The 225,449-nt window shown below is 70.9% G+C and carries 218 protein-coding genes, 8 tRNA genes and 4 pseudogenes (2 of these 230 only partly in view); 126 read left to right on the top strand and 104 right to left on the bottom strand.

The annotated features are described in order from the left end of the window. Positions 1-257, bottom strand: the beginning of a protein-coding gene (locus HGB54_RS12090) for a DedA family protein (RefSeq protein ID WP_228545838.1). 358 nt of this gene lie to the left of the window's left edge; 257 of the gene's 615 nt are visible here — the first part of the coding sequence; its start codon is at positions 255-257; its stop codon lies beyond the left edge, outside the window. Between the two features lie 65 nt (positions 258-322). Here HGB54_RS12090 and HGB54_RS12085 point away from each other — a divergent pair, with 65 nt between their 5' ends. Continuing rightward, a complete protein-coding gene (locus tag HGB54_RS12085; protein ID WP_168916630.1) occupies positions 323-1,117 on the top strand; it encodes a transglutaminase-like domain-containing protein in 795 nt (264 codons plus the stop codon). Between the two features lie 55 nt (positions 1,118-1,172). On the opposite strand, the gene HGB54_RS12080 is transcribed toward HGB54_RS12085, so the two are convergent. Next, a complete protein-coding gene (locus tag HGB54_RS12080) occupies positions 1,173-2,009 on the bottom strand; it encodes an exodeoxyribonuclease III (RefSeq protein ID WP_168916629.1) in 837 nt (278 codons plus the stop codon). Between the two features lie 84 nt (positions 2,010-2,093). On the opposite strand from HGB54_RS12080, the gene pyrE reads away from it, so the two are divergent. Both pyrE and HGB54_RS12070 read left to right on the top strand, forming a co-directional pair. Beyond that, on the top strand, positions 2,094-2,642 hold the full coding sequence (gene pyrE / locus HGB54_RS12075; protein ID WP_168916628.1) for an orotate phosphoribosyltransferase: 549 nt from the start codon (positions 2,094-2,096) through the stop codon (positions 2,640-2,642). 10 nt (positions 2,643-2,652) lie between these two features. Further along, positions 2,653-3,795, top strand: coding sequence for a septum formation family protein (locus tag HGB54_RS12070; RefSeq protein ID WP_168916627.1), 1,143 nt, complete (start codon positions 2,653-2,655; stop codon positions 3,793-3,795). Between the two features lie 65 nt (positions 3,796-3,860). Here HGB54_RS12070 and HGB54_RS12065 read toward each other — a convergent pair whose 3' ends face one another. Together HGB54_RS12065 and HGB54_RS12060 are read right to left on the bottom strand one after the other, a co-directional pair. Continuing rightward, positions 3,861-4,658, bottom strand: a complete 798-nt coding sequence (locus HGB54_RS12065) for an HAD-IIA family hydrolase (protein ID WP_168916626.1) — start codon at positions 4,656-4,658, stop codon at positions 3,861-3,863. A gap of 42 nt (positions 4,659-4,700) precedes the next feature. Then, positions 4,701-5,588: a DNA-methyltransferase gene (locus HGB54_RS12060; RefSeq protein ID WP_168916625.1), complete on the bottom strand. Its 888-nt coding sequence runs from the start codon at positions 5,586-5,588 to the stop codon at positions 4,701-4,703. A 171-nt stretch (positions 5,589-5,759) separates the two neighbouring features. Here HGB54_RS12060 and HGB54_RS12055 point away from each other — a divergent pair, with 171 nt between their 5' ends. Next, the gene (locus HGB54_RS12055) at positions 5,760-6,446 is read left to right on the top strand and encodes a TrmH family RNA methyltransferase (protein WP_407663491.1); all 687 of its coding nucleotides are present in this window, start codon (positions 5,760-5,762) and stop codon (positions 6,444-6,446) included. 72 nt (positions 6,447-6,518) lie between these two features. Then, positions 6,519-6,887, top strand: coding sequence for a nuclear transport factor 2 family protein (locus tag HGB54_RS12050; protein WP_168916624.1), 369 nt, complete (start codon positions 6,519-6,521; stop codon positions 6,885-6,887). A gap of 15 nt (positions 6,888-6,902) precedes the next feature. On the opposite strand, the gene HGB54_RS12045 is transcribed toward HGB54_RS12050, so the two are convergent. After that, positions 6,903-7,352, bottom strand: a complete 450-nt coding sequence (locus HGB54_RS12045) for a DUF2256 and DUF3253 domain-containing protein (protein WP_168916623.1) — start codon at positions 7,350-7,352, stop codon at positions 6,903-6,905. A gap of 110 nt (positions 7,353-7,462) precedes the next feature. Here HGB54_RS12045 and HGB54_RS12040 point away from each other — a divergent pair, with 110 nt between their 5' ends. After that, on the top strand, positions 7,463-8,194 hold the full coding sequence (locus HGB54_RS12040) for a TetR/AcrR family transcriptional regulator (protein WP_168916622.1): 732 nt from the start codon (positions 7,463-7,465) through the stop codon (positions 8,192-8,194). Positions 8,195-8,240: 46 nt separating this feature from the next. On the opposite strand, the gene HGB54_RS12035 is transcribed toward HGB54_RS12040, so the two are convergent. Genes HGB54_RS12035 through HGB54_RS12025 form a run of 3 tightly spaced genes read right to left on the bottom strand, consistent with a single transcriptional unit; the run spans position 8,241 to position 10,890 of the window. Further along, positions 8,241-9,413, bottom strand: a complete 1,173-nt coding sequence (locus HGB54_RS12035) for a thiolase family protein (RefSeq protein ID WP_168916621.1) — start codon at positions 9,411-9,413, stop codon at positions 8,241-8,243. Then, a complete protein-coding gene (locus tag HGB54_RS12030; RefSeq protein ID WP_168916620.1) occupies positions 9,410-10,144 on the bottom strand; it encodes a 3-oxoacid CoA-transferase subunit B in 735 nt (244 codons plus the stop codon). The genes HGB54_RS12035 and HGB54_RS12030 overlap by 4 nt, the downstream gene beginning before the upstream one ends. Then, the gene (locus HGB54_RS12025) at positions 10,141-10,890 is read right to left on the bottom strand and encodes a 3-oxoacid CoA-transferase subunit A (protein ID WP_168916619.1); all 750 of its coding nucleotides are present in this window, start codon (positions 10,888-10,890) and stop codon (positions 10,141-10,143) included. The genes HGB54_RS12030 and HGB54_RS12025 overlap by 4 nt, the downstream gene beginning before the upstream one ends. 168 nt (positions 10,891-11,058) lie before the next feature. On the opposite strand from HGB54_RS12025, the gene HGB54_RS12020 reads away from it, so the two are divergent. The 6 genes from HGB54_RS12020 to HGB54_RS11995 all read left to right on the top strand — a co-directional run bounded on the left by HGB54_RS12020 (position 11,059) and on the right by HGB54_RS11995 (position 16,476). Further along, entirely contained in the window at positions 11,059-12,345 is a 1,287-nt protein-coding gene (locus HGB54_RS12020) for an adenylosuccinate synthase (RefSeq protein ID WP_168916618.1), read from the top strand. A gap of 6 nt (positions 12,346-12,351) precedes the next feature. Beyond that, positions 12,352-12,978 (top strand): GNAT family N-acetyltransferase, encoded by a 627-nt coding sequence (locus tag HGB54_RS12015; RefSeq protein WP_168916617.1) that lies wholly within the window; start codon positions 12,352-12,354, stop codon positions 12,976-12,978. 80 nt (positions 12,979-13,058) lie between these two features. Continuing rightward, positions 13,059-14,255: a hypothetical protein gene (locus HGB54_RS12010; protein ID WP_168916616.1), complete on the top strand. Its 1,197-nt coding sequence runs from the start codon at positions 13,059-13,061 to the stop codon at positions 14,253-14,255. Next, positions 14,252-15,166: a glycosyltransferase family 2 protein gene (locus HGB54_RS12005; RefSeq protein WP_168916615.1), complete on the top strand. Its 915-nt coding sequence runs from the start codon at positions 14,252-14,254 to the stop codon at positions 15,164-15,166. The genes HGB54_RS12010 and HGB54_RS12005 overlap by 4 nt, the downstream gene beginning before the upstream one ends. Before the next feature lie 51 nt (positions 15,167-15,217). Next, positions 15,218-15,529, top strand: a complete 312-nt coding sequence (locus HGB54_RS12000; protein WP_168916614.1) for a chorismate mutase — start codon at positions 15,218-15,220, stop codon at positions 15,527-15,529. Next, the gene (locus tag HGB54_RS11995; protein WP_168916613.1) at positions 15,526-16,476 is read left to right on the top strand and encodes a DMT family transporter; all 951 of its coding nucleotides are present in this window, start codon (positions 15,526-15,528) and stop codon (positions 16,474-16,476) included. Before HGB54_RS12000 ends, HGB54_RS11995 begins: the two co-directional genes overlap by 4 nt. A gap of 391 nt (positions 16,477-16,867) precedes the next feature. Here the strand turns inward: HGB54_RS11995 and HGB54_RS11990 are convergent, their stop codons facing one another. The 4 genes from HGB54_RS11990 to HGB54_RS11975 are packed head-to-tail and all read right to left on the bottom strand — an operon-like array spanning position 16,868 to position 20,698. Then, positions 16,868-18,340: a sodium/solute symporter gene (locus HGB54_RS11990; RefSeq protein ID WP_168916612.1), complete on the bottom strand. Its 1,473-nt coding sequence runs from the start codon at positions 18,338-18,340 to the stop codon at positions 16,868-16,870. After that, complete coding sequence (locus HGB54_RS11985; protein ID WP_168916611.1) at positions 18,337-18,726, bottom strand: hypothetical protein; 390 nt, start codon at positions 18,724-18,726, stop codon at positions 18,337-18,339. Before HGB54_RS11985 ends, HGB54_RS11990 begins: the two co-directional genes overlap by 4 nt. Then, on the bottom strand, positions 18,723-19,481 hold the full coding sequence (locus HGB54_RS11980) for a LytR/AlgR family response regulator transcription factor (RefSeq protein ID WP_168916610.1): 759 nt from the start codon (positions 19,479-19,481) through the stop codon (positions 18,723-18,725). Before HGB54_RS11980 ends, HGB54_RS11985 begins: the two co-directional genes overlap by 4 nt. A gap of 5 nt (positions 19,482-19,486) precedes the next feature. Further along, on the bottom strand, positions 19,487-20,698 hold the full coding sequence (locus tag HGB54_RS11975) for a sensor histidine kinase (RefSeq protein WP_228545837.1): 1,212 nt from the start codon (positions 20,696-20,698) through the stop codon (positions 19,487-19,489). A 244-nt stretch (positions 20,699-20,942) separates the two neighbouring features. Between HGB54_RS11975 and HGB54_RS11970 the strand changes: the two genes are divergently transcribed. Then, the gene (locus HGB54_RS11970) at positions 20,943-21,302 is read left to right on the top strand and encodes a DUF485 domain-containing protein (RefSeq protein WP_168916608.1); all 360 of its coding nucleotides are present in this window, start codon (positions 20,943-20,945) and stop codon (positions 21,300-21,302) included. After that, complete coding sequence (locus HGB54_RS11965; RefSeq protein WP_168916607.1) at positions 21,302-22,915, top strand: solute symporter family protein; 1,614 nt, start codon at positions 21,302-21,304, stop codon at positions 22,913-22,915. Before HGB54_RS11970 ends, HGB54_RS11965 begins: the two co-directional genes overlap by 1 nt. Before the next feature lie 144 nt (positions 22,916-23,059). Here the strand turns inward: HGB54_RS11965 and HGB54_RS11960 are convergent, their stop codons facing one another. From HGB54_RS11960 to HGB54_RS11920, 9 genes and pseudogenes are all read right to left on the bottom strand, one after another. Next, the gene (locus tag HGB54_RS11960) at positions 23,060-24,718 is read right to left on the bottom strand and encodes an ABC1 kinase family protein (protein ID WP_228545836.1); all 1,659 of its coding nucleotides are present in this window, start codon (positions 24,716-24,718) and stop codon (positions 23,060-23,062) included. Between the two features lie 75 nt (positions 24,719-24,793). Further along, positions 24,794-25,843: a type II glyceraldehyde-3-phosphate dehydrogenase gene (locus HGB54_RS11955; protein ID WP_168916606.1), complete on the bottom strand. Its 1,050-nt coding sequence runs from the start codon at positions 25,841-25,843 to the stop codon at positions 24,794-24,796. Beyond that, a complete protein-coding gene (locus HGB54_RS11950; protein WP_267237834.1) occupies positions 25,840-28,983 on the bottom strand; it encodes an HAD-IA family hydrolase in 3,144 nt (1,047 codons plus the stop codon). The genes HGB54_RS11955 and HGB54_RS11950 overlap by 4 nt, the downstream gene beginning before the upstream one ends. A gap of 56 nt (positions 28,984-29,039) precedes the next feature. Beyond that, positions 29,040-31,454 (bottom strand): phosphoketolase family protein, encoded by a 2,415-nt coding sequence (locus HGB54_RS11945; RefSeq protein WP_228545835.1) that lies wholly within the window; start codon positions 31,452-31,454, stop codon positions 29,040-29,042. 40 nt (positions 31,455-31,494) lie between these two features. Then, a complete protein-coding gene (locus tag HGB54_RS11940; protein WP_168916603.1) occupies positions 31,495-34,041 on the bottom strand; it encodes a heavy metal translocating P-type ATPase in 2,547 nt (848 codons plus the stop codon). A 28-nt stretch (positions 34,042-34,069) separates the two neighbouring features. Beyond that, positions 34,070-35,563 carry a multicopper oxidase family protein gene (locus HGB54_RS11935; protein WP_168916986.1) on the bottom strand — a complete coding sequence of 498 codons (1,494 nt, stop codon included), beginning with the start codon at positions 35,561-35,563 and terminating at the stop codon, positions 34,070-34,072. Positions 35,564-36,031: 468 nt separating this feature from the next. Next, positions 36,032-36,154: pseudogene (locus tag HGB54_RS11930) on the bottom strand (helix-turn-helix domain-containing protein); the annotation flags it as partial. Between the two features lie 12 nt (positions 36,155-36,166). Continuing rightward, the gene (gene purL / locus HGB54_RS11925) at positions 36,167-38,476 is read right to left on the bottom strand and encodes a phosphoribosylformylglycinamidine synthase subunit PurL (protein WP_168916985.1); all 2,310 of its coding nucleotides are present in this window, start codon (positions 38,474-38,476) and stop codon (positions 36,167-36,169) included. Positions 38,477-38,768: 292 nt separating this feature from the next. Beyond that, positions 38,769-40,055 carry an APC family permease gene (locus HGB54_RS11920; RefSeq protein ID WP_168916602.1) on the bottom strand — a complete coding sequence of 429 codons (1,287 nt, stop codon included), beginning with the start codon at positions 40,053-40,055 and terminating at the stop codon, positions 38,769-38,771. 155 nt (positions 40,056-40,210) lie between these two features. Here HGB54_RS11920 and HGB54_RS12715 point away from each other — a divergent pair, with 155 nt between their 5' ends. Both HGB54_RS12715 and HGB54_RS12710 read left to right on the top strand, forming a co-directional pair. Beyond that, on the top strand, positions 40,211-40,459 hold the full coding sequence (locus HGB54_RS12715; RefSeq protein WP_228545834.1) for a hypothetical protein: 249 nt from the start codon (positions 40,211-40,213) through the stop codon (positions 40,457-40,459). Then, on the top strand, positions 40,456-40,623 hold the full coding sequence (locus HGB54_RS12710) for a cytochrome c biogenesis protein ResB (protein ID WP_228545833.1): 168 nt from the start codon (positions 40,456-40,458) through the stop codon (positions 40,621-40,623). Before HGB54_RS12715 ends, HGB54_RS12710 begins: the two co-directional genes overlap by 4 nt. Positions 40,624-40,790: 167 nt before the next feature. Here the strand turns inward: HGB54_RS12710 and HGB54_RS11910 are convergent, their stop codons facing one another. From HGB54_RS11910 to HGB54_RS11885, 6 genes are all read right to left on the bottom strand, one after another. After that, the gene (locus HGB54_RS11910) at positions 40,791-41,408 is read right to left on the bottom strand and encodes a DUF305 domain-containing protein (protein WP_228545832.1); all 618 of its coding nucleotides are present in this window, start codon (positions 41,406-41,408) and stop codon (positions 40,791-40,793) included. A 177-nt stretch (positions 41,409-41,585) separates the two neighbouring features. Then, positions 41,586-42,869 (bottom strand): M23 family metallopeptidase, encoded by a 1,284-nt coding sequence (locus HGB54_RS11905; RefSeq protein WP_168916600.1) that lies wholly within the window; start codon positions 42,867-42,869, stop codon positions 41,586-41,588. A 302-nt stretch (positions 42,870-43,171) separates the two neighbouring features. Then, positions 43,172-43,903, bottom strand: coding sequence for a M23 family metallopeptidase (locus tag HGB54_RS11900; RefSeq protein ID WP_228546035.1), 732 nt, complete (start codon positions 43,901-43,903; stop codon positions 43,172-43,174). A 708-nt stretch (positions 43,904-44,611) separates the two neighbouring features. Further along, positions 44,612-45,418 carry a class E sortase gene (locus HGB54_RS11895; RefSeq protein WP_228545831.1) on the bottom strand — a complete coding sequence of 269 codons (807 nt, stop codon included), beginning with the start codon at positions 45,416-45,418 and terminating at the stop codon, positions 44,612-44,614. Between the two features lie 102 nt (positions 45,419-45,520). Beyond that, positions 45,521-45,940: a hypothetical protein gene (locus tag HGB54_RS11890; protein WP_168916598.1), complete on the bottom strand. Its 420-nt coding sequence runs from the start codon at positions 45,938-45,940 to the stop codon at positions 45,521-45,523. A 53-nt stretch (positions 45,941-45,993) separates the two neighbouring features. Continuing rightward, the gene (locus HGB54_RS11885; protein ID WP_168916597.1) at positions 45,994-46,521 is read right to left on the bottom strand and encodes a hypothetical protein; all 528 of its coding nucleotides are present in this window, start codon (positions 46,519-46,521) and stop codon (positions 45,994-45,996) included. Between the two features lie 103 nt (positions 46,522-46,624). Between HGB54_RS11885 and HGB54_RS11880 the strand changes: the two genes are divergently transcribed. The 4 genes from HGB54_RS11880 (at position 46,625) to HGB54_RS11865 (ending at position 49,563) form a co-directional block, all read left to right on the top strand. After that, positions 46,625-47,581 carry an alpha/beta fold hydrolase gene (locus HGB54_RS11880; protein WP_168916596.1) on the top strand — a complete coding sequence of 319 codons (957 nt, stop codon included), beginning with the start codon at positions 46,625-46,627 and terminating at the stop codon, positions 47,579-47,581. 36 nt (positions 47,582-47,617) lie between these two features. Continuing rightward, the gene (locus HGB54_RS11875; protein WP_168916595.1) at positions 47,618-48,010 is read left to right on the top strand and encodes a hypothetical protein; all 393 of its coding nucleotides are present in this window, start codon (positions 47,618-47,620) and stop codon (positions 48,008-48,010) included. Positions 48,011-48,085: 75 nt separating this feature from the next. Next, positions 48,086-48,673, top strand: a complete 588-nt coding sequence (locus tag HGB54_RS11870; RefSeq protein ID WP_168916594.1) for a DUF305 domain-containing protein — start codon at positions 48,086-48,088, stop codon at positions 48,671-48,673. Then, positions 48,673-49,563 (top strand): WD40/YVTN/BNR-like repeat-containing protein, encoded by an 891-nt coding sequence (locus HGB54_RS11865; protein ID WP_168916593.1) that lies wholly within the window; start codon positions 48,673-48,675, stop codon positions 49,561-49,563. Before HGB54_RS11870 ends, HGB54_RS11865 begins: the two co-directional genes overlap by 1 nt. Positions 49,564-49,870: 307 nt before the next feature. Here HGB54_RS11865 and HGB54_RS11860 read toward each other — a convergent pair whose 3' ends face one another. The 3 genes and pseudogenes from HGB54_RS11860 to cmtR all read right to left on the bottom strand — a co-directional run bounded on the left by HGB54_RS11860 (position 49,871) and on the right by cmtR (position 51,633). After that, complete coding sequence (locus tag HGB54_RS11860) at positions 49,871-50,446, bottom strand: recombinase family protein (RefSeq protein WP_168916592.1); 576 nt, start codon at positions 50,444-50,446, stop codon at positions 49,871-49,873. 229 nt (positions 50,447-50,675) lie between these two features. After that, positions 50,676-51,277: pseudogene (locus HGB54_RS11855) on the bottom strand (cadmium resistance transporter). Next, entirely contained in the window at positions 51,274-51,633 is a 360-nt protein-coding gene (cmtR, locus tag HGB54_RS11850; protein WP_006590980.1) for a Cd(II)/Pb(II)-sensing metalloregulatory transcriptional regulator CmtR, read from the bottom strand. The pseudogene HGB54_RS11855 and the gene cmtR overlap by 4 nt, the downstream one beginning before the upstream one ends. A gap of 193 nt (positions 51,634-51,826) precedes the next feature. On the opposite strand from cmtR, the gene HGB54_RS11845 reads away from it, so the two are divergent. The 3 genes and pseudogenes from HGB54_RS11845 to HGB54_RS11835 all read left to right on the top strand — a co-directional run bounded on the left by HGB54_RS11845 (position 51,827) and on the right by HGB54_RS11835 (position 54,642). Beyond that, positions 51,827-52,423 (top strand): recombinase family protein, encoded by a 597-nt coding sequence (locus HGB54_RS11845; RefSeq protein ID WP_010534181.1) that lies wholly within the window; start codon positions 51,827-51,829, stop codon positions 52,421-52,423. Positions 52,424-52,430: 7 nt separating this feature from the next. Beyond that, positions 52,431-53,828, top strand: coding sequence for a Mu transposase C-terminal domain-containing protein (locus HGB54_RS11840; protein WP_168916591.1), 1,398 nt, complete (start codon positions 52,431-52,433; stop codon positions 53,826-53,828). Further along, a pseudogene (locus tag HGB54_RS11835) lies at positions 53,825-54,642 on the top strand (AAA family ATPase). The gene HGB54_RS11840 and the pseudogene HGB54_RS11835 overlap by 4 nt, the downstream one beginning before the upstream one ends. Positions 54,643-54,953: 311 nt before the next feature. On the opposite strand, the gene HGB54_RS11830 reads toward HGB54_RS11835, so the two are convergent. From HGB54_RS11830 to purS, 3 genes are read right to left on the bottom strand one after another with little or no spacing between them, the layout of a single operon-like run. Continuing rightward, positions 54,954-55,487 (bottom strand): DUF3817 domain-containing protein, encoded by a 534-nt coding sequence (locus tag HGB54_RS11830; protein WP_168916590.1) that lies wholly within the window; start codon positions 55,485-55,487, stop codon positions 54,954-54,956. Continuing rightward, positions 55,484-56,179, bottom strand: coding sequence for a phosphoribosylformylglycinamidine synthase subunit PurQ (purQ, locus tag HGB54_RS11825; protein WP_168916589.1), 696 nt, complete (start codon positions 56,177-56,179; stop codon positions 55,484-55,486). The genes HGB54_RS11830 and purQ overlap by 4 nt, the downstream gene beginning before the upstream one ends. Further along, a complete protein-coding gene (purS, locus tag HGB54_RS11820) occupies positions 56,179-56,451 on the bottom strand; it encodes a phosphoribosylformylglycinamidine synthase subunit PurS (protein ID WP_168916588.1) in 273 nt (90 codons plus the stop codon). Before purS ends, purQ begins: the two co-directional genes overlap by 1 nt. Before the next feature lie 145 nt (positions 56,452-56,596). Between purS and HGB54_RS11815 the strand changes: the two genes are divergently transcribed. After that, positions 56,597-57,712: a mechanosensitive ion channel family protein gene (locus HGB54_RS11815; protein WP_168916587.1), complete on the top strand. Its 1,116-nt coding sequence runs from the start codon at positions 56,597-56,599 to the stop codon at positions 57,710-57,712. Here HGB54_RS11815 and HGB54_RS11810 read toward each other — a convergent pair. The 6 genes from HGB54_RS11810 to purD all read right to left on the bottom strand — a co-directional run bounded on the left by HGB54_RS11810 (position 57,694) and on the right by purD (position 63,107). After that, positions 57,694-58,338: a nucleoside/nucleotide kinase family protein gene (locus HGB54_RS11810; RefSeq protein ID WP_228545830.1), complete on the bottom strand. Its 645-nt coding sequence runs from the start codon at positions 58,336-58,338 to the stop codon at positions 57,694-57,696. The two genes, HGB54_RS11815 and HGB54_RS11810, sit on opposite strands and share 19 nt — an antisense overlap. Then, positions 58,335-59,180, bottom strand: coding sequence for an alpha/beta fold hydrolase (locus tag HGB54_RS11805; protein ID WP_168916586.1), 846 nt, complete (start codon positions 59,178-59,180; stop codon positions 58,335-58,337). Before HGB54_RS11805 ends, HGB54_RS11810 begins: the two co-directional genes overlap by 4 nt. Further along, entirely contained in the window at positions 59,177-59,959 is a 783-nt protein-coding gene (locus tag HGB54_RS11800; RefSeq protein ID WP_168916585.1) for an SGNH/GDSL hydrolase family protein, read from the bottom strand. The genes HGB54_RS11805 and HGB54_RS11800 overlap by 4 nt, the downstream gene beginning before the upstream one ends. A gap of 49 nt (positions 59,960-60,008) precedes the next feature. Further along, positions 60,009-60,893, bottom strand: coding sequence for a VOC family protein (locus tag HGB54_RS11795; protein WP_168916584.1), 885 nt, complete (start codon positions 60,891-60,893; stop codon positions 60,009-60,011). Between the two features lie 79 nt (positions 60,894-60,972). After that, positions 60,973-61,860, bottom strand: coding sequence for a phosphoribosylaminoimidazolesuccinocarboxamide synthase (locus HGB54_RS11790; RefSeq protein ID WP_168916583.1), 888 nt, complete (start codon positions 61,858-61,860; stop codon positions 60,973-60,975). Next, on the bottom strand, positions 61,857-63,107 hold the full coding sequence (gene purD, locus HGB54_RS11785; protein WP_168916582.1) for a phosphoribosylamine--glycine ligase: 1,251 nt from the start codon (positions 63,105-63,107) through the stop codon (positions 61,857-61,859). Before purD ends, HGB54_RS11790 begins: the two co-directional genes overlap by 4 nt. 69 nt (positions 63,108-63,176) lie before the next feature. Here purD and HGB54_RS11780 point away from each other — a divergent pair, with 69 nt between their 5' ends. Further along, positions 63,177-63,557, top strand: a complete 381-nt coding sequence (locus tag HGB54_RS11780; RefSeq protein WP_168916581.1) for a sterol carrier family protein — start codon at positions 63,177-63,179, stop codon at positions 63,555-63,557. Positions 63,558-63,675: 118 nt separating this feature from the next. Continuing rightward, positions 63,676-64,020, top strand: coding sequence for a hypothetical protein (locus HGB54_RS11775; protein ID WP_168916580.1), 345 nt, complete (start codon positions 63,676-63,678; stop codon positions 64,018-64,020). A 40-nt stretch (positions 64,021-64,060) separates the two neighbouring features. On the opposite strand, the gene purF is transcribed toward HGB54_RS11775, so the two are convergent. Continuing rightward, the gene (gene purF, locus HGB54_RS11770) at positions 64,061-65,518 is read right to left on the bottom strand and encodes an amidophosphoribosyltransferase (RefSeq protein WP_168916579.1); all 1,458 of its coding nucleotides are present in this window, start codon (positions 65,516-65,518) and stop codon (positions 64,061-64,063) included. Between the two features lie 111 nt (positions 65,519-65,629). Between purF and purM the strand changes: the two genes are divergently transcribed. Beyond that, complete coding sequence (gene purM, locus HGB54_RS11765) at positions 65,630-66,736, top strand: phosphoribosylformylglycinamidine cyclo-ligase (RefSeq protein ID WP_228545829.1); 1,107 nt, start codon at positions 65,630-65,632, stop codon at positions 66,734-66,736. Positions 66,737-66,977: 241 nt separating this feature from the next. Here purM and HGB54_RS11760 read toward each other — a convergent pair whose 3' ends face one another. Next, positions 66,978-68,204 (bottom strand): amidohydrolase, encoded by a 1,227-nt coding sequence (locus HGB54_RS11760; protein ID WP_168916577.1) that lies wholly within the window; start codon positions 68,202-68,204, stop codon positions 66,978-66,980. Between the two features lie 135 nt (positions 68,205-68,339). Continuing rightward, the gene (locus HGB54_RS11755; protein ID WP_168916576.1) at positions 68,340-68,546 is read right to left on the bottom strand and encodes a DUF3073 domain-containing protein; all 207 of its coding nucleotides are present in this window, start codon (positions 68,544-68,546) and stop codon (positions 68,340-68,342) included. A gap of 222 nt (positions 68,547-68,768) precedes the next feature. Here HGB54_RS11755 and HGB54_RS11750 point away from each other — a divergent pair, with 222 nt between their 5' ends. The 3 genes from HGB54_RS11750 (at position 68,769) to HGB54_RS11740 (ending at position 70,600) form a co-directional block, all read left to right on the top strand. Continuing rightward, positions 68,769-69,869: an NAD(P)-binding domain-containing protein gene (locus HGB54_RS11750; RefSeq protein ID WP_228545828.1), complete on the top strand. Its 1,101-nt coding sequence runs from the start codon at positions 68,769-68,771 to the stop codon at positions 69,867-69,869. A gap of 68 nt (positions 69,870-69,937) precedes the next feature. Continuing rightward, positions 69,938-70,252 carry a hypothetical protein gene (locus HGB54_RS11745; protein WP_168916574.1) on the top strand — a complete coding sequence of 105 codons (315 nt, stop codon included), beginning with the start codon at positions 69,938-69,940 and terminating at the stop codon, positions 70,250-70,252. Between the two features lie 30 nt (positions 70,253-70,282). Beyond that, complete coding sequence (locus tag HGB54_RS11740; protein WP_168916573.1) at positions 70,283-70,600, top strand: hypothetical protein; 318 nt, start codon at positions 70,283-70,285, stop codon at positions 70,598-70,600. Between the two features lie 235 nt (positions 70,601-70,835). Here the strand turns inward: HGB54_RS11740 and HGB54_RS12770 are convergent, their stop codons facing one another. From HGB54_RS12770 to yczE, 6 genes are all read right to left on the bottom strand, one after another. After that, positions 70,836-71,894: a glycoside hydrolase family 16 protein gene (locus tag HGB54_RS12770; protein ID WP_407663504.1), complete on the bottom strand. Its 1,059-nt coding sequence runs from the start codon at positions 71,892-71,894 to the stop codon at positions 70,836-70,838. A gap of 126 nt (positions 71,895-72,020) precedes the next feature. Then, entirely contained in the window at positions 72,021-72,395 is a 375-nt protein-coding gene (locus HGB54_RS11730) for a fluoride efflux transporter FluC (protein WP_168916572.1), read from the bottom strand. Next, a complete protein-coding gene (locus HGB54_RS11725) occupies positions 72,392-72,889 on the bottom strand; it encodes a fluoride efflux transporter FluC (protein WP_228545827.1) in 498 nt (165 codons plus the stop codon). The genes HGB54_RS11730 and HGB54_RS11725 overlap by 4 nt, the downstream gene beginning before the upstream one ends. A gap of 161 nt (positions 72,890-73,050) precedes the next feature. Further along, on the bottom strand, positions 73,051-73,620 hold the full coding sequence (locus HGB54_RS11720; protein WP_168916571.1) for a PadR family transcriptional regulator: 570 nt from the start codon (positions 73,618-73,620) through the stop codon (positions 73,051-73,053). After that, positions 73,617-74,468 (bottom strand): DUF4097 family beta strand repeat-containing protein, encoded by an 852-nt coding sequence (locus HGB54_RS11715; protein ID WP_168916570.1) that lies wholly within the window; start codon positions 74,466-74,468, stop codon positions 73,617-73,619. Before HGB54_RS11715 ends, HGB54_RS11720 begins: the two co-directional genes overlap by 4 nt. 75 nt (positions 74,469-74,543) lie before the next feature. Next, entirely contained in the window at positions 74,544-75,212 is a 669-nt protein-coding gene (yczE, locus tag HGB54_RS11710) for a membrane protein YczE (protein WP_168916569.1), read from the bottom strand. A 61-nt stretch (positions 75,213-75,273) separates the two neighbouring features. Between yczE and yczR the strand changes: the two genes are divergently transcribed. Then, on the top strand, positions 75,274-76,716 hold the full coding sequence (yczR, locus tag HGB54_RS11705; RefSeq protein ID WP_168916568.1) for a MocR-like transcription factor YczR: 1,443 nt from the start codon (positions 75,274-75,276) through the stop codon (positions 76,714-76,716). A gap of 159 nt (positions 76,717-76,875) precedes the next feature. Next, positions 76,876-79,974 (top strand): efflux RND transporter permease subunit, encoded by a 3,099-nt coding sequence (locus HGB54_RS11700; protein WP_168916567.1) that lies wholly within the window; start codon positions 76,876-76,878, stop codon positions 79,972-79,974. Here HGB54_RS11700 and HGB54_RS11695 read toward each other — a convergent pair. After that, on the bottom strand, positions 79,971-80,441 hold the full coding sequence (locus HGB54_RS11695; protein ID WP_168916566.1) for a hypothetical protein: 471 nt from the start codon (positions 80,439-80,441) through the stop codon (positions 79,971-79,973). The genes HGB54_RS11700 and HGB54_RS11695 overlap by 4 nt on opposite strands. A gap of 95 nt (positions 80,442-80,536) precedes the next feature. Next, a complete protein-coding gene (locus tag HGB54_RS11690) occupies positions 80,537-81,580 on the bottom strand; it encodes an alpha/beta hydrolase (RefSeq protein WP_168916565.1) in 1,044 nt (347 codons plus the stop codon). A gap of 287 nt (positions 81,581-81,867) precedes the next feature. On the opposite strand from HGB54_RS11690, the gene HGB54_RS11685 reads away from it, so the two are divergent. The 12 genes from HGB54_RS11685 to HGB54_RS11630 all read left to right on the top strand — a co-directional run bounded on the left by HGB54_RS11685 (position 81,868) and on the right by HGB54_RS11630 (position 102,560). After that, the gene (locus HGB54_RS11685) at positions 81,868-83,922 is read left to right on the top strand and encodes a DEAD/DEAH box helicase (RefSeq protein WP_168916564.1); all 2,055 of its coding nucleotides are present in this window, start codon (positions 81,868-81,870) and stop codon (positions 83,920-83,922) included. A gap of 342 nt (positions 83,923-84,264) precedes the next feature. Beyond that, positions 84,265-88,257 carry an ExeM/NucH family extracellular endonuclease gene (locus tag HGB54_RS11680; protein WP_168916563.1) on the top strand — a complete coding sequence of 1,331 codons (3,993 nt, stop codon included), beginning with the start codon at positions 84,265-84,267 and terminating at the stop codon, positions 88,255-88,257. Positions 88,258-88,396: 139 nt separating this feature from the next. Then, positions 88,397-89,278 (top strand): KPN_02809 family neutral zinc metallopeptidase, encoded by an 882-nt coding sequence (gene ypfJ, locus HGB54_RS11675; RefSeq protein WP_168916562.1) that lies wholly within the window; start codon positions 88,397-88,399, stop codon positions 89,276-89,278. Positions 89,279-89,456: 178 nt separating this feature from the next. Further along, a complete protein-coding gene (cysK, locus tag HGB54_RS11670; RefSeq protein ID WP_168916980.1) occupies positions 89,457-90,392 on the top strand; it encodes a cysteine synthase A in 936 nt (311 codons plus the stop codon). Then, the gene (epsC, locus tag HGB54_RS11665) at positions 90,393-90,956 is read left to right on the top strand and encodes a serine O-acetyltransferase EpsC (RefSeq protein ID WP_168916561.1); all 564 of its coding nucleotides are present in this window, start codon (positions 90,393-90,395) and stop codon (positions 90,954-90,956) included. 73 nt (positions 90,957-91,029) lie between these two features. Beyond that, positions 91,030-93,114 (top strand): DNA helicase RecQ, encoded by a 2,085-nt coding sequence (gene recQ / locus HGB54_RS11660; RefSeq protein WP_168916560.1) that lies wholly within the window; start codon positions 91,030-91,032, stop codon positions 93,112-93,114. Between the two features lie 88 nt (positions 93,115-93,202). Then, positions 93,203-94,801 (top strand): peptide chain release factor 3, encoded by a 1,599-nt coding sequence (locus tag HGB54_RS11655; protein ID WP_168916559.1) that lies wholly within the window; start codon positions 93,203-93,205, stop codon positions 94,799-94,801. A gap of 711 nt (positions 94,802-95,512) precedes the next feature. After that, positions 95,513-96,739 carry a glycosyltransferase gene (locus HGB54_RS11650; protein WP_168916558.1) on the top strand — a complete coding sequence of 409 codons (1,227 nt, stop codon included), beginning with the start codon at positions 95,513-95,515 and terminating at the stop codon, positions 96,737-96,739. Next, entirely contained in the window at positions 96,729-98,042 is a 1,314-nt protein-coding gene (locus tag HGB54_RS11645; protein ID WP_168916557.1) for a glycosyltransferase, read from the top strand. The genes HGB54_RS11650 and HGB54_RS11645 overlap by 11 nt, the downstream gene beginning before the upstream one ends. Further along, on the top strand, positions 98,042-100,681 hold the full coding sequence (locus HGB54_RS11640) for a glycosyl hydrolase family 8 (protein ID WP_168916556.1): 2,640 nt from the start codon (positions 98,042-98,044) through the stop codon (positions 100,679-100,681). The genes HGB54_RS11645 and HGB54_RS11640 overlap by 1 nt, the downstream gene beginning before the upstream one ends. 2 nt (positions 100,682-100,683) lie before the next feature. Next, positions 100,684-101,166, top strand: coding sequence for a GtrA family protein (locus HGB54_RS11635; protein ID WP_168916555.1), 483 nt, complete (start codon positions 100,684-100,686; stop codon positions 101,164-101,166). Further along, positions 101,163-102,560, top strand: a complete 1,398-nt coding sequence (locus HGB54_RS11630) for an NAD(P)/FAD-dependent oxidoreductase (protein WP_168916554.1) — start codon at positions 101,163-101,165, stop codon at positions 102,558-102,560. The genes HGB54_RS11635 and HGB54_RS11630 overlap by 4 nt, the downstream gene beginning before the upstream one ends. Here the strand turns inward: HGB54_RS11630 and HGB54_RS11625 are convergent. Continuing rightward, positions 102,550-103,788 (bottom strand): glycoside hydrolase family 5 protein, encoded by a 1,239-nt coding sequence (locus HGB54_RS11625; protein ID WP_168916553.1) that lies wholly within the window; start codon positions 103,786-103,788, stop codon positions 102,550-102,552. The genes HGB54_RS11630 and HGB54_RS11625 overlap by 11 nt on opposite strands. A 221-nt stretch (positions 103,789-104,009) precedes the next feature. Here HGB54_RS11625 and HGB54_RS11620 point away from each other — a divergent pair, with 221 nt between their 5' ends. Beyond that, entirely contained in the window at positions 104,010-104,720 is a 711-nt protein-coding gene (locus tag HGB54_RS11620; RefSeq protein ID WP_228545826.1) for a lysophospholipid acyltransferase family protein, read from the top strand. Here the strand turns inward: HGB54_RS11620 and trxA are convergent. Then, positions 104,717-105,124: a thioredoxin gene (gene trxA, locus HGB54_RS11615; protein WP_168916552.1), complete on the bottom strand. Its 408-nt coding sequence runs from the start codon at positions 105,122-105,124 to the stop codon at positions 104,717-104,719. The genes HGB54_RS11620 and trxA overlap by 4 nt on opposite strands. Positions 105,125-105,427: 303 nt before the next feature. Here trxA and HGB54_RS11610 point away from each other — a divergent pair, with 303 nt between their 5' ends. Next, positions 105,428-107,560 carry an acyl-CoA dehydrogenase family protein gene (locus HGB54_RS11610; RefSeq protein ID WP_168916551.1) on the top strand — a complete coding sequence of 711 codons (2,133 nt, stop codon included), beginning with the start codon at positions 105,428-105,430 and terminating at the stop codon, positions 107,558-107,560. Here HGB54_RS11610 and HGB54_RS11605 read toward each other — a convergent pair. Beyond that, positions 107,557-108,072: a GNAT family N-acetyltransferase gene (locus HGB54_RS11605; protein ID WP_168916550.1), complete on the bottom strand. Its 516-nt coding sequence runs from the start codon at positions 108,070-108,072 to the stop codon at positions 107,557-107,559. The two genes, HGB54_RS11610 and HGB54_RS11605, sit on opposite strands and share 4 nt — an antisense overlap. Before the next feature lie 49 nt (positions 108,073-108,121). Between HGB54_RS11605 and HGB54_RS11600 the strand changes: the two genes are divergently transcribed. Further along, positions 108,122-108,850 (top strand): dienelactone hydrolase family protein, encoded by a 729-nt coding sequence (locus HGB54_RS11600; protein WP_168916549.1) that lies wholly within the window; start codon positions 108,122-108,124, stop codon positions 108,848-108,850. A gap of 51 nt (positions 108,851-108,901) precedes the next feature. On the opposite strand, the gene HGB54_RS11595 is transcribed toward HGB54_RS11600, so the two are convergent. The 5 genes from HGB54_RS11595 to HGB54_RS11575 all read right to left on the bottom strand — a co-directional run bounded on the left by HGB54_RS11595 (position 108,902) and on the right by HGB54_RS11575 (position 111,857). Continuing rightward, positions 108,902-109,051 carry a hypothetical protein gene (locus HGB54_RS11595; RefSeq protein ID WP_168916548.1) on the bottom strand — a complete coding sequence of 50 codons (150 nt, stop codon included), beginning with the start codon at positions 109,049-109,051 and terminating at the stop codon, positions 108,902-108,904. 121 nt (positions 109,052-109,172) lie between these two features. Beyond that, entirely contained in the window at positions 109,173-109,427 is a 255-nt protein-coding gene (locus HGB54_RS11590) for a glutaredoxin family protein (RefSeq protein ID WP_168916547.1), read from the bottom strand. Positions 109,428-109,488: 61 nt separating this feature from the next. Then, positions 109,489-110,301 carry a DUF554 domain-containing protein gene (locus HGB54_RS11585; protein WP_168916546.1) on the bottom strand — a complete coding sequence of 271 codons (813 nt, stop codon included), beginning with the start codon at positions 110,299-110,301 and terminating at the stop codon, positions 109,489-109,491. Positions 110,302-110,379: 78 nt separating this feature from the next. After that, a complete protein-coding gene (locus HGB54_RS11580; RefSeq protein WP_168916545.1) occupies positions 110,380-110,841 on the bottom strand; it encodes an iron chaperone in 462 nt (153 codons plus the stop codon). Positions 110,842-111,350: 509 nt separating this feature from the next. Further along, the gene (locus HGB54_RS11575; RefSeq protein ID WP_168916544.1) at positions 111,351-111,857 is read right to left on the bottom strand and encodes a hypothetical protein; all 507 of its coding nucleotides are present in this window, start codon (positions 111,855-111,857) and stop codon (positions 111,351-111,353) included. A 132-nt stretch (positions 111,858-111,989) separates the two neighbouring features. On the opposite strand from HGB54_RS11575, the gene HGB54_RS11570 reads away from it, so the two are divergent. After that, on the top strand, positions 111,990-113,465 hold the full coding sequence (locus tag HGB54_RS11570) for an ATP-binding protein (RefSeq protein ID WP_168916543.1): 1,476 nt from the start codon (positions 111,990-111,992) through the stop codon (positions 113,463-113,465). On the opposite strand, the gene HGB54_RS11565 is transcribed toward HGB54_RS11570, so the two are convergent. The 3 genes from HGB54_RS11565 to HGB54_RS11555 are packed head-to-tail and all read right to left on the bottom strand — an operon-like array spanning position 113,466 to position 115,363. Then, the gene (locus HGB54_RS11565; protein ID WP_168916542.1) at positions 113,466-113,798 is read right to left on the bottom strand and encodes a DUF3024 domain-containing protein; all 333 of its coding nucleotides are present in this window, start codon (positions 113,796-113,798) and stop codon (positions 113,466-113,468) included. 24 nt (positions 113,799-113,822) lie between these two features. After that, the gene (locus HGB54_RS11560; protein WP_168916541.1) at positions 113,823-114,074 is read right to left on the bottom strand and encodes a hypothetical protein; all 252 of its coding nucleotides are present in this window, start codon (positions 114,072-114,074) and stop codon (positions 113,823-113,825) included. Positions 114,075-114,115: 41 nt separating this feature from the next. Then, complete coding sequence (locus HGB54_RS11555) at positions 114,116-115,363, bottom strand: IS256 family transposase (protein ID WP_168916540.1); 1,248 nt, start codon at positions 115,361-115,363, stop codon at positions 114,116-114,118. A 361-nt stretch (positions 115,364-115,724) separates the two neighbouring features. Here HGB54_RS11555 and HGB54_RS11550 point away from each other — a divergent pair, with 361 nt between their 5' ends. Together HGB54_RS11550 and HGB54_RS11545 are read left to right on the top strand one after the other, a co-directional pair. After that, a complete protein-coding gene (locus HGB54_RS11550) occupies positions 115,725-116,858 on the top strand; it encodes a hypothetical protein (protein ID WP_168916539.1) in 1,134 nt (377 codons plus the stop codon). After that, on the top strand, positions 116,839-117,735 hold the full coding sequence (locus HGB54_RS11545; RefSeq protein WP_168916538.1) for a restriction endonuclease: 897 nt from the start codon (positions 116,839-116,841) through the stop codon (positions 117,733-117,735). Before HGB54_RS11550 ends, HGB54_RS11545 begins: the two co-directional genes overlap by 20 nt. Here the strand turns inward: HGB54_RS11545 and HGB54_RS11540 are convergent. The 3 genes from HGB54_RS11540 to HGB54_RS11530 form a co-directional block, all read right to left on the bottom strand. Beyond that, the gene (locus HGB54_RS11540; protein ID WP_228545825.1) at positions 117,732-118,568 is read right to left on the bottom strand and encodes a PDDEXK family nuclease; all 837 of its coding nucleotides are present in this window, start codon (positions 118,566-118,568) and stop codon (positions 117,732-117,734) included. The genes HGB54_RS11545 and HGB54_RS11540 overlap by 4 nt on opposite strands. Before the next feature lie 280 nt (positions 118,569-118,848). After that, entirely contained in the window at positions 118,849-119,781 is a 933-nt protein-coding gene (locus tag HGB54_RS11535; protein WP_168916536.1) for a DNA-methyltransferase, read from the bottom strand. 128 nt (positions 119,782-119,909) lie between these two features. Further along, positions 119,910-121,090, bottom strand: a protein-coding gene (locus HGB54_RS11530; protein ID WP_407663490.1) for an IS3 family transposase whose coding sequence is annotated in 2 segments (ribosomal slippage) — positions 119,910-120,821 and positions 120,824-121,090 — 1,179 coding nt in all. Because the reading frame shifts where the segments join, the coding sequence is not laid out codon by codon here. Between the two features lie 197 nt (positions 121,091-121,287). Between HGB54_RS11530 and HGB54_RS11525 the strand changes: the two genes are divergently transcribed. Continuing rightward, complete coding sequence (locus HGB54_RS11525; protein ID WP_168916535.1) at positions 121,288-121,653, top strand: hypothetical protein; 366 nt, start codon at positions 121,288-121,290, stop codon at positions 121,651-121,653. Between the two features lie 443 nt (positions 121,654-122,096). On the opposite strand, the gene HGB54_RS11520 is transcribed toward HGB54_RS11525, so the two are convergent. From HGB54_RS11520 to HGB54_RS11510, 3 genes are all read right to left on the bottom strand, one after another. Next, positions 122,097-122,169: transfer RNA gene (locus tag HGB54_RS11520), tRNA-Phe, on the bottom strand. Between the two features lie 62 nt (positions 122,170-122,231). Next, positions 122,232-122,308: transfer RNA gene (locus tag HGB54_RS11515), tRNA-Asp, on the bottom strand. 42 nt (positions 122,309-122,350) lie between these two features. Next, a tRNA-Glu gene (locus tag HGB54_RS11510) sits at positions 122,351-122,423 on the bottom strand. Between the two features lie 295 nt (positions 122,424-122,718). On the opposite strand from HGB54_RS11510, the gene HGB54_RS11505 reads away from it, so the two are divergent. Continuing rightward, positions 122,719-124,089 (top strand): M23 family metallopeptidase, encoded by a 1,371-nt coding sequence (locus tag HGB54_RS11505; protein WP_168916534.1) that lies wholly within the window; start codon positions 122,719-122,721, stop codon positions 124,087-124,089. A gap of 65 nt (positions 124,090-124,154) precedes the next feature. Here HGB54_RS11505 and HGB54_RS11500 read toward each other — a convergent pair whose 3' ends face one another. Then, positions 124,155-124,649: an inorganic diphosphatase gene (locus HGB54_RS11500; RefSeq protein WP_168916533.1), complete on the bottom strand. Its 495-nt coding sequence runs from the start codon at positions 124,647-124,649 to the stop codon at positions 124,155-124,157. 69 nt (positions 124,650-124,718) lie between these two features. Here HGB54_RS11500 and tilS point away from each other — a divergent pair, with 69 nt between their 5' ends. Both tilS and hpt read left to right on the top strand, forming a co-directional pair. Next, a complete protein-coding gene (gene tilS / locus HGB54_RS11495) occupies positions 124,719-125,783 on the top strand; it encodes a tRNA lysidine(34) synthetase TilS (RefSeq protein ID WP_168916532.1) in 1,065 nt (354 codons plus the stop codon). Further along, entirely contained in the window at positions 125,783-126,334 is a 552-nt protein-coding gene (gene hpt, locus HGB54_RS11490) for a hypoxanthine phosphoribosyltransferase (protein WP_168916531.1), read from the top strand. The genes tilS and hpt overlap by 1 nt, the downstream gene beginning before the upstream one ends. 24 nt (positions 126,335-126,358) lie before the next feature. Here the strand turns inward: hpt and HGB54_RS11485 are convergent, their stop codons facing one another. After that, positions 126,359-127,156 (bottom strand): flavodoxin family protein, encoded by a 798-nt coding sequence (locus HGB54_RS11485; RefSeq protein WP_168916530.1) that lies wholly within the window; start codon positions 127,154-127,156, stop codon positions 126,359-126,361. A gap of 133 nt (positions 127,157-127,289) precedes the next feature. On the opposite strand from HGB54_RS11485, the gene ftsH reads away from it, so the two are divergent. The 15 genes from ftsH (at position 127,290) to HGB54_RS11410 (ending at position 139,530) form a co-directional block, all read left to right on the top strand. Next, positions 127,290-129,320, top strand: a complete 2,031-nt coding sequence (ftsH, locus tag HGB54_RS11480; protein WP_168916529.1) for an ATP-dependent zinc metalloprotease FtsH — start codon at positions 127,290-127,292, stop codon at positions 129,318-129,320. 7 nt (positions 129,321-129,327) lie between these two features. Continuing rightward, positions 129,328-129,912, top strand: coding sequence for a GTP cyclohydrolase I FolE (folE, locus tag HGB54_RS11475; RefSeq protein WP_168916528.1), 585 nt, complete (start codon positions 129,328-129,330; stop codon positions 129,910-129,912). Continuing rightward, positions 129,909-130,718: a dihydropteroate synthase gene (gene folP, locus HGB54_RS11470; RefSeq protein WP_168916527.1), complete on the top strand. Its 810-nt coding sequence runs from the start codon at positions 129,909-129,911 to the stop codon at positions 130,716-130,718. Before folE ends, folP begins: the two co-directional genes overlap by 4 nt. Next, positions 130,715-131,110: a dihydroneopterin aldolase gene (gene folB / locus HGB54_RS11465; RefSeq protein ID WP_168916526.1), complete on the top strand. Its 396-nt coding sequence runs from the start codon at positions 130,715-130,717 to the stop codon at positions 131,108-131,110. The genes folP and folB overlap by 4 nt, the downstream gene beginning before the upstream one ends. Further along, positions 131,107-131,616, top strand: coding sequence for a 2-amino-4-hydroxy-6-hydroxymethyldihydropteridine diphosphokinase (gene folK / locus HGB54_RS11460; RefSeq protein ID WP_168916525.1), 510 nt, complete (start codon positions 131,107-131,109; stop codon positions 131,614-131,616). Before folB ends, folK begins: the two co-directional genes overlap by 4 nt. Beyond that, complete coding sequence (locus HGB54_RS11455; protein ID WP_168916524.1) at positions 131,613-132,077, top strand: DUF3180 domain-containing protein; 465 nt, start codon at positions 131,613-131,615, stop codon at positions 132,075-132,077. The genes folK and HGB54_RS11455 overlap by 4 nt, the downstream gene beginning before the upstream one ends. Before the next feature lie 27 nt (positions 132,078-132,104). Beyond that, positions 132,105-132,590, top strand: coding sequence for a PH domain-containing protein (locus HGB54_RS11450; RefSeq protein WP_168916523.1), 486 nt, complete (start codon positions 132,105-132,107; stop codon positions 132,588-132,590). Beyond that, complete coding sequence (locus HGB54_RS11445; protein WP_228545824.1) at positions 132,587-134,320, top strand: PH domain-containing protein; 1,734 nt, start codon at positions 132,587-132,589, stop codon at positions 134,318-134,320. The genes HGB54_RS11450 and HGB54_RS11445 overlap by 4 nt, the downstream gene beginning before the upstream one ends. Next, positions 134,317-135,093 carry a Rossmann-like and DUF2520 domain-containing protein gene (locus HGB54_RS11440; RefSeq protein ID WP_168916522.1) on the top strand — a complete coding sequence of 259 codons (777 nt, stop codon included), beginning with the start codon at positions 134,317-134,319 and terminating at the stop codon, positions 135,091-135,093. Before HGB54_RS11445 ends, HGB54_RS11440 begins: the two co-directional genes overlap by 4 nt. Before the next feature lie 80 nt (positions 135,094-135,173). Further along, on the top strand, positions 135,174-136,064 hold the full coding sequence (gene panC / locus HGB54_RS11435; protein WP_168916521.1) for a pantoate--beta-alanine ligase: 891 nt from the start codon (positions 135,174-135,176) through the stop codon (positions 136,062-136,064). Between the two features lie 83 nt (positions 136,065-136,147). Beyond that, the gene (gene lysS / locus HGB54_RS11430) at positions 136,148-137,707 is read left to right on the top strand and encodes a lysine--tRNA ligase (RefSeq protein WP_168916520.1); all 1,560 of its coding nucleotides are present in this window, start codon (positions 136,148-136,150) and stop codon (positions 137,705-137,707) included. 7 nt (positions 137,708-137,714) lie between these two features. Beyond that, on the top strand, positions 137,715-137,870 hold the full coding sequence (locus HGB54_RS11425; RefSeq protein WP_168916519.1) for a hypothetical protein: 156 nt from the start codon (positions 137,715-137,717) through the stop codon (positions 137,868-137,870). Between the two features lie 6 nt (positions 137,871-137,876). Continuing rightward, complete coding sequence (locus HGB54_RS11420) at positions 137,877-138,452, top strand: GNAT family N-acetyltransferase (protein WP_407663489.1); 576 nt, start codon at positions 137,877-137,879, stop codon at positions 138,450-138,452. A 175-nt stretch (positions 138,453-138,627) separates the two neighbouring features. Then, entirely contained in the window at positions 138,628-139,263 is a 636-nt protein-coding gene (locus tag HGB54_RS11415; protein WP_168916518.1) for a hypothetical protein, read from the top strand. A gap of 81 nt (positions 139,264-139,344) precedes the next feature. Beyond that, positions 139,345-139,530 (top strand): hypothetical protein, encoded by a 186-nt coding sequence (locus tag HGB54_RS11410; RefSeq protein WP_228545822.1) that lies wholly within the window; start codon positions 139,345-139,347, stop codon positions 139,528-139,530. A gap of 55 nt (positions 139,531-139,585) precedes the next feature. On the opposite strand, the gene HGB54_RS11405 is transcribed toward HGB54_RS11410, so the two are convergent. The 3 genes from HGB54_RS11405 to HGB54_RS11395 all read right to left on the bottom strand — a co-directional run bounded on the left by HGB54_RS11405 (position 139,586) and on the right by HGB54_RS11395 (position 141,742). Beyond that, positions 139,586-140,569 carry a pirin family protein gene (locus HGB54_RS11405; protein WP_168916517.1) on the bottom strand — a complete coding sequence of 328 codons (984 nt, stop codon included), beginning with the start codon at positions 140,567-140,569 and terminating at the stop codon, positions 139,586-139,588. Positions 140,570-140,741: 172 nt separating this feature from the next. Continuing rightward, positions 140,742-140,978: a helix-turn-helix domain-containing protein gene (locus HGB54_RS11400; RefSeq protein ID WP_168916516.1), complete on the bottom strand. Its 237-nt coding sequence runs from the start codon at positions 140,976-140,978 to the stop codon at positions 140,742-140,744. Next, complete coding sequence (locus HGB54_RS11395; RefSeq protein WP_168916515.1) at positions 140,978-141,742, bottom strand: hypothetical protein; 765 nt, start codon at positions 141,740-141,742, stop codon at positions 140,978-140,980. The genes HGB54_RS11400 and HGB54_RS11395 overlap by 1 nt, the downstream gene beginning before the upstream one ends. A gap of 282 nt (positions 141,743-142,024) precedes the next feature. Here HGB54_RS11395 and HGB54_RS11390 point away from each other — a divergent pair, with 282 nt between their 5' ends. From HGB54_RS11390 to HGB54_RS11375, 4 genes are all read left to right on the top strand, one after another. Continuing rightward, positions 142,025-144,541, top strand: coding sequence for an ATP-dependent Clp protease ATP-binding subunit (locus HGB54_RS11390; RefSeq protein ID WP_168916514.1), 2,517 nt, complete (start codon positions 142,025-142,027; stop codon positions 144,539-144,541). Positions 144,542-144,612: 71 nt separating this feature from the next. Further along, positions 144,613-145,149: an amino-acid N-acetyltransferase gene (locus HGB54_RS11385; protein ID WP_228545821.1), complete on the top strand. Its 537-nt coding sequence runs from the start codon at positions 144,613-144,615 to the stop codon at positions 145,147-145,149. Between the two features lie 69 nt (positions 145,150-145,218). Continuing rightward, the gene (locus HGB54_RS11380) at positions 145,219-145,863 is read left to right on the top strand and encodes a hypothetical protein (RefSeq protein ID WP_168916512.1); all 645 of its coding nucleotides are present in this window, start codon (positions 145,219-145,221) and stop codon (positions 145,861-145,863) included. Positions 145,864-145,880: 17 nt separating this feature from the next. Then, the gene (locus tag HGB54_RS11375; RefSeq protein WP_228545820.1) at positions 145,881-146,399 is read left to right on the top strand and encodes an SseB family protein; all 519 of its coding nucleotides are present in this window, start codon (positions 145,881-145,883) and stop codon (positions 146,397-146,399) included. Here HGB54_RS11375 and radA read toward each other — a convergent pair. Then, a complete protein-coding gene (radA, locus tag HGB54_RS11370; protein ID WP_168916511.1) occupies positions 146,396-147,748 on the bottom strand; it encodes a DNA repair protein RadA in 1,353 nt (450 codons plus the stop codon). The two genes, HGB54_RS11375 and radA, sit on opposite strands and share 4 nt — an antisense overlap. Before the next feature lie 81 nt (positions 147,749-147,829). Continuing rightward, the gene (locus HGB54_RS11365; RefSeq protein ID WP_168916510.1) at positions 147,830-148,477 is read right to left on the bottom strand and encodes an SGNH/GDSL hydrolase family protein; all 648 of its coding nucleotides are present in this window, start codon (positions 148,475-148,477) and stop codon (positions 147,830-147,832) included. 79 nt (positions 148,478-148,556) lie between these two features. On the opposite strand from HGB54_RS11365, the gene HGB54_RS11360 reads away from it, so the two are divergent. The 4 genes from HGB54_RS11360 (at position 148,557) to HGB54_RS11345 (ending at position 152,952) form a co-directional block, all read left to right on the top strand. Next, positions 148,557-148,647: transfer RNA gene (locus tag HGB54_RS11360), tRNA-Ser, on the top strand. Between the two features lie 207 nt (positions 148,648-148,854). Beyond that, on the top strand, positions 148,855-150,684 hold the full coding sequence (locus HGB54_RS11355) for an AAA family ATPase (RefSeq protein ID WP_168916509.1): 1,830 nt from the start codon (positions 148,855-148,857) through the stop codon (positions 150,682-150,684). A 107-nt stretch (positions 150,685-150,791) separates the two neighbouring features. After that, complete coding sequence (locus HGB54_RS11350) at positions 150,792-151,553, top strand: GHKL domain-containing protein (protein ID WP_228546033.1); 762 nt, start codon at positions 150,792-150,794, stop codon at positions 151,551-151,553. Next, complete coding sequence (locus HGB54_RS11345) at positions 151,546-152,952, top strand: hypothetical protein (protein ID WP_168916507.1); 1,407 nt, start codon at positions 151,546-151,548, stop codon at positions 152,950-152,952. The genes HGB54_RS11350 and HGB54_RS11345 overlap by 8 nt, the downstream gene beginning before the upstream one ends. An 18-nt stretch (positions 152,953-152,970) precedes the next feature. Here the strand turns inward: HGB54_RS11345 and ppk2 are convergent. Continuing rightward, positions 152,971-153,818: pseudogene (gene ppk2 / locus HGB54_RS11340) on the bottom strand (polyphosphate kinase 2). Positions 153,819-153,904: 86 nt separating this feature from the next. Here ppk2 and HGB54_RS11335 point away from each other — a divergent pair. Together HGB54_RS11335 and HGB54_RS11330 are read left to right on the top strand one after the other, a co-directional pair. Then, on the top strand, positions 153,905-155,971 hold the full coding sequence (locus HGB54_RS11335; protein WP_168916506.1) for a heavy metal translocating P-type ATPase: 2,067 nt from the start codon (positions 153,905-153,907) through the stop codon (positions 155,969-155,971). A gap of 43 nt (positions 155,972-156,014) precedes the next feature. Next, positions 156,015-156,494 (top strand): nitroreductase/quinone reductase family protein, encoded by a 480-nt coding sequence (locus tag HGB54_RS11330; RefSeq protein WP_228545819.1) that lies wholly within the window; start codon positions 156,015-156,017, stop codon positions 156,492-156,494. 31 nt (positions 156,495-156,525) lie between these two features. On the opposite strand, the gene HGB54_RS12790 is transcribed toward HGB54_RS11330, so the two are convergent. Beyond that, positions 156,526-156,822: a hypothetical protein gene (locus HGB54_RS12790; RefSeq protein ID WP_323740668.1), complete on the bottom strand. Its 297-nt coding sequence runs from the start codon at positions 156,820-156,822 to the stop codon at positions 156,526-156,528. Positions 156,823-156,897: 75 nt separating this feature from the next. Between HGB54_RS12790 and HGB54_RS11320 the strand changes: the two genes are divergently transcribed. Further along, on the top strand, positions 156,898-157,836 hold the full coding sequence (locus tag HGB54_RS11320; protein WP_168916505.1) for a hypothetical protein: 939 nt from the start codon (positions 156,898-156,900) through the stop codon (positions 157,834-157,836). A gap of 286 nt (positions 157,837-158,122) precedes the next feature. Here the strand turns inward: HGB54_RS11320 and HGB54_RS11315 are convergent, their stop codons facing one another. Beyond that, on the bottom strand, positions 158,123-159,130 hold the full coding sequence (locus tag HGB54_RS11315; protein ID WP_168916504.1) for an isopenicillin N synthase family dioxygenase: 1,008 nt from the start codon (positions 159,128-159,130) through the stop codon (positions 158,123-158,125). A gap of 310 nt (positions 159,131-159,440) precedes the next feature. On the opposite strand from HGB54_RS11315, the gene HGB54_RS11310 reads away from it, so the two are divergent. After that, complete coding sequence (locus tag HGB54_RS11310) at positions 159,441-160,556, top strand: AAA family ATPase (protein WP_168916503.1); 1,116 nt, start codon at positions 159,441-159,443, stop codon at positions 160,554-160,556. An 84-nt stretch (positions 160,557-160,640) separates the two neighbouring features. Continuing rightward, positions 160,641-161,000 (top strand): DUF7882 family protein, encoded by a 360-nt coding sequence (locus tag HGB54_RS11305; protein WP_228545818.1) that lies wholly within the window; start codon positions 160,641-160,643, stop codon positions 160,998-161,000. Positions 161,001-161,030: 30 nt separating this feature from the next. Here the strand turns inward: HGB54_RS11305 and HGB54_RS11300 are convergent, their stop codons facing one another. The 3 genes from HGB54_RS11300 to HGB54_RS11290 are packed head-to-tail and all read right to left on the bottom strand — an operon-like array spanning position 161,031 to position 163,128. Continuing rightward, positions 161,031-161,474 (bottom strand): hypothetical protein, encoded by a 444-nt coding sequence (locus tag HGB54_RS11300; protein WP_168916502.1) that lies wholly within the window; start codon positions 161,472-161,474, stop codon positions 161,031-161,033. A gap of 44 nt (positions 161,475-161,518) precedes the next feature. Next, entirely contained in the window at positions 161,519-162,163 is a 645-nt protein-coding gene (locus HGB54_RS11295; RefSeq protein ID WP_168916501.1) for an alpha/beta hydrolase, read from the bottom strand. Next, positions 162,160-163,128: a ring-cleaving dioxygenase gene (locus HGB54_RS11290; RefSeq protein ID WP_168916500.1), complete on the bottom strand. Its 969-nt coding sequence runs from the start codon at positions 163,126-163,128 to the stop codon at positions 162,160-162,162. Before HGB54_RS11290 ends, HGB54_RS11295 begins: the two co-directional genes overlap by 4 nt. A 117-nt stretch (positions 163,129-163,245) precedes the next feature. Here HGB54_RS11290 and HGB54_RS11285 point away from each other — a divergent pair, with 117 nt between their 5' ends. Next, positions 163,246-163,605, top strand: coding sequence for a hypothetical protein (locus tag HGB54_RS11285; RefSeq protein WP_168916499.1), 360 nt, complete (start codon positions 163,246-163,248; stop codon positions 163,603-163,605). Between the two features lie 22 nt (positions 163,606-163,627). Here HGB54_RS11285 and HGB54_RS11280 read toward each other — a convergent pair whose 3' ends face one another. The 7 genes from HGB54_RS11280 to aspS all read right to left on the bottom strand — a co-directional run bounded on the left by HGB54_RS11280 (position 163,628) and on the right by aspS (position 169,809). Further along, a complete protein-coding gene (locus HGB54_RS11280; RefSeq protein ID WP_168916498.1) occupies positions 163,628-164,242 on the bottom strand; it encodes a hypothetical protein in 615 nt (204 codons plus the stop codon). Next, on the bottom strand, positions 164,233-164,802 hold the full coding sequence (locus HGB54_RS11275) for a hypothetical protein (protein WP_168916497.1): 570 nt from the start codon (positions 164,800-164,802) through the stop codon (positions 164,233-164,235). Before HGB54_RS11275 ends, HGB54_RS11280 begins: the two co-directional genes overlap by 10 nt. Beyond that, positions 164,799-165,749, bottom strand: coding sequence for a GumC domain-containing protein (locus HGB54_RS11270; protein WP_168916496.1), 951 nt, complete (start codon positions 165,747-165,749; stop codon positions 164,799-164,801). The genes HGB54_RS11275 and HGB54_RS11270 overlap by 4 nt, the downstream gene beginning before the upstream one ends. 83 nt (positions 165,750-165,832) lie before the next feature. Continuing rightward, the gene (locus HGB54_RS11265) at positions 165,833-166,687 is read right to left on the bottom strand and encodes a hypothetical protein (protein WP_168916495.1); all 855 of its coding nucleotides are present in this window, start codon (positions 166,685-166,687) and stop codon (positions 165,833-165,835) included. A 50-nt stretch (positions 166,688-166,737) separates the two neighbouring features. Next, on the bottom strand, positions 166,738-168,021 hold the full coding sequence (locus HGB54_RS11260; protein ID WP_168916494.1) for a hypothetical protein: 1,284 nt from the start codon (positions 168,019-168,021) through the stop codon (positions 166,738-166,740). Beyond that, positions 168,018-168,341: a flagellar protein FlgN gene (locus tag HGB54_RS11255; RefSeq protein ID WP_168916493.1), complete on the bottom strand. Its 324-nt coding sequence runs from the start codon at positions 168,339-168,341 to the stop codon at positions 168,018-168,020. The genes HGB54_RS11260 and HGB54_RS11255 overlap by 4 nt, the downstream gene beginning before the upstream one ends. Positions 168,342-168,438: 97 nt before the next feature. After that, entirely contained in the window at positions 168,439-169,809 is a 1,371-nt protein-coding gene (aspS, locus tag HGB54_RS11250) for an aspartate--tRNA(Asn) ligase (protein WP_228546032.1), read from the bottom strand. A gap of 91 nt (positions 169,810-169,900) precedes the next feature. Between aspS and HGB54_RS11245 the strand changes: the two genes are divergently transcribed. The 6 genes from HGB54_RS11245 to ccsB all read left to right on the top strand — a co-directional run bounded on the left by HGB54_RS11245 (position 169,901) and on the right by ccsB (position 175,711). Then, complete coding sequence (locus HGB54_RS11245) at positions 169,901-170,533, top strand: histidine phosphatase family protein (RefSeq protein ID WP_168916491.1); 633 nt, start codon at positions 169,901-169,903, stop codon at positions 170,531-170,533. After that, on the top strand, positions 170,530-171,135 hold the full coding sequence (locus HGB54_RS11240; protein WP_168916490.1) for a TlpA family protein disulfide reductase: 606 nt from the start codon (positions 170,530-170,532) through the stop codon (positions 171,133-171,135). The genes HGB54_RS11245 and HGB54_RS11240 overlap by 4 nt, the downstream gene beginning before the upstream one ends. A 5-nt stretch (positions 171,136-171,140) precedes the next feature. Then, positions 171,141-171,887, top strand: a complete 747-nt coding sequence (locus HGB54_RS11235; RefSeq protein WP_228545817.1) for a cytochrome c biogenesis CcdA family protein — start codon at positions 171,141-171,143, stop codon at positions 171,885-171,887. Continuing rightward, positions 171,865-173,514 (top strand): cytochrome c biogenesis protein ResB, encoded by a 1,650-nt coding sequence (gene resB / locus HGB54_RS11230; RefSeq protein ID WP_168916489.1) that lies wholly within the window; start codon positions 171,865-171,867, stop codon positions 173,512-173,514. Before HGB54_RS11235 ends, resB begins: the two co-directional genes overlap by 23 nt. A 249-nt stretch (positions 173,515-173,763) precedes the next feature. Further along, a complete protein-coding gene (locus HGB54_RS11225; protein ID WP_168916488.1) occupies positions 173,764-174,327 on the top strand; it encodes a hypothetical protein in 564 nt (187 codons plus the stop codon). A gap of 142 nt (positions 174,328-174,469) precedes the next feature. Next, positions 174,470-175,711, top strand: coding sequence for a c-type cytochrome biogenesis protein CcsB (gene ccsB, locus HGB54_RS11220; protein ID WP_407663488.1), 1,242 nt, complete (start codon positions 174,470-174,472; stop codon positions 175,709-175,711). Positions 175,712-175,736: 25 nt separating this feature from the next. Here ccsB and HGB54_RS11215 read toward each other — a convergent pair whose 3' ends face one another. Next, the gene (locus tag HGB54_RS11215) at positions 175,737-176,747 is read right to left on the bottom strand and encodes an o-succinylbenzoate synthase (RefSeq protein ID WP_228545816.1); all 1,011 of its coding nucleotides are present in this window, start codon (positions 176,745-176,747) and stop codon (positions 175,737-175,739) included. 42 nt (positions 176,748-176,789) lie between these two features. Here HGB54_RS11215 and HGB54_RS11210 point away from each other — a divergent pair, with 42 nt between their 5' ends. The 3 genes from HGB54_RS11210 (at position 176,790) to HGB54_RS11200 (ending at position 179,951) form a co-directional block, all read left to right on the top strand. Continuing rightward, on the top strand, positions 176,790-177,704 hold the full coding sequence (locus HGB54_RS11210) for a 1,4-dihydroxy-2-naphthoyl-CoA synthase (protein WP_168916487.1): 915 nt from the start codon (positions 176,790-176,792) through the stop codon (positions 177,702-177,704). Positions 177,705-177,747: 43 nt separating this feature from the next. After that, on the top strand, positions 177,748-178,890 hold the full coding sequence (locus tag HGB54_RS11205; RefSeq protein ID WP_168916486.1) for an AMP-binding protein: 1,143 nt from the start codon (positions 177,748-177,750) through the stop codon (positions 178,888-178,890). A gap of 74 nt (positions 178,891-178,964) precedes the next feature. Continuing rightward, a complete protein-coding gene (locus tag HGB54_RS11200; protein ID WP_168916485.1) occupies positions 178,965-179,951 on the top strand; it encodes a 1,4-dihydroxy-2-naphthoate polyprenyltransferase in 987 nt (328 codons plus the stop codon). Positions 179,952-179,987: 36 nt separating this feature from the next. Here the strand turns inward: HGB54_RS11200 and HGB54_RS11195 are convergent, their stop codons facing one another. After that, a complete protein-coding gene (locus tag HGB54_RS11195; RefSeq protein ID WP_168916484.1) occupies positions 179,988-180,287 on the bottom strand; it encodes a DUF4229 domain-containing protein in 300 nt (99 codons plus the stop codon). A gap of 131 nt (positions 180,288-180,418) precedes the next feature. Between HGB54_RS11195 and HGB54_RS11190 the strand changes: the two genes are divergently transcribed. The 6 genes from HGB54_RS11190 to HGB54_RS11170 all read left to right on the top strand — a co-directional run bounded on the left by HGB54_RS11190 (position 180,419) and on the right by HGB54_RS11170 (position 185,559). Continuing rightward, positions 180,419-180,778 (top strand): PLD nuclease N-terminal domain-containing protein, encoded by a 360-nt coding sequence (locus HGB54_RS11190; RefSeq protein WP_168916483.1) that lies wholly within the window; start codon positions 180,419-180,421, stop codon positions 180,776-180,778. A 19-nt stretch (positions 180,779-180,797) separates the two neighbouring features. Next, a complete protein-coding gene (gene menD, locus HGB54_RS11185) occupies positions 180,798-182,579 on the top strand; it encodes a 2-succinyl-5-enolpyruvyl-6-hydroxy-3-cyclohexene-1-carboxylic-acid synthase (protein ID WP_168916482.1) in 1,782 nt (593 codons plus the stop codon). A gap of 189 nt (positions 182,580-182,768) precedes the next feature. Further along, positions 182,769-183,593, top strand: a complete 825-nt coding sequence (locus HGB54_RS11180; RefSeq protein ID WP_168916481.1) for a PPK2 family polyphosphate kinase — start codon at positions 182,769-182,771, stop codon at positions 183,591-183,593. 6 nt (positions 183,594-183,599) lie between these two features. Next, on the top strand, positions 183,600-183,734 hold the full coding sequence (locus HGB54_RS12765) for a hypothetical protein (protein WP_267237829.1): 135 nt from the start codon (positions 183,600-183,602) through the stop codon (positions 183,732-183,734). A gap of 653 nt (positions 183,735-184,387) precedes the next feature. Further along, a complete protein-coding gene (gene lgt / locus HGB54_RS11175) occupies positions 184,388-185,305 on the top strand; it encodes a prolipoprotein diacylglyceryl transferase (RefSeq protein ID WP_168916480.1) in 918 nt (305 codons plus the stop codon). 29 nt (positions 185,306-185,334) lie between these two features. Next, positions 185,335-185,559, top strand: coding sequence for a hypothetical protein (locus tag HGB54_RS11170; protein ID WP_228545815.1), 225 nt, complete (start codon positions 185,335-185,337; stop codon positions 185,557-185,559). 48 nt (positions 185,560-185,607) lie between these two features. Here HGB54_RS11170 and HGB54_RS11165 read toward each other — a convergent pair whose 3' ends face one another. Next, positions 185,608-186,852 (bottom strand): isochorismate synthase, encoded by a 1,245-nt coding sequence (locus tag HGB54_RS11165; RefSeq protein WP_168916972.1) that lies wholly within the window; start codon positions 186,850-186,852, stop codon positions 185,608-185,610. A gap of 111 nt (positions 186,853-186,963) precedes the next feature. On the opposite strand from HGB54_RS11165, the gene HGB54_RS11160 reads away from it, so the two are divergent. The 3 genes from HGB54_RS11160 (at position 186,964) to HGB54_RS11150 (ending at position 190,280) form a co-directional block, all read left to right on the top strand. Then, entirely contained in the window at positions 186,964-187,737 is a 774-nt protein-coding gene (locus HGB54_RS11160; protein WP_168916478.1) for a demethylmenaquinone methyltransferase, read from the top strand. Positions 187,738-187,758: 21 nt separating this feature from the next. Next, positions 187,759-188,826 (top strand): polyprenyl synthetase family protein, encoded by a 1,068-nt coding sequence (locus HGB54_RS11155; RefSeq protein WP_168916477.1) that lies wholly within the window; start codon positions 187,759-187,761, stop codon positions 188,824-188,826. Positions 188,827-188,930: 104 nt separating this feature from the next. Beyond that, the gene (locus HGB54_RS11150) at positions 188,931-190,280 is read left to right on the top strand and encodes an FAD-dependent oxidoreductase (RefSeq protein ID WP_168916476.1); all 1,350 of its coding nucleotides are present in this window, start codon (positions 188,931-188,933) and stop codon (positions 190,278-190,280) included. 557 nt (positions 190,281-190,837) lie between these two features. On the opposite strand, the gene HGB54_RS11145 is transcribed toward HGB54_RS11150, so the two are convergent. The 5 genes from HGB54_RS11145 to HGB54_RS11125 form a co-directional block, all read right to left on the bottom strand. Further along, a complete protein-coding gene (locus HGB54_RS11145; RefSeq protein ID WP_166194845.1) occupies positions 190,838-192,061 on the bottom strand; it encodes an IS256 family transposase in 1,224 nt (407 codons plus the stop codon). 576 nt (positions 192,062-192,637) lie between these two features. Beyond that, a complete protein-coding gene (locus tag HGB54_RS11140; RefSeq protein ID WP_228545813.1) occupies positions 192,638-193,048 on the bottom strand; it encodes a DUF1801 domain-containing protein in 411 nt (136 codons plus the stop codon). Positions 193,049-193,139: 91 nt separating this feature from the next. Next, complete coding sequence (gene cls, locus HGB54_RS11135; protein ID WP_168916474.1) at positions 193,140-194,633, bottom strand: cardiolipin synthase; 1,494 nt, start codon at positions 194,631-194,633, stop codon at positions 193,140-193,142. Then, positions 194,630-195,853, bottom strand: coding sequence for an MFS transporter (locus HGB54_RS11130; protein ID WP_168916473.1), 1,224 nt, complete (start codon positions 195,851-195,853; stop codon positions 194,630-194,632). Before HGB54_RS11130 ends, cls begins: the two co-directional genes overlap by 4 nt. 7 nt (positions 195,854-195,860) lie before the next feature. Then, a complete protein-coding gene (locus HGB54_RS11125; protein WP_168916472.1) occupies positions 195,861-196,349 on the bottom strand; it encodes a YajQ family cyclic di-GMP-binding protein in 489 nt (162 codons plus the stop codon). A 113-nt stretch (positions 196,350-196,462) separates the two neighbouring features. On the opposite strand from HGB54_RS11125, the gene HGB54_RS11120 reads away from it, so the two are divergent. The 3 genes from HGB54_RS11120 (at position 196,463) to HGB54_RS11110 (ending at position 198,764) form a co-directional block, all read left to right on the top strand. Further along, a tRNA-Tyr gene (locus HGB54_RS11120) sits at positions 196,463-196,544 on the top strand. Between the two features lie 95 nt (positions 196,545-196,639). Beyond that, the gene (locus HGB54_RS11115) at positions 196,640-197,452 is read left to right on the top strand and encodes an inositol monophosphatase family protein (RefSeq protein WP_168916471.1); all 813 of its coding nucleotides are present in this window, start codon (positions 196,640-196,642) and stop codon (positions 197,450-197,452) included. A gap of 304 nt (positions 197,453-197,756) precedes the next feature. Beyond that, positions 197,757-198,764 (top strand): M23 family metallopeptidase, encoded by a 1,008-nt coding sequence (locus tag HGB54_RS11110; protein WP_168916470.1) that lies wholly within the window; start codon positions 197,757-197,759, stop codon positions 198,762-198,764. Here HGB54_RS11110 and HGB54_RS12705 read toward each other — a convergent pair. Both HGB54_RS12705 and HGB54_RS11100 read right to left on the bottom strand, forming a co-directional pair. Continuing rightward, complete coding sequence (locus HGB54_RS12705) at positions 198,649-199,542, bottom strand: helix-turn-helix transcriptional regulator (protein WP_228545812.1); 894 nt, start codon at positions 199,540-199,542, stop codon at positions 198,649-198,651. The genes HGB54_RS11110 and HGB54_RS12705 overlap by 116 nt on opposite strands. A 351-nt stretch (positions 199,543-199,893) precedes the next feature. Beyond that, positions 199,894-201,606 (bottom strand): glycoside hydrolase family 13 protein, encoded by a 1,713-nt coding sequence (locus tag HGB54_RS11100; protein WP_168916469.1) that lies wholly within the window; start codon positions 201,604-201,606, stop codon positions 199,894-199,896. A 170-nt stretch (positions 201,607-201,776) separates the two neighbouring features. Between HGB54_RS11100 and HGB54_RS11095 the strand changes: the two genes are divergently transcribed. Next, positions 201,777-201,848, top strand: a tRNA-Thr gene (locus HGB54_RS11095). A gap of 33 nt (positions 201,849-201,881) precedes the next feature. After that, a tRNA-Met gene (locus HGB54_RS11090) sits at positions 201,882-201,955 on the top strand. Positions 201,956-201,967: 12 nt separating this feature from the next. On the opposite strand, the gene HGB54_RS11085 is transcribed toward HGB54_RS11090, so the two are convergent. After that, positions 201,968-202,600, bottom strand: a complete 633-nt coding sequence (locus HGB54_RS11085; RefSeq protein ID WP_228545811.1) for a LysE family translocator — start codon at positions 202,598-202,600, stop codon at positions 201,968-201,970. 28 nt (positions 202,601-202,628) lie between these two features. Next, entirely contained in the window at positions 202,629-203,324 is a 696-nt protein-coding gene (locus HGB54_RS11080; RefSeq protein ID WP_168916468.1) for a hypothetical protein, read from the bottom strand. A 472-nt stretch (positions 203,325-203,796) separates the two neighbouring features. Here HGB54_RS11080 and HGB54_RS11070 point away from each other — a divergent pair, with 472 nt between their 5' ends. From HGB54_RS11070 to HGB54_RS11055, 4 genes are read left to right on the top strand one after another with little or no spacing between them, the layout of a single operon-like run. After that, a complete protein-coding gene (locus HGB54_RS11070; protein ID WP_168916467.1) occupies positions 203,797-204,681 on the top strand; it encodes an aminoglycoside phosphotransferase/kinase family protein in 885 nt (294 codons plus the stop codon). Positions 204,682-204,720: 39 nt separating this feature from the next. Continuing rightward, positions 204,721-205,170 (top strand): MaoC family dehydratase N-terminal domain-containing protein, encoded by a 450-nt coding sequence (locus HGB54_RS11065; protein ID WP_168916466.1) that lies wholly within the window; start codon positions 204,721-204,723, stop codon positions 205,168-205,170. Then, complete coding sequence (locus HGB54_RS11060; RefSeq protein WP_168916465.1) at positions 205,170-205,580, top strand: MaoC/PaaZ C-terminal domain-containing protein; 411 nt, start codon at positions 205,170-205,172, stop codon at positions 205,578-205,580. The genes HGB54_RS11065 and HGB54_RS11060 overlap by 1 nt, the downstream gene beginning before the upstream one ends. 22 nt (positions 205,581-205,602) lie before the next feature. Next, complete coding sequence (locus tag HGB54_RS11055) at positions 205,603-206,721, top strand: UDP-N-acetylmuramate dehydrogenase (protein ID WP_168916464.1); 1,119 nt, start codon at positions 205,603-205,605, stop codon at positions 206,719-206,721. Positions 206,722-206,739: 18 nt separating this feature from the next. On the opposite strand, the gene HGB54_RS11050 is transcribed toward HGB54_RS11055, so the two are convergent. Beyond that, positions 206,740-207,591 carry an ABC transporter permease gene (locus HGB54_RS11050; protein ID WP_168916463.1) on the bottom strand — a complete coding sequence of 284 codons (852 nt, stop codon included), beginning with the start codon at positions 207,589-207,591 and terminating at the stop codon, positions 206,740-206,742. Further along, on the bottom strand, positions 207,588-208,466 hold the full coding sequence (locus HGB54_RS11045; protein ID WP_168916462.1) for an ABC transporter ATP-binding protein: 879 nt from the start codon (positions 208,464-208,466) through the stop codon (positions 207,588-207,590). The genes HGB54_RS11050 and HGB54_RS11045 overlap by 4 nt, the downstream gene beginning before the upstream one ends. Positions 208,467-208,727: 261 nt before the next feature. Here HGB54_RS11045 and HGB54_RS11040 point away from each other — a divergent pair, with 261 nt between their 5' ends. Then, on the top strand, positions 208,728-209,081 hold the full coding sequence (locus tag HGB54_RS11040; protein ID WP_228545810.1) for a histone-like nucleoid-structuring protein Lsr2: 354 nt from the start codon (positions 208,728-208,730) through the stop codon (positions 209,079-209,081). 67 nt (positions 209,082-209,148) lie between these two features. Here HGB54_RS11040 and HGB54_RS11035 read toward each other — a convergent pair whose 3' ends face one another. Next, entirely contained in the window at positions 209,149-210,360 is a 1,212-nt protein-coding gene (locus HGB54_RS11035) for a pyridoxal phosphate-dependent aminotransferase (protein ID WP_168916461.1), read from the bottom strand. Positions 210,361-210,546: 186 nt separating this feature from the next. Here HGB54_RS11035 and HGB54_RS11030 point away from each other — a divergent pair. The 5 genes from HGB54_RS11030 (at position 210,547) to rplA (ending at position 213,375) form a co-directional block, all read left to right on the top strand. Further along, positions 210,547-210,619: transfer RNA gene (locus HGB54_RS11030), tRNA-Trp, on the top strand. 108 nt (positions 210,620-210,727) lie between these two features. Then, entirely contained in the window at positions 210,728-211,015 is a 288-nt protein-coding gene (gene secE, locus HGB54_RS11025) for a preprotein translocase subunit SecE (protein WP_168916460.1), read from the top strand. A 54-nt stretch (positions 211,016-211,069) separates the two neighbouring features. Next, positions 211,070-212,020 (top strand): transcription termination/antitermination protein NusG, encoded by a 951-nt coding sequence (nusG, locus tag HGB54_RS11020; protein WP_168916459.1) that lies wholly within the window; start codon positions 211,070-211,072, stop codon positions 212,018-212,020. Positions 212,021-212,173: 153 nt separating this feature from the next. Continuing rightward, positions 212,174-212,602 carry a 50S ribosomal protein L11 gene (gene rplK, locus HGB54_RS11015; RefSeq protein ID WP_168916458.1) on the top strand — a complete coding sequence of 143 codons (429 nt, stop codon included), beginning with the start codon at positions 212,174-212,176 and terminating at the stop codon, positions 212,600-212,602. A gap of 83 nt (positions 212,603-212,685) precedes the next feature. Next, positions 212,686-213,375 (top strand): 50S ribosomal protein L1, encoded by a 690-nt coding sequence (gene rplA / locus HGB54_RS11010; protein WP_168916457.1) that lies wholly within the window; start codon positions 212,686-212,688, stop codon positions 213,373-213,375. Positions 213,376-213,437: 62 nt separating this feature from the next. On the opposite strand, the gene HGB54_RS11005 is transcribed toward rplA, so the two are convergent. Beyond that, entirely contained in the window at positions 213,438-214,400 is a 963-nt protein-coding gene (locus HGB54_RS11005) for an NADP-dependent oxidoreductase (RefSeq protein WP_407663487.1), read from the bottom strand. A 161-nt stretch (positions 214,401-214,561) separates the two neighbouring features. Here HGB54_RS11005 and HGB54_RS11000 point away from each other — a divergent pair, with 161 nt between their 5' ends. The 7 genes from HGB54_RS11000 to rplL all read left to right on the top strand — a co-directional run bounded on the left by HGB54_RS11000 (position 214,562) and on the right by rplL (position 220,463). Then, positions 214,562-215,272: a Pr6Pr family membrane protein gene (locus HGB54_RS11000; protein ID WP_228545809.1), complete on the top strand. Its 711-nt coding sequence runs from the start codon at positions 214,562-214,564 to the stop codon at positions 215,270-215,272. A 3-nt stretch (positions 215,273-215,275) separates the two neighbouring features. Beyond that, the gene (locus HGB54_RS10995; RefSeq protein ID WP_228545808.1) at positions 215,276-215,956 is read left to right on the top strand and encodes a DUF998 domain-containing protein; all 681 of its coding nucleotides are present in this window, start codon (positions 215,276-215,278) and stop codon (positions 215,954-215,956) included. 68 nt (positions 215,957-216,024) lie between these two features. Next, on the top strand, positions 216,025-216,780 hold the full coding sequence (locus tag HGB54_RS10990; RefSeq protein WP_168916456.1) for a response regulator transcription factor: 756 nt from the start codon (positions 216,025-216,027) through the stop codon (positions 216,778-216,780). Next, positions 216,777-218,282: a sensor histidine kinase gene (locus tag HGB54_RS10985; protein ID WP_168916455.1), complete on the top strand. Its 1,506-nt coding sequence runs from the start codon at positions 216,777-216,779 to the stop codon at positions 218,280-218,282. The genes HGB54_RS10990 and HGB54_RS10985 overlap by 4 nt, the downstream gene beginning before the upstream one ends. A gap of 55 nt (positions 218,283-218,337) precedes the next feature. Continuing rightward, positions 218,338-219,183, top strand: coding sequence for an NAD-dependent epimerase/dehydratase family protein (locus HGB54_RS10980; protein ID WP_168916454.1), 846 nt, complete (start codon positions 218,338-218,340; stop codon positions 219,181-219,183). A gap of 333 nt (positions 219,184-219,516) precedes the next feature. Next, positions 219,517-220,032, top strand: coding sequence for a 50S ribosomal protein L10 (gene rplJ / locus HGB54_RS10975; protein WP_168916453.1), 516 nt, complete (start codon positions 219,517-219,519; stop codon positions 220,030-220,032). Between the two features lie 47 nt (positions 220,033-220,079). Next, entirely contained in the window at positions 220,080-220,463 is a 384-nt protein-coding gene (gene rplL, locus HGB54_RS10970; protein WP_168916452.1) for a 50S ribosomal protein L7/L12, read from the top strand. Between the two features lie 161 nt (positions 220,464-220,624). Here rplL and HGB54_RS10965 read toward each other — a convergent pair whose 3' ends face one another. Beyond that, positions 220,625-221,671, bottom strand: coding sequence for a LacI family DNA-binding transcriptional regulator (locus HGB54_RS10965; protein WP_168916451.1), 1,047 nt, complete (start codon positions 221,669-221,671; stop codon positions 220,625-220,627). 408 nt (positions 221,672-222,079) lie between these two features. Between HGB54_RS10965 and HGB54_RS10960 the strand changes: the two genes are divergently transcribed. The 3 genes from HGB54_RS10960 to HGB54_RS10950 all read left to right on the top strand — a co-directional run. After that, positions 222,080-223,426, top strand: coding sequence for an ABC transporter substrate-binding protein (locus tag HGB54_RS10960; protein WP_168916450.1), 1,347 nt, complete (start codon positions 222,080-222,082; stop codon positions 223,424-223,426). A 114-nt stretch (positions 223,427-223,540) separates the two neighbouring features. Continuing rightward, complete coding sequence (locus tag HGB54_RS10955; protein ID WP_228545807.1) at positions 223,541-224,533, top strand: carbohydrate ABC transporter permease; 993 nt, start codon at positions 223,541-223,543, stop codon at positions 224,531-224,533. After that, a protein-coding gene (locus HGB54_RS10950; protein ID WP_168916449.1) for a carbohydrate ABC transporter permease crosses the window boundary here: on the top strand, positions 224,530-225,449 show its 5' portion. The gene runs 46 nt beyond the window's last position; 920 of the gene's 966 nt are visible here — the first part of the coding sequence; its start codon is at positions 224,530-224,532; its stop codon lies off the right edge, out of view. Before HGB54_RS10955 ends, HGB54_RS10950 begins: the two co-directional genes overlap by 4 nt.

Here is a 225,449-nt window from a genome sequence, read left to right as displayed (position 1 = left end):
GCCCAGCGCCGCAGGCGGACGACGCCGAGCACCTGGCCGAGGTAGTAGAGCCCCACGGCGCCGACGATCGAGCCGATCGTCGTGGCGATGATCGCGCCGGCGACGGTGAAGGACCCCTGGCTCGCCGTGAAGCCGGCGAGCGGCAGGATGATCTCGCTCGGGATGGGCGGGAAGATGCTCTCGATCGCCACGAGCAGCCCGGCACCGAACACGCCGAGGGTCTCCATGATGGCCACGGCCCAGTCGTCGATACCCACGAGACCGGACTGTACCGCTCCCGCCTATGACGACGGCGCGACGCCGACCTGTCAGGATGCAGCGCATGCGCAGACACTCCACGGCCGACATGACGCTGGCGGCGACGGGGGATGCCCGCCTCGTGCTCTCCGTCGCCGCGCACGCCCCCGCCCCCTCCCTCGACGAGCACCTCGAGATCACCCAGGAGGGCCGGGGGCTGCGCGCCACCGAGGTCGTCGACCCGCACGGCACGCGCCTGCACCTCGTCGACGTCGGCGCGGGCGAGGTGCGGGTGTCGTACCGCGCGACGGTCGAGGGCCGCGCCGAGCCGCTCGCCGTCTCCGCGGTCGACGAGGTCGTGTACCTGCGGCCGAGCCGCTACAGCGAGTCGGACTCGCTCGGGCCGACCGCGCACCGGGAGTTCCGCGGCCTGTCGGGCACGGACCTGCTGTTCGGCGTGAGCTCGTGGGTGGGCGAGCGCCTCGCCTACGTGCCCGGCTCGAGCCTGCCGACCGACGGCGCCGTGCGCACGCTGCTCTCGGGCCAGGGCGTCTGCCGCGACTACGCGCACCTCGTCGTCGGGCTGCTGCGCGCGCTCGACGTGCCCGCGCGGCTCGCCTCGGTCTACGCGCCGGGGCTCGACCCGATGGACTTCCACGCCGTCGCCGAGGCCGCGATCGACGGCCGCTGGTGCGTCGTCGACGCCACCACGCTCGCCCCGCGCTCCTCGCTGCTGCGCATCGCCGCGGGGCGCGACGCGAGCGACACCGCCTTCCTCAGCGTGCGCGGCGGCGGGGTCTCGCTGCAGGATCTCACCGTCACGGCGACGGTCGACGAGCTGCCGGGCGACGATCTGACGCAGCTGGTGTCGCTGGGCTGAGCAGGCTGAGGGGGCTGAGCGGGCACGGCGGGATGCTCGGCCGCCGCTCGACCGCCTAGAAGATCATCGGCCGGTCGTCGTCGTCCTCGTCCTCCGAGAGCTCGACGAGCACGGGCACGTGGTCGCTCGGGGCGTCGCCCTTGCGCTGCTCGCGCTCGATGCGGGCGTCCACCACCCGGTCGGCGAACGCCGGCGAGCCGAGCACGAAGTCGATGCGCATGCCCTCGTCGCGCGGGAACCGCAGCTGCTTGTAGTCCCAGAAGGTGAAGCCCTCCGGGACGAGCGGGCGCACGACGTCCGTCATGGCGACCTGCTCGAAGCGGGCGAAGGCGGCGCGCTCGGCGGGGGAGATGTGGGTCGAGACGCCCGGCACGAAGCTCGGGTCGCCCATGTCGGCATCGGTCGGCGCGACGTTGAAATCCCCCGTGAGCGCGAGCGGCGCCCCCGGGTTCTCGCGCTGCCAGCGCTCGGCGTCGAGGCTCAGCGCCTCGAGGAACCGCAGCTTGTAGTCCATGTGCGGGTCGTCGAGGGCGCGGCCGTTCGGGATGTAGAGGCTCCAGACGCGCACCCCGTCGACGGTGACGCCGAGCGCACGGGCCTCCTGCGGAGCATCCGGACCCTCATGCCCCTTCGCGAAGCCGGGCTGGCCCGCGAAGCCGACCTCGACGTCGGTCATGGGGCGGCGGCTGGCGATCGCGACGCCGTTCCACTGGTTGAGGCCGTGGATCTGCACCTCGTAGCCGGCCTCCTCAAAGACCTCGAGCGGGAACTGCTCGTTCTTGCACTTGATCTCCTGCATCGCCAGCACGTCGACGTCGGCGCTGACGAGCCAGTCGACGACGCGCTGCTTGCGGGTGCGGATCGAGTTGACGTTCCAGGTGGCGATGCGCATGAGCCCAGCGTACGGTCGCGCGGCCGCGGCCCCCGCGCTCCCGGCGCCCGCGGGCGGCATCCGGCCCGCCGGTAGGCTGGCCGCGTGACCGACGCACGCGAGCAGCTGATCCAGTACATCCGCGACGAGGCCGTGTTCCACGGCGACTTCACCCTCACGAGCGGCAAGAAGGCGACGTACTACATCGATCTGCGCAAGGTCAGCCTCGACCACCGCGTCGCCCCGCTCATCGGCCGCGTCATGACCGAGCTCATCGCGGACATCCCCGACGTCGCCGCCGTCGGCGGGCTCACCATGGGCGCCGACCCGATCGCGGCCGCCGTGCTGCACCAGGGCGCCGCCGCCGGGCACGCCTACGACGCCTTCGTCGTGCGCAAGGAGCCGAAGGACCACGGCCGCGGCAAGCAGGTCGAGGGCCCCGAGCTCGAGGGCAAGCGCGTCATCGTGCTCGAGGACACGTCGACCACCGGCGGCTCGCCGCTCGCCGCCGCGGCCGCGCTCGAGAAGGTCGGCGCGATCGTCGTCGCGGTGGCCGTCGTCGTCGACCGCGCGACCGGCGCGCAGCAGGTCATCGAGGATGCCGGGTACGAGTACCGGGCCGCCATCGGGCTCGCCGACCTCGGGCTCGCCTAGGGTCGAGCGCATGACCGACGACCGGCCGGAGCACGACGAGGGCGCGCTGCCCTCGCGGCGCGAGGCCCGGGCCGCGGAGGCCGCCGGCGAGCCCGCAGTCGCGGTCGATCCGCCGACCTCGGTCGAGCCGCCGCCCGCGGTCGAGCCGCCCTCGCTCGTCGAGCCCGAGCCCGAGCCCGACGCCGGTCCGCCGACCGAGCCGGTCGCCATCGAGGATCTCACGACGCAGGCCGTGCCGGTCGAGCAGCTGCTCACCCCGGGCGTGCCGATGGGCGCGCTGCTCGATCCGCCGCCCCCCGCGAACGTGGATGCCCCCACCGAGCTCCTCGTCGACGCGAGCGCCCTCGACCCCGCCCCCTCCGGCCCGTCGACCCTCGACACGGTCTTCGGCGACGCCGCCTTCGTCGAGTACCAGGATGAGCCGCTGCTCGCCCGTCGCCCCGACGAGCCCCGTCCCGCCCGTCGCGCCGCCGCGGCCGCGCCGCCGACCGCTTCCGGCGCGACGGCCCCCGCCCCGGGCCTCCCCCGCAGCCAGAAGGTGCTCATCGGCATCGCCATCGGGCTCGGCGTGCTCGTCGCCGCGATCGCCGCCTTCATCATCGGCATGCGCCTGCCGGGGCTCGTCGGCTTCGGGCCGGTCGCCTCGACGGGGCCCGGCCTCTCGTCCTCCGCCGCGCCGACCGAGAGCGCGTCGCCGGCCGCCGAGCCGAGCGCCACCGCGACCCCGCCGCCCGAGCCGAGCGAGACCGTCGCGCCCGCGACCGGCCCGCTGCCGGCCGGCGTGCACGACTGGGACGCGCTCGTCGGCGGGGAGTGCCTCGACCCCTTCGTCGACCCGTGGCAGGAGGAGTACACGGTCGTCGACTGCGCCGCCCCGCACGCCGCGCAGCTCATCGTCGCCGGCACGCTTCCCGGCGAGGAGGTCTCGGCTTACCCGGGGGAGGAGGCGCTCGCGGCCGAGATCCCGACCCTGTGCCGCACGGCCGGACTGGTCGACCTCGGGGTGGCCTCGGCGTTCCGCGACCTGCAGGTGGCGGGCTCGTACCCGGTGTCGGCCGAGGACTGGGCCGACGGCGAGCGCACCTACCGCTGCTTCGTCACGCGCAGCTCGGGCGAGCCGATCACCGGCTCGCTGACGCCGCCGATCGGCTGAGGCGGGCGACCCCGCACCGCGCTCGACGCGCGCCGGGCATCCCGCAGCACCGCCGCGCGCCGGGGCTACATCTCGACTTCGAGGGGCTCGCTGCTGACGAGCTCGTGCACGCCGGCGAGGATCTCGCTCGGGCGGAAGGGGTAGCGGGCGATCTCGCGCTCGTCGGCGATGCCCGTCATCACGAGGATGGTGTGCAGCCCGGCCTCGATGCCGGCGACGATGTCGGTGTCCATGCGGTCGCCGATCATCGCGGTGTTCTCGCTGTGCGCGCCGATGCGGTTCATGGCCGAGCGGAACATCATCGGGTTCGGCTTGCCGACCACGTAGGGCTCCTTGCCCGTGGCCTTCGTGATGAGGGCGCTGATCGCGCCCGTCGCGGGCATCGGGCCCTCGGCGCTCGGGCCGGTCGCGTCGGGGTTCGTCGCGATGAAGCGCGCGCCGTTGCCGATGAGGCGGATGGCCTTCGTGATGGCGTCGAAGGAGTAGTTGCGGGTCTCGCCGACGACGACGTAGTCGGGGTTCGTCTCGGTCATGATGAAGCCCGCCTCGTGCAGGGCCGTGGTGATGCCGGCCTCGCCGATGACGAAGGCGCTGCCGCCGGGCATCTGGCTGGCGCAGAAGTCGGCGGTGGCGAGCGCGCTCGTCCAGATCGACTCCTCGGGCACGTCGAGGCCGCTCGAGCGCAGGCGGGCCGCGAGGTCGCGCGGCGTGAAGATCGAGTTGTTCGTCAGCACGAGGAACGGGGTGCCGGTGTCGCGCCACTGCTGGATGAGCGCCGCGGCCCCGGGCAGCGCGGTGTTCTCGTGGACGAGCACGCCGTCCATGTCGGTCAGCCAGCACTCGATCTCACTGCGGTCAGCCATGGGGCGAGCCTACCGGCGGGTCGCGGCGACGGGATGCCCGGCTCAGGCCCGGGTGACGTCGAGCCCGAGGCGCCGCTGCATGACGGCGAGGGCCGCCTCGCTCTCGTCGATCGCGATGACGCGGCGCCCGAGCAGGCGGGCCGCCTCGGCGGTCGTGCCGCTGCCCGCGAAGGGATCGAGCACCCAGTCGCCCTCGGCGGTGGAGGCCTGCACGATGCGGCGCAGGATGCCGAGCGGCTTCTGCGTCGGGTACCCGGTCTTCTCGCGCCCGGTCGTCGTCACGATCGTGTGCCACCAGACGTCGGTCGGCAGCTTGCCGCGCACCGCCTTCTCGGCCGTCACGAGCCCCGGCGCCATGTACGGCTCGCGATCGACCTCCTTCGAATCGAAGAAGTAGGCCTTCGGATTCTTGACGTAGACGAGGATCGTGTCGTGCTTCGTCGGCCAGCGCCGGCGCGACTTCGCCCCGTAGTCGTAGGCCCAGATGATCTCGTTGAGGAAGCAGTCGCGGCCGAACAGCGCATCGAGCGCGACCTTCGCGTAGTGCGCCTCGCGGTAGTCGAGGTGCAGGTAGAGCGTGCCGCGCTCGTCGAGCAGCCGCCACGCCTGCTCGAGGCGCGGCGCGAGGAAGGCCCAGTAGTCGGCGAAGCGGTCGTCGTAGCTGGTGAGGGCCTCGACGGTGCGGATGTAGCTCTGGCCGCCGAAGCCGCGCCAGGCGGTGGCATCGCCGGGCTCGGCCTCGCGCACGTGCGAGGTGGTGCGTCGCTGCTGGGGCCGGCCGGTGTTGAACGGCGGATCCAGGTAGATCAGTCGCATGCTCGCGTCGGGCAGGCGGCGCATGACCGCGAGGTTGTCGCCGTGCACGAGCAGGTCGGGGCTGCCGGGGTGCCAGAGCGGGGCATCCGGATGCTCGGCCCCCGTCTCGGTCATGGCCCGAGATTAACAGCCGCGCACCGCGGGCTCGCGTGCCGCAACTCCTGCATCTGCCGCGGGCGGCCCGACAGCGCCGCGGGCAGAGGGGAGGTTCGGGCCGGGATTGCAGGAGTTCCGGCACGCCGGCTCCCCGCTCCGCGGGGTCGGCCGACTGCGTAGCCTGGGCGCGTGACCGACTCGACGCCGCCGGGCGACCCGCTGCCCGCGACCGGCGATCCGGTGGGCGCGCCGGGCGAGCCCGCCCCCGCGCACGGCGTCGGCCCGCACCCCGAGCCCTGGCCCGACGACCCGCGACTCGACCCCGAGCTGCTGCGCGAGGGCGACGCCCGCAACGTCGTCGATCGCTACCGCTACTGGAGCATGGCCGCCATCGTCGCCGACCTCGACGAGCGGCGGCACCCGTTCCACGTCGCGATCGAGAACTGGCAGCACGACATGAACATCGGCTCGATCGTGCGCACGGCCAACGCGTTTCTCGCCGCCGAGGTGCACATCGTCGGCCGCCGCCGCTGGAACAAGCGCGGGGCCATGGTCACCGACCGCTACCAGCACGTGCGGCACCACGGGACCGTCGCCGAGCTCGTCGACTTCGCGCGCGCGCACGACCTCGTGATCGTGGCGGTCGACAACGTCGAGGGCAGCAGGGCGGTGGACGCCCGGCCGCTGCCCGAGCGCTGCCTGCTGCTCTTCGGCCAGGAGGGCCCGGGCGTGAGCGTCGAGGCGCTCGCCGCGGCCTCCGAGGTCGTCGAGATCCGGCAGTTCGGGTCGACGCGGTCGATGAACGCCGGCGCCGCCGCGGCCGTCGTGATGCACGAGTGGGTGCGCGTGCACGCGGCGCCGGCCGGAGCATCCTGACCGCGATGCATCGCTGCGCGGCGCGCGCGATGCGCTCTTGACCGCGCCCGCCGCGACCGATGGACTGGGCGCATGACCGCGATCACCGATGATCTGCCCGCCCGACTCATCCACCAGGAGCACGAGGGGTGGGACGCGCTCGTGCGAGGCGACGGCGGCACCCACTTCCATCACGCGATGACCGGGGACGCGGTGATGATCACCCCCGGCTCGGTGATCGAGCGCGGCGCGATCATCGCCGCGCTGCAGGGCTCGACGTGGGACGAGTACGCGATGAGCGAGCACCGCGTGGTGCGCCTCGGCGACCGCGCGGCCGTGCTGGCGTACCGGGTCAGCGCCCGCCGCGACGGCAGCCCCGTCGAGCTGCGCGCCTCGACGACGTACCTGTACCACGAGGGCCGCTGGCGCATCGGGGCGCACCAGCAGACGCCGGTCGACTGAGGCGGTCGGCGGCGCTCAGCGCGCGCGCCGCACCCGGATCGGCCCCTTCGCGGTCGACGGGTCGACGACCCGGCCGCCCTGCGTGATCTCCACCTCGCCCGCGGCGACGAGTCGGCGGGCGGCGCGGCGTGCGGGCTCCATGAGGGCGCGCCAGGCGTCATCGTCGGTGCCACCGTCGGTCGCGTGGCCGGTTGCGCCGTCCGCCGCGGCGACCGCGCGGGCGGCCTCGCTCGGGCAGATGGTGGCGTCGTGCGCGCGCTGCGCGAGCAGGCCGCGGATGCTCTCCTCGAGCGCCCGGTCGACGGGCCGCACCGTGCGGGCCCGGCAGGCGTCGCTGCAGTAGCGCACCGCCTCCCAGTCGCGCGCCCACGCCGCCCGCCACTCGATGCGGCGCCCGCAGCTCGCGCAGGTCTTGTCGGCGCGCGCATCCGCCGCGGTGTCGCTCGCCTCGCGCTTCCGGCCCATACGGTCAGTGTCGCGGGCGCGCGTGGATGCGGGCTGTGCGGCCGCCGCGACGGTCGGTCGAGCCAGTTGTCCGAGCGGACAACCGCGCGTCGCCGCCCTACACTCGACGGGTGCCCGAGACCGACCGCGACGCCGCGCCCGACGCCTCCGTGGCCGCCGTCCCGGCCGCCGCCGGGGCCTCTGCGGTCGAGCGCAAGCCCGCGGGGCGCAAGAGCTCGGAGGAGCGCCGCGAGGAGATCCTGCGCGCCACCCTCGGCATCGTCGCCCGCAAGGGCTTCGCGAGCGTGACGCTGCGCGAGGTCGCGGCCGAGGTCGGCGTCGTGCACGGGCTCATCCGCCACTACTTCGCCACCCGCGAGGAGCTCATGGCGGTCGCCTTCGACCGCGCGGCCACCGCCGAGCTCGCGGCCGACTCGGCGCTGCTCGCCTCGCTCGAGCCGGTGCCGGCGCTCGCCGCCTGGCTCGCGACGACGCCGGAGGACCACTACCTGGTCTGGATCGACGCCTGGAGCGAGGCGCCCCGCAACCCCGCCCTCGCCCAGACGCTCGTGCGGCACCACCACGCGTGCGAGGCGCTGCTCGCGGGCGTCATCCGGCGCGCGGTCGACGTCGGGCTCGCGACGAGCGCCGACCCCGACGACGACGCGCGCATGCTGACGGCGCTCGCCGACGGCGTCGCCGTGCAGCACCACGCGATGGGGGTGGTGGATGCGCCCGCCGCCGACGCGCTCGTCTTCACGGCGACCGAGCAGCGCCTCGGCATGACCCCGGGCTCGCTCGCCGCCGTGCTCGCCGACGCGGGCGCCGGCACGGGCGCGGCCCGCGGCCGCTGGGCCGACTGAGCCGTCGGAGCCGTCGGGGCCGCCTGCGCCACGCCGTCGAGCGGCGCTAGGCCTCGACGACCACCGCGAGGCCCTGCCCGACGCCGATGCAGATCGCGGCGACGCCGATGCCGCCGCCGCGGGCACGCAGGGCGTGCGCGAGGTGGCCGATGATGCGGCCGCCGGAGGCGCCGAGCGGGTGGCCGAGGGCGATCGCGCCGCCGTCGACGTTCACCTTCTCGGGGTCGAGCTCCGTCCAGAGCCGCAGGCAGGCGAGGCTCTGCGCGGCGAAGGCCTCATTGAGCTCGACGAGGTCGACGTCGGCCCAGGTGCGCCCGGCGCGGGCGAGTGCCCGGTTCGCCGCCTCGACGGGGGCGATGCCGAAGACGTCGGGGTCGTTGCCGGCCGTTCCACGGCCGGTGATGCGGGCGAGGGGCTCGGCGTCGAGCGCGCCCTCCGACCCGATGAGCAGCATGCTCGCGCCGTCGTTGAGGGGGGAGGAGTTGCCCGCCGTCACGGTGCCGCCCTCGGGTCGGAACACCGGGGAGAGCCCGGCGAGGGCATCCATCGTCGAATCGGCGCGGATGCCCTCGTCGCGCGCGAGGTCGACGCCCGGGACGGGAACGATCTCGGCGTCGTACCGCCCCGCATCCCAGGCGGCGGCGGCGCGCTGGTGCGAGCGCACGGCGAAGGCATCCTGCTCCTCGCGGGTGATGTCAAAGCGGTCGGCGAGGATCTCGGCGGTCTCGCCCAGCGCGACCGTCCAGCGCGCGTCCATGCGCGGGTTCGTCATGCGCCATCCGAGGGTCGTCGAGTGCATCTGCTCGTGCCCGACGGGGTAGGCGCGGCTCGGCTTCTGCACGACCCAGGGCGCCCGGCTCATCGACTCGACGCCGCCGGCGACCATGAGCGCGGCATCCCCCGCCTCGATCGCGCGCGAGGCCTGGATGACGCTCTCGACGCTCGAGCCGCAGAGCCGATTGACGGTGACACCCGGCACGGAGGTCGGCAGTCCCGCGAGCAGCGCGGCCATGCGGGCCACGTTGCGGTTGTCCTCGCCTGCCTGATTCGCGTCGCCGAGGATGACGTCCTCGATGCGGGCGGGGTCGAGCCCCGGGTGGCGGTCAACGAGGGCGCGCAGCGTCGAGGCGGCGAGGTCGTCGGGGCGGATGCCCGCGAGCGCCTTCCCGATGCGGCCGAACGGTGTGCGCACGGCGTCGTAGATGACGGCAGCGGTCATGCTCTGGCCTCCTCGGCCTCGGGTCGGGCGGCTGGATCGGCCCGCAGCGGCAGGCCCACGAGCGCCTCGAGCTCGGCGTGCGGGGCGCCGAACGACTCGACGAGCCGCAGCCCCTCGGCCCCGGGCTCGAAGATGCCGTGATCCGTATACACGCGCGAGACGCAGCCGACCGCGGTGAGCGGGTAGCTGCACGCCGCGACGAGCTTGGAGGCGCCGGACTTCGTCAGCAGATCCATCATCACCCAGACGCTGCGGGCGCCGAGGGCGAGGTCCATCGCGCCGCCGACGGCGGGGATGGCGTCGGGGGAGCCCGTCGACCAGTTCGCGAGGTCGCCCTGCGCCGAGACCTGGAAGGCCCCGAGCACGCAGACGTCGAGGTGCCCGCCGCGCATCATCGCGAAGGAGTCGGCGTGGTGGAAGTACGCGGCGCCGGGCAGCTCGGTCACCGGGATCTTGCCCGCGTTGATGAGGTCGGGGTCGACGGCGTCGCCGCTCGCGGCGGGCCCCATGCCGAGCATGCCGTTCTCGGTATGCAGGGTCACGCCGTCCTCGGGGCGCAGGTGATCGGCGACGAGGGTGGGCGCGCCGATGCCGAGGTTGACGAAGGAGCCGGGGGCGATGTCGGCGGCGATGCGCGCGGCGAGGGCGGTGCGGTCGAGGCGGGCGGCGCCGGCGGCGGGCGCGGCTTCTGCCGCGGCCGATGCGGCCGGTGCGGAGTGCGTGTCGGTCATGCGGATGCCCCTCCCGTGCTCGCCTCGGCGGCTGCCCGCTCGGCGACCGGGCGCAGGGCGCCCTCCGCGTCGAGCCAGTCGCGGTCGCCGACCTCGACGACGCGCTGCACGTAGATGCCCGGCGTGACGACGGCCTCGGGGTCGAGCGCCCCCACCGGCACGACGCGGTCGACCTGCGCGACGGTGGTGCGCGCCGCGGCCGCCATGAGCGGGCCGAAGTTGCGGCTCGTGCGGCGGTAGACGAGGTTGCCGAGCGCGTCGGCGCGGTAGGCGCTGATGAGGGCCAGGTCGGCGTGCAGGGGCAGCTCGAGGATGTGCGGGCGACCGTCGAACTCGCGCACCTCCTTGCCCTCGGCGATCAGGGTGCCGGCGCCGGTGGGCGTGTAGAAGGCGCCGATGCCGGCGCCCGCGGCCCGGATGCGCTCGGCGAGGTTGCCCTGCGGCACGAGCTCGAGCTCGATGCGGCCGGAGCGGTACAGCTCGTCGAAGACCCATGAGTCGGTCTGGCGGGGGAAGGAGCAGACGATGCGCCGCACGCGACCCGCGGCGAGGAGCGCGGCGAGGCCGTGGTCGCCGTTGCCCGCGTTGTTCGAGACCACGGTGAGATCCGAGGCGCCGTGCTCGATGAGGCCCTCGATGAGGGCGGCGGGCTGCCCGGCGAGGCCGAAGCCGCCGATCATGACGGTCGCGCCGTCGGCGACGTCGGCGAGGGCATCCCGGATCGATGGCGCGATCTTCGCGATCACGGCGCTCCCCTCGTCAGGCGCGCTCCGTCGCGCGCACCGCCGGCGCCACGGGGCGCCGAGCGTTGGTTCACATAGCGAACGAGTGTTCGCAGAACAAACGTACCATCGCCCCGAACACGACGCCAGATAGGGTGAGATGCAATCCCATTTCCACCCGAAGGGACCACCATGCCAGCCGCCGTCATCATCGGCGCCCAGTGGGGCGACGAAGGCAAGGGCAAGGCGACCGATCTGCTCGCCGGCCGCATCGACTACGTCGTCAAGTTCAACGGCGGCAACAACGCCGGGCACACCGTCGTCATCGGCGACGAGAAGTACGCCCTGCACCTGCTGCCGAGCGGCATCCTCACTCCGGGCGTCACGCCCGTCATCGCGGGCGGCGTCGTCATCGACATCGCCGTGCTCTTCGAGGAGCTCGACGCGCTCGTGGCCCGAGGCGTCGACGTCTCGCGCCTGCGCATCAGCGCCAACGCGCACGTCATCACCCACTACCACCGCACCCTCGACAAGGTGACGGAGCGGTTCCTCGGCAAGCGCCAGATCGGCACCACCGGCCGCGGCATCGGGCCGACCTACGCCGACAAGATCAACCGCGTCGGGATCCGCATGCAGGATCTCTTCGACGAGAACATCCTGCGGCAGAAGGTCGAGGGCGCCCTGCACCAGAAGAACCACCTGCTGGTGAAGGTCTACAACCGCCGCGCGATCACCGTCGACGAGATCGTCGAGGACCTGCTGTCGTACACCGAGCGCCTGCGCCCCATGGTGGTCGACACCGGCCTCGAGCTGCACCAGGCCCTCGAGCGCGGCGATACCGTGCTCTTCGAGGGCGGCCAGGCCACCATGCTCGACGTCGACCACGGCACCTACCCCTTCGTCACCTCGTCGAGCTCGACGAGCGGCGGCGCGGCCACCGGCTCGGGCATCGCGCCCAACCGCATCGACCGGGTCATCGGCATCGTCAAGGCGTACACGACGCGCGTCGGCGCGGGCCCGTTCCCGACGGAGCTATTCGACGCCTCCGGCGATTTCCTGCGGGATGCGGGGCACGAGTACGGCACCACGACGGGTCGCCCCCGCCGCTGCGGCTGGTACGACGCCCCCATCGCCCGCTACTCGGCCCGCGTCAACGGGGTCACCGACTACGTGATGACGAAGCTCGACGTGCTCACCGGCCTCGAGCGCATCCCCGTCTGCGTCGCCTACGACGTCGACGGCGTGCGCGTCGACGAGGTGCCCGTCTCGCAGAGCGACTTCCACCACGCGACCCCGATCTACGAGGAGCTGCCGGGCTGGAGCGAGGACATCTCGGGCGCCCGCACCTTCGAGGAGCTGCCGAAGAACGCGCAGGACTACGTCATCGCCATCGAGGCGATGAGCGGTGCGCGCATCTCGGCCATCGGCGTCGGCCCCGGCCGCGACGAGATCGTCGTGCGCCACGACCTGCTCGACTAGGCCCGCGTGACCGCCCGCCCGCTGCCCGCCGACGTGCTCGAGGGGCACGGGGTGCGGTTGGAGCCCTTCGAGTCGGCTCATCTGCCGGGCCTGCGCGACGCCCTCGCGCGGCCGGAGGTCTTCGCCGGCGGCTGGGGCGGCGGCCCCGCGGCATTCCGCGAGGGCGAGGCCTTCGACGCCTGGGTCGTGCAGTACCTGCCGGTGCGGCCCGAGCTGCCCGAGCCGCGGCCGCAGGTGCGCGTCGTGCGGGCGACGGCGGGCGCGCTCGCCGGCCGTGTGATCGGCACGAGCACGATCACCGACCTCGTCGCGCGCACGGAGTCGGCGCACATCGGATACACCGCCTACGCCCCCGAGGCGTGGGGCGGCACGGTCAACCCGGCATGCAAGCTGCTGCTGCTCGGCCACCTCTTCGACCACGGCTACGGCCGGGTGAAGCTGCAGGCCGACGTGCGCAACGCCCGCTCGCGCGCCGCGATCGCGCGGCTCGGGGCGACGTTCGAGGGCATCACCCGCCGCGACCAGCAGCGCGCCGACGGCACCTGGCGCGATGCGGCGGTCTTCTCCATCACGATCGACGACTGGCCCGGCGTGCGGGCCGCTCTCCTCGCCCGCGTCACCGGCGCGGGCTGACGAGACGGACGAGGGTGACCTACTTCTGACACCCTGTCAAGCCCCTGGCATCGATCGCTCAGGCTCCGTAGCTTCGCAGAATGACACTCGCACCCCCCGCTCCCGGCGCGGACGCCGATCCGGACGGCGCCCCCGAGAGCCGTGCCCCCCGCACCGCCACCCAGACCACCCCGCGCCGCACCCGTTCGGCCGCCCGCACCGCCCCCGTCGAACCCCTGCCCATCCCGACCCCCCGCGGACCCGTCAGCGCGGCGCTCATCGCCGTGCTCACCGGTCGCGTCGGCGCTCCGCCGATCGTGTCGTCCTTCGACGCCCAGGTCGAGCGCGCGATCATCGCGAGCCCCGACATCCTCACCGATGACGACCTGCAGCTCGCGCTGCTCTGCTTCGGCGCGCTCGACGCCGGCGGCCTCGGCCGGGTGGATGCGCGCTGGGCCGCCGATCCGCTGCTCCTCGCCGTGCGCGAGAACCTCGAGGTGGCCCTCGAGGAGTCCCTGCGCCAGGAGGTGCACCTGCCCTCCGCACGACTCGCCCGCGGCGCGCTCGCGACCGGCGACGACGTCGCCGACGCGGTCGCCGCGACGCTCGACGGCATCATCGATGACGCGGACGCCGCGCGCCCCTACTGCTACCTCGCCCAGCACGCGACCGCCGCGCAGCTGCGCGAGCACCTCGTGGCCCGGTCGATCCGCTCCGTGCTCGTCGACGCCGACCAGCGCGTCGTCGCCGACGACGCGACCGCGGCCGCCGGCCTGCTCGCGCGGCTCGGCGACCAGCGCCTGCAGACCCAGCGCGGCTGCTACGTCGACGTGGTCGACGTGCGCGTGCTGACCGCCGTGAACACGACGGCCATGCTCGCGCGCCACGACCGCCTGCGCGGCCTCTTCTACGGCCTGCGCACCACCACCGGCTCGGTCGAGACCTCGATCGAGACCGCCGTGGTCGCTGCCCTCGGCCGACTCGGCAAGCCCCTCCTGCAGTCCGACGCCGCCCGCGGCGCCGGCGCGGGCCGCGCCCGCATCGCCGCCGGACTGGTCGAGGCCGAGCCCGCGCTGCTCGACGACGTGCTCCTCGGCGCCGCGATCGGCGTCGCCGTCGAGCGCTGGATCACCGAGCACGAGGTCGTGCGCTGGAAGGTCGGCCGCAGCGCCCTCCGCGACTGCGACGCGATCGGCCGCGACGAGGTGCTGCGCGCCGATCGCGCCGCCGAGGCGCCCCTCGTCGACGATCGCCCCATCACCCTCCCCGTCGAGCGCACGGGCGGCATCCGGCGATGAACGACGAGGCGTTCACCGACGCCGAGTACGTCCTCACCCTCCGCTGGCGCGAGCCCGGGCCCATCGCCGAGGTCGCACGGTACGCGGCATCCATCGCCGAATGGATGCCCGTCACCGTGATCGACGACTCGGCACCCGCGCTCGCCGCCGTGCACGCGCATGCGCTGCCCGACTCGGTGCGGCACCACCGGCCCGGGCAGCCCCGGGTCACCGGCCGGCACGGCACCGCCCACGGCGTGCACACCGGGCGCCTGCCGGGCCTGCGCCCGCGGGCGATCATCGCCGCGCACGACGTTCGCTACGACCGCGACAGCCTCGTGGCCCTGCTCGAGGCGGCCCCCGAGGCCGACATCGTGCTGCCCCAGACGGTGCTGCGCCCGCAGCCGTGGCACGCGCGCTGGGACACCGCGCGCAGTCTCGTGACGCGCGCCGTGGTCTCGCCCTGGTTCGTCGGCGACGAGCGCGCCACGGCCGTCATCTGCCGCGACACCTTCCAGGCGGTCGGCGGTAAGGAGAGCCCGCTGCTGCACGACGTGCCCGAGCTGCAGCGCATCGTCGACTCCGTCGGCGGCGAGGTGGTGACGGCGCTCGACGTCTACGTGGAGCGCCTCGCTCCGAGCGTGCCGCGCTTCTGGCGCCAGCGGCTGCGGCAGGCGGGCGACTCGTTCGGCCACCCCGCGCGGGTCGCCGGCGAGCTGGCGTTGCTGCCGAGCATCTTGCTGGCCGCCCGCAAGCCGCCGCTGCTGGCCGCGGCCGCGCTCGGCACCGTGATCGTCGCCGAGGTCGGGCGCCGCCGTGCGGGCGGGGCCGACCACTACCGGGGGGATGCCGCGCTCTGGGCGCCCGTCTGGGTAGCCGAGCGGGCCGTCGGCGCGTGGGCCGCGATCGCCCAGCGCATCCGCCACCGCTGAGCCGCGCATCCCGGCGCTGACGAGCGCCTGCGCGACGGATACGCTCGGAGCATGGATGATGCGGCCCTCGCCGAGCTCGGCTCCCTGCGCAAGAGCATCGACAACATCGATGCGGCCCTCGTGCACCTGCTCGCCGAGCGGTTCAAGTGCACGCAGAGCGTCGGGCGGCTCAAGGCCGTCACCGGCCTGCCCGCCTCCGACCCCGAGCGCGAGCGCGTGCAGATCGCCCGGCTGCGCAGCCTCGCCGAGGAGGCCGAGCTCGACCCGGCCTTCGCCGAGAAGTTCCTGACGTTCATCGTCGCCGAGGTCATCCACCACCACGAGCAGATCGCCTCCACCGGCTCCGTCGCGGCCGCGGAGTGAGCGCGCCCGCTCCGGCGGACGCGGCGCGGCCCCGCGAGGGCTGGATCGCCGCCCAGTTCGGGCTCGCCGGGCTCGTCTGGGGCGCCAGCTTCCTCTTCATCGCCCTCGCCCTCACGGGCCTCTCGCCCGTGCAGGTGGCCACCGCCCGCGCCGTCCTCGGCGCCGTCACGCTGCTGCTGCTCGTGCTCGTCACCCGCGACCGCCTACCCGCCTGGGGCCCGGTCTGGGGGCACCTCGCCGTCATCGGCGTGATGTTCTGCGTCGTGCCGTACCTGCTGTTCTCGTGGGCGCAGCAGTACGTCGCCTCGGGGCTCGCGAGCGTCTACAACGCCACGACCCCGATCATGACCGCGCTCATCGCGGCGCTCGTGCTGCGCGTCGAGCGGCTCGACCGGGCGCAGGTGCTCGGCATCGGCATCGGCATCCTCGGCGTCGTCGTCATCATCGGGCCGTGGCAGGGCGTCGAGCTCGGCGGCGACCTGCTGCCCCAGCTCGCCATGCTCGGCGCGACCGCCTGCTACGGCTTCAGCCTCTCGTACATGCGCCGCCACCTCGCCGCGACCGGGCTCAGCGCACTGGCCATGACGGCGGCGTACATCGGCATCGCGGCGGTCGTGCTGCTGGCGCTCACGCCGATCATCGGGCTCGATCCGGTCTCGCTGACGCCGACCGTGGTCGGGACGGTGGTGGCCCTCGGGGCCCTCGGGACCGGGCTCGCCTACGTCTGGAACCAGAACGTCGTGCGCGCGTGGGGCGCGACGCGGGCATCCACCGTCACGTACATCACGCCGGTCATCGGCGTGCTGCTCGGCATCCTCGTGCTCGGCGAGCGCCTCGTCTGGAACGAGCCCGTCGGCGCCGCCCTCGTCATCCTCGGGGTGCTGCTCGCGCAGGGGCGGCTGCGGGTGCGGCGTCGGCCGACCGGGCCGGTGCTGCCCGCCGCCTGACCGGCGGCGCGGGGGCGACGCGGCGGGACCCGGCGGCGGGACCCGGCCGCGGGACGGCCCGGCGTCGGGATGCTCGGCTCAGGCGTGCGCAAATGCAGGAGTCGCACGGCGCGTCGACTCTGGTCATGCGGCGACACACCGACCTCGGTCGCCGAACTCCTGCATTCGTGCCAGGCAGGACGGGCGAGCGGCTCCGGGGTGCCCGCGATCAGGAGTCGCGCGGCGTGTCGACCCGAGTCATGCGGCGACACGCCGACCCCGACCGTCCGCGTCCTGATCGCGGACAGCCGGTGGGCGACGGGCGGCGGCCCAGGGGCGGGGCGAGGCGGCGGGGCAGGGCGGCAGGGCGGCGGGGCCGGGCGGCAGGCGGCGGCGGGATGCCCGGCGCGGGCTACTCGGCGCGCTCGGGCACGTGCAGGCGCGCGAGGAAGCGGTCGGCCCCGCGCGGGACGCGGCGGCGGTCGAGCCGGGAGACCAGCACCGTCAGCGCGAAGGCCAGCGGAACGGTCCAGGCGGCGGGCTGCTGCAGGGCCGACTGCGCCCAGTCGGGGGCGCCGGCGGCCGTGAGGATCGGCCCGAGCAGGATGGCGAGGCCGCAGGCGAGGCCGCCGCCGAGCATCCCGACGATGGCGCCGCGGGCGGTGAGGCCCCGCCACCAGATGCCGAGCACGAGCACGGGGCACAGCGTCGACGCGGTGAAGGCGAACACGAGCCCGACGCTGCCGGCGAGCCCGCCCGGTTCGAGCAGCAGGGCGACGGCGAGCGGCACGAGCGAGGAGGCGATCGCGGCGATGCGGAAGCCCCGCACCGAGCCGCCGGCGACCTCCTGCGAGATGACGCCCGCGAGCGAGATGACGAGCCCCGAGCTGGTGGAGAGGAAGGCGCCGAAGGCTCCGGCGATGACGAGAGCGGTGAGGGCGTCGCCGAGCGGGCCGCCGATGACGAGGCCGGGCAGCAGCAGCACGAGGGCGTCGGCCTCGCCGCTCTCGGCGAGCTCGGGGGCGAGCGCTCGGCCGAGCAGCCCGACGATCGTCGGGAACAGGTAGAACACCGACAGCAGCCCGAGCACGATGAGGGTCGTGCGCCGCGCGGCCGGGCCGTCGGGGTTCGTGTAGAAGCGCACGAGCACATGCGGCAGGCCCATGGTGCCGAGCAGCAGCGCGATGACGAGCGAGACGGTGGCGTAGCCGTCGAGGGATGCGGGGCCGAGGGCCGCCGGGAAGGCCTCGGCCGTCTCCAGCGCCGTGCCCGCGCCGCCGGCCACCGCGATCAGCAGGAACACCACCGGCACGGCGATCGCCGTGAGCTTCAGCCAGAACTGGAACGCCTGGACGAAGGTGATGGAGCGCATCCCGCCCGCGGCGACGATGAGGCCGACGATGACGGCCACCGCGACCGCGCCGATCCAGGAGGGCAGCCCCGTCGTGATGCGGATGGTGAGGGCCGCGCCCTGCAGCTGCGGCACGATGTAGAACCAGCCGATGAGGATGACGAGGATGCTCGTCAGCCGCCGCACGCCCTGCGACTCGAGCCGCGCCCGCGTGAAGTCGGGGATCGTGTACGCGCCCGACCGCCGCAGCGGCGCGGCGACGAAGAGCAGCAGCATGAGGTAGCCGGCCGTGTACCCGATCGGGAACCACAGCCCGCCCGCGCCCTGCAGCAGGATCAGCCCGGCCACGCCGAGCACGCTCGCGGCCGAGAGGTACTCGCCGCCGATGGCGCTCGCGTTCCACCACGGCTTCACCGTGCGCGAGGCGACGTAGAAGTCGCGCGTCGTGCGCGAGATGCGCAGGCCGAAGAAGCCGATGAAGGCCGTCATGAGGGTGACGGTCGCGATGGCGATGTAGCCGAGGGCGGGGTTCACGACTGCTCCGTCAGCGAGCGGTAACCCGCCTCGTTGCGCCCGCTCGCCACGATGAAGATGAGCGCGAAGGCGATGATCGCGGGGTAGCTGCCGAAGGCGAGCAGCAGCCAGCTGACGGGCACCCCGGCGACGACGACGGCGTCGAGGCCGGGGGCGGCGGCGAGCACGAGCCAGAGCATCCCGAGGCTGACGACGAAGCCCGCGGCGCACACGAGCGCGAGGCGCAGCTGCGAGCGGATGAGGGAGCGCACGTAGACGGTCGCGGTGTCGCTGCGATCGAGGGCGGGATGCCCGGCCGCAGCCGCGAGCGGCGCCCCCTGCCGGGGCGCGGTGACGCTGACCCGCGCCGGCGGGGTGCTCGCCGGGGTCGGCTCCGCGGTGCTCACGCGCGGGGCCGCACCCGGCTCGCGGCGACCCGGTCGCGCAGCGACGGCAGCAGGCGGCGGCTGACGGGCAGCTCGACCCCGCCGACGAGCACCGTGGGGTTGCTGGCGCCGAGGCGCAGGCGCTCGACGTGCCCGAGGGCGACGAGGTACGAGCGGTGGATGCGCACGAAGCCGGCGGCGGCCCACTGCTGCTCGAGGTCGCTCATGGGCACGCGCACGAGGTAGCTGCCCTCGTCGGTGTGCAGCCGCGCGTAGTCGCCCTGGGCCTGCACGTAGTGGATCGCATCCTGCCGGATCATGCGCGTCGTGCCGCCGAGGCTGACGGCGACGAGCTCGGGGCGGGCGGGCGCGGTGACGGGGATCGGCCCGGTCGCGGGCGGCGCGCTCGCGGCCGCGCGCGCCTCGATGAGTCGCCCGACGGCGCGCTCGAGCCGCTCGGTGCGCACGGGCTTCAGCAGGTAGTCGACGGCGGCGAGATCGAAGGCCTCGACGGCGCGCTCCTCGTCGGCGGTGACGAAGACGAAGGGCGGGCGGCGGTCGAAGTGCCCGAGCGCGCGCGCGAGGTCGATGCCGCTGAGGCCCGGCATGTGGATGTCGAGGAAGACGGCGTCGATGTCCTCCTGCGTGAGGATGCGCAGGGCGTCGGCGCCGTTCGAGGCCCGGTGCACGGCGCCGATGCGCGCGTCGTGGCCGAGCAGGTAGGCCAGCTCGTCGAGCGCGGGCTGCTCGTCGTCGGCGATGAGCACGGTCAGCATGGGCCTCAGTCTCCTACGGCGTTGTCGGGCTGCGATTTGGGCACGCGCATGCGCACGAGGGTGCCGGCATCGAGGTTCGTCTCGACGGTGAGGCCGTGCTCGTCGCCGTAGAGCTGCCGCAGCCGGGCATCCACGTTGCGCACCCCCACGTGGTCGACCGAGGGCCGCCCCGCCAGGATGCCCCGCAGCAGCTCGGGATCGATGCCGACCCCGTCGTCCTCGATCTCGATGAGCGCGAAGGCGCCCGCGTCGCTCGCCCGGATGGTGATGCGGCCGCCGGCGGCCTTGGGCTCGAGCCCGTGCCGCACGGCGTTCTCGACGAGCGGCTGCACGCTGAGGAAGGGGATGACCGTCGGCAGCACCTCGGGGGCGACCTGCAGGGTGAGGGTGAGGCGGTCGCCGAAGCGCGCGCGCTCGAGCTGCAGGTAGGAGTCGACGCTCTTGAGCTCGTCGGCGAGGGTCGTGAAGTCGCCCTGCCGGCGGAAGGAGTACCGCGTGAAGTCGGCGAACTCGAGCACGAGGTCGCGCGCCCGCGGCGGGTTCGTCGTGATGGTGCTGGCGATGGCGGTGAGGGCGTTGTAGATGAAGTGCGGACTGATCTGGCTGCGCAGGGCCTTCACCTCGGCCTCGGCGAGGGCGGCGCGGCTGGCGTCGAGCTCGGCGAGCTCGAGCTGCGCCGAGACCCATTCGGCGACCTCGCCGGTGGCGCGCACGAGGCCGGGGCGCACGGCGGGCGAGAAGGCGATGATGACGCCCGCCACGCGGTCGCCGGCGAGGATGGGCGCCGCGACGGCATCGGTGTTGGCGACGCCGCGCCGGCTCGGGTCGATGCCGCGGAACACCTGCGGCTTGTCGCCGCGCCGCACCTCCTCGGCGAGGCTCTCGGCGATGGCCTTGAGCTCGCCGGCGAGGCGCTGGTCGCCCGAGGCGGCGTCGAGCGCGAGCACGCCGTGCTCGTCGGCGAGCGCGAGCACGCGGCAGTCGAGCAGCGCGCGCAGGGGGCGCAGCGCCCGCTGCGGATCGCCGGTGTCGAGCCCGCCGCGCAGGTGCGTCGCGGCCTGGCTGGCGAGGTGCAGCGTCGAGTAGGTGGCCCGCTCGGCGGCCGTGCCCATCTCGCGCGAGAGCCTGACCACGCGCCAGGCGACGACGCCGAGCACGGCGATCGCCACGCCGACGAGCACGCCGACGGCGAGGGCGAGCAGCACTGACTCGGTCACGAGCATCCACCGTAGGCGACGCGGGCGGCGGCGGGCGCATCGAGGGGGCGATGGATGGCGGCGGAGCGCCGCTCGTCGCACGAGCGGTGCCGCTCGCCGCCGACGAGCGCGCCGGGCGTTCCTCCCGGCCCCCGTCGGGGGGAGTGTGGGCGCGCACCACCCCTGAACCATCCCCCCGCACCGCCACCATGCACGGCACCGACGCCGACGAGGACGTCGCCGCCGTCGACCTCGAGGAGAGATCATGGGCAATGACGCCCTGACCGAGGAGCACTCGTCCGGCCAGACGGCCGCGGTGTTCCGTGAGACGCAGAGCTCGGAGGAGTTCACGACGCTGCGCCGCAAGCACCGCGGCTTCGTGCTGCCCGTGACCGCCGTGTGCCTGCTCTGGTACATCTCGTTCGTGCTGCTCGCCGGCTACGCGCCCGACTTCATGGCGCAGCCCGTGTTCGGCAGCGTCAACGTCGGCATCCTGCTCGGCCTGTCGCAGGTCGCGACGACGTTCATCGTGACGATGACCTACGTCTCCTACGCGAACCGCAACCTCGACCCCGGCGCCCGCGCGATCCGCGAGCGCCTCGAGAAGAACGAGGGGGTGCGCTGATGCTGCGTCTCGCCGCCGACACCGCCTCGACCTCGCCGGGCGACCCGATCCTCAACATCGCGATCTTCGGCGCCTTCGTGGCGGTCACGATGATCATCGTGTTCCGGGCATCGCGCAACAACAAGACCGCGGCCGACTACTACGCCGCCGGGCGCTCGTTCACGGGCGGCCAGAACGGCTCGGCCATCGCGGGCGACTACCTCTCGGCCGCCTCGTTCCTCGGCATCGTCGGCGCCATCGCGATCAACGGCTACGACGGGTTCCTCTACTCGATCGGGTTCCTCGTGGCCTGGGTCGTGGCCCTGCTGCTCGTCGCCGAGCTGCTGCGCAACACCGGCAAGTTCACGATGGCCGACGTGCTGGCGTTCCGCCTCAAGCAGCGCCCCGTGCGCATCGCCGCCGCGATCTCGACCCTCGTCGTCTGCTTCTTCTACCTGCTCGCGCAGATGGCGGGCGCCGGAGGGCTCGTGGCCCTGCTGCTCGGCATCGAGGAGCGGGTCGGCCAGTCGGTCGTCATCGCCGTCGTCGGCGCGCTCATGATCCTCTACGTGCTCGTCGGCGGCATGAAGGGCACCACCTGGGTGCAGATCATCAAGGCGGTGCTGCTCATCGCGGGCGCCGGCATCATGACGATCTGGGTGCTCGCGCTCAACGGCTTCAACCTGTCGACGCTGCTCGACTCGGCCGTCGAGACCTCGGGCAACCCCGCGGTGCTCGCTCCGGGCCTGCAGTACGGCATCAGCGACGTCAGTCGCCTCGACTTCCTCTCGCTCGGCCTCGCGCTCGTGCTCGGCACCGCGGCCCTGCCGCACGTGCTCATGCGCTTCTACACGGTGCCGACGGCGAAGGAGGCCCGGAAGAGCGTGGTCTGGGCCATCTGGCTCATCGGCATCTTCTACCTGTTCACCCTCGTGCTCGGCTACGGCGCGGCGGCCCTCATCGGCGCCGAGCGCATCGCCGCTGCTCCGGGCGGCGCCAACTCCGCGGCCCCGCTGCTCGCCTTCGAGCTGGGCGGCTCGGTGCTGCTCGGCATCATCTCGGCGATCGCCTTCGCGACGATCCTCGCGGTCGTGGCCGGTCTCACGATCACGGCGGCGGCATCCTTCTCGCACGACATCTACGCGAGCGTCATCAAGAAGGGCGACCCGCCCGCCGGCGCCGAGGTCAAGGTGGCCCGTCGCACGGTCATCGTCATCGGCATCGTCGCCATCATCGGCGGCATCGGGGCCAACGGGCAGAACGTCGCGTTCCTCGTCGCGCTCGCCTTCGCGGTGGCCGCCTCGGCGAACCTGCCGACGATCATCTACTCGCTGTTCTGGCGCCGCTTCACCACCCAGGGCGCGCTGTTCAGCATGTACGGCGGTCTCGGCTCGGCGATCCTGCTGATCAGCCTCTCGCCGGTCGTCTCGGGCGGCCCGACCTCGATGATCCAGGGCGTCGACTTCAGCATCTTCCCGCTGTCGAACCCCGGCATCGTCTCCATCCCGCTGGCCTTCTTCCTGGGCTGGCTGGGCACGATGCTCGACAAGAACAAGGAGAGCCTGGACAAGCAGGCCGAGATGGAGGTGCGCTCCCTCACCGGAGTCGGCGCCGAGAAGTCGGTCGACCACTAGGTCGCTCTCCGCAGGCTCGAAGGGCCCTCGCCGGGTGGTGGCGGGGGCCCTTCACGACCGCGAGAGCCGACGGGCAGGCTCTCGCCCCTGCCTGTGTCACCGACGTGGGTCCTGCTCATTGATGTGCCTTCTCCGAGCGCAACGTCATCGCCGCCGCGTAGTCCACAGGAGGTAGCCGCCCAGGGCGCTGATCATGGTGGCGCCAGCGCGGATCATGGCGCCTTCCCGCGGTCGCCACCGGGCGTTGCCGCTGACGAGCTCGCCGATGCCGTTGATCAGCGCGGCGGCGATCATCCCGGCGATGAGGCGATTGCCGATGCGCTCGGCGCGGCCGACGAGCGGTTCCAGTTCGCGGGCGCGCAGGTGCACCTCCAAGCCGCTGGTCTCCAGGATCTGGCCCGCTCGGCGGAGCGCCCCGGGCAACTCGAGGAGGAAGTCTCGTGTATTCGCAGATGCCCGCGCCCAGCGCTTCGCAAGGGCAGGAAGCGAGAGCCGTCTCTGCACAAGCCGCTCCGAGAAGGGGGTGAGCGCCTGCAGCATCTCGAACGGCGGGTCGAGTCGTGCCGCCAAGCCCTCCGCCATCATGAGCACCTTGAACAGCAGCGCCGTCTCATGCGGGAGCTGGAGATGATGCTGGCGCAGAAGGGCGAGCAACTGTCCGAGAAGGTGGGTGACGTTGATCTCGGATAGTGGGCGGCCGCGGTAATTCGAGAGGAAGGTGGCGAGGGAGCGGCGGAGCTCGGTTCGGTCGAAGCTGTCCTTCGTGATCGACAGTTTCACGAGCGCCGTGGTGAGCGCGTCGTCGTCTCCCTCGGCAATGGCCAGCAGCACGTCGGAGAGTTCGTCCGCCACGTCCTCGTCAAGCTCCCCGACCATTCCGAAATCGATCAAGGCGATCGAGCCGTTGGCCTGAACGAACATGTTGCCGGGGTGGGGGTCGGCGTGAAAGAAGCGGTTCTCGAAGATCATGGTGAGGATGAGGTTCGCGCCCCGTTGGGCGAGTTGGTGCCGGTCGATGCGAGCGGCGTCGAGGGCGGAGATGTCATCGATGCCGATCCCCTGCATCCGCTCCAGGGTCAACACTCGTGAGGTGGTCGTCTCCCAGAACACCCGCGGGATGGCGACATCGGGCGAGTCGGCAAAATCGGTGGCGAATCGTTCCGCACTTCGCCCCTCCTGGAGGTAGTCGAGCTCCGCGCGTAGCGTTCGGGAGAAATCCTCGACAATTCCGATCAGGTTGTAATGACGCGCAGCCTCCCATCGCTTGTCCGCACGCTCGGCGAGGTTCTGCAGGATCTCCAGGTCTTCGGCGACCTGGGCGACCACACCTGGCCGACGGACCTTCACGACGACTTGCGTGCCGTCCTGAAGAGTCGCCGCATAGGCCTGACCGATCGACGCCGCAGCGAGCGGCTGTCTGTCGAACTGCGCGAATACCTGTTCGGGTTCGGCGCCGAGCTCCTCTCGGATCACGGCCCTGATCGGTTCCCAGTCCTCAGGAGGCGCGTCGTCCTGCAGCTTGGCGAGCTCAGCGAGATAGTCAGGGGAAAGCAGGTCGGTCCGGGTAGACAGCAGCTGGCCGAGCTTGATGAAGGTGGGACCGAGTTCCTCCAGCGCCAGCCTGACATGGTCCGGGCTCGTGTAGGGCGCCTCCCGGCTCGGATGCCCGAGGATACCCTTGTTGAAGGGGATCCACCCGTTCAGCCCAAGGGCTCCCGTGGCCAGACCGAGCCCGTGACGCTCGAGGATGGCGCCGATGCGTCGATACCGGTTGCGATGAGTGGTCATCGCGAGTTCGACCACAGCAGAAGTCCTGCCGAGCGCCCTGACATTGACACCATAGCTATCGTTTTCTCCTTCGCGCGGTGTTGCTCGCGTTCAGCTGTTCGGCACGGTGGGTGGCAGGAAGTCCTGGAGCATCCCGAGAGTGGCGTCGGTAATGTGCATCGAGGCGGCGGCGTCGGGGGCGGTCCGGGTCAGTGCCCGGATCGCGTCGATGGTTTCGGGCACGACGATGGCTTCGTTGTAGACCTGATAGGTCAGAAAGAGCTCGTCGCCCTGAACGGTGACGAGGTCCTCCCACACCGCCACCTCCCACATATCGCCTCGGGGGCGGCCGAGATCGCGCATCAGTTCGATCGTGGAGTTGAGGGCGATCAGACCGTCGGACATCCGTATGAACGCGATTCGGGGGGCGGCGCGCAGAGCGGCAAGCACTTCCTCCCGCGTCGCGTGCCGGGTCAATTGGATCGTCCAGTAGTGGTTGTGCGTCTGGGTGTGGGCACCCTTGGCGGCGATTGTCACCAGGTCGAGGCCGGGTAGCACAGTTTGCGCGTCGGGGCCTTGATGGGAGGGGATGGTCGGCTCGGGGACCATCGTGTTCATGATGCCGCCGAGATGGGATTCCCACGGATCGGTGGCGCGTCGGATGAGCACCCCGCGGGCCCGGAGAAGTAGCCCGGCGGTGTCGAGAGCGCCGAGTACACGAACGATGCTCGTGGTGTTGCAGGACACGACGCGGGTGGTGTCGCGGCCCAGAGCGCTGTGATAGTTCGCTTGAGCGACGAAGGAGTGTCCGGTCACCTCGTGGGATTCGCCACCCTGGAAGACTGCCTTCACCCCGGCCGCGCGGTAGCGTTGCAGATTGCCCGCGGCGACGTGCTTGGGGGTGGTGTCGATGATGATGTCGGATGCCGCCAGCAGGTCCTCGAGGCCACCCGCTGCGCTCAATCCTTCCGCCGCCATCGCGGTGAGCGCTTGGTCAGTGGCGGCGAAGAGGGGAATTCGACCCCGCACGGATTTGATGCGCCAGTCGGTGGCGATGTCGGCAATGCCGACCAACTCCATGTCGGGCTGCAGCACGACGGCGTCCGCGACGCGCTTGCCGATCACTCCGTACCCATTGACGCCGACCTTGATCTTGCTCATGAGCGTGCCCTTCTCTCGGTGTGGTACTTCTCGGGGGGTTCTTCCGGTTGGAACTCGTGAGCCAGGGCGAACGTGTGCGACTCGCCGCCCGCGAGCGAGACCTCCTCGATGGCGACTCGGAGACGGATCGGCGGTGCTGGGCTGGGCAGCAGCTGCAGTCGGAGGGCCTGGTGGTCGAGTTCAAGGTCGATCAGGTGCCCCCGGTAGGCGAACTGGAGACGGATGCTCGGAAGTCGCGGCGGCAGTCGTGGAGCGAAGCTGACCCGGGTCGGTTCGTAGCTCAGCCCGACGAACGATCGCGCGACGAGGTCGATGGTGCCGGCCATTGCGCCGAGGTGGATGCCTTCGCGGGTCGTTCCCCCCTGGGTGTCATCCAGGTCGGCGATGAGCGCCTCGCGGAACAGGGACCACGATCGGGATTCGTCGAGGCCGGCGAGGACGGAGGCGCTAACGACTCGGCTGAGGGTGGAGCCGTTGGAGGTGCGCTCGAGGTAGTAGGTCACGGTGCGGACGAGGTCGTCCTGCGAGAAGGGGTAGCCGAGCCCAGCCAGCTGCTGCAGGAGCCCATCCTGGCCAAGCAGATAGACGAGCATGATGACGTCGGGCTGTTTGGCCAGCTTGTACCGATTGGTGCTGTCGTCCTCGGATTCGAGGATGAGGTCGAGCCGGCCGATGTTCTCATACCGGTCCCGGTAGGCGGTCCAGTCGAGCTCGATGAGATCCTCGTACCCGTCGAACTGGCTGAGTATTCCGTCGGCGTGAACGGCGATCGCGAGCCGCTGGCTGACGTGCTCCCAGCGTGCGATCTCTGCCTCTCCGATCCGGAGTCGCGCCACGACATCGTCGCGGGGGTGGCCGGCCAACTCCTGGAGGGCGTCGACGGCGCGGGCGCACACCCATGCGACCATCACGTTCGTGTAGGTGTTGTCGCGGACGCCGTGGCCGTATCCGTCGTGGTACTCGTCCGGGCCCATCACGCCGGCGATATGGAAGCGGTCGGTATGGGGGTCGTGAACGGCGCAGGCGGCGAAATACCGGGCGACTTCGATGATGAGATCGGCACCCTGCCCGGCAAGCCACTCGAGGTCGCCGGTGACCTGATAGTGCTGCCAGGCGTTGTATGCGACTGCCAAACCGACGTGGCGCTGCAGGTGCGAGTGGTCGGGCATCCACCGTTGGGAGTGGGGGTTGTAGAGGTGATCTGGTGTCTCCTCGCGTCCGTCGCTGCCGCTCTGCCAGGGAAAGAGCGCTCCGGGCATGCCGTTCTCCCGTGCCGCGGAGCGGGCGGCCCCCAGCCGGTGCCATCGGTATTGCAGCATCGCGCGGGCGACTTGTGGCAGCCGAAGGCCGAGTACCGGAAGAACGAAGAGCTCGTCCCAGAACACGTGCCCGCGGTACCCCTCGCCGTGCAGGCCCCGTGCCGGCACGCCGGCATCCAAGGCTGCGGTGTGGGGGGAGAGCGTCTGCATGAGGTGGAAGATGTGAAGGTTGAGAACGAGTTGGCTGCGCGGGTCGGCGTCGACGGTCAGGGGAAAGCGCTGCCAGAGTCGCTCCCAGGCGGCCCGGTGGCGGTCCTCCAGGCCGCGGGTGTCCCGGCCATGCTCCTCAAGTCGATCGAGTGCGGCGATCGCCGGCGACGCGATCGCGGGGTCGCGCGAGGTGAAGATCGCGGCCGTCTTGGTGAGGGTAGCGGGTTGCCCGTCAATGAGCGCCAGCTCGACGTCTCTGGTGTAGCGGCGTCCCGGCCGTGTGCGCGCGTCGGGCCACACTCCGTCAGCTCCCTCGAGTCGAAGGTGGATGGCCGAGGCGATGTCGATCTCGCTGTTCCTGGTTCGCACCTCGCAGAGAAGGACGTCCCCATCCTGGCTGAACGTCGGGGGGCCGAGGTGGGTGGTGTCCGATCCGACATACTCGGCGACGTTCCTGTTGCCCACACCTGCATCGAGGCCAGCGCGGAGCGTGACCGTCCCACTCCAACCGGAGGCAGTGAGGGTGGTCTCCTGCACGGCCAGATGCGGGTCGTCCATGGAAGCGAAGGATCGTTGCACGACGCTCAGCTCAGCTCCGTCGGCGCCGAGGAGGGTTACGTGCCGGGTGGAGATCCCCTCGCGCAGGCTCACATCCCGTCGCTCGTCGCGCATAGCGACTCGACCGCTGGACCACCATGGTCCGGCGGCGACTCGGATGTCGAGAGGAAGCCAGTTCGGCGTGTTGACGAGATGTTCCTCCTCCATGCTCCGACCGTGGATGCGGCTGGTGAGGCGGTTGTACACACCTGCGAGGTATGTCCCCGGGTAGTGCGTCCCGTCGTCGCGGTGCTCCGGCCGGGAGCCGCGAGTGACCAGGTATCCGTTCCCCAGTGCTGCCAGCACCTCCCGATGCCCTTCATGGGCGGGGTCGAATCCGGAGTACGTGAGGGTCCACGGGTCGGTGATGTGGGCACCGAGGTCCAGCTCACTGACATCGTTCAGGACGACGTCAGCCCCGTTGGCTTCGAGGGCATCCCGACGTCCTTCACGCGCGATCCCGACAACCAGTCCGAATCCGCCCTCATGAGCGGCCTGAACCCCGGAGATCGCGTCCTCGACAACCGCGGTGCTCTGCGGCTGGACTCCCAGGCGACGGGCGGCCTCGAGGAACATCGCCGGGTCAGGTTTGCCCGGCAGATGCTGCTCCGCAGCGATCTCCCCGTCCACGACCACGTCGAACATGCCAGCCAAGCCCGCCTCAGCCAGCATCCGGTGGGCGTTGCGACTCGCGGTGACCAGGCCGACCGGAATGCCGCCGGCGCGAAGCCGGCCCAGCAGGTCCGTCGTGCCTGGGTAGCTCCGCAGACCTCGTGTACCGAGTTCGGCCAGAAACAGGTCGTTCTTGCGTTCGGCGAGCCCCGCGATCGACCACTCTGAGTCGCCGAGCCGTCGGGGCTCGAGCTCGATTCCACGGGCGGCCAGGAAGGCCGCGACCCCATCCTCGCGGCTTCGGCCATCGACGTACAGGCGATAGTCCTCCACAGGATCGAACGGCCGCAGGTCCGCGTCGTGGGCGCGGGGGTCCTGGAGGACCTCGTCGAAGAGTCGCTGCCAGGCGGCGGCATGGATGGTGGCGGTGTCGGTGACCACACCATCCATGTCGAACAACACCGCCTCGTAGGCCGACTCGAACTGATGAGCGTGAGGGGGAGGTGACGGCGGCCTCTTCATGGCGATTCGTCGAGGCGGACCGAAGGGACCGTCTCCGCTGACCATGTCCAGTCGCGGATCTCGGAAAGGTCCTCGCCGTGCTCGCGAATGTAGGTGCGGTGACGGATGAGGGCGTTGCGCAGCTCATCGCGGACGTGTGCGGACACGTCGCGCAGCCGCGGCACCCGGTCGATGACGTCGATGGCCAGGTGGTAGCGGTCGAGTTCGTTGAGTACGCACATGTCGAACGGGGTCGTGGTCGTCCCCTCCTCCTGGTAGCCGTGGATGTGCATGTTCGCGTGGTTCGCCCGCCGGTAGGTGAGCCGGTGAATGAGAGTCGGGTAGCCGTGGTACGCGAACACGACGGGCGCGTGCGTGGTGAACAGGGCATCAAAGTCCTCGTCGGACAGGCCGTGCGGGTGCGCCCGCTGGTCTTTCAACCGCATGAGGTCGACGACGTTGACGACCCGGATGCGCAGGTCGGGGAAGTGGTATTTCAGGATCATCACGGCGGCGAGGGTCTCCATGGTCGGCACGTCGCCGGCGCAGGCCATGACGACGTCAGGTTCCTGTCCGTCGTCGCTACTGGCCCAGTCCCAGATTCCGATGCCCTTGGTGCAGTGCTCGATCGCCTGCTCCATGGTCAGGAACTGCAGCTGGGGCTGCTTGCCGGCGACGATGACGTTGACGTACTGGCGGCTGCGCAGGCAGTGGTCGGCGACGGACAGGAGCGTGTTCGCGTCCGGCGGCAGGTACACCCGGATCACGTCCGGCTTCTTGTTGACGACGTGGTCGATGAAGCCGGGGTCCTGGTGGGAGAAGCCGTTGTTGTCCTGGCGCCGCACGTGGGAGGTGAGGAGATAGTTCAGGGACGCGACCGGGCGCCGCCACGGGATGTCGTTCGTGGTGGTCAGCCATTTGGCGTGCTGGTTGAACATCGAGTCCACGATGTGGATGAAGCCCTCGTAGCAGGAGAAGAATCCGTGCCGGCCCGTGAGGAGGTAGCCCTCCAGCCAGCCCTGCAGGGTGTGTTCGGAGAGGATCTCCATCACCCGGCCCTCGACGGCGAGGTGGTCGTCGTCGGCGGCGGTGGCGGCGTTCCACGCCCGGTCGGTGGCCTCGAGCACGGCGTCGAGCCGGTTCGAGTTGTTCTCGTCGGGTGCGAAGACCCGGAAGTTGTCCGTGTTGGCGAGCATCACGTCGCGCAGCAGCCCACCGAGCACCCGGGTGGACTCGCCGGTGACCGTCCCAGCGGTCGGCACCAGCAGGGCGTGGTCGCGGAAGTCGGGCATCCGCAGGTCGCGCAGCAGCCCGCCGCCGTTGCTGTGCGGGTTGGCGCTCATCCGGCGGTCGCCGTCGGGACGCAGGGTCGCGATCGCCTCGATCGGTGCTCCGGCTTCGTCGAAGAGCTCCTCGGGCCGGTAGCTGCGCATCCACGCTTCTAGGATCGCCCGATGTTCGGGGTTTTCTCGTGCCTGAGTGAACGGGACCTGATGAGAGCGCCAGCTGCCCTCGACCTTCTTGCCGTCGACCTCCTTCGGCCCGGTCCACCCTTTCGGAGAGCGCAGCACGATCATCGGCCACATCGGACGGCGCGTGTCCCCGTCCCGTGCGCGGTCCTTGATCTCGCGGATCTCGTCCAAGCAGGCGTCCAGAGTGCGGGCGAAGTCCTGGTGCATCTGCGTGGGGTCGTCGCCTTCGACGTAGTGCGGGGCGTGCCCGTAGCCGCGCAGCAGGTGGTCCAGCTCTTCGGGGCTGATCCTCGCCAGCACGGTTGGGTTGGCGATCTTGTAGCCGTTCAAGTGCAGGATCGGCAGCACCGTGCCGTCCCGGGCGGGGTCGACGAACTTGTTGGACTGCCAGCTCGCCGCCAGCGGCCCGGTCTCCGCCTCCCCGTCGCCGACCACCGCCGCCACGATCAGGTCGGGGTTGTCGAACGCCGCCCCGTAGGCATGCGAGAGCGCGTATCCGAGCTCGCCGCCCTCGTGGATGGAGCCGGGCGTCTCCGGCGCGACATGGCTGGGGATACCCCCGGGGAAGGAGAACTGCCGGAACAGCCGCCGCATGCCCACGGCATCCTGGGCGATGTTCGGGTACGTTTCGGTGTAGCTGCCCTCCAGCCACGACGCGGCGACGGGCCCCGGCCCGCCGTGGCCCGGACCCATGACGTAGATCGTGTTCAGATCGCGCTGCATGATGGCCCGGTTCAGGTGGGCGTAGATGAAGTTCAGCCCCGGCGTGGTTCCCCAGTGCCCGAGCAGCCGGGGCTTGATGTGCTCCGGCAGTAGCGGCTCCCGAAGCAGCGGGTTGTCCAGCAGGTAGATCTGCCCGACCGAGAGATAGTTGGCCGCCCGCCACCAGGCGTTGATCCGCTCCAGCTGCGCCGGGTCGAGAACCGGATCGGTGCCCGTCCGTGTTGAACGTGTGCTCATTGAGTTCATCGCTTTCTTTGCGTGTAGCTGATGAGGGGCTCTACCGGACACCGCTGGGGACGGGCACCTGCTCGGGACTGCTCGCCGCCGCGGGGGTTTCCTGAGCCGGCAGCCGGAGTCGCTTCAGCAACAGGGCGTTCACGGCGACGATCACGCTCGAGCCGGACATGCTGATCGCGGCGATCTCCGGGGAGAGCATGATCCCGAACGCGGGGAAGAACACGCCGGCGGCGATGGGCAGCGCGATGGCGTTGTAACCGATGGCCCAGCCCAGGTTCTGCCGCATCTTCCGCAGTGTTCCCTTCCCGATCCGCAGCGCGACCGCGACATCCAGAGGATCCGAACGCATCAGCACCACGTCAGCGGTCTCGATGGCGACATCCGTGCCAGCGCCGATGGCGATGCCGAGGTCGGCCTGGGCGAGGGCAGGGGCGTCGTTGACGCCGTCACCGACCATGGCCACCTTCTTCCCAGCCCGCTGCAGTTCGGCGATCTTCGCGCTCTTGTCCTCTGGCAGCACCTCGGCGATCACCGTGTCGATGCCCAGCAGGGATGCGATGCGCTCGGCGGTCGGCTGGTTGTCGCCGGTGAGCATCACCACCTCAATGCCGGACTCATGGAGGGCGTCGATAGCGGCTCTGGCGGTCTCGCGGGGGGCGTCGGCGAGTGCGATGACGCCAGCGACCTCCCCGTCGACGGCGAACATGATCGCCGTGCGCCCGCTCTCGGCGAGGGACTTCTGGGCGTCCTCGACCGGGGAGATGTCGATGCCCTCCTGCGCCATCAGGCGCATGTTGCCCAGAGCCACCTCCCGGCCATCGACGGTGGCGATCGCCCCCTTCCCCGCGACGTTGCGAAAGGCGGAAGCGGCGCGTCGCGGGATGTTCCGGGCTTCGGCGTAGGCGACGACTGCCTTCGCGAGGGGGTGCTCGGACTCGCGTTCGACGGCGGCCACCAGCGCGAGCAGCTCAAGGTCGTCCTCGCCGACGGGCACATAGTCGGTGACCTCTGGTTCTCCCTTGGTGAGGGTACCGGTCTTGTCGAGGACGACGGTGTCGATGCGGGCGGCGGTCTCGATGCCGGTAGCGTTCTTGAACAGCACTCCCCTTCGGGCGCCGAGCCCGGTGCCGACCATGATCGCGGTGGGGGTAGCCAGACCGAGCGCGTCCGGGCAGGTGATGACGACGACGGTGATCGCGAACAGGATCGCGGTCGGCACGGGCGCGCCGGTCAGCCACCAGGTCAGGAAGGTCGCGCTTCCGCCGATCAGGGCGACCAGCACCAACCAGAACGCGGCGCGGTCCGCGAGCCGCTGACCGGGGGCTTTGGAGTTCTGCGCCTCCTGCACCAGCTTGACGATCTGGGCCAAGGCGGTGTCGGCGCCGACCTTGGTGGCGCGCACCCGGAGGGTGCCGACGGTGTTCACGGTCGCGCCGATAACCATGGACCCAGGCGCTTTCTCCACCGGCATGCTCTCGCCGGTGACCATCGACTCGTCGACCTCGGATTCGCCGTCTTCGACCTCCCCGTCGGTGGGGACCTTCGCGCCGGGACGTACAAGCATCAGGTCACCGGGGATGACCTCGGACGTGGATACCTCGAGCTCTTGCCCGTCGCGGATCACGATGGCACGAGCGGGAGCGAGTTCCAACAGGCGGCGGATCGCGTCGTTCGCTCCCCCGCGAGCACGCATTTCCACCCAGTGGCCGAGCAACACGAACGTCGCCAGCACGGTCGCGGCTTCGTAGAACACCTCGCCGCCTCCTGTGAGGGTGACGATGAAGCTGTAGAGCCATCCTGCGCCGACGCCGACGGCGACGAGCACCATCATGTCCAGTGTTCGCGCCCTCAGGGCTCTGAACGCACCGTCGAAGAAGATCCAGGCCGAGTAGAACATCACGGGCAGGGACAGGATCAGGGAGATCACGTCATCCCGCAGCCCGAACGGTGCAGGCGCCGTGAAGCCCAGAACTTCCCGCCCGATCGGGGAGAACAGAGTGATCGGGATCGACATGATCAGCGCGAACAGGAACCGGTTGCGCATGTCGCGGATCATTGACGCCATCGACATGCCGCCATGGCCGCCTCCGTGCCCCATCACGTCCTGGCTGCTGCGGGCCGGGGCGGCATGAGCGTCATGGTCCCTGACCCCGTCCGGCTCGGCGACGACCTGCCCGGCCGCCGACTGGTGCGTGCCGTGCCCCTCCCCTGCCTGGTCGAGCCCTGGGTGCTCATGCGTCGACTCCGGAGGAACCGGATTGACATCGGGCGCCGCATGCTCAACGGTCGCGGATACGTGAGGGTGGTTGTGATTGCCGTGCGATGCCTCGTGCTCGCCGTGGGCGGGATCGCAGATGTGATTCGGGACGGACTGGCCGGCGCAGTGATACCCGCACTCGACGATCCATTGGCGCAACTGGGCCTGAGTGGTGAGTTCGGGGTCGTAGGTGACGTTCGCGGTCTGGGCGACCGGGTTGGCCTCCACCGAGGTGACACCTGCTTGACGAAGGAGGGTCGCCTCGACGATCGACTTCGACGACGCCCAGTGGACGCCGACGACTTCCAGGACAACGGTTCGTGTGTGCATGGGTTCGGACTCTCTCTGATCGAGGTTCTCAGGCGGCGTGGTAACCGAGGATGGTCATCATCCCGGCCTCGGCGTGATAGATGTTGTGACAGTGCGCCGCCCAGAGCCCAGGGTTGTCGGCGTCGAACTCGACTGTCAAGGACTTGCCCGGGAGGATGATCGAGGTGTCCTTGCGCGGTCCCGCTCCGGAGTGCTGGTAGGTGTGCCCGTGCAGGTGGAACGGATGCCACATCTGGGTCGTGTTCTCGATGCGCAGCCGCACACGCTCGCCCTGCGTCACGCCGAGCGCGCCGGCCAACGGCTCGGCCGGGTCGAACCGGCGCCCATTGATCGCCCAGTCGTACCCCATCATCGAGCCGGACAGGGTCGCCGTCAGCTCACGGTCGACCGCGCGCGTCGGGAGCACGACGCTCCGGTCGGCGGCGAGGCCGCTCGCGGTGAGCACCGAGCCGGACAGTTCGGGGAGGGTCGCCGATGCGCGTGGGGTATCGCCTGACCCGGTGCGGACGATCGCCTGCGCCATCTCGCCTTTGCCTTCCGCGGCGGCGACGAGCGGAAACGCGCCATCGCGGAGGGTGACCAGCGCGTCGTAGCGCTCACCCATGCCGATCAGGACCGAGTCGGTTTCCACCGGGTCCACCGGGAACCCGTCGCTGTGGGTGACGGTAAGTTTGTGACCGCCGAGCGCCACCCGGAACGCGGTGTCGCTGCCCGCGTTGATGATCCTGATCCGCAGACGTCGTCCGGGGGTGCTGGTGAAGGTCTCCGGGTCGGCGGGCGGGCGGCCGTTGATGAGGTAGTGCGGGTAGAACACGTCGCCGGCGTCCCCGCCGAGCAGCGCTGAGCGCGCACCCATCATCATGTGGCCACCGCCGCCCATCATCCCGCCCATCCCTCCGCGCAGCTCCTCGAGCACCTCGTCGGGGGTGCCGGTCACCCCGTCGAGCCAGTCGTCGAGGATCACCACCCACTCCTCGTCGTAGGCCAGGGGCTCGTCCGGGTCATCGACGATGAGTGCCCCGTACAGGCCACGGTCCAGCTGGGCGCCGACGTGCGGATGGAACCAGTAGGTGCCCGGTTGCGCGGTGACGAACTCATACGTGAAGTCCTCGCCTGCGCCGATCGGCGCCTGGGTCGCGCCGGGGACACCGTCCATGTCGTTGCGCAGCGCCAGCCCGTGCCAGTGCACGGACGTATCGGCGGGGAGCCGGTTGCGCACGGTTGCGCGCAGCGTGTCACCCGCTGTCAGCCGAATCGTCGGCGCCGGCACCGGCCCGAAGCTCCAGGTCTTCGCCGTGGTGCCGGCGAGGTCGATCTGCGTCGGGGCGGCCACCAGGTCGACACGGGCGACCCGGCCGGTCCCGCCGCGGGCACGTTCTGCCTGACGCACCGCCGCGCCGGTCGGAGTGACGTAGCGCGGCCGGGTCGCGCAGGAAGCGAGAGCGACCGCGGCGATGGTGCCGGTGCCCACGGCGAGGAAGCCGCGCCTGGTCATGCTGGGGCTGCGGCTCGCGGGGGTCATGCCGGTCCTCTCTGGAGTGTCGATCCCGGTGTCCTCGGTCACGACGGTGCCCCGGTCGTCGGCGTCGGAGTGCAGGGTCGGCGCTGTCCGGTGGAGATGAAGACCGGGCGCCGTAGCGTCGGACCAGTGTTCGCCGAGGAGCGGCATACGCCCGCCTCCCTCACCGCGACGGCTGACGGGCCGCCGAAAGGGACGCGAGCGCAGGGGCTGACTCCACAACGACGCTCCGACTCCGGTGTATCGATAACGTCTCGAGTATTCCGCGGATATTCCTTGAGGGATAGGGTCGAAGGTCTCTATCGCTGAACGCGGACCCAGGGTTTCGTCCTGGATCCGCGCGGGTTCTATGGCAGGCCAGTTGGAGCGACGTCTGTCCGTCGTTTGCGTCGCCGCGGACGCGCTCACGATGAAGATTCGCGAGGGGCCTCCAGCCGGGCCGAAGAGCGGCTCGAAGGGAAACGCAGACGGGAACCGACGGACCCCGCGATAAGTGGCCTGTCGTGAGACGCCCAGCTCGGCTGCGACGTGAGCGACTGGGCGGCCCTGGGCGACGCGTTCGACGGTCAAGGCCCTGCCAATCAACCAGGTCATGACTCAGTACATCTAGCCCCCGACGACCGCGCCGAAACGCTCGGGCAGGGTTGCGCGGTGCGCGCGGAGCAGCTCGGCGAGCGAGAGCGTGAAGCGGTCCTGGATCTCGAGGCCGTCGACCTCGCTGTCGGTGACGCCGACGCGCAGCACGGGCACGTCGCGCCCCTCGCACAGGCCGCGGAACTTCACGTCGTCTTCGCGAGCCACCGACACGAGCACGCGGGCCTGCGACTCGGAGAGGAGTGCGGCGACAGCATCCACCCCGTCGCGCTCCATGAGCTCCGTGAGCCAGACGCGCGCGCCGACGCCGAAGCGCAGGACACCTTCCGCCAGGGTCGCGAGCAGGCCGCCCTCGGACAGGTCGTGCGCGGAGGTGACGAGCCCCTCCTCGGCCGCGGCCGACATCAGCCCCGCGAGGTTCTTCTCGGCCGCGAGGTCGAGCTGCGGGGGCAGTCCGCCGAGGTGGCCGTGCACGACGTCGGCCCACACCGAGCCGTCGAGCTCGTCGCGCGTTAGCCCGAGCAGGTAGAGGTTCTCGCCCTCGTCCTGCCAGCCCGCTGGCAGGCGGCGGTCGACGTGGTCGATGACGCCCAAGACGGCGACGACGGGGGTCGGGTGGATGGGCACGTCGCCGGTCTGGTTGTAGAACGAGACGTTGCCGCCCGTGACGGGGATGCCCAGCTCGAGGCACGCGTCGGCGAGACCCGTGACGGCCCGCTCGAACTGCCACATGACGTCGGGGTTCTCGGGGCTGCCGAAGTTGAGGCAGTCCGAGACCGCGAGGGGAGTCGCGCCCGAGGTCGCGACGTTGCGGTACGCCTCGGCGAGCGCGAGCTGCGCGCCGACGTACGGGTCGAGCTGGCAGTAGCGGCCGTTGGCGTCGGTCGCGAGCGCGACGCCGAGACCGCTCTCTTCGTCGACGCGGATCATGCCGGCGTCGTCGGGCGTCGCGAGGGCCGTGTTGCCCATGACGTAGTAGTCGTACTGGTTGGTGATCCAGGCCGTGTCGGCGAGGTTCGGGCCGCCGAGCACCTGCAGCGCCTGCGCGCGCAGCTCGGCGTCGTCAGCGGGGCGAGCGAGTCGGGCGGCGCCGTCGGCCTGCAGGGCATCCAGCCATTCGGGCCGGTGGAACGGGCGGTTGTAGACCGGGCCGTCGACGGCGACCGTGGTCGGGTCGACGTCGACGATCGTCTCGCCGCGCCAGTGGATCACGAGGCGCCCGGTGTCGGTGACCTCGCCGAGGACGCTCGTCTCGACATCCCACTTGGCGGTCACGGCGAGGAACGCATCGAGCTTGTCGGGCGCGACGATCGCCATCATGCGCTCCTGGCTCTCCGACATGAGGATCTCCTCCGCCGTGAGCGACGGGTCGCGCAGCAGCACGGCGTCGAGGTCGATGACCATGCCGCCGTCGCCGTTCGACGCGAGCTCGCTCGTGGCGCATGAGATGCCGGCGGCGCCGAGATCCTGGATGCCCTCCACGAGGTCGCCGCGGTACAGCTCGAGGCAGCACTCGATGAGCACCTTCTCGGCGAAGGGGTCGCCGACCTGCACGGCCGGGCGCTTCGTCGGCCCGCCCTCGCTGAACGTGTCGCTCGCGAGAATGGATGCGCCGCCGATTCCGTCGCCGCCCGTGCGCGCCCCGAAGAGCACGACCTTGTTGCCGATGCCGCGGGCGTTGGCGAGGTGCAGGTCCTCGTGGCGCAGCACGCCGACGGCGAGCGCGTTGACGAGCGGGTTGGCCTGGTACACGGAGTCGAAGACGGTCTCGCCACCGATGTTCGGAAGGCCCAGGCAGTTGCCGTAGTGGCTGATGCCGCTGACGACGCCGGGGACGACGCGCGCCGTGTCGGGGTGGTCGATGGCGCCGAAGCGCAGAGCATCCATGACGGCGACGGGGCGCGCGCCCATCGAGATGATGTCGCGCACGATGCCGCCGACGCCCGTCGCCGCGCCCTGGAAGGGCTCGATGTAGCTGGGGTGGTTGTGGCTCTCGATCTTGAAGGTGACGGCCCAGCCCTCGCCGACGTCGACGACGCCCGCGTTCTCGCCCATGCCGACCATGAGGTGCTTCCGCATCTCGTCGTTGACCTTCTGGCCGAACTGCTTGAGGTGCACCTTCGACGACTTGTACGAGCAGTGCTCGCTCCACATCACCGAGTACATGGCGAGCTCGCCGCTCGTGGGGCGCCGGCCGAGCAGCGCCTTGATGGCCTCGTACTCGTCGGTCTTGAGCCCGAGCGCCTCGTACGGCTGCTCCTTGTCGGGGGTCGCGGCCGCGTCGTCGACGGTGTCGGGGTGGTGGCGGCGCTCGTGATCCATCTCGTCGTGCGCCGGGTGCTGCTCCCCGGAGTCGTCGGGGGCGGCGGCGTGCGGCGTGGGCTGATTCACGGTGGCGAGGGCTCCAGATTCGAGGGCGTGCCGGATGCTCTCAGCCTACCCGCGCGGATGAGCGGGCCGCGGCGGGGGAGGGCGCCAGCGCCGGCCTCGGTCGCTCGATCTCTGGCCGACCTTTGGCCAGCGAACACCTTGGAGCACGGGCCGTCGGATAACCCGTCTTATGTCATCCGCTTAGTTCGCGTGGGTTGGAAATGAACCGTCAATGCCGGAAGCTCTAGTTTTTGGATCGCGTCCGGACCCGGACCGCGAGAACTTGTGCGATGACGATGGCCGATCCAACGGCAGCTGCGACGACGATCGTGAGCGGGTCCGTTTGAACCTTGACAATGATGAACGGCACGAGTAGCGACAGATCCAGGACGATCGCCAGGACCGGCACCCATCGACGAGCATGAACCTTATCGCGCAGCGGCCGGACGAGGCCCCACTGCACGGCGATGTCCATACTCAGATACAGCAGAGCGCCCATGGATGCGATCTGACTCAAGTCCAGCGCGACAGTGACCACGATCGCGAGGGCTGCCGTGATGAGTAGCGGCTGATGCGGAATGCGCGCCGGAAGCGACGGCGCTTGATCCATGCTCTGCAGCATCCCGTAGAGCCGCGAAACCGAGTACAGGCTGGCGAGCAGACCCGAGAGAGTGGCGATGACGGCGATCGCGACAGTGAGGCCCACGCCCCACGTCCCGAACAAAGGCTCGGCCGCCCTCGCGAGAGCGAAGTCCCTCGCCTCGACCGCGCCCTCGGCGCCGAGGCTGGACTGCACCGACGCGGTGATGAGCAGGTACAGCACGGTGCAGATCGAGATCGAGATCATGATCGACCGGCCGATGTTCTTGTCGGGATCGCGAATGTCATCACCCTGGTTGGTGATCGTCGTGAAGCCCTTGTAGGCGAGCACGCAGAGCGTGGTTCCGGCGAGGACCCCGATGACGTCCGCGGGTTGGCCCGAAGTGTTCGCGAACAGCCCCTCCCCTGTCAGCGATGCGCCGATGAGCCCCGCGATCGCGAGGACCGCGATGCCGGCGATCTTGAGGATGGCCGTCGTCGTCGCCGACCCCTCGACCAGGCGGTTGCCGATCAGATTCACGATTGTCGCGGCAGTGATCGCGAGCACGCCCACCACGGGCACCAGCACCACGGAACCCTGAAGCCCGAAGGGCGTGAGGAGGTACGTACCGAACGTTCGAGCGAGCAGGCTCTCCGCGACAACCATCGACACGTACATGAACAGCGAGAACGAGCCGGCGACGACCCCCGGACCGTACGCATCCTTCAGCAGCATCGCGATGCCGCCCGAGGACGGATTGACGCTCGAGTAGCGGATGTACGCATAGGAGCTGACGCCAGCGACGACAGCGCCCCCGAAGAACGCAACAGGGAACCAGTCTCCCGCGAGACCGGCAACCTGACCGACCAGGGCGAAGATACCTGCGCCGATCATCACCCCCGCACCGAGTGAAACCGATCCAGCGAGGGTGAGCTTCTTCTCATTGGTCACCGTCGACACTCTATGGCGTGGGAGGCCGGCTCTGTCACCCCATAATCGGCCCACGATGTGGCCCGGCAAGCGCGCGAGGCGCCACCTCGTCCACACACTGCCTGCCAGGGAGTGGGTGCAAACTTGCCGGAAACCTCAATCGTCTATGGAGCAGTGTGAGAACCCGCGTCATCGCCGCCTTTGCTGCAATCGCCGCAACCGCCCTCGCTGTCGCGGCGTGTGCACCCACCGAGGGCGACCGCCTCGCCGACGACTACCGCTCGGGCACCGGCCAGGGCTACATCTCGGGCGACGGCGCGTACACGGTCGTCGCGCCCGAGGATCGCCAGGCGCCCGTCTCGTTCGAGGGCGTGCTCGACACGGGCGAGAGCTTCGACACCGTATCCTCGGCGGGCTCGTCGTGAGCCTGTGGGTGCCGCGGCGCCGCCTGTGGGTGGTCGCCGAGCAGCGCGGTGACGGCGTGCGGCTGCAGTACGCGGGCCTCTCGCGCGGTGACGATCCGAACATCGAGCAGTTCGTCGATGATTTGGTGCGAGCGCACCGTAGCGGCCCCCGGCAGACAGACTGAGCGCTACGGCTGACGCTGTGCAGCGAGCCTGCTCTTGCGGGCGACACTTCCGTCGTCCACGGTCCGCATGGTTGGACTGTAGCTTCCGGCGCTTGATATCCGTAGACAAGGGCCGATAGCCCTCCTCATGCCAACATCGTGAGCGATCAGCTGTCAGCTGGCGCGCTTCAATCGGTGTCGCAACTTCGCGCGGCGGCTTGACTGAAGTCCGGGACTTCCCGCCCCGCCGCGGCTTCCGCAGTCGTCGCTAGTCCGTTCTCAGCGATGTCGCGAATCAGCCAGTCCATCTCATCGATCTCACGCCTCTGCGCCTCGCTGATCTCCACCGCGAGCTCGCACACGCGGACGTCAGCATTCTGGAACCGCTCTGAGCGCGTGATGGCCATGGAGTGGTGGGGAATCATCGCTTGCATGAAGCCGGCATCATCGACTGTGGCTTGGCTTCGGTCTAGCGCGATGCCGCCGGTAATCAGGAGCACGCTGCCGACGACAACCGCGATGTTCCCTTTCACGCTCTTGTACATCCCGAGCATCCAGGCAAGCATCACCAACCCCATCGTGCCGCCCATTGTCACGGCCATGAAGACTCGGCTTTCGCTGAAGCGGATGTGCGACCACTCCCAAACGCTGGCGAACATGACGAAGTACATGACAACCATGGACGTCACGATCATCGCCGCGAACCGAAGGTACTTCTGTGGAGTACCGTGGCCCCGCTTTTGGTCGGATTCATCTTCGTGCATCGCCTCATGTCGGGTACCGGTGGGCGTGCCCTTCTTAGCCATCAGAACCTCCAGATGGGCATTCACCGAAGCACTAATCAGACTGCGCGGGCAATGCCTTGACCGGTTCGGAGCGATGGAGTAAGGACGACCCAGCTGTACGAGAAGGTGCGACATGACGCCGCCACAATCACTTCGAAGCGAAATGAACCGTCGCGGTATCACGCCTGCAGATCGGAGCTACAGGACGACCCCGCGCGCACGCGAGTAGGTGTAGGGGTCGAATGAGCTTCCGTTGGTGCGCATCTCGAAATGGAGGTGGTTGCCGGTTGAGGCGCCCGTAGTTCCGACTCCGCCGATCTGTTGCCCGGCGGACACCCGTTGCCCCGCGCCGACCCGAAGGCTTCCGTTCAGCATGTGGGCGTAGCTGGAGGTCAGCCCGTTGCCGTGATCGATCACGATGTAGTTGCCGAAGTTGCCATTCCAACCGGAAAAGGTCTCTGTGCCCGCGGCGACGGCCATCACGGCGGAGCCTGCACCCGCGGCGAAACCGGTCCCTGCGTGCAAGCGACTGTCGCCATAGATCGGGTGGATGCGCCAGCCGTAATGCGAGGAGACGTAACCGTAAGACGGGCGCGCCCAACCGCTCGCGACTGGAGCTCCCACACTGGGGGCAGCGCCGGCGTTGCCGCCGCCACCGACATTCGCGGCCGCCTCCTGCTCGCGGCGGATTCGCTCAGCCTCAGCCGCCGCAGCGGCAGCTCGCTCACGCTCTGCACGGGCGGCCGCCTCCGCAGCCTCGCGGCGCTTGCGCTCCTCCTCGATGCGGATCCGCTCTCCCTCCTGGTACTGCGCCTCGGTCACGGTGAGCGCGCACTCGAGCGCTTGCAGCTGCAACTCGAGCCGCACCTCGTTCTCTTGCTGGGAGGTCAGTGCGGCCTCGGAGGTCCTCTGAGCGGCCTGGGCGCGGAGGAAGGCCTCCTCAGCGACTGGGCGTAGCTCATCCCGCAGGGTCCGGGCGACTTGCGCCTGGTCGCTCAAAGACTGTGCGGCCTGCTGGTCGCGGCGGGCCTCGGCGTAAAAGCCCTCGGCCTGCTCCATGATCTTGCTCGCATTGCCCAGACGCGACAGCAGCGCATCGGCCTGGTCGGGGTTGCCGAAGAGCGCAGCGGACAGATCGCCGCCGCCAGAGCGGCTGAGTTCGGCCGCAAACCTTCCGGCCCGCTGCTTCGACTCATCGGCTTGCGACTGGGCCGTATCTGCCTCCGCTTGCAGCTCGGCTGCTTCAAACTCGGCGTCATCGAAGTTCGCTTGCGCTTCGTAGTACTCGTTTCCGGCCCGATCAGATTCAGCTCGCGCCGCATCCACTTGCTGTCGGAGTCCTGCGATCAGCGACCGCACCGCGGCGGCTTCTTGCGCGGCCCGACCGACGTCGGCATTGGCTGCTTGCACGTCTTCCCAGGTCGGGTAATTCGCGGCGAACGCCGCCGGGTCGTCGGAGGTGGTGCCGAGCGTGCCGACCAATAGCGCAACTGTGATCCAGCAAAGAACGCGGTGCGTCGGCGCTGTCGTGCGGACACAACCATCTTCGCTCCACGGCCCCGCTCGGGAGCACCGGCCGTACTGTCGCTCATGCTCATGAACTCATTCCCCCAGGAAGAGCGTTACGGCTGCACTCACTCGCGCACCTTTGGCCACGCTAACAACAGACCGCGTCCGCGCGCCCTAGGCGACGTTCCCGTTATCGAAACGTGGATCCGCGCGGTTTGCAGGCGCCCTCGGCACATCCGGTGCGCCGAAATCTTTCACTATCGACGCCGCGGGAGTCAGCTGGCGTTGGCGGAAAGCCAGGCGTACGGGTCGATCTTGGCCCCGCCAAGAATGACTTCCAGGTGCAGGTGGTTACCCGTGGAGGCGCCGGTGTTGCCGACTTGACCGACGAACTCTCCGGCCAGCACCTGCTGACCAACGACCAGCGGTGAGGAACCCCACACCATGTGCGCGTAGAGGGAGACGACCTTCTGCCCGTTCACCACGTGCTCGATGCTGACGTTGTTGCCGTACGCGCCGCCCTCGGAGTGAGCGACCACCACCCCGTCAGCGATGCTGTAGATCGGGGTGCCGTTCGGTGCCGCCAAGTCCAAGCCCTGGTGGTAGCTCGAGCAGCCCCGGCAGGGTGCCACACGGTTGCCGAAGGGCGAGCTGATCTCCGCCGCATAGGGGAACGGCCACCGCACCGCACCCGTCCCCGTCGTGGTGTACGACGCGTTCTGTGACGCGTAGCTCTCCCGCGGAGCCTGCACGTACACCGGTTCGGGCTCCTTGACAGGCTCCGTGACCGTCCAGTCATCGCGGGTGGCGACAGGCACCACAGCGTCGGCGCTGCTGGAGACGTCCATGACCTGAGCGGGCTCGCGCACCGGGCCCGCCTCGATGGTGCCGCCCGTCGCTGCGGTGGAGACTGAGGAGAACGCTTCGGATGCGGGCGTCGCCTCCGGGTCGAGCAGCGCCACCGCGGGCACGTTCGTGCCGACGAGCAATGCCCCGACTGCGAGCATCACGATTGGCGGGAAGGCCTTCTGTGCAAGGCGAGCCGCGAGGGGCTTCCGCACTACGGCCGGACGCGATGAACTCTCGGTCGTTCGGCGACCGGATGCGCTTCTAGTGCTGGGGCGGACTGTGGCGGGGGTAGGTCGCGCAGCGGCGGCGGTTTTGCGTGCTCGGCGCCGTGCAGGGGTGGCGGCCTTCTCGGCCTCGCGGAGCGCGCGCCGGCTGCTCTCGGCAAGGGCGGCCGGCGGCAGAACGATCGACGCAGCCGGCAGAGAGTCCGCGCTTGCGGGGCGGGGAAGCGACTGGAGAATGTCGGTCACGGGGCCTTGGGTTAGCTGCCCAGCGGGCCGCAATGAAGCATCCGTCACAGTCGGAGGTTGCCTTACGTCATCTGCTTGCGCGGCCGGATGGGTGCCCGACGCGAGCCTGGAATAGGTCGCTCAGCCCGAGGCGACGAGCGCCGTCCGGGTGAGGGATTGTGTGAGCTCAGAATGTAACGGTGAGGTCACGACCATGTCGACGGTAACGCCCTGAGCGCGAAATAGCGAACCCGCGCAATGCTTTCACCCCCGTTCGGGGGCCGTGGCCCGGCGGTGTGGGGCTGCGCATCTGACTTGTTGACAAGGGCCGCAGGGATTGCGCAGTGAGCGGAAGGTTCCCTCCGATGCTGCGCGGGAGGTCGCTCCGCGCCGTCCAATGCGATCCTGCGGGTTGGATCACCCAGGTGCGGCCGCGCCGAGCTCCACGAGTTCGGCAGGTGCGCCACCCTCCCGCGGATACCAGGCGGTCATGACCGAGTAGCCGATCGCCCGCTGGGCGGCGGAATACATCGGATGGCACGTGGTCATGGTGAGGATGCGCTCCGTAGGCTCCACGCCCGGCTGACGAGGCACCGGTTCCAGCACATCGACCGCACTCGGGGCCACGATCTCCAAGCTGCGGAAGGAGTACTGATACCAGCCCGCTTCGGTCTCCAGGTAGATGCTGTCGTCGACCTGAAGATCGAGGATGCGGTTGAAGGGCGCCCCGTAGGTTGTGCGGTGCGCGGCGACGGCGAAATTTCCCACAGCTCCCGGCATGGCAGTGCCGGGATAGTGACCGACGCCCGTCTCGGGGTCGTTCAGTACGTCACGAAGTCCGACACCCTCGGCAACGTTACGGACATAATCCGCGCCGAAACGCGGAATGAGCATCGCGGCGAAGCGTTCGGCAGTCGCGGTCGGCTGCTCCAGAACGGGGGCGGATGAAGGATCTTGCGGCGTGCCGATCAGCGGGCCGTCCTGCGCGGGCGACTGCTCGAGCTGCCACTGCTGGCGAAGTTCCTCACCTGCCTGGTTCTGAGCAGAGCCGGCGATGACGTCGCCGAGCCAGAGATACCAGCCGAGGAAGAGCAACACGATGACGCCGCCCGTCATGAGCAGCTCGCCCACGACACTGATCACGGAGGTTCGACGCCGCACGACGCGCTTCCGTCGAGTCGCCGTCGCCGCCTCGCGTCGTGGGGCGGATGGGGCAATGATCATGGGCTGAGTGTAAGTCCCTTCTCTGCTTCCCTGCCATCGCAGGACCGCCAAGCGAGCCGGCAGCGCCTCACGGCCGAGGGCCAGTGCGAGGTGCCGCTGGAGTCAGCTCGTCGGCCGGGCGGCGACATCGCTCGGGTCTGCTTTGTTCTTCAACCAGCGGCTCAGCGTGAGGACGTAGACGCCGACAGCAAGGATGGCGATCGCGAGCCACGCGGTATCGCCGCCGGGAAGGTAGTGCGCGGTGATGTGACCCAGAAAAACGTCCATCCAGGGCGCATGGGGCGCTCCGGCTCGGAAGACCAGATCCGGTGCCATCGCGAACAGGTGAAGAGCGAGCACCAGCAGCAGCAGGAATCGCGGTCCAGGAGCTCCCCGAACTTCCAGCACCACCAGCGACACCACTGCTGCCGCGATCAGGGCGACGAGGAAGTGAGTCGCCCAGTTGAAGCGGGCATCGTGGACGCTGTACGTCTGAAAGACCAGCACCTCCGCAATGACCAGAATCGTCAGCTGGATCGCCAACGATCGCGGGTGAAGGGCCCGGTAGGTCGTCGCCCAGGACGCGCGCCGCGTGCTCACGACACCGCTCCGGTGATGACATCCACTTCGAAAGCGTTCAGCAGGTATCGCGGATCGAGTGTGGCGTACCTGACCTGCCGGTCCTCATCGATCACCGCGTAGCCGACCGGAGGGCCGCCGTCCACCGGCACCGGCATCGGGATCACGTCGACGAGCTCACCATGGGCGGATGCGTCCGGGGTGAGGATGATGAGCTCGGCCCCTCCCGCGGTCACGTCAGCGCGCCACTGCTCCCACTCGGAGCCCGTTGGCTGCTCGCGGTCGAACAACAGGATCACTGCACGATCGCCGAGCTGGAGTCCTGCAACGTCCTCGTCGAGCACCGGCCCTTCCCGCAGTAGACCGTCGCGCTGCAGCGCGGGACGAGGGTCATCGAGCGGACCAGGTGGTCTGACGAGCAGCACGACCACAGCGGTAAGAACCACCATCAATGCCGCGACCACACCCGCCGGTAGCCACCACCTCAGTGGAGGCCGGTCGTCGTCCGCGGCTATGGCGTCGGGCACCCGCGATGAAGACTTCACCGCCCCACGGTAACCGCGCGAGTCCCCCGTCGGCGCAGACTGGAAGCGTTCCCCATCATTGGACGAGCGCTTCATGCACGCGTGACGAGTACCGTCGATCCTCATGAGGGCATCCCGCTTCGCACTCGCCGCCGCCGCGTTCACCCCCGCGCTCGCTTGGGCAGGCGTGCACGCCGGCTCGCCCGAGGCGCGCCGGTGGCGCCCCGGCGCCGGAGAGCGTATGCAGGCCGGCGAGCTCGGCGTGCGCATCCACGGCACGGGTGACGCCGTCGTCGTGCTGCTATCGGGTCTCGCCTCGAGCGAGCGGATGTGGGGCGAAGCGTACGACGTCCTCGGGAGGCGCGCCTGCGTGATCGCAATCGATCCGATGGGGTTCGGCGCCTCCATGACCAGCCCAGCTCTGGACCATCCGGTCGACGCCGATGCGCACGTCGACGCGGTCCTCGGCGTGCTCCACGAGCTCGGCCTGCACGAACAGCCCGCGATCATCGTCGGGCACTCGATGGGGGCATCGCTCGCTCTTCGCGTTGCTGCGCGGCACCCGGCAGCGCGAGCGGTCGTCGCCTTTGACGCGCCGCTCTACGCAACCGTCGAGGAAGCGGACGAGCGCGTGCGCCACATGGGCTCGTTCGAGGCGCTGCTCGCCCAGGGACCGCTCGCGATGCGCGTCTGCCAGTGGATGTGCGACAACCGTGCCGCAGCACAAGCGGTTGCGGTGGCGATCAGCCCACGTCTGCCCATAACGGTCGCCCGGGATGCTGTGCAGCACACCTGGCACGGATACACCTCCGGGTTCGACAGCCTCATCCGCGATACCGGGTGGCAGACCGCCCTGCACACGCTCGCCTCGCGGGGGGTTCCCGTCTGGCTCATCGATGGCGAGACCGACCCCGTACCGGTGCCGGGGCGAGCCGACGCTCTCGCCCGCGAGCACGAAAAGCTCACCGCGATCCAGTTCCCCGGCGGACATCGATTGCCATTGAGCGACCCCGCCGGATGCGCGTCGATGATCAACCATGTACTCAGCGTTTACCCTGGTCGCAGCCCACGGACCGTGTGAGAATACCCCGGGAGGTATTGGACGATGTTGATGAGAATGGCGTATCTGCTGCTCATCGCAGCGCTCGCCGTCGTCGGCATCTCCATGAGCGCCCACAGCGCGGCACCGATCAGTCACAGCACCACGGCGTTGTCGACCGCGCCAGTGCACGCGGTCGAAGAGCCTCACCAGCAGTCCCTATCCAACAGCAGCACACCAGCAGTGAATTCCGGCGAGGCCGCGTGTGCTGACTGTGCAGAGGATCCCTCCGGCCTGCTCATGGCGTGCGCCTTCATCGCATTGCTCCTGGCTGTGACTTTCTTGTTGCCGGCACTCGCGTTGCGGCTCGCCATCACTCCACCTGCCGTCGTGTTGGCCGAGGAGCCGACGCGGGGGACGGTGTCTGCCCGCACGCCGGATCTTGAGGAGCTCTGCATCAGTCGTCAGTGATCATTCGCTTACGCGACGACTTTCGTCGTCGCCTCTCGCGATCGAACGATTACTTACGACGAAAGAAGCAGGATCATGCAGAAGACGACGAAGTTCCGCGCGCTCTCCACCGGCGCGCTCATCATCACCGCCGCGCTCGGCCTCACCGCCTGCGCCGCACCGGCCGGATCGGCAGCTGATTCCGGCGCGAACGAGGCCGACGTCATGTTCGTCCAGATGATGATCCCGCACCACGAGGGCGCCGTCGAGATGAGCGATGTCCTCCTCGACAAGACGGGAGTCGACCCCGACGTCGTCGCCATTGCCGAGCAGATCAAGGCAGCACAGGCGCCCGAGATCGAGCAGATGGAGGCCTGGCTGGAGGAGTGGGACGTTGACATGTCCGACATGTCGGGAATGGACGGCATGGAGGGAATGGACCCCGGCGACATGGGCGGCATGGGTGACATGTCAGAGGACATGGACGCGCTCGAAGAAGCCGACGGCGCTGCCGCCGGTGACCTGTTCCTCGAGCAGATGATCGTCCACCACGAGGGCGCGATCGACATGGCCGAGGACGTGCTCGAGGACGGTGAGCACCCCGATGTGCGGGAGCTCGCCGAGAACATCGTCGAGAGCCAGGCCGATGAGATCGAGCGGATGCGCTCGATGCTCGAGTCCTGATGCGCACGCGACTCGTGGCGGCTGTCGCATCGGCCGCCACGGTCGGCGTCGCGCTCGCAGGGTGCGCAGCAGCCCAGGAGCCGATCGCCGTCACGCACGTGCATGCCGTCGACCTCGACGAGGAACGAGGTGCCATCTACGTTGCAACCCACGAGGGAATCCTCCGCGTGGCAGCCGAAGAAGACACCTCTGACTCGGCAGCCGGGTCGATCGCACAGCCTGTGAAGGTGACGCGGCTGGGTGAGTGGACGGGTGATGTCATGGGCATGGCCCGCCTCGATGACACCATTTACCTGTCGGGGCACCCCGCGCCCGGATCGGATGGGCCGGCGAACATCGGCGTGTTCGAGATCAACGTCCGTGGCCGTGACGCCGAGGCGCTCTCGCTCGAGGGAGAGGTCGACTTCCACAGCATGACCCTTGGCGGGGTCGCTCTGGCGTCCTATGGACTGGCCGGGATTGACTCTGCCACCGGAACTGTCATGGTGAGTCGCGATCGCGGAGAAACCTGGACACCAGGTGCCGCCCTCGCCGCCAGGACCCTCAGCTGGGATGCTCGAGCGGAGCAGCTGTTCGCGACCACCGAGGAGGGCCTCCTCGTCAGCACAGATGACGGAGCGACGTTCTCGCCGGTCGAGGGCGCACCAGCTCTCCTGCTCATCTCGTCCAGCCAGACCGGGGCCGCTGCACCTTTCCTGGCCGGCATCGACGTCAACGGCGTCGTGCAAACCAGTCCGGACGGGCTCACCTGGACCGCTGTCGGCACGGCACCTGCAGGAGCGGAGGCCCTGTCGGTCGATCGAGGCGGTGCGCTTGTAGTCGCGGGCCTCGCAGGGGTGCAGCGGTCCGACGACGGCGGAACGACCTGGGAATCGGTCGTCGAGTTCTGAGGTTCAACCTCTCGCTGGATGGGGTGGTCGGCGCGATGACCGCCCCATCTAGCGCCCACATCAGTCGGCCAAGTCAACGCGAGCAATCGAAACCATTCGGCGGTCCTTAGGGCATGTCACTCGTTGCGTGTTTCGTGCCGGGCCGGCTGCCATCCGACGTCACGCGAGTACTTCCGGCTCGTCATCCTGCCCGCTCAAACGCCTCAAGTGAATAGCATGGCGTCTCGCTGGAGCTGTGCTTACGAGCGTTTGCTCTGCGGGCGCCGCGGTCACCTTCCAAGAGCCGAGGTTGAAGAGTCTTTATTTTCTAGGCATCCGATCGATTGGCACGCTCGAGAGCGCGATAGACCGTCGAGCGAACCACGCCGAACAATTCGGCGAGTTCACCCGAAGTGTGACCGCCCGCGCGATGGAGACTGACCAGGTGTGCCTCTTGCGTCGGCGAGAGCTTTGGCTTCTTTCCGCGGAGTCGGCCCTTTGCCCGTGCGACTGCCATGCCCTCGCGCGTTCGAGCTCGGATGAGGTCAGCTTGGAACTCGGCGACCATGCCGAGCACGTTGAACAGCAGCCGGCCGACGGGGTCGGTCGGGTCGTAGAGGCTGCCACCGAGGCTCAGGCGCACACCCTTCGCTGCGAGCCCGTCGGCGATGTCGCGCGCATCCGGCAGCGATCGCGCGAGCCGGTCAAGCTTCGACACCACGAGGGTGTCGCCCTCCCGGCAGGCCGCGAGCGCCTCGCGCAGACCCGGCCGGGCACGGTTCGTGCCGGTGAGTCCGTGGTCGACGTGGATGTTGCGCTCCTCCACCCCGAGCGCCATCAACGCGTCGCGTTGGACAATCAGATCCTGCTCGATGGTGGACACGCGTGCATAACCGATCAGCATGCCGTAGCTGTAGCGTTTGCCACCCCTCATCGGGCAGATTTGCGGGCGGGCCTTACGGGAATCGTCGAGACGAGCATCCTGTGGCTTCGTTCGCTTGGTGGCGGGGTTTTTGCAGCGCTCCGTGGCGGTCTTGTTGCCGCGATCACGCAGGGCTGGCTGCAGGTAGGTGTCGCGGTCTGAACCGAGAGGGGTGCGCCCGGTCGGGGCCGTTTGGATCGCTGCCGCTACATCAGAGTCCGAAGGCTCCGCCGCTGACGAGGATCACGATGCCGAGGCCGATGAGAACGATGGGGAAGAGGATGTGCTCCCAGCGTTCGAGCACTTCGGCGATCGGGGGGCGGGTGGCGACGAACTTTGCCAGGGCCACCAGGACCGCGACGAGCGCGAGGAAGACGATGCAGTAGGCGACTACTGCGAGAGGTTCCACGCTGAGGAAGACAGGGGTGTAGACGCCGATGTTGTCGCCGCCGTTGGCAAGGGTGACGCCTGCGACTGTCCACACGCCGACCTTCTTGCCGGCAACCTTGGCCTCGTCGTCATCGTCGTCATCGTCTCCGCGCCAGGCCTGCCATGCGGCCCAGAGGCCGAGGCCCAGAGGGATGAGACCGAAGTACGGGATGGCTGCCGAGGGCAGGAATGCTCCGGCACCGATGGTCACCAGGACCGCGGCACCGAGGATGCCGGCGAATCCGAGGTACTGGCCGGCCAGAATGCGGGCGGTAGTGCCGCGCTGGCCTGCCCTCGCGCGAAGAAGAGGGAGAGCACGATGATGTCGTCGATGTTGGTCGCTGCGAACAGGCCCATCGCCTGCAAGACCGAGGTGAGGATCATGCGCCCTCCCCAGCTGCGTCGCATCCGGGAAGCGAGCAGGCGGGATCGATGCACGGGGCGTCTTCGTCCACTGCCAGGGTGGCATCGACCAGTGCCGTCAGCGCCTGCGCCAGGTGCGAATCGGCGATCTCATATCGTGTCCGACGACCCTCGGGCTCGGAGACGACGATCCCGCAATCGCGCAGGCATGCCAGGTGGTTGGACACGTTCGGGCGTGTCAGGTCCAGATCTCGGGCCAGTTCCGCCGGGTAAGCGGGATGGTCGAGCAGGGTCAAGATGATCCGGGATCGAGTGGGGTCGGCCAGTGCACGACCCAGGCGGTTCATCACGTCGAGACGCGAAGCAATAGTCAGCATGGACTGAACTATACAGCGCGCACTGAACACTCGGTCACAGGCGTCAGCCCCGATCGCATGCCCGTAAGGGGAACCCTCACCGGACACCACCGCTACTTATCGAGAGGAACGACGGCACGCCTGGCGGGCTGTCCCGTAAGACCCGCCCGGTGAACTGTCCGGTGAAGGGAGGCTATATGACACACTGGGGAGCATGTCCCCCTTGAAGGTCGGCTATGCCCGAGTCTCCACCGACGAGCAGGACCTGACCGCGCAGCGTGACGGACTCGCGGCGTTCGGCGTCGATCCCAAGCGCATCTACGTCGATCACGGGCTCACGGGCCGCAACGCCGACCGTGAGGGCCTGCGGCAGGCGCTGGCTGCCTGTCGGGACGGCGATACATTCGTGGTCACCAAGCTCGATCGGCTGGCGCGTTCAGTCCGTGATGCCCACCAGATCGCCGACGACCTCGCGGCGCGGGAAGTGAAGCTGAGCATCGCCGGATCGGTGTACGACCCGACCGACCCGATGGGGAAACTGTTGTTCAACGTGCTGGCGATGGTCGCCGAATTCGAAGCCGACCTCATCCGTGCCCGCACCCGCGAGGGGATGAAGGTCGCCAAGGCCAAGGGCCGGCTGCGCGGGAAGTCACCGAAACTCACCCCCCGGCAAGAAGCTCACCTCGTCCAGCTACATGCCGCCGACGAGCACACCGTGGGCGAGCTGGCCGAGCTGTTCAGCGTGGGCCGCTCCACGGTCTACCGCGCCCTTCAGCGCGCCGAGCGCGGGCGCGAGAACGCCTTGCAGTAGGTGCGTCGTGGACGCTCGAGCGCGGTGGCGAATCCTCAGGCTCCACGTCGAGGACCAGGTGCCCCTCGCGCGCTTAGCTCGCGAGACCGATGTAGGGCTGCGGACCCTGGAGCGCTGGCACGCCCGCTACCGCGCCGACGGCTACGCCGGACTGGAGACAGCCTCGCGAGCGGACACCGGCTCCCGCCGCCTTCCGCCCGACCTCGTCCACCTGATCGAGGGCCTGGCGCTGAGCAAGCCGCGGCCGGCCATCGCCACCATCCACCGCAAAGTCACCGGCATCTGCGCCGCCCGGAAGTGGCCGGTCCCCTCCTACTCGGTGGTGTGGGACATCGTGCGGACCCTGGATCCCGGCATGGTCACCCTCGCCCTGGAGGGCGCAGCGTCCTACCGCGACAAGCACGAGCTGGTGCTCCGCCGGCAAGCAGAGCTGCCCAACGCGATGTGGCAATCCGATCACACCATGCTCGACATCCTGGTGGTGGGCACCGACGGCAAGCCCGCACGGCCATGGCTGACAACGATCCTCGACGACTGCTCCCGGGCGGTCTGCGGCTACACAGCCTTCCTGGGCGCACCGTCGGCGATGAACACCGCCCTGGCGCTGCGCCAAGCGATCTGGCACAAGACCGACCCGGCCTGGCCGATGTGCGGCCTGCCCGACGTGCTCTACGTCGACCACGGCAGCGACTTCACCAGTGACCAGCTCGCCCACACCGCCGTCGACCTCCACATCCGACTGATCCACTCCACCGTCGCCCGACCCCAGGGCCGCGGCAAGATCGAGCGGTTCTTCGGCACCATCAACACCGAGCTACTCGCCACCCTGCCCGGACACATCACCGAAGGGCACCCCTGGCCGACACCGAAACTGTCCCTGGCCGAACTCGATAGCGCCCTGGAGGCGTTCGTGGCCACCTACAACGACCGCACGCACAGCGAGCTCGGAACCTCCCCGCGCAGCGCGTGGATCGCCGATGGCTGGCTGCCCCGAATGCCCGAGAGCCTGGAAGACCTCGACGGACTGCTGTTGACCGTCGCCAAGACCCGCGTCGTGCGCCGCGATGGCATCCGCTTCCAGGGCCTGCGCTACGTCTCGCCAACTCTGGCCGGCTACGTCGGACGCTCGGTCGTGATCCGCTACGACCCCCGCGACATCACCGAGATCCGCGTCTTCGATCACGACGAATTCGTCTGCAAGGCCGTCAACCAAGAGCACCACGACCAGAAGGTCAGCCTCAAGGAGATCCAGGCCGCGCGCAACGCCCGCCGCCGGGCGCTGCGAGCCGGCATCAACGAACGCATCGCCCTCGTGGCCGCACCTACCGAGACGCCACGGATCACCGAAGCACCGGCTCCGGCGCCGAGGTCGGCGTTGAAGATCTACAAGGAGGACCTCAGGTGAGCCAGCGCTTCATCGTCACCAAGGAGCACCGCCGCTTCACCGAGTTCGCCGACGCCGTGCGCCGCGGGCACACCATCGGTTTGTGCTTCGGATCAGCCGGCGTAGGAAAGACACTCTCCGCGCGCCGCTACGCACACTACGAGAAGGCTCATGACCTGCTGACCTACTGGGGGCCGCGCTCCGACAACGACGCCAAGATCTACGCCGCCTTGAACCGGAGCCGCACCGTGCTCTACACCCCCAGCGTGCTGACCACCCCGCGGACCTGAAGGACGAGCTGACCCAAGCCATCACCCGCACCAACATGTGCATCGAGCAGCACCTCGTACCTCCCGGCACGGCCACTCCCGAGGCCTGGGGATGGCGACACGGCAGGAACTACGTGGAGCTGATCATCGTCGACGAGGCCGAACGACTGCGTCCCGCCGCGCTGGAACTGCTGCGCGATCGCTACGACCGCGACGACATCGCCCTGATCCTGATCGGCATGCCCGGCCTGGAGAAGCAGTTCAGCCACTACCCCCAGTTCTACAGCCGAGTCGGCTTCGCCCACCAGTACCGGCCCCTGGGACAAGACGAACTGCTGTTCGTCCTCGAGCGACACTGGCGATCCCTCGGCAAGACCCTCGACCCCGACGACTTCACCGACGCCCAAGCCATCGCAGCCATCGCACGGATCACCCGCGGCGACTTCCGGCTCCTCGAACGCCTCTTCCCCCAGATCCAGCGGGTCCTGAAGATCAACGAACTCGACACCATCACCAACGACGTCATCGAAGCCGCACAGAGCACCCTGGTCATCGGTGTCACCTGACCCCGCCACGAAGCGACCGAAGAACCCCGCCATTCAGCAGACGAAGTCACAAGCATCCAGCGCGATCTCGATGCGCGCCCCGACCGCCCCGGGGTGTCCCGGTGAGGGTCGGCTTTCGGGCACAACGCCACCGAGGCTTCATCAGCAGCAGGCCCGCCCGCCGCCCGAAACCGCACCGAAACGCCGTTCGCCTAGGCTCGCGGCATGACCAAGCGCCAGCTCTTCATGTTCCTCGGCTTCGCCCTGCTGGTGTTCGCAGGGGCGGCGCTGCTCGGCTTCGCCGTCAACGGCGGCGTCTGAGCTCCGAGCCCCTAAGCCTTCGGCACGGGCGGGCCGACGATCAGCAGCACGGTGAACAGCGCGACGACGGCGAGCAGCAGGGCTGCGGCCAAGAGGATCGGGTGGCGCAGCATCCATCGCACCAGGCGATCGAACCAGACGGCGTCGCGCGGATCGTCCGTCGCCTCCCGCCGCCAGCCCCCCTCGAGCCGGCCCGTGCGGTGCGCCCACATGTCGAAGGGGATGGTCGCGTAGGGCACGACGGCGGTGACGACGGCGAGCATGCCGAGGCCGACGCTCCAGCGCTGATTGATGGCGGTGAGCACGGCCGTCGCGCCGTAGGCGAGGAAGACGAAGCCGTGCACGCTGCCGCCGATGCGCACGGCGAGGTCGCCGGTGTCGCCGCCGACGACGGCGCGGATGACGAGGCCCGAGATGAGCGCCGTCCAGGTGATCGCCTCGGCGATCGCGACGACGCGGTAGAGCCGCTTCGGGGTGAGGCCGCGCGGGGCGGTGCTGGGCGCGCCGGTGCTGCGGCCGTCAGTGGCCGGGGCCGCCGCCGTCATCGCAGGACGCTCTGCTGCAGCACGCTCGTGAAGAAGGTGAGCCCGTCGACGCCCGAGCGCATGGCGAGCGCGGTGTCGGGGCCGAAGCCCGCCTCGACGGCGTGCTCGGGGTGCGGCATGAGGCCGACGACGTTGCCGCGCTCGTTGCGCAGGCCCGCGATGTCGCGCATCGAGCCGTTCGGGTTGACGTCCAGGTAGCGGAACGCGACGAGGCCGTCGCCCTCGAGCTGGTCGAGGGTCTCCTCCGAGGCGATGTACCCGCCTTCGCCGTTCTTCAGCGGGATGGTTATCTCCTGGCCCTCGGCGAAGCCGTTCGTCCAGGCGCTCGACGTCGACTCGACGCGCAGCCGCTGGTCGCGGCGGATGAAGTCGCCGTGGTCGTTCTGCACGAGCCCGCCCGGCAGCAGGTGGGTCTCGACGAGGATCTGGAAGCCGTTGCAGATGCCGAGGACGGGCATCCCGTCGTTCGCCGCCTCGATGACCTCGGCCATGATCGGCGAGCGGGCCGCGATCGCCCCCGCGCGCAGGTAGTCGCCGTAGCTGAAGCCGCCGGGCAGCACGATCGCGTCGACCCCGTCGAGGTCGTGCGTGCCGTGCCACAGCGCGACCGGCTCGGCGCCCGCGAGGCGGATGGCGCGCATCGCATCCCGGTCGTCGAGCGAGCCGGGGAAGGTGATGACGCCGACGCGCATCAGCGGGTCTCGCCCGCCGCGCCCGCGTCCTCGACGCGCACGTCGATGACGTCCTCGATGACGCCGTTGGCGAGCATGTCAGCGGCGACCTCCTCGACCTGCTTGAGCAGGTCGGCGTCGACCTCGCCGTCGACGCGCAGCTCGAAGCGCTTGCCGATGCGCACCTCGGCGATGCTCTCGTGGCCCAGACGGTGCAGGGCTCCGGTGACGGCCTTGCCGGCCGGGTCGAGCAGCTCGGCCTTCGGCATGACCTCGACGACGATGGTGGGCACGGATGACTCCCCGGGTGCGTCAGAAAAGTGGATGCCCTCAGTCTAGCCGCGCGCCATCGCCGCTCATCCGCGCACGACCGGGGTCGCGGGCGCCGGCGGCGGGCGGTAGCCTCGGGCGCTGCCCCGCCCCCGACCGGAAGGCACCATGCTCCTCATCGACTCCTTCGTCTGGCGCAGCTGGACGGGCTTCGGCCTCGCCGTGCTCATCGCGCTCGCCGTCGTCGTGCTCATCATCGCCGCCGTCGCGCTCGCGGCCCGCCTCGTCGCGCGCCGCCGGCCGGGCGTCTACGCGACGCTCGGTCCGCTGCGGCGCCGGCTGCGCATCCTGCTCGCCCTCATCACCCTGTGGGCCGCGGTGGCGCTGACCCTGCCCGAGCGCGACTGGATGCCCGTGCTCGACCAGCTCTTCCTCATCCTCGTCATCGCCGCGGGCGCGTGGGTCGTCGCCGCCGGCGTGACCCTGCTGTTCGAGCGCACCGCGGGCCGCTACGACGTCACGGCCTCCGACAACCGCGTCGCCCGGCGCATGCGCACGCAGCTGCTCATCCTCAAGCGCCTCGCCCTCGTCGTCATCGGCATCGTGGCGATCGGCTCGATCCTGCTGACCTTCGACGGCGCCGAGGCCGTCGGCGCGAGCCTGCTGGCCTCGGCCGGTCTCGCCTCCGTCGTCGCCGGCCTCGCCGCGCAGTCGACCCTCGCGAACCTCTTCGCGGGCATGCAGCTGGCCTTCTCCGACGCCATCCGCGTCGACGACGTCGTCGTCGTCGAGGGCGAGTACGGGCGCATCGAGGAGATCACGCTGACGTACGTGGTCGTGCGCATCTGGGACCAGCGCCGCATGGTGCTGCCGAGCACCTACTTCACGACGACGCCCTTCCAGAACTGGACGCGCACGACCGCCGATCTCATGGGCCCCGTCGTGCTCGACCTCGACTGGCGCGTCGACGTCGACGGCCTGCGCACCGAGCTCGACCGCGTGCTCGACGAGACCGACCTCTGGAACGGCGCCGTGAAGAACGTGCAGATCGTCGACGCGACCGGCGGCATGGTGCGCGCCCGCGTGCTCGTCTCGGCCGCCGACTCGGGCACGCTGTGGGATCTGCAGGTGCTCGTGCGCGAGAAGCTCGTCGCCTGGGTGCGCGACCACGGGCCCGAGGCCCTGCCCGTGCAGCGGTTCGAGCAGGCCGCGCCCGTCGAGACCCGCCCGCTGCCGCCGTCGGAGCCCGTGCCGAGCGGCGAGGCTCAGCCCGAGAGCGAGTAGTCGGCGCGCTCCAACCCGGGTGCGATGAGCCGGGCGTTGGCCTCGTCGGGGCCCAGCGCCCACGCCTCGGCCTCGGCGGAGGTCTTGCCGTGCGCCACGTGGCGGGCGATGAGGCGCTCGCGGCGGGTCTCGTCGGCGAGACGCAGCGCGACCGTCGCGTCGAGCAGGCCCGCGACGGGGTGCCAGCCGTCGTCGGCGTGCAGCAGGTAGTTGCCCTCGACGATCACGGTGCGAGCATCCGGCCCGATCGCGATCGCCTCGGGCACGGGCTCCTCGATCGTGCGATCGAAGTCGGGCGCGCGCACGGCGGCGTCGTCGTCGCGCAGCGCGCGCAGCACCCCGAGGAAGCCCGCGACGTCGAAGGTGTCGGGGGCGCCCATGCGGTCGCGGCGGCCGAGCGCGACGAGGCGGGCCTGCGGCAGGTGGAACCCGTCCATCGGCAGCACGACCGCGCCCGGCAGGGCGGCGGCGAGCGCGGCGGCGGCGGTCGACTTGCCGGCGCCGGGGGCTCCGGCGATGCCGACGAGCAGGCGGCGGCCGGCGTGCGGGGCGCGGGCGCGCATCCCCTCGATGACGGTCGCGAGGGCGTCGAGGCCGGGCAGCGCCGCGGGGCCCGGTGCGGTCATGAGGCGCGGCCGCGGCTCGATGGGACCGCCTCGAGGTCGGGATGCGCGGCACCGTGCTCGACCCAGTGCCGCACCACGGCCGTGAACACGTCGGGGTGCTGCACCGTCCAGAGGTGGTGCATGCTCGGGGCGAGCCGCACCGCGTCCTGCGGCGTGCGCTGCAACCGCTGCAGCGCGGTGACCACCCGGCGCGCCTCGCCCGCACCCGCGACGCCGAGCACCGGCACGGCCTGCGACGCCGGTTCGTCGAGCCCCTCGAGCTGATCGGCGACGCCGCGCGCGGTCTCCGCCATCATGCGGCGCGAGCTCGCCGGGTCGAGCCCGACGCCCGCGGCGACGAGCTGCTCGACCGCCTCGCGCGGCAGGCCGCGGCGGGGCCCGAGCATGCGCTGGAAGGCCGCGACGCGCAGCAGCTTCACCTGCGTGCGCGCCACCGCCGTCATGAGCGGCCCCATGCCGTCGAGCGGCGCGCTCGCGATCACCGCCGAGCGGAGGACCTCGGGATGCCGTGCGACGAGCACGGCGGCGACTGAGGCCCCCAGCGAGTAGCCGACGACGTGCGCGCGCGGGCGCCCCTGCTCGTCGACGCCGGCATGAGCGCGGATGAGCTCGGCCACCCGGTCGGCGGCGTCGGTCGTCGACACCCAGCCCAGGTCGCGGCTGCCGCCGTAGCCGGGCAGGTCGGGCACGAGCAGGTGCCGGTCGGCGAGCGCCTCGCGCTGCGGCGCCCACATCCAGCCCGAGAGGTTGCCGCCGTGCAGCAGCACGACCGTCTCGGCGCCCGCGGTCGCGCCGTCCTGCTCGTGGTGCAGCCCGCCCGGTCTCGGGGCGCCGTCGCTCACGCCCGGCTCCAGCGCGCGAGCAGCCCGGCCTCGGCGGCGTCGTCGACGGCGAACTCGGCCCAGTCGCGGTAGCCGAGCGCGCTCGGGTGGAACTCGTCGCTCGCGAAGAAGCCCTCGGTGTAGGGCGGCGGGGGCGGCGACATGCGGGCCTCCGGCTCGGCGTCGACGATCGAGCGCGCCGCGGCCTCGAGCGCGCGGGAATGCCGGTAGAGCGTGCCGCGCAGCGGCTCGGGCAGCAGGCGGAATCGGAAGAACGCCGGCAGCGACGACATGAGCACGACCGATCCGGGATGCTGCGCTCGCGTCGCGCTCACGATGCGCCGCACATCCCGCCGGAACGCCCTCGCGCTGCGCAGGGCGAGGGCGTCGTTCGCCCCGACGGTGAGGAACAGGACGTCGACGGGGCCGTCGAGCGCGGCCGCGAGGTGCCCGCGCACGAGGTCGGCCGCGGTCGCGCCGTTGCGGCCGTGCGCCCGCCACGAGACGGCGCGACCGGTGCGCGCCGCGAGCGCCTCGGCGAGGCGACCGCCGAGCCCGAGGTCGGCGTGCTCGACACCGACGCCGGCCGCCGTCGAGTCGCCGAGCACGAGCAGGTGCAGGGGCTCGCCGTCGCCCTCGACGGCTCCGAGCCACGGGCCAGGGGCGTCCGGCAGCCGGGGGGTCTCGCGGCGCAGCCGTCGCCCCTGCGGCAGGATCACGGCGCCGCGCAGCACCGCGGCGGCACGGCTCAGGCGCAGCGCGATCGCGGGGATGTGCGGGGCATGGCGCGCATCGTTCACGAGGCGCGAGTCTAGGCGGCAGGGGTGTTCATTCGCGCGGCGGCCGGGCTCAGCCGGCCGCGCTGAGCCGCAGCGCGTTGCCCCAGGGGTCGTCGACCCCGAGGCCGGCGCCGTCGTCGCGCACCGCGTGCCCGTAGTGGCCGAGGCGCTCGCCGACGGCGCCGAGCGCGTCGGCGTCGGGCAGCACGATGTCGACGCGGCCGAGCCCGAGCGCGGCCTGCCGCCGCCCGGCGCCGCGGCTGCGCCACACGTTCATCGCCATGTGGTGGTGGTAGCCGCCGGCGCTGACGAAGAGGGCTTGCCCGCCGAGGCTCGTGGTCTGGTCGAAGCCGAGCTCGTCGACGTAGAACCGCCGAGCGGTGTCGACGTCGCCCACCGAGAGGTGCACGTGCCCGACGGTCGCGGGCGCGCTGCCGTGCGCGGCGAGCGCCTGCTCGTCGAGGTGCTGCTGCAGGAACGCGTTGGGATCGAGGAAGAGCGTCGACATCTCGACCTGCCCGTGCGTCCAGCTCCAGGCGGTGCGCGCGCGGTCGAGGTACAGCTCGACGCCGTTGCCCTCCGGGTCGTCGAAGTAGAAGGCCTCGCTCACGAGGTGGTCGCTCGAGCCCGTGAACGTGCCGGGGTAGCGCTGGGCCACCGCGGCGACGGCGGCCGCGAGGGCCCCGGCCGTCTCGAACAGTATCGCCGTGTGGAACAGCCCGGCCTCCCGCGGCCCGGCATGGCGCAGGCTCGGCGCGTGCCGCAGCACGACGAGCGGCTGGATGCCCCGGCCGAGGCTCGTCGTCGCGGGCGCGCCGTCGCGCGCCGGTTCGGCGCTCAGCACCGTGAGCCCGACACCGTCGCGGTAGTACGCCGTCATGGCGTCGAGGTCGGCGACGTCGAGGGTGACCGCGCCCATGGTGGTGTCGGCGGCGAGGCGGGAGGAGTCGGTCATGGCCGGTGCAACCCCGTTCGACCCCGTGCCATTCCGCGCGCCCGGTCGGCGGCCGGCTCGAACGGCGTGAGCCCGCGGCTCAGGCCGTCAGGCGGTCGATCAGCTCGCGGTAGCGGTCGGCGGTGCGCGCGACGATCTCGTCGGGCAGCGCGGGGGGTTCGCCCGTGCGATCCCAGTGCGCGGCGAGCCAGTCGCGCACGATCTGCTTGTCGAAGCTGGCGAGGCGCCCGGGGCCGCCCGCGTCGTAGGCCTCCGCGCCCCAGTAGCGCGAGCTGTCGCTCGTGAGCACCTCGTCGGCGAGGGTCAGCGCGCCCGTGGCCGGGTCGCTGCCGAACTCGAACTTCGTGTCGGCGAGGATCAGCCCGCGGTCGGCGGCGATCGCGCTCGCGCGGGCGAAGATGGCGAGGCTCGCATCCCGCAGCGCCGCGGCCGTCTCGGCGCCGACCAGCTCGACGGTGCGCTCGTAGCTGATGTTCTCGTCGTGCTCGCCCATCGGGGCCTTCCACGCGGGCGTGTAGATGGGCTCGGGCAGGCGATCGCCGTCCTGGAGCCCCGAGGGCAGCGGGATGCCGCACACGGTGCCCGATGCCCGGTACTCGACCCAGCCGGAGCCCGAGAGGTACCCGCGCACGACGCACTCGACGGGGTGCATGTCGAGCCGGCGCACGATCATGCCGCGCCCCGCGACGACCGCCGGAACCTCAGGCCCATCGACCGCGCGGTGGTCGCCCGCGCCCACGCCGGAGCCCTCGGCGAGCCGGTCGAACCACCAGTCGCTGAGCAGCGTCAGCAGCGCGCCCTTGCCCGGGATGCCCGGCTCGAGCACGTGGTCGAAGGCGCTCACCCGGTCGCTCGCGACGACGAGCATGAGCGCCGGATGCTCGGGGTGCTCGTAGAGATCGCGCACCTTGCCCGAGTAGACGTGCTGCCAGCCGTCGAGCGCCGCCGGGTCGAGAGCGCCGCTCACGAGATGACGCGGGCCGCGATGTCGGTGCGGTACTGGCCGCCCTCGAGCCCGATGCGGCCGATCGCCTCGTAGGCGCGGGCGCGGGCCTCGGCGAAGTCGGCGCCGCGAGCGACGACGCTCAGTACTCGGCCGCCGGTGGCGACGAAGCCCTCGTCGGTGCGGGCCGTCGCGGCGTGGGCGAGGTGCACGCCCTCGACCTGCTCGGCCTCGTCGAGCCCGAACAGCGCGCGCCCCGTGTGCGGCGCGTCGGGGTAGCCCTCGCTCGCGAGCACCACGGTGACGGCGACGTCGTCGCTGAACTGCGGCCGGGGCATCCCGCCCAGCTGGCCGGTGGCGGCGGCGAAGAGCAGGCCGCTCAGCGGGGTGACGAGGCGCGGCAGCACGACCTGCGTCTCGGGGTCGCCGAAGCGGGCGTTGAACTCGATGACGCGCGTGCCGGCGGGCGTGACGATGAGGCCGCAGTAGAGCAGACCGATGAAGGGGGTGCCCTCGGCGGCGAGCGCGCGCACGGTCGGCTCGGCGACGGTCGCGATGATCTCGTCGACGAAGCCCTCGGGAGCCCACGGCAGCGGCGAGTAGGCGCCCATGCCGCCCGTGTTGGGGCCGGTGTCGCCGTCGCCGATGCGCTTGTAGTCCTGCGCGGGGCTCAGCGGCAGCACGGTGTGGCCGTCGCTCAGCAGGAAGAGGCTGACCTCCTGGCCCTCGAGGAACTCCTCGACGAGCACGCCGCCCTGCTGCAGGTAGTGCTCGGCGTGGGCGAGCGCGGCGTCGCGGTCGTCGGTGACGATGACGCCCTTGCCCGCGGCGAGCCCGTCGGCCTTGACGACGTAGGGCGAGCCCATGGCGTCGAGCGCGGCCTCGGCCTCGGCGAGGGTGCCGGCGCGCTGGGCGCGGCCGGTCGGCACGCCCGCGGCCTCCATGATGCGCTTGGCGAAGGTCTTCGAGCCCTCGAGCTGGGCGGCGGCGGCGCCGGGGCCGAAGGCGGCGATGCCGCGGCGGCGCAGCGCGTCGGCGACGCCGGCGACGAGGGGCGCCTCGGGGCCGATGACGACGAGCTCGATGTCGTTGTCGACCGCGTAGGCGGCGACGACCTCGCCCTTCGTCGGGTCGAGCGCGACGACCTCGACCTGCTGGGCGATGCCGGCGTTGCCGGGGGCGGCGGTGATCACGTGATCGGCGCCCTCCGCGAGCAGGGCGGTGATGATGGCGTGCTCGCGCGCGCCCGAGCCGAGGACGAGGATTCTCACGCGGTCAGCCTACCCAGCGGGCGCGGATGCTCGGCCCCCGTGCACGCGGCCCCGCTACCCTCGACGCTCATGGCCCGCGCACGCATCGACGAGACCCTGGGCCGCGCCGCCGTGGCCGCCGTGCTGGAGGCGCGCCGCGGCAGCGACCCGGGCGACCCCGCCGAGCGCACCGCCCGCGCGACGGCCGTGCGCTACCTGCTGCAGTGCCTCGCCGACGCCGCCCCCGGCAACAGCGTCGAGGTGCGGGTACCGCCGTTCGGTGCCGTGCAGGCCGTCGAGGGCCCGCGCCACACCCGCGGCACCCCGCCGAACGTCGTCGAGGTCGACGCCGACACCTTCCTCGCGCTCGCGACGGGCGCCGCCGAGTGGGCCGAGCGCCTCGCGGCCGGGCGCATCCACGCCTCGGGCACGCGCGCCGACCTCAGCGCGCTGCTGCCGCTCGCGTACTGAGCCCCGCGCTGCCGCACCGGCCCCCGCACCCGCACCCGCACCCGCACCCGCACCCGCACCCGCCGCACCCGACGCGGCACTGAGCCGCTTCGCAGTCCGCATGCGCGACAATGGCGGCGTGAACGATCCGCTCGACGCCCCGCGCACCCCCACGCCCGCCGCGGCCCCTCGCGAGCAGGTCTCGGTGCGCCGGGCCCCGAAGATCTCGGCGTTCCTCATCGTCGGCGGCTTCCTCGGGTTCCTCGGCACGCTCATCGCCACGAGCCTGTACCCGGCCGATCCGAGCCTCGGTTTCACGACCCTGCTCGCCTACTTCTCGCTGTACGGCATCTCGCTCGGCGTGCTGCTCGGCGCCATTCTGGCGATCATCGTCGACCGCCGCTCCCGCCGTCGCGCCCGCACGGTCGACGCCGCCCGCGAGCAGGTCGACCCGGCCCCGCTGGAGGGCGAGGTCGAGGACTGAGGCCTGCGGATGACGCGCGCCGGGCATCCCGACGCGGTCGTCAGCTGTTCTGGTTCTGCTCGACCCAGGCGAGGTACTCGGGGCTGACCGTGCCCGTGACGTAGTCGCCCGTGAAGCAGCTCATCTCGAGATCCTGGATGCTCGTGCCCTCGGTGATGGCCGCCTGCATGTCGGCGACCTCCTGGTAGATGAGCTGATCGGCGCCGAGCTCCATGCCGATCTCGGGGATCTTGCGGCCGTGCGCCACGAGCTCGCGCGAGGTGGGCATGTTGATGCCGTAGACGTGCGGGTACCGCACCGGCGGAGCGGCGGAGGTGAAGGTGACCTTGCGCGCGCCGGCGGCCCGGGCCATCTCGACGATCTCCTTCGAGGTGGTGCCGCGCACGATCGAGTCGTCGACGATGAGGATGCTCTTGCCGGCGAACTCGCTCGACATGGCGTTGAGCTTCTGCTTGACGCTCTTCTTGCGCTCCGCCTGCCCGGGCATGATGAACGTGCGGCCGACGTAGCGGTTCTTGTAGAAGCCTTCGCGGTACTCGATGCCGAGCTTCTGCGCGACCTGCATCGCGGCCGGGCGGGAGGAGTCGGGGATGGGCATCACGACGTCGACGTCGCCGGCGGGCATGTGCCGCTCGATGGTGTCGGCGAGGCGGTCGCCGAGGCGCAGGCGGGCCTCGTAGACCGAGATGCCGTTCATGATCGAGTCGGGCCGGGCGAGGTAGACGTACTCGAACGAGCAGGGGATGAGGCGCGGATCGGCGGCGCACTGCTGCGAGATCATCTCGCCGCTGAGGGAGATGAACACCGCCTCGCCGGGCGCGAGGTCGCGCACGATCTCGTAGCCGCCGTGCTCGAGCACGAGCGATTCGCTCGCGACGACCCACTCGTCGCCGATGAGGCCGGTCGAGCGGCGGCCGAGCACGAGCGGGCGGATGCCGAACGGGTCGCGGAAGGCGAGCAGGCCGTGCCCGGCGATGAGGGCGATGGCGGCGTACGAGCCCTCGACGCGCTCGTGCAGGCGGCTGATGGCGGCGAAGACCTGGTCGGGGTCGAGGTCGTCGCTCGTGACCCGCTGCTGCAGCTCGTGGGCGAGCACGTTGACGAGCAGCTCGGTGTCGGAGTTGGTGTTGAGGTGGCGGCGGTCGACCTCGTTGAGCTCGCGCGACAGCTCGCGGGTGTTGGTGAGGTTGCCGTTGTGCACGAGGATGATGCCGTAGGGCGCGTTGACGTAGAACGGCTGCGCCTCCTCCTCGCTCGAGGCGGTGCCGCGGGTGGCGTAGCGCACGTGGCCGAGGCCGGTGGTGCCGAGCAGCGAGCGCATGTCGCGGGTGCGGTACGCCTCGCGCACCTGCCCCTTGGCCTTGAACATGTGCAGCACGCGGCCTTCGACGGTGGCGATGCCGGTGCTGTCCTGCCCGCGGTGCTGCAGGAGGGACAGGGCGTCGTACACCTGCTGGTTGACGGGGCTGGACGAGACGATCCCGACGATGCCGCACATGCGTGAATGCGCTCCAAGAAGAGGGAGGGTGAGCCCGATCGGGCGGCCCCCAGTCTCGCACATCCGCTCATCCGCGCAGGCCGCCGGGTGCGGCCCCGGTACGCTTGCCGGGTGACCTCGAGCGCATCCCGCAGCTATGCCGAAGCCGGCGTCGACACCGCGGCGGGCGATCTCGCCGTCGAGCTGATGAAGTCGGCGGTGGGCGCCACGCACGGCCCCCAGGTGCTCGGCGGCGTCGGCGGCTTCGCCGGCCTCTTCGACGCGAGCGCGCTGCTCGGCTACCGCCGCCCGCTGCTCGCCACCTCGACCGACGGCGTCGGCACGAAGGTCGCGATCGCGCAGGCCCTCGACATCCACCACACCATCGGGCAGGACCTCGTGGCGATGGTCGTCGACGACATCGTCGTGGTCGGCGCGACGCCGCTGTTCATGACCGACTACATCGCCTGCGGCACGGTGCACCCCGAGCGCATCGCGGCGATCGTGCGCGGCATCGCCGAGGCGTGCAGCGCGACGGGCACCGCGCTCGTCGGCGGCGAGACGGCCGAGCACCCGGGCCTGCTGGGCGCGGACGACTACGACGTGGCGGGCGCCGCCGTCGGCGTCGTCGAGGCGGATGCCGTGCTCGGGCCGGAGCGCGTGACCGACGGCGACGTCGTCATCGCCATGGCCTCCTCGGGCCTGCACTCGAACGGCTTCTCGCTCGTGCGGCACATCCTCGCGAGGAACGGCGTCGGGTACCACGACACGAGCGACGCGCTCGGCGGCGTCGTCGGCGAGGTGCTGCTCGAGCCGACGGCGCTCTACACGGCGCCCCTGCTCGAGCTGCTCGCCGCGCATCCCGGAGCGGTGCACGCCCTCTCGCACGTGACCGGCGGCGGCATCGCCGCGAACCTGGCCCGCGTGCTGCCCGTCGGCTCGTGGGTCGAGCTCGACCGCGGCACGTGGAGCCCGCCCGCGGTGTTCCGCGTGCTGAGCGACATGGCGGGCGACCCGCTCGAGAGCGCCGAGGGCACCTGGAACCTCGGCATCGGCATGCTCGCGGTCGTCGACGCCGCGCAGGCCTCCGCCGTCATCGCGGCGCTGGATGCCCGGGGCGTGCGCTCCTGGCAGGCGGGCACGGTCTCGACCTCGCGCCGGGAGCTCGCGGGCTTCGAGCAGGGCGCCAAGGGCGTCGACGGCGGAGCCGTCCGCCTCGTCGGGGCCTACGCGGGCTGAGCCGGCGGGCCGCCCGGCGCGCGACCGCGTGCGCGCGCCTGCCATGCACTTGATCGGCGCCCGCGGATGACGGGAGCCGCTCCGCGCGAGCGGGAGCGGCTTTCCCCTTCGCGGCCCTTCCACTGTGCAGGAACTCCATGATGAATTCTCGTGAAAGTCCTGCAGAGTGGAAGGAGCGGAGGGGAGGAACCGACGCCGGAGAAGCACGGGCGCGAGAGCGCCGCGCACGCGCGGCGCGGGCCTAGTGCGCGGCGGGGCCGAGGTTCTCGAGCGCCGCCTCGACCAGCGTCTCGACCCCGCGCTCGATCGTGGGGTGCAGCACCGGCGCGAAGTAGGGGGAGTGGTTCGTCGGCACGTCCTCCTCGAGGCGCCCCGCCGCTTCGGCGGTGCGCCAGGCGACGGGGTCGAGCCCTCCGACGAACCAGTACACGAGCGGCACCCCGGCCGCGGTGCTGAACTCGTTGACGTCCTCGCTGCCGGTGCGCGTGCCGAAGTCGATGACGTCGTCCGCGCCGAAGCGCTCCGCGAACCGCGCCCGCAGCCGCTCCGTCGCCGCGACGTCGTTGATCGTCGCGGCCGCCGTGTCGTCGACCGTGATCTCCGGCGGCGTCGTCATCCCCGAGGCCTGGCACTCGGCCTCGACGATGCGGCGGATGCCCTCCAGCAGCCGCGCGCGCACGCCCGCGTCGAGCGACCGCACGCTGAGGCCTAGCGTCGCCTCCGCCGGGATGATGTTGCTCTTCGTGCCCGCGTGCAGGAACCCGACCGTCACGACGGCGAGGTCGCGCGGCTGCACCTCCCGCGAGACGAGCGTCTGCAGGCGCATGACGATCGCCGAGGCCGTCACCACGGGATCGATCGTCGACTGCGGGCGCGAGCCGTGGCCACCGCGACCGTGGATGCGCACCGTGATGCTGTCGGCGCCCGCCATCGCGGGCCCGGCCGTGAGGCTGACGACGCCGGCCGGGATGTGCGTGAGGTGCTGGCCGAGCACGATCTGCGGCCGCGGGAACCGGTCGAGCAGGCCGTCGTCGATCATCGCCTTCGCGCCGCCGATCGTCTCCTCAGCCGGCTGGAACAGGGCGACCACGGTGCCCGACCAGCTCGCGCGCTCGGCGACGAGGCGCTCGAGCGCCCCCAGCAGCCACGTCACATGCATGTCGTGGCCGCACGCGTGCATGACGCCGGTCTCGGCGCCGTCGGCGCCGATCGCCCGCACCGTGCTCGCGTAGGGCAGTCCCGTCAGCTCGGTCACCGGCAGAGCATCCATGTCGGCGCGCAGCGCGATGACCGGGCCGTCGCCGTTGCGGAGGACGCCGACGACGCCCGTGCGGCCCACGCCCTCCGTGACCTCGAGGCCGAGATCGTGCAGGTGGGCGGCCACGATGCCGGCCGTGCGCGTCTCGGCGAAGGAGAGCTCGGGGTTCTCGTGCAGGTCGCGGTAGAGGGCATCCAGCGAGATCGTCATGCTGCGACGCTACCGGCCGCCACCCGCGTGCGGGCTCCGTCGCGCGGCGGCCGCGAGCAGTGCGGGGCGGCCGTGAACGGCGACGAGCCCGCAACCCCAGCGGGGAGCGGGCTCGTCGGGAGCGTTCGTGCCGCGCTAGGCGGTCTTCGGCGTGCCGGCGGAGTAGTCGTACTCCTCGTCGTCGTCATCCTCGTCGTCGGCCCACTTGTCGACGTAGTTCTCCTCCGCCGCGGCCTTGGCCGCGAGCTCTCGCTCGAGCGCGGTGAGATTGGTGTCGGGAGTGAAGTACTTCAGCTCGCGTGCCACCTTGGTGTGCTTCGCCTTCTGACGACCGCGGCCCATAGCGACCCCCTCGGGAATGTGTCGACCCTGGACTGCTCTGACGGCAAGGGCTGAAGGATCACAACCGATGCCCATCAGGACCGTCGAATCGAGTGCCTCCGCCCCGGGGGAGAACCCGACCGGAGCGGTATGAAAACTGCGGGGCAGTCTAGCACGCAGGGCCCTATCGGAGACTCCCTCAGACCCGCCTCGCGGCCGGGTGGAGCGACTACCCTCGGGCGGGTGACCGAATCCCCGCTCGCCACGAAATGCGTGGTCATCGGCGCCGGTCAGGCGGGCCTCTCGGTGGCCTACTACCTGCAGAAGCTCGGGCTCGACGCCGGCGAGGAGTTCGTGCTCATCGACCGGGGGCCCGGCACCGGCGGCGCCTGGCAGCACCGGTGGGATTCGATGCGCCTCGGCTCGGCCCACCGCGTCAACGACCTGCCCGGCATGGACGAGCTCGGCCTCAGCTTCGGCACCGCCGACCGCGACGTGCCCGCGAAGCAGGTCGTCGCCGACTACTACCGGCAGTACGAGGAGCACTACAACCTGCAGGTCGTGCGCCCCGCCACCGTCACCAAGGTCACCGACGTCGGCGGGCCGCTGCTGCTCGACATCAGCACCGAGGCCGGCATCATCGACCTGCTCGGCACGACGATCGTCAACGCCACCGGCACCTGGGGCAGCCCCTTCGTGCCCTGGTACCCGGGGCTGCGCGACTTCGCCGGCCGGCACCTGCACACCGCGCAGTACGAGCGGGCCGCCGACTTCGCCGGCCTCGACGTCGTCGTCGTCGGCGGCGGCACGAGCGCCATCGGGTTCCTGCTCGAGCTCGACGGGGTGGCCCGCTCGGTCACGTGGTCGACCCGGCGGGAGCCGGAGTTCATCGACGGCCCGAGCCTCAACCTCGAGGACGCCGTCAAGGCCGTCGGCATGCAGGACGACGCGGCGCGCGCCGGCCGTGCGCTGCCGAGCATCGTCAGCGGCACGGGCGTGCCCCGCACGCGCCGCATCCAGGCCGGGCTCGAGCGCGGCGTGCTCGTCTCCCGCGGCGTCATCGAGCGCATCGAGCCCGACGGCGTGCGCGTCGAGGGCGGCGAGTTCCTGCCCGCGCAGGCCATCATCTGGGCCACCGGGTTCCGCCCCGAGCTGCGGCACCTCGCGCCGCTGCGCCTGCGCGAGCCCGAGGGCGGCGTGGTCGTCTCGAGCCACCACAGCGAGCGCGACGGCCGCATCTTCTTCGCCGGCTACGGCCCCAGCGCCTCCACCATCGGCGCCAACCGCGCGGGCCGCAACATCGCCCGGCAGGTCATCGCGACGCTGAGCCGCCTCGGCCGCTGAGGGCCCGACCGCCCAGGCGATCGATCGGGGGGATGCCCCGCGCACGCCCCGCGGTGTTGACTGGCCGCATGAGCACCGAGTCGACGCCCCGGGCATCCCGCATCCGGCGGGCCCTCGCGCGCCATCGCCGGGCCGTCGGGATCACCGGCGCCGCCCTCGCCCTCGCGCTCGCGGCGCTCTGGGTCGTGGTGGTGCCCGGCGAGGCGGCCGAGGCGCAGGGCGTCCAGTACTTCGCGCTGCGGTGGGCCCACCCGCTGTGCTGGCTGCTGCTCGCCGTCGCCGGGGTGCTGCACGCGAGCCGCGCGCCCGATCGCCTGCGCGACGCGGCGCTGTGGGCGGCGCTCGCCGCGTACGGGGCCTTCCTGCTCGCCCTCGCCCTCTGAGCGCGCGGCGTTCGTGGCAGGCTGGCGGGCATGACCGCCGAACCGTTCACCGTCGCCGTCTCCATCACGGTGATCGTCTTCCTCGTGCTGCTCGTCGTGATGGGCGTCATCTTCGTCACGGTCGTCATGCGGCCCACGCGGCGCGCGCTGGAGGAGCGCAAGCGCCGCGAGCAGCAGGAGGCCGGCGGGCACGCGGGCGGCCACGATTCCTGGCGCGACGGCGACGACGACGGGGGTGGGCCGACGAGCGGCACCGGCCCGCGCGGTCGCGATGGGATGACCGATCATGATGGGCCCGGCACCGACGGCGGAGGCAGCGACGGCGGCGGAGGCGGAGGTGGGGACTGACCCCGTCCCGCCGATCGACCTGTCCATGCTGCGCGGTCGAGGACGAGGACCCTGGCGAGCCGCCGGTTGGCGGCGGCGTTTCGCGGGATTCTCCGCGCAGGCGCGACACCCGCGGTCCGCAGCTGCCACTGCGCGCAGTGCGCGACGCGCAACGCGCGGCTTAGGCACCCCGGCACCGTGCCCTGCGCACGACGACGGGGCGAGCATCCACCGGATGCCCGCCCCGCCTCATTCCTCAGCCGCGACCCGCGCGGCGTTGCACCGTCAGCCGCGCAGCCCGCGCAGGCGGCCGCGGCGCGCGCCGACCGCCGCGAGCCCGCCGCCGAGCAGCAGCGTGAGCCGAGCAGCAGCGCGCCGCGGGCGTCGGCGGCGCCCGTCGCGGCGAGCGCGCCCGAGCCGGAGCCGCGCCCGAGCCGCCCGACCCGACGCCGTCCGAGCCGCCGCCGGGCGTGCCCGGCCCCGCTCCCGGCCCGCCGTCGCCCGGCACCGCGGCGATCTCGGCCTCGAGGGCCACCCGGTCGACGCTCGTGGTGCCGGCGCCGTCGAGCGTCAGGCTCCAGCCGCGCACGTCGGCGGGCACCAGCCCGCCCGCGGCGAGGGGCTCGAGAGCGGCATCCCCCACCGGCGCGAACGCGCTGAACGGCACCGTCACCTGCTGCCACCCGGTTCCCGTGACCGGCACCGTCGCGGTCCACTGCTCGGCCGTGTCGGGCGCCTGGTACACGCGGATGTAGTCGACGAGCAGCGACTGCGGGAACACGAGGTCGTCGCCGATCGCGCCGCCGAAGTTGCCGCCGATGGCGACGTTCGTCAGCAGGGTGAACGGGTGGTCGTAGACCCACTCGTTCGGGGCGACGTCCTCGGGGCTGGCAGAGTGGTACTGGATGCCGTCGACGTACCAGTCGATGCTCTCCGGGGTCCAGACCGTCTCGAAGGTGTGCCAGTCGGCCGGCACCGGCGTGCCGAAGTCGTAGATGCCGCCGAACGACTGGCCGCCCGAGTAGCCGGGCCCGTGGATGGTGCCGAAGATCTCGTTCGGCAGGCGCCCGACGAACTCCATGACGTCGATCTCGCCGGTCTGCGGCCAGCCGACGGCGCGGAAGTCGTTGCCGAGCGTCCACACCGCGGGCCAGATGCCGCTGCCCTCGGGCACGAAGACGCGGGTCTCGATGCGCCCGTACTGGAACTCCTGCTTGCCCTCGGTGATGAGGCGCGCCGAGGTGTGGGTGCAGGGGCCGTACCAGCACTGCGGGCCGTCGACCGAGGGCTCGATCTCGCGGGCCGTGATGCGCAGGTTGCCCTCGCCGTCGAGCGCCGCGTTGTCGGTCGAGTCGGTGTAGTACTGGAGCCCGCACCGATGAGCACCGGGCCCTCGCCGAGGCGCAGGCCGCGCGCGCTCACCGCGCCGGAACCGCGCGGGTCAACCGCCGCCGAGCACGAACCCCGCGGCGGCGGCCCCCACGCCGAGTACGACGGTCACGGCCACGTTGGCGATCGCGCGCAGGATGCCCCGCGCGCGTCGCCCGCGCGGCGCCGAGGCGAGCGAGGCCGAGTCGACGGCGAGGGTCGAGAAGGTCGTGAGCCCGCCGCAGAGGCCGGCGAGCAGGATCACCCGCAGCTCGGCGTCGGCGACGACCGCCACGGCCAGCCCGGCGATGAACGACCCGGCGACGTTGACCGCGACGATGCCCCAGGGCAGGCCGCCGCGCTCGCCGGCGAGGTGGTTGACGGCGTAGCGGACGAGCGCGGCGAGGCCGCCGGCGAGGGCGACGGCGAGCACGAGCAGCGGGGTCACGACTCGGCCTCCGGGGGGTCGGTCGACGCGGGGTCGATCGAACCCGGGTCGGCGGGGTCCGGCCGGGGAGCGGTGAAGACCCGCCCCAGCACGATGCCGCCCGCGGCCGCTCCGATCCCGAGCACGAGGTTGAGCGCGAGACTGGCGGCCGCCGCGAGCGCCAGGCCCGCGTCGGCGAGCACGACCACCGAGACGGCGAGCGCCGAGAAGGTCGTGAACGAGCCGAGCAGTCCGGCCGTCAGGCCGGCGCGCAGCCAGCGGGGGGCCCGCACGGGCAGCGCGCCCGCGACGACTCCGAGCGCGAGGCTGCCGACGACGTTCACCAGCAGGGTGCTCGCCGCGAGGCCCGTGGGCATGTTCGGCAGGGCGGTGTCGAGGGCGAGGCGCAGGGTCGAGCCGAGCATCCCGCCCGCGATGACGGCCAGCAGCACGACCGGCCCGAACGCGGATGCGCCGCCCGCCCCCGCGCGAGCGGGGGTTCGGGCGGCGGTCACGGCCTCACCCTAGCGAGGCGGTGCGACTCACCCGAGCAGCCCGCGCACCTCGGCGCGCAGCCGGTCGAGGCCCTGCTCGAGGTGCTCGGCGGCCGCCTCGGGCACGGTGCCGCGCGAGGCCGCCGTGCGCAGCTCCGCCCGCAGCTCGTGCCGGAACCGGGTCAGCGCCGCGTCGGCCCGCTGGGCGCGCTCGCGGGCGAGGTCGCGCTCGACGCGCGGCTGACGGGGGGCGGATGCGCTGCTCGCGCCGCGTCCCGGGCATCCCGCGCCGCATCGCGCGCCGCGTCGGCGGCCGACCGCGCGGAGTCCCGCGCATCCCGCCCGCTCGCCCGCGCCTCGTCGCGCGCCTCGCGCGCGGCGGCGGCGAGCTCGGCCCGCAGCTCCTTCATGGCGGCGCCGACCGAGCTGCGCACCTCGTCGGCGAGCCGGCGCACCGAGTCGCCGATGCCGTCCTCGATGCCCTCGAGCTCGTCCTGCCGGTCGGCGAGCTCCTGCCGGCCGGCGTCGGTGATCGAGTAGACGGTCTTGCGCCCGTCGCTCTGCTTCGTGACGAGCCCCTCCTCCTCGAGCTTCGCGAGGCGCGGGTAGATGGTGCCCGCCGAGGGCGTGTAGGTGCCGCCGAAGCGGTCGCTGAGCGCCTGGATGATCTCGTAGCCGTGCATCGATCGCTCGGCCAGCACGTGCAGCAGGTAGAGCCGCAGGTGCCCGTGCCCGAAGACCGCCGGGCTCATGCCGAGGCCTCGGATCCGGCCGGGGCCGCGCCGCCCGCATCGGCTCCGGCACCGCGCTCGGCGTGCACGACCGAGACGTCGCCCGAGACGCTGCTCGAGCGCACCTCGGTGAAGCTGCCCGCGAGCGCGCCGTAGCGGCCGTTGTACGAGCCGCGCACGCCCGTGATGCGGGCGTCGTCGAGCTGCAGGCGGCCGGTGAGCGTCGAGATGAGGTACTGCGCGGGCACGCCGGCGTCGAGCCGCACGGTGACGTCGCCGCTGACGGTCTTCGTCTCGATGCGGTCGGGGGCGCCGACGAGGTCGAGGAACACGTCGCCCGAGACGCCGTCGCCGTCGAAGCGCGCCACGTCGCCGCTGACCGTGATGTCGCCGCTCACGGTGTGGGCGCGCACCTCGCCGCGGTGGCCGCGCACGTCCATCTCGCCGCTGACGGTGTTGAGCTGCAGCGCGCCCACCATGCCGTCGATGACGACGTCGCCGCTGACCGTGCTGACGGTCGCGTCGGCGTGCAGCCCGCTGATGAGGGCGCTCGCGCTGACGACGCCGAAGCTGAGGGCGACCGAGCGCGGCACGAGCACGCTGACCTCGGCCCGCGCCTTGCCGCGGAACAGCCGGAACGTCTCGATGAAGTTCTCCCACCGCATCTGCGGGTGGTCGATGACGAGCCGGTCGCCCTCGACGGCGATCTTGAGGTCGCGGCCGCTGACGGAGTGCACCTCCACGCGCGCGCCGGGCTCGTCGTGGGCGACGATGTCGATCTGCCCCGCGATGAGGCTGACCTTGAGCGAGGCGATCCGCTCGAGCTCGATGACCGTCGGCTCCGCGACGATCCAGGTCTCCTGCGCCATGCTGCCGTTCCCTTCGATGGTGGATGCCCGGCTCGCGATATATCGCGAGTGGCGAGCATCACGATATATCGCGAGTCAGGCTGCGCGCAAGGGGTCGGTCGAGGGGCGGCGTCGCGCCGGGCGCGGCGGATCTCCGGCGAGCGGCACCCGCAGGCGGGGCAGCGTCCAGTGCACCATCGGCCCGATGAGCAGCGCGAAGGCCACGGTGCCGACGCCGACCGTGCCGCCGAGCATCCACCCGATGGCCAGCACCGTCAGCTCGACGCCCGTGCGCACCTTCCAGATGGCCCAGCCGAAGCGGGCGTTCGCGCCGGTCATGAGGCCGTCGCGGGGGCCGGGGCCGAAGCGCGCGCCGAGGTAGAGGCCGGTCGCGAGGGCGAGCAGGGCGAGGCCGCCGGCGAACAGCAGGATGCGCGCCCACAGCTCCTCGGGCGTGCGCACGAGAGCCAGGCCGAGGTCGAGGGCGAGGCCGACGAGCAGCACGTTGAGCACGGTGCCGATGCCCGGCCGCTGCTTCAGCGGGATCCACAGCAGCAGCACGATGGCGCCGACGACGATCGTCACGAGGCCGATGCTCCAGCCGGACTGCCGGGCGATGCCCTGGGCGAAGACCGTCCACGGGTCGAGGCCGATGTCGGCGCGGATCATGAGCGAGATCGCGATGCCGTAGAGCAGCAGGCCGAGCATGAGCTGGCCCCAGCGGCGCACGAGGACGCGCGGGGCGCGGGGCTCGGGGGAGGACATGACCCCAGTGAATCGGCGAATTGGCCTGTGATCAAGAGGCCAATCGGCGTACTGTGGCCGCATGAGCGCCCTCACCTCCCGCGGATTGGCCATCCTGCTCGGCGACTGGCGCGCCGACGCGACTGCGCCCGTGCCGCGCCCGCTGTACGAGGTGCTCGCCGATCGCATCCGCCTGCTCGTGCTCGATGGCCGCGTCGCGCTCGGCATCCGCCTGCCGGCCGAGCGCGCGCTCGCCGCGCACGAGGGGCTCAGCCGCACGACCGTCGCGGGCGCCTACGCCCGGCTGCGCGATCTCGGCTACCTGCGCAGCGTGCGCGGCTCGGGCTCGGTCGTGCAGCTGCCGCCCGGCGATGCGCCGCCCATGATCGGCGCCCCCGGAACGGGCCTGCTCGACTTCTCCTCCGCCAGCCTGCCCGCCGTGCCGCTCATCACCGAGGCCGCGCGCGAGGCCGCCGAGTTGCTGCCGCGCCACCTCGAGGCCCCCGGCTTCGACCTGCTCGGCCTGCCCGAGCTGCGCGCCGCGATCGCCGAGCGCTGCACGCGCGCGGGGGTGCCGACCGAGCCCGACGAGATCATGGTCACCCTCGGCGCCCAGCACGCCCTCGCCCTCGTCGCGCGCACCCTGCTCGCCCGCGGCGACCGCGTGCTCGTCGAATCGCCTACCTACCCGCACGCCATCGAGGCGCTGCGCGGGGCGGGCGGCCGCCTCGTCACGGTACCCGTCACGACCGGCGAGGGCTGGGACGACGAGGCACTCGCCCGCGTCTTCGCCCGCAGCTCGCCCGCCCTCGCCTACCTCATGCCCGACTTCCACAACCCGACGACCCGCGTCATGCCCGACGCCCAGCGCGCCCGGGTCGCGGCGCTCGCCGAGGCGCACGGCACCGTGCTCGTCGTCGACGAGACCATGGCCGACCTCGGCTTCGAGGGTCCGACCGCGACGCCCATGGCGGCGTTCGGGCCCGGCATCGTCACCCTCGGCTCGGTCGGCAAGAGCATCTGGGGCGGCATCCGCCTCGGCTGGATCCGCGCCGACCGCGCCCTCATCACCCGCCTCGCCGTCGCGCGCTCCGCGGGCGACCTGGGCTCCCCGACGCTCGAGCAGCTCGTCCTGCTGCGCCTGCTCGACCGATACGACCGGGTGCTGGATGCCCGGCGTGCGCAGCTCGTCGCCGGCCACGCCCTCATGGCCCGCGAGCTCGCCCGCCGCTTCCCGAGCTGGAGCGTGCCCGAGGTCGGCGGGGGCCTCACCTTCTGGGTGGGCATCGGCGCGCCCGTCGCGAGCCGCCTCGCGCTCGCCGCCCGCGCCGAGGGCGTGCTCATCGGGGCCGGGCCGCGCTTCGGCATCGACGGCGCCTTCGAGCGGTTCGTGCGCATCCCGTTCTGCCGGCCGGAGGAGGAGTCGCTGCGGGCGCTCGATGCGCTGCAGCGGGCGTGGGCGGGGCTCGGCGAGCAGCCCGCGCCGGCGGCCTCGGCGGGGGAGCTGCTCGAGACGGTGGTCTGAGGCGGTCGCGGGCACCCTGACCGATCGGTAAGTTCGAGGTCGGCACCCGGTGCCTCCTTTGGCAACGTCCAGCCTCCGCTGGGATGCTGACCAGCGCGCTCCCCCCGCCCGCACCACGGGCTCCCACCGTCGTCACGCCTCTCGTCCGGAGTCCCTCCCGTGCATCTGCTCTCCGTCTTCAGCCTCCGCAACCGGGCGCTCATCGCGCTCGTCACGATCGTGGTCGGCATCTTCGGCGGTCTCGCCCTGACGAGCCTCAAGCAGGAGCTCATCCCCTCGGTGAGCTTCCCGCAGGTCATCGTGCTGACGCAGTACGGCGGCGCGGCCCCCGAGGTCGTCGAGGGCGACGTCTCGACCCCCATCGAGACGGCGCTGCAGGCCGTGCCCGATCTCGACTCCTCGAGCGCGACCTCGAGCACGGGCTTCTCGGTCGTCTCGGCGAGCTTCGAGTTCGGCACCGACATCGCCCGGGCCGAGCAGCGCGTGCAGCTCGCCGTCAACCGGCTCGACCTGCCCGAGGCGGCCGACGTGCAGGTGCTCACCGGCTCGATCGACGACCTGCCCGTCATCCAGATCGGCGTCACGAGCGACCTCGACCAGGGCGCGCTCGCCGACGCCCTCGAGAACCAGGCCGTGCCCGAGCTCACCGAGCTCGACGGCGTGCGCGAGGCCAGCGTCTCCGGCGCCGTCGGCGACCGCGTGACGATCACGGCCGACCGGGCGCTGCTCGCCGAGCGCGGGCTCACCACGGCCGACCTCACCGACACCCTCGACGCGAACGGGGTGCTGCTGCCCGCCGGCACGATCACCGAGGGCGAGCAGTCGCTCGCCGTGCTCACGGGCGTGCAGATCACGACGCCGGAGGAGCTCGCGGCCCTGCCGATCGTCGGCGCCGAGGGCGGCGACCCGCTCACGACCATCGGCGATCTCGCCGAGGTGGCGATCGTGAGCGACCCCGTCGACAGCCTCTCCCGCGTCAACGGCGAGCCCGCGCTGACCCTCGCCGTGACGAAGACCCCGGACGGCAACACCGTCGAGGTCTCGCGCCTCGTCCAGGAGGCCCTGCCGCAGCTCGCCGACGCGATCGGCTCGAACACGACCTTCGACATCGTCTTCGATCAGGCGCCGTTCATCGAGAGCTCGATCGAGGCGCTCGCCACCGAGGGCACGCTCGGCCTCGTCTTCGCCGTCATCGTCATCCTCGTGTTCCTGCTGTCGGTGCGCTCGACGATCGTCACCGCCATCTCGATCCCCACTTCGGTGCTGCTGACCTTCATCGGCATGCAGGTCTCGGGCTACACGCTCAACATCCTCACCCTCGGCGCCATCACGATCGCGATCGGCCGCGTCGTCGACGACTCGATCGTCGTCGTGGAGAACATCAAGCGGCACCTCGCCCTCGGCGAGGAGAAGCTGCAGGCCATCACGGTCGGCGTGAAGGAGGTCGCCTCGGCGATCACCGCCTCGACCGTCACGACCATCGCGGTGTTCCTGCCGCTCGCGCTCGTCGGCGACATCACGGGCGAGCTGTTCCGGCCCTTCGCCCTGACGACGGCGATCGCGCTCGGCGCCTCGCTCTTCGTCTCGCTCACGATCGTGCCGGTGCTCTCGTACTGGTTCCTGCGCCCGCCGAAGGCCGGCAGCCACTCGGCGATGACGTTCGAGGAGGAGTCGGCGAACCCGGGCCGCCTGCAGCGCGCCTACCTGCCCGTCATCCGCTGGACGCTGCGCAAGCCCGTCGCGACCCTGCTGCTCGCCCTGCTCGTGCTCGGCGGCACCGGCGCGCTCGCCACCGGCCTGCAGACCAACTTCATCGGCAACTCCGGCCAGAACACCCTCACCGTCACCCAGTCGCTCGACAACGGCGCGAGCCTCGACGCGCTCGACGAGGCGGCGACGCAGGTGGAGGAGGCCCTCGACCAGGTCGACGGCCTCGAGACCGTGCAGGTCTCGATCGGCTCGGGCGGCGGCTCGCTGCTGTCGCTCTTCGGCGGCGGCGGCGACGTGACCTTCTCGATCACGACCGACGAGGATGCCGATCAGGAGCAGATCCAGGCCGACGTGCGCGACGCCGTCGAGCCCCTCGAGGGCGTCGGCGAGATCTCGGTGGCGAGCGCCGACTCCGGCTTCGCCTCCTCCTCGATCGACGTCGACATCACCGCGGCGAGCCAGGCCGATCTGAACGAGGCGAGCGACCGCGTGCTCGAGGCCGTGCGCGCGCTCGACATCACCGCCGAGGCGACGAGCAACCTCAGCGACACGCAGCCCTACCTGGCCGTGCAGGTCGACCGCGACCGGGCCGCCGAGCTCGGCCTCAGCGAGATCGCCGTCGGCGGCATCGTCTCCGAGGCCATGTTCCCGGCGAGCGTGGGCGAGGTCGTCATCGACGAGCGCACCCTCGCGATCTACCTGCCGAACACGGATGCCCCCACCACGGTCGACGAGCTGCGCGCGTTCAGCATCCCCACCGCGCAGGGGCCGCTGCCGCTCAGCGACCTCGCGACCGTCGAGGAGGTCGACGGCCCCGCGAACATCACCACCATCCGCGGCGTGCGCAGCGCGACCGTCTCCGTCACGCCCTCGACGGCCGACGTCGGAACCGCCTCCACGGCCGTGCAGGCCGCGGTCGACGAGGTCGAGCTGCCCGACAGCGCGACCGCGACCCTCGGCGGCGTGACCGCGCAGCAGGGCGACGCCTTCAGCCAGCTCGGTCTCGCGCTGCTCGCGGCGATCCTCATCGTCTACGTCGTCATGGTGGCGACGTTCAAGAGCCTGCGCCAGCCGCTGCTGCTGCTCGTCTCCATCCCCTTCGCTGCGACGGGCGCCATCGCGCTGCAGCTCATCGCGGGCATCCCGCTCGGCGTGCCCTCGCTCATCGGCGTGCTCATGCTCATCGGCATCGTCGTGACGAACGCGATCGTGCTCATCGACCTGGTGAACCAGTTCCGCGAGAAGGGGCTCAAGGTCGGCCCCGCGCTGCTCGAGGGCTCGTCGCGACGCCTGCGCCCCATCCTCATGACGGCGGCGGCGACGATCTTCGCGCTCACCCCGCTGGGCCTCGGCATCACCGGCAGCGGCGGGTTCATCTCGCAGCCGCTCGCGATCGTCGTCATCGGCGGGCTCATCTCCTCCACCCTGCTGACGCTCGTCGTGCTGCCGGCGCTGTACTACCTCGTCGAGGGCGCGAAGGAGCGCCGTCAGGACCGCCGGGCCGCCGAGGCGGACGCCGAGCCGACCCCCGCCACGACGACGGCTTAGCGCCGGCGCCCGAGCTCGTCGAGCGTCGCGCGCGGGTCGATCGCGAGCCGGGCGCGCAGCGCGGTGTCGTGGTGCAGGCGGTCGAGGAACGGGAGGACGACGTCGACGTCGGCGGCCGGGTAGCCGATCGCGTGGTGCGGCGTCGCCGTCCACTCCGCCTCATCGCCCGTGAGCGTCGTCGCGCGCAGGCGCAGCAGCGCGGGGTCGCGGGGCCCGACGCCGACCGCGTCGAGCGCGGATGAGGCGACCGCCACCACGGCGTCCGCCAGGCGGATGAGGCCGACGCGGCGCGAGGGCACCACCCACTCGATCGTCGTCAGCTCGTCCCAGTCGAGCGCGTCGTGCTCCTGACCGGGCTCGCGCCACAGCAGCTCCTCCCGCGTGAGCAGGATGTGCATGCCGTTCGGGTCGCCGACCGCGAGCCCGTGGTCGGGGGCGAGCTCGAGCGGGCCGACGCGGTCTGTCATGGCCGAACCGTAGCAAGGCTCACATAAGGAAGGGCTGACCGACGCGCTCATCGGGATGCCGCTCTCGCGCCCGGCGCGGGGGAGGAGCGGCGGCGTCAGTCGAGGGCGCCGGCGGCGGAACCGGCGCCGGCCGGCAGCGGCGCCGCGAGCGGGGAGTCGTCGAGCGCCTCCACCGCGGGGGCCGGCACGAGCATCCCGCGCAGCCAGTCGGAGAGGCGACCGGCGAGGGCGTCGTCGAGCAGGCCGATGGAGTGCGCCTCCGAGTCGATGAGCTCGCGGGTCGCGGGGGTTCCGGCCGCGGCGAGGGCGCCGATGAACGCCGTCGCCTGCTGCACGGGGATGAGCTGCTCGCGCATGCCGTGCACCACGAGGAACGGCGGGGCGTCCTCGCCCACGAGCATCTGCGGCGAGGCGGCGGCGGCCCGCTCGCAGTCGCGCGCGGCGCAGTCGAGGTAGTCGAGCATCGACTGCTCGAAGGTCGGGCTGGTGGCCGAGCCCACCGTGAGGTCGAACGGGGAGGACAGCGTGATCACGGCGTCGAGCGGGTCCGCGCCGGCGCGCCCCTCGCCCGCCGCGGCCTCGAGGGCGACGAGCGCCGAGAGGTTGCCGCCGGCGCTGCCGCCGAGCAGCGCGGTGCGCTCGGGGTCGATGCCGTAGGCCTCGGCGGCGTCGCTCTGCGCCCAGGCCACGGCGGCGGCGACGTCGTCGGCCCCGGCGGGGAAGGGGTGCTCGGGCGCGAGCCGGTAGTTGACCGAGACCCCCACGAAGCCCTCGCCGGCGAGCCACGAGCAGATCGTGCGCCAGTGCGGGTGCGCCTTGTCGCCGCGCGCCCAGCTGCCGCCGTGCACCGCCAGCACGGCGGGGCGCGGCTCGGTGGCGCCCTCCGCGCGGCAGACGTCGACGGGCATGCCGGCGCCGGGCACCATCGCGGTGGGCACGTCCTCCGACACGAGCACGTCGGCAGGAGCCGAGAGGGTGAAGGTGGCGCTCTCGGAGGAGGCCGCGGCGATGGTCTGGTCGCGTCGATCCTCGGCCGAGGGGGAGCAGGCGGCGAGCATCCCGCCGCTCAGCACGACGACGGCCGTCGCGGCGAGGGCGGCGCGGGCGACGGAGCGGCGGGCAGGGGTGGAACGGGGCACGGTGCCGATAAGCGTAGGCGGAGACGAGCGGGCCGCCGACCACCCCGAGCGGGGGTCGGCGCGGTCGGGCTGTCGCTTCCGGGGCCCGTCGGGTACCCTGGAGAGTCGGCTAGAGACGACTGCGGAGGGATCCGCGCTTCATTGTGTGCGTCTCGAGGGCCGAATTCCCCGCCGTCTGGCGGCGAGAATCCATCATCAGGATGTGACGGCCCCGGTCGACGACTGCCCGGGATAGCGACGCTCTGCGCGTCGACGGTACTTCTTGCACCACCCGTAAAGGCTTCACCATGCCCCATAACGACAAGGGCCGCCCCGTGCGCGGCCGCACCCCCGCCCGCTCCGCCGCGCCCACCGGCTCGCGCAGCCCCAAGCACCGCGGGCACCGCCCCGAGGAGGCCGGCGCCCCCGAGAAGAAGGCCCGCTGGTCGCGCGACGAGCGCGTCGAGCGCGGCCACGCCGCCGACCGCGGCCGCGGCGAGGCGCCCGCCCGCTTCGATCGCGACGAGCGCGATGACCGTCGCGGCGGTCGCGACGAGCGCCCGCAGCGCTCCGCCGATCGGGATGCCCGTCCCGCCCGCGGCGACGCCCGCCCCTACGCCGCCCGATCCGGCGCCGCCGGCCGCGGTGCCGGCGCCCGCTCGGGCCGCCCGCCCCGCGACGTGAGCGTGGAGCGCACCGGCACCGGCCGCACCGCCCACCGCCCCGAGTGGCGCCCGCGCACCGACGACCGCCCGGCCCGCGGCTACGACCGCGCCGCCGAGCGCGCGCCGCGCTCCTTCGACCGCGACGATCGGGCTCCTCGTGCGTTCGATCGCACCGACCGCGCTCCTCGGTCGTTCGATCGCAACGACCGCGCTCCCCGTCGTGACGACCGCAGCGAGCGTCCCGCCCGGTCGTTCGACCGCGATGAGCGCGCGCCCCGGTCCTTCGACCGCACCGACCGCGCTCCCCGTCGTGACGACCGCAACGAGCGCCCCGCCCGGTCGTTCGATCGCGATGACCGTGCCCCGCGCTCGTTCGACCGCGCCGAGCGCCCCGCCCGGTCCTTCGACCGCGAGGACCGCGCGCCGCGTCGCGACTCCGACTTCTACCCGACGCGCGCCGCGGCCTCCTCGCCGCAGGACGACGTCGTGCTCGAGCGCCTCGAGGCCGACGCCGTGCAGGCGACCGACGTCGAGGGCGTGAGCTTCGGCGACCTCGGCCTCGGCGGCAACATCGTGCGCACCCTCGCTGAGCTCGGCGCGAGCTCGCCGTTCCCGATCCAGGCGGCGACGATCCCCGACGTGCTCGCCGGCAAGGACGTCCTCGGCCGAGGCCGCACCGGCTCCGGCAAGACGATCGCCTTCGGCGCCCCGCTCGTCGAGCGGCTCATGGAGAACGGCGGCGGCAAGAAGCGCGAGATGGGCCGCAAGCCCCGCGCGCTCATCCTCGCCCCGACCCGCGAGCTCGCCCTGCAGATCGACGGCACCATCCAGCCGATCGCCCGCAGCGTCGGCCTCTTCACGACGCAGATCTACGGCGGCGTGCCCCAGGGCCGCCAGGTGGGCGCGCTGCAGCGCGGCGTCGACATCATCATCGGCACCCCCGGCCGCATCGAGGACCTCATCGAGCAGGGTCGCCTCGACCTCAGCGCGATCGAGATCGTCGTGCTCGACGAGGCCGACCACATGTGCGAGCTCGGGTTCCTCGAGCCGGTGCAGCGCATCATCCGCGAGACCCGCCGCGGCGGGCAGCGCCTGCTGTTCTCGGCGACCCTCGACTCGGGCGTCGCGAACCTCGTCACCGAGTTCCTGCGCGACCCGGCCGTCTACGAGGTCGCCGGCGAGGATCAGGAGTCCTCGACGATCGACCACCGCATCCTGCTCGTCGAGCAGCGCGACAAGCGCGCCATCATCGAGCAGCTCGCGGGCGGCGCCGGCAAGACCCTCGTCTTCGCCCGCACCCGCGCCTTCGCCGAGGAGCTCGCGGAGCAGCTCGACGACGCCGGCATCGCGGCGACGAGCCTGCACGGCGACCTCAACCAGCGCAACCGCCAGCGCAACCTCGACAAGCTCACGAGCGGTCGGGCGAGCGTGCTCGTCGCCACCGACGTGGCCGCGCGGGGCATCCACGTCGACGACATCTCGCTCGTCGTGCAGGCCGACGCGCCCGACGAGTACAAGACGTACCTGCACCGCTCGGGCCGCACTGGCCGCGCCGGCAAGGTCGGCACGGTGGTCACCCTGATCACCAAGCCGCGCCGCCGCCGCTTCGAGGAGCTGCTGGCGCGCGCCGAGATCACCGCGCAGACCGACGAGGTGCGCGTCGGCGACGCGCTGCTCGACGAGCTCGCGGCGCTCTAGCACCGAGCACTCCCGACGGCCCGGGCCTCCTCACGGAGGTGCCGGGCCGTCGTCGTCCTCGCACCGTTCACCCGGGTGCGCGAGTGAGCACCCCCGTCGTTCACCCGCCCGTGTGACGATCGAGTCATCTCCCGCCACCGCACCGGCCGACCGCCGGCGAGCAGGCGGTGCGTCGGCGTGCGCGCCGGTTCGGGATGCCCTGCGCGAGTGAGCGTGTGAACAACGCGTTACCACTCATCTGCGCACTAGGTGCATCCACGGTTCTGTCTTAGGGTCGGCAGTGTCCCCCGATCGGGGGACGCCTCCCTGTCCGCTCCTCATTCCTAGGAGAACTGCGACCTCATGACACCAACCACCTTCGCCGGGCGCCGCAGCGCTCCGGCGCGCGCGGCGGCCTTCGGCACCGCCGTCTGCGTGGGCCTCGGCCTCACGACGCTCACCGCCGCTCCGGCCTTCGCGGCCGATCCGACGCCGATCTCGGCCGTGCAGGGCACCGGCGCCGCAACGCCGCTGACCGGCCAGACCGTCACCGTCGAGGGCGTGGTCACCGCTGACCACCGCACCGGCGGCTACAGCGGCGTGTACATCCAGTCGCTCACCCCCGACGCCGACGCCGCGACCTCCGAGGCGCTGTTCGTCTTCCTCGGCTCGCGCGCGGCCTCGACCTCCGTCACCGTCGGCGACCGCATCCAGGTCACCGGCGTCGCGGGCGAGTTCAACGGGCTCACGCAGATCAGCGCGAGCGCGGCGGCCGCCGTCGTCACCGTGCTCGAGTCGGGCGTCGCCCTTCCCGCGCCGGCCGCGCTGCCCGCCGACGCCTCGGTGCGCGAGGCGCACGAGAGCATGCTCGTCGCCCCGCAGGGCGATTGGCTCGTCGCCTCGAGCCACCAGCTCTTCAGCTTCGGCACCCTCTGGCTGAACCCGGGCGAGCTCGACGTCAAGAGCACCGAGCTCGTCGACGCGGCCGATCCGCAGAACGCCGCGATCACCGCGCAGAACCGCGCGGAGCGCCTGCTGCTCGATGACGGCTTCAACATCCGCGCCGACAACACCTCGTACCCGGGCGATCAGCCGTACTTCACCACCGAGAACGTCGTACGCAACGGCGACGCCGTCGGCTTCCCCGAGCAGGGCATGGTGCTCGGCTGGGGCTTCAACGACTGGCGCCTGCAGCCGCAGCTGCCCACGTCGAGCACGCAGAACTCCACGGGGGTCACCTTCGAGACGCGCAACCCGCGCCCGACGGCCGTTCCTGACGTGGGCGGTGACATTCGGGTCGCCGCGTACAACGTGCTCAACTACTTCACCACCCTCACGAGCCAGAACAGCCAGGCCCGCGGCGCCGCGACGGCCGAGCAGCTGGCCATCCAGGAGTCGAAGATCGTCGAGGCGATCAACGCCCTTGATGCCGATGTGGTCGCCCTTCAGGAGATCGAGAACTCGGTCAAGCTCGGCGAGCCCACCGATGAGGCCCTCCAGAGCCTCGTGGCGGCGCTCAACGCCGACGCGGGCCCGGGCACGTGGGACTACGTCCGCACCCCGGCGCCGCTCGTCGATGCTGCGATCGTCGACTTCATCTCGAACGCGATCATCTTCAAGCCCGCGTCGGTCGACACGGTCGGCGAGAGCTTCACGCAGATCGACGAGACGGTCTGGGGCAACGCGCGCGAGCCGATCGCCCAGACCTTCGAGGCCGACGGTCTGGAGTTCACCGTCGTCGCCAACCACTTCAAGTCGAAGGGCAGCGGCGTCGACGCCGGCGACGGTCAGGGCGCATCCAACGCCGACCGCGTGGAGCAGGCCGATGCGCTGAAGCGCTTCGTCGAGGAGATCCCGGGCGAGGCCGGTGAGAACGTGCTGCTGATGGGCGACTTCAACGCCTACAGCGAGGAGGACCCGATCCAGGTCTTCACCGCCGCGTCGTGGAGCGACCTCGTCGCCGACCGCACCGACGGCGAGTACACCTACACCTTCGACGGCGAGCTGGGCTCGCTGGACCACGCCCTCGCGAGCCCCGGCATCGACGAATTCGTGACCGGTGTCGGTGTGTGGACGATCAACTCGCCCGAGTGGAGCGACCGCCAGTACGCCTTCGGCGCGACCGAGGCGGGCACCGTCTTCCGCTCGAGCGACCACGACCCCGTGGTCGTCGGCCTCGCGACCACGCCTGAGCCCGTGGAGATCGACATCGTGACGATCAACGACTTCCACGGCCGGCTCGAGGCATCCGGGCCGTCCGCCGGCGCGGCGGTCCTGGGCGGTCTCGTCGACCAGGTTCGAGCCGAGAACCCGAACACGGTCTTCGTCTCGGGCGGCGACAGCATCGGCGCATCGACGTTCACGTCGTTCATCCAGGACGACACCCCGACGCTTGAGGCGCTCAACGAGATCGGTCTCGACGCGAGCTCGTTCGGCAACCACGAGTTCGACCGCGGGCGTTCCGATGTGGACGATCGCATCCTGCCGACCGCCGACTTCCCGTACCTCGGTGCGAACGTCTACGAGCGCGCCACGGGCGAGCCCGCGTACGACGAGTACTGGATCGCGGAGCTCGATGGCGTCTCTGTCGGGTTCATCGGTGCCGTCACCGAGAGCACGCCGAGCCTGGTCAACCCTGCGGGGGTGGCATCGCTCGAGTTCGGTGACGTCACCGAGGCGACCCAGCGCGTTGCGGCTCAGCTGAAGGACGGCGACGTCAGCAACGGCGAGGCCGACGTGCTGGTCCTCCTCGTGCACGAGGGCGCGGAGAGCTCGCAGATCAGCGCGACCACGAGCGACACGATCTTCGGCGACATCGTGAACGGCGTTATCGGCACGGTCGACGCGGTCGCCTCGGCGCACACCCAGATCCAGTACAACCACCCTGTTCCGATCCCCGGCACCGACCGATTCATGCCGGTGCTGCAGGCGGGCCAGTACGGAGAGGCCTACGGCAAGTTCGATCTGACCGTGGACCCGGCGACGGGCGAGCTGCTCGAGATCACCTCGGCGGTCGCCCCGCTCGTCGGTTCGGCGCAGCCCGATCCCGCGGTGGCCCAGATCGTCGCCGACGCGGTGGCCTTCGCCGACGTGGCGGGGAACGAGAGCCTCGGCTCGATCGAGGCGGACATCCGACGCGCCGTCACCACGACGGGTGCGGAGAATCGTGGAGGTGAGTCGGCGCTCGGCAACCTCGTGGCTGACGCCCAGCTCGCGGCCACGACCGACCTCGAGACCGATCTGGCGATCATGAACCCGGGTGGGATGCGCGCCGACCTGCTCTTCGCGAGCTCGCGGGCGGAGGACCCTGACGGCAACGTCACCTTCCGCGAGGCGGCCAACGTGCAGCCCTTCGCGAACACGCTCGTCACGCTCGAGCTCACCGGCGCGCAGCTGCGGCAGACGCTCGAGCAGCAGTGGCAGCCGGCGGGTTCGTCGCGGCCGTTCCTCAAACTCGGTCTGTCGACAGGGTTCGACTACGTCTACGACCCGGCGGCACCCGTCGGTGCTCGAGTCGTCTCGATGACGCTCGATGGCGCATCGGTGACGGACGACCAGATCGTCCGCGTCGTCACGAATTCGTTCCTCGCTGCGGGTGGAGACAACTTCTCCACTCTCGCGCAGGGGGCCAGCCGCGCCGACTCGGGTCGCATCGATCTGCAGGCGTTCGTCGACTACATCGCGGCGAACTCGCCGGTCGAGCTCGACCCGGCGCAGCGGTCGGTCGGCGTCAGCCTCACGGCTCCCGACGCCGACGGCTACAGCGCCGGTGACACGGTCACCGCGACTCTCAGCTCGCTGCTCTTCAGCAACGCGGGCGACCGCGATGCCGAGGTGGTCGTGAGCCTCGGCGGCGTCGAGGTCGGCCGGGCCGTCATCGACCCGACGATCGTGAACGGCACCGACGAGCAGGGCCGCGCGACGGTCGTGTTCACGGTTCCCGAGGGCCTCTTCGGCGCTCAGGAACTCGTCGTCACCGTGCCCGACAACGGCACGGAGGCGGTGCAGAGCATCACGCTCGGCGACGAGGTCGTCGAGCTCGAGCAGATCGAGGTCGTCAAGCAGCCGAAGATCCAGGGCGGCCCCGTGGTCGGCCAGACGCTGCGCACGGACGGCGGGAGATACTCGGTCGACGCCGAGCTCGCCTACCAGTGGCTGCGCGACGGCGAGCCGATCGACGGCGCCACCGCCTCGAGCTACCGGGTGACGGCGGCCGACGCCGGATCCGCGATCTCGGTGCAGGTCACCGCGAGCGCCGAGGGCTACGAGTCCGTCACGACGGAGAGCGCGGAGCGCGACGTCAAGGGCGGCCCCGGCAAGAGCAAGGGCAAGCCGGGCAAGCCGGGCAAGCCGTAATCGCGGCACGGGTCGCGCGCCGCTGAGCGCGCGCCCGCGCAGACCGACCGGCGGGGCGGAGGGGAGACCCTCCGCCCCGCTGGGCTTTCGCCGGGCATCCGGAGCCCCGCAGCGGCCCGCCGAGCAGTACTGTCCAGCCATGACCTTCCGCGACGACGCCGATATCTCCTCCAGCCGGCTGCGCCGCCGCGGCCGCGGCCGCACCACCGCGATCGCGGGCGGCGGCGGCATCGTCGGCCTCATCGCGGTGTTCCTCATCGCGCAGTTCACGGGCGTCGACGTCAGCGGCCTCCTCGGCGGCGGCGCGGCCCCCGGTCCGCAGGACGAGGGCACCTCGCTCGAGGAGTGCGCCACGGGCGTCGACGCGAACGCGAGCGTCGACTGCCGCATCGCGGGCGCCGTCGTCTCGCTCGACGACTTCTGGGCCGAATCCGCCGGCGCCATCGGCGTCGAGTACCGCGCGCCCGAGGCCTACCTCTTCGAGGGCGCCGTCAGCACCGGCTGCGGCGACGCGACGAGCGCCGTCGGCCCCTTCTACTGCCCCGCGGACGAGGGCGTCTACCTCGACACCGGCTTCTACGACGACCTGCGCACGCGGTTCGGCGCCGAGGGCGGCCCGCTCGCCGAGATGTACGTCGTGGCGCACGAGTGGGGCCACCACATGCAGCAGCTGACGGGCGTGCTCGCCTCGGCCGAGCGCGGGGAGTCGGGCCCGCAGTCCGACGCCGTGCGCGTCGAGCTGCAGGCCGACTGCTGGGGCGGGGCATGGGCGGCCGCGGCCTCCTCCACGGACGACTCCGAGGGGCAGCCGCTGCTCGAGCTGATCACCGACGAGCAGGTCGCGCAGGCGCTCGACGCCGCCGCCTCCATCGGCGACGACCGCATCCAGGAGCAGACGAGCGGGCAGGTGAGCCCCGAGAGCTGGACCCACGGCTCCAGCGAGCAGCGGCAGGCGTGGTTCCGCGCGGGCTTCGAGGGCGGCGTGACGGCGTGCGACACGTTCGCCGCCGAGACCGTCTGAGTTGGGAATAGTCGAGCGGGGCATCCCGTTCTCGATGGATGCCCGCGCGCGGTCGCTCGGAACGATGCCCGTCATCGCGCCTCCCCCCGTACGCTGGGAGCGGCCGCCCGCGGCAGCCCCCGCACCCCGACTCCCCTCCGGCACGACCCCGCCCCACGATCCCCTCGAGGAGACCGACATGGCCCGCATCCACTCCGACATCACCGAGGTGTTCGGCAACACGCCCCTCGTGCGCCTCAACAAGGTCACCGACGGCGCCGGCGCCACGGTGCTCGCGAAGCTCGAGTTCTACAACCCCTCGGCCAGCGTCAAGGACCGCCTCGGCGTCGCCATCATCGACGCCGCCGTCGCCAGCGGGGCGCTGAAGCCCGGCGGCACGATCGTCGAGGGCACGAGCGGCAACACGGGCATCGCACTCGCCATGATCGGCGCGGCGCGCGGCTTCAACGTCGTGCTGACGATGCCCGAGACCATGAGCGAGGAGCGCAAGATGCTGCTCAAGGCGTACGGCGCGACGCTCGTGCTCACGCCGGGCGGCGAGGGCATGAAGGGCGCCGTCGGCAAGGCCGAGCAGATCGTCGCCGAGACCCCGGGCGCCGTGCTCGCCAAGCAGTTCGAGAACGAGGCGAACGCCGAGATCCACCGCCGCACCACCGGCCCCGAGGTCTGGAACGACACCGACGGCGCCGTCGACGTCTTCGTCTCGGGCATCGGCACGGGCGGCACCCTCACCGGCACCGGCCAGTACCTCAAGCAGCGGAAGCCCGGCGTGATCGTCGTCGGCGTCGAGCCGGAGGAGAGCCCCATCCTCAACGGCGGCGCCCCCGGCCCGCACAAGATCGCCGGCATCGGCGCCAACTTCGTCCCCGGCGTGCTCGACCGCGAGATCTACGACGAGATCATCGACGTCAACATCGGCCAGTCGGTCGCGATGGCGCGCCGCATGGCCGCAGAGGAGGGCATCCTCGCCGGCATCTCGTCCGGCGCGACCGTGCACGCCGCCGTCGAGCTCGCGAAGCGCCCCGAGATGGCCGGCAAGACGATCGTCGTGATCGTGGCCAGCTACGGCGAGCGCTACCTCTCGAGCGTGCTGTACGAAGACCTGCGCTCGTAGGTGTCCGTCCGCGACGACATCCGCACGGCGCGCCTGCGCGACCCGGCCGCCCGGTCGGGGCTCGAGGTCTTCCTCACCTCGTCGGGGCTGCACGCGATCTGGTGGCACCGCATCGCGCACCGGCTGTGGAACGCCGGCGCGAAGCTGCTCGCGCGCCTGATCTCGCAGTGGTCGAAGTTCCTCACCGGCATCGAGATCCACCCCGGGGCGACGATCGGCAAGCGCTTCTTCATCGACCACGGCACCGGCGTCGTCATCGGCGAGACGGCCGAGATCGGCGACGACGTCATGCTGTACCACGGCGTGACGCTCGGCGGCCGCTCGCTCGAGAAGGGCAAGCGGCACCCGACCGTCGAGGACGGCGTGCTGATCGGCGCCGGGGCGACGGTGCTCGGCCCCATCACGATCGGAGCGCGCTCGCAGATCGGCGCCCTCGCCCTGGTGGTGCGGGATGTGCCCGCCGACTCCGTCGCGACGGGCATCCCCGCCGTCAACCGCCCGTTGCGCCCCGAGGCGGCACCCGGGGCCGACGGGTTCTGGATCGACCCCGCCATCCACATCTGACGCAGCCGCGCCGCCCTCCCCCGACGGGGTCCCCGGGTCGGGCGCGGTCGGCCGTCGCGGCTAGCCTGGAACCATGACCGCGACGGCCGCCCCCACCCCCCAGCAGGTGCTCGAGCAGGTCTTCGGCTACCCGGCCTTCCGCGGCGAGCAGCAGCAGATCATCGACCACGTGGTCGGCGGCGGCGACGCCCTCGTGCTCATGCCCACGGGCGGCGGCAAGAGCCTCTGCTATCAGATCCCGGCCCTCGTGCGCCGGGGCGTCGGCGTCGTCATCTCGCCGCTCATCGCCCTGATGAAGGATCAGGTGGATGCCCTCGACGCCGTCGGCGTGCGCGCGGTGTTCCTCAACTCCACGCAGGGGCCCGACGAGCGGCGCGAGGTCGAGCGGGCGCTGCTCGCCGGCGAGGTCGACATGCTCTACATGGCGCCCGAGCGCGTGACGGTGCCCTCGACGGCCGACCTCCTCGACCGGCTCGACGTCGCCCTCTTCGCGATCGACGAGGCGCACTGCGTCTCGCAGTGGGGCCACGACTTCCGCCCCGACTACCTCGCACTGTCGATGCTGCACGAGCGCTGGCCGACGGTGCCGCGCATCGCCCTGACCGCCACGGCGACGGCGGCGACGGCGCGCGAGATCGAGCAGCGCCTGCAGCTGGGCGAGGCGCGGCGCTTCACGGCCTCGTTCGACCGGCCGAACATCCAGTACCGCATCGAGCCGAAGAACCAGCCCGTGCAGCAGCTGCTGCAGCTCATCCGCACCGAGCACCCCGGCGACGCCGGCATCGTCTACTGCCTGTCGCGCGCGAGCGTCGAGAAGACCGCGCAGCAGCTCGCCGACCACGGCATCGCCGCCCTGCCGTACCACGCGGGTCTCGACGCCCGGGTGCGCGCGAACCACCAGTCGCGCTTCCTGCGCGAGGAGGGCATCGTCATGGTCGCGACGATCGCCTTCGGCATGGGCATCGACAAGCCCGACGTGCGCTTCGTCGCCCACCTCGACCTGCCGAAGAGCGTCGAGGGCTACTACCAAGAGACGGGGCGTGCCGGCCGCGACGGCCTGCCCTCGACCGCCTGGCTCGCCTACGGCCTGCAAGACGTGGTGCAGCAGCGCCAGATGATCGACCGCAGCGAGGGCGACGGCGCCCACAAGCGGCGCATGAGCCAGCTGCTGGATGCGATGCTCGCGCTCTGCGAGACGGTCGAGTGCCGGCGCGTGCAGCTGCTGGCGTACTTCGGCCAGCAGTCCGAGCGCTGCGGCAACTGCGACACGTGCCTCGCGCCGCCCGAGTCGTGGGACGGCACGATCCCCGCGCAGAAGCTGCTCTCGACGGTCGTCCGGCTCGAGCGGGAGCGCCGCCAGCGCTACGGCGCCGGCCAGATCATCGACATCCTGCTCGGCAAGCGCACGCCGCGCGTCGAGCAGCTCGGCCACGCCGATCTCGCCACCTTCGGCATCGGCAGCGACCTGAGCGACCAGGACTGGCGCGGCGTCGTGCGGCAGCTGCTCGCCCAGGGCCTGCTCGCCGTCCACGGCGACGGCTACGGCACCCTCGTCATCACCGAGGCGAGCGCCGAGGTGCTCGGGGGTCAGCGCGAGGTGCGCCTGCGCCGCGAGGTCGCGCGCCCCACCCGGTCGTCGAAGCGGTCGGCCCCGAGCGACCTGCCGGCGGATGCCGCTCCGCTGTTCGAGCGCCTGCGGGCGTGGCGCGCCGCCACCGCCCGGGCCCTCGGCGCGCCGGCGTACATCGTCTTCGGCGACGCCACCCTGCGCGGGGTCGCCCTCACCACCCCGTCCACGCTCGACGAGCTCGGCCAGATCAGCGGGGTGGGCGCGCGCAAGCTGGAGCAGTTCGGCGAGTCGGTGCTCGCCGTCGTCCGCGGCGAGGACCCGCCGATCGCCGAGCCGGCCGAGCCGGGCGACGACACCGCACCCGCGCGGTCGAGCGCGACCGCCTCGAGCGGCGCGAGCCGGGCATCCGGCGCCCGATCGTCGGGGCGCACCGCCTCGCGCGCGCCGTCCCGATCGCGAGCCGCCGGCGCCGCACCCGCCTTCGCGGAGGCGCCGCCGTTCGATGATGTGCCGCCGGACACGGTGCCGTACGACGACGCCCCGCCGTACGACGAGTTCGACGCGCCCCCGCCCGACGACCGGTACTGAGCTGCGGGTCGGGGCCAGGGCGCGCCGGCGGTAAACTGGCCCACTGCGCGCGAACCGGCGCGCATGGACCGAGACGGGGATCAGCGGCATGAGCGCGATGACCAGCACCGTCGCCGAGCACGCCGCCCGCCGCCGCACCGTCGCCGTCATCTCGCACCCCGACGCGGGCAAGTCGACCCTCACCGAGGCGCTGCTGCTGCACGCCCGGGCGATCACCGAGGCCGGGGCCGTGCACGGCAAGCGCGGCCGCCAGGGCACCGTGTCCGACTGGATGTCGATGGAGAAGGAGCGCGGCATCTCGATCAGCAGCGCCGCCATCCAGTTCGCCTACGGCGACACGATCATCAACCTCGTCGACACCCCCGGTCACTCCGACTTCTCGGAGGACACCTACCGCGTGCTCTCCGCGGTGGATGCCGCCATCATGCTCGTCGACGCCGCCAAGGGTCTCGAGACGCAGACGATGAAGCTGTTCGAGGTCTGCCGTCGGCGGGGCATCCCGATCATCACGATGATCAACAAGTGGGATCGCCCCGGCCGCGCCGCCCTCGACCTCATGGACGAGATCCGGGACCGCACGGGCATGCTGCCGACGCCGCTGACGTGGCCGGTGGGCGACCCGGGGCACTTCGAGGGCCTGCTCGACGTTCCGAGCGGCAGGATGCTGCGCTTCACCCGCTCGGACGGCGGCGCCCGCGTGGCCGAGTGGCAGACGCTCGAGCCGGCGGAGGCGGAGGCCTCGAGCGGCGCCGCCTGGGTCAGTGCGCGGGATGAGGCCGAGCTGCTCGGCCTCGACGGCTACCGCCACGACCCCGAGACCTTCCAGCTCGGCATCACGACCCCGGTGATCTTCGGCGCCGCTGTGCACAACATCGGCGTGCACTCGCTGCTCGAGATCCTCGCCGACGAGGCGCCCGCGGCGATGCCGCGCGTCGACGTCGACGGCGAGGCCCGCCCGGTCGACGCCGAGTTCTCGGCCTACGTCTTCAAGGTGCAGTCGGGGCTCGACACCGCGCACCGCGACCGCATCGCCTTCATCCGCGTCTGCTCGGGCCGCTTCGAGCGGGGCATGACGGTGACGCACGCGCGCACCGGCCGCCCCTTCGCCACGAAGTACGCGCACCAGCTCTTCGGCCAGGACCGCGAGGTCGTCGACGAGGCGTTCCCGGGCGACATCGTCGGCCTCGTCAACGCCACGATGCTGCGCCCCGGCGACACGCTGCACTCCGGGCCCGGCGTGCAGTTCCCCGCCCTGCCGGTCTTCACGCCCGAGCACTTCCGGCTCGTGCGCGCGGTCGACGTCTCGAAGCACAAGCAGTTCCGCTCCGGCCTCGAGTCGCTCGACCAGGAGGGCGTGGTGCAGGTGCTGCGCTCGACCCGCCGCGGCGACCAGAGCCCCGTGCTCGGCGCGGTCGGCCCGCTGCAGTTCGAGGTCTTCGCCGACCGCATGCAGCACGACTTCAACGCGCCGGTGCGGTTCGAGCCGCTGCCCTACGAGGCCGTGATGCGCACCGACGAGGCCTCGGCCGAGGCCCTCGACCGCCAGCGCGAGTGCGAGGTCGTGCGCCGCGCCGACGGCGTGCTGCTCGCCCTGCTCAGCACCCCGTGGCGCGCCAAGATGATCGCCCGCACCGACCCCGACCTCACGCTCGAGCCGCTCGACGACGGCGCCGCGGCGCTGGTGTGACCCCTCCCGCGCGAGCTCGAGCGCACCGCGCAGGCCTCCCTGTGAATCCACCGGCGTCGCGCGCGGCCGGCCTCCCGCCCGGATTCCCGGCCCTCCTGCGGCTTCCGTCATCCAGTGCGGCGAGGGTTAACGTGCTCGTAATGCACGACCGGTTGACGGCCGCTCCACCCCGCCCCTATAGTCCTGCATGCGGGTGATCTGAGTGCGACTCTCAATTTCCCGCACCGGGTGTCCGACCCCCTGAACGGATGCCCGCCCGGCACCTGACCGGAATGCACGGCCCCGCGACCACCCCGTTGCATCGCATCACCGCACCGAATCACCATCGCACTGAAGCATCACCGCACCACCGCATCACCGCACCGAGCGCCACCACCCCGGCGCCGACGCGCTCCACCCACCCGACGCTCCACCCCACCCGAACAGCCTCACCCGAACAGCCTCACCCGACTCGCGATTCTGCGAGCACCGTCGCCCTTCTCCCACCCCCGGCGCCGGCTCTCGCGAAGGAGACCTCCCCTGCCTGGGAGGACGGTCTCCCCCTTCGTGCTCCGCACGCCCCCCCACGCACCTGACCCGTTGACGACGCCGGGCAGATCGTTCTCCTCGCCCCCGCGCGGCAGAGGAGCGGCCATCCGCGCACCCTCGCTGGTGGTCGCAGCGTCGATCTGCCCGACGTCGTGGTCGCTGACCCGATTGACAGCACCCCTCATGACCCTCTCCCTCTCTTCGCCCGCAGCGCCCGGAACCCGTCCCGAGCACCCGTCCGCCGCTCCGGCCCCGCGCGGCCGCGCGGTGATGATCGTCCCCACGTACAACGAGATCGACAACCTGGAGCCGCTGCTCGAGGCGCTGTTCTCGCTCCCCATCCAGGCCGGCACCGGCTGGCAGTTCGACGTGCTCGTGCGCGACGACTCCTCCCCCGACGGCACCGGCGAGCTCGCCGAGCGCCTCGCCGCCGGTCGTTTCGCCGGCCGCGTCATCGTCTCCCACGGGCAGAAGTCCGGGCTCGGCAACGCGATGAAGCGCGCCTTCGACGAGGCCGTCGAGCGCGGCTACGACGTCATCATGACGATGGACGCCGACTTCTCGCACGCGCCGGCCGACGTGCCGAAGCTGCTGCAGGCGATCAACGACGGCGCCGACATCGCCATCGGCTCGCGGTACGTCGACGGCGGGCTCATCCCCGGCAACTGGCCTCTCGGGTACATCATCCGCACGCGGGTCGCCGGGGCCGTCGCCCGGATGCTCGGCGGGGTCGACCCGGCCCTCAAGGAGCTCACCACCAACTTCCGCGCGGTTCGCCGTGAGGTGCTCGAGAGGATCCCCTACGAAGGCGTGCAGGCCAAGGGCTACGGCTTCATGATCTTCCTCGCCAACGCCTTCGTGACCGGGTCGTGGAAGGTCACCGAGGTGCCCATCAGCTTCCACACCCGCGCCTCGGGCGACTCGAAGGCGAGCCTCAGCGACATCGTCGAGTTCTTCCGCATCGCGTACCGGCTCAACGACGACTCGCCGTTCAAGCAGCTCGCTCGGTTCATCACAGTGGGCCTGCTGGGCACCGTGGTGAACCTCGGCATGCTCTGGTTCCTGCGTCGCTTCTTCCCCGATGACAGCGTCGTCGTGCTCCTCTCGGCGATCGCCATCCAGGCGAGCATCGTGTGGAACTTCACCTTCCACACGCGCTTCACCTTCAAGAAGTTCCGCCGCTCGCACGGGCGGCGCATCCCCGTGCGCTCCCTGCTGAAGGCCTTCGGCCAATACGAGCTCACGACCGCGCTCACCCAGACCGTGATCTTCACCTGCTTCGTCGTGCTGTCGAACCTCGGAGTGTTCTACCTCCTCGCCCAGCTGCTCGGCATCGGTGCCGCGTTCGTCGTGAACTACTACGTCTCGAGCACGTACATCTGGGTGCGGAGAGCCGCTCGTGCTGCCTAGCATCCTCGCGGTGCTGGTCACGGTCAGCGCCCTCATCCTGCTCGCGCAGAGCATCGTCAGCATCCGCCAGACGCTCTACATCTGGGAGCACCCCGACCGGCTCCGCCGGGGCGGGCGGCCGGAGACCTTCGAGCCGCCCTTCCACGGCTTCACCGTGCTGCTGCCGGCGCGCCACGAGCACGAGGTCATCGGCGAGACCCTGCGCCGCCTCGGCGAGGCGGACTACCCGAGCGAGCTCGTCGAGCTCATGGTCATCTGCACCTCCGACGACGTCGAGACCATCGAAGCGGCGGAGCGCGCCAAGCGCGAGCACGGCATCGACAACGCGACGATCCTGGTGTTCGAGAACCCTCCGGGCAAGTCGCGGGCCATGAACCTCGGGCTCGCGGCGGCGAAGCACGAGCTCATCACGATCTTCGACTCGGAGGACGACGTCAGCCGCGACATCTTCTCCATCGTCAACACCATCTACCTGCGTCGCGACGTCGACGTGCTGCAGTGCGGCGTGCAGCTCATGGACTTCGGCAGCCACTGGTTCGCCGCGCACAACGTGCTCGAGTACTTCTTCTGGTTCAAGTCGCGCATGCACTACTTCGCGAAGGCCGGGGCCGTGCCCCTCGGCGGCAACACCGTGTTCTTCAAGGCAGCCGACCTGGCCGCGGTCGGCGGCTGGGACGAGGAGGGTCTCACGGAGGACGCCGACCTCGGGATCCGACTCAGCATCGCCGGCAAGACCTTCGACGTGATGTACGACGCCGAGCACGTCACGCGCGAGGAGGTTCCCCACGACACGAAGGCGTTCATCAAGCAGCGCACTCGCTGGAACCAGGGATTCCTCCAGATCCTCCGCAAGAAGGAGTGGCTGCAGCTGCCCACGCTCCTGCACCGCGTCCTGATCGGTTACGTGCTCACTGCCCCGTCCTACATGGCGATCGTCATCGCCTCCGCGCCGATCATGATCCTCATCGGCGCGACGACCAAACTCCCCGTCGTGGTGAGCATGCTGTCGTTCATCCCTCTACTGCTCGCGGTCGTCATGCTGCTGATCAGTCTGGTCGGGCTCTACGAGTTCGGCCGCGATCAGCGCGTGCCCGTGAAGTGGTACCACTACCTGGCCCTGGTGATCACGTTCCTGCCCTACCAGGGCCTCTTGATGGTGAGCGCGGTTCGCGCGCTGCTCCGGGAGATCCGGGGGAGCCGCGGATGGGAGAAGACCGCGCACGCCGGACGGCACCGGCTGGGCACCCAGGACGCCCAGCCGGTGTCGGCATCCCCGCTCGATCCCATCCCCCAGGCCGCCTGATGACGGCGACCCTGGACCGGCCCGCAGCCCGGCACGCCGCGTCACCCGCACCGCTCCCCGCGCCATCGCCCCGCCGCCGACGCGTCCTCGACCGGCGCGGGCTCGAGATCCTGCTCGTGCTCGGGCTCATCGCCTTCAGCGCCTCGCTGCACGCGACCAACATGTTCGGCTACCCGTACTACGAGAACGATGAGGGCACCTACCTCTCCCGTGGCTGGGCGTTCATCACGAGCGGCCAGCTCGACGTGTACACCTACCGCTACGACCACGCACCGGTCGGATGGATGACGATCGGCGCCTGGCTGGGCCTCACCGGCGGCGATGCGATCTTCGGCTCGCTCCTGCAGTCCGGCCGGGTGCTCATGCTCGTCGTGCACGTCATCGCGACTGCGCTCGTGTACTACGTCGCCAAGCGCATGGGCAACGGCAGCGTTGCCGCCGGCATCATCGCCGTGGTGATCTTCGCGGCGTCCCCCCTGGGGTTGTACTTCCAGCGCCGCGTGCTGCTCGACAACCTCATGGCGCTGTGGCTGCTCGTCGCGATCGCGCTGCTGCTTCGGCGGCAGCTCACCCTCACGGCCGTGATCACGAGCGGGCTGTTCTTCGGCATCGCGGTGCTGACGAAGCTCAACGCCGCGTTCTTCGGCATCGGCTTCCTCGTGCTGCTCTGGGCGCGCGCCGCGCCCCATCAGCGCAAGCACGCCCTCGCCATGTGGCTCGCCTTCGCCGGCGGCGTCGTGCTCATGTTCGTCGTCTACGCGTTGCTGAACGAAGAGCTCCTCCCGGCTCCGCTCGGTGCCGACGGCGAGCCGCTGCGGGTCAGTCTGATCGACACCATGCTCGTCCAGGCGGGTCGCGGAGACTTCGGACTGCCGTGGCAGCAGGACAGCAGCTTCTTCCAGGCCCTGCAGGCCTGGCTCATCAAGGATCCGGTCACGCCGATCCTCGGCGCCGCCGGCGCCGTCGCACTGCTCGCGCTCGCGGTCGTGCTGCGCCGGCGCTCGCTCTACCCGCTCGCGATGCTCCTGATGATGGTCGGCTACGTCGGTTTCCTCACGCGCGGCAAGATCGTGCTCGACCTGTACGTCGCCCCCCTCGTGCCCTTCTTCGCGATCGCCGTGGGCGTTGCCGTCGGATGGATGCTCACGGTGGTGCCGTGGCGCATGGTGCGCGCGTCGCTGGGCGTCCTGCTCTCGACGGCGCTCATCGTCGGGTTCTCCCTCGCGGTGCCGCCGAAGGCGGCGATCGCCGACGAGACGAGCAATCAGCTGCTCGCGGTCGACTGGGTGGCCGAGAACGTCGACCCGAGCGCGATCGTCGTGGTCGACAACTTCGCGTACCCCGCGCTCGCGCAGGAGCGCGGCTTCGAGAACGCGCAGTACTTCTTCACCTCCGAGTACGACCCGGAGCTGCGCGAGGTCTACGCCGATGATTGGCGGAACATCGACTACCTCGTGGTCACGCACGAGCTCATCCGCCAGATGTTCCAGGGCACGATCCCCGTCCTGCGCGAGGCGTTCGAGCATTCGGTGCCGGTGGCGAGCTTCACCGAGGGCACGACGAGCTTCAACGACCTCGACGCCCTCATCTCGACGAACGGCGACTGGGCGCAGGTCTACGAGGTCAAGGACCGCAACGACGTCGTGCTGCAGGACTCGTGGGCGTCGTTCCTCGACGGATTCGTCCGCGACTACGGACGCGTCACGGACGGCGACGGCATCACGACGTCCATGGATCAGGCCCTCGCGATGGATGCCGCGCTCGAGCAGGACGACGAGCAGTGGTTCCGCGGCCTGTGGCAGTGGACGAACGACCACCTGCGGTACCGGTCCACCGACGGTCTCATCTCCTGGAGGTGGCAGACCGGCGCGGACGGCGAGGGACGGCTGCTCGAGAGCGACACGGTCTGCGGAGCGGATCAGCGGATGATCGCCTCGCTCGCGAGGGCGGGCGACACCTGGCCCGCGGCGGGCGACCTCGTCCTCGAGGCCCGGGGCATGGCCGCCGACTTCTGGGAGCGCTGCGTCGTCGAGCAGGACGGCCTCGCGCTCGTCGATTCGTCCGCCGACGGCTCGATCGACGACAACCTGCTCAACCCCTCGTACTTCGATCCGGTGCTGTACCGCGAGCTCGCGGTTTCCATGCCGCAGTACGACTGGCAGCGGCTCATCGACGACGGCTACGTCTTCCTCGACCGGCTGGTCGAGGAGCGCGGCACCATCCCCGACTGGGTGGTGCTCACCGCCGACGGCGAGCTCGAGACGGCGGAGCCGCTCATCGGTGACGGCGCCGACGCGCTCGGCTCGGACACGCTGCGCATGGTGCCCTCGCTCCTGCTCGATGCGGAGGCGGGCGACGCCTCCGCGACCGCCCTGCTGCAGGCGGTCGCTCCGCAGATCGTGGCGTACGACGAGCAGGCGGGCAGCTTCGCATCGGGCTCGACGGTCGCGATGCTCGCGCAGCTCGGGGTCATCGACGCCGACCCGCAGGCGCTCTACGAGGCGAGGGTCTTCGCGCGGTACGACGCCGACGACGGCTCCTGGCGCGCCCCGACGTCACTGACCGACCACGTCACCGGCTGGAACTGGCACCGCTTCCAGACCCTCATCCCGGCATCCGCCGCTCTCGAACTGGAGTGATCATGACCACCACCGAACCCCGCACCGCGCCCGTCGGGGCCCCCGCACTCCGGCCCGCGGCCGAGCGCAGCGGCCTCGTCGGCATGATCGCCCGCCGCGCGACCCTCGTGCGCTACCTCGTGATCGGCGGCGGGGCCGTCGTGCTCGACGTCGGCCTGTTCCTGCTCGCCGACCGGGTCTTCGGCTGGCACCCCCTCCTCAGCAACACCTTCTCCACCGGTGTCGCCATGGTCGCGAGCTTCCTCGCGAACTCGTTCGGTAACTTCCGCGTCACCGACCGGCTGTGGCTGCGCTTCCTCTCCTTCGCCGCCGTCACGGGCGCGGGATGGCTCCTCAGCACGGCGATCATCTGGATCGCCGTGGACGTCGCGGGTCTCGACCCCGTCGTCGCCAAGATCCTCACGCTGCTGCCCGTCGTGGCGCTGCAGTACTCCCTCAACAAGAAGATCACCTTCGCCCCCTCCACGGGAAGGAACTCCTCATGACCGACACGCTCTCCCCGGGTCCGGTTGACCATGCAGCATCCGACGCCCCCGCCCGCATCGCCGTCATCGGCGGCGGCTTCAGCGGCCTGACCGCGGCCTACGAGCTCTCCAAGCTCGGCCATCAGGTCGAGGTCTTCGAGGCCGCACCGCAGCTCGGCGGCCTCGTCGCGGGCTTCACGCTCGACGACGGCTTCCCGCTCGAGCAGGCGTACCACTTCCTCTACACCACCGACGAGTGGATGATCGGGATGGCCGAGGAGCTCGGCATCCGCGACAAGCTCGACTTCCACCCGAGCTCCATCCGCGCCTTCCACCAGGGCTCGGAGTACGGCTTCACCACGCCGATGGAGCTGCTGCGCTTCACCCCGCTCTCCTTCGTCGACCGCATCCGCACCGGCCTCACCGGCCTGCGGCTGCAGTTCCTGCGAAACTGGGAGCCGCTGACGAAGGTCACCGCCTACGAGTGGCTGTGCCGCGTCAACGGCAAGCGCGCCGCCGACATCGTCTGGAAGCCGCTGCTCAAGGGCAAGTTCGACATCTACTGGGACAAGGTCACGATGGCGTGGCTCTGGACGCGCATCCATGTGCGCCAGACCTCGAAGATCAAGGGCGAGGCCACCGAGCGCCTCGGCTACTTCGACGGCGGCTTCCGCATCATGGTCGACCGCTGGGTCGAGGAGCTCGAGCAGCGCGGCGTGGTGCTCCGCACGAGCACGAAGGTCTCGGCGATCGGCGAGCTCGACGGTAGGCCGACCGTGACGGTGAACGGCGTCACGAAGCAGTACGACCGGGTGCTCGGGGCGATCCCGAGCACGCCGTTCGCGCGGCTCGCGGCCGAGCATCCCGCCATGACCGACGCGTACACCGAGCAGTTGACGACCATCGACTACCTCGGCGCGAAGCTCATGGTCATCACGACCAGCGAGCCCATCACGAACACGTACTGGCACCAGATCCACGACCTGGATGCGCCGTTCCTGGTGTTCCTGAGCCTCGATTCGCTCATCGGCACCGAGCGCACCGGCGGCCGGTACATCTACTACATCGGCGACTACGTGCAGAACGACGATCCGCTGATGACGCTGCCCGACGATGAGCTGCGCGAGAAGTGGTACGCGGGTCTCGCGTCGCTGCTGCCCGCCTTCCGCCCGGAGCTCGTGCAGGAGTCGCACGTGTTCACGTTCCGCAACGCGCAGCACATCGTCGATGTGACCTTCGCCGACCGGATCCCGGCCATGGAGACGCCGCTGCCGGGCGTGTACCTTGCCAACTTCTCCCAGGTCTTCCCGGAGGACCGGGGCACCAACTACGCGGTACGCGACGGTCAGCGCGTCGCCGCGATCATGGCGGAGTCTCTTCGGGTGGACTCCTCCCGGCGGGCCGTCAGCCGTTGATCTGAACGGCGGCGAGCTCGTCGGCATAGGGGAGGGCGTACGCGCCCTCCCCTGTGGCATCCCAGTAGTGGTGCGCCTCGTAGCGGAAGTTGTCGGCGGGGTCCGTGATCCAGCCGTCGGGGTGCGTCTGCGTCCACCGGGACAGGCTCGACCAGTCGTATCCGGGCACGAGCACGAGCATCCCGTCGCCGGCGTCGCGCAGCGCCGTCAGCACCTCCTGCGAGACGCCCTCCCAGCGCAGCGCCTCGGCGGCGAGATCGTCCCCGAGGGAGTGCGGCTCGTTCATGAGACCGTACGCGACGACGGCGGGATGCCCGCCCCACCGCTCGCTGATGCGCAGCCACACGTCCGACAGCGCGGAGCCGGGCAGCTCGGGGGTACCGAGCCGCAGCTCTCCCCCCGAGGTGAGGTACCGCCCGAAGTTGTGCACATCGAGCACCACGTCGACGCCGTGCCTCTCGGCCGCGTCGAGCATCGCGTCGATGGTCGCGGCGTAGGACTCGTCGAGCGCACCGCCCAGCTGCGGTTGGAGGCGCTCCCACCGGAACGGCAGGCGCACGAAGTCGATCCCGCGGTCGGCCAGGTAGGCGAAGGACGCCTCCGGCTCGTCGAAGAAGTCGCGCCCGAGCACGCCGGGCGCGGCCGAGGAGAAGCCCTCCTCGGTGCTGAACTCGAGCCCCGCGAGGTTCACGCCGTGCCGCTGCTCGCTGCCCTGCTGCGCCTCGAGCAGCTCTGCCTGGGGCAGCGCGATGTCCAGCTGGTCGGAGTCGGGGCTCGCGCCGTAGGCGGTCAGAGCGTAGGAGTCGCCCCAGTGGCTGCCCGCCGCCCACAGGCTCGTCCACAGGCCCTCCTGCTCGGCGATGCGGTACCAGTAGTCGGCCAGCTGCTGCCACTCGGGGGTGGCGGCCCAGCCGAGCTCGCCGACGTACCCCTCGGCGTCGTTCGCCGCGAGCCATGCGGTCCAGGCGCGCAGCTCGTCGATGCGCCGCTGCTGCAGTGGGTCGAGCTCGATGCCCTCGAGGGCGTCGGTATCGGGCGTCGGGCTCGGTTCGGGGGTGGGCACGGGGGTCTCCTCGACGGGCGCGGCGGTCGGGGACGGGGCCGGTCGGCCGGCCGTGATGAGCGCGGCGGCCACCCCGGCGACAAGCACGGCCACGAGCGCGCCGGCGGTGATCGCGAGGGTGCGCCGGCGGCGGGCGGTGCGGGTGCGGTGGGATCGGGTGGTCACGAGGCGGGTCTCTCTCGACACGGGCGGGCGGGGTCGCGGCAGTCGGCGGCGCGAGGTCGGAGCGGTGCGGTGCTGCTGCGGCACGGGCGGCGGCGGAGGCGGGCACTCGGGGCGCAGCGGGTGGAGCGTCGGGTGGCCTCATCCTACGTCGATCCGCGCCGCGCGGGCCCGCAGCGCGGTGCATTCCCACCCGAGCATCGCTCTGCTGGCACCATGGGGCAGTGCTGACCCTCCTCGCCCGGGCCGTCCTCGGGCCGCTGCTGCGACTCGTGTTCCGCCCCCGCGTGGTCGGTCGTCGACGGATGCCCGCCCGCGGGCCCGTCGTCGTGGCGAGCAACCACCTCTCCTTCATCGACAGCGTCGTCATCACCCTGGTCGCCCGCCGGCCGGTGAGCTTCCTCGCCAAGGCCGACTACTTCACCGGCCGCGGCCTGAAGGGCGCGCTCAGCCGCGCCTTCTTCACCGGCGTCGGCGCCATCCCGGTGGAGCGCGGCGCGGGCCAGGCGGCGCAGGCCGCCCTCGACGCGGGGCGCGCGAAGCTCGACGACGGCCTCGCCTTCTCGATCTACCCGGAGGGCACGCGCTCGCGCGACGGCCGCCTCTACCGCGGCCGCACGGGCGTGGCCTGGCTCGCCCTCACCGCGGGCGCCCCGGTGGTGCCGGTCGCGCTGCGCGGCACCGACGAGCTGCTGCCCGTGGGCGCGAAGCGCCCGCGGTTCGCCCGCGTCACGGTCGAGTTCGGCGAGCCGATGGACGTCTCGGGCTTCGGCCCGGCCACCTCGGGCCGCGCGCGCCGCCAGGCGACCGACGCGATCATGGCCGAGATCGGGCGCATGTCGGGCCAGCCGCTCGCCGGGGTCTACAACGAGCCGCCCGCGCAGGGCGTCGTGGAGAAGGTCAAGCGGGTCTTCCGCTCGCCCGGGGCGCTCTAGGCCGAGGGCTCGCTCGGCTGCTCGCCCTGCGGCGGCGCGGCCTGCGCCTCCTGCGCGGCGATCTTCGCGCGCACCTCGTCCATGTCGAGCTCCTTGACGGCGGTGATGACCTGCTCGAGCGCGGGCGCCGGCAGGGCGCCGGGCTGCGCGAAGACGAGCACGCCGTCGCGGAACGCCATGAGCGTCGGGATGGAGCGGATGCTCGCCGCCGCGGCGATCGCCTGCTCGGCCTCGGTGTCGAGCTTGCCGAAGGTCACGTCGGGGTGCTGCTCGCTGGCCTTCTCGTAGACGGGGGCGAACATGCGGCAGGGGCCGCACCACTCCGCCCAGAAGTCGACGAGGGTGATGCCGGGGGCGGTCACGGTCTGCTCGAAGTCCGCGGTGGTCAGGTCGACGGTAGCCATGCGCTCCAGTCTCGCACAGGGCGTCGATACCCCGCGGGGTATGCCGCTCCGAGGGTGCGGTGACGGGATGCTCTGTGCCGGGTTCCACTAAGGCTGCGCCCAGCAACCTGCGGTCATCGACAAACCCGGCCCGGAGCATCCCGAACCGCTTCGTGGGTGCGGCACCACGAACGGCGCCGCGCGCAGCCCCGCGCCTACCGTGATGATGCGTCGACGACCGCGTGCTCCGCACCCGTCGACCCCCGCGGACCAGCACCGCAGCAGACCAGAACCCCGCGCACGGCACCCTCGATGGAGAACGTCATGACCCAGCTCGCCGACACCGCCCGCACCGAGACCCCCGCCGGCCCCGCCGCGGCCGCGCGCCCCACGCCGCGCCTCGCATCGCCCGCTTCCGCGACCGGCCCCGACACCGCCGACGTGGCGGTCGACGTCGCCTCGCTCGGCGAGCAGCTGCTCGGCCGCTGGGCGCAGGCCCGCCGCGAGTCGCGCGCCCTCATGGCCGACCCCGCGTTCCACCGCATCCCCGAGCTCGGCATGCACGAGCACCGCGAGCGCACTCTCGAGCAGCTGCAGAAGCTCGCCGCCACCGGCTCGGTGCTGCGGGCGTTCCCCGAGCGGCTCGGCGGCGACAACGACAACGGCAGCAACATCGCCAGCTTCGAGGAGCTGCTGCTCGGCGACCCGAGCATGCAGATCAAGGCCGGCGTGCAGTGGGGCCTCTTCGGCTCGGCCGTGCTGCACCTCGGCACCGAGCGCCACGACGAGCTGCTGAAGCCCATCATGACGATGGAGATGCCGGGCGCCTTCGCGATGACCGAGACCGGGCACGGCTCGGACGTCTCGGCCGTCGGCACCACCGCCACCTACGACGCCGACACCGATGAGTGGGTCATCCACACGCCGTTCCGCGCCGCATGGAAGGACTACCTCGGCAACGCCGCCGAGCACGGCCGCGCCGCCGTCATCTTCGCCCAGCTCATCACCCGCGGCGTCAACCACGGCGTGCACGCCTTCTACGCCCCCATCCGCGATGAGAGCGGGGCCTTCCTGCCCGGCGTCGGCGGCGAGGACGACGGCCTCAAGGGCGGCCTCAACGGCATCGACAACGGCCGCCTGCACTTCACGAACCTGCGCGTGCCCCGCACCAACCTGCTCAACCGCTACGGCGACGTCGACGAGCACGGCGTCTACACCTCGCCCATCGCCAGCCCCGGCCGCCGCTTCTTCACGATGCTCGGCACGCTCGTGCAGGGCCGCGTCTCGCTCGACGGCGCCTGCGTCGTCGCCAGCAAGCTCGCGCTCACCATCGGCATCCGCTACGGCGCCGAGCGCCGCCAGTTCACCGCCTCGAGCGACGACGAGGTCGTGCTGCTCGACTACCAGCGCCACCAGCGCCGCCTGCTGCCGCAGCTCGCCGCCACGTACGCCATGTCGTTCGCGCACGAGGTGTTCCTCGACAAGTTCGACCAGGTCTTCTCCGGCGCCGACGACACCGACGAGTCGCGACAGGATCTCGAGACCCTCGCCGCGGCGCTCAAGCCGCTCAGCACCTGGAACGCGCTCGACATCATCCAGGAGGCTCGCGAGGCCTGCGGCGGCCAGGGCTTCCTCGCCGAGAACCGCCTCGTGCAGCTGCGCGCCGACCTCGACGTCTACGCCACCTTCGAGGGCGACAACACGGTGCTGCTGCAGCTCGTCGCCAAGCGCCTGCTCACCGACTACTCGAAGAAGTTCGCCAAGGCCGACGCGGGCGCGCTCGCCGCGTACGTCGCCGACCAGGTGGGGGATGCCGCGATGCACCGCTCCGGCCTGCGCCGCCTCGCGCAGTCGGTCGCCGACTTCGGCTCGACCGCCCGCTCGGTCGGGTACGTGCGCGGCACCGCGGCCCAGCGGCAGCTGCTGACCGACCGGGTCGAGACGATGGTGGCCGAGCTGGCGGGGCGCCTGCGCGGAGCATCCCGCATGTCGAAGCCCGACGCGGCCGCCCTCTTCAACCGCCACCAGAACGAGCTCATCGAGGCCGCCCGCGCCCACGGCGAGCTGCTGCAGTGGGAGGCCTTCACCGACGCGCTCGACCAGGTCGAGGACGCCGGTACGAAGCAGGTTCTCACCTGGCTGCGCGACCTGTTCGGGCTCACGCTCATCGAGAAGAACCTGGCCTGGTACCTCATCCACGGGCGCCTCTCGGCCCATCGCGCGCAGGCCATCACCGACTACATCGACGGCCGCCTGCTGCCGCGCCTGCGCCCGCACGCGGTCGCGCTGACCGACGCGTTCCTGCTCGAGCCCGAGCACATCCGCGCCGAGATCGCGACGGGCGTCGAGCACGAGCGCCAGGAGGAGGCCCGCGCGCACTACGCCGGCCTCGCCGCGAGCGGCCTCGCGCCGATCGACGAGAAGGACCTCGTCGCCGGCAAGAAGGCGCGCCGCTAGAGGGTCTCGCGCCCCGCGCCCGGCCGCAGCCGCCGCGCGAGGCGGACGTTCGTGAACGCGACGCCGTCGATGAGCACCGTCCGGGAGCCATCGGCGGCGTCGTCGTGCGCGGCGGGGTCGGGCTCGAAGCCGAGGCGCAGCAGCACGGGCCGCGCGGTGAGGCTCGCGTGCACGGTCATCCACTCGAGCCCCGCGGCCTCGGCCGAGGCGATCACCCGCTCGACGAGCGCTCTCGCGACGCCGCGCCCGCCCGCCTCGGGGTGCACGAACAGCATGTCGATGTACCCGTGCTCGTCGCGGTCGATGAAGCCGACGACCCGGCCGTCGAGCTCGGCGACCCAGGTCTCGACGGCGGCGCGGCGCTCGTGCCAGCCGGGGCGCTCGGCGCGGGATGCCCAGAGCCGCGTCTGCTGCTCCGAGTAGTCGGCGCGTGCCGTCACCGCGATGGCCGCCCGCAGCACCTCGAGCGTCGGGTCGGCATCGCGCGGCTCGTAGGGTCGGATCGACAGCACCCGAGCATCCTGCCAGCCCGCTCGCGGCGGCCGTGCGTACGGTGCGGCCATGACCGTCACCGAAGTCGTGATCCCGCAGTCCGCCCCCGACCGACCCGGCGCCCTGAATGGCGTGCTCGGCGTGCCCGAGGGGCAGGGGCCGTTCCCCGCGGTGGTCGTCGTGCACGAGGCCTTCGGGGTCGACGCCGCGATGCGCGACCACGTCGAGCGGCTCGTCGGTCTCGGCTACCTCGTGCTCATGCCCGACCTGTTCAGCCGCGGCGGGGCGCGCAGACGCCTGGTCGCGACCTTCCGCGCCCTGCGCGCCGGCCACGGCCCGGCCTTCGACGACATCGAGGCGGCGCGCGCCCACCTCCTCGCCCGGCCCGACGCGCGCGGCACGGTCGGCGTCATCGGCTTCTGCATGGGCGGCGGCTTCGCGCTGCTGCTCGCCGGGCAGGGCGGGTACGGCGCGGCGTCGGTGAACTACGGGATGCTCCCCGCCGACCTCGACGATGTGCTCGACGGCGCCTGCCCCCTCGTCGGCAGTTTCGGCGGGCGCGACCGCTCACTGAAGGGAGCCGCCGCGCGGCTCGACGCGGCGCTCACGGCGCGCGGCATCGAGCACGACGTCGTCGAGTACCCGGAGGCCGGGCACGGGTTCCTCAACGCGATGCCCGCGGGGCCGCGGCTCATGCGCGTCGTCATGGGTCCCGTGATGGGGATGGGCCCGCGACCGGTGGATACTGCCGACGCCTGGCTGCGCATCGACGGGTTCTTCCGGCGCGAGCTCGCCTGAGCGCCGCCGGCCGGTGCCCGGCGGCGCGGCTCGCGCTGATACCCGTACGGGCTAGTGCTTGCTCGTCGCGTTCGTGACGGCGTCGGAGTTCTGCGAGCGGTTCGTGCCCGCCTTCTTGTCGGCCTTGGCGACGCGCTTCTCTTTGAGCGTCTTCGATGCGACGGTCTTGGTCGTGTTCTTGCGTGCGGACTTCTCGCCCATGGTGGTTCGTCTCCGATGCGAGGCTCGACGGCCTCCTGGTGCCGAGCGTACGCCTCACGGCGTCGCGGTGCGGCCGACGGGGCGGCATCGCTCGCCGTCGGCCGGGCCGCGCGGTGCTCGACTAGAGGGAGAGCTTCTCGCGCACGGCCGCGTCGCTCGGCTCGACGAGATGCGAGCCGTCGGGGAACACGACGACGGGGATGTTCATGCGCCCGCTGATCGACTGCGCCTCGGCGGCCGCCTCGGCGCTCGCCTCGACGTCGATCTTCGTCCACGCGACGCCGAGGTCGTTGAGCAGGGCCTCGGTGCGCCGGCAGTCGCGGCACCAGTCGGCGCCGTACATGGTGATGGTGGGGGTCGTGGTGTCGGTCGTCATACGAGGGGGAACGCGCGGGCGCGCCGCAATGTTCCCGGCAGCAGCGAGCGCCGTGCGTCCCCTAGGCGTTGCCGAGCGCCCCGATCGCGACGGTGAGCAGCGGCGCCACGACGAGCGCGGGCAGCAGGTCGCCGACGGCGACCGCGCGCACGTTGAGCAGCCGCAGCCCGACGCCGAGCAGCAGCACGCCTCCCGTCGCGGTGATGGCGGCGATCGCCGCGTCGCCCATGACCGAGCCGAGCAGCACGGCCAGCAGGGTGAGACCGCCCTGCCAGATGCCGACCGGAAGCGCCGCCGCCGCGACCCCCCACCCGAGCGAGGCGGCGAAGGCGATCGATCCGAACCCGTCGAGCACCGATTTGAGGGCCAGCTGGTCGATGCCCTGACCCGTGCCGTCGGCGAAGGCGCCGAGGATGGCGAGCGGGCCGATCGCAAACACGAGCGAGGCATCCACGAAGCCCGTGATGAAGCGCTCGCGCGGGCTCAGCGAGGCGATGGTGACGAGGCCGGTCGTGGTGTCGTCGAGGGGGCGGGATGCTCCCTCCGCCGTCTCGCTGCCGCGCGAGAACCGCCGCTGCAGCCACCCGCCGAACTCCTCGAGACGCTGCTCGATGCGCAGCAGCGAGCCCGCGATGCCGCCGATGAGCAGAGCGCCGAGCACGACGAGCAGCGTGCCGCCGGCGCTCACCTCCGCGACGAAGGCGGCGTCGGTGAGCGAGGCGAGGTTGAGGCCGCCGATGACGAGCACGACGAGGCCGAGGGCGTCGGTGACGACACGCGTGGTGCGCTCCGGCAGACGGTTGCCGAGGGCGACGCCGATGGCCGCGCCGGCGAGGATTGCGACGATGTTCAGCAGGGTGCCGAGTCCGGTCACGGGGCTCCTCCGCCTCTCAGCGGCCGCCCCCAGCGGGTGGCCGCAGGCGAGTCTAGAGCGGGGCGCGGTCCTCGTCGCTCAGTCGGCCGCGGGCGGGGTGGATGCTCGGCGCAGCAGTGCGCGGATCGCCCGCTCCTCGGCCTCGCCGATGCCGGTCAGCGCGTACGAGTTCGCCCACATGGTGCCCTCGTCGAGCGCCGCCTGGTCGCTGAAGCCGAGGGTGGCGTAGCGCGCTTCGAACTTCTCGGCGCCCTGGAAGAAGACGACCACCTTTCCGTCGCGCGCCCAGGCGGGCATCCCGTACCAGGTCTTCGGAGCGAGCTGCGGAGCCTCCTCCGCCACGAGCGCGTGCACCGTCTCGGCGAGCACCCGGTCGTGCTCGGGCATCTCGGCGATGCGGTCGCGCACGTCCTGCGCCTGCTGCTCGGCCTTCGCCGAGCCCTTCGAGCGCTTCGACTCGGCGCGCAGCTCGGCCGCGCGCTCCTTCATGGCGGCGCGCTCGCGGGCGCTCATCGTGCCGGTGCCGTCCTGCTCGGCCATGGGGGCTCCTCGGTGCTGCCGGAGCGGGCGCGCGCCCGCGGCGACACGCTAGTGCCGAACGCGCGTCCGCGGAAGGGCCTCGGACGTCGGAATCGACGGAGCCCCGACCTCGATCTCGCGAAAGTCGGGCGATGGCGCGGCTCGGTCCCCGACCGTCCGAGGATTCCGACGTCATGTGACCGGCGAGCGTCGCCCGACGGGGTCGATGCGCCCTGCGTGGTGACGAGCACCGGGGTCACTCCGCATCGCGTGACACCCGTGAACGGGCGAGACCCCCGCACGCGGCGGGGGTTCGAGGTGCCGTGGCTCCGACGGGCGTCGATCCCGTGACCTCACGATTTTCAGTGACTTCGGGGGCGAGATCGCACAGTATCTATGGCGTCGGCTCACTTCTGACCAGGCATTTTCCTGGATGCTCGCAGTTGCTCGCAGTTGGTTCAGCAGGCGGAAATGGCCCGGATATGGCCCAGGATCGGCGGGAGCGTCGCAGCCGAGCACGACACCGCCAATCAGACGATGCCCTGCTCGTGGAGTCGCCACCAGACCGTGTTCGCGGCGACCTGCTGCCCTGTCACGGGACGGCCGGTCTCGCCGTGCTTGGCGAGGTAGGCGGCGTTGTACGCGAGACAATCGTCGACCACCATCAGCGCGGCTTGACGTAGCTCGTCGAACGGGCCGTTCCTGAGCCCGCCATCGAGCAGGTCGTAGAGCGCCCTGGAGAGTTCGTGCGGCGCGGGAAGATCGGCTTCAGGCCCCGTCGGGGGGAACCGCCTCCAGAGTCGCGCCTCGACCGACTCGTCGTCGTGGACGAGTTCCCATCCCTCGATGTCCCATTGCGGGTATCCGTGCGACTCCCACTCCAGATTCATCCGGTCGGAGAAGAGCCCACGGAGCAACTCGGCGAGGAGCATCCTGGCGGCGTCGCTCTCGTCGGCGGAGATCGCCCAGTCGCGCACCTGCGGGACGCGATCGAAGAATTCAGGAACCGCAACGTGCGGCGCAACTGCTTCGGTCATCGGACACCTCCTCGATGGTCATGCATGCTGGAACGGAGCCGAAAAGCGTACCTCGCCATCCGGTCGCATCGGAAGAGCGTCAGCCGTCGAAACTAGGCTGGGGTGATTGGATCAGCACGAGAGGAGGCGCCGATGCCAGCACATATCACGCTCGACGCCTCCGGGCTGGTGATTGAGCCCGAGGGCAAGACTCGGGAGTACAAGCGCGACCTTTCGTCCCCGCGCCGGCCGATGCGGACCATTGCCGCTTTCGCCAACTCGGCGGGCGGGCAGTTGGTCGTCGGCATCGCTGACGACCGGACCGTGGTCGGCGTGGCCGATCCTCTGGCGGAGGAGGAGCGGGTCGCGAGCCTCATCAGCGACTGGATCGCGCCGAAGCTCGTGCCGTCGGTCGAGATCGTCCCGGTCGGCGAGAAGTCGATCCTCGTCGTGGACGTCGACCTCTCGGGCCGACGTCCGCACTACATTGACGCGGATGGCGTCGATGACGGCACCTACGTCCGGCTCGGCACCACCACCCGGAAGGCCGATCCGTCGCTGGTGCGTGAGCTGCAGCGGGGTGCCGAGGGGCAGAAGTTTGATGAGCAGCCCGCGATCGGCGAGGCCGTCGACGACCTCGACCTCCCCGCATTGGAGTCGATGCTCGGTCGTCCGGTCGACGAGGCGGTGCTGAAGACGCTCGGCCTGGTGGTCGCCGACCAGCGGCGGCTCGTCCCGACCTACGGCGGGGTGCTCGTCGCCGGGAAGAATCGGGAGCGGCTGTTCTCCGGCACCTGGGTGCAGGTCGCTCGCTTCCGGGGCGACAGGCGCATCGACATCTTCGACCAGGCCGAGTATCACGGGCACCTGCCGCAGGTGCTCGATGAGGTGCTCGTCTTCCTGTCGAAGCACGCTTACAAGTCCGCCGAGTTCACCGGCAAGGCCCGCCGCGATGACGTGCTCTCCATCCCGCTCGACGCGATCCGCGAAGTCGTCGTCAACGCCTTCGTCCACGCTTCCTATGAGACCAGCGGCGTGAACTTCAAGATCGCCTTCCTCGACGACCGCATCGAGGTCGAGAGCCCTGGGACGCTGCTGCCCGGCGTCACCGTCGAGGACATCTTTCGCGGCGTCTCCGTCGTGCGGAATCCGACGATCGCCCGCTTCTACCGCGAGCTGGGCCTGGTCGAGCAGTGGGGCACCGGAATCCCCTCAGTGATCGAGGCGCTCGCCGAGCGCGGCCTTCCCGCACCGACGATCGAAGAACTGCCCGGCCGGCTTCTGGTGACGATCCCCATCCCGTTGCACCGGCCGTCGATCGACCCGCGGCCGGGAACCGTCCGCGGCGGGGGCCAGTCACGAAGTCACCAAGACGAGTCACTAAGTCACCAAGCCGAGTCACTAAGCTCCGGGATTCTGGATCGGCTGGCCAGCGCACCAGCGGAGGGGGTCGCTCGGGCGGAGCTGCTCGCGGTGCTCGGACTCGGCAACGAGACGCGGAACGCGCAGCGCCACATCCAGCCGCTGATCGACGCAGGCCTCGTCGCCTTGACGATCCCGAACAAGCCGACGAGCCCGAAGCAGCGATACGTCCTCACCGAGGCAGGCAGGCAGGCGCTGAGGTCCTGACTACCCGAAGAAGATTGGGTCGTCGTGGCTGCCGATGTGGTCGAGGAGCGCCTGCACGTTCTTCGTCGGGCGCTTGCGTCGGTACTCATGGAACTTGAGGTTCCGATCCCGCCAATAGATCGACCACAGTCCGGTCGAGGCGGTGTACCGCAGCCGAGCGATCGGGAACCGGGTGTGCTCGCCGATGCCGTTCCACGGTGGGCGGACCTCCACGATGTCGACGTGGCGTGCAGACACGTCCGCCTCGACCTTCGCCTGATCCCAGAGGTGCTCCGGCCAGATCCCGCGGCACCACAACTGGATGCGGTCGAGGTCGGCTTCCGGCAAGGCCATGACTCATTCCTACCAGCCGTGCCGCTACAGCCCGAGCCCGCGGCTCGGCTGCGTCGGCCCCTGGTCGGGTGGGCGCCGGGTGAAGTCGTGGAGCTGCGCGGCGCGTGCCTTCCGCTCAGCCAGGGCACGCTCGGCCGCCTCGCGGCGTGCCTGCTCCTGGGCGATGCGGTTGTGGATGAGCTGCGCTGCCCCGGTCATGGGCAGGGCCTCTATGGTGGCGAGGTCGTGGCGTGCCGACTCTGCCTGCGCCCGCCATTGGGCGGCGAGTTTGGTCAAGTCCCAGGTAGTGGTGTAGCGCGGTCCTTCGAAGTGATGGGTTAAGCGCTGAGTTCGAGGACGGTGTCGGTATTCACCTCGTTTCCGGTGTCGGGCACGAGGCTCAGACGGGACTTGGCGAGGATGTCGAGGCCGAGGTAGCGGCGTCCTTCGGCCCATTCGTCGGTCTGCTCGGCCAGGACCGCGCCGACGAGGCGGACGATCGCGTCGCGATTGGGGAAGATGCCGACACTGTCGGTGCGGCGGCGGATCTCTCGGTTCAGGCGCTCGTTGGGGTTGTTGGACCAGATCTGCTGCCAGAGCCCCTCGGGGAACTGCGTGAACGCGAGGATGTCCGCTCTCGCGGCGTCGAGGTGCTCGTGCGCGTCGGGCAGCTTGCCGTCGACGTAGTCCAGGAGTCGGTCGAACTGGGCGTGGACGGAGGCTGCGTCGGGCTGGTCGTAGACGGAGTGCAGCATCGCCTTCACCGCCGGCCACATGCTCTTCGGGCACACGGACATCAGGTTCGCGGCGTAGTGCGTCCTGCATCGTTGCCAGCTCGCGCCGGGCAGGTTCGCGGCGATCGCCTCCACGAGGCCTTGGTGGGCGTCGGAGGTGACCAGACGAACCCCGCCCAGGCCGCGTGCGACGAGATCGGCGAAGAACGAGTTCCAGGCCGCCCCTGTTTCGGAGGTGGCGACCCGCAGGCCGAGGACTTCGCGGCGTCCGTCGGCGTTGACGCCGGTCGCGATCAGCACCACGGCGTTGATCACCCTGCCGCCTTCACGCACTTTCATGGTCAGCGCGTCAGCGGCAACGAAGGTGAACGGTCCGGCATCACCAAGAGGGCGGTGGCGGAACTGCTCGACGTGCTCGTCGAGATCGGCGGCCATGCGCGAGACCTGCGACTTGGACAGCGAGTGGATGCCGAGGGTCTTCACCAGCTTGTCCATCCGCCGGGTGGAGACCCCGGCGAGGTAGCAGTCCGCGACGACGGTGATCAGCGCAGTCTCAGCGCGCTTGCGGCGCTCCATGAGCCACTCGGGGAAGTAGGTTCCTGACCTCAACTTCGGGATCGCGACGTCGACCGTCCCGACGCGAGTGTCCAGCTCGCGGCGCCGATAGCCGTTGCGCTGCGTGAGCCGATCGGGGCTGGGTTTGCCCCATTCGGCGCCGACGACGGCGTCCGCGTCCGCGGACAGCAGTGCGTTGATCATGGTCTGCAGCAGGCTGCGCATCGAATCCGGGGACGCCTCGGCGAGAGCCTCGCCAAGAACGCCAGCAGGGTCGACAATATGTGGAGCGGTCATCGTGTGTGATGCCTTTCGAGTGGGATGTGAGAATTTCCTCGAAGGAACACCACGGTGACCGCGCCCACGTCCAAGACGACGAGCCAGCCACCGGGCTACACCACCTTATGGGGCACTACTCGTGGCTCCGACGGGCGTCGATCCCGTGACCTCACGATTTTCAGTTGTACGCGGCGGGTTTACGGGTGCCCACGAGTGCTCGTTCGTCGCGTGGTTCAGCGGAAGTCGTGCTAGTTGGAGGCGGCTGATTGTAGATGGTTTCAACCGAGTTCCCGGCCCGGGACCGGCCCGGAGCATTTCGTTGACACGGTGCGCCCGCCGTTCCTGACACACTTATACGGCCGACTGAGCCGAGGACCGAATGACTACCTACGAACCGAAAACGCTACCGCTCTCTCAAATTCTCCTGGATCCGAACAACTTTCGCTTTCAGGGTGACGCTGCCGTCCGTAGAGTTGCCGAAACGCGGTTCTCGGAAGACGGAGTTCAGAACGCGGCGTTTGCGCGATTGAAAGCTGATGGGCTCACCGAGCTGAAGCAGTCGATCATGTCAAACGGGTTCGTGCCTGTCGAGCGCATCGTTGTTCGCAAGCTGAGCGTGCAAGCAGGCGGCGTCGACGCAGCTCAGACGGAGGGCGACACTGTCGAACCCGTCGCCGTCCCGGACCTCTTCGTCGTCCTGGAAGGTAATCGCCGCTTAGCGTCTCTCAGATGGCTGAAATCCGACCACGAGGCAGGGATCGATCTTCCCGAGCAAGTACTCGAGATTTTCGATGCCGTGCCGGTCGTGGTTCTGGAGTCTGACGACGAGAGCGCGTATCTCGCCATTATGGGCATTCGACACGTCGGTGGCGTCAAGGAGTGGGGCGGGTACCAGAGTGCGCAGCTTGTGCATGAGCTGCGCAAAGAGCACTCTCTCTCCGCGCAGGATGTCGGCTCGCGCCTCGGACTCTCGGCCGTGGAGATTAATCGGCGATACCGCGCGTTCGAAGCCATGGACCAGATGCGAGCGAGTGAGGAGTATTCCGACTACGTCACCAGCGAGCTGTACCCGCTCTTCCACGAGGCGCTCGTCAGCCCCAAGGTCCGTACCTGGCTTTCGTGGGACGACGGCAGCATGACCTTTGAGAATGAGGACGAGCGGGAGAGTTTTTACTCGTTGCTGTCGCCATACACAGACACTGCCGGAGTCAAGCGTCCGCCGAAGATCACGTCTTACTCAGAGATCCGAGAACTCAAGACGATTCTGGACAACGAGGACGCGGTGCAATCGCTGCTCGACCTCGAGAAACCCTTCAGCGATGCCTCTGCGCTCGTGAAATCGGCGGATGCCGGACGCAACTGGCTGTCCAAGATCAACGCCGCTCTGGCGGCTCTCGACCACCTTGGAATCCGAGAGATTCGTCAGCTTGAGGACGGTCAGGTCAAAAAGTTGGCGGAGCTGCGTGATCTGATCGCCGAGATCGTGGAGTCGCGTGAGAAGCAATCGAGTTAGATCGCTTGCGGTCGCAGAACACATCGCGGCGACGATCTCGTTAGCTGAGCCCCCGACGCGCGTCGTCGATCTCATCGCGGGCGTCATGATTATTGAGCATTCTTTCACGCCCGACGAGGCTGCGGAATTTGCAGAGCAGCGGCTGGACGGGGTGAAACGCGGGCTGGAGTCCATTCTGGACGTCGCCACACCCTCGGGGACCTTCGCACGCTTCGCTTTCAACAGCTCTTCCGATGAACACCTGCAGGGCAGTTGCTTTGTACCTCCGGAAGAAGAGGGAACTCCGATCGCGGATGCGAAGCGCCGTCGGCTGGACTTCGATGAGTACGGCGCTTTCCTTAGGGGGCTGAATTGGCGGCAGTTCGAGGCTTGCTGCCGCGGCATTCTTGCCCTCCTCGGTTGCAAGGATCCCCGCCTGACGGCGTCGGCCAATGATCAGGGCATCGACTTCTTTGGTCGCTTGAGCCTCGAGGGACGCCTGGACATCTCGTCTCATCTACCGTCTCCAGATAGGCGCCTAGAAGTCTGGATGGTTGGCCAGGCGAAGCACTACTCGAAAACTCGAGTGTCGACGCCTGACCTCCGCGAACTCGTCGGATCCGTCGAACTGGCACGCACTGGCGCTGTCGCTGACGACGGACGCGCACTCCAGGGATTCGAGCCGAGAGTGTGCGATCCCGTCTTCTATCTCTTCCTTACGACCGGATCGATCAGTGCTGACGGATTGCGACTGCTCGCAGCAAGCGGAGTCGTCGGGCTCGATACCGGTCACATCGCGACGCTCCTGACAGATGCCGGAATTGGGCTTCGCGATGGCGATTTCGATGCGACCGCCGCGCTTGCGTGGGTCGATTCGAACTTGAACTCGCCGAGCTAAACGATATCGGGGTCGAATCGCATCAGTCGCGCCTTGATCGTTTCGAGCAGATTGTCGACGCTTCCGCCCGCTTCGAGCGCTGCTTCGGGAGCAACGTCGAGTGCGAAATGTGAGAGCGCTGCGGCGGTTGTGCCGATCACTTTCTTGAGTTGAACCGGATTGGGGGTCAGGCCAGTGTGGGTTGCGAGATCAAAGACGTAGATCCAGGCTGGCGGGCGCTCGTCCGATGGTGTTCCCAGTAAGCGCCAAGTTCCGTCTTCGGCGGCAATCAACTCGGGTTTGCCGAGAAATCTTTGCCAGCTATCCCAGACTGCCTCCGGGATAGCCAGGACACAGCCGGCTGAAGTGCCGTGAGCTCCGATCTGGAACTTGAACATCATCTGATAAAACGTGCGCTTGAACGCGTTCGAGATGTTCGGACCTTCAACGCCTTCCGACAACCAGTCGGGATGCGCCTCCACAGCAGCTGCGAAGTCGTCTTTATGGAGATGGCTCGCCGCGGCGATGTTGTCGACGGCTCTCTTGTAGGTGCCGTGGAAATCCATCGTCTGAATCTCGAAGATTGCATAGCGCCCGACATGGAGGACGCCGTCGACCATCGTGAGTTCGACCATGGTCGCGTCAAAGTTAAGTTCTGGCGACCGCTCAGTGGCTCGGACGCTGATCTCCCCGCCGAGCTTGCCCTGGAAGTAGGCCACGCCGGCCTCGCCGTCGAGCAGCGCTTGGCGGAACAGTTCCCGCTTCGTTTCATTCGCGAGCGACGGAGCCGCAATGAGCTGGACAGGGCGGCCGCTATCGAGTTCGAACAGTCGTCGTGCAGCATCCTCAAGCATCCCGACATCTAGCGCTCGGAACGGGCACGCAAGCCAGTCCTGCCGAAGGCCGTTGCTGGTGCTCGAGATGGTGCATACCCCACGGGACACCCCGCTTGACGAGCCGCCCTTGGACTTCGCGCTCTTGACGCAAGTCACCTGTGTCTCGGTGACATCGCTGAGAAACGGGCAGCACTCGTTGCGCTGGTCGGCTCTCGCGGCGGACGTATTCGCCGCTACGGGATACACGCGATGCCCGAACCACTCGGCGATGATGTTTCCAGCTTCGCCGGCGCTCGACCTAGCGATGCCCGTCTCCCGAGTTTGAGGCCGCGACTGCGGCAAAGTTTGTGTTCAAGTCGAACCCAATAGCGTTGCGACCGCTCTCTACAGAGACACTTAACGTACGCCCCGTTCCGCAGAAGGGGTCGAGCACCGTTCCTCCCGGAGGGCATGAACTCAGGATTCGAGGTCGGATGAGGTCGCGCGGGAAAGTTGCGGAGTGGCCATCCTGCCCCGCCCGCACGTTTGTAGTCACCACGTCGCGTGCGCCATCTTCAACCTCAGTGAGGTCGTAGTAATAGCTCGCGCGGCCGGAAGTTGGGCGCTTGACGAAGTGGAAGAAGTGCTCGTGTGAGAGCCGCAACCGGTCGCGTTCGGGTCGCGGTGGCACATTCGGTTTGTTCCAGATGACGTCGTTCCGCAGGATCCATCGCCGGTCCTGCATCGCTATTGCAAAACGCGCAGGGATCAAAAGCAACTGCTTCTCCTGACGGAAGCCGCCGACTGGTGCTCTCCGTCGTGCGCGCTCGGTATTGCCGAGCCCTTGGCGACCGTCGTTCCGAATACTTGCCCATCGCGCGAAATATGTATCGCCGATGTTTACCCACACACTGCCACCGGGCTTGAGCGCGTGCGCTCCGCGCTGAAAGATCTCTACCAGGTGCGCGACGAACCACTCGGGCCGTGGTTCCAAGCCGAGGACTCCGCCATTCGATCGGTACCACTCGTAGGGCGGCGCGTCATCCGAGTCGTTGCCAGCTGCGACCCAGTGCTTGAGAATCTCGTGGTCATGGTCGAGCCCGTAGTCGCGCAGTCCCCAGTAGGGCGGCGACGTCAAGATCAGGTCCACCGAATTCGCAGGAATGTCGGGGAACAGATCGTACGCGTCGCCGTTTCGGACGACCCCGCTCGCGCCGCTTACCTTGGCTCTACCGTCGTGCGCGATCGTCATGGCCCAACCTTAAGGGCGATAAGGGACATCGCGTCGCGGTTGGTCCGCGAGTTCGCCGGTTCGTCGGTGAGTGGAGCTCGTGGTGCGACGAGGAGGGGCGTGAGGAACGAACTGGTGACAGGTTCGGTTTAGGCCGCGAGGGATCGCGACTCGGATAGCCTCACTTCGAACTCGACCGGGGTCAACCCTCCGAGGGTGTCCTGGGCGCGTTGCCGGTGATACTTTCGCTCGATCCAGACCACGATCGCGAGGCGCAGCTCTGGCCTCGTCGCCCACCGTTGCTGGTTGAGAACGTTGGTCTGCAGCAGCGACCAGAAGCTCTCCATCGCGGCGTTGTCCCCAGCGGCACCGACGCGGCCCATCGAGCCGACCATGTCGTGGCGGCGCAGCTCCCTGGCCATCGCCCGACTGCGAAACTGACTGCCCCTGTCGGCATGCAGAATGCAGCCCGCGACGTCCCCACGTCGGGCGACGGCGTTGCGGAGAGCGTCGACGGCAAGCTTCGCCGTCATTCGCTCACTGATGGAGTAGCCGACGATCCGGTTCGAGAAGACGTCCTTGATCGCGCAGCAATGGAGCTTGCCCTCGGTCGCCGTGCGGTGCTCGGTGATGTCGGTCAGCCATAGGCGGTTCGGCGCGTCCGCGCGGAATACGCGCTGCACGTGATCGTCGAACACCGGCGGGCCAACCTTCTTGCCCTTTCCGCGCCTGCGTCGCTGCGCCGAAGAGAGGATCCCGGCCTGGGAACACAGCTTCCAGGCCGTCCGCCGGCTCATCCGCCAGCCCGCCCTGCGGGCTTCGTCGGCGAGATATCGGTAGCCGAACGTCGGATCTTCAGCGTGGGCATCGTGGAGGGCGTTGATCCGATACGCGCGCACCACATCTGCGTCCCGAACGGGATCCTTCCGCCATCGGTAGTACGGCTGGCGGGCGAGCTTCAAGACCCGGCACGACACCGTCACGGGAATCCCCGCTTCGGCGAGCTCAGCAACGAGCGGGTAGATCATTTTCGGGAGCCACCGAGTTTCAAATTCGCCTGCGACAAATACGCCGCCGCCTTCCGCAGGACCTCGTTCTCCTGCTCGAGGAGACGATTCCGGCGACGCAGCTCGCGCACCTCGGCCGCTTGGTCTGCGGTCTGACCGGGACGAGCGCCTTCTTCGATATCGGCTTGGCGCAGCCAGTTCTGCAACGTCGCTTCGCTGATACCGAAGTCAGTGGCGACTTGCTTGAGCGTGACACCGCTCTCGCGACGTCGGGCGACCGCGACGACGTCCTCGCGGAACTCTCTGGGATAGGGACCGGGCATGATGACATCCTTCCCGTCAGCGCCATCCGGCACTAACGATCAGTTGTCACCGATTCCTTCCTCACGCCCCGACTCGCTATTCGATTGAGAATCCACGGCTGTCCGCGACGGCGTGCCAGTGTGAGAAATGCTTGCTGGCATGACGAGGCCTGTTCAAGCAGGGAAGCTGGCGTTTACGCTCAGCGGAGAGGAAGCGAATGCCCAATCACTACGAATCCGTGACCGAGGTGGAGCAGCTCCCGCGGCCCGTGCACAGTCCTTCGCACGTCCGAGAAAACGGTCACGCCGTGTTGCTGGGAGAGCAGTGGTTCTGGTTTTCCAAGCTGGAGCCCGCCTACGTGTTTGCACGTGCTGCTCGTATGGCATCGGGAATTGGAGACATGTGCATCAAGGAAGCAGCGACGGAGGTGAAGTTCAGCGAGCGACTCGGCCGCGACGTCTTTGCTCTTTACACCCTGGCCGGAAGCGGGGTCGACCAAAGTCCGGAGTGTGATCGCGACCTCGTCTCACGGTTCGTCGCCGGGTTGAACCCGCGGTCTGTGAGTTGGACGGATCCGTCATGACCCATTCGACTGGAGCGAGCGAACCCAGGCTCGGGCCCTATCGGAGCGCCGAGCGGTACGCGCGTGGAGAGATATCTCGAGAAGCGATGATCCACGCGGTCACAACTTGGACGTACGTGCCAGGCGAAACAAAGACGGAGGGCCTGCACGATGACCTTCTGAACTACGTCCCCGGGTCGTTCGATGAAGTTGACGCGGCACTCGATGACGAGCTCATTGATGAGGGCATCTACAGGGCCGCATTGGACGCCGTACTGGCTCAGGAGCGTGCTTCCTGAGTCCGCTCCCGGCCCGTTCCCGGCCCGAACGCCACGCGAGCCTTTGCCCGTGCGTCTGATCGACCCGGCTGGTCAAGCTTCCGCCAGTAGGAGAGCCGCCCAAAACCGCACGCTGACCTGGAGTTTGACGCCAGCCGGTGCGTGGGAGAAGCGCGAGAACAAGAGTGGCTCCGACGGGCGTCGATCCCGTGACCTCACGATTTTCAGTCGTGCGCTCTACCAACTGAGCTACAGAGCCGTGCGAGAAGGGAAACCTCCTCTGACGGAACGAGCCCCCTCCGAAGAGAGGGCTCGTCGCCGTGGCGACCCTGACCGGACTTGAACCGGCGACCTCCGCCGTGACAGGGCGGCGCGCTAACCAACTGCGCTACAGGGCCTTGCGTATTCAATTATGGGGCAGATCCGGTGATGCTGTTCCGTGACCCCAACGGGATTCGAACCCGTGCTGCCGCCGTGAAAGGGCGGTGTCCTAGGCCACTAAACGATGGGGCCGTAGCGGTGTCACCCGCACAGCAACCGAGGCACGAGCATAGCCGGGCCGCGACGAAACACCAAACCGGGGCGGGCGGGATGCGCGGCGCGCCGGTGCGCCCTCCGGCCCGCGGGCGGGTGCGCGGATAGGTTCGGCCCACGAGGATGCCCGAGCTGTGCACTGCTGCGCCCCCGAACGCGGGGGTGCGCGACACTGGCCGTGCCGGGCATCCGTTGTTACTGTGGTCGATGGTGCGCGTGTGAGTGTGCTGACATAACGCAACCATCGGGGGATGGAATCGTGAGAATGAGCAGGATGACCGGGCGCACCAGCGTCGGAACGACCGGGGGCGACGCCGCCCGGCCCGCTCGTCGACGCCGCCTGATGCCGCTCATCGCCGCACTCGCCGTCACGCTGCTCGTCGGCTCGATCGGCGTCACTTCGCAGGACGCGCCCGCCTTCGCCGCCACCTACCCGAGCTGGGAGGACGTGCAGGCCGCGAAGGCCGATGTCGGCCGCGCCGCGCAGGAGGCCGCATCCGTGCGCGGGCTCATCGCCGGGTTGCAGCAGCAGGTCGCCGCCGCGCAGGCCGAGTCCGAGCGAGCGGGCGACGAGTTCTTCGTCGCGCAGGACGCTTTCGACCAGGCGGACTTCGAAGCCGCGGAGCTCCAAGCCCAAGCGGACGAGGCGCAGGGCGAGGCCGATGAGTCGAGGAGACGAGCAGGACAATTCATCGCCGAGCTCACCCGAACCGGCGGGGGGGATCTCTCCGCCTCACTGTTCGGCAACCCGGAGCAGGCCGACGCACTGCTGTCCCGGCTCGGCTACGCGAGCAAGATCACCGAACTGGCCGATGGCATCTATGCGGAGGCTCGCCGAGACCAGCAGGCGGCTCAGTCGCTCAGCGATCAGGCTGCCGTCGCTCGCGCTCTGCGTGAGGAGCTCCGCGTCGCGGCAGAGGAGGCGTTCGAAGCGGCGCAGTCCGCGCAGCGGGCCACGGAGGCAGCGCTGTCAGCGCAGCAGGAGAACCAGGTTCGGCTCGAGCTCCAGTTGGAGGCCCTCGAAGGCGCGCTCACCGTCACCGAAGCTCAGTTCCAGGAGGGCGAACGGATCCGCATCGAGGAGGAGCGAAAGGCCCGCGAGGCCGCCGAAGCCGCCGCTCGCGCCGAGCGGGAGCGCGCGGCGGCGGCGGCCGCCGAGGCCGAGCGCATCCGCCGCGAGCAGGCGGCAGCCGGCAACGCCGGTTCTGGAGCGGGAAGCGCTCCTCCCCCCGCGGCGGCCGGGTGGGCGAGGCCCTCGTACGGATGGGTCTCCTCCCCCTACGGTTACCGAGTTCATCCCATCTACGGCGATCTACGCCTTCATTCCGGCACTGATATCGCTGCGGGGGCCGGTTCGCCCGTGATGGCGGTAGCCTCCGGCACGGTCACCTTCTCGGGGTACAACGGCAACTTCGGCTACTACATCCAGATCGATCACGGGAACGGCCTAACGTCGAGCTACGCGCACATGCTCGCCGGCAGCCTGCGGGTGACGGCAGGGCAAAGAGTCACCGCGGGCCAGCTCATCGGAGGGGTCGGCTCGTCCGGCGCTTCGACGGGGAACCATCTGCACTTCGAGATGCGCAGCTACGGCAGCTCGTTCGACCCCTACGCATACCTCCGAGCTCGAGGCGTGGCGGTGTAGCTGGGTCGGCTCCGCCACCGACTGCGCCGCCGACATCGCCCGGACCGCCGGCCGCACGACGCGCCCTAACTGCTCTTCACCGGCGTGTAGGCGTCGATACCGGCCTGGATGATCGCCTCGGCCTCGGCGGCGTCGCCCCAGCCCTCGGTCTTCACCCACTTGTTCGGCTCGAGATCCTTGTAGTGCTCGAAGAAGTGCTCGATCTCCTTGCGCGTGAACTCGGGGATGTCGCCGACGTCCTGGATGTGGCCCCAGCGCGGGTCCTTCGCCGGCACGGCGATGACCTTCGCGTCGCTGCCGCCGTCGTCGGTCATGTTGAAGACGCCGACCGGGCGCACGGTGACGCCCACGCCCGGGAACAGCGGGTAGTCGAGCAGCACGAGCACGTCGACCGGGTCGCCGTCGAGCCCGAGGGTGCTCTCGAAGTAGCCGTAGTCGGTCGGGTAGACGAAGGTCGTGTAGAGCACGCGGTCGAGGAAGACGCGCCCGGTGACGTGGTCGACCTCGTACTTGTTGCGGCTGCCCTTGGGGATCTCGATGACGGCGGGGTAGGCGCCCATGAACGCTCCTAGAAGAGGGGGAAGGACGGGGCACCGGTGACGGCCCCGAAGCGCCTCTAACCTTAGGGGATGCCCCCCACGAGCCCGTCGGAGCACCCCCGTCGCCCGCGGCTCACCCCCGCGCTCGCCGACGTGCGCCGCGCCGTGCGCGAGCACCTGGACGCCCTGCCCGAGGGCTCGCTGGCCCTCGTCGCCCTCAGCGGCGGAGCCGACTCCCTCGCGCTCGCCCTCGCCGCCGCCGCCGAGGCGCCCCGACTCGGTCGACGCGCGGGCGCCGTCATCGTCGACCACGGGCTGCAGGCCGCATCGGCGCAGGTGGCCGAGCGGGCCGCGGCCCAGGCGCGCGAGCTCGGCCTCGACCCGGTGCTCGTGCGCCGCGTGGTCGTCGGAACCGCCGGGGGGCCCGAGGCCGCGGCGCGCGCCGCCCGCTCCGCGGCGCTCGACGCGGCCGTCGCCGAGACGGGCGCGGCCGCCGTGCTGCTCGGGCACACCCTCGACGATCAGGCCGAGACGGTGCTGCTCGGGCTCGCGCGCGGCAGCGGCACGGGCAGCCTGCAGGGCATGAGCGCGGTGCGCGGCGCTGTGCGTCGTCCGCTGCTCGGCCTGCGCCGGGCGACCACGGCGGCGGCCTGCGCCGACGCCGGACTCGAGCCCTGGCACGACCCGCACAACGACGAGGAGCGCTTCGCCCGCGTGCGGGTGCGGCGCAGCATCCTGCCGATGCTCGAACGCGATCTCGATGCGGGCGTCGTCGAGGCGCTCGCCCGCACCGCCGCGATCGTGCGGGAGGACGCCGAGGCGCTCGACGCCATGGTCCACGAGGTCGCCGAGGAGCTCGTCGAGCTGGAGGAGGCGGGATGCTCGCTGCCCGTCGCCGCGCTCGCCGCCAACCCGCCCGCCCTGCGCCACCGGCTCATCCGGCTCGTCGCCCGCGTCGAGTTCGGCCGCGCGCTCAGCCGCGTCCAGACGCTCGAGGTCGCCCGCCTCGTCACCGACTGGCACGGCCAGAAGCCCCTGCACCTGCCCGGCATTAGGGTGGAGCGCACGGCCGGCCGCCTCGTCTTCACGGCGGCGCCCGCTGATTCCGAGGCGCGCGACCCCGGCACCCCCCGCGACACCGAACGAGGAGACTGATGGACGTCGAGGACATCCGCGCGGACCTGACCGAGGTGCTCATCACCGAGCAGGAGATCCACGCCAAGCTCGCCGAGCTGGCGCGCCGCGTCGAGGCCGACTACGCCGACAACCCGCCGCTCCTCGTGGGCGTGCTCAAGGGCGCCGTCATGGTCATGGCAGACTTCGCCCGCGAGCTGCGCATGCACGTCGAGATGGACTGGATGGCCGTCTCCAGCTACGGCGCGAGCACGCAGTCGAGCGGCGTCGTGCGCATCCTCAAGGACCTGGACACCGAGATCGCCGGCCGCGACGTGCTCATCGTCGAGGACATCATCGACTCGGGTCTCACCCTCTCGTGGCTGACCGCGAACCTCGAGTCGCGCGGCGCCCGCAGCGTCACGGTGCTCGCCCTGCTGCGTAAGCCCGAGGCGGCCAAGGTCGAGGTGCACGTCGAGTACGTCGGCTTCGAGATCCCGCCCGCCTTCGTCGTCGGCTACGGCCTCGACTACGCCGAGCGGTACCGCAACCTGCGGGCCATCGGCGTGCTCGCGCCGCACGTCTACGAGTAGCCGCGCGGGGCGGCACCGCCGTCGCTAGTCGTGCTCGGGGTTCGTCGTCTGCTGCGCCTCCCGCGCATCGGCGGAGGGCTGGTTCGGCGTCGGGGAGTCGTCGAAGCCGAAGCGCTCGCCCTCCGACCACGCCCCGGGCTGATTGCCGCCGACGGGGAACCCGCCGGCATCCTTCAGCAGGCGCGCGAGGTGCAGCAGGTTGTAGACCATGAAGGTCGTGCCCTGGTTGGTGAAGTCGGTCTGCGGGCCGCCCGAGCCCTCGTCGAGGTAGCTCGGGCCGGGGCCCACCGGGCCGATCCAGCCGGCGTCGGCCGTCGGCGGCACGGTCACGCCGAGGTGCTGCAGCGAATAGGTGATCGACGAGGCGACGTGCTTCACGCCGTCCTCGTTGCCGGTGACGAGGGCGCCGCCCACGGTGCCGTGGAAGACGCTGAGGCCGTTCTCCTCGAGCTCGGAGGAGTGGGCGTAGAGCCGCTCGATCAGCCGGCGGGTGACGCTCGACTGCTCTCCGAGCCAGATCGGGCTGCCGACGATGAGGATGTCGGCGGCATGGATGCGCGGCCACAGGTCGGGCCAGGCGTCATCGGGCCAGCCCTGCTCGCGCATGTCGGGCTGCACGCCGGGGGCCACGTCGTGATCGACGAGACGGATGATGTCGACCTCGACGCCGTTGGCCTGCAGGAGCGCGACGGCGCGGTCGAGGAGCCCCTGCGTGTTGCTGAGCTCGGGGCTGCGCTTGAGCGTCGTGTTGACCACGACGGCGCGCAGGTCGCCGAATCGGGCAGGGTCGGGCAGGATCGGGGATGCGGTGTCGGTGTTCATGCCGACACTCGAGCACGACCGCCCTCGGCCGCGGAAGGGGTATGCGCTCCCCGCGAACACCGAGGCCGCGCATAGAGGCCAACGGGTACCGTGGCCCTCTCACGTCTTCACACGAAAGGTGTGTCCACGCCCCATGGCGACCACGAAAAAGCGGTTCGATGCGAAGCGCATCTTCAAGGGCCCGTTCCCGTACATCATCATCGCGATCGTGCTGCTCTGGGTCGGCTTCAGCATCTTCAGCGCGGCCACCGGCTTCCGCACCATCACGACGCAGCAGGGCCTCGAGCTGCTCGACGGCTCGACCGTCGAGAGCGCGACGATCATCGACGGCGAGCAGCGCGTCGACCTGGTGCTGAGCGAGGAGTACGAGGAGCTCGGCACCCAGGTGCAGTTCCAGTACATCGAGCCCCGCGGTGAGGCCATCGTCGCCGCCGTCGACGCGGCGAACCTCGACGAGTTCGACGACCAGGTGCCGCAGACCAACTGGTTCACCAGCCTGCTCGGCCTCATCATCCCGTTCCTCATCATCGGCGTCATCTTCTGGTTCCTGCTGTCGAGCCTGCAGGGCGGCGGCAGCCGGGTCATGCAGTTCGGCAAGTCGAAGGCGAAGCTCGTCAGCAAGGAGAGCCCCCAGGTCACCTTCGACGACGTCGCCGGCGCCGAGGAGGCCATCGAGGAGCTGCACGAGATCAAGGACTTCCTCAAAGACCCGACGAAGTTCCAGGCCGTCGGCGCGCGCATCCCCAAGGGCGTGCTGCTCTACGGCCCTCCCGGCACCGGCAAGACCCTGCTGGCCCGCGCCGTCGCGGGCGAGGCGGGCGTGCCGTTCTACTCGATCTCGGGCTCGGACTTCGTGGAGATGTTCGTCGGCGTCGGTGCGAGCCGCGTGCGCGACCTCTTCAAGGAGGCCAAGGAGAACTCGCCGGCCATCATCTTCGTCGACGAGATCGACGCCGTCGGGCGCCACCGCGGCGCCGGCATGGGCGGCGGACACGACGAGCGCGAGCAGACGCTCAACCAGATGCTCGTCGAGATGGACGGCTTCGACCCGAAGACCAACGTCATCATGATCGCGGCGACCAACCGCCCCGACATCCTCGACCCCGCGCTGCTGCGCCCCGGGCGCTTCGACCGCCAGATCCAGGTGGATGCTCCCGACATGAAGGGCCGGCAGAAGATCCTCGAGGTGCACTCGAAGGGCAAGCCCATGGCCGAGGGCGTCGACCTCGAGGTGCTGGCGCGCAAGACGCCGGGCTTCACCGGCGCCGACCTCGCGAACGTGCTCAACGAGGCCGCGCTGCTCACCGCGCGCGAGAACGCCACGATCATCACCGACGTGACCCTCGATGAGGCCGTCGACCGCGTCATGGCCGGCCCGCAGCGGCGCACTCGCGTCATGCGCGACCACGAGAAGCTCATCACCGCGTACCACGAGGGTGGTCACGCGCTCGCGGCGGCGGCCATGCGGCACACCGACCCCGTCACGAAGGTCACCATCCTGCCCCGCGGCCGCGCGCTCGGATACACGATGGTGCTGCCGCTCGACGACAAGTACTCGATCACCCGCAACGAGCTGCTCGACCAGCTCGCCTACGCGATGGGCGGCCGCGTCGCCGAGGAGGTCGTGTTCCACGACCCGACCACCGGCGCCTCGAACGACATCGAGAAGGCCACGAGCATCGCCCGCAAGATGGTCACCGAGTACGGCATGAGCGCGAGCGTCGGCTCGGTGAAGCTCGGCGGCGGCAGCGGCGAGGTGTTCCTCGGCCGCGACATGGGCCACAGCCGCGACTACAGCGAGAAGCTCGCCGAGCGCGTCGACCTCGAGGTGCGGGCGCTCATCGAGCAGGCGCACGACGAGGCCTGGCAGGTCATCAACGACAACCGCGACATCCTCGATCGACTCGCCACCGAGCTGCTCGAGAAGGAGACCCTCGACCACAAGCAGCTGGCCGAGATCTTCACCGAGGTCAAGCGCCTGCCCGAGCGCCCGCAGTGGCTCTCGAGCGACGACCGGCCGCACCCCGACCTGCCGCCCGTGCCGATGCCGACCAAGGCACCGATCGACACCGAGGCGACCGACGGCGGCGTCGTCTCCGAGCCCGCGGGCGCGGGCGTCAGCCGCAACGAGGCCGACACCGGCACCGCATCGACGACGAGCTGACCCGAGCATGACCCCGATCGACACCTCCCGCATCGAGGCGGCGGTCGCCGAGATCCTCGCCGCGATCGGCGAGGATCCGGCGCGGCCGGGGCTCGCCACGACCCCGCAGCGCATCGCCGAGTCGTACCGCCACTTCTTCGGCGGCGTCGGCGTCGACCCGGTGCCCGAGCTCATGGACGGCGCCGAGATGGCGACCACCCCCGAGGAGCGCGGCGAGCTCGTGCTGCTGCGCGACATCGCCCTGCGCTCGATGTGCGAGCACCACCTGCTGCCCTTCACGGGCGTCGCGCACGTCGCCTACGTTCCGGAGGAGCGCATCATCGGCCTCGGCCGCATCCCGCGCCTCGTCGAGATCGTCTCCGCCCGCCCGCAGCTGCAGGAGCGCCTCGGCGAGGACGTCGCCGCCGCGCTCGAGACCGCCGTCGAACCGGCGGGCGTGCTCGTCGTCATCGACGCCAAGCACGGCTGCGTCGCCGCCCGCGGCGTGCGCTACGCCGAGAGCACCACCGTCACCGTCGCCGCCCGCGGCGTGCTCGCCGACCCGGTGCGCCAGGCGGGCGTGCTCGCCCTGATCGGCCGGAGCGAGGCATGACCCCCGTGCGCCCGCAGATCTGGGGCGTGCTCAATGCGACGCCCGACTCGTTCAGCGACGGGGGCCGGTACGGCGATCCGCTCGCGGCGGTCGCCCACGCGCGCCGGCTCGTCGCCGACGGCGCCGACGTGGTCGACGTCGGGGGCGAGTCGACCCGGCCCGGCGCCGAGCGCGTGCCGGGCGACGTCGAGCGCGGGCGCGTGCTGCCCGTCGTGCGCGCGCTGGCCGAGGCGGGCATCCGCGTCTCGATCGACACCATGAGCGCCGCCACCGCCGAGGCCGCCCTCGACGCCGGCGCGAGCATCGTCAACGACGTGAGCGGCGGCCTCGTCGACGCGGCCATGGCGCCCCTCGTCGCCGAGCGCGGGGTCGACTACGTCGCCATGCACTGGCGCGGGCACTCCACCGCCTGGGACTCCGCGAGCGAGTACGCCGACGTCGTCACGGAGGTGCGCGACGAGCTGCGATCGCGGCGGGATGCCCTGCTCGCGGCCGGCATCGCCCCCGAGCGCCTCTGGCTCGACCCGGGCCTCGGCTTCGCCAAGCAGCCGGAGCACAACTGGCAGCTGCTGCGCGCCCTCGACGTCATCGCGCAGCTCGGGCACCCGCTGCTCGTCGGCGGATCGCGCAAGCGGTTCCTCGGCGCGCTGCTGCCCGAAGGCGCGCCCGTCGAGGATCGCGACCTGCCGACCGCCGTGCTGAGCGCCCTGTGCGCCGAGGCCGGCGTCGCCGCCGTGCGCGTGCACGACGCCCGCGCCACCGATCGGGCCCTCGCCGTGTGGGCCGCCTGGAGAGGAGCAGCATGACCGCCGCACCGCAGCCGCCCGCCGACGGCATCCGCGACCGACTGACCCTCACGGGCATCCGCGCGCACGCGCACCACGGCATCTTCGGCCACGAGCGGCGCGACGGCCAGCCCTTCGTCATCGACGTCTCCCTCGCGCTCGACCTCGCCCCCGCCGCGGGCAGCGACGACATCGCCCGCACCGTGCACTACGGCGACCTCGCCGTCGAGATCGTCGAGGCCGTCGAATCCGACCCCGTCGACCTCATCGAGACGGTCGCCGAGCGCATCGCGGCCCTCTGCCTGCGCCACGCGGCCGTGCACGAGGCCACCGTCACCGTGCACAAGCCCGAGGCACCCATCCCGGTGCCCTTCGACGACGTCTCCGTCACCATCACCCGGGGCCGCGCATGACGACGACGCTCGCCGTCGTCGCCCTCGGCAGCAACCTCGGCGACCGCGAGGCGACGCTCGGCAGCGCCGTGGCCGCGCTCGACGCGCTGCCCGAGTGCCGCATCCATTCGGTGTCGTCGTGGCACGGCACCGTCGCCGTCACCGTCGACGGGCCCGACCCCGCCAAGCCCGCGTACCTCAACGGGGTGGCCCTGCTCGAGACGGGGCTCGACGCGTTCCAGCTGCTCGACGGGCTGCGCGCCATCGAGCAGCTGCACGGCCGCGAGCGCCACGAGCGCTGGGGCGACCGCACCCTCGACCTCGACCTCATCGCCTTCGGCGAGCTCGAGATCGACAGCGCCGAGCTGCAGGTGCCGCACCCCCGCGCGCACGAGCGCGACTTCGTGCTCGCCCCCTGGCTCGAGGTGCAGCCGGATGCCCGGCTCACCGGTCGCGGCGACGTCGCCGCCCTGCTCGCCGCCCTGCCCGGGCCGCCCGCCCCCGCGGCCGAGGGGCCGCCCGCGTGACGCGCACCCGGCCCCTGCCGCTGCTCGTGCTCGCGGCGATCGGCTTCGCCGCCGCGTTCCTGCTCGACGTCGTGCTCGCGATGCAGGGACGACCGGTGCTCGTGCCGCCGGTCTCGCTCATCGTCGCGCTCGTGCTCATCGCCGCGGGCCTCGTCGCGCTGGCCTGGCCGGTGCACCGCGCGGCGCAGGGCGAGCGGCGCATCGACCCCTTCTACGCGATGCGCATCCTCGTGCTCGCGAAGGCGAGCGCGCTCGGCGCCGCCCTGCTCACCGGGGCCGGCGCAGGAATCCTCGTGTACCTGCTCTCGCGCGCGGTGGTGCCGATAGGGTCGAGCGTGACCGCGGCGGCGAGCCTCGTCGCGGCGGCGGCGCTCCTCGTGGCCGCACTGGTCGCCGAGCACTTCTGCAGCCTCCCGCCGGAGGACGAGGATCAGGACGAGGCCGCGGCAGCAGCATCCTGAAGCATCGATCGGAATCGGAGCGTTGACGTGGGCGAGAGACTCGAGCTGGCCGAGGGCGACTGGCAGCGGGTGTCGCCGAAGTACATCGTCGTCGACGTCGTCGGGTACGTGATCTTCGGCGGGCTCCTGACCGCCGCCGGATTCCTGCCGTACTGGCTGAGCGGCGATGCGCCGTGGCTCGCGCTCGGCATCGGGCTCGGCGTGATCTTCCTGCTCGTGATCGCCTTCACGCCGCGCCGCGTGCGTGCGATCGGCTACCGGCTGCGCGAGGACGACCTGCTCTTCCGCCGCGGCATCCTCTTCCAGCGCTTCGCCGCGGTGCCCTACGGGCGCATGCAGCTCGTCGACATCAGCCGCGGGCCCGTCGCCCGCGCGGTCGGCCTCGCCGAGCTGAAGTTCGTCACGGCCGCCGCCTCGAGCGGCGTGCTCATCCCCGGCCTGCCCCTCGAGACGGCCGAGCAGCTGCGCGACCACCTCGTCGCGCTCGCCGAGACCCGCCGGGCGGGCCTGTGACCGAGCCGTCCGAGCGGGCCGGTGCGGCAGGGGCGTCCGTCGCCGCGCCCACCGTCGAGGCCGCGCGCGCGGCGGCCGTCACCGACTTCGCCGACGGCGACTGGCACCGGCTGCACCCCGCCACGCCGCTCTTCCGCGGCGGCATCGCCTTCATCGCCATCATCGGCCTCGTCGTCTCCAACCTGCGCGAGCGTCTCATCCAGTTCTTCGTGGGCGGCTCCGCGCGGGCAGGCGGGAACATCGAGGACGACCCGATCGACTTCATCATCCAGCACGAGCTCGTGCTCGTGGTCCTCGGCGGCACGCTCGGCGTGCTGCTGCTGTGCGTGCTCGGATTCTGGCTCTCGTGGCGCATGCACACCTTCCGCATCACGGACGAGGCCGTCGAGGTGCGGTCGGGCATCCTGTTCCGCACCAACCGCAAGGGCCGCCTCGACCGCATCCAGGGCATCAACATCGCGCGCCCGATCGTGCCGCGGCTCTTCGGGGCCGCGAAACTCGAGATCTCGGTCGCCGGCGACGACGCCAACGTGCCGCTCTCCTACCTGGGATCGCGCGCCGCCGACGCGCTGCGCCGCGACATCCTGAATCTCGCCTCGGGCGCGCGGCGCGAAGCGGCATCGGATGCCCCGGCCGCGGCCGGCGGCGCCGCCGGCCTCATCGAGTCCCGCGTCGGCGAGCTGCTGGCCCCCGAGCTCGACCCCGGCCTCGTCGCCGAGCCCGCCTCCGTCGTGCGCATGCGCCCCGGCCGCCTCATCGGCTCCACCCTGCTGAGCGAGACCACGATCATCCTGGTCGCGGTCGTCATCGGACTCATCGTCACGGTGATCACGACGGGCCGGACCTTGGCGTTCATCGGCGTACTGCCCGTGGTGCTCGGCATCGGCGGATTCCTCGTCACCCGCATCACCCGGTCGCTGCGGTACTCGATCGCCGCCACGCCCGACGGGGTCAGGGTCGGCTTCGGGCTGCTCTCCACCACCAACGAGACCCTGCCCCCCGGCCGCATCCACTCGGTGAAGGTCAGCCAGCCGCTGCTCTGGCGGCCCTTCGGCTGGTGGCAGATCGCCGTCAACCGCGCCTCGCGCTCCTCGGCGCAGGGCGCGGCCGGCCAGCAGCAGACGACGATCCTGCCCGTGGGCGACCTGCGCGACGTGCAGGCCGTGCTCGGGCTGCTGCTGCCCGAGGTCGCGACCGACGAGCTGCGGCCGGTCATCGAGCGCGGCATGACCTCCGCCGGCGGCGACGACGGCTTCGTCAACTCACCGAAGCGGGCGCGCTGGCTGCGCTGGTTCTCGCAGCGCCGCAACGGCTTCGCCGTGCTCGGGCCCGCCGTGCTGCTGCGCACCGGCGCGATCTGGCGGGCGCTGACGATCGTGCCGTTCGCGCGCATGCAGTCGGTGGCCGTGCGCCAGGGCCCGCTGCTGCGCCGCCTCGACCTCGCCGCCGTCGCCGTGCACACCGTGGCCGGCCCCATCACGCCCGCCATCGGGGCCGTCGACCGGGATGCCGCGCTCGCGCTCTTCGACGCCGTGGCCGCCGCCGCCATCCGCACGGCGCAGGCCGACACGACGCACCGCTGGCGGGCGAGCGGCCCGACCGCGGCCCCGAGCCCGGAGCCGGCGGCCGCGTTCGACCCGCCCGCCCCGCGCGCCGACGAGACCGCGCTCGCCCCGAACCCCGACTGGGCCCCGCCCGCCCCGCCCGCACCCCCGGAGCCGCGCCCGTGACCGGCCGCGACGGCCGCCTCGGCATCGGCATCATCGGGGCCGGCCGCGTCGGACCGGTGCTCGGCGCCGCCCTCGCCGGCGCGGGCCACGCGATCGTCGGCATCTCTGCGAGCAGCGAGCACGAGCGCGACCGCGTCGAGGGCATCCTGCCCGGCGCCCCCTGGCTCGAGGTGCCCGAGATCATCGACCGCAGCGAGCTCGTCATCATCGCCGTGCCCGACGGCCAGCTGCCGGGCCTCGTCAGCGGCCTCGCCGCGGTCGGGGCCTGGCACCCCGGGCAGCTCGTCATGCACACCTCGGCGAAGCACGGGGTGCGGGTGCTCGACCCCGCGCGGCCCGCGGGCATCATCCCGCTCGCCGTGCATCCCGCCCTCGCCTTCACCGGGACCTCGATCGACCTCGTCCGCCTGCGCGAGGCCTGGTGCGCCGTCACCGCGCCCGGGCCGGTGCTGCCGATCGCGCAGGCGCTCGTCGTCGAGATGGGGGCCGAGCCGGTCGTCATCGCCGAGGAGCACCGCGCCGCCTACGCCGACGCCATCCAGTCGGCGAGCGACTTCTCGAGCGCGATCGTCGCCCAGGCGATGAGCGGGCTGCGCAGCATCGGCGTCGACAACCCGGGCAGCGTGCTCGGCGGCGTCGTGCGCTCAGCGGTCGAGAACGCGCTGCGCTCGCCGGCCGTCGAGAGCCTCGACCTGAGCGAGCTCGGCGACGCGGCGGTGGATGCTCCGCCTCCCGCCGCCCCGGGCGACGACGAGCCCGGCACCGCCCCCTGAGCCGCCCGCCGCCCCGCCGCACGGCACCGTCCCCGCACGGCCGCCCCCGCCCGCGCCGCTAGCCTGGGGGAGGCCCGACGATGCGCGTCGCGCCCCCGAGGAGCGCAGCGAGCATCGTGATCCACCCCCACGTCGTCACCACCATCGCCGACCTCCGCACCCGCCTCGACGCCGACCGCGCGGCCGGGCGCCGCGTCGCCCTCGTGCCGACCATGGGCTCGCTGCACGACGGCCACCTCTCGCTCGTCGAGCACGCCGCGGGCATCGCCGACGTCGTCGTCGTGTCGATCTTCGTCAACCCGCTGCAGTTCGGCCCGACCGAGGACTTCGAGCAGTACCCGCGCGACCTCGAGGCCGACCGCGCGGCGCTCGCCGGGCATCCCGCAGCCCTCGTCTTCGCCCCCGCGGTCGACGAGATGTACCCGCTCGGCCCTTTGCAGACGCGCGTCACGGCGGGCGCCGTCGGGGGTCTCTTCGAGGGGCGGTCGCGCCCCGGCCACTTCGACGGCATGCTCACCGTCGTGGCGAAGCTGCTGAACATCGTGCAGCCCGATGCGGCCGTCTTCGGCCAGAAGGATGCCCAGCAGGTGCACCTCGTGCAGCGCATGGTGCGCGAGCTCGACATCCGCACGGCCATCGCGGTGGCCGAGACCGTGCGCGCCGACGACGGGCTCGCGCTGTCGAGCCGCAACGCCTTCCTCGACGAGCGGCAGCGCCGCGCGGCGCGCTCCATCCCGCTCGCGCTCGAGGCGGCGCAGTCGGCGGGCGACCGCGGCATCGACGCCGTGCTCGCCGCCGCGCAGGGCGTGCTCATGGGCGAGCCGGGAATCGAGCTGGACTACTTCGCCGTCGTCGACCCGGCGACGTTCCGCCCGGTGCCCGACGAGTTCCGCGGGCGGGCCCGGGCGCTCGTCGCCGCGCGGGTCGGCGCGACGCGGCTCATCGACACCGAGACGCTCGTCCTCGGCTGAGCCGCCCGGCGGCACGATCTCCCGGCAGTGCCGCTCGGCGGCGCGCCGTTAGGCTGGAGCGCCGACCGAGGAGACCCACCCGCATGAGCGACACCCCCGCGCCCGAGGGCGCCGAGCCGACCGCCGCCGAGACCGCGCCGCCCGCCGAGCCGAGCGCCGACGAGCGCGCCGAGCAGGCCGCCGAGATCGCCGAGCAGAAGCAGGTGCGCCTCGACAAGCGGCAGCGGATGCTCGACTTAGGGCTCGATGCCTACCCCGTCGGCCTCGCCGTCACCGACACCATCCCGACCGTGCGGGCCCGCCACCCCGAGCTCGCCCCCGACACCGCCACCGGGGAGCGCGTCGCGCTCGCGGGCCGCGTGGTCTTCTCGCGCGTCACCGGCAAGCTCTGCTTCGCCACGCTGCAGTCGGGCGAGGGCGAGCGCCTGCAGGTCATGGTGAGCCTCGCGGAGGTCGGGCAGGAGAGCCTCGACCGCTGGAAGGAGTTCGTCGACCTCGGCGATCACGTCTTCGTCGAGGGCGAGGTGATCACGAGCCGCCGCGGCGAGCTCAGCATCATGGTCGCCGCGTGGTCGATCGCGGCGAAGGCGATCCTGCCGCTGCCGAACCTGCACAACGAGCTCGGCGACGAGACGCGCGTGCGCCAGCGCTACCTCGACCTCATCGTGCGCGAGCAGGCCCGCACCACGGTGCGGGCGCGGGCCGCGGCGGTGGCGAGCCTGCGGGCCACCTTCGCTGAGCACGGCTACCTCGAGGTCGAGACGCCCATGCTGCAGACGATGCACGGCGGAGCATCCGCCCGCCCCTTCACCACCCACTCGAACGCCTTCGACACCGAGCTGTTCCTGCGCATCGCGCCCGAGCTGTTCCTCAAGCGCGCCGTCGTCGGCGGCATCGAGCGGGTGTTCGAGATCAACCGCAACTTCCGCAACGAGGGCGCCGACTCGACGCACAGCCCCGAGTTCGCGATGCTCGAGGCCTACCAGGCGTACGGCGACTACCACCAGATGGCCGACCTGACGCAGGAGATGATCCAAAACGCGGCGCTCGCCGTGGCCGGGTCGCACGTCGTCACCTGGGCCGACGGCACCGAGTACGACCTCGGCGGCGAGTGGGACCGCCTGAGCATGTACGGCTCGCTGAGCGCGGCCGCGGGCGTCGAGATCACGCCCGAGACGCCGATGGCCGAGCTGAAGAAGCTCGCCGACGCCGTCGACATCGAGATCGACCACCCGCTGCCCGGCAAGTACGTCGAGGAGCTGTGGGAGCACTTCATCAAGGGCGATCTCGTGCGGCCGACCTTCGTCATGGACTTCCCGCTCGATACGAGCCCGCTCGTGCGCGAGCACCGCAGCCTGCCGGGCCGGGTCGAGAAGTGGGATCTCTACATCCGCGGCTTCGAGCTCGCCACCGCCTACTCCGAGCTCGTCGACCCGGTCGTGCAGCGCGAGCGCTTCGTCGCGCAGGCGACCCTCGCGGCGGGCGGCGACCCCGAGGCGATGCGCCTCGACGAGGCCTTCCTCACCGCGCTCGAGCACGGCATGCCCCCCTCAGGCGGCATGGGCATGGGCATCGACCGCCTGCTCATGGCGCTCACCGGTCTCGGTATCCGCGAGACCATCCTGTTCCCCCTGGTGAAGTGAGGCCCTGATGGCGAAGAAGGACGACGAGCTGGCCCTGCCCGGCGACGCCGAGAAGAAGAAGCGCGAGGTCTCGTTCACCCGCCTCGCCGTGTGGGTCATCGCGGGCGGCTTCGGGGCGTACCTCGTCATCACGGGCCTCATCGGCGTGCTCGCGAAGGGCTGACGGGCGGTGGATGCCGCCGGCGCGCAGCGCGCCGACGGGCCGGCAGCCCGGCCGCCGCTGCTCATCGCGGTCGACTCGCCGCACGCCCCCGACGTGGTGGCGCTCATCGAGCGGCACCTCAGCGGCATGCTCGAGTTCTCGCCGCCCGAGAGCGTGCACGCCCTCGCCGCCGAGGCCCTCGCCGAGGAGTCGGTCACGTTGTGGTCGGCCCGCATCGAGGGGCGCCTCGCGGGGCTCGCGGCGCTGCGCACCATGGCGGGGGAGCCCGACGGCCCGCACGGCGAGATCAAGTCCATGCGCGTCGCCGACGCCTTCCTGCGGCTCGGCGTCGGCCGGACTCTGCTGCGGCACCTCCTCGCCGAGGCGGCGCAGCGCGGCATGACGCGCCTCTGGCTCGAGACCGGCAGCACCCCCGACTTCGCGGCCGCCCGCGTGCTCTACGCGAGCGAGGGCTTCGACGAGTGCGGGCCCTTCGGCGCGTACGCCCCCGACCCGTTCTCGGTGTTCATGACGCGGGCGATCGACCGTGCGGTTCACCCCACCACGGGGGCAGGCGGCGGGGGCCCCGCGGCTCTACGATGAAGCCGTCCGAGCAGGACTGCGCGCGGCCCACCCAGCCGCCCCCGGCCCACCCAGCCGCCCTCGGCCCACCCAGCCGAGGGAGCCCGCATCCCGCGAGGCCAGACCCGAACCCGAATGCCGACGACTCCTCCCCCGGGGTGAGTCGGCGACATCGCCCGACCCGAAACGGCGATCCATGCTCCGCACCCGTGCGCTCCGCGGATCCCTCTCCGCTGCGCTCTCGGCCGCGCTGCTGACCGGCGCCGCCCTGCTCGCGGCGGCGCCCGCCTCGGCCGCGGAGTCGCTCTCCCTCACCGCGCCGGCGGCCGACTCGACCGTCGCGGGCGAGGTGCGCATCGAGGGCCTCGTCGCCGGCGAGGGCGCGATCGACCTCACCCTCTCGCTGGCCCCGCAGTCGCTCGGCGAGTGCGGCGCGCCCGTCGCCTCGGTCGAGTCGCAGGTCGTCGGCGGCGAGCCCTTCGCGGCCCTCATCGACACCGCCCGCGTGGCCGACGGCACCTACTGCATCGTGGCGGTCGCCGACGGCGGCGCGCTCTCTGAGGTGCGGGGCGACATCGCGATCGCCAACGAGCGCGCCGCCGGTTCCGGTGTGCAGCTGCCGACGCTCGCGCTGCCGGGCGAGGCCGGCGGCGTCGCCGGCGGCGTCGACGGCGGCGCGTCGACCGTGCCGGCCGATGCCGGGCCGCTGCTCGCCGGGCTCGTCTTCGGGCTCGCGGGCATCGCCGCGGTGCTCGTCGCCGTGTTCGGCGTGCTGCACGATCGTCGGCCGGCGCGGTACGTCGTCCGGCTCGCCGGCCCGCGCGGGCGCTGAGCGGCGCCGCTCAGCGACCGCTGCCGGCGGTCGGGCGCCCTCGCGGCCGCCGCCGAGCCGCGCGGACGTACCATGGACCTCATGCTGGAGAATTATTGGGCGAACGCGATCTTCTCGGTCACGCCGACGATCGTCGTCGGCCTGATCTTCTGGTTCGCGATGCGCGCGATCATCCGCGCCGATCGCGCCGAGCGCATGGCCTACACCGACATCGAGGCCGAGGAGCGCGAGCGGCTGCAGAAGCTGACGGCCGACCCGCACGAGTAGCCCTCTCGAGGCCGCCGGTTCGGGATGCCCGCCCGCGGTCGCCCGCCCGCCCGCCTCAGCCGCGCGGCTTGAGCCGGATGCCGGGCAGCTCCGGAGCCGGCAGCGCCCGCCCCTCCCACCCGGGCACGGAGCCGAACACGGCCGCCTCGCGCGTCGCGTCGATGACCTCGCCCTGCCACTCGGCCCGCGCGGCGACGATCTCGTCGTGGTCGCGGCCGATGAAGTTCCACCACATGACGATCGACTCGCCGAGCGGCGCCCCGCCGATGAGCAGGGCGCGCAGCGGCTCGGCTCCGGCCTCGATGCGCAGGCTCGCGCGGCCCGGCGCCGTGTAGGCGAGGCGGTGGGCCGGGATGCTCGTGCCGTCGAGGGACGGGTGCCCGGCATCCACCAGCAGGCCGTGCTCGAACGCCGGATCGACGGCCAGCTCGACCGCGGCGCCGGCCGGCAGGTCGAGCTGCGCGCCGAGCAGCGGGCTGAAGACGCGGGCCGGGGCCGGCTCGCCGACGCCCGGCAGCGCGCCGATGAAGACGCGCACGGTCGCCTCGCCGACGCGCACGGGCTGCGGCTCGGTGTGCTCGAAGAAGGGAGGGATGCCGCGGTCGCCGTCCGGCAGGGCGACCCAGAGCTGGGCGCCGTGCAGGCGGCGGGCCTCGGGCGTCGAGACCTCGCTGTGCTGGATGCCGCGGCCGGCCGTCATGAGGTTGAGCTCGCCCGGGCGCACGAGCTGGTGCGCGCCCGTCGAGTCGTGGTGCTCGATCTCGCCCTCGAACAGCCAGCTCACCGTCTGCAGGCCCGTGTGCGGATGCGGCGGCACGACCATGCCGCCGGTCGCCTCGACGTCGTCGGGGCCGTAGTGGTCGAGGAAGCACCACGCGCCGATGAGGCTGCGCTCGCGCTGCGGCAGGGTGCGGCGCACCGTCATGGCGCGCACGCCGCCGAGGGGCACGTCGCGGGGCTCCAGCAGCTGGGGCGCCGGCGAGAGCGTGCTGGTGGGCGAGGCGAGCAGCTCGTCGGGGTCGGGCTCGAGGTTGCTCACGTCGTCAGCCTACGTCGGCGTGGGCCGGAGCATCCCGAGCCCCGTCGCCCGCCGCGCGCCGGCGCCGTGCGTGCCGCAACTCCTGCATTCCGGCCGGCGTCGCGCGGCAGCCGGCGCCCGCGCTCGCGCTCGGGCTCCGAACCGCAGGAGTTGCGGCACGCACGGCAGCGCGTCAGCGCCCGTCGAGCACGAGCAGCTCGCCGACCTCGCACTCGAGCGCGTCGCAGATCGCCCGCAGCGTCGAGTAGCGGATCGCGCGGGCCCGGTCGTTCTTCAGCACCGACAGGTTGACGACGCTCACGCCGACGAGCTCGCTCAGCCGGGTGAGGGTCATGCCGCGCTGCTCGAGCAGTTCGTCGAGCCGGCAGTGGATGCCCGTCTCCTCCTCGTCGGAGGGCGCGGGCGCCATCACACCAGGCCCGCGGTGTCGCGCTGCAGGCGCTCCCCGCGCCGCATGATGCCCGCGACGACGATGAGCGCGAGCCCGACGCCGATGGGCCAGAACTCGACGTCGAACGCGAAGGTCGACTCGGGCAGGCCGCTTCCGGAAAGCCCAAGTCGCTCGTAGAGGGTCGTTTCGATGCGGACTCCCGTGAGGCCGGTCCAGTCGAACAGCTGGCTCGAGGCGAGGCTTCCCCCGACGCCGAGCGCGATCTGGCCGATGACGGTGCCGATCGCGAGGACGGCACCGGCGCGCGCCATCAGGTGGCTGATCGGGTGGGTGAAGGGCTCCTCCTGCATCGCCTGCTGGGCCAGGCGGGCGATCAGTACGAGGATCGTGATGACGAGAGCGCCGGTGACTGCGTGGCCGACGGCGAGCCAGATGCGGGCCGCCGCGTCGAGACCGGAGACGAGGAACACACCCTCCGTGAATCCAGGGCTGCCGAGTGCCGCCTCGGCTCCGACGCCGTCGATCGACGTAATGTCTGGGTCCAGTGATGGGCGGATGGCTCGCACGGGTACCGTGACGGTGACGCGCTCACCGAACGCCGCCTCGATGACGGAGATCAGCGTGCCGACGACCGCGAACAGCGTCAGCACCACGGTGGTTCCGAAGGCGAACCGCAGCGGCCCGACTGACGGCGGAGCGTTCGCGGGCTGCGTGCAACGGCGAAGGAACGCGACGACCAGCACGACGATGCTCGCGATGCCGACGAAGACGAGCACGCCCATCAGACGTACCGTCCTGCCGGAGCGACGTCGCGGCGGTCGAGCACGGGCGGCCCGGTCGGGGGAGCAGCGGTCATGGGAGCATCCATATCGGTAGTCGATAACAACGAATATCGATACGGTAGCGGGATGCCCGGCGCAGGGCAACCCCCGCGCCCGCGCCGCCCGAGCCCCCGCCGAGAAGCCTCACGCCCACGGCGAACAGGGGCAGGATCCGCACCCCGCCCTGGTTACCCTCAGTACATCGGCGCCGCATCCCTGCCCGGCGTCCGTAAGGAGACCGAGATGTTCGAACGCTTTACCGACCGCGCCCGTCGCGTTGTCGTCCTGGCCCAGGAAGAGGCCAAGATGCTCAACCACAACTACATCGGCACCGAGCACATCCTCCTCGGCCTCATCCACGAGGGCGAGGGCGTCGCCGCCAAGGCCCTCGAGTCGCTCAACATCTCGCTCGACGCCGTGCGCGAGCAGGTGCAGGACATCATCGGTCAGGGCCAGCAGCAGCCGACCGGCCACATCCCCTTCACGCCCCGCGCGAAGAAGGTGCTCGAGCTGAGCCTGCGCGAGGCGCTGCAGCTCGGCCACAACTACATCGGCACCGAGCACATCCTGCTCGGCCTGATCCGCGAGGGCGAGGGCGTCGCCGCCCAGGTGCTCGTCAAGCTGGGCGCCGACCTCAACCGCGTGCGCCAGCAGGTCATCCAGCTGCTCTCGGGCTACCAGGGCAAGGAGGCCGTCGCCGTCGGCGGCGAGACCACCAGCGGCAGCGACAAGGGCTCGCAGGTGCTCGACCAGTTCGGCCGCAACCTCACCCAGGCCGCCCGCGAGGGCAAGCTCGACCCCGTCATCGGGCGCGAGAAGGAGGCCGAGCGGGTCATGCAGATCCTCTCGCGCCGCTCGAAGAACAACCCCGTGCTGATCGGCGAGCCCGGCGTCGGCAAGACCGCCGTCGTCGAGGGCCTCGCGCAGGCCATCGTCAAGGGCGAGGTGCCCGAGACGCTCAAGGACAAGCAGCTCTACTCGCTCGACCTCGGCTCGCTCATCGCCGGAAGCCGCTACCGCGGCGACTTCGAGGAGCGCCTCAAGAAGGTCACGAAGGAGATCCGCACCCGCGGCGACATCATCGTCTTCATCGACGAGATCCACACCCTGGTGGGTGCGGGTGCCGCCGAGGGCGCGATCGATGCGGCGAGCATCCTGAAGCCGCTGCTGGCCCGCGGCGAGCTGCAGACCATCGGCGCGACCACGCTCGACGAGTACCGCAAGCACTTCGAGAAGGATGCCGCTCTCGAGCGCCGCTTCCAGCCGGTGCAGGTGCACGAGCCCTCGCTGCCGCACTCGATCAACATCCTCAAGGGGCTGCGCGACAAGTACGAGGCGTTCCACAAGGTCTCGATCACCGATGGCGCCATCGTCTCGGCCGTCAACCTCGCCGACCGCTACGTGCAGGATCGCTTCCTGCCCGACAAGGCGATCGACCTGATCGACGAGGCCGGCGCCCGCCTGCGCCTGTCGATCCTCTCCGCGCCGCCCGAGCTGCGCGAGTTCGACGAGAAGATCGCCGGCGTGCGCGCCGACAAGGAGCTCGCGATCGAGAACCAGGACTTCGAGAAGGCCGCGAGCCTGCGCGACGACGAGAAGAAGCTGCTCGGCGAGCGGCTGCGTCTCGAGAAGCAGTGGCGCTCGGGCGAGGCCGGCGTCGGCGGCACCGTCGACGAGGGCGTCATCGCCGAGGTGCTGGCCCAGGCCACGGGCATCCCCGTCTTCAAGCTGACGGAGGAGGAGTCGAGCCGCCTCATCTTCATGGAGAAGGCCCTGCACCAGCGGGTCATCGGCCAGGAGGAGGCCATCTCGGTGCTCGCCAAGACGATCCGCCGCACGCGAGCGGGCCTCAAGGACCCGAAGCGCCCCTCGGGCTCGTTCATCTTCGCCGGGCCCACGGGCGTCGGCAAGACCGAGCTCGCCAAGGCGCTCGCCGAGTTCCTCTTCGACGACGAGGGCGCGCTCATCGCGCTCGACATGTCGGAGTACGGCGAGAAGCACACGGTCTCGCGCCTGTTCGGTGCCCCTCCCGGCTTCGTCGGCTTCGAGGAGGGCGGCCAGCTCACCGAGAAGGTGCGCCGCAAGCCCTTCAGCGTCGTGCTCTTCGACGAGATCGAGAAGGCGCACCCGGACATCTTCAACTCGCTGCTGCAGGTGCTCGAGGAGGGTCGTCTCACCGACGGCCAGGGCCGCGTGGTCGACTTCAAGAACACCGTCATCATCATGACGACGAACCTCGGCACGAAGGACATCACGGGCGGCCCCGTCGGCTTCACGCTGCAGGGCAACAGCGAGGCCAGCTACAGCGCGATGCGCGGCAAGGTCGTCGAGGAGCTCAAGAAGCACTTCAAGCCCGAGTTCCTCAACCGCGTCGACGAGACGATCGTCTTCCCGCAGCTGAACCAGGACGAGCTGCTGCAGATCGTCGACCTGTTCATCAAGCGGCTGCGCGAGCGCATGATGGACCGCGACCTGACGATCGAGGTCAGCACGCCCGCCAAGGCGCAGCTGATCAAGCTCGGCTGGGACCCGTCGCTCGGTGCCCGACCGCTGCGCCGCGCGGTGCAGCACGAGATCGAGGACGCCCTGAGCGAGCGCATCCTGCACGGCACGCTCAACTCGGGCGACCACGTGGCGGTCGACTTCGTCGACGGCGAGTTCACCTTCGTCACGACGCAGCGCGAGCTCGCCGGCGTCGCCGCGGTCGAGGCCGGCCCCACCGCCGGCTCCGTCACGCCGGAGCTGCCCGCGGCCGAGTAGACCGCGGCGCACGACCGAGCTCAGGGCCGGGCATCCCGAACGAGGGGATGCCCGGCCCTAGGCTTGTCGGCGTGACGAGCATCCCGGCCCCCGAGCCCCGCAGCTTCTCGGTGCGCCGCGCCCGCACCGCCGATGTGCGCCAGATCAAGCAGCTGGTCGAGCCGCTCGTCCAGCAGCGCATCCTGCTCGGCAAGGACCTCGTCGTGTTCTTCGAGTCGCTGCAGGAGTTCCGCGTCGCGATCGACGACGCCACCGGCGAGGTCGTCGGCTGCGGCGCCCTGCACGTGCTGTGGGAGGACCTCGGCGAGGTGCGCACGCTCGCGGTCTCCGACGCGTGGCGCGGCGCGGGCGTCGGCCATGCGCTGCTCGAGCGGCTTGTCGCCGAGGCGGCCGAGCTCGGCCTCACCCGCCTGTTCTGCCTCACCTTCGAGGTCGACTTCTTCCGCCGCCACGGCTTCGCGCCGATCGGCGAGCAGCTGCTGGTCGACCCCGAGGCGTACATGGAGCTCGTGCGCTCGCCCGACGAGGGCGTCGCCGAGTTCCTCGACCTGTCGCGGGTGAAGCCGAACACGCTCGGCAACACGCGCATGCTGCGCATCCTGGCCTGAGCCTGCCAATCGCGGCACACGCCGCGGCCCTAGCCGGGCATCCCGTCACCGCGGCCATACTCTGACGCCATGTCGACCGTGCGCCACCCCGTCGGACCGCAGCCGCCCCAGGTCTACTGGCGCCGCCGCCTCATCGTCGGCCTCGGGCTACTCGCCGTGATCGTCATCATCGTGCTCATCATCGTGCGCCCCGGGTCGGGCGACCCCGACCCCACCATCGCCGCCTCGCCGACGCCGACGGAGACGGCCGCGGAGGAGGCGCCCGCCGAGACGCCGGCACCGGATGCTCCCGCCGAGCCGCCCGCCGATCCCAACGCCTGCACCTCCGACCAGGTGGAGGTCACCGCGGTGACCGACGCTGACGCCTACGGCGCCGAGCAGCTGCCCCTCATCTCACTGACGATCCGCAACCTGACGACGACGGCCTGCACGATGCAGGCCGGCACCGACGTGCAGGAGTACGTGATCACCTCGGGCGCCGACCGCATCTGGTCGTCGGTGGACTGCCAGGTCGAGCCCGCCGCGATGCCGATCACGCTCGAGCCCGAGCAGGAGCTGTCCACCACCCCGCTGCAGTGGAACCGCACGCGCAGCGAGCCCGGCGTCTGCGACGTGCAGCGCGACCCGGTCGGCGCGGGCGGCGCGACCTACCGGCTCTCGGTGAGCATCGGCGGCTTCACCTCGGGCGCCGACAAGGCGTTCCTGCTGAACTGAGCCCTAGGCTGGTGGGGATGCCGAAGAAGAAGCGACCCTCCCGATCCGGCGGCCCGCAGCGCGGGGCGCGCCCCGCGGCCCTGCCCGAGTCGACGCTGCCGCCCGAGCAGCGCCTCGCAGCGGCCCTCGAGAAGCAGGATGCCGCTGCCGTGGCCTTCGCGCTGCGCAACGATCACGTGATCGTGCCGCTGCTGCCCGTCGACGGGCCCCCGCAGGTGCGGGTGTTCCGCCAGGGCGAGGCCGAGAAGTACATGCTGCTGCTGTTCTCGAGCCCCGAGACCTACGTGGCGATGCTGCCGCAGGAGACGGACCACCGCGTGCTCGCCTACGACCGCGCCACGCTGACCGACTTCATCCGGCAGAACATCGGCGTGCTCGAGGCGATCTGGTTCGACCTCGCCGGCCCGCACTCGATGCAGGCCGAGCCGCAGGACGTGCTCGGCGCGCTGCTGCTCGAGGCCGACCCGGCGCCCGCCGACCCCGCGTCCACTGACCCCGCGCCCGCCGAGCCTGACGGGGTCGAGGACCGCCCCTAGAACTCGGGAACGTCGACCTTCTCGTCGCGCGCGCTCGCGAACGCGAGCCGCACCGCCTCGCGCACGTGCACGGCGCCGGCGTCGATCATGGTGCGGTAGCCGAGCCGCCGCCCTTCGGCCGCGCGCTGCGGGGCGCCCGTGACGGCGCGGATCTCGCCGGCGAGGCTGATCTCGCCGATGGCGGCGAGGTGCCCGTCGAGCGCCTTCTCGCGGCGGGCGCTCGCGATGGCGAGGGCGATGGCGAGGTCGGCGCCGGGCTCGGTGAGGCGGATGCCGCCGACGGTGGAGACGTAGACGTCGTACTCCGACAGCGGCATGCCGCAGCGGCGCTCGAGCACGGCGAGCAGCATGGCGACGCGGGAGGCGTCGACGCCGTTGACGACGCGGCGCGGCTGCGGGGCCTTGGAGGCGACGATGAGCGCCTGCACCTCTACGGGGATGGCGCGGCGGCCCTCCATGGCGATGGCGACGCAGGTGCCGCTGACGGGCACGGTGGCGTTGGAGCGGAACAGCACGGAGGGGTCGGCGACCTCGGCGATGCCCTCGCCGGTCATCTCGAAGCAGCCGACCTCGTCGGTGGGGCCGAAGCGGTTCTTGTGGGCGCGCACGAACCTCAGGGCCGTCTGGCGGTCGCCCTCGAACTGGCAGACGACGTCGACGAGGTGCTCGAGCATGCGCGGGCCGGCGATCGTGCCGTCCTTCGTGACGTGCCCGACGAGCAGCACGGGCAGATCGCGCTCCTTGGCGACGCGGATGAGGGTCGCCGCGACCTCCTTCACCTGGGCGACGCCGCCGGCGAGGCCGTCGATGAGCGGTGAGGCAACGGTCTGCACCGAGTCGACGATGACGAGGGAGGGCCGCACCTGGTCGATCTGGCCGAGGATGACGGAGAGGTCGGTCTCGCTCGCGAGGTAGAGCTCGTCGCTGAGGGCGCCCGTGCGCCCCGCGCGCAGGCGCACCTGGGCCGTCGACTCCTCCGCCGAGACGTAGAGCACACGCTGCCCCGACTGCGCGGCGCGCGAGGCGACCTCGAGCAGCAGGGTCGACTTGCCGACGCCGGGCTCGCCCGACAGCAGGATGGCGGCGCCGGGCACGATGCCCCCGCCGAGCACGCGATCGAACTCGCCGATGCCCGTGGGCGTATGGCTCTGCTCGCGCGGGGCGATCTGGGTGATGGGGCGGGCGACGCGGGCGTCGACGACGCGCGACGACGTCGTGCGCGGCGTGACGGCCGCCGGCCCGGCCTCGACGACCGTGCCCCACTGCTGGCACTCGCCGCAGCGGCCGGCCCACTTCGCGGTCGTCCAGCCGCACTCGGTGCAGCGGAAGGAGGTGGTCGGGCGGGCCATGCCATCAGCGTAGGCGCGACCTCCGACACGGCGCGCCGGTCGCGTCACCCCCTGTTCACCCGGGCAGGTGCGGGGCGGGGGTCAGGATGCCCGCAGCACCCGCGCGCGCCGCGTGACCGCCCCGGCGAACGCCGACTCCCACACGCGGTAGCCCAGATCGCTCGGGTGGAACTGATCCCACGTGAACTCCGGGAACGAGCCCCAGCCGCGCCGCAGCTCGGTCACCCGGTGCAGGGGCGCGAAGGCCAGCCCGGCCGCGCGCACGCGGTCGGCCATCGCCTGCGAGGTGCGCCAGGCGTCGAACTCGCGCTCGCCGAAGTGGAAGCACGGCAGGTCGGCGACGATCGCGTGCGCGGGCAGCTGCGCGAGCAGCGCGTCGAAGCAGGCGAGGAAGCCCTCGTGGTCGGCGGCGCGCATGTCGTTCGCCCCGATGGCGACGGTCATGACGTCGACGCGCTCGAGCGCCAGGGCGGCCGGCAGCTGGCGCTCGATCGCATCGTCGACCCGGGCGCCGTAGCGCGAGAGGTTCACGACGCGCACGCTGCGGCCGGAGTGGCGCTCGAGCCGATCCGCCAGCCGGCCGACGTAGCTCGTCTCGAGGTGGCGCGCCCCGATGCCCTGCGCCGCGGAGTCGCCGAGCGCCGCGTACACGAGGTCTCCGGGCAGCGCCGCGCGAGCATCCCACTGCCGCCGCCGCCGCAGCCAGGGGGTGCGCAGCGAGGGGGCCATGTCGGCATGGTAACGGCGCGGGATGCCCGGCTCGGGCCGCGGTTCGACCGGGCCGCGCGCCTGTACTAAACTCTTCCCCGGAACCGTGTCCGAGCGGCCGAAGGTGCAACTCTCGAAAAGTTGTGTGGGTGTTGAGCCCACCGTGGGTTCAAATCCCACCGGTTCCGCCAGAAAGTCCCCGTGTTCCCAGTGATCGCGGGGACTTTTCTATGGGCGGGCCTTCTCCAGCCGATGGAATCCGTCCCGCACCCGTTCGTCCAGCGTTCCCGTCGGGGTACGAGGATTATGGCTGTGTCGCGGCTCCAGGGACCTAGGTCTTGTAACCTCTGATTTCGAGGTCATGGTCCCGTGCGGGAAGCGACGGATGGAGCATCGACATGTGGGTATCCAGGCTCCGAATCAATGGTGGGTTCCTGAACGGACTAGACGTTTCCTTCATCAAGGGGTTGAACGTTGTTGTCGGTCCGCGAGGCGCGGGCAAGACGACTTTGCTGGAGCTGATCCGCCACGCCATAGGGGCCGAACATGCCGACCGGCAACGCGAGACCGCTCGTCAAGCTCTACTTGCGGCCGTCCTTGGCTCTGGGGAGGCCATAGTGGACCTCGAAGACGCTAACGGTGGTTCCCAGATCATCGTCGACGCGAAGGGGCGCGGGCGCAGACCGGAGCTGTCGCATTCTGTCTTGGTACTCGGCCAAAGCGAGCTCGAGGACATCGCTTCCGATCCGGCTAGCAGACTTCGCCTGCTCGACCTTCGGGCGGGCGATGCCCAATCTGTGCCCGATCGATCAAGGATCGCCAACCTAACTCGGCGACTGTTCGAGTCAAGGAGAGTTCTTGAAGACCTCCGCGAGGAGTCGCTCAAGCGCCCTGGGCTCGAAGCCGACCGTGAAATTTTCAAGTCGCAGGAGGCAGCGATTGTTGGAGAGTCCGGTAGCCCCCTTGCATCCCAGCGCGACCAACTCAACGCAGTGGAAGAGAAATCGAGTGCACTCGCTAGAAAGCTTGATGGACTCACGAGGGCCAGGGAAGCTAACGCGAAACTTCACGAGACTGTAGCGCTTGCGTCAGAAATCGCTACGCGCCTTGCTATGCTGGCGCGCGATTCGATCGGGGCCGCGGGCGACCTGTCATCGCACATTGCTCGCGTTGAAGAGCTCCTGAGCATGGCTACTGGCGAGTCTGGTCGCATTGACCGCGAAATAAGAATACAAACAGATACTTCCGTCGCTGCCGAGAGCGGTTTGAAGGAAACTGCCGCGCCCCTAAGGGCAACTCTGGAAGAAACCGAGGCCGGTCTGGGGCAATTGACTGCGCAGATCAGAAATGTGAATGCACAGTTGCTCGAGCTTGATGCCGTGGACGCGCAAATATCCGTCCTCGAGCAGGAATTGCAGACAATGCGTGCTGAGAGGGATTTTGAGTACGCGACTGTTGAGGCCGCGGAAGAAAGACTTTTTCGCGCTCGACTGGCTGTAGCGAAAGTCACATCGCAGGAGATCGATAATCACATCGTTGTATCGGTTCAGCACCTGTCCGACACCCGGGAACTGCGAACGTTGTTGCTCGAACGGTTGAAGGGCACGCACACCAGGTCGTCATTGATTGACTCGCTGGCTGCACGAGTTCTGCCGCGCTTCCTGTTGGAGATTGTGGAGGCACAGGACGTGCTCGCTTTAGCTTCGGCAGGCGATCTGACGCACGATCAAGCAGCTCGGGTCATCGGCGCCCTCGATTCGCCCGATGCCCTGGCTAGTTTGTCGCAAGTCGCACTTTTGGACAGCGTTGACTTCTTGCTACGAGATGGTGCGGTCGACAAGAGCGTGGAAACCCTATCGACCGGACAAAAATGTGCCGTTACCCTGCCGATCGTCCTGTCTGAGCGTGACCGCACGCTGATCTTGGACCAACCAGAAGACCATCTTGATAATGCATACCTTGTGGATCATGTCGTTACCGGGATGGTGAGACGATCGGCAAGTGCCGTTCAGACCATCGTTGCTACGCACAATGCCAACATCCCGGTATTGGGCTCTGCCGGACGCGTTTTCGTGATGGCTAGTGATGGTCAACATGGCCACGTGCGGGCAGATGGGAAATTCGATGAGCAACCCATCGTTGATGCGATCACAAGCCTAATGGAAGGTGGACGGGACGCTTTCGCGCGCAGATCCGCGTTTTACGAAGAGCACGGCAGTCTTCTCTAGTGGAGATACCCGACTGGATCTTGTCCGCGCTCAACTCGGAGTCTCCGAGCTTGCGGCTCAAGGCCGCACTGTGGGCTAAAGCGAACCCAAACGTGCTGAGTGTGACCATGCTCATGCGTTCGTTACAGAACGAGCCAGTCAACCAAATTAGGCAGATCTTCAACGACGTGCTTGCCGCGCGTCAAGCATCCCCTCCTGAGACGGAGACGAAAGCGCCTTCGGTCATGGGTACGCCGCATGTGGACGCACCTGAACTTGCTCGCCTTATACGCCATGAACTTTCCCCGCCCATTGGTTGGATCCGTCGCGCCGGCAACAAGGAAATTGAAGAATTTCCGAAAAGCGGGACGAATGACGCCGTCAACAGACTCGAAAGGAGAGTCGACGCGATCGTTGCTCTAATCAAGGCTGACTCGCCACTTGAACTGGTGTCGGTAGATTTGGAAGATGTCCTCCGGGGGACCTGGCCTGACTTCGCGACGACTCCCTCATTCTCACCTGCCCAAGAGCTGATTGGTCGGCGGCCGAATATCCAAACGGATCTGGGACTGTTCGAGCTGATCTTGTCTAACGTATATCAAAATGCGGTGGACGCATCCAACGAGCTTGAGGATCCACCTCCTGTCTCGGTCGCGTGGAGTGAGGTAGATGGCAGATTTTGGGTCCGGGTGAGTAACGCGTTCCGGGGTAGTCAATTCGACGTTCAAGACGTGGAGGCGGCCGGAATTTCGACTAAGGCTGGCCATCAAGGAATAGGAATTTCTCTAGTCCAATCCGCTTCTGCGAGGCTGGCTTATGGGTTCAGGGTAACGGGGCAAAGTGGGGTTGCCACGTTCACGCTTACGGGAGAGGTGGCGGTCAATGCCTGAACCGCGCGCAGTTTTGGTAGACGACGACCCGCAGCAATTCTTCGAGGCGAGCGCCGCTCTACGTGAAGCCGGTTTTGTGGTGACCGGATTCGTAGACGTTCAATCGGCACTTGACTTTGTTGATGGCCCCATACAGTTTATTGATCTATTCGTTCTGGACCGCAAGCTGCCGATGAGAAGTGGTGAAACGAAGGCGGATGAGCTCGGCGACGCCTTATTCAACGCTGTTGCAACGCGCTATGCCGATGCCCGAATAGTAATTTTCAGCGGATATACGAACTTTGTTCATGCTCAGGCTGCTGTCGTCGGAGCCGGCCTGGTACTTGATCAAGGCGCCCTGCGTGTTGACCGTGTGACCGTGTTGCGAAAAACACAATTCGACATGTTTGAGCGTCACCTCAAAGTACTTAGAGACGCAATCCGCGCGCTGGACGACATCGACTTGGAACTTGGGGGTGTGACTTGCCCGGACATTGACAAACGCGTATTGCGCAGGGTCGGTGCTCACTATTCGGCGGCTGGTGTCTCCGCGAGGCTTCTCGCGGGGGGACTAACCGACGCCAAGGTGTGGCAATGCGACATCTCCGCTCCCGATGGGACTGTTGCTCGCGTGGTTGTGAAGCAAAGTCGGAAAGTTTCTCCGCCAGGTGGACTGCAAGATCTTTTGCGACGCGAGCACATAGCCCGGCGGGTGGAGACGGTGGCAGGTCTGATGGGCGGCTACCTGGTTGGAGTGCTCCAGCTTGCGGGGGATGCCCCAATACCGCTCCTGAGCATGATACCTGCTCAGGATTCAGCTTCAGCGGGGCACGTTGCAACGGTTGCAAGCGCACTGGACGGATTGCAGAGGTCGTCACCGTTGAGTCGGACTCTCAGTAGTGTTGTGGCTCCCTTCATCCCGTGGGAGCAACTAGACGCGAGACTTCGTGGTCTCGGGGTGCCGGTTCCTTCGCCCGAGATGTGGGTCGGGGTCTCTATGGTCTTGAGTCACGGAGACCTCCACCCCGCAAACATTCTGATCTGTGACGGCCAGCCGGTGCTGATCGACTCGGATGGCAATGAGTTCGCTTCGGGGCTCGTCGACCCAATCGCCCTGCTTCTTTCGACTCTCGTGCATCCAGATTCGCGCTTGAGGGGCGCTGGATGGCCCTCGGTTTCATCCATTGAGACGGACTTCGGCGAACTGTCGTTCGGGTCAAGTTCCGACTGTCCGGAATGGTTTGCAGCAGTTCAACGATGGGCGGAGAGCCGCAAGACGTCAACTCGAGAATATTGGGCAGTTGTGCTGGCTTTTTCGGCACGGCAGGTTGGTTTTGACGATGTCAAGGACTCTGACGATGTCCTGGAGCGGGTGCTCGCCATCCTTAAAAAGGCATCGAAGGAACTAATCGACAGCTAGCCTGCGGGCAGATGTCGCCTACTTTTTCTTGCTCTTCTTCGCGCTCTTCCGCAGCTCGCGCGCGACGTCGGGCACGTACTGGTGCTGCTCGCGCGGCGGCCGCTCGTAGTCGGTCGCCTCGGGGCGGTCGGGGATGACCACCTCGTCGAGCTCGGTGCGGTGGTAGTCGAGCTGGCTCAGCAGGTGGCTGATGGTGTTGAGACGGGATGCCCGCTTGTCGTCGCTCTCGATGGTCCACCACGGCGCCTCGGGGATGTCGGTGGCCTCGAACATGGCGTCCTTCGCGCGCGAGTAGTCCTCCCAGCGCAGGATCGACTCGAGGTCGGTGGAGGACAGCTTCCAGCGCCGCATCGGGTCCTCCAGGCGCGAGGCGAAGCGGGCCTGCTGCACGTCGTCCGAGACCGAGTACCAGTACTTGATGACGGTGATGCCGTCCTCGACGAGCATCCGCTCGACGACGGGAACCTGGTGCAGGAAGCGGCGGTACTCCTCGTCCGTCGAGTACCCATGACGCGCTCGACGCCGGCGCGGTTGTACCAGGAGCGGTCCATGAGCACGATCTCGCCCGCCGTCGGCAGGCGCTCGATGTAGCGCTGGAAGTACCACTGGCCCTTCTCGCGCTCGGTGGGCTGCGGCAGCGCCACGACGCGGGCGTGCCGCGGGTTGAGGTACTGCATGACGCGCTTGATGGCGCCGCCCTTGCCGGCGGCGTCGCGCCCCTCGAAGATCACCAGCACCCGGGCCCCGGTCGCGATGACCCACTGCTGCATCTCGACGAGCTCGATCTGCAGGCGCTGCAGCTCTGCCTCGTACAGCTTCTTCGGCACCCGCTTCACGGATCCGTGCATGCTCTGCTTCTTCGTCATTCGCCACTCCTCGGTCGCGCTCACCCTAGGCCCGCGGTTAGCCGACCGCTCTTGCGGAATACCCCAGGGGGGTATACCGTGGAACCATGAGCCAGCACACTCAGCACGCCGACGCCCCCTCCCACGACCACGCTCAGCACGACGCCCACGCCGGTCACGGCGGCGGCCACGGCGGACACGCCGGGCACGGCGACCACGTCGCGCAGTTCCGCCGACTGTTCTGGTGGAACCTCGTGCTCGCCGTGCCGGTCGTCGGCTTCAGCATGATGTTCTCGACGCTGCTGGGCTACGAACTGCCGGGCATCCCGGGGGTCGAATGGATCTCGCCGGTGCTCGGAACCGTCATCTTCGTGTGGGGCGGGCGCCCGTTCCTGACCGGCGCCTTCGGCGAGCTGAAGGCGCGGAAGCCCGGCATGATGCTGCTCATCGCACTCGCCATCACGACAGCCTTCATCTCGAGCATGGGCGCGAGCCTCGGCCTGCTCTCGCATGAGCTGGACTTCTGGTGGGAACTCGCGCTCCTCGTCGTGATCATGCTGCTCGGCCACTGGATCGAGATGCGATCGCTCGCCCAGACCACGAGCGCGCTCGACTCGCTCGCGGCCCTGCTGCCCGACGAGGCCGAGCGCGTCACCGCCGACGGCACCGAGACCGTCTCGCCCGACGACCTGCAGCTCGAGGACATCGTCATCGTGCGCCCCGGCGCCCGCGTACCCGCTGACGGGCGCATCACGCAGGGCGCCGCCGAGTTCGACGAGTCGATGATCACGGGCGAATCGCGCACCGTCCGCCGCGGCGAGGGCGACCAGGTCGTCGCCGGAACCGTCGCCACCGACTCCGGCGTGCGCATCGCCGTCACCGCGGTGGGCGACGATACGGCGATCGCGGGCATCCGCCAGCTCGTCGAGACGGCGCAGAACTCCAGCTCGCGGGCGCAGCGGCTCGCCGACACCGCCGCGAAGTGGCTGTTCTGGTTCGCGCTCGGTGCGGCCGTCATCACCGCCGCCACCTGGCTGCTGCTCGGCAGCCCCGGCGACGCCGTCGTGCGCACCATCACCGTGCTCGTCATCGCCTGCCCGCACGCACTCGGCCTCGCCATCCCGCTCGTCGTCTCCATCGCCACCGAGAGAGCGGCCCGCGCCGGCGTGCTGGTGAAGGACCGCCTCGCGCTCGAGAGCATGCGCACCGTCGACACCGTGCTGTTCGACAAGACCGGCACGCTCACGAAGGGGGCTCCGACCGTCACCCACGTCGAGACGGCCGAGGGCGTCACCGACGAGGAGCTGCTGGCGCTCGCCGCGGCCGCGGAGGGCGACAGCGAGCACCCGCTCGCCCGCGCGATCGTCGCGGCCGCGAAGGACCGCGAGCTGAGCATCCCGACCGCCACCGGCTTCACGTCGAGCCCGGCCACCGGCGTCAGCGCCGAGGTCGACGGCCGCACCATCGCCGTCGGAGGCCCGCGCCTGCTCGACGACCACGATGCCGCCGAGTTGGCCGTCGCCGAGCAGTGGCGCGAGCAGGGCGCGATCATCCTGCACGTGCTCGTCGACGGCCGCGTGGCCGGGGCGCTCGCGCTCGCCGACGAGATCCGCCCCGAATCGCGGCAGGCGGTGGATGCCCTGCAGCAGCGCGGCATCACCGTCGTCATGATCACCGGTGATGCGGAGGCCGTGGCGCAGACCGTCGCCGCCGAGCTCGGCCTCGACCGCGTCTTCGCCGGCGTGCGCCCCGAGGACAAGGCGGCTCGCGTCGAGTCCCTGCAGAAGGAGGGCCGCAAGGTCGCGATGGTGGGCGACGGCGTCAACGACGCCCCCGCGCTCGCCCAGGCCGACGTCGGCATCGCCATCGGCGCGGGAACGGACGTCGCTATCGGCTCGGCCGGCGTGATCCTCGCCGGCGACGACCCGCGCTCCGTGCTCTCCGTCATCGAGCTGTCGCGGGCGAGCTACCGCAAGATGAAGCAGAACCTGTGGTGGGCGGCGGGCTACAACCTGCTCTCCGTGCCGCTCGCGGCGGGCATCCTGGCGCCTGTCGGCTTCATCCTGCCGATGTCGGTCGGCGCGGTGCTCATGTCGCTGTCGACGATCGTCGTCGCCCTCAACGCGCAGCTGCTGCGCCGCCTCGACCTGCGGCCGGCCGACAGCTCGTCCTGATCGACCCTTGCCGCACCGCGGCGCCCGCGCCAGGATCATCAGCGTGAACGACCCCACCGCGCCGACGCCCCCGCCCCGCATCCCGCCGCGCTGGTTCATCGTCACGGCCTGGGCCGTGCATCGGGCTCTGTACCGGGTGACCGGCGGACGGAAGGGGCTGCGCCGACCGCGCCCCGGCGTCTACGGCATGATGCGGCTGCACACCGTTGGCCGCCGTACCGGCAGGGCGCGCGTCGCGATCGTCGCCGACGTCGAGGACGGCGCCGACATCGTCACGATGGCGATGAACGGCTGGGGCGAGCCGCCGCCGGCCTGGTGGATCAACTTGCAGGCGCATCCTGTGGCCACGATCGATCTGCCGGGCGGCAGCCGCGCCGTGCGCGCGAGCGAGGCGACCGGGGCCGAGCGGGAGCGCCTCTGGGCGGTGTTCCAGGCCCATGAGAAGGACGCCGATCTCGACGCCCTCGCCCGGATGCGCGGGGCGCCCACCCCGCTCGTGGTGCTGCGGTCGGCCGAGCGCTAGGGGCGCACTCGGCCGACCCGTGCCGCGTCCGCTAGTTCTTCACCAGCAGGCGCGGGTGCTGCGCCTCGACCACGTTGGGGTGCGCGCGCAACCGGCTCTTCAGCCAGTTGCGGCCGAACACCGGGTGCAGCGGGTTGTTCGGGTCGAGCTCGACGCCCGGCGCCTCGGCGGGGAGCTCGATGGTGGGGATGACGGCGTCGAGGGCCGGCCTCGCGCTTCGCGGGCCTACGTCCCGCCACGTGGCTTTTAGGCGCTGGGGGACTTCACTCGGAGCCTCGTCCTTGGGGTTGAGGCCCTGTCGACTTCGGGTTATCGTGAAGACCCCCATACGGGGGTGGAACGATCGCTCTACTGGTCTGGAGGTCTCATGCGAAATCGGCAACTCACGAGGGGTGTAGGGGCGGTGGCAGCGCTCAGTCTCATGCTCGGGGCCTGGTCTACCGTCCCGACGGCAGCACTTGCTGCGCCCGCGTCTGACACGGCTGCGGCGCTTGAATACGAGGCGACGCTCTCGGCCCTCAGCAGTCTCGGCATCACCGATCAGTCGACAGCCTCTCGTGCAGGGACACAAGGTGATGTCCCGGAGGTCGTTGCTTCGAGCGCTCAGATAGCGGAATCCGACGGCGCACTGCGCGTTGACAGCGGGACAGGGACGGTCAGCATCACTCCCTCAGCGCCAGAAGGAACCCTCAACCGCGCAGGTGACCTTGCCGTGTTCAGCGCGGAAGCCGGCTATGACCTGGTTACTGCAGCGATTGACGGGAGGCCCGCAGCGTATGCAGTCATGCACGACAACACAGCGCCATCCCGCTTTGCTTTCGATGTTGCAGTCGACGGACAGCCGGCGGCGCTCCAGGCTGTTGGAGACGCAATCCAGATTCTGGACCCGAGCGGCAACGTTCTCAACGCGATCGCGCCCCCTTGGGCGGTGGACGCGAATGGTGAGCCGGTCCCTACGCGCTACGAGGTTGTGGGTAGCTCGATTATTCAAGTAGTCGACCACGTCGGATTCGAGTACCCGGTTGTCGCAGACCCTCGTGTGGCCTGCGATGCGATTTTTTGCACACTGGAGTTCACGTGGGCGGAGACTTTCACAGCCTCTGAGACCGCGCTGGCGGCCGGGACGGTTCTGTGCGGTGGCGCAACTCTCCTGGCTCCAATTCCTGGTGTCGTATTCGCTTGTTCCGCCTACGCTGTTGCGTTCTGGGTGACGGCAGTCCAGGCGAAGAACCAGTACGACTGCGTGGCGATGCGGATCAATCGCGTGGCCCCCAACTTGACCCCGCCGTTCCCGGTGATCTACGGAGACGAGAGCCCCTACTGCAATCCTCCGCGAGCATGATGCCGACATCGAAAGCGGTTCGGCAGGTCGCAGGTGGTTCCACTACCGGCCGTGTCGCGATAGCCGTCCTGATCGTCGGTGCGGCGATTCTGATCTTCTACTGGGCGGGGTTCCGCGATCCATGGATGCGCACACTCGTGACGTCGGTGATTCCTCTCGCCAGTGTTGCCGCGGTAGTTCTCGTGTGTGTCAAGGCGAGTCGGGCCACTGACGACTGACCCGTGCGCGAGTGCCCGCGTGCCGGTCGGGCATGCCGTGCCCGGCCGGCAGGCGGAGCTCACGCCCGCTAGTTCTTCACCAGCAGGTGCGGGTGCTGCGCCTCCACCACGTTCGGGTGGGCGCGCAGCCGGCTCTTCAGCCAGTTGCGGCCGAACACCGGGTGCAGCGGGTTGTTCGGGTCGCGCTCGACGCCCGGCGCCTCGGCGGCGAGCTCGGCGGGCAGCTCGATGGTCGGGATGACGGCGTCGAGCGCGGGCCCGTGGAAGTACGGGATGGAGATGCGCTCGGTGCCCGCCTTCGGCGAGATGACCCGGTGGTTGGTCGCCTTGAGGTAGCCGTCGGTGGCGATCTCGAGCAGCTCGCCGATGTTGACGACGAAGGCCTTGTCGATGGGCGGTGCGTCGATCCAGTCGCCGTCCTTCTCCACCTGCAGGCCGGCCTTGCCCTGCTCGACGGCGAGCAGGGTCAGCACGCCGAGGTCCTTGTGCGCGCCGACGCCCTGGGCGGGCTCCTCGGCGTTGATCCCCGGGTACCGCACGATCTTCATGTTGGGCGAGGGGTTCGCGGCGAAGGCCTCGTCGAAGACGTCGGGGGATGCTCCCAGCGACTCGGCCCAGGCGCGCAGCAGGCGGGTGCTCACGTCGGTGAGCAGCGCCATCCACTCCTCCGCGTCGACGCGCAGCTGCGGCAGCTGCTCGGGCCAGAGGTTCGGGCCGTCGAGGATCCAGAAGTCCTCCACGCCCTCACCGGCGGGCACGGCCGGGCGCTCGGCGCCGATGTCGATCTGCTCGCGCCAGTCGACCTTGCCGAGCGTGCGCTCGCCGCCGGTGCGCGTGTAGCCGCGGAAGTGCGGGCTGTTGACGTTCTCGATCGCGAGCTTCTGCTCCTCCGGCAGGGCGAAGAAGTCGCGCGCGGTGTCGAACATGCGCGCCCAGAGGTCGTCCGGCACGCCGTGCCCGACGAGGTAGAAGAAGCCGACGTCGTGCGTCGCGGCGCGCAGCTCGTCGCGGAAGCGCCGCTGGTCGTCGGGGGAGCCGTCGAGCAGGGAGAGGTCGATGACGGGGAGGGATGCCACGGGAGGGTTCCTTTCGGTGGGCGGTGCGGGGTCAGGTGTCCCGACGGCGTCGCCCGAGCATCCATCGTGGCGAACCCCGCCCGGGAGGGGCCTGGGTCGCGCGCGAGGACGAGTCGTGAGCGGGTTCTGCTGTCGGGGGCGCGGCAGGAGCGCGCCGGGGGTCGCGGAGGCGACCGACTAGCGGCGACAGCAGAGACAGCGGAGAGTGCTCACGATGGGTCGAGCGTAACCCCCTCGCACCGCGCGCGCCAAGCCCGATCCGATTCGGGATGCCCGCCCCGCGTCGGCGGTCGCCCCTAGCCTGGGCGGCATGCTGCGCACCCTCGCCGTCGAGAACTACCGGTCGCTCGCCCACCTCGTCGTCCCCTTGGAGCGGCTCACCGTCGTCACGGGCGCCAACGGCAGCGGCAAGTCGAACCTGTACCGGGCGCTGCGACTGCTCGCCGGCATCGTGCGCGAGGGGGCGCTGAGCGCGCTCGCCGCGGAGGGCGGCATGCGCAGCGCGGTGCACGCCGACGACCGCATCCGGCGCGAGCCCCTCGCCATGCGCTTCGGCTTCGCGGCCGACGAGCTGTCGTACGCGATCGATCTCGGCATGCCGCAGCCGGGCGTGAGCCCCTTCCCGCAGGATCCGGAGGTGAAGACCGAGGTGGTGTGGACGGGCGAGACCCGCCGGCCGTCGACGATCGCGGCCGATCGACGCTCGGCGCGGGTGCGGCTGCGCGGCGCCTCCGGCGCGCTCGAGACGGCGCCCTGGCGGGTGCGCGACACCGAATCGATGCTCGCGACCCTCGCCGACCCCGACTCGTCGCCCGAGCTCTTCGCGCTGCGCGAGCGGGCGCGCGGCTGGCGCTTCTACGACGCGCTGCGCACCGACGCCGAGGCGCCCGCGCGACGCCCCGGCCCGGCCACCTTCACCCCCGCGCTCGCGGGGGACGGCGCCAACCTGCCCGGCGCGCTCGCGACCGTGCTGCGGATCGGCCACGCCGAGCGGCTGCAGAGCGCCGTCGCCGAGGCGTTCGACGGGGCCGAGGCGGTCGTCGAGGACGACGACCGCGGCATCGCCCGCGTGGGGCTGCGGCAGCCCCGGGCGCGCCGCTCCTTCGAGGCGGCCGAGCTCAGCGACGGCACGCTGCGGTTCCTGCTGCTGGCGACGGCGCTGCTCTCGCCGCGGCCGCCGGGGCTGCTGGTGCTCAACGAGCCCGAGGCGAGCCTGCACCCGAGCCTGCTGCCGGCGCTCGCCGCGCTCATCGTCGACGCGGCCGAGCACACGCAGGTCGTCGTCGTCTCGCACGCCGAGGGTCTCGTCCGCGGACTCCGCTCCGACTCCGGCGTGATCGAGCTCGTGAAGCCCGGTCTCGCGACCGAGGTCGTCGGGCTGCTGCCGTTCGAGGGTCCTGCCTGGTCATGGCCCGGTCGCGGGTGAGAACGGTCGCTCCGCCCGCGTAATATGGGGCGAGCGCGAACCTACTCGCGACGATCCACGGGCACGCAGCAAGAAGGACACGGCATGGGCACCCTCGTCTACAGCACCACGGGGCAGGAGTTCGCCTTCGACGACTACGTCCTCCAGCACCTGCAGATCCTGTTCGCCGGCAAGCTGCGCCGGGGCGAGAACTTCTTCCTCAGCTGGCGCGACCCGCAGAGCGTCGGCGACGGCCGCAGCGCCGTCTGGGTCGACCCGTCGATCCCGCTCTACTTCCGCTACGACGGCCCCGCGCACAAGCAGCTCGACCGCGAGTGGCTCGAGGAGATGGCCGTGGCCTCCCTCTCGCCCGGCGGCCTCGATCTCTCCGACGACCCGCGCATGTCGCACCAGGTCGGCAGCAAGGGCAACAGCGTCAAGCGCAAGGACCAGCCGCTCTCCTAGCGGTCGCGGTCGGGGGATGCCCGGCGCGGGCTACTCGTCGAGCACGGCGATCACGTAGTCGCCGACGGCGACCTCGTCCTCCGCCAGCTCGGGTGACACGTAACCGTTGAGGTCGTACCGGAACGAGCCGACGCCGATCCCGCCGCCGCCTCCCTCCCCGCCGCCGTTGCAGAGGCCGAGCCAGTTCTCCTCCACTGCAGGGACGGCCAGGAGGCAGTCGGATTCCCCGCCTGTGTCCCGTGCCTCGGTATCGACGACGAAGTAGAACCGGACGCCGTCGTGCTCACCGAGCAGTCGAGTGGTCTCCGGGTCGAATGCCGTCGTCTCGAAGGGGCTCGGGGTGTCGACGCGGTCCTCGGCGGCCTGCTCGCGCTCGAGCAAGCCGGATGCTGCGCCGACCCCGCTCGTGCATCCCGCGCTCACCAGCAGAGCCATGACGGCGATGCCCGCCGCGCCGAAGAACCGACCGCGCACGAGAACCCCCGGACCCGCCCGGCGAGGCCCGAGCAAGGCTCAGGCTACGCGTCGGCGCGCTGCTGCGCCAGCCACTCCTTCGCCGCGGCGATGTCGCCGACGTCGACGCCGTGACCGCCGGCGCGGATGTGCCGGCGCACGGTCGCCCCGTGCTGCTCGGCGACCTCGGCGAGGTGCGCGACGCTCGCCGCGGGCGCCATCGGGTCGGCCGCGCCGTTGACGAGCAGGGCCGACACCGCGGAGACGTCGCCGATCGGGTCGCGCTCGGCGAAGGGGTACATGCCGCAGAGCGCCACGACCCGGTCGATCGCCTCGGGGTGCAGCAGGGCGGTGGCCAGGCCGATGTTGGCGCCGTTGGAGAATCCGACGGCGATGAGCGGGGCATCCTCGATGCCGTACTCGACGCGCGCGGCGGCCACGAAGGCGGCCAGCTCGCCGGCGCGCACGATCACGTCGTCGACGTCGAACACGCCCTCGCCCATGCGGCGGAACCAGCGGGTCGCCCCGCCCTCGAGCACCCGCCCGCGGGGGGCGAGCACGCCCGCCTGCGGGTCGAGGTGCGCGGCGAGCGGCGCGATGCCGTTCTCGGTGTCGCCGGTGCCGTGCAGCATCAGCAGCACCGGATGCCCGGCCTCCCCCGCGCGGAACAGGTGCGGCTGATCGGCGAGCGCCGGGGTGCCGGCGGTCATGCCGCCACCTCCGGGTTGTTCTCCTCCGGCAGCGCGACCGGGATCACGCGCGCCTCGATCGCCTCGCGCGAGGGCTCGAGCCACGGCGGCAGCTTGAGCGAGCGGCCGAGCTCGAGCAGCGGCTCGTCGATGTCGAAGCCGGGGGTGTCGGTGGCGATCTCGAAGAGCACGCCGCCCGGCTCGCGGAAGTAGATGCTCGTGAAGTACTGCCGGTCGAGGATCTCGGTGACCTGGTGGCCCTTGCTCGCGAGCTCGTCGCGCCACAGCTGCTGGGTGGCCTGGTCGGGCACCCGGAAGGCGATGTGGTGCACGGTGCCTCCGGCGGTCAGGCCCGCGGGGGCGAGGCTCGAGGCGTGCACGTCGACGAGGGTGCCGGGGGCGCCGTCGCCGGCGGCGAGGCGGGTGCGGTTGCCCTCCTGCTCGACCACGCGCATCCCGAGGTCGTTCACCATGAGGCCGACGGTGCGCTCGGCGTCGCGCACGGTGAGCACGCTCGAGTGCTGACCGCGGATGGCGTGCTCGGCGGGCACGCTCGCCGAGTCCCAGGGGTCGCGGGGGTCGTCGGCGTGGGTGGCGACGAGCTCGATCTGCAGACCGTCGGGGTCGCTGACGAGCAGGCGCTCCTCGGTGCTCGAGGTCGAGGTGATGCGCGGGTCGAAGCCGAGGTCGCCGAAGTGCTGGTGCCACCAGCCGAGCGAGCCGGCGGGAACGCTGAAGGCGGTCGAGGTCGACTGGCCGGCGCCGACGCGGCCGGGGGCGACGCCCCGCCACGGGAAGAAGGTCATCAGGCTGCCGGGCCGGCCCGCCTCGTCGCCGTAGTAGAGGTGATAGGTGCCGGGGTCGTCGAAGTTGACGGTCTTCTTGACGAGCCGCAGGCCGAGGCCGCGGATGTAGAAGTCGATGTTCTTCTGGGGGTCGCCCGCGATCGCGGTGACGTGGTGCAGGCCCTCGGTGGTGGCGGTCATGGTGCTCTCCTGTCGACGCCGTCGATGATATCCATGCAAACGCATCGAATACCGGGAGTATTCCGTGCATCGTGCGCGCGGCATCCCCCCAGATTCGCGCCCTAGCGTGAACGCACGATGTCGCGATTCGACGCCAGCCGATTCCTCTCCCGCCTGGGGCCCCGCTCACCCCAGCCGGTCGAGTACTGCGCCACGATCGTGGTGCGCAGCGCCGTCACCAAGCTGGATGCCCTCGCCATCGTCGCCCTCGCCGTCGACCGCCCCGTCGAGAACCAGCGCACCATGCGCCCGCAGGTGCCGCTCGCCGAGGGCGCCTGGGTCGAGATCGAGATCCCCAAGTTCGGCGAGCCGCCGCCCCTCGCGATCGACGTCTACTCGACCGTGAGCGACGACCACGCCCGCCTGCAGGCGCTGACGCTGCTCGCGACGCTCGAGGAGTACACGGGCTGGAGCATCCGGCCCGACTTCACCCTCTGACCCGCCGGCGCTCCGGGGCCCGCTAGCGCGGCTCGGGCGTCCGGCGCATCCGGATGCTCGCGAACAGCGGCTCCATGGCCGGCAGCACCTCGGCCACGGCCGAGGGGTCGGGGTGGATGAGCTCGAGCACGGCGACGGCCTGCTCGGCGATGCCGATGAGGCGCGTCACCACGACGGGCGGCGTCGTGGTCTCGAGCAGCACGAGGGCCCGCGCCGCGACGTCGAAGCCGGTGCCGGGGGTCATCTCGATGCCGTGCAGCACCCCGCCGACGCCGGCGACGGCGATCGCCGCGAGGTCGTCGTGCGTGGTGCCGCCCTCGTAGTCGGAGACGTAGAGGTGCACGACGGCCTCGCGGCCCTCGCGGGGCAGCAGCCAGAAGCGCTCCGACACCGCGTCGAGCGGCGGCTCGGCGACGGCGGTGGCGAGCGCGGTGGCGCGCAGCAGCTCGCGGCGCTGCGCGGCGTCGAGCTCCGGGCGGGCGGCCTGGATCGACGGGTCGACCTCGGCGAGCATCCCCTCGGCGATCGCGGTGGCCCACTCCTCGGCCGAGGCGTACTCGTTCCAGGGGAAGGCCAGCGGCACCGGCAGCCACAGCCGGTGGTCGAGGTCGAGCGCGTACTGCAGGGTCATCGCCATCGGAAGGTCTCCGCGATCGTGTCGGCGAGCTCGACGAGGGCGTCGACGATCTCGCGGTCGGCATCGTTGGGGTACGGGATGCTCACCAGCAGCACCGCGCCGCGATCGGGCCGCTCGCCCGGCACCGGGATGCCGTAGCCCACGATGCGCGCGCTCGACCCCTCGAGCTCGCCCATGGAGCGCTCGGAGGTCTCCCACCGGTGCACGACCCCCAGGGGCGTCTCGATCGGGGTCGGCGCGGTGCGGGCCAGCTCCTGCACCCGGTCGGCGAAGGTCGTGCCGGGGCGCGCGACCTGCCGCAGCACCGCCAGAGTCATGGGCGTGACGGGCAGGTCCTCGTCGTCGCCGGGCATGTACACGCCGTCGGCGCGCAGGCTCGCGAGCCTGCTCCACTGCTGCTCGATCATCGTTCGCACCTCGGCGTCGAGGTCGGGGCGGCCGAGCGGCTTGAGCTTCTCGGAGGCGAGCGCGATGAGCTGCTTCTTGCCCTCGAGGTCGGCGGTGAAGCGCCGCCAGCCGGGCGGCACGAGCAGGTGGTAGCCCGTGGGTGGGGCGGTCATCGGCGCCACCACGGTCGTCTGCGCTTCTCGGCAAGCACCGCCGTCCATCGCACGCTGCCGGCGATCAAGTCGGCGCAGTCGCGGTAGGCCTGCATCGAGTGGCGGTCGGAGGTCGCGGTGATGTGAATCTCTATCACTCTTTCCGGCTCGTCGATCTTCGCCTGGTACCGGTATCGCATGATCGTGCCTCCTGAGGAGTCGGTGATGATCTCGCGTCGGGTCGGTGCTCCGTTGACGGCCGCTGCCGTCGGCGCGGGGTCGGATAACGGGGGCGCGTCCCGGTCCGGCACGACGATCCGCATCGGCGCGGGACGATCGTCCGTGCGCGCGATCGCAGGCCGCCCGTCGTGGAGGATCCACCGCCACATCGGCGGAGCCTCGATGTGGAGCTCCGGCACGAGCGAAGCGCCCTGCGGGGGGACGATCGGGAAGAACGCCGGATTCAGACCCGCAGCGCGCGCAGCCGTGTACCCCGTTTGCAGGCGGGTCTGCCCGAGGATCGACGTCACGGCCCCGAGCGCGAATCCCGCGGCGCCGATGGCGTGGTCGGAGAGACCGGGAATCAGGGCGGATCCGCCGACGCGCGCGTTCGGGAAAGCGACCGCGAGCGCCCCGGCGCCGAGCATGCCTGCGAGCGACCAGCCGAAAGTCGTGGTCAGGAATCCGGAGGTGCGAACGGACGTGCGCGCCGCGAGGAGGATGCTCGCCCCCAGAGCGAGCGCGGCCGCCACGATCGTCAGGAGCGCGGGAGGCGTGACGAACGGCCACGGGACGATCGCGCTGCGAGTCGGACGCTGGACCTCGGTGATCTGACCGCCCGAGAGCATGCTCGACAGAATGCCGAATCCGATGCCGATGACAGTGAGGCCGATCGTGCAGATACCGATGACGGCGACGAGCGGCCAATAAGCGCGGTCCCGCAGGATGAAGGGCGGGTCGACGATCACGACCTCCAGCGGAAGGAGGCGGCGATGCTGTCGGGTATCGCGACGACGCCGTCAGCGGTCGTCATGGGCGCTCCGTTCGTCGATCACGTGCGCCATCGGAACGTGCCCGCGATCGTGTCAGCCGTCGCGACGAGCGCGTCGACCTCGCCGGGTGAACGCATGCTGGACGGGCGGATGATCGCGTCGAGCCGGGTGTCATCGCCGCGGTTCCGTGAGAAGACGTACGACACCGCGATCACGTCGTCGGTGCGAGCGACCGAGCGCTCGACCGAAGTCCCGCTCGAGACCACGAACTCTTCGCCGGACGCGCTCGGTGCCCGGTCGACCGACGATCCTGCGAGCAGAAACGAGACCGGAGCCTCGCTCGACGAGTTCACGTGCGGCGGCAGCACCTCCGAACCGATCCGGTGCCAGTGCACCGGCGCGTCGAGGGTGAAGGCGGCTCGAGGGTCCCAATCGTCGGGAGTGCGGAGCACCCCGGAGCCGAGCAGCCCTGCCCGCACCAGTCGGTCATGCGACCGCCCCACCGTTACGAGGCGCACGATGAGTACGGCGATGACGAGCACCCCTATGCCGGCCGCAATCAGGTGATCGCTGCGGCCCAGAAGGGGTGAGCCGACCAGCGCGGCAGGGGGCAGGGCGAGAGCGAAGAACCACGAGGAGCCTGCGGATGCCGCTGCCCATCCGAGCAGCGTGGTGAGGACGAGCGCTCGGGTAACGGTGGCGCGGCGCGCCTGATGGACCACTGAGGCGAGCGCGCCCACCGCGAGCAGCACGGTGATCCACGGGCTCACGGTGAAGACAGGCCAGTCCACGACCGGACGCCAGACGGGCGGCCGATCGTCGATCACCTGTGCCCCCGTGAGCGCGAGCGAGCCGACGAGGTAGGCGATCAGCACGGCCGCCGGAGTGAGCAGGGTCACGGCAGCGGCGGCCATGCCGCGGTTCGTCGAACGGCTCTGCCCTCCGAGGACGGCTTCCGGAGCGATCACGGGACTCGCACTTCGTCGAGCAACGGGATGTCCGGCGGCACGCCCGCGATGTCGCTCACGTCGAGAGCGAAGAATGTCGACCAAGAGCCGACGTTCACGGCGGCCTGGGCCACTGTCGGCCGGGCCGCGTCGACGACGGCCGCGACCTGTCTCACTTCCGCGAGCTCGCTCCACGGGGACGTCCGCAGGCCGGCGGCGAAGCGCTGCATCTGCTGCAGCTGCGCCCCGCCGTTCGCCATCGAGCGGAAGGGATTGACGAAGACTCCTGGATGAGGAGCTGCCGCACGGGCGTGCGCGGGAGCGCGGAGCCAGTTCCACGGCGTCCCCCAGGTGCTCCACCGGTGCAGCCGAAATGCTGGCAGACTCGATCGGATTGCCTGCGTGATGGCGCCGCGACTGGTGCGCATGACGGCAGACAGTAGGGGAGCGCCGCGTGAGAGGATGCGCCCGAGGCCGAACGGCAGCAGGCCGACAGCCGCCCAGGCGACGTCGCTCAGCGTGGCGCGTCCGAAGGCGAGCTTCAGAAGATTGAGCGCGAGCACGAGGGCCGCGAGGCCGAGCATGATCGCTCCCAGCAGTCCCGCGATCGGAGCTCCGATGATCAGCGCGAGAACCGTCAAGACCAGCAGCACGACCGCGACCACGTCGAGGGCATTGTCGATGAACTCCCAGAAGCCGTCGTTGTTGTCGGCGGTGTCCATCGCGTTCTGAATGCCGTCCACGGCGTCGTCGTAGGCGTCCGACCACGTGCTGAACCGGGTCTCGAACTGCTCCCACAACTCGTCGCGATTCTCCTGTGCGAGCGTGAGGGCGGTGGTCGCCTGGGACACGTCGGCGTCGGTCGAGGCGCGCTGCTGATCGGTCGGCTCGTCCTCCCACGGCAGCACGCTCTCGAGCCGGTCGTGCGCCGAGACGGCGTCGGCGCGGGCCTCCTGCGCCGCCTCGTACGCGCGCTCGGCCGCCTCGATGTCGTCGATGCGCGGGTGGATCCAGTTCTGCGCCGTGCCGAGCGCCGCGGCGTAGGTGCGCAGCGTGCGACCGGTGAGGTCGTAGCGGGTCGCCGCGGCGGCGAGGTCGGTCGCCGTCTCGCTCGCCATCTCGGCGAGCTTCTCGGTGCCCTTCGAGCGGTGCACGGAGGAGTCGCCGATGGTGCGCAGGGTGTCGGCCGTCGACCCCATCTGCTCGCCGAGCTGCACGAGCCGGTCTCCGCGCTCCCAGATCTCGTACGACTCGCCCTCGAGCCGGCGCAGCTCGTAGCCGCGGTTCGGGGAGCGCATCATGCCCCTCCGCCCGGTGTCGAGCTCACGGCGCCCTCGAGATCGGCCGCGGTCTGCGAATCCCACTCCGTCCAGCCGTCGATGATCGACGTCAGCTGCTCCTCGATGTTCTGCAGGTTCTCGGCGAGCGCGTCGCGCTTGTCGTTCCACGCGCCCTCGAAGTCGTGCGCCTTGTCGCGCAGCGCCCCCCGATCATCGGGGCGACCGATCGCTCGCTCGATGCCGTCGGCGAAGGACGCAGCCTCGCTGAACGCCTCGATGGATGCCCGCAGACCGGTGCGCGCCTCTCGCAGCCGCTCCAGGTCGAGCAGGATGTCGCTCATCGTTCGTCGATCCCCCCTCAGGTACGGCGACGACGTTACCGCTCCTCACGGGGCGGGGTCATGGGGAGCGCACCCCATGTCGCCCCGCGGGACGGTCCTAGGGCAGCAGGCGCGTCGGACCGCGGAAGAGGTACGTGGTCTCGCGAATCGACCCGAGGCCGAGCATGAGCATGAGCACGCGCGCGAGTCCCATGCCGAAGCCGCCGTGCGGGGGGACACCGTAGCGGAAGAAGTCGAGGTAGAACTCGAGCTCCTCGGGCTCGAGGCCCTTCTCCCGAGCCTGCTCGATGAGCACCTCGACCCGGTGCTCGCGCTGGGCCCCGGTGGAGATCTCGGTGCCGTTGTACAGCAGGTCGTAGCTGTTCGTGACCGCCGCATCCCCCTCGTGGCGCATGTGGTAGAACGGCCGGATCCCGCTGGCGTAGTCGGTCACGAAGACGAAGTCGTGGCCCGTGGTCTCCTTCACGTGGGCCGACAGCTGGCGCTCGCCCTCGGGGTCGAGGTCGCCGTCGGTGCGGGGCACCTCGTAGCCGCGGGCCTTCACGATCTCGTGCGCCTCGGCGAGCGGGATGCGCGGGAAGGGCAGCGCGGGCACCGCGAGCTCGACGCCGAACGCCGCCTCGATCTCGGCCCCGTGCTTCTCGACGACCGCGGTGAACGCGGCCGCGAGCAGCTCCTCGTGCATCGCCATGACGTCCTCGTGCGAGTCGATCCAGCTGAACTCGGCGTCGATCGAGGTGAACTCGGTCGCGTGGCGCGAGGTGAACGAGGGGTCGGCGCGGAACGCCGGCGCGATCTCGAACACGCGGCCGAAGCCGGCGGGCTGCGCCATCTGCTTGAAGAACTGCGGGCTCTGCGAGAGGTAGGCCTTGCCGTCGAAGTACTCGAGCTCGAACAGCTCGGCGCGCGATTCGGAGGCGCTCGCCATGAGCTTCGGGGTGTGGATCTCGATGAAGTCGCGGTCGACCCAGTAGGTGCGCAGCGCGTGCTCGAAGGTCGTCTGGATGCGGAAGATCAGCGCGGCCTCGGGGCGGCGCAGGTCGAGGAACCGCCAGTCGAGGCGCTTGTCGAGGCTCGAGTCGTCGGCGATCGGGGTCTCGGGCAGGGCCTCGGAGACGACCTCGAGCTCGGCGATCTTGACCTCGATGCCGCCCAGCTTCACGCGCTCGTCGTGCTTCAGCTCGCCGGTGACGCGCACCATCGTGCCGTGGGCGAGGCCCGAGATGGCCTCGGTGATGGCCTCCGGAGTCCGATGGGTCAGAGACCCATCGGCGCTGGCGTCGCGGGCGAGGCCAGAAATGGCCTCGCCTTCCAGCTCCAGCGCGCGCGTCGCGGGGTTCACGAGCTGGAGTGCGCCCGACTCGTCGCGCAGGACGACGAACTGCACCTTCTTCTGGTCGCGCACCGTCTCGACCCATCCGGCCACGGTCACGGTTCCATCGGGCAAGGGGGCGAGGTTCTTGATCAGGGTGCGGGTCACGAGAGGGCAGTCTACCGGCGAGGGGGATGCCCTCCGCGGGTCGGGCTGCCACCAAGGCCCGGCTCCTAGACTGGGCGGCATGCCCGCCGACATCGTCCACCTCGTGCGCCACGGCGAGGTGCACAACCCGAAGCGCGTGCTCTACGGGCGGCTCGAGGGGTTCGGCTTGAGCGAGCTGGGACACCGGATGGCCGCCTCGGCGGTCGCGGCGCTCGCCGGGCATCCCGTCACCGCGCTCTACGCCTCGCCCCTGCAGCGCGCCCGCGAATCGGCGGCGCCCTGGGCCGAGGCCTTCGGGCTCGAGCCGCACATCGACGAGCGCATCATCGAGCCGACGAACCGCTTCGAGGGCAAGCGCATGAACAAGCGCACGGTCATGCACCCCAAGCACTGGCACCTCATGCGCGACCCCTCGGTGCCGACCTGGGGCGAGCCCTTCGCGCAGATCGCTGCGCGCGTGCTCGCCGCGATGGAGGACGCGCACCGCTCGATCGACGGCGGCGAGATCGTCATGGTCAGCCACCAGCTGCCGATCTGGATGGCGCACCGGGCGGTCGCCGGTGAGCGCCTCGCGCACGACCCCCGCAAGCGGCGCTGCTCGCTCTCGAGCGTCACGAGCTTCGCCTGGCGCGACGGCGCGTTCACTGAGATCGACTATCAGGATCCGGCGGCAGACTTGCTCGAACAATCCACCGACCTGGGAGCAGTATGAAGAATCGTTTCGCGACAGCCCTCGCCGGGGCCGTCGCCACCGCGCTCGTCGTGTCGGGTTGCGCGCCGACGGAGGGCGACCGTCTCGCCGACGAGTTCCGTTCGGGGACGGGCCAGGGGTACATCTCCGGCGACGGCGCGTACACGATCGTGGCTCCGGAGGACCGCCAGTCTCCCGTCTCTTTCCAAGGTGTCCTCGACACAGGAGAGCCTTTCGATTCCGACGATCTAGCCGGGCAGGTCTACGTGGTCAACTTCTGGTACGCCAGCTGCCCGCCCTGTCGCGTCGAAGCGCCTGACCTGCAGGCGCTGAGCGAGGAGTTCGCGCCGCAGGGTGTGCCATTCATCGGCATCAACATCCGCGACCGGGCCGCGCAGTCTCTGGCCTTCGCGGAGGAGTTCGGCATCACCTACCCCTCGATCATCGACATCGAGTCAGGCGCTGCCCGCCTTGCTTTTGCGGGGCAGGTCGCCCCGAACGCGGTGCCGACGACTCTGGTGGTGGATGCCCAGGGCCGGGTCGCCGCCCGCATCTCGGGCCTGCTGACCGAGCCCTCGACCCTGCGCGCGATGATCACCGACACCCTCGCCGAGTCGGGCTGACGGGGATGGTGAATCCGATCGGCGAGATCGTCTTCAGCGGCTCGCTCCTCCTGGCTCTCCCCATTGCGCTTGCAGCGGGGTTCATCGCCTTCGCCTCACCGTGCGTGCTCCCGCTCGTGCCCAGCTACCTCGGCTACGTGAGCGGACTCGCCGGTCCCGCAGACGACCGGCCGGAGCGCCGCAGGCTGCTGCTCGGGGTGCTGCTGTTCGTCCTCGGCTTCAGCATCGTGTTCGTCGGATTCTCTCTCGTGTTTGCCGCGGCGGGCCTGTTCGTGCAGCAGTACCTCGATGTGATCACGCGCGTCGCCGGAGTCATCATCATCGTGATGGGGCTCGTCTTCATCGGGCAGGTGTCGTTCCTGCAACGCACGCTCAAGCCGCGCTTCCGCGTCGCGACCGGGCTCGGCGGGGCGCCGCTGCTCGGCATCGTCTTCGGACTCGGCTGGGCCCCCTGCGTGGGCCCGACGCTCGTCGCCGTCGGAACTCTCTCCATGACAGAAGGTGGCCTCGGCCGGGCGGCGTTGATCGGTTTGGCGTACTGCCTGGGTCTCGGCATACCGTTCCTGCTCGTCGCGCTCGGATTCCGCTGGGTGACGCGGGCGAACGCGTGGCTGAAGAAGCACATCCGCGCGATCAACATCGTCGGGGGCATCCTGCTCATCGTCATCGGTCTCGCCATGGTCACCGGCCTCTGGCAGCTATTCGTCTCGAGCCTCGGGGCGGTGATCGGTGGAACCGTTACGCCCCTCTGACCATCACGACTCCGTCGTCGAGCCCGCTGCGCCCGCGGGCATCGCGCAGCCGAAGCTCGGGGTCGCGGGATGGATCCGGTTCGCCTGGCGACAGCTCACCAGCATGCGCACGGCGCTCGTGCTGCTCCTGCTGCTCGCCGTGGCCGCCATCCCCGGATCGCTCGTCCCCCAGCGCGGGGCGGACCCGAACGGCGTCATCCAGTACGAGCAGCGCAATCCCGAGCTGTTCCCGGTGCTCGATGCCCTCCAGCTCTTCGACACCTACACCTCGCCGTGGTTCTCGGCCATCTACCTGCTGCTGTTCGTCTCGCTCATCGGCTGCATCATCCCTCGCACGATCCACCATGCCCGGGCGCTCCGGTCGCGCCCGCCGAAGACTCCGGCACGCCTCAACAGGCTCGTGGGATACGTCGAGTACTCGGCCGAGCACTCGACGGTCGAGGCCGAGCTCGCGAGGGCCGAAGCGCTGCTGAAGAAGGGTCGGTACCGCGTCGAGCGATACGGCGATTCGCTCTCGGCCGAGCGAGGCTACCTGCGCGAGACGGGCAACCTCGTCTTCCACATGGCCCTCATCGGGGTGCTCGCGACGGTCGGTTTCGCGGGCGGGTTCCAATACAACGGAGCGAAGATCCTCGTCGAGGACCAGACCTTCGTCAACGTGCGGGGCGATTGGGACACGCTTAAGCCGGGCCGATTCTTCGACGATCGACAGCTGGAGCCGTTCACCGTACGACTCGACTCGTTCGACGCCGAGTGGCAGCTCGATCAGGAGACCGGGATCGTGCAACCCCTCGACTTCACCGCCTCCGTCACCACGACCGAAGGCGGCGTCGAGGCGGAGCGGCAGATCCGGGTCAACGAGCCGATCGCGATCGGCGGAACGAACGTCTACCTCCTCGGTCACGGATTCGCTCCGGTCGTCACCGTGAGGGACCCTGCGGGTGTCGAGGTCTTCAGCGAGCCGATCCCCTTCCTGCCGCAGGACTCGAACCTCACGAGCCTCGGAGTCGTAAAGGTGCCGACCGGGCTGGATGAGCAGCTCGGGATGCTCGGATTCTTCTACCCCTCCGCACTCACGCTCGACTCCGGCGCACTGACGAGCGCGTACCCGGAGCCGGATCGGCCGGTGCTCACCTTCAATGCTTTCGTCGGAGATCTCGGTCTCGACGACGGCGTGTCCCGCAACGCCTACTCGCTGTCGACGGATGGTCTCGAGCAGATCACGGGAGGCGACACCGGTCGGGATTCGCTCGTCCTCGGGCTCGGTGAGTCCGCGCAGTTGCCGAACGGGCTCGGCACCGTGGAGTTCACCGCGCTGCCGCGGTTCGTCAGCGTCGAGATCCACCATGATCCGACGCAGGCTGGGGTGCTGATCTCCTCGATCCTCATCGTCGCGGGGCTCCTCGTCAGCCTCTTCGTTCCTCGGCGGCGCCTGTGGGTGGTCGCCGAGCAGGAGGGCGACGACGTGCGCCTGCAGTACGCGGGTCTTGCGCGTGGCGACGACCCGAACATCGAGCAGGCCGTCGACGAGTTCGCGCGGGCGCATCGCGGCGAGGCGGCGGATGCCGGGCGCGACACCGCGGCGGATGCCGACCGCGACCACTCCGGCGCGATCACCGCACGCTGACGAGCCCGCGAGCGTCGGAAGTCTCGGAGATGCGTCGGCGTCCGCCGCGGATCAGCAGGGTGCGGCCGTCTCCGTCCTCGGGGGTCCGTGATTTCCGACGCGGCTCGAGGCGCTGCGCGGCACGGCCCCGAAGCTCCGAGAACGCCGACAGCGGCACCTCGCACCCATCCGTGCGCCGGCCCGCTCCGGACACAGCATGCACCCAGCCGACGATCACGCGGCGCAGGGGCAGGAGCGAAGGGGTCGAGCATGGTCATCCGCACACTCGCGGGCATCACCGCGATCGGCGCCGGCGTCGTGCACCTGGCGCTCGTGCCCGGCACCGTCCTGCCGCTGCTGCTCGTGCTCGCCGTCATCGGCGCGCCCCAGGTGGCCTGGGGCGTCGTCGCCCTCGTCCGCCGCTCGGTGCCGTCGCCCTCGCTGGCCCTCATGGGCGGCATCGCGCCGGCCTTCCTCTTCCCCCTCGCCGCCGTCGGCGGGGATGCCCTGCTCTCGGCCCTCCCCACCGCGGCCCTGCTCGGCGCCACGGTGCTCTCGCTCGGCGCCGCCTTCCTCGTCGCCCTGCACCAGCGCGCCGAGCGCCGTCAAGCCGAGCCGCGCCGCACTCGCCCCGCGGTCGTGCTGCCCGCGCTCGCCCTCGGCGTCGCCGTCATCGCGGGCATCGCGACGCCGGCCATCGCGGCCTCCGAGCTCGGCGGCACGAGAGCCGAGGTCATCGAGCAGCAGCCCGAGCAGGCGCCGCAGCCCGAGCCCGGCGCGCCCGAGCAGCCCGCCGAGACCCCCGACTTCCTCCCCGAGCACACCGACCACTGAGCGGCGCCCCGAGTGCTGCCGAGGTGGATGCGCGGCCGGACGGCCCCCCAGCCGGGCGGATCCACGGCCGCGCATCCCATCACTCGTGTAGCTCGGTGAGGATGCGCTCGTCGACCGACCCGAGCGTCACGGCATCGTCGTCGTGGGCATCGCCTCGCCGGCAGCGGCCGCATGCGGCGGGTACGCATCGCGCTCGGCGACGGCCACGACACTCGCGCCCGAGCCGCCAACGCAGGGCGTCAGCGGTACAGACCCGTCGCAGGCGGGAGAGCCCTCCGGTACGCCGGCCGGTTGCCAGGGCACGGCGACCACTGACCGCTCCCGACTCGGTCTGCTCCCAGCCAGGACGCCGTACGATGACCCCGTGACAGAACAGTTCGCGGCGTACTCGCTGCTCGCCGTCTACTCCGCGATGGGCGTTTACACCATCGCATTCATCCTCTTCACTCTGGACCTGGCGAAACGCTCGTCGGCGACGCGGACCATCCCGGTCGGGATCGAGGTCGGCGCTGACAACGCTCGTGCCGTCGGTCGATCGGGCGCCGAGGGCGGTTCGAGCTCCACTCTTCTGCTCGAGAGGCTTCCCTCCGCCCGTGAACGGGACGCCGATGCCGGTGGAACCAGGTATCAGCGAGCGGCCTTCGCGCTCACGCTCGTGGCGTTCGCTCTTCATATGGGTGCTGTCGTCACCCGCGGGATCGCCGCCGGGCGGGTGCCGTGGGTCAACATGTTCGAGTTCGGCTTGACGGCCACGGCGATGGGCGTCATGACGTTCCTGCTCGTGCAGATCTGGCGCGACGTGCGCTTCCTCGGCGCGTACATCACGGGGTTCTCGTTGCTGGCGCTCGGCATCGTCACGGTCAACTTCTACGTCGACGTGGTTCCTCTTCCGCCCGCGCTCCAGTCGATCTGGATCGTGATCCACGTTCTCGTCGCGAGCCTCGCCACCGGGTTCTTCGCCATCGGCGCGGGGCTGTCGATCTTGCAGCTGATCCGGGCGCGGGCAGCCGCATCCGCGGCGGAGGGCTTGAGATTCGTGCAGACCCTGCCCGGAGCATCGACCCTCGAATCGCTTGCGTACCGTGTCAACGTCGTCGGCTTCGTCTTCTGGACCTTCACTCTCATCGCTGGCGCCATTTGGGCGGAACGCGCATGGGGCCGGTACTGGGGCTGGGACACGAAGGAGGTCTGGACTTTCATCATCTGGGTCCTGTTCGCGGGGTACATCCACGCGCGAGCCACGCGCGGGTGGCGCGGCACCCGATCGGCATGGCTCTCCATCATCGGCTTCAGCGCGGTGCTGTTCAACTACGGCGTCGTCAACATCTTCTTCAAGGGGTTGCACGCCTACAGCGGCCTCACCTCCTCAGTCCCGAGCGGCTGAACGATCGTCACCACCCGTTTCGCTCTCACGCCGACCCCGCCGCCAGCAGCGCGTGGCAGCGCTCGAGGCGGGCGCGCCACCAGGCATCGCGCGGGCCGGGGGCGGCGAGCCGGCGCAGGGCATCCCCGTCGACCTCCACGCGGCCGATGCCGATCGCGCCGTCGACGGGAAGCACCGGCTCGGTCGTGACGTCGTCGGCCAGCAGCGCGCCGGTGCCGAGCCCGCAGTCGAACTCGAGCTCGGGCAGCCGCGCGGCGAGGCGCGCGCCCATCGAGAGGCCGACGCTCGTGTCGAGGGCGCTCGAGACGACGGCGGGCAGCCCGGCCTCGGCGACGATAGCGAGGGCGCGGTCGAGGCCGCCCAGCGGCGCGGCCTTGATGACGAGCACATCGGCGGCTCCGGCGCGCGCGACGGCCAGCGGGTCCTCGGCCTTGCGCACGCTCTCGTCGGCCGCGATCGGGATGCCGAGGCGGTGCACGCGGCGGCGCAGCTCGGCGAGCTCCTCGACGGTCGCGCAGGGCTGTTCGACGTACTCGAGGTCGAACTGCTCGAGCGCGCGCAGGGCGTGCTCGGCCTCGTCGAGGTTCCAGGCGCCGTTCGCATCGAGCCGGATCCGCCCCGCGGCCCCGAGCATGATGCGCGTCTCGCGCACCCGCTCGACGTCGTCGGCGAGGGTCTGCCCGGGCTCGGCGACCTTGATCTTCACGGTGCGGCAGGCGCCGAACCGGGCGAGGATGCCGGCGATCGCGTCGGGGGCGACGGCGGGCAGCGTCGCATTGACGGGGATGCTCTGCCGAAGAACGGGCGCCGCCGAGTCGTGCCAGCCGTCGTCGAGGGCCGCGGCCAGCCACGTCGCCGCCTCGGCGTCGTCGTACTCGAGGAAGGGGCTGAACTCGCTCCAGCCGGCGGGGCCGCGCAGCAGCACCGCCTCGCGGTGCGTCACCCCGCGGAACCGCGTGACGAGCGGGATCGAGACGACGTGCGCCACGGCGAGCACGGTCTCGAGCGGGGGCGGGGCATCCATCGTCGGGCGCATGCGCCCAGTCTGCACCCCGGCCCACCGGCCTAGGCTGGCGTCATGGCAGAGTCCCCGGTCTCCGAGCTGTTCGACCCCGAGCGCTGGCGCCCGGCCGAGCGCATGGGCGCGCTCACCGACATCACGTACCACCTCGACACGACGGGCCGCATCGCGCGCATCGCCTTCGACCGGCCGGAGGTGCGCAACGCGTTCCGCCCGCACACGGTCGACGAGCTGTACCGGGCGCTCGATGACGCGCGGCAGGATCCGCGCATCGGGGCGGTGCTGCTCACCGGCAACGGCCCGAGCGGGAAGGACGGCGGCTGGGCGTTCTGCTCGGGCGGCGACCAGCGCATCCGCGGGCGCAGCGGGTACCAGTACGCCGAGGGGGAGACGGCCGAGAGCGTCGACCCGGGCAAGGCCAGCCGGCTGCACATCCTCGAGGTGCAGCGCCTCATCCGCTTCATGCCGAAGGTCGTCATCGCCGTCGTGCCCGGCTGGGCGGCCGGCGGCGGCCACTCCCTGCACGTCGTCTGCGACCTCACGATCGCGAGCCGCGAGCACGCCCGCTTCAAGCAGACCGACGCCGACGTCGGATCCTTCGACGCCGGCTACGGCAGCGCCTACCTCGCCAAGCAGGTGGGCCAGAAGGTCGCCCGCGAGATCTTCTTCCTCGCCCGCGAGTACGACGCGCAGCGCGCCTACGACATGGGCACGGTCAACGCGGTCGTGCCGCACGCCGAGCTCGAGGCCACCGCGATCGACTGGGCCGAGACGGTGCTGACGAAGAGCCCGACGGCGATCCGCATGCTCAAGTACGCGATGAATCTTCCCGACGACGGGATGGTCGGCCAGCAGCTCTTCGCCGGCGAGGCCACCCGGCTCGCGTACGGCACCGACGAGGCCGTCGAGGGCCGCGACTCGTTCCTGCAGAAGCGCGCACCGGACTGGTCGCCGTACCCCTGGCGGTACTGAGCCGCCCGCGCACCTGCCAGCGACCCGCGCTAGCGTCGGCAGCATGAGCCGCCCCCTCTCCGTCATCGACACGAGCGATCCGCTCGCCTGCCTGCTCGCGCTGCGCGAGGCGCTCGGCGGCGGGCCGGCGGTGCTGTTCCGCGGCGGGGGAGCGAACCCCGTCTCGACGGCCCCGACCGAGGTCGAGCAGCGCGTCGCCCTCGTCGTCGAGACGAGCGGCTCGACCGGTGCCCCGAAGCGCGTCGCCCTCAGCGCCGACGCCGTGCTCGCGAGCGCCGCCGCCGCCGACGGAGCCCTCGGCGCACCCGGCCAGTGGCTGCTCGCGCTGCCCGTGCACTACATCGCGGGGCTCAACGTGCTCGCCCGCTCCATCGCGAGCGGCACGACCCCCGTCGTCGTGCCGCCGGGCCGCATGGACGCGGCGACCGTGCTGGCCGCGGTCGACCGCATGACCGAGCGCACGCGGTACACCGCGCTCGTGCCCGCGCAGCTGCTGCGCCTCGTGGACGAGGCGGAACGGGCATCCGCCGCGGGCGATCGCGCCCTGCAGACCGCGATCGGCGGCTTCGACCGCATCCTCGTCGGCGGGCAGTCGACGCCCGCGCCGCTCATCGACCGCGCCCTCGCGCTGGGCTGGCGCCTCACCCGCACCTACGGCTCGAGCGAGACCTGCGGCGGCGTCGTCTACGACGGGCGGCCGATCGGGCAGACGCAGATCCGCATCAGCGACGGCCGCGTCGAGCTCGGCGGACCGACCCTCGCCGGGTACTACCTCGGCGACCCGGCCCGCACCGAGCGCGCCTTCGTCGAGGCCGACGACCAGCGCTGGTACCGCACCGACGACGCCGGCGAGCTCGTCGACGGCGTGCTGCGCGTCACCGGACGCATCGACGACACGATCGTCACCGGCGGGCTCAAGGTGCGGCTCGGTGACGTCGAGCGCATCGTGCGCGAGCAGCCCGGGCTCACCGACGCCGTCGTCGTCGCCGGCCACCACCCCGAGTGGGGCGAGGTGCCCGTCGTCGTCTCGACCGCGCGGCCCGAGCTCGCGGCGCTGCGCCGCGCCGTCGGGGCCCAGCTGCCGCCCGAGGCGCGCCCCGATCGCATCGTGACGGTGGATGCCCTGCCGCTGCTCCCCTCCGGCAAGCCCGACCGGCTCGCCCTCGCCCGCCGGGTCGCCGGGTAGCCCCGGTGCCCGGCCCGGTGCCCGGCCCGGCGGCCGCGGCCGGGAGCCCGCCCGCCGCTCAGTAGGATCCTGCTGTGGCCCCGACGTCGAAGAAGAAGCCCCGCACCCGCTCCGGCAACCCGGCGCGCAGCGGCGATCCCGCCTCGCGCAGCACGAAGGCGGCCCGTTCGGGCAACCCGGCAGCGGCATCCCGCGCCACCGCCCGCGACTGGATCGCCGGCGCCCGGCTGCGCACGCTGACCCTCGCGATCTCGCCCGTCGCGCTCGGCACGGCGATCGCCTTCGTCACCGAGGGCTACGACTTGGGGCTCGCGCTGCTCTGCCTCGCGCTCGCGGTCTTCCTGCAGATCGGCGTCAACTACGCCAACGACTACTCCGACGGCGTGCGCGGCACCGATGCGGTGCGCGTCGGCCCGCGTCGGCTCACCGGCGGCGGGCTCGCCCCCGCCCGCACCGTGCTCATCGTCGCGCTGGTCTTCTTCGGTCTCGGCGCGGCGGCCGGTCTCGCCGTCGTCGTGCTGAGCGGGCAGTACTGGCTGCTCATCGTCGGCGCCATCGCGATCGCGGCGGCCTGGTTCTACACGGGCGGCAAGAAGCCGTACGGCTACTCGGGATTCGGCGAGCTCGTCGCCTTCCTGTTCTTCGGCCCCGTCGCGGTCATCGGCACGACCTACGTGCAGATCGGCGAGATGCCGCTCGACGCGGTAATCGCGGGCGTCATCGCCGGGCTCTTCGCCGCCGCGGTCATGCTCGTGAACAACATCCGCGACATCGAGCAGGACGGCGTCGCCGCCAAGCGCACCCTCGCCGTTCGCCTCGGCGACCGAGCCGCGCGCATCCTCTTCGGGGTGCTGCTGCTCGTGGCCTTCGGCCTCGTCGGCTACTTCTGCGTGTTCTACGTCTACGCGCCGTACGTGTACTTCGCGCTGCTGCTCGCGGCGCCCGTCGTGCTCATCGTGCTCACGGCGCGCACGGCCGCCGAGCTCGTGCTCGCGCTCAAGATGACCTCGGCGGCGGCGCTCGTCACGGGCGCCTCGCTCGCGGCCGCGATCGCCTTCTAGCGGGGCGGCCGGCAGGGGCGAACCCTTACGAAGCGCTTACGGCTCGCGCGGGGTGCTCGCCGGCGGCGGGGCGGGATGCCCGTCGAGCGCCGAATCCTCGGCAGCGGCATCCTCATCGGCCGCATCGGGGTCGACCGAGCCGCGGGCACGACGGGCGGCGAGGTCGAGCGCCACCTGGTCGCGCAGGCCCGCGAAGGCGATGTACGAGACGGCCATCGAGACGACCGTGGCGATGAGGGTCGCCCAGAGCCAGTGGATCGGCAGCAGCAGCAGGAGCCCGAGCGCGGCCCCGAACAGGCCGAGGCGCACGAGGCTGTAGGCGATCCAGGGCTTCATGGCCCCCAGTCTACGAGCGCGCCCCTTGGCGGCGGCTGGCGGGCCGCCGCTCGGCCCGCGGTCGGCGCGCGTCGGGCCGCCGCTGGGCCCGCTCCCCGGGGCCGCCCAGACCGGCGGCGTACAGTGAGGGCATGGCCAGAGTCATCGTCGTCCTCATCGTGATCGCCGTCGCGTTCACCATCTACACCCTGGTCGACGTGCTCATGACCGAGCGGGGCCGCGTGCGCGGCCTGCAGAAGCCCCTCTGGGCGGTCGTGGTCGTGCTGCTGCCCGTCATCGGCGGCATCCTCTGGCTCATCGTCGGCAAGGCCCGCCGCGGCCCCGGCACGCGCTCGCGCGTCATCGCCCCCGACGACGACCCCGAGTTCCTCGGCACCCTGCGCCGGGAGGACGTCGCCGAGCGCGCCGACCAGGAGGAGCGCCTGCGCCGCCTCGAGCAGGAGCTCAGCGACCTCGACGATGACACCCGCGACGACAACGCCCAGCGCTAGCGGGCCGGCGGCGTTCGGGATGCCCGGCAGCGGTTCGCCCGCGCAATCGGCCGCGACGGCCCTGCTCGAAGGGCTCGTGCGGCACGGCGTCGCCGACCTCGTGCTGAGCCCCGGCTCGCGCTCGCAGGCCCTCGCCCTCGCCTCCGCCGCGCTCGATCGGGCCGGCGCCCTGCGCCTGCACGTGCGCGTCGACGAGCGCGTCGCCGGCTTCACCGCGCTCGGCCTCGCCGTCGAGTCGGGCCGCCCCGTCGCCGTCGTCTGCACCTCGGGCACGGCCGTCGCCAACCTGCACCCGGCCGTGCTCGAGGCGCACCACTCGGGGGTCGGGCTCATCGTGCTCACCGCCGACCGCCCCGTCGAGCTGCGCGGCATCGGCAGCAACCAGACCACCGTGCAGCCCGGCATCTTCGGCGACCTGCTGCGCGCCGACTGGGACGTCGCGGCCCCGGTGGGCGACGCCGGCGAGGCCGAGGAGGCCGCGGGGCTCGCCGAGGTGGCCGTGCGGGCGGCGGCCGAGGGCCCCGTCCACCTCAACCTCGCATACCGCGAACCGCTGAGCGGGCCGATCGAGCTGAGCGGCGACCTCGTGCCGGGCGAGCCGGTGGCGGCCGAGCCCGGGGCGAGCATCCTGGATCTCGAACCGGATGACGCGACCGTCGTCATCGCCGGCACCGGCGCCGGCCCCCTCGCCGAGAAGCTGGCGGTGCAGCTCGGCGCCCCGCTCATCGCCGAGGTCACGAGCGAGGCGCGCTTCGGCCGGCACATGGTCGCCGCCTACCGCGAGGTGCTGCGCGGCCCGCACGGCGAGGCCGTCGGCCGTGCCATCGTGCTCGGGCATCCCACGCTGAGCCGCGAGGTGCCGGCGCTGCTGCAGCGCGACGATGTCGAGACGATCGTCATCCGCACGCCCGGCGTCGAGGCCTACGACCCCGGCCGCCGCGCGCGCATCGTCGACGGCGTGCGCGTGCACGGCACCACCGACCCGCAGGCCGTGCGGCGCTGGGTGGGCGGCTGGGTGGCCATGTCGCGCGCCGTGCTCGAGTCGCAGGATCCGGGCGACCCCGCCCCCGACCTGTCCCTCGCCGTCGGCACCGAGCGCGGCGTGCGCGCCGCCTTCGCGAAGGCCGAGCTCGCGGTGCTGCGCGCCCCCATCGATCGCCGGATGCTCGTCCGCGCCCTCTGGGCCTCGACCTGGCCGCACGACCGCCTCGTCTTCGGGGCGTCCCGGCTCGTGCGCGAAGCCGACCGCATCCTGCCCGGCAAGCGCATCCCCGTGCACGCCAACCGGGGCCTCGCGGGCATCGACGGCACCGTCTCCACCGCGGCCGGGATCGCGCTGGCCGCCCGCGCGGCCGCCTCCGCCGGCACGGGAGGCACGACGCGGGTGCTGCTCGGCGACCTCGCCCTCGTGCACGACGCCGGAGCCCTGCTCGCCCCCCTGCCCGACGACGTGCGCCTGCACGTGGTCGTCGGCAACGACGACGGCGGCACCATCTTCGACACGCTCGAGGTGGCCGGCACGGCGAACGCTGACGACTTCGCCCGCGTCATGCGCACGCCCGTCGCCGTCGACTTCGCGGCGCTCGCCGCCGCCGGGGGCTGGGCCTACCGGCTCGTCACCACCCGCGCCGAGCTCGACGACGCGATGACCGCGCCCGAGGCGCGCGTGCTCATCGAGGTGCCCCTGCGGGATCCGGCGCCGGAGGGCGAGGCTGGCGCCTCGCGCGCGGCCACGGGCGCCGACGCCGAGCCCCCGGCAGCCGACCCCGAGGCCGCCGAGCCCGAGGCCGCGGGCGCCTGAGCGCAGCATCCACCCGCCTCGCCCGCCCGGGGCGTGCACAAATGCAGGAGTCTCGACGTCGTCATCGGCGTGTCGCCGCATGGCGCTGCTCGACACGCCGCACGCGTCCTGCATTTGTGCACCGGAGTGGCGCCTGAGTCGAGCATGCACCCCCTGTCGGCGCCGAGCCCGCCCGGCTAGGGTCGCCGCATGACCGACCTGATGCGCGCCGGCGCCGACCTCGACCTCTCCGCGATCGACCCCCGCTCGACGCCCGGCTTCGACGGCGGCAAGGCCGAGGGCGCGGCCGCGCTCGCCGAGGGCGTCGACGAGCTGAGCTCCCTGCAGGAGCGCCTCTACGCCGCGAGCCGCGCCGGGCACCTGCCGCGCGTGCTGCTCGTGCTGCAGGCCATGGACACCGCGGGCAAGGGTGGCATCGTGCGTCACGTCGTCGGCGCGGTCGACCCGCAGGGCGTGCAGCTGGCCTCGTTCAAGAAGCCGACCGCCGAGGAGCTCGCCGAGCACTTCCTCGCCCGTATCGAGCGCCGCCTGCCCGCGCCCGGCATGATCGGCGTCTTCGACCGCTCCCACTACGAGGACGTTCTGATCGCCCGGGTGCGCGCGCTCGCCGAGCCCGAGGTCATCGAGCGCCGGTACGGCGAGATCCGCGACTTCGAGCGCCGCGTCGCCGACGGCGGCACCCGCATCGTCAAGGTGATGCTGCACCTCTCGCCCGACGAGCAGAAGGCGCGGCTCGCCGAGCGCCTCGACCGGCCCGACAAGCACTGGAAGTACAACCCCGGCGACGTCGACGAGCGCCTGCTCTGGCCCGACTACATGGCCGCCTACCAGCGAGCGATCGCCGAGACCGACGCCGACCACGCGCCCTGGTACGTCGTGCCCGCCGATCGCAAGTGGTTCGCCCGGCTCGCGGTGCAGCGGCTGCTCACCGAGGTGCTGCGCGACCTCGACCCGCACTGGCCGACCGCCGACTTCGACGTCGAGGCCGAGAAGGCGCGGCTCGCCGCGAGCTGACGAGCGATGGATGCCGCTCTCGACCTCCCCGCGCTGCGGGCCCTGGCGCTCGCCGCGGCGGCCGGCGACGCCCTCACGAGGGCTGCGAGCCGCATCGACCTGCAGCCGAGGAGTCTCCACGGCATCCACCCGCATGAGTGACGCTGAGCGGCGGGTATGCTGACCGGCATGATGATGCTCCCGAGGCGACGACGTCTCGCCGAGCACGTCCTCCCCCGGATCGTTCGCCGATCCGCAGGCGCTCTGATGGTCCTGGTCATCACGGCGTGCGCACTATTCGCCATCTCCGTGGCGGTGGATGCCGGGCCCGCACGAGGCGCCTCGATCAGCGCGACCCAGAGCATCCCTGAGTCCCCGGTGCAGAAGCCGCCTCTGGTCTCGAACGGGTCCCAGACCGGCTCTGCCGTCGATGGACATTGCGTCTCTACCTGCATCGAACCCCGCGACTCTCACGTCTCCGGCATCGCCTTGCTTCTGCTTCTTCTCGGTGGTGCGCGCCCGGCCGCATGGGGGGTGCTCCCGTCGCACCGGTCCTCCGACCCCTCTCCGCCCGACCTGCGTTCGACGGAGATGCTTCCCCCGAAGCCGGATCTGACGACCATCTCGGTGTGCATCCGCTGATCGATGTGCGCGCCACGAGCCGCTCGTCGCTCGTCCGGCGCACCGCTGCTCGGCGCGGCCGAATCGGCTGAGCGCGCAGGGCCGCTTCCCATCCAGTAACGCACCATCGCCATCGCCATCGCCGGAGTCGGCCCGATCGGGCCGTTCTCCCCTCATGCTGGGAGTCAACAGTTGTGACCACCACTGCTCCGAAAGACTTCGGGCTGTACAGCCCCGACATCACGTCGATCGACCTCGGAATCGTCGAGATCCGCTTCTACGCCCTCTTCATCATCGCGGGCATAGCCGTTGCGGTCATGTTCATGGCGCGCCGCCTCCGCGCGCGCGATCTGCCCTCCGACGCCGCGCTCACGGTCGCACTGTGGGCGACCCCGTTCGGCATCGTCGGTGCGCGCGTGTACCACGTCCTGACCCACCCCACGGACTACTTCTTCGAGGGCGCGGACCTCTGGAAGGTGTTCGCCGTGTGGGAGGGGGGCATCGCGATCTTCGGCGCCGTGCTCGTCGGTGCCGTCGGTGTGTGGCTGGGTGCACGTCAGGAAGGCGTCCGATTCGTGGACGCCGCGGACGCGCTCGTCCCGGGTCTGCTGCTCGCGCAAGCGATCGGGCGGCTCGGGAACTACGTGAACGGGGAGCTGTTCGGCACGGCGACCACCCTGCCGTGGGGGCTTCACGTGGACCCCGGCAATCCCGCGATCCCGGCCGGTACCCCGGACGGGACCCTCTTCCACCCCCTGTTCCTGTACGAACTGCTGTGGAACCTCGCTGGTGTCGTCGTGATCCTCATCGTGGAACGGCTGTGGCGGATTCGACGGGAGTCCCGCACTCCCCGTGGTCTCGCCCTGGGTCTGTATCTGATCTGGTACGGCGTCGGTCGCGCGTGGTTCAACACGTTCCGCCTCGATCCCACCGAGTTCGAGCTGCTCGGGATCAAGATCAACGTGCTGACGGCCTCGCTCGCAGCGATCGTCGGCGTTGCGTTCGTGATCGCCGCCCTCGCGAGGCGTTTCGATTCCTCTGCGGCGAGCATGCTCGCAGCAGAGGGTCCGGCCGGTCGGGGACGCGACTCGGCGGGCGAGGTCGCGTCATGATCCGGCGACTGATCCGAGCGCTGAGATCGATGGACGACTACACCCGGCGACGGGTGAATCTCCGCGTCGGGCAGATCATCATGATCATCGGTGCGGGCATGGGAGTGGTGCACTGGTTGACGCATCTGGAAGCCTTCGGACCGGAGCAACCGCCGCTGCTGCTCGATCTGCTGGTGGGCTATCCCATGGCAGCGCTGCTCCTGATCCTCGGTGGCGTCGTCGCGAGTCGCAAGGTGCCCGGTTCCAAGGCGTGACGATCCGGCCGGTCGGGAGGTCCGTCGTCGCAGCGCATCCGCGTCCGACTACCGCAGCGCGTCCGCGATCGGCCGGAACTTCATCCGCGTCTCGGCGAGCTCCGACTCCGGGTCGGAGTCGGCGACGATCCCGGCCCCGGCGTAGGCCGTGAGCGTGCCGTCGTCATCGACGCGGGCGCAGCGCAGCGCGATGACCCATTCGCCGTCCCCGTCCTGGTCGATCCAGCCGACCGGGCCGGCGTAGCGACCGCGGTCGAAGGGCTCGAGCTCCGCGATGAGGGCGAGCGCCTCGGCCGTCGGGAAGCCCGCGACCGCGGCCGTCGGGTGCAGCGCGGCGACGAGGTCGAGGCTCGAGGCGTCCTCCGACAGCTCCACCTCGACGTCGGTGGCGAGGTGCCACAGGTTCGGCAGCTTGAGGGTGAACGGCGACTCGCTCGCGGTGACGGCGCGAGCGTGCGGGCGCAGCGCGCGCAGCACGCTCTGCACGGCGAAGGCGTGCTCGTCGAGGTCCTTCGGGCTCGTCGCGAGGGCGGTCGCCGCGGCGGCGTCCTCGGCCGTGCCGGCGCCGCGCGCCATCGAGCCGGCGAGCACGCGGGCCGAGGCCTCGCGCGCGTGCACGCTCACGAGCGTCTCGGGGCTCGCGCCCATGAGCCCGTCGACGGCGAAGGTGAGCGTGTCGGGGTAGGCCTGGGCGAGCTCCTGCAGCAGGGCGCGGCGGTCGGCGTCGGGCGGGATGCTCGCCACGGCGTCGCGCGCCATGACCACCTTCTCGACCTCGCCGGCGCGGATCCGGCCCACGGCGTCGCGCACGAGCTGCACGTACTCCTCCCGGCTGAGGGATCCGGCGGCCAGCGTCGCCCGGGGCCGCGCGCCGACGGGCGTCGGCGCGGGCATCCCCCCAGCCTCCTCGGCCGAGGGCGCGGCGGCGTCGACATCCCCCGCGCGCGTGATGCGGGTCACCCAGCTCGCCCCCGCCTGCCGCCCCACCACGAGCTCGGGCACGACGAGCACGCTCGTCGCGCCCGAGCGGTCGGCGAACGCGAAGGCGCCGAACGCCACGAGCCCGGTGCCGGGCCGGTGCACCGCGTCCTCCACGGCGGAGGCCGCGGCGAGCGCGCGCCAGGCGGCGGCCGCCTCCGCGAACCGGTCCGGCCCGCTGAACTCGAGCCGCAGCAGCTCGCCGACGCCGACGATGCCGTCGCCGCGGCGCAGGGCGACGAGGGGATGCTCGGCCGAGGCGTGCGGCAGCAGAGGATCGGCGCCGCTCTCGACGGCCGCGGTCACCGCCCGCAGGGAGGGCCCGGAGGGGGCGGGAGAGGGCACGTCCTCAGGGTACTGGGCGGGGGCCGGGCATCCAGCCCGCTCGCGGCCAACCTGCAGTGAGCACTCACTAGACTGGCCCGTGTGACGAGGGCCGACCTGAGCAAGACGCCGAAGGATGTCGCGGCCATGTTCGACGGGGTCGCGAAGAAGTACGACGTGACGAACGCCGTGCTGTCCGGCGGCAATGCCGCTCTGTGGCGCGTCCAGACCGTGAAGGCGATCGACCCGCAGCCGGGCGAGCGCATCCTTGACATCGCGGCCGGCACGGGCACGAGCTCGGCCGCTCTCGCGCGCACCGGCGCCACCGTCATCGCCTTCGACTTCTCCGCGGGCATGATCGAGGAGGGCCGCAAGCGGCACCCCGATCTCGAGTTCGTGCAGGGCGACGCCGAGCAGCTGCCCTTCGGCGACGACGAGTTCGACGCGGTCACCATCAGCTTCGGCCTGCGCAACGTGCAGCGCCCGAACGTCGCGCTCGCCGAGATGTACCGGGTGCTCAAGCCCGGCGGCCGCCTCGTCATCGCCGAGTTCTCGCGCCCGCCGGTGGCGCTGCTGCGCAAGGGCTACTACGCCTACCTGCAGCACGTCATGCCGCGGATCGCGGGCGCCGCGAGCTCGAACCCCGACGCCTACGCCTACCTCTTCGAGTCGATCGCCGAGTGGCCCGAGCAGGCCGTCCTCAGCCAGTGGCTGCGCGGGGCCGGGTTCACGCGCGTCGCCTACCGCAACCTCACCGCGGGCATCGTCGCGCTGCACCGCGGTCACAAGCCGCTCGACGCCGCGATCCGCGCATCCGTCGCCCGCAAGCGCGTCGCGCGCCGACGCCCCACCTCGTCGTCGGCCACGGCCGACTGAACCCCGACAGATCGGCACCCCGTGACCTGGAGCACGCCCCTCGCCCGCCGCAGCAAGACGCTCAGCGCCTCGCTGGGTCTCGGCGAGAAGCTCTTCGCCTCCAGTGAGGAGCGCCGGTTCGCCGACGCCATCGAGACGGCGCTCGAGACGGTCGAGGCCGGTCTGCTGCGCGAGGTCGCCTTCGCCGACGACATGGCCGACGTCGCCTCGCGCTACCTGCTCGAGGCCGGCGGTAAGCGCATCCGCCCCGTGCTGACGCTGCTCACCGCCCAGCTCGGCGAGGGGGCGACCCCCGAGGTCATCACCGCCGCGCAGGCGATCGAGATCACGCACCTCGCCTCGCTGTACCACGACGACGTCATGGACGAGGCGGAGCTGCGCCGCGGCGTTCCGACGGCGCAGCACAAGTGGGGCAACTCGGTCGCGATCCTCACGGGCGACCTGCTGTTCGCCCGCGCCTCGAAGCTCGTCGCGAGCCTCGGCGAGCGCGCCATCAAGCTGCAGGCCGACACCTTCGAGCGGCTCTGCCTCGGGCAGCTGCACGAGACGCTCGGCCCGCGCCCCGAGGACGAGCCCATCGAGCACTACCTGCAGGTGCTCGCCGACAAGACCGGCTCGCTCATCGCGGCCGCCGCGCAGATGGGCGTGATCTTCTCGCACGCCGACCCGTCCTTCGCCGCGCCCGTCGTGGTGTTCGGCGAGAAGATCGGCGTGGCCTTCCAGCTGATCGACGACGTCATCGACCTCGCCGAGCCCGAGGCCGGCACCGGCAAGGCGCAGGGCACCGACCTGCGCAGCGGCGTCGCGACCCTGCCGCTGCTGTACCTGCGCCGCGCGGCGCTCACCGATGTCGGCGCGGCCGATCTGCTCGGCCGCATCGAGCGCAACGTCGACGAGCAGCACGGTGACGAGGCCGAGCTGGCCGCCGCGATCGCCGAGCTGCGCACGCACCCCGTCACCGCCGAGACCCTCGTGGAGGCGCGCCGCTGGGCCGACGACGCTGTCGCCGGGCTCGCACCGCTGCCCGACGGCCCGGTGAAGAAGGCGCTGACGAAGTTCGCCGAGGCGGTCGTCGACCGCAGCAAGTAGGCGGCGAGCATCCTGCAGGCCGTCACTGCCAGGATGGGTGCTCGACCGCGCCCGCGCGGCCTTCGCCGCATCGTCCGCATCACGCCAGGAACGGAAACCCCCGCATGACCAAGCTGAGGCTCGCCATCGTCGGAGCCGGCCCCGCCGGCATCTACGCCGCCGACATCCTGCTCAAGCACGAGCGCTCGTTCGACGTGTCGATCGACCTCTTCGACCAGCTGCCCGCGCCGTACGGGCTCGTGCGCTACGGGGTCGCGCCCGACCACCCGCGCATCAAGGGCATCATCAACGCCCTGCGCGAGGTGCTCGACTCGGGTGACATCCGCATCTTCGGCAATGTGCGCTACGGAACCGACATCACGCTCGACGATCTCAAGCGCCACTACAACGCGGTGATCTTCGCGACCGGCGCCATCCGCGACGCCGACCTCGACATCCCGGGCATCGGGCTCGAGGGCAGCTACGGCGCCGCCGACTTCGTGAGCTGGTTCGACGGCCACCCCGATGTTCCGCGCGAGTGGCCGCTCGATGCGCAGTCGATCGCGGTGATCGGCAACGGCAACGTCGCGCTCGACGTGGCCCGCATGCTGGCGAAGCACCCGGAGGATCTGCTGTCGACGGAGATCCCCGAGAACGTGCACGCGGGCCTGGCGGCCTCGCCCGTCACCGATGTGCACGTGTTCGGTCGCCGCGGCCCCATGCAGGTGAAGTTCACGCCGCTCGAGCTGCGCGAGCTGGGGGAGCTGCGCGACGTCGACATGATCGTGCACGACGAGGATTTCGACTACGACGACGCCGCCCGTGCGGCGATCGCCTCGAACAAGCAGCTCTTCGTGATCGACAAGGTCTTCACCCAGTGGCGCGCGCGGGAGACCGGTCAGGCGTCGCGCCGGCTGCACCTGCACTTCTACTCCAAGCCCGTCGAGGTGCTCGGCGAGGACGGCCGCGTGGCGGGCTTCCGGTTCGAGCGCACGCGCTCGGACGGTGCGGGCGGCGTCGTCGGCACGGGCGAGTTCCGCGAGGTGCCGGTGCAGGCCGTGTACCGCGCCGTCGGCTATTTCGGCTCGCCGCTCGACGGCATCCCTTTCGATGAGCGCCACGGCGTCATCCCGAACCACGAGGGCCGCGTGCTCGGCGACGACAACGCCGTCATGCCCGGCGTGTTCGCCACGGGCTGGATCAAGCGCGGACCCGTCGGCCTCATCGGCCACACGAAGAGCGACGCGATGGAGACGGTCCAGCACGTGCTCCAGGGCTCCGCGGGCTGGTGGAGCCCGGCCGAGCCCGAGGAGCAGGCGATCGTCGACCTGCTCGACGGCCGCGGGGTGCTGTACACGAATCTCGACGGCTGGCACCGGCTGGATGCTCACGAGCAGCAGCTCGGAGAGCCCCACGGCCGCGCCCGCATCAAGGTCGTGCCGCGCGACGAGATGGTGCGCATCTCGCGCGACTGACCCCGCCTCACCCGGACCTCGGCCAACCAGCTCGTTAGGCCGAGCACCGGAGTGTCTGCGCGATCGCGACAGTGATAGGAACAGCCCACCGCGCTGAGCGCATCTCTGCGACGGGGTGCCAGTGACGCACGATCCGCAGTGGATCGTCGGCTTCGCATCGACGCACCTGGGCGTTCGGCGGCAAGCAGACGTGGATCGACTCACGGATGTCGGCACGTGCCGGGTGGTCCGCGGGGCAGTTCGACCCAGGCCTCCCTCGTCGGTCGAGGAGGCCGCGCGCCTCGTCGTCTCCGAGGCGCGCGTGCCACTCGAGGGCGCTCCAGCAAGCGAGCGGACCCCCATGGGCCCAGGCCCGACGCACTGTCTCCGGGACGTTTGACGAGCAGTACCACCCGCGGCGCAATCGGGTCGGCCGTCCGTAGGTGCCGCGAGCGATGCGCAGCTCGTCCTCTGTCCACCCTGCATCGAGCAGCTCTGCCCGCGAGACGATGCCGCCCTGTGGTGACGTCCCGCTGAGTGGTGGAGTTTCTCAACACCGTGCGGGTCAGCTGTTGTGATTATGCCGCAGCGAGTTCCGGGATCGCGACCTCCTCTTCGGTGACGTTCAGGAGCTTCATGGAGTGCTCGCTGAAGTAGCGGCGGTCAGCGCCGTCCCATTCGTCGTGTTGCTCGATCAGGACGTGTCCGGCCAGGCGCAGCAACGCGGCGGGGTTGGGGAATGTGCCGACGACGTCGGTGCGGCGTTTGATCTCCTTGTTGACCCGCTCGAGCGGGTTCGTGGACCAGATCTGCCGCCAGTGTGTGGCGGGAAACTGACAGAACGCGAGGATGTCGTTCTGCGCGTCCTCGAGCATGCCGGCGATCTTCGGGTGCGACCTCGAGAGCATGCGGACGACTTCGTGGAATTGGGTGAACACGTGCTCGGTGTCTGGCTGGGCGAAGATCGTGCGGATGATCGACGCGACCATCGGCCCAGCGGTCTTGGGGACGTTGGCAAGCACGTTGCGCATGAAGTGGACCCGACACCGCTGCCATGACGAGCCTTGGAAGACGGTGTCGATCGCCGCGATCAGCCCGGTGTGCGCGTCGGAGATCACCAGCTTCACTCCGCCCAGCCCGCGGGCCTTCAGCGAGCGAAGGAACGCGGTCCAGAACGGTTGCGATTCGGTGTCCCCGACCTCGAAGCCGAGGACTTCCCTGCGCCCGTCGGCGGCGACACCGACCGCGACGACGACGGCTTGGGAGACGACCCGCCGGCCGACGCGGGCTTTGCAGTAGGTCGCGTCGAGGAACACGTACGGGTACGTGCTGTCCGCGAGCGGCCGATCGCGGAACGCCGCGACGTCCTCGTCGAGGTTGCTGCAGATCCGCGACACCTCCGACTTGCTGATCCCGGTGTCGGCACCGAGCGCCTTCACCAGGTCGTCGACCTTGCGGGTGGAGACGCCGTGGACGTACGCCTCCATCACGACCGCGAACAGGGCCTGATCGACCCGGCGGCGGCGTTCCAGCAGCGACGGGAAAAACGATCCCTGCCGCAGCTTCGGGATCCGCAACTCCAGCTCCCCCGCGGTGGTGGTGAGGGTCCGCAGCCGGGTCCCGTTGCGCTGCGTCGTACGGTCCGGGGAGCGTTCGAACGGGGCAGCGCCGATGAACGCAGCTGCTTCCGCGTCGATCAGCTCCTGGTAGAGCGTCTCGGTCGCGACCCGGATCCGGTCGTTCACATCGGTGAGTTTCAGTTCCCCGAGTAGCTCGAGGAGGGCAGACTGGTCAAGAGCCATCGTGCGTTTGTGTCCTTCCGTGAGATTCCTAGACAGTTCTCACTGACCATCGCACGATGGCTCACCACGTCCACGACGTGACACCCGAGCCGGGAAACTACACCAACCCAGGGGACGCCACCCGCCCTGTCCGCGGATGAACTCCTCGAAGCCCCCGAAGCCGCCCCAGGCGAGGGGGCGCCCCCACCGATCGCGCCGTCGGGTGTCTCCCGCCCACGATCCGCTCACCATCGCTCGATGATCGCGCACGGGTCGCAGAGGCCGAGAACTCAGTGTTCCATCGTGGGTGCGGGCGCGCGACATGCAGCGGGGGAGGAGCGGCGGAGGACGCCCACCAGCCACGGACAGGCGGGGGGCAATGACGTTCGTGGTCCTTCCACAATCACGGAGGGCGCGAACGGATCTCACCCGTTCCGTGATTGTGGAAGGACCGGAGGGCGAGAGATCCTTCCCGGAGAGCGGAGAGCGGAGAGCGGAGAGCGGAGAGCGGAGAGCGGAGAGCGGAGAGCGGAGAGCGGAGAGCGGAGAGCGGAGAGCGGAGAGCGGAGAGCGGAGAGCGGAGAGCGGAGAGCCTCCTCAGACCGCCTGGTCGGCCGTCGTCGCCCAGCTCAGGCGCACGAGCTCGCGCAGCGCATCGAGGTCGATCGCGTCCAGCCGCGTTACGTAGACGCAGTCGGCGCCGGTCGTGTGCGGTCCGAGGCGCGATAGCGCGGCCCCCGCGTCGGGGTGCGTCTGCAGTCCGTACAGCGAGAGCTTCGCCTTGCGCGGAGAGAAGGCCGCGCGCGGCCAGACGCCCTCGTGCCCGCTCGCGTAGCGGTACGCGTACTGTCCGAAGCCGACCATCGTCGGCCCCCACATCACCGGCTCCGCACCGGTCGCCGAGCGGAACAGCTCCACGAGCCGGGCGCCCTCCGCGGCGCGGCGCGCATCGAGCGTCGCGAGGAACTCCTCGACGGGCACGTCGGTGGGCAGGGTCTTCTGGGTCACGAGCCCACCGTACGACCGCCGAGCGCGGGCGGCCAGAGCCGCGCGGCGCGCGACGCGGGCGACACGGGCGATGCGCGCGAGCATCCCGCCCCTACTGCACCGCCGCCGTCATGCGCGCGATGTCGTCGAAGGCCGCCATGTGGCGCGGCCGCTTCAGCCAGGTCTCGAGCGTCAGCTCGGACGAGCACTCGCGGTACGACTGCTCGACCTCGCGCAGCGCGCGGATGATCGGGGCGCCCCGCACCATGACCGAGACCTCGAGGTTGAGGCTGAACGAGCGCATGTCCATGTTGCTCGACCCGATGACCGCGACCTCGTCGTCGATCGTGAGGTGCTTTGCGTGCAGCACCGTCGGCGCGCGGTGCAGCCAGATGCGCACGCCGGCCCGGAGCAGCTGCTCGTAGTACGAGCGCTGCGCGTGGAACACCAGCGGCTGATCCCCGATCTCGGAGACGAAGAGCTGCACGTCGAGCCCGCTCTGCGCCGCCGTCGTGATCGCGTAGAGCATCGACTCGTCGGGGACGAAGTACGGGGAGCAGATCTGGATCTGATGCTGCGCGGCGTAGAGCAGCGAGTTGAACAGGCGGAGGTTGTTCTCGCCCTCGAAAGCCGGCCCGCTCGGCACCACTTGCGCATCCAGCCCGGAATCGGGGTCGACGTCGGGGATGCTCGCCCCTTCGCGGATCAGCAGCTCGTCGGTCTCGCTGTACCAATCGGTCGCGAACAGCGCATCGACGCCCGAGACGATCGGGCCCTCGAAGCGTACGACGAGCTCCTTCCACTGCAGACGCGAACCGTCGCGCCGCCGCCCGCGGTGGTACCCGCGCTCGATCATGTTCTGCGATCCGGTGAACGCGACCGACCCGTCGACGATGACGAACTTGCGATGGTTGCGGAGGTCGGGACGCTGCCACTGCAGACGGAACGGCCGAACGGGCAGCATCGCGTAGTGCTCGATGCCCGCGGAGCGCAGCCGCCGCATCGTGCGCCGGTAACCCTTCACCCGCAGCGAGGCGACGTGGTCGTACAGCACGCGCACGGTGACGCCGCGCGCCACCGCCTCCTCGAGGGCGTCGAAGAAATCGGCGGTCGTCGCGTCGAGCGCGAGGATGTAGAACTCCACGTGCACGACGCGGGTGGATGCCCGGATCGCCTCCGTCATCGCCGCGATCGATCCCGCGTAGTCGGTGTACAGCCGCGCGGCGTTGCCGCCGACGAGCGGCATCGCCCCCAGGTGCCGGTTCAGCTCGACGATCGGTTCGAGCCAGGGCGGCCACGGGTGATCGCGGCGCACGCGATCCATGCCCTCCGTGGTCTCGAGGATGTACTCATTGATCTGCTGCTGCTTCTCCCGCCGGCGCTTCGGCAGCTTCCGCGAGCCGAGCAGGAGGAAGAGGAGGAAGCCCACGAGCGGCAGGACGTAGATGAGCAGCAGCCAGGCGAGCGCCGTTTGCGGGCGACGGTTGCGCGGCACGATGACCAGCGAGGTGATCGCGATGGCGACCTGCGCCAGGATGAGCGCACCGCCGATGATCACCGTGACCCACGCGCTCGTCGAGTCGAGCGTGAGCACGTCGTCCGTCATGGCCGCAGTCTACTGACGGGCGGGCGCGGCGCCGCGGGGGCGACGGCGAGCGCCGTCAGCCCGGCGAGCACCACGAGCACGGCGACGAGACCGACCACCGCCGGCCAGTCCCCGGCGATGAGCGCCAGCCCGCCCAGCCAGCCGAACAGGCTCGACCCGGCGTAGTAGCCGAGGGTGTACACGCTCGCCGCCTGCGCCCGCCCCCGCGACGCCCGCTGCCCGATCGCCGCCGAGGCCGCGGCATGGCCCGCGAAGAAGCCGGCGGTCATGACGACCAGACCGACGATCACGAGCACGAGCGAGGCGGCGAGCGTCAGCAGCAGCCCCGCCAGCATGATCGCGGCCGCGCTGAGGAGCACCGGGCGGGTGCCCGCCCGCTCGGCGATGCCGCCGGCGATGCGCGACGAGGCCGTGCCGGCGAGGTACGCGGTGAAGAGCAGCGAGGCGAGCGAGGGCGGCAGCAGGTAGGGCGCGCCCTCCAGGTGGAAGGCCAGGTAGTTGTACACGGTGACGAAGCCGCCCATGAGCAGGAACCCCTGCGCCCAGAGCGCGAGCATCACGCGATCGGCGGCGTGCATCCCGATGTCGCGCAGCAGACGGCGCAGGGGATTCCCGGCGACGAACGCGAACCCGTACGAGCGGGGGGCGAGCGCGATGAAGACCACGGCGGCGACGGCGGCGATCACCGCGACCGAGCCCATGCCGATCCGCCAGCCGGCCTGCTCGGCGATGGGGGCCGCGATGAGGCGCCCGAGCAGTCCGCCGAGGCTCGTACCGGCGACGTAGGTGGCCGCCGCGGTCGCCGCGTGGCGGCGGTCGACCTCCTCGGCGAGGTAGGTGAGCGCGATCGCCGGAAGCCCGCCGAGCGCGAGCCCCTCGACGATGCGGACACCGATCAGCGAGGCGGCGTCGGGCATCGCGGGCGCGACGAGGCCGAGCGCGGTGGCCGCGATGATCGCGATGCGCATGGCGGGCAGGCGCCCGATGCGGTCGGCGAGCAGCGACCACGGCAGCACCGCCGCGGCGAGTCCGGCGGTGGCGCCCGAGACGGTGAGGGCGGCGGTCGCAGCGTCGACGCCGAGGTCGCGCGCGATGAGCGGCAGGATGCCCTGCGAGGAGTACAGCTGCGTGAAGGTCGCCACCCCGGCGAAGGCGAGCGCCGCGAGCAGGCGCCGGTACTCGCGACTGCCGCGGGGGTGCCCCGAGAAGTCGGAGCTCACCGTGACGTCAGCGGAAGTTCACGAACTGCAGGGCGATGTCGAGATCCTTGCCCTTGAGCAGCGCCATCGTCGCCTGCAGGTCGTCGCGGCTCTTCGACTGCACGCGCAGCTCGTCGCCCTGGATCTGGCTCTTGACGCTCTTCGGCGCCTCGTCACGGATGATCTTCGAGATCTTCTTCGCGTCGTCGCTGGCGATGCCGTTCTTGAGGCCCACCTCGATGCGGAACTCCTTGCCGCTCGCGTAGGGCTGGCCGGTGTCGAGGCTGCGCACGCCGATGCCGCGCTTGATCATCTTCGACTCGAGCACCTCGAGCACGGCCTTGACCCGTTCTTCGGCGCTGGCCTTGAGCAGCAGCTTCTCGCCGCTCCACTCGATGGAGGCCCCGACCCCCTTGAAGTCGTACCGCTGCGCGATCTCCTTCTGAGCCTGGTTGACGGCGTTCTCCGCCTCCATCTTGTCGGTCTTGCTGACGATGTCGAATGAGGAATCGGCCATGCGCCTATGCTAGCCCGGTGCTCCGGCAGCGGGCGGGTCACGAAGCGGCTCGGAAAGCTTGTATTGTGGTCGAGCGCATCCGGTTGATGACCACATCGGCCGGGCGCGCACCCGGCGAGTTACCCTAGCGGCCAAAGGGATCTGACTGTAAATCAGACGGCTCAGCCTTCGGGGGTTCGAATCCCTCACTCGCCACCCGTTCTTCTTTCTTCACCGCCGCACGAGTCCGCTCGCCGATCCCGCCGTCGGCCGTTCGCGCGCCGTCCACCCCGGGCTGGGATGATCGGGCCATGACTCCTGCCGCCGACCCCGCCGAGCTGCTCGCCCTCGCCCGCTCCATCGCCCTCGAGGCCGGGGCGATGATCGTCGAGGCCCGCCGCGGCGGCGTCGAGGTCGCCGACCGCAAGTCCTCGCCGGTGGACGTCGTGACCCAGGTCGACCGCGACTCCGAGCAGCTCATCCGCACGCGATTGGCGGAGGCGCGCTCCGACGACGGGTTCTTCGGCGAGGAGGGCGCGAGGGATGCCTCGACCTCGGGCGTGACGTGGGTCGTCGACCCCATCGACGGCACGGTCAACTTCCTCTACGGGATCCCGCACTACGCCGTCAGCATCGCCGCCGTCGAGGGCGAGGCCGACCCGCAGGCCTGGCGCGCGCTCGCCGCGGTCGTGCTCAACCCGGTCACGGGCGAGCTCTTCAGCGCCACGGCGGGCGGGGGCGCGCGACTGAACGACGCACCCATCGCCATCCGCCCGGCGGCCACGCTCGACCAGTCGCTCATCGCGACGGGATTCGCGTACGCCGAGACGACGCGACGCGAGCAGGGTGCGGCGATCGCCCGGCTGCTGCCGATGGTGCGGGATGTCCGGCGCATGGGCACCGCCTCCCTCGACCTCTGCGCGGTGGCCTGCGGCCGCGTCGACGCGTACTTCGAGCGCACGCTGAGCCCCTGGGATCACGCCGCCGGCGCCCTCATCGCGCACGAGGCCGGAGCGGTCGTCACGGGCTTCGACGGCCGCCGCGCCGACCACCTCATGACCCTCGCCGCGCACCCCGACCGGGTCGCGGCGCTCGAGGAGCTGCTGCGCGAGATCGGCGCCTGAACCGCGTCCGGGGCTCCCGGGCGGCCCTCGAACGGGGGTGAAAACCCTTCGCGGACTGGCGATTCCGAGCCGGGGAGGTTATGGTCGATGAGTTCGTGACCTCACCGTTATACGGCGGGCTCGCAGAATCGCTCCTCAGAACGGCATTCGTTACCGTTGGGGAGGAACCCACTCGAAGATCGTGCAAGGCACTACTGTGCCCACGCACGGAGCGCCCGAGCAAGCAGACGACGTAAGGCAACCATCAATCGTGACTGACGAATTCCAGCGGTCGGCTGGAGGGCTCTCCGAGAGCCCCGCGACCGTGACCGGAATCATCGAGTCGATCTCTCTCCCCGCAGGTGAGGATTCCCCTGCGACGGCGTCGATCACCCTTCCCCCCGCCGAGCTCGCCGCGAGCAGCCGCCGCGCGCTCCGCGAGGCCGAGAAGTCGTCGACCCCCGCCCGGCGCCGCGCCCGCGAGCGCACCGCCGCGGCGCGCCCCGCCCGCCGCTCCGCCGCCGGCCGCACCAGCGGTCGCCGTGCCGTCGAGGCCTCCACCAAACCGGCCGCGCCGCGCAAGCCCCTCGCCGCTCGGCTCGCGCAGAAGGCCTTCCCGCCGATCGTGATGCTCGCGGTCGGCGCACTGCTCATCGGCACCAACGTGCCCGCCGTGGCGCTCCTCGACCCCGAAGCGACGCCCGCCGCTCAGTCCTTCTCCTCGGTCTCAGCCTCCGCAACGGGAGGCGTGGAGGAGGCTCCCACTCGCGAGCCAGCACAGCTGTTCGATTCCTCCGAGCATGCCGACGCCGCCACGCCCGCCGCGACCCGTGATGACTGGACGGTCACGGAATACGTCGAGGTCGTTCGCGAGCGGTATGGCACGCGCGACTTGAGCTATACGACCACAGGAGCGGGAGCTGTGCGGTGGCCGTTCCCGAACACCGTGCAGATCAGTTCGGGTTACGGAAACCGGGTGGCCCCGTGTTACGGATGTTCGACCTATCACCAGGGGCTCGACCTGGCGCCCGGCAACGGCACGCCGATCTTCGCGATCGCGGACGGAGTCGTCACCCAGAAAGTTGAAGGGGGCGCCTATGGAAATCACGTGTACATCGAACATGTGGTCAACGGTCAGAAGGTCGTCTCGCTATACGCCCACATGCAATGGGGATCGAGCCCCTTGGTCACTGGCCAGACCGTATCCGCAGGGGATTTCATCGGCTTAGTGGGCGCGACCGGGAACGTCTCCGGCGCACACCTCCATCTTGAGATCCAGCTGGACGGGATCCGTATCGACCCGTATCAGTGGCTGATCTCGAACGCCAGCTGACCCGTTCCCTGATCGTACTTCTGTCGATCCCGGCATCGTTGCCGTATCGGTCGTTTTCGCGCAGCACCGCGGCGGCCAGCGCCGCCCGCGTGTCGGCGCCGACCTTCGCGCGCGCCTGCAGCACGTGGGTCTCCACCGTGCGGGTCGAGAGCGAGAGGCGCTCGGCGATCCGCCGATTGGTCAGTCCCTCCGCGATCAGCTCGGCGATCTCGCGCTCCCGCGGCGTGAGCGGCGAGCGGGCGACCGCGGGCGGCCGATCCGCCGTGGATGGCGGCGGCCGCTGCTCTCCGCGCGATCCTCGGGCCCCGGCGGCGCCAGCGGCCCCGGCGGCCCCGGCCTTCGCAGCGCGGGTCATCCGGCCGACCCGCCGGCACAGGGCCAGCATCCGTTCGCTCTCCTCCGGCGCGAGCGGCGGCAGCACGACGAGGTCCGCGTCGACGAGATCGGTGCCGGGCACGAACGGATCCCGATCGAGGCGTCGTTCGAGCGCGGTCGCCCAGTCCGCCGGCGTCCAGCCGGCGACGAGCAGGATCCGCGGACGGGCGAGCAGCAGCGCCACGGCGTGACGCTCGGCGGACCCCAGCCGGGCGCGCTGGTCGATCAGCACCGTCAGCGACGCCTCGCGGGCCTGCAGGGCCGCATCGAGCTGCGGGGATGCGGCCCTGCCGACGAGTCCCAGCCGTGCGGCCCGGCGGGCGAGCGAGGTCATCGGGATGCTCGCGGGCACCATCGCGGTCGCCGGGGGCTGCGCGGCACCCCCGTGCGCGACGAGCACCACCGCGGGCATCCCCTCGGCGGCCAGCCGGAGCGCGACGGCGCCGAGCAGGGCGCGGCGATCCCGCGCGTGCGCGCCGACGATCGCGGCCGGGCGGTTCAGCGCCCCGGCCCGCAGCAGCCGCTCGACGTCCTCCGCGCGCTCCGCGATGGGTGCCCGCGCCTCCTGCCGCTCGTGCATCGCAGCCTCCCGTGCACCGCACGCGACTCGATCACGAGCGGTACTCTGCTTTGTTCGGTGCGGGGCGGCGATCGGTTCGGTGCGCGGATCCGCCGATGCGCTCCGCCAGGGCGCGCCGCCGATGCGAACGGCCCCGAGCGCGTGCTCGGGGCCGTTCGTCGTGCGATCAGCGGATCAGACGGCGATCCACGCGGTCGTGTCGGTCGGCAGCGCTCCGTCGACGAGCGGATTGCTCACGAGCAGCACCTCGCCGGTGGGCAGCTCGACCGCGGACTCGCCGAGGTTCGCGAGCACGAGCACGCCGCCGTTGCGGAACGCGACGACGTCCTCGCCGAAGCCGTCGACCCAGGTCAGCGACCCCATGCCGAGGTCGCGCTCGGCGCGGATGGCCAGGGCCGAGCGGTACAGCTCGAGGGTCGAGCCGGCGACGCCGTCCTGGCGGTCGCGGGCGAATTCGGCGAACTCCGCCGGCTGCGGCAGCCAGCTGCTGCCGGTGCCGCTGAACCCGAAGGCGGGGGCGTCGGACTCCCAGGGGATGGGCACGCGGCAGCCGTCGCGGCCGTACGACTCGCCGCCGGTGCGGTGGAACGTCGGATCCTCGCGCACGTGGTCGTCGAGCTCGATGACCTCCGGCAGGCCGAGCTCCTCGCCCTGGTAGAGGTACGCGCTGCCGGGCAGGCTCAGCATCATGGCGGTCGCGGCCCGGGCGCGGTGCAGCCCGAGAGCGGCATCCGGCTTGTCGAGGGATGCCGGACCGATGCCCGCGTTCGGCACCGCGGTCACCGGCGGCAGTCCGTACCGGCTGGCGTGGCGCACGACGTCGTGGTTCGACAGCACCCAGGTGCTCGGAGCGCCGACGCCCGTGAACGCGGCGATCGACTCGTCGATGACCGAGCGCAGCAGCGCCGGCTTCCACGGGGTGCCGAGGTAGCTGAAGTTGAACGCCTGGTGCATCTCGTCGGGGCGCACCCACTGGGCGGCCTTCGCGAGCGGCTCGACCCAGGCCTCGGCGCAGAGCACGCGGTCGCCGTCGTAGGCGGCGAGCACCTCGTGCCAGTCGCGGTACACCTCGTGCACCTCGGGCTGGGCCCACCAGGGCGTCTCGTCGGGCGACATGAGCGCGTCGGCGATGTTGTCGGAGGCGGCGGCGGCCGCGATGTCGGGCAGGCCCTCCTTCTTCATGAGGCCGTGCGCCACGTCGACGCGGAAGCCGTCGACGCCGCGGTCGAGCCAGAAGCGCAGCACGCGCCGGAACTCCTCCCAGACGACGGGGTTCTTCCAGTTGAAGTCGGGCTGAGAGCTGTCGAAGAGGTGCAGGTACCACTGGCCCGGGGTGCCGTCGGGCTCGGTCACCCGCGTCCAGGCGTCGCCGCCGAAGACGGAGGGCCAGTTGTTGGGCGGCAGCTCGCCGTTCTCGCCCGTGCCCTCGCGGAACATGTAGCGGTCGCGCTCGGGCGAGCCGGGGCCGGCGGCGAGCGCCTCCTGGAACCACACGTGCTGGTCGGAGGAGTGGTTCGGCACGAGGTCGACGATGACGCGCAGGCCGAGCTCGCGGGCGCGGTCGCGCAGGGCGTCGAAGTCGGCGAGCGTGCCGAAGATCGGGTCGACGTCGCAGTAGTCGGCGACGTCGTACCCGGCGTCCTTCTGCGGCGAGCGGAAGAAGGGCGAGAGCCAGACGGCGTCGACGCCGAGCGCGGCGAGCGAGGGCAGGCGCTCGGTGATGCCGGCGAGGTCGCCGATGCCGTCGCCCGAGGCGTCGGCGAAGGAGCGCGGGTAGATCTGGTAGATGACGGCGGAGCGCCACCACTCGGAGCCGGCGGTGCGGGGCTCGGGGGCGGTGATGCTCTCGACCGTGAGGGTGGTGGTAGGGGTGGAGTCGAGGGGCATGCGGGCAACGATACGCGAAAGCATGCGGTGTGGAAGCGGTTCCAGGGTCGTCACGACGGGGCTGAGGGATGTGCGCCGGGCCTCGCCGCACCGGCTCCCGGGCGGAGTCGAACCCGCCCCGCGCAGGTGCTAATCTTCTCTGGTGCCGAATCCCGGATGGGATCGGTTGCGCCCCGATAGCTCAGTGGTAGAGCACTTCCATGGTAAGGAAGGGGTCGTCAGTTCAATCCTGACTCGGGGCCCTGGTCCACTCCGCTCTGGCGGGATGGATGCGCGGCGGGGTAGCTCAGGTGGTTAGAGCACACGGCTCATAATCGTGGTGTCGCGGGTTCGAGTCCCGCCCTCGCTACAAGTTTTCCTTTCACTTCTCGGTGAAGGCCAGGGCCGCGCCGAAGCCGATGAAGGCCGTGCCGGTCACGACGTCGATGCCGCGCTGCGTGCTCGGCCGCGACATCCAGCGCCGCAGCGCCTGCGCGCCCAGCACGAGCACCGCGAACCAGACCGCGCTCAACGCGGCGTGGATGCCCGCGAGCGCGGCGCCGAACAGGGCCGCAGGAGCATCCGGCGGCAGGAACGCCGGCAGCACGGCGATGTAGAAGACGGCGACCTTCGGGTTGAGCAGCGTCGTGAGCACGCCCTTCGCAGCGGCGGCGCGGATGCTCGGCACGGGCATCCCGACGGCGTCGACGCTCACGGGCGCGGCCCGCAGCGCCGACCACAGCATGCGCACGCCGAGGTACACGAGGTAGGCCGCGCCGACGACCTTGAGCACGAGGAAGGCCGTGGCCGAGACCGCGAACAGGGCGGACAGGCCGAGGGCCGCGGCGACGCCCCAGACGAGCGCGCCGAGGCAGATGCCCGCGCCGGCGGCCGCGGCGGCGCGGCGCCCGTGCCGGATGGCCGCGTGCAGCACGAGCGCCGAATCCATGCCGGGCGTGATCGTCAGCAGGGCGGCGACGATCGCGAACTGCCACAGGGCCTCGGTCGCGCTCACGATCGCGATGCTAGCGGCAGGCAGGCGCTCAGTACCCCTCGTGGTCCTCGAGCAGGCGGGCGAGGTCGGCCTTGATGCCGGCGATCGCCTCGCGCTCCTCCTCGGGGGAGAGCGCGACGGCCGGCCCGCGGGGGATGAGGCGCGCGTGCACGAGCTCGCCGAGCGCGTCGTCTCGGGCGCGCAGCACGACCTCGTGGCGCAGCGCATCGTCGGCGGCGGTCGCCCGCAGCCGCGCGACGACGCCGCGCATCGAGCGCTCGCGCGCGTCCAGGCGCTTCACCTCGTTGCGCAGGCGGGTGCGCTCGGTGCGCGAGCGGCGTGACCCCGGCGACGAGACGCTCGCCACCCGGGCGGCGCGAGCGGCCGCGGCCGCGGTGCGCGCCTCGATCTCGATGCGATCGGCGTCGGCCTCGAGCTCGTCGATGAGATCGAGCAGCGCGCGTCGGGCGATCGCGATCGCCTGCTCCTCGCGCCAGGGCGTGCGGTCGCGCAGCGTCGAGAGGATGAGCCCGTTCTTCGTGGCCAGGCGCACGGCCGAGAGGGCGACGAGGGCGCCCTCGTGGACGAGCTGCTCGAAGTCCTCGTCGGTGCGCTCCCCGTCGGGGGCGCCGGCGGGCCCGTCGCCGGGCGTCGTCGCGGGTGCGGCGTCGGCCGGGATGCGCCCGAGCCGCGCTCCGAGCGCCGCGCGAACGGCCCGAGCGGCGCGGGTGTCCCAGATGCGCATGACGACCTTCGGTCTCGAGGAGGGCTGGGCTCCAGGCTACGGCGGGGGCCTGCGAGATCGCGACACGCCGCGGTGCTCCGAACGACCGCGGCCGAGCATCCGCGAGAAATCGCGCGACACGCCGAAAACACTAGATGTAGGGGAATGACACCCCTGTCATTCCCGTTATATAGTGTGACTCCACCGACGAACAGCCGGTGAACCCCAGACCGCAGCACCACGCAGCAGCACGACGAAGGAGGTCCCCATGGACAACGACAACGAGACCATCGGCGGCTACGCCGTGCCCGTCGACCCGATGGACATGCTCCAGTGCGAGAGCTGCCAGTAGGTTTCGACCCCCGCTGAACGAGCGAAGCCCCGGACGACCGCTGACGGTCATCCGGGGCTTTCGCCGTCTCGAGCCTGATCCGGCCGAACCGCCCGCTCGACCCCGATCGACCCCCGCCCGCCCGTTCGACGAGGAGCCCGCGTGTACCGAACCCCCGAGGCCCTGAGCGAGCAGCTCGCCTCCGACGCCGAGATCCTCGACCGCGTCTCGCGGGTGCTCGGCCCGCTCGACGTCGTCGCCGACCTGTCGTGGCCGCACGGCGAGTCCCGGGTGCTCGAGGTGCGCACCCGCCACGACGAGCGCAGCATCGTGAAGTGGCAGCGCACCGAGCGCAACTACCACCGCGAGCTGCAGGCGATGCAGCTGTACGTGCCGGCGCTCGGCGGCGACGCCCCGCACCTGGTCGCGAGCGACGACGCCCTGCACCTGCTCGTGCTGAGCAAGGTGCCGGGCGCGATGGTCGACGGCACCGACGCCGCGCACGACCCCGCCGTCCACCGCCGCGCGGGCGAGGTGCTGCGCCGACTGCACGAGTCGACCCCCGCGGTCGTCAACGACCACTTCGGCGACGCGCTCATCGCCCAGTTCGAGTACTGGGCCGCGCGCGCGGACGGCGCGGTCACCGCGGCGGAGCTCACGGCGGCCCGGCGCGTGGCGGCGACGGCCCTCGACCTCGGGCCGCTCGCCCACGTGCCGGCCCACCGCGACAACACCACCCGAAACTGGATGCTCGGCCCCGACCAGCACGTGCGCCTCATCGACTTCGGGGCGGTCGAGTTCGAGCCCTGGGCCGTCGACCTGTTCCGTCTGGAGCAGCGCGAGTGGCTCGACGCCCCCGGCCTGCGCGAGGCGTTCCTCGAGGGCTACGGCCGCCGCCCGGACGACCTCGACCGTGCCGTGCTGCACGCGTTCCACGGCGCGCACGCCGTCGCGACGATCGTCTGGGCGCTCGAGCACGGCGACACTGCCTTCGCCGCGGTCGGCCGCGAGATGCTCGACCGCCTGCTCGGCGAGACGCTGTACTGACACCGGGGGCGGTATCGCCCCCCGCTCTAGACTGGGCCGGTGCCCGTGAATCCCAGCCTCACCGAGCGCGCGTTCCCGCCGACCGCGCCCTACCTCGTCGGGCGCGAGAAGGTGCGCGAGTTCGCCCGCGCCGTGCTCGCGACCGCGCCCATCCACCACGACCCCGAGGCGGCCCGCGCGGCCGGCTTCGCCGACGTCGTCGCCCCGCCGACCTTCCCTGTCGTGGTGCAGGAGGCGACGCTCGCGCAGCTGCTGGCCGAGCCCGACGGCGGCATCGACTTCAGCCGCGTCGTGCACGGCGAGCAGCGCTTCGACTATGCGCGCCCCGTCGTGGCCGGCGACGAGCTGACCGCCACGCTGCGCGTCACGAGCGTGAAGAGCCTCGGCGGCAACAGCATGGTGACGGCCGAGTCGTCGATCGTCGACGCGGACGGCGCGCCCGTCGTCACCGCCGTCTCGACGCTCGTGGTGCGAGGGGTCGACGTCTGATGGCCCTTCCCGAGCTCGAGGTCGGCCAGGTCGTGGCCGAGCGCGAGTACGCCCTCGACCGCGGCTCGCTCGTGCGCTACGCGGGCGCGAGCGGCGACTTCAACCCCATCCACTACCGCGACGACGTGGCCGCCGAGGTGGGCCTGCCGGGCGTGCTCGCGCACGGCATGCTCACCATGGGCCTCGCCGTGCAGCCCGTCGTCGACTGGCTCGACGGCCGCGGCTGGGTGAGCGGCTACGGCGTGCGGTTCACGCGCCCCGTCGTCGTCGACCCGACCGAGGGCGCCACCGTCACCGTGCGCGCGACCGTCGGCGCCGTCGACGAGGCCGGCGCCCGCATCGACCTCGCGGTGAGCGCCGCGGGCGGCACCGTGCTGGGCAAGGCGCAGGTGCGCGTCACCGCGCTCTGACCCGGCGGGCCCCGAGATCACGATGACCGTCACCGAGAACGCCCCGCTCGCCGCCCTCACGACCCTGCGTCTCGGCGGCCCCGCCGCGCGCCTGGTCGAGGCGAGTACGAGCGACGAGGTCGTCGCCGCCGTGCTCGAGGCCCAGGCCGCGGACGAGCCCTGGCTCGTGCTCGGCGGCGGCTCGAACGTGGTGATGGGCGACGAGGGCTTCGACGGCACGGTCGTGCGCATCGGCACGCGCGGCATCGAGCGCCTGCCCGACGCGGACGGCTCCCGACGCCCCGTGCGGCTGCGCGTGCAGGCGGGCGAGCCGTGGGATGCCCTGGTCGAGTACACCGTGCAGCAGGGCTGGGCGGGCCTCGAGGCCATGTCGGGCATCCCGGGATCGACGGGTGCCGCCCCCATCCAGAACATCGGCGCCTACGGCCAGGAGATGGCCGAGAGCCTCATCGCCGTCGAGGTGCTCGACGACGAGACGGGCGAGCGGGTGCGGCTGCCCGCGCCCGCGCTGCGCCTCGGCTACCGCTCGAGCATCCTCAAGTACGAGCGCCGCAGCGTCGTACTGAGCGTCGACATCGCGCTCGAGCGGAACGAGGGCGGCCTCGGCATGCCCGTGCGCTACGGCCAGCTCGCCGAATCGCTGGGGGTGGATGCCGGTGCCCGCGCCCCGCTCGTCGGCGTGCGCGCCGCCGTGCTCGCCCTGCGCGCGGGCAAGGGCATGGTGCTCGACCCCGACGATCCCTGCTCGGTGAGCGCCGGATCCTTCTTCACCAACCCGATCGTCTCCGAGTCGTTCGCGCGCGGCCTGCCGGCCGAGGTGCCGCGGTTCCCCGTCGAGCCCCCGGCCCCGGCGCTCGCCGTGCCGCTCGGCGCCGAGCCCGCGCCGCCTCCCCCCCCGATCGACCGGCACGTGAAGCTCAGCGCGGCGTGGCTGATCGAGCGCTCCGGCATCCCGCGCGGCTTCTCGCTGCCGGGGTCGCGCGCGACGGTGTCGAAGAAGCACACGCTCGCCCTCGTCAACGCGGGCGGGGCGACGGCGGAGGAGCTCGCGCAGCTGGCGCGCTACATCCAGACGCGGGTGATGGGCCGCTTCGGCGTCGTGCTGCAGCCCGAGCCGGTGCTCATCGGCGTCGAGCTGTAGCGACGGCGGGGGCGGCGCTCACCCGTCCTTCCGGATCCAGCGGAACGTCACCCGGCTCAGCACGATGCCGACGACGAGCCAGATGCCCAGCGCGATCGCGACGCCCGGCAGGTTCCAGCTCTCGCCGGTCTCGAGCATCTCGAGCTCGTCGGGCAGGAACACGCTGCGCATGCCCCGAGCCATCCACGCGAGCGGGAACACGTTCGCGATCGACTGCAGCCACTCGGGCAGGTCGCTGAAGCGCAGGTAGACGCCCGAGATGAACTGCAGCACGAGCGCGATGGGGATGACGACGGCGGTCGCGCTCTTGCCCGAGCGCGGCACCGAGCTGAGCGCGATGCCGAGCACGGCGCTCGTGATGACGCCGAAGACGAAGACGCCGAGGAACACGCCCCAGCGGTCGGCGGGCGGCAGCGGCACCCCGAAGACGGTGAAGCCGAGCCCGAGCAGCAGCAGGGCCTGCAGCGCGCCGGTGACGAAGGCCTGCCCGATCTTGCCGATGAAGTAGCTCACGACCGGCAGCGGCGAGCCGGCGAGGCGCTTGAGCGTGCCGTCCGACTTCTCCATCGCGATGTCGACGGCGAGGTTCTGGATGCCCGACAGCAGCACCCCGGCGGCGAGCATGGCCGGCAGGTAGAACCACGAGGCCGTGATGTCCTCGCCGTCGGCCGTGCGCCCGAAGCTCGCCTCGCTGAACGAGACGGAGAAGATCGTGAGCATGACGACGGGGAACAGGAACGTGAAGAAGACGGTGTCGCCGAGACGGAAGTAGGCCCGCACCTCGTAGCGGATGCGGCCGAGGCCGAGCCGCAGTGTGCGGGCGATCGGGTTGCCGAGGCCCGTGCTCCCGGCCGTGCGCGCGGCGGTCACGCGGATGCCCCGCTCAGCTCGTCCGCGTGCTCGCGCCCGACGAGGTCGAGGTAGACGTCCTCGAGGCTGGGGCGGATCACCTCCAGGCCCTCGGGCTCGTCGCCGAGCCGCTGCGTCAGGTGCGCGACGACGGCCGCGGGGGAGTCGGTGCGCTCCTCGCGCACGACGCCCTGCTCGATCCAGCGCACGATCGGCGTGCGCGCATCCCGCCCCCCGATCTCGCCGATCGGCCCGATGCCGACCATGCGGCCGGCCGCGATGATGCCGGCCCGGTCGCTGAGCTGGGCCGCCTCGTCGAGGTAGTGGGTGGTGAGCAGGATGCTCGTGCCCTCGCCCTGCAGCGTGCGCACGAGCTCCCAGAACTGCCGGCGGGCCTCGGGATCGAACCCCGTCGTCGGCTCGTCGAGGAACAGCAGCTCGGGGCGGCCGATGATGCCGACGCCGACGTCGACGCGGCGCCGCTGCCCGCCGGAGAGCGTGCGGATGAGCGCGCCGGCCTTGGCCTCGAGCCCGACCGCGGCGATGACCTCGTCGACGTCGCGCGGGTGCGGGTACAGGCTCGCGAAGTGCGCGAGCTGCTCGCGCACGGTCACGGCGCCCTGCTCGCCGCTCGACTGCAGCACGATGCCGAGCCGCGCCTTCCATGCGAGGCCGGCGTGCGAGGGGTCCTCGCCGAGCACCCGCACCTCGCCGCCCGTGCGCCGGCGGTACCCCTCGAGGATCTCGATGGTCGTCGACTTGCCGGCGCCGTTCGGGCCGAGCAGCGCGAAGGTCTCGCCGCGGCCGATGGTGAAGCTGACGCCGTCGACGGCGGTGGCGGTGCCGTAGGTCTTGCGCAGCTCGTGCACGTCGACGACGGTCTCGGATTCGGTCATGCGCCCACTCTCCCCCGCGCGGCGCGCGCGCGGCAACGACCGGGCGAGGATGCGCCGATTCCGCGAGTTCTATCCACTACTGCGATTATGGGGAATTCACGCGCTAATGCCGCGTTTCTCCTGCCATAATCGCGAGCGCAGTTGCTCGGTGCATTCTCCCGCTAATGGTCGGGAACGCCTCGCGAGAAACTCCGTCGGAGCATCCGCGAAAAGCCGAATAAATCTGCGCAGGAACCGATCAATCGAATACCGGGAGTCATCATGAAGCGCATCACCACGGAACTCGTCGACGACCTCGACGGCACCATCATCGGCGACGGCCAGGGCGGCACGGTCACCTTCGCGCACGAGGGCCGGCAGTACGAGCTCGACCTCACCGCCGCGAACGCCGAGAAGCTGCGCGAGGCGCTCGCCCCCTTCGTGGCGAAGGCCCGCAGCGCCGGATCGCGCCGCGCCGCCTCGACCGCGGGTGCCGCGCCGCGCAAGCGCGCCGCCTCGGGGTCGAGCGACACCCAGGCCATCCGCGAGTGGGCGCAGGCCAACGGCCACGCGGTCGGCGACCGGGGGCGCATCTCCACCGAGATCCGCGAGGCCTACGCGGCCGCGAACTCCTGACGCTCGAGCGTCGGCGCTCCCCGCCGCGGGGCGCGCCGACGCACCGGCATCAGCGCTCGACGGAGCGTCAGGCCTCGACGCCGAAGAAGCGCTGCAGGCGCTGGATGCCCTCCAGCAGCTCGGCGTCGCCGAGCGCGTAGCTGAACCGCAGGTACCCACTGGGCCCGAACGCCTCACCGGGCACGGCGGCGACCTCGGTCTGCTCGAGCAGCAGGTCGGCCAGCTCGAGGGAGCTCGTCGGCGTCACGCCGTGCCACTCGCGGCCCAGCAGCCCCGTCACGTCGGGGTACACGTAGAAGGCGCCCGTCGGGGTCGGCGTCACCATGCCCGGGATGCGGTTCAGCTCGGCGACCGCCACGCGCCGCCGCCGGTCGAAGGCCTCGCGCATGGTCGCCACCGCGTCCTGCGGCCCGGTGAGCGCCGCGAGCGCGGCGCGCTGCGAGACGTTGGCGACGTTCGACGACAGGTGCGACTGCAGGTTCGAGGCCGCGGCGATCGCGTCCTTCGGCCCGACCATCCATCCGACCCGCCAGCCGGTCATCGCGTAGGTCTTCGCGACGCCGTTGACGAGGATCGTGCGGTCGGCCAGCTCGGGCACGGCCTCGACGATCGAGACGGCGCGCTCGCCGTCGTAGGTGAGGGCCTGGTAGATCTCGTCGCTGATCACCCAGATGCCGTGCTCGGCCGCCCACTCGCCGATCGCCCGGGTCTGCTCGGGGCTGTAGACGGCGCCGGTCGGGTTCGAGGGGCTCACGAACATGAGCGCCTTCGTGCGCGGGGTGCGCGCGGCCTCGAGCTGCTCGACGGTGACGAGGTAGCCCTGGTCGCTGCCGGCGAAGACCTCGACGGGCACGCCGCCGGCGAGGCGCACGACTTCGGGGTAGGTCGTCCAGAACGGGGAGGGCAGCAGCATCTCGTCGCCCTCGCCGATGATCGTCGCCACCGCCTGGAAGACGGCGTGCTTGCCGCCGTTCGTGATGATGACCTGGCCCGTGCCGACCTCGAGGCCGGAGTCGCGCAGCGTCTTCTCGGCGACGGCCTCGCGCAGCTCGGGCAGGCCCGCCGCGGGCGTGTACCGGTGGTTCTTCGGATCGCGGGCCGCGGCCACCGCGGCCTCGACGATGTGCTCGGGGGTCGCGAAGTCCGGCTCGCCGGCGGCGTAGGAGATGACGGGGCGCCCCGCGGCCTTGAGGGCCTTGGCCTTGGCGTCGACCTTGAGGGTCGCGGATTCGCTGATCGCGGCGATGCGGGCGGAGATGCGGGAGGAGTCTGCGGTCACGCGGCCGAGTCTAGCGACGGGCATCCCGCTGCCGCCGGGGGCCGGTTGGACTCGCCCATCGGCGTCACCTACACTGAGGGCGGTAGTCGAACTCTGCCAAGCTTCGTCGCGCCGTCCATCCGCTCCGATCTCACGATCGGGATGAGGGGTGGGGGGACGGAGGTTCGCAGGGGTTCGATCCCGCCGAGGGCGGTGGCTCAATTGGTAGAGCAGCGGTCTCCAAAACCGCAGGTTGCAGGTTCGAGTCCTGTCCGCCCTGCACATGCATCGGCTCGGGGCGACTCCCACCATCGCGGTGGGGGCGCCCCGGGTTCGCTGTTACGGCCGGATGACGATCCGGCATCCGCTGGTGGAAGGTAGTGCGAACGTGGCCAGGAATGTGATCGACGATCCCAACGAGGACATCGTCGCCAAGGCGAAGAAGGACCGCGCCGAGAAGCGCGGGCCGTTCGGCCGCATCGCGCTGTTCCTGCGCCAGGTCGTCAACGAGCTCAGCAAGGTCGTCACGCCGACGCGGCGCGAGCTCATCAACTACACCCTGCTGGTGCTCGTGTTCGTCGTCATCATGATGGCGCTCGTCAGCGGGCTCGACCTGCTGTTCGGCGCGCTCGTCTCCTACGTCTTCGGCGACGGCACGGCGGTCACCGGGGGTTAGCGCCCCCGCCGCCGCACGCCTGCCGTCACCGCCCCCAATCGAAAGAAGAACCCCGTGTCTGAGGATCACCGCCGCGACATCGACCTCGCGACCGCCGCCGAGCAGTCGTCCGAGGAGGACGAGGCCCAGGAGGGCAACTCGCTCGACGCCGACGCGCACGGCGCCGACGCCGCCGAGCACACCGCGATGCACGTCGTCGACGACGACGAGCCCGACCTCGAGGGCCTGCTCGACGCGCTCGAGACCGCCGCCGACCCCGAGGCCGACGCGGTCGTCGACGATGCGCTCGACATCGACTCCGCCGCCGAGGCCGACGCCGCCGCCGAGGCCACCGACGACGAGTCGGAGGAGGTTGCCGCCGAGGAGGAGGCCGAGGAGGTCGAGGTCGACCCCTACGAGGAGTTCAAGATGGAGCTCCGGATGAAGCCCGGCAAGTGGTACGTCATCCACTCCTACGCCGGCTTCGAGAAGCGCGTGAAGCAGAACATCGAGAACCGGCGTATCTCCATGAACATGGAGGAGGGCATCCACGAGGTGCAGGTCCCCATGGAGGACGTCGTCGAGATCAAGAACGGCCAGCGCAAGCTCGTCAACCGCGTGCGCATCCCCAGCTACGTGCTCGTGCGCATGGACCTCGACGAGGACAGCTGGTCGGTCGTGCGCCACACGCCCGGCGTCACCGGCTTCGTCGGCAACGCCCACAACCCGACGCCGCTGCGCTTCGACGAGGCCTTCAACATGCTGAAGTCGACCGTGCAGATCGCCGAGGCCCCGGCCAAGGCCGGCTCGGGCAAGAGCGGCGGCGGCCAGCAACCCCGTTCGATCCCCGCCGAGATCGACTTCGAGGTCGGCGAGACGATCACCATCAAGGAGGGCTCGTTCGCCGGACTCCCCGGCACGATCAACGAGATCAAGCCCGAGAGCGGCAAGCTCATCGTGCTCGTCTCGCTGTTCGAGCGCGAGACCCCGGTCGAGCTCAGCTTCGACCAGGTCACGAAGCTCTAGCCCCCGCACGATCCGACCATCGGCGCCCGGCGCCGCATGGTCTAGACTCCCCTGGGCCCTCGCGGCCCCCCATCACTACCGCGGCTCGCAACGGGCGAGCAGGCGGGAGCGCAGCATCCACCGCGGATGCCGCACGACACGAAGGAAGACGACATGGCACCGAAGAAGAAGGTCACGGGCCTGATCAAGCTGCAGATCAACGCCGGCGCGGCGAACCCCGCCCCGCCCATTGGTCCCGCGCTGGGTCAGCACGGCGTGAACATCATGGAGTTCTGCAAGGCCTACAACGCCGCGACCGAGTCGCAGCGCGGCAACGTGATCCCGGTGGAGATCACGGTCTACGAGGACCGCTCGTTCACGTTCATCCTCAAGACGCCCCCCGCGGCCGAGCTCATCAAGAAGGCCGCCGGCGTGCAGAAGGGGTCGTCTACCCCGCACACCGTCAAGGTCGCGAAGCTCACCAAGGAGCAGGTGCGCGCCATCGCCGAGCAGAAGCAGGCCGACCTCAACGCGAACGACATCGCCGCGGCCGAGAAGATCATCGCCGGCACCGCCCGGTCGATGGGCATCACGGTCGAGTAGTCAGCGCCACCCCACCTTTTCCACTCAGCGGGAGAGCCAGCCAGGCTCACGATTCACCGCGAACTCAGCACAGGAGCATCAACATGGCACAGAAGTCCAAGGCGTACCGCGCCGCGGCCGAGAAGATCGAGGCCGGCAAGTTCTACACCCCCACGGAGGCCGTCACGGTCGCCCGTGACACCGGCTCGAAGAAGTTCGACTCGACCGTCGAGGTCGCGCTCAAGCTCGGCGTCGACCCCCGTAAGGCCGACCAGATGGTGCGCGGCACCGTCAACCTGCCCCACGGCACCGGAAAGACCGCCCGCGTCATCGTGTTCGCCACCGGCCCCGCGGCCGAGGCGGCCATCGCAGCCGGCGCCGACGAGGTCGGCGGCGCCGAGCTCATCGAGAAGGTCGCCGGCGGCTACACCGCCTTCGACTCGGCCGTCTCGACGCCCGAGCTCATGGGCCAGGTCGGTCGACTCGGCAAGGTGCTCGGCCCCCGCGGCCTCATGCCCAACCCGAAGACCGGCACCGTGACCCCGGACGTGGCCAAGGCCGTGACCGAGATCAAGGGCGGCAAGATCGAGTTCCGCGTCGACAAGCACGCCAACGTGCACTTCATCATCGGCAAGACCGCGTTCTCGGAGGACCAGCTCAACGAGAACCTGCGCGCCGCGCTCGACGAGGTGCTGCGCCTCAAGCCCTCGAGCTCGAAGGGCCGCTACGTGCACAAGGGCACCGTCTCGACCACGTTCGGCCCGGGCATCCCGCTCGACGTCAACGCGCTCTAGTCAGTCCCGCACCACCTCGAAGGCCCCGTCGTGAGACGGGGCCTTCGTCGTGCGCGGACGGACTAGTCGGACACGTGCAGCACGAGCTTGCCGCGGGTGCGCCCCTCCTCGAGCAGGGTGTGCGCGTCGGCGACCTCGGCGAGCGGGAAGGTGCGGTCGACGTGCACGCGCAGGTCGCCCGCCTCGATCATGCGGGTCATGACGGCGAGGGTCGCCGCGCTCGGCGCCACCTTGTACCCGGTGGCGCGCATCCCGGCCGCCGCGGCGTCGTCGATGACGGTCGGCCAGCTGCCCGTGGGGGCGTTGACGAGCAGCCCGCCCGGGCGCATCGCCTGCAGCGAGCGCGTGCCCGTGCCGTCGTGGGCGTCGCCGATGAGGTCGATGACGACGTCGACGCCCGAGACCTCCTCCTCGAAGCGGTGCTGCGTGTAGTCGATGACCCGGGCGGCGCCGAGCTCGCGCACGAACGAGACATTGCGGGTCGAGCAGGTGGCGATCACCTCGGCGCCGAAGTACGCCGCGAGCTGCACGGCGAGGTGCCCGACACCGCCGGCGCCGGCGTGGATGAGCATCCGCTGCCCCTCGTGGGCCCGCGCGACGTCGACGACCATGCCCCAGGCGGTGAGGGCGGCGAGCGGCAGGGCGGCGGCCTCGTCGAAGCTCAGCGAGCTCGGCTTGGGGGAGAGGAACGCGGCGGGCACCGCGGCGTACTCGGCGTAGGTGCCGCCGAACCGGGGCACCATCGTCATGCCGTACACGGGGGTGCCGGGCGTGAGGGGGTGCGCCTCGTAGGGCGACTCGACGACGACGCCGGCGAGGTCGTAGCCGAGCACGGCGGGGAAGCGGTCGATCGCGGCGGAGACGCCGCGGCCCGCGCGGGTCTTGGCATCGATCGGGTTGACGCCGGCGGCCATGACCTTGACGATCACCTCGGCGTTCGCCCGCACCGGCATCGGCACCTCGGCCCGCTCGAGCACCTCGATCCCGCCGAGACCCGTCGCCACCATCGCCTGCATCGTCGCCATCGACAACCCCTCTCGAACCGGAAGACCCCAGTCAACCGCGCCGGAGCGCCCCGCGTGTTTCGCTCCCGTCACGAGTGTTCGACGAATTCCTCCCCGTCGAGCAGGAGCGCCGTTTAGCATCGTGCTCAGCGGCGCCGCCGCCCTGGACGAAAGACCCCGCCGTGAGCCTCGCCTTCTCCGCGCTGCGCGCGGTCGCCCTCCTCGCGATCGGGGCCGCGATCGCGGGCCAGATCGTCACCTCGCTCGCGTTCTGGCAGCGGGAGGGGCTCACCGACACCGCCTTCCGGCTGACGAACTTCTTCAGCTTCTTCACCGTCGAGTCGAACGCCGCCGCCGTGGTCGTGCTGACGATGGCGATCGGGGCGACCCTGCTCGGCCGCACGCCGACGTGGCTGCTCGTGCTGCGCGCCGCGGTGACGACGTACATGGTGACGACGGGCATCGTCTACAACCTGCTGCTGCGCGGCATCGAACTGCCGCAGGGCGCCACCCTCGACTGGTCGAACGAGATCCTGCACGTGTGGGGCCCGCTGTACATGCTGGTCGACTGGCTGTTCGGGCCGGGCCGTCGCCCGCTCGAGTGGCGAGCCGTCATCGCGATCATCGCCTTCCCCCTCGTCTGGGCCGTGTACACGCTCGTGCGCGGCCCGCTCGTCTACGACCCGGTGCTCGACGGCGCCTGGTACCCGTACCCCTTCCTCAACCCCGACACCTCCGCCAACGGCTACCTCTCCGTCGCCTTCTACGTCATCCTCATCGCGGCCGTCATCGGTCTCGTCGGGGCGGGCATCGTGCGCCTGTCGCGGTCGCGCGTCGGGCAGCGGGGCGCGGGGGATGCTCCGGCCGAGTCCGTCTCGGCGCGAGCGCGCTGACCCGTGCCCGGTCGCATCCCCGGCCGTCGCCGCGACGCCGTGATGGCCCTTCTCGGCGCGGGCCTCGTGCTGGCATCCCTCGTCGTCATCTGGGCGGCGCGCCTGACCGTGCCGCGCGAGCTGTACGTGAGCGAGCTCGGAGCCGATGGCGAGCCCACCGCGCTCGCGTTCGAGGTCGCCCTGCTGCTGCTCGTCGCGGGCGGCGTGCTCATCGCCTGGGCCGTGCGCGACCTGCGCAGCGCGACGCCGGGGCTGCGGGCCGGCCGCCCCGCCGCGAGCCTGGTGGTGGCGTGCGCGGGCTTCCTCGTCGCCTCGCAGGTGCCCTGCACCGCCGGCTGCCCGCTACCGGTGGGCCCGACCTTCACCGTGCAGGACTTCGTGCACACGCTCTCGGCGGTCGTCGCCTTCGCCGCGGCCGCCTGGGCGATGCTGCAGGTGGCGTTCGCGCCGGGGCACCGGCTGCTGTCGCGCCTGTCGCTCTCGGCCGCGGTCTCGGTGGCGCTCGTCGCGGGCGTCGGCGGGCTGCTGTCGCTGCTGCGCTGGAACGACCGCTTCGGCAGCCACCTCGAGCTCGTCGCCACCTCGATCGGCATCGGCTGGCTGGTGCTGTTCGGGCTCGTGCGCTTCGCGCGGCTCGCGCGGCGGGAGTCCCCTGCCTGGGGGACCGGCGTCGTCCCCCCGTGAGCCCGGGCGCTGAGCGCTCATCGGGCGGGCTCCAAGCCGCCTCATAGGTCGAGGGGCAGACTGGAGACATGTCCGCCCCCGACGCGTCCCTCGAGCCCGCCGCCTCCGCCCGTCTCACGCACGCCGACGGCTCGCCGATCCGGGCGCTCGTGGTCGATGACGAGCCCTCGCTCGCCGACCTCGTCTCGATGGCCCTGCGGTACGAGGGCTGGGAGGTGCGCACGGCGCTGACCGGGCAGGACGCCCTGCAGCACGGCCGCGAGTTCGCCCCCGACGTCGTCGTGCTCGACATCATGCTGCCCGACATCGACGGGCTCGAGGTGCTGCGCCGCATGCGCACCGACGGCCGCGACGTGCCGGTGCTCTTCCTCACCGCGAAGGACTCGGTCGACGATCGTGTCGTCGGCCTCACCGCGGGCGGCGACGACTACGTCACCAAGCCCTTCAGCCTCGAGGAGCTCGTCGCCCGCCTGCGCGGCCTCATCCGCCGCAGCGCCATGGTGATCAGCGAGCGCCCCGACCCCGAGCTGCACGTCGGCGACCTCGTGCTCAACGAGGAGAGCTACGAGGTGCGTCGCGGCGAGAAGGAGGTCGAGCTCACCGCCACCGAATTCGAGCTGCTGCGGTACCTCATGCGCAACCCGCGCCGCGTGCTCAGCAAGGCGCAGATCCTCGACCGGGTGTGGAGCTACGACTTCGGCGGTCGCTCGAGCATCGTCGAGATCTACATCTCGTACCTGCGCAAGAAGATCGACACCCTCGGGCCGCCCATGATCCACACCGTCCGCGGGGTCGGGTACCTCATCAAGCCGGCCGCGGGATGATCGACGGCTGGTCGCTGCAGCAGCGGCTGATCGCCGGCGTCCTCGCCCTCCTCGCCTTCGCCACCCTCGGCATCGGCGTGCTGAGCGTCGTCTTCCTGCGCGCCAACCTCGTCGACCAGCTCGACCAGGAGCTGCGCGACACCGCGCAGCGCATCCGGCAGGTCGCCGCGGGCGCCGCCGGCGAGGAGGTCTTCGGCTTCGACGGCCGCGGCATCCCCGTCGAGACACTCATCGGCGTCGTCGGCGCGGGGGGCGGCGCGAGCGCGGCCTACCTCGACAGCGACCTGCGCGAGCGTCCCCTCACCGGCGCGCAGCTCGAGGTGCTCACGGGCGCCGTGATCGAGAGCCCGCGCACGCTGCGGTTCCCCGGCGGGCTGGGCGAGTTCCGCGTGCTCGCCGTGCCGCTCGACGACGAGTCCGCGCTCGTCGTCGGCCTCTCGACCCGCGACGTCACGATCACGATCGCGCGGCTCGGCGCCGTCATCTCGGCCGTGCTCGTCGGCACGCTCGTCGTCGCGGCGGTGCTCGGCCGCGAGGTCGTGAAGGTCGGCCTCCGCCCGCTGCGCCGCATCCGCGAGACGGCCACCGAGGTCGCGACCCTGCCGCTCGACCGCGGCACCGTCGCCCTCGCCGAGCGCATCCCCGAGCTGCCGACCGATCCCGACACCGAGGTGGGCCAGCTCGGCGGCGCGTTCCGGCGCATGCTCGAGCACGTGCAGTCGGCCTTCGACGCCCGCCAGGCGAGCGAGCAGAAGGTGCGCCGCTTCGTCGCCGACGCGAGCCACGAGCTGCGCACCCCGCTCGCCGCCATCCGCGGCTACTCCGAGCTCACCCGCCGCAGCGGGCACGCGCTGCCCGACGACATCCGGCATGCGCTCAGCCGCATCGAGTCCGAATCGGTGCGGATGACCGCGCTCGTCGAGGATCTCCTCCTGCTCGCCCGGCTCGACGAGGGCAGCGCCCTGCGCCGCGATGCCGTCGACCTCGGCCGGGTGCTCGTCGACGCGGTGGCGGATGCGCGGGCGACGAGCGACGAGCACGAGTGGGAGGTGCGGGTGCCCGAGACGCCGGTGATCGTCACCGGCGACCCGCATCGACTGCACCAAGTCGTCGCCAACCTGCTGGCCAACGCGCGGGTGCACACCCCCGCGGGCACGCGCGTCACCGCGGCGCTCGGGTCGCTCGAGGGGCGCGCGCTCGTCACGATCACCGACACCGGCCCGGGCATCCCGCCCGAGATCATGCCGGTGCTGTTCGAGCGCTTCGCCCGCGCCGACACCTCGCGCTCGCGCGCCACCGGCTCGACGGGGCTCGGTCTCGCGATCGTCGCGGGGGTCGTCGCCGCCCACCGCGGCGAGGTCACCGTCGCCTCGCGGCCGGGGGAGACGGTGTTCCGCATCTCGCTGCCGCGCGGGGCGGGCGATCAGGCGGTCGCGGCGGAGACGCCGGCCCCGGCCGCGGCGGCGCCCGGCCTGAGCGATCCGCCCAGCGCCGAGGGCTAGGCTCGCCGCGGCCCGGGAGCGCCCGGCGCCCCCGATCGACCCCCGAGAGGCCCTCATGCGCATCGTCGTCACCGGTTCCAGCGGCAAGCTCGGCGTCGCCGTCGTCGAGCGCCTGCGCGAGGCCGGCCACACGGTCGTCGGATTCGACTCGCGCGGCGAACGAGGCACCGGCTTCGTGCAGATCGACATGACCGACTACGGCCAGGTCGCCGACGCGATCGCCGGCGTCGACGAGCGCCACGACGGCCTCGACGCGATCGTGCACCTCGCCGCGACGCCCGCGCCCGGCCTGCGCCCCGACACCGCGCTGCTGCAGGACAACCTGGCGATGACGATCAACGTCTTCCAGGCCGCGCGCCGCGCGGGGGTGCGCCGCATCGTGCACGCCTCGAGCGAGACGCTGCTCGGCCTTCCGCTCACCGAGGCGCCGCCGTACGCCCCGATCGACGAGGTCGCCGAGACCCGCCCGAACTACATGTACGCGGTCGGCAAGCACCTCGAGGAGGAGCTGGCGACGAAGCTCATGCGCCTCACCCCCGGCCTCACGATCACCGGCCTGCGGTTCAGCAACGTCATGGCGATCGAGGACTACGCCGAGTACCCCTCCTGGCAGGACGACGCGAGCGTGCGTCGCTGGAACCTGTGGGGCTACATCGACCGCCGCGACGGCGCCCAGGCGGTCGAGCGGGCGCTCGCCGTCGAGCGCGACCACTACGCGACGTACATCATCGCCGCGGCCGACACGACGATGCGGCGCGACAGCGCCGAGCTGATGGCCGAGGAGTTCCCCGAGGTGCCCCTCAGCCGCCCGGTCGAGGGCCGCGAGACCCTGCTGTCGATCGACGCCGCCCGCCGCGACCTCGGCTACGACCCGCAGCACAGCTGGCTCGACCACGTCTGACCCGTGCGGCGCGCGCTGCGGCGACGGGATGCCCGGCGCACGATTTGGCGCGCAGCCCGGTCTGCCGTACTCTGGCCTCTGCCAAAGACCGCCGGCTATCGGCGTGCCCGGCTCGAGTGCGAACTCGGGCGGGAGCGCCGGTCGAAGGCTCGCTCCTCATCATCGAGGTCGGCGAGGGCCCGCGCAGGTGACACAGAAGAGATCCGCTCCGCATCCCACCCATCGGGTGCGCGGGGCGAAGAAGCTCCGTGCGCCTGCGCCGGAGCTTTCGTCGTTTCGCGGCCGGGTTCCCGGAGTCGATGGTGAACACCCACGACAACCGTAAGGAGCACCATGGCGAACAAGGAAGCAACGGTCGCCGAGCTGAAGGAACTCTTCTCCAGCTCGACCGCCGTTCTGCTCACCGAGTACCGCGGTCTCACGGTGGCCCAGCTCAAGCAGCTGCGCACGACCATCGCTGCAGACGCGTCGTACGCCGTGGTGAAGAACACGCTGACCAAGATCGCGGCCAACCAGGCAGGCATCGACTCGCTCGATGACATGCTCGCCGGCCCCTCCGCGATCGCGTTCGTGAGCGGTGACCCCGTCACCGTCGCGAAGGCTCTGCGCGACTTTGCCAAGGCAAACCCCAGCCTCGTTGTGAAGGGCGGTTACTTCGACGGTAACCCGCTCGACGCCGCCGAGGTCATGAAGCTCGCCGAGCTCGAGAGCCGGGAGGTGGTGCTGGCGAAGCTCGCCGGTGCCGTCAAGGCCTCGCTGTTCGGTGCCGCGTACATGTTCAACGCGCCGCTGGCGCAGGCCGCCCGCGCCGTTGACGCGCTGCGGCAGAAGCAGGAGTCCGGCAGCTGATCTCAGCTGACCGGTTCACGACGAGAAACAACCAGAAGGAGACAATCATGGCCAAGCTCACCACCGACGAGCTCATCGAGGCGTTCAAGGAGCTCTCGCTCATCGAGCTCAGCGAGTTCGTGAAGAAGTTCGAAGAGGTCTTCGAGGTCACCGCCGCCGCGCCCGTCGCGGTCGCCGCTGCCGCCGGCCCCGCCGCTGCCGCCGAGGAGGTCGAGGAGAAGGATTCCTTCGACGTCGTCCTCGAGGCCGCCGGCGAGAAGAAGATCCAGGTCATCAAGGAGGTCCGCGCGCTCACGAGCCTCGGCCTCGGCGAGGCGAAGGCGCTCGTCGACGGCGCCCCCGCGACCGTCATCGAGGGTGCCAACAAGGAGACCGCCGAGAAGGCCAAGGGCCAGCTCGAGGCCGCCGGCGCCACCGTCACGCTCAAGTAGTCCCCGCCCCGCATCGCGGGGCACCCAGGGCGCCGCTCCGATCCGTCGGGGCGGCGCCCTTCGGCGTTCCCGGGCTCGACACCGGCGGGCGCGGCGGTGCCGGCGGGCGTCGACGCGGTGGGGGCCCGCCCACAGGGCGAGCGGCGGCGGGATGCCCGGCGTCAGCCGCGCGACGTCGCCGGCTCGCGGCGCATCGCCGTGGAGGTGCGCACGGTGAGCGTCGTCGGCAGCACCACGTGCTCCTCCGCGGGCGCGGCATCCGTCGTCGCAGCGGGCGCCCCCTCGAGCTGCTCGAGCAGCAGCTCGACCGCGCGCCGGCCCTGGTCGCCGGGGTTCTGCGTGACCGTGGTGAGGCCGTGCATCTCGGCGAGCGGGTGCCCGTCGACGCCGATGATCGAGAGCTCGGCCGGGATGGCGATGCCGAGCTGTCGCGCGGCCGTCATGATGCCGATGGCGATCTCATCGCAGCCCGCGAAGATCGCCGTGGGGCGCGTGCGCGGGTCGCCGAGCACGGCGAGGCCCGCGGCGTAGCCGCCCTGGATGGAGAAGTCGGCGTCGCGGAAGTCGTCGTCGACCCCGATGCCGGCCGCGTCGAGCGCGCGCCGGAACCCGACGTAGCGCTGCGAGTGCACGCGGAAATCCATCTGCTCGTTCTGATCGCCGCCGATGTGCATGATGCGGGTGTGCCCGAGGCTCAGCAGGTGCTCGGTGGCGAGCCGCGCGGTCTCGACGTCGTCGATCGAGAGCGAGGGGATGCCGTCGATGCGGCCGCCGATGCCGACGAGCGGCTTGCCGAGCGCCTCGAGCATCTGCACCTCGTGCCGGCTGAGCGCGATGGCGACGGAGATGACGGCGTCGACGCGCTTGCGCACGAGGAAGTAGTCGAAGACCCGGCGGCGCAGGTCGATGTCGGTGCTGAGCCGGTAGAGGGTCAGGTCGTAGCCCGCGCGGATGAGCGCCGACTCGATGCCCTCGAGCACCTCGCCGAAGTACCAGCGGTTGATGTACGGGATGACCACGCCGACGTTGCGCGTGCGGCCGGTGACGAGGCTCGCCGCGGCCGTGGAGACGACGTAGCCGAGCTCGGCGGCGGCGGCCTCGACGCGGTGCCGGGTGTCGTCGGAGACGTAGCCGCGCCCGCTGAGCGCCCGCGAGGCGGTCGACTTCGACACACCCGCGATGCGCGCGACATCGGCCAGGATGCTCATGCTGAGGGTCCTCCATCGGACGAGAGCCCGGCACCGCGGGGGCGCCGCGGGCCGCGCGACGGTGCGCGCCCGGCTCCACTGAGGGCGAGTGTAGCCGGATCTCACCCCGTGTGGAACCGGTACCAGGTGGGAGCGCTCTCTCGTGGAACGGTCGGGAACCGCGTTCCCGCGCGGGACCGCGATGCGAACGGCTCGTGAACGGCAACGGATCGGTAACGGCCCGGTCCGCCCGGGTTGCGGTCGAGCATCCCGTGACGTACCGTGACTGCTGGAACCGGTTCCCGACCGTTTCGGCCCTGTGCCGCAATCGGGCTTGTTCCGCACCGAGAACCACCACCACCTTCCGTAGCAGAGCGGCTCACCTCCTCATGAGGGGCGCCGTCCTAACCCTCAATGAGGAGGAAACACATGCGTTCCACTCTCCGACGCCGGCTCATCGCGCCGGCCGCGGCGATCGGCGCCCTGAGCCTCGTGCTCGCCGGCTGCGCCGCTGACGAGCCGGGTGCCGGCGGCGGCGACGCCGACTGCACCGAGTACGAGCAGTACGGCCAGTTCGAGGGCGAGACCGTCGAGATCTACGCGACGATCATCGACGTCGAGGCCGACAACCTCGTCACCTCCTGGTCCGACTTCGAGTCGTGCACCGGCATCACCATCGACTACGTGGGCACGCAGGAGGCGGAGACGCAGATCAACGTGCGCGCCGCCGCCGGTGACGCCCCCGACCTCATGATCGTGCCGCAGCCCGGTCTGCTGCAGCGCCTCATCGCCGACGGCTACGTCGTCGCCGCCCCCGAGTCCGTCGAGGCCAACGTCGACGAGTTCTGGAGCGAGTCGTGGAAGGGCTACGGCACCGTCGACGGCACCTTCTACGCCGCGCCGCTCATGGCGAGCGTCAAGGGCTACGTCTGGTACTCGCCGGCCGACTTCGAGGAGAACGGCTACGAGATCCCGACCACGTACGACGAGCTCATCGAGCTCAGCGAGACGATGACCGAGCGCAACGAGGGCCCCTACCGCCCCTGGTGCGCGGGCTTCGGCTCGGGCGACGCGACCGGCTGGGTCGGCACCGACTGGGTCGAGGACCTCGTCCTGCGCGGCGCGGGCCCCGAGGCCTACGACCAGTGGGTCGCCGGTGAGCTGCCCTTCAACAGCCCCGAGGTCACCGAGGCCTTCGACCGCGTCGGCGAGGTGCTCCTCAACGACGAGTTCGTCAACGGCGGCTTCGGCGGCGTCGACTCGATCGTCACCACCACCTTCCAGGACAGCGGTCTCGCCATCCTCGACGGCACCTGCTCGCTGCACCACCAGGCCTCCTTCTACGAGGCCCAGTGGGGCGAGGGCGTGACCGTGGCCGAGGACGGCGACGTCTGGGCCTTCCTCACCCCGCCGATCAACGCGGATGACCCCGCCGCCGTCACCGGTGGTGGCGAGTTCGTGGCCGCGTTCAACGACAGCGAGGCGACCGGCGCCGTGCAGACCTACCTCGCCAGCGACCTGTGGGCCAACAACCGCATCTCGCTCGGCGGCGTCATCTCGGCCAACCAGGGTCTCGACCCGGCCAACGCCCAGTCGGACCTCGCTCGCCAGTCGATCGAGATCCTGCAGGGTGAGGACACGGTCTTCCGGTTCGACGCCTCCGACCTCATGCCCGCCGCCGTCGGCACCAGCTCGTTCTGGACCGGCATGGTGGACTGGATCGGCGGAACCTCGACCGACGAGGTCACCTCGCAGATCGACAGCACCTTCCCGTAACCCCTCGGGTTACCCGGCTCCATGAGCTGAACCGGCCGGCCCGTCGGAGGATTCGTCCTCCGGCGGGCCGGTCTCTCAGGTAGCGTGAACGAGAACCAATGGAGGTTTACCCGTATGAGAGGTTTGTCGGAGTTCTGGTCCGATCTCTTCGAGAAATTCGGCCTCATGATCTTCGGGCTCGCGGTCTTCGCCGCAGTCGTCGGTCTCATCCTCTTCCTCGCCGATCGGGCGCCCAAGCGCGGGCGTGATGCGTGGCAGCTGACGGCCTTCGTGGCCCCGGCGCTGCTGCTCCTCCTCGTCGGCCTGATCTACCCGGCCGCGCGCACCGCGACGCTCGCGTTCTTCGACCGCACCGGGCGCGAGTTCGTCGGCATCGACAACTTCGTCTGGATGTTCACGCAGCCGCAGATCCTGCTCGTGATCGGCAACACCCTCATCTGGGTCGCCCTCGTGCCGACGCTCTCGACGGCGATCGGCCTCGCCTACGCGATCTTCATCGACAAGAGCAAGGGCGAGAAGGTCCTCAAGTCGCTCGTGTTCATGCCGATGGCCATCTCCTTCGTCGGCGCCGGCATCATCTGGCGGTTCATGTACGAGTACCGCCAGGAGGGCTTCAGCGAGCAGATCGGTCTGCTCAACCAGATCCTCGTCTGGCTCGGCCAGGAGCCGCAGCAGTTCCTCGTCAACGCTCCCGCCAACACCTTCTTCCTCATCATCGTCATGGTGTGGATCCAGACCGGTTTCGCCATGGTGCTGCTCTCCGCCGCCATCAAGGGCGTGCCCGTCGAGATCATCGAGGCCGCCCGCCTCGACGGCGCGAACGCCTGGCAGCAGTTCCGCAACGTGACGCTCCCCGGCATCCGCGGCACGCTCGTCGTCGTCATCACGACGATCTCGATCGCCACCCTCAAGGTGTTCGACATCGTGCGCGCCATGACCGGCGGCCAGTACGACACCTCGGTCGTCGCCAACGAGATGTACACGCAGGCCTTCAACCGCGGCGAGCAGGGCTACGGCTCGGCCCTCGCGCTCGTCCTGTTCCTCATGGTGCTGCCGATCGTCGTCTACAACGTGCGCGTCATGCGTCAGCAGAAGGAGATCCGATGACCGACGTGACCGGCAAGGCCGAGGCGAAGCTCGACCGCCCGCTCGGGCAGAAGAACGACGCGCGCGCCGAGAAGCGCCAGGCCAGGAAGCTCTCCAAGGCGGCCGAGGCGCAGCAGAAGCTGACCTCGCCCGGCGCCACGATCGCGGCGATCATCATCGCCGTGATCTGGACGATCCCGACCTTCGGCCTGCTCGTCTCCTCCATCCGCACGCCGGACGAGATCCGCTCCAACGGCTGGTGGAACATCTTCGTGAGCCCGAGCTTCACGCTCGACAACTACGCCGCGGTGCTCACCACGCAGGGCGCGAGCTCGGCGAACCTCGGCTCGTACTTCGTGAACTCGCTCGTCATCGCCATCCCGGGGGCGCTGTTCCCGATCATCCTGGCGACGATGGCGGCCTACGCCTTCGCGTGGATCAAGTTCAAGGGCTCGGGCGCGGTGTTCGTGCTGATCTTCGCGCTGCAGATCGTGCCGCTGCAGATGGCGCTCATCCCGCTGCTGCAGATCTTCTCGACCGTGCTCGGCATCAGCGGAACGTTCCCGGCGGTGTGGATCGCGCACACGATCTTCGGCCTGCCGCTGACGATCTTCCTGATGCACAACTTCATCGCCGAGATCCCGGGCGAGGTCATCGAGGCGGCGCGCGTCGACGGCGCGAACCACACGCAGATCTTCTTCCGCATCATCATCCCCCTGGCCCTGCCGGCGCTCGCGTCGATCGGCATCTTCCAGTTCCTGTGGGTGTGGAACGACCTGCTCGTGGCGCTCGTGTTCTCCGGCGGCACCGCCGACGTCGCGCCACTGACGCAACGACTCGGCGAGCTCGTCGGCAACTTCGGCCGCAACCAGGAGCGACTGCCGGCGGCCGCGTTCATCTCGCTGGTGATCCCGCTCATCGTGTTCTTCAGCCTGCA

Origin of the sequence: Microcella flavibacter (assembly GCF_012530535.1) — a bacterium.
GTDB lineage: Bacteria > Actinomycetota > Actinomycetes > Actinomycetales > Microbacteriaceae > Microcella > Microcella flavibacter.
Note: the sequence above shows the minus strand (reverse complement) of the source record. Positions and strands in the feature narration are given on the sequence as shown.

Bases quoted from the DNA above. Each gene is read 5' to 3' on its own strand.
- HGB54_RS11290 (WP_168916500.1), bottom strand. From the start codon at position 163,128: ATGACCGCCACCACCGAGGGCCTGCACCACGTCACCGCGATCGCGGGC.
- HGB54_RS11305 (WP_228545818.1), top strand. From the start codon at position 160,641: ATGGGCACCCTCGTCTACAGCACCACGGGGCAGGAGTTCGCCTTCGAC.
- HGB54_RS10980 (WP_168916454.1), top strand. From the start codon at position 218,338: ATGCGCATCGTCGTCACCGGTTCCAGCGGCAAGCTCGGCGTCGCCGTC.
- HGB54_RS11875 (WP_168916595.1), top strand. From the start codon at position 47,618: ATGGCGTATCTGCTGCTCATCGCAGCGCTCGCCGTCGTCGGCATCTCC.
- HGB54_RS11255 (WP_168916493.1), bottom strand. From the start codon at position 168,341: ATGAGCGACATCCTGCTCGACCTGGAGCGGCTGCGAGAGGCGCGCACC.
- HGB54_RS11285 (WP_168916499.1), top strand. From the start codon at position 163,246: ATGTCGCGATTCGACGCCAGCCGATTCCTCTCCCGCCTGGGGCCCCGC.
- HGB54_RS12070 (WP_168916627.1), top strand. From the start codon at position 2,653: ATGACCGACGACCGGCCGGAGCACGACGAGGGCGCGCTGCCCTCGCGG.
- HGB54_RS11235 (WP_228545817.1), top strand. From the start codon at position 171,141: ATGGTGAATCCGATCGGCGAGATCGTCTTCAGCGGCTCGCTCCTCCTG.
- HGB54_RS11595 (WP_168916548.1), bottom strand. From the start codon at position 109,051: ATGGGCGAGAAGTCCGCACGCAAGAACACGACCAAGACCGTCGCATCG.
- HGB54_RS11650 (WP_168916558.1), top strand. From the start codon at position 95,513: ATGACCCTCTCCCTCTCTTCGCCCGCAGCGCCCGGAACCCGTCCCGAG.
- HGB54_RS11410 (WP_228545822.1), top strand. From the start codon at position 139,345: ATGCTGGAGAATTATTGGGCGAACGCGATCTTCTCGGTCACGCCGACG.
- HGB54_RS10955 (WP_228545807.1), top strand. From the start codon at position 223,541: ATGAGAGGTTTGTCGGAGTTCTGGTCCGATCTCTTCGAGAAATTCGGC.
- HGB54_RS11375 (WP_228545820.1), top strand. From the start codon at position 145,881: ATGCCGAAGAAGAAGCGACCCTCCCGATCCGGCGGCCCGCAGCGCGGG.
- HGB54_RS11575 (WP_168916544.1), bottom strand. From the start codon at position 111,857: ATGACCGAAGCAGTTGCGCCGCACGTTGCGGTTCCTGAATTCTTCGAT.
- HGB54_RS10965 (WP_168916451.1), bottom strand. From the start codon at position 221,671: ATGAGCATCCTGGCCGATGTCGCGCGCATCGCGGGTGTGTCGAAGTCG.
- HGB54_RS11900 (WP_228546035.1), bottom strand. From the start codon at position 43,903: ATGCTCGCAGTCGGGGCATTGCTCGTCGGCACGAACGTGCCCGCGGTG.
- HGB54_RS11505 (WP_168916534.1), top strand. From the start codon at position 122,719: ATGACCGGGCGCACCAGCGTCGGAACGACCGGGGGCGACGCCGCCCGG.
- HGB54_RS11500 (WP_168916533.1), bottom strand. From the start codon at position 124,649: ATGGGCGCCTACCCCGCCGTCATCGAGATCCCCAAGGGCAGCCGCAAC.
- rplA (WP_168916457.1), top strand. From the start codon at position 212,686: ATGGCACAGAAGTCCAAGGCGTACCGCGCCGCGGCCGAGAAGATCGAG.
- HGB54_RS11005 (WP_407663487.1), bottom strand. From the start codon at position 214,400: ATGGCGACGATGCAGGCGATGGTGGCGACGGGTCTCGGCGGGATCGAG.
- yczE (WP_168916569.1), bottom strand. From the start codon at position 75,212: ATGTCCTCCCCCGAGCCCCGCGCCCCGCGCGTCCTCGTGCGCCGCTGG.
- HGB54_RS11940 (WP_168916603.1), bottom strand. From the start codon at position 34,041: ATGCACACACGAACCGTTGTCCTGGAAGTCGTCGGCGTCCACTGGGCG.
- HGB54_RS11380 (WP_168916512.1), top strand. From the start codon at position 145,219: ATGTCGACCGTGCGCCACCCCGTCGGACCGCAGCCGCCCCAGGTCTAC.
- HGB54_RS11865 (WP_168916593.1), top strand. From the start codon at position 48,673: ATGCGCACGCGACTCGTGGCGGCTGTCGCATCGGCCGCCACGGTCGGC.
- HGB54_RS11580 (WP_168916545.1), bottom strand. From the start codon at position 110,841: ATGGCCGAGCAGGACGGCACCGGCACGATGAGCGCCCGCGAGCGCGCC.
- HGB54_RS12005 (WP_168916615.1), top strand. From the start codon at position 14,252: ATGAACGACGAGGCGTTCACCGACGCCGAGTACGTCCTCACCCTCCGC.
- rplJ (WP_168916453.1), top strand. From the start codon at position 219,517: ATGGCGAACAAGGAAGCAACGGTCGCCGAGCTGAAGGAACTCTTCTCC.
- HGB54_RS11895 (WP_228545831.1), bottom strand. From the start codon at position 45,418: ATGATCATTGCCCCATCCGCCCCACGACGCGAGGCGGCGACGGCGACT.
- HGB54_RS11630 (WP_168916554.1), top strand. From the start codon at position 101,163: ATGACCGACACGCTCTCCCCGGGTCCGGTTGACCATGCAGCATCCGAC.
- HGB54_RS11635 (WP_168916555.1), top strand. From the start codon at position 100,684: ATGACCACCACCGAACCCCGCACCGCGCCCGTCGGGGCCCCCGCACTC.
- HGB54_RS11295 (WP_168916501.1), bottom strand. From the start codon at position 162,163: ATGACCGCCGGCACCCCGGCGCTCGCCGATCAGCCGCACCTGTTCCGC.
- HGB54_RS11265 (WP_168916495.1), bottom strand. From the start codon at position 166,687: ATGGCCGCCGCTGCCGTGACCCTGCTCACTCCGGCGGCCGTGCTGATC.
- HGB54_RS11965 (WP_168916607.1), top strand. From the start codon at position 21,302: ATGCTGCGTCTCGCCGCCGACACCGCCTCGACCTCGCCGGGCGACCCG.
- HGB54_RS12080 (WP_168916629.1), bottom strand. From the start codon at position 2,009: ATGCGCATCGCCACCTGGAACGTCAACTCGATCCGCACCCGCAAGCAG.
- HGB54_RS11720 (WP_168916571.1), bottom strand. From the start codon at position 73,620: ATGAGCCCGGCGGTCTTCGGGCACGGGCACCTGCGGCTCTACCTGCTG.
- menD (WP_168916482.1), top strand. From the start codon at position 180,798: ATGCCCGGCAGCGGTTCGCCCGCGCAATCGGCCGCGACGGCCCTGCTC.
- folB (WP_168916526.1), top strand. From the start codon at position 130,715: ATGACCGCCGCACCGCAGCCGCCCGCCGACGGCATCCGCGACCGACTG.
- HGB54_RS11060 (WP_168916465.1), top strand. From the start codon at position 205,170: ATGGCCCTTCCCGAGCTCGAGGTCGGCCAGGTCGTGGCCGAGCGCGAG.
- HGB54_RS11400 (WP_168916516.1), bottom strand. From the start codon at position 140,978: ATGGCGCCCGCGCCCTCCGACGAGGAGGAGACGGGCATCCACTGCCGG.
- HGB54_RS12065 (WP_168916626.1), bottom strand. From the start codon at position 4,658: ATGGCTGACCGCAGTGAGATCGAGTGCTGGCTGACCGACATGGACGGC.
- tilS (WP_168916532.1), top strand. From the start codon at position 124,719: ATGCCCCCCACGAGCCCGTCGGAGCACCCCCGTCGCCCGCGGCTCACC.
- HGB54_RS11525 (WP_168916535.1), top strand. From the start codon at position 121,288: ATGCCCAATCACTACGAATCCGTGACCGAGGTGGAGCAGCTCCCGCGG.
- HGB54_RS11395 (WP_168916515.1), bottom strand. From the start codon at position 141,742: ATGGGCGTGCTCGTCTTCGTCGGCATCGCGAGCATCGTCGTGCTGGTC.
- HGB54_RS11555 (WP_168916540.1), bottom strand. From the start codon at position 115,363: ATGACCGCTCCACATATTGTCGACCCTGCTGGCGTTCTTGGCGAGGCT.
- HGB54_RS11610 (WP_168916551.1), top strand. From the start codon at position 105,428: ATGACCCAGCTCGCCGACACCGCCCGCACCGAGACCCCCGCCGGCCCC.
- HGB54_RS11045 (WP_168916462.1), bottom strand. From the start codon at position 208,466: ATGACCGAATCCGAGACCGTCGTCGACGTGCACGAGCTGCGCAAGACC.
- HGB54_RS11365 (WP_168916510.1), bottom strand. From the start codon at position 148,477: ATGGCCCCCTCGCTGCGCACCCCCTGGCTGCGGCGGCGGCGGCAGTGG.
- HGB54_RS11550 (WP_168916539.1), top strand. From the start codon at position 115,725: ATGACTACCTACGAACCGAAAACGCTACCGCTCTCTCAAATTCTCCTG.
- HGB54_RS11745 (WP_168916574.1), top strand. From the start codon at position 69,938: ATGAGCACCGAGTCGACGCCCCGGGCATCCCGCATCCGGCGGGCCCTC.
- HGB54_RS11880 (WP_168916596.1), top strand. From the start codon at position 46,625: ATGAGGGCATCCCGCTTCGCACTCGCCGCCGCCGCGTTCACCCCCGCG.
- ftsH (WP_168916529.1), top strand. From the start codon at position 127,290: ATGGCGACCACGAAAAAGCGGTTCGATGCGAAGCGCATCTTCAAGGGC.
- HGB54_RS11355 (WP_168916509.1), top strand. From the start codon at position 148,855: ATGTGGGTATCCAGGCTCCGAATCAATGGTGGGTTCCTGAACGGACTA.
- HGB54_RS11275 (WP_168916497.1), bottom strand. From the start codon at position 164,802: ATGACCGCCCCACCCACGGGCTACCACCTGCTCGTGCCGCCCGGCTGG.
- HGB54_RS11425 (WP_168916519.1), top strand. From the start codon at position 137,715: ATGGCGAAGAAGGACGACGAGCTGGCCCTGCCCGGCGACGCCGAGAAG.
- HGB54_RS11655 (WP_168916559.1), top strand. From the start codon at position 93,203: ATGAGCGCGATGACCAGCACCGTCGCCGAGCACGCCGCCCGCCGCCGC.
- HGB54_RS11180 (WP_168916481.1), top strand. From the start codon at position 182,769: ATGACCGACCTGATGCGCGCCGGCGCCGACCTCGACCTCTCCGCGATC.
- HGB54_RS12035 (WP_168916621.1), bottom strand. From the start codon at position 9,413: ATGACCGCTGCCGTCATCTACGACGCCGTGCGCACACCGTTCGGCCGC.
- HGB54_RS11115 (WP_168916471.1), top strand. From the start codon at position 196,640: ATGACTCCTGCCGCCGACCCCGCCGAGCTGCTCGCCCTCGCCCGCTCC.
- HGB54_RS11415 (WP_168916518.1), top strand. From the start codon at position 138,628: ATGCTCCGCACCCGTGCGCTCCGCGGATCCCTCTCCGCTGCGCTCTCG.
- panC (WP_168916521.1), top strand. From the start codon at position 135,174: ATGCGCGTCGCGCCCCCGAGGAGCGCAGCGAGCATCGTGATCCACCCC.
- recQ (WP_168916560.1), top strand. From the start codon at position 91,030: ATGACCGCGACGGCCGCCCCCACCCCCCAGCAGGTGCTCGAGCAGGTC.
- HGB54_RS11845 (WP_010534181.1), top strand. From the start codon at position 51,827: ATGTCCCCCTTGAAGGTCGGCTATGCCCGAGTCTCCACCGACGAGCAG.
- HGB54_RS11935 (WP_168916986.1), bottom strand. From the start codon at position 35,563: ATGACCCCCGCGAGCCGCAGCCCCAGCATGACCAGGCGCGGCTTCCTC.
- HGB54_RS12045 (WP_168916623.1), bottom strand. From the start codon at position 7,352: ATGGGCCGGAAGCGCGAGGCGAGCGACACCGCGGCGGATGCGCGCGCC.
- HGB54_RS11795 (WP_168916584.1), bottom strand. From the start codon at position 60,893: ATGACCGACTCCTCCCGCCTCGCCGCCGACACCACCATGGGCGCGGTC.
- HGB54_RS11540 (WP_228545825.1), bottom strand. From the start codon at position 118,568: ATGCTTGAGGATGCTGCACGACGACTGTTCGAACTCGATAGCGGCCGC.
- purQ (WP_168916589.1), bottom strand. From the start codon at position 56,179: ATGCGCGTCGGCGTCATCACCTTCCCCGGCTCGCTCGACGACCGGGAT.
- HGB54_RS11590 (WP_168916547.1), bottom strand. From the start codon at position 109,427: ATGACGACCGACACCACGACCCCCACCATCACCATGTACGGCGCCGAC.
- HGB54_RS11535 (WP_168916536.1), bottom strand. From the start codon at position 119,781: ATGACGATCGCGCACGACGGTAGAGCCAAGGTAAGCGGCGCGAGCGGG.
- rplK (WP_168916458.1), top strand. From the start codon at position 212,174: ATGGCACCGAAGAAGAAGGTCACGGGCCTGATCAAGCTGCAGATCAAC.
- cls (WP_168916474.1), bottom strand. From the start codon at position 194,633: ATGACGGACGACGTGCTCACGCTCGACTCGACGAGCGCGTGGGTCACG.
- hpt (WP_168916531.1), top strand. From the start codon at position 125,783: ATGGACGTCGAGGACATCCGCGCGGACCTGACCGAGGTGCTCATCACC.
- HGB54_RS11150 (WP_168916476.1), top strand. From the start codon at position 188,931: ATGACCAAGCTGAGGCTCGCCATCGTCGGAGCCGGCCCCGCCGGCATC.
- HGB54_RS11335 (WP_168916506.1), top strand. From the start codon at position 153,905: ATGAGCCAGCACACTCAGCACGCCGACGCCCCCTCCCACGACCACGCT.
- ypfJ (WP_168916562.1), top strand. From the start codon at position 88,397: ATGACCTTCCGCGACGACGCCGATATCTCCTCCAGCCGGCTGCGCCGC.
- HGB54_RS11685 (WP_168916564.1), top strand. From the start codon at position 81,868: ATGCCCCATAACGACAAGGGCCGCCCCGTGCGCGGCCGCACCCCCGCC.
- trxA (WP_168916552.1), bottom strand. From the start codon at position 105,124: ATGGCTACCGTCGACCTGACCACCGCGGACTTCGAGCAGACCGTGACC.
- HGB54_RS11760 (WP_168916577.1), bottom strand. From the start codon at position 68,204: ATGACGATCTCGCTGGATGCCCTCTACCGCGACCTGCACGAGAACCCC.
- HGB54_RS11195 (WP_168916484.1), bottom strand. From the start codon at position 180,287: ATGAAGCCCTGGATCGCCTACAGCCTCGTGCGCCTCGGCCTGTTCGGG.
- HGB54_RS11145 (WP_166194845.1), bottom strand. From the start codon at position 192,061: ATGGCTCTTGACCAGTCTGCCCTCCTCGAGCTACTCGGGGAACTGAAA.
- lysS (WP_168916520.1), top strand. From the start codon at position 136,148: ATGAGCGACACCCCCGCGCCCGAGGGCGCCGAGCCGACCGCCGCCGAG.
- HGB54_RS11970 (WP_168916608.1), top strand. From the start codon at position 20,943: ATGGGCAATGACGCCCTGACCGAGGAGCACTCGTCCGGCCAGACGGCC.
- HGB54_RS12790 (WP_323740668.1), bottom strand. From the start codon at position 156,822: ATGGGGGTCTTCACGATAACCCGAAGTCGACAGGGCCTCAACCCCAAG.
- HGB54_RS12030 (WP_168916620.1), bottom strand. From the start codon at position 10,144: ATGACCGACACGCACTCCGCACCGGCCGCATCGGCCGCGGCAGAAGCC.
- HGB54_RS11715 (WP_168916570.1), bottom strand. From the start codon at position 74,468: ATGGCGCAGGAGACCTGGATCGTCGCGGAGCCGACGGTCATCGAGCTC.
- HGB54_RS11755 (WP_168916576.1), bottom strand. From the start codon at position 68,546: ATGGGCCGCGGTCGTCAGAAGGCGAAGCACACCAAGGTGGCACGCGAG.
- HGB54_RS11080 (WP_168916468.1), bottom strand. From the start codon at position 203,324: ATGCGCATCTGGGACACCCGCGCCGCTCGGGCCGTTCGCGCGGCGCTC.
- HGB54_RS11945 (WP_228545835.1), bottom strand. From the start codon at position 31,454: ATGAGCACACGTTCAACACGGACGGGCACCGATCCGGTTCTCGACCCG.
- HGB54_RS10990 (WP_168916456.1), top strand. From the start codon at position 216,025: ATGTCCGCCCCCGACGCGTCCCTCGAGCCCGCCGCCTCCGCCCGTCTC.
- HGB54_RS12085 (WP_168916630.1), top strand. From the start codon at position 323: ATGCGCAGACACTCCACGGCCGACATGACGCTGGCGGCGACGGGGGAT.
- HGB54_RS11350 (WP_228546033.1), top strand. From the start codon at position 150,792: ATGCTCATGCGTTCGTTACAGAACGAGCCAGTCAACCAAATTAGGCAG.
- HGB54_RS11810 (WP_228545830.1), bottom strand. From the start codon at position 58,338: ATGACCGCACCGGGCCCCGCGGCGCTGCCCGGCCTCGACGCCCTCGCG.
- HGB54_RS11225 (WP_168916488.1), top strand. From the start codon at position 173,764: ATGGTCATCCGCACACTCGCGGGCATCACCGCGATCGGCGCCGGCGTC.
- HGB54_RS12060 (WP_168916625.1), bottom strand. From the start codon at position 5,588: ATGACCGAGACGGGGGCCGAGCATCCGGATGCCCCGCTCTGGCACCCC.
- HGB54_RS11240 (WP_168916490.1), top strand. From the start codon at position 170,530: ATGAAGAATCGTTTCGCGACAGCCCTCGCCGGGGCCGTCGCCACCGCG.
- HGB54_RS10960 (WP_168916450.1), top strand. From the start codon at position 222,080: ATGCGTTCCACTCTCCGACGCCGGCTCATCGCGCCGGCCGCGGCGATC.
- yczR (WP_168916568.1), top strand. From the start codon at position 75,274: ATGAGCGCCCTCACCTCCCGCGGATTGGCCATCCTGCTCGGCGACTGG.
- cysK (WP_168916980.1), top strand. From the start codon at position 89,457: ATGGCCCGCATCCACTCCGACATCACCGAGGTGTTCGGCAACACGCCC.
- HGB54_RS11780 (WP_168916581.1), top strand. From the start codon at position 63,177: ATGGCCCGCGCACGCATCGACGAGACCCTGGGCCGCGCCGCCGTGGCC.
- HGB54_RS11860 (WP_168916592.1), bottom strand. From the start codon at position 50,446: ATGCTGATCGGTTATGCACGCGTGTCCACCATCGAGCAGGATCTGATT.
- HGB54_RS11260 (WP_168916494.1), bottom strand. From the start codon at position 168,021: ATGATGCGCTCCCCGAACCGCGGCTACGAGCTGCGCCGGCTCGAGGGC.
- HGB54_RS12010 (WP_168916616.1), top strand. From the start codon at position 13,059: ATGACACTCGCACCCCCCGCTCCCGGCGCGGACGCCGATCCGGACGGC.
- HGB54_RS11955 (WP_168916606.1), bottom strand. From the start codon at position 25,843: ATGAGCAAGATCAAGGTCGGCGTCAATGGGTACGGAGTGATCGGCAAG.
- HGB54_RS11390 (WP_168916514.1), top strand. From the start codon at position 142,025: ATGTTCGAACGCTTTACCGACCGCGCCCGTCGCGTTGTCGTCCTGGCC.
- purF (WP_168916579.1), bottom strand. From the start codon at position 65,518: ATGTGCGGCATCGTCGGGATCGTCTCGTCCAGCCCCGTCAACCAGCAG.
- HGB54_RS11055 (WP_168916464.1), top strand. From the start codon at position 205,603: ATGACCGTCACCGAGAACGCCCCGCTCGCCGCCCTCACGACCCTGCGT.
- HGB54_RS11830 (WP_168916590.1), bottom strand. From the start codon at position 55,487: ATGACGGCGGCGGCCCCGGCCACTGACGGCCGCAGCACCGGCGCGCCC.
- HGB54_RS12765 (WP_267237829.1), top strand. From the start codon at position 183,600: ATGGATGCCGCTCTCGACCTCCCCGCGCTGCGGGCCCTGGCGCTCGCC.
- HGB54_RS11870 (WP_168916594.1), top strand. From the start codon at position 48,086: ATGCAGAAGACGACGAAGTTCCGCGCGCTCTCCACCGGCGCGCTCATC.
- HGB54_RS11640 (WP_168916556.1), top strand. From the start codon at position 98,042: ATGACGGCGACCCTGGACCGGCCCGCAGCCCGGCACGCCGCGTCACCC.
- HGB54_RS11980 (WP_168916610.1), bottom strand. From the start codon at position 19,481: ATGCTGACCGTGCTCATCGCCGACGACGAGCAGCCCGCGCTCGACGAG.
- HGB54_RS11570 (WP_168916543.1), top strand. From the start codon at position 111,990: ATGCCAGCACATATCACGCTCGACGCCTCCGGGCTGGTGATTGAGCCC.
- HGB54_RS11815 (WP_168916587.1), top strand. From the start codon at position 56,597: ATGCTCCTCATCGACTCCTTCGTCTGGCGCAGCTGGACGGGCTTCGGC.
- HGB54_RS11100 (WP_168916469.1), bottom strand. From the start codon at position 201,606: ATGCCCCTCGACTCCACCCCTACCACCACCCTCACGGTCGAGAGCATC.
- rplL (WP_168916452.1), top strand. From the start codon at position 220,080: ATGGCCAAGCTCACCACCGACGAGCTCATCGAGGCGTTCAAGGAGCTC.
- HGB54_RS11280 (WP_168916498.1), bottom strand. From the start codon at position 164,242: ATGGCGATGACCCTGCAGTACGCGCTCGACCTCGACCACCGGCTGTGG.
- purL (WP_168916985.1), bottom strand. From the start codon at position 38,476: ATGGATCACGAGCGCCGCCACCACCCCGACACCGTCGACGACGCGGCC.
- HGB54_RS11210 (WP_168916487.1), top strand. From the start codon at position 176,790: ATGGCAGAGTCCCCGGTCTCCGAGCTGTTCGACCCCGAGCGCTGGCGC.
- HGB54_RS11190 (WP_168916483.1), top strand. From the start codon at position 180,419: ATGGCCAGAGTCATCGTCGTCCTCATCGTGATCGCCGTCGCGTTCACC.
- HGB54_RS11245 (WP_168916491.1), top strand. From the start codon at position 169,901: ATGCCCGCCGACATCGTCCACCTCGTGCGCCACGGCGAGGTGCACAAC.
- HGB54_RS11125 (WP_168916472.1), bottom strand. From the start codon at position 196,349: ATGGCCGATTCCTCATTCGACATCGTCAGCAAGACCGACAAGATGGAG.
- HGB54_RS11170 (WP_228545815.1), top strand. From the start codon at position 185,335: ATGGACGACTACACCCGGCGACGGGTGAATCTCCGCGTCGGGCAGATC.
- HGB54_RS12050 (WP_168916624.1), top strand. From the start codon at position 6,519: ATGACCGCGATCACCGATGATCTGCCCGCCCGACTCATCCACCAGGAG.
- HGB54_RS11215 (WP_228545816.1), bottom strand. From the start codon at position 176,747: ATGCGCCCGACGATGGATGCCCCGCCCCCGCTCGAGACCGTGCTCGCC.
- folP (WP_168916527.1), top strand. From the start codon at position 129,909: ATGACCCCCGTGCGCCCGCAGATCTGGGGCGTGCTCAATGCGACGCCC.
- HGB54_RS11600 (WP_168916549.1), top strand. From the start codon at position 108,122: ATGACCGTCACCGAAGTCGTGATCCCGCAGTCCGCCCCCGACCGACCC.
- folE (WP_168916528.1), top strand. From the start codon at position 129,328: ATGACCCCGATCGACACCTCCCGCATCGAGGCGGCGGTCGCCGAGATC.
- HGB54_RS11205 (WP_168916486.1), top strand. From the start codon at position 177,748: ATGAGCCGCCCCCTCTCCGTCATCGACACGAGCGATCCGCTCGCCTGC.
- HGB54_RS11565 (WP_168916542.1), bottom strand. From the start codon at position 113,798: ATGGCCTTGCCGGAAGCCGACCTCGACCGCATCCAGTTGTGGTGCCGC.
- HGB54_RS11910 (WP_228545832.1), bottom strand. From the start codon at position 41,408: ATGGCTAAGAAGGGCACGCCCACCGGTACCCGACATGAGGCGATGCAC.
- HGB54_RS11740 (WP_168916573.1), top strand. From the start codon at position 70,283: ATGACCGCCGAACCGTTCACCGTCGCCGTCTCCATCACGGTGATCGTC.
- cmtR (WP_006590980.1), bottom strand. From the start codon at position 51,633: ATGCTGACTATTGCTTCGCGTCTCGACGTGATGAACCGCCTGGGTCGT.
- HGB54_RS11040 (WP_228545810.1), top strand. From the start codon at position 208,728: ATGAAGCGCATCACCACGGAACTCGTCGACGACCTCGACGGCACCATC.
- HGB54_RS12020 (WP_168916618.1), top strand. From the start codon at position 11,059: ATGCCAGCCGCCGTCATCATCGGCGCCCAGTGGGGCGACGAAGGCAAG.
- HGB54_RS10985 (WP_168916455.1), top strand. From the start codon at position 216,777: ATGATCGACGGCTGGTCGCTGCAGCAGCGGCTGATCGCCGGCGTCCTC.
- HGB54_RS11310 (WP_168916503.1), top strand. From the start codon at position 159,441: ATGCTGCGCACCCTCGCCGTCGAGAACTACCGGTCGCTCGCCCACCTC.
- folK (WP_168916525.1), top strand. From the start codon at position 131,107: ATGACGACGACGCTCGCCGTCGTCGCCCTCGGCAGCAACCTCGGCGAC.
- HGB54_RS11485 (WP_168916530.1), bottom strand. From the start codon at position 127,156: ATGAACACCGACACCGCATCCCCGATCCTGCCCGACCCTGCCCGATTC.
- HGB54_RS11345 (WP_168916507.1), top strand. From the start codon at position 151,546: ATGCCTGAACCGCGCGCAGTTTTGGTAGACGACGACCCGCAGCAATTC.
- HGB54_RS11680 (WP_168916563.1), top strand. From the start codon at position 84,265: ATGACACCAACCACCTTCGCCGGGCGCCGCAGCGCTCCGGCGCGCGCG.
- HGB54_RS12000 (WP_168916614.1), top strand. From the start codon at position 15,218: ATGGATGATGCGGCCCTCGCCGAGCTCGGCTCCCTGCGCAAGAGCATC.
- radA (WP_168916511.1), bottom strand. From the start codon at position 147,748: ATGGCCCGCCCGACCACCTCCTTCCGCTGCACCGAGTGCGGCTGGACG.
- HGB54_RS11695 (WP_168916566.1), bottom strand. From the start codon at position 80,441: ATGACAGACCGCGTCGGCCCGCTCGAGCTCGCCCCCGACCACGGGCTC.